Raw genomic sequence first — 183,548 nt, 5'->3', positions numbered from 1 at the left:
CCGGTATATAGACAGGGCCCTTCCCGCTGTCAACGACCTTTCACATTCCAATTCAAATTCCCGCATTTCCGCGCCCTGGCGCCTGTGGATAACCGGGCGACGCAGCTTTCAGCCTCCGTTCCCAGTGAAGGCGGCGAGACGTCCTCCCAATGGCTCTGCAGAAAGGGGGCGTCTTCGCGTCTCACCGGTCCATCGCCGGGCGCCTGGGCTTGTCGCGAGGTACGCCCCCCCCCTGGAGGCGCTTCCTCACCGCTTTGGTTCGGCCTTGATGACGCCGCGACGGCCCATGTTGCCGCTCTATAGAGAGACGCGGCAGAGGCGATGCAGTGAGGCTGGCCTTATTGATGACATGAAACGGGGCGACGTCACGAGGGTAGGCTCGGATGGATTCGAAGCCTTTCCTATGGGGCGACGCGCCGATGGGTGCCGGGCGGGCGGCGGTAGACCCGACGCGCTTCGTTGACTTGAACGGCGAGCGGCGGCAAGTTTTCGTCCCCGGCAGAGGCAGGGACGACAAAGCGGCGATGAGAGGCGGCCACAAGGCCGACGACGAACGGGGATGAAGACACCGTGAGAGGATGGGGACGCGGTCAGGCGGCAGGCTCGGGAGGCGGAGGCATCGACCTTGGCCGCGAGCCAGCCCTTACCGTCGACTCGCCCGACGGCGTGCCGCAGCGGCGCAGCGTCAGCGTGCGTTGGCTGACCGGAACCGTTCTTACCGGATTGACGTCGACGGTGCTGATGGGCGGCGCCTTGATGGCGGCACTGGATGGCCGGCACCAGTTGGCGGTGCCGCCGGAGATCGGCCGCGTCATCCAGAGCGCCATCGATAGCCTCGGCACGGGACAGAAGAGCGATCGCATCCGTCCGGCGCGCGAGCCCGTCTCCGATCGGCAGGTATTGCAGGTCAGCACGGTGAGCCGCCAGGGCGACCGCGACCTCATCAAGATGAAGCCGTTTGCCAAGATCACGACGACGCTGGCAACCTCTATCGCCGGGCTCGGCGATATTCCTCCCTTCGACCCGGCGAAGCTTGCGGGCGGCGATGCCGATCCGGCGCCAGCCCCGGTGGCCGCCGACAGCCTCGCCGAGATCAAGGATGAGGGAACCTCCGGCGACAGCGAGGACGCCGATGCGGCCACCGCGGACACGGCCGCCGCCGATGGCAGTTCCGGCGATGAAGGCCTTGTCGCAGCGGCGCCTGACGGTCCCGCCTCCGGCGCCATCGGCCAGGAGCAGATCTACGGCGCCAATGTCGAGGGCGAGGTTTCGATCAAGACCTCCGACCTGGCGCTCGATGAAAAGCCGGCCGATGACGAGCCCGGCTTTGCCGACGACGAAGCCGAGGCGGCAGCGCGCGCCGCCTTCCCGACGCCCGGCACCGGCCAGGGCGATGGCACGCTGATGGCAGCGATGCCCTATGTCGATCCTGGCCGCTTCACGGTCGACGATCCCGCCGACCCGTTCTCAGCCCTCGGCGTGAGGATCGTTCCGGAAAATGTATCGTTCATCGCCAAATCGGCGCCCAGCTCCAAGACGGAGGAGCGGGTCGCGACGGTCGAAAAGAATCAGACCTTGCAGTCGATCCTCACCGAGAATGGTGTCGGGGAAGCCGATAGCGCCACGATTGTGACCGCCATGTCGGATCTCGTCGACCTCTCCGGCCTGCATGCGGGACAGAAGATCCGGATCGAGGTCTCCGTTGAGGCGGACACCGTCCGGCCGATGCGCGTCTCGATCTATGATGAGGGCGTGCATCAGGCGACGGTGGCGCGGCGCGACGACGACAGCTTCGTGCGCGCCGACGAGCCCGAGACGTCGACTGACGAGTTCGAGACCGCCGACGAGGCGCCGTCCGACGACGGCCCGATGCCGACGCTCTACAAATCGATCTATGAGACGGCGCGCGAGCAGCAGATTCCCGAGCCGCTGATCTCCGAGCTCATCCGCATCTTTTCGTACGATGTCGACTTCCAGTCACGCGTGGCGCCCGGCGACGGCATCGAAGTATTCCATTCGCTGCCCGAGGATGGCGGCAGTGACGTCGACGACGAGATTCTCTACGCCTCGATCACGATCGACGGCACGACCAAGCGCTATTACCGCTATCGCTCGCCGGATGACGGCGTCGTCGATTATTTCGACGAAGAGGGGCGCAGTGCCAAGAAGTTCCTCGTGCGCAAGCCGATCTCGATCGGCATCCTCCGCTCGCCCTTCGGGTACCGCAAGCACCCGATCCTCGGCTATGTCCGCCTGCATCCGGGCGTCGACTGGGCCGCGCCGCGCGGCACCCCGATCACGGCCGCCGGCAACGGCGTCGTCGAGAAGGCGGGCTGGACCTCCGGCTACGGCCGTTTCACGCTGATCCGGCATACCAACGGCTATGAGACGGCTTACGGTCACCAGTCGGCGCTCGCCAAGGGCGTCGTTCCCGGTGCCAAGGTCCGCCAAGGCCAGGTGATCGGTTATGTCGGTTCTACCGGCCTCTCGACGGGACCGCACCTCCACTACGAGGTGCGCATCAACTCCAAGCCCGTCGATCCGCTCCGCGTGCGCCTGCCGCGCGGACGCGTCCTGCAGGGCGATATGCTGGTCTCCTTCCAGAAGGAGCGCACCCATATCGACAGCCTCGTCGGGGCTCCAGCCGGCGCCAAGGTCGCCGCGATTCCGGACGATCAGGTCCCTAACTAGAACTTTCCGCGACATGAAATGAGGCTGGGCCAGACCAAAGCCGATAGTCGGGGCTTGTCGGGACGCCCCCTACGCACGGAGAGTGCGCCGACCTCATCGCCCAGCCCCGGCTTGCCAAACAGCCGAGTGAAAGCGGCCCGTCCCTTGATTTTTTCAGGAGCCGGCGATCATATCGCGATCGCATCAATATTTCCGTTGGCAGATGAGGGACAAACACATGTTCAAGGCAGGATTTCTCCTTCTGCTCTTGGTGATGTCTTCCACGGTAGCCTACGCCGACGCCACCCTTCCTGACGCCGACATTGACGGCGCCAAGGACAATCCTCTGACGCAACGCTATGACGGCTCGTGGATCGTCAGCTACGAACAATCCGCCTATACCGATTTCACCATACCGCTGGCGCCGTTGAGGCCGGATGCGGATCCGGACAAGCGCGATGTCGAGAATAACGTCGTCTATGCCCCGGAAAAGAGCCAGGCGGTCGAGGGCAAGCTCACCCGCATCGCCTATCTGCTTCCCGAGGGCCGATCGCCACTTGAGGTGTTGCGCAACTTCCAGACGGTGATCACCAATCAGGGGGGCGCGCTGCTTTTCGAATGCAAGACCGAAGCCTGCGGCGGCGCGGCAGATCGCGCGTCACAGGGCGGCGGCGGCGATATGAGCCTGATGATGACCTTCTTCCACGCGCGCGACCTGAAGCTGGAGGATTTCTCCAACGGCGCTTGCGCCCTGACATCGACGATCACGGACCAACGTTTCTTCGCGGCCAAACTGCCGCAGGACGGCGGCGAAGCCTACGTCACCGTCCAGACGTTTTCGCTGATCGACGATCTCTATTGCAAGGCTTTCAACGGCCGCACGATCGCCTTGGTGCAGGTCGTCGAACCCAAGCCGCGCGACCAGAAAATGGTGGTCGTGACGTCCGCCCAGATGGAATCGGGCCTCAGCCAACTTGGCTCGATATCCCTCTATGGCATCCTGTTCGACACCGACAAAGCCGTCCTCAAGGCAGCGTCCGCGCCGACCTTGCAGGAGATCGCGGCGTTGCTCGAACAAGACCCGAAGATGGCGGTCCTGGTGGTTGGGCACACCGACAATCACGGCGACTATGGCCACAATGTCGACCTCTCCGAGCGGCGCGCGCAGGCGGTCAAGACGGCTCTGGTCAAAACATACGGAATCGACGCCAAGCGGCTGACCGCAGCGGGAGCCGGCATGATGGCCCCGGTTGCGAGCAACGATTCCGAGGAGGGCCGCGCCAAGAACCGGCGGGTCGTCTTGGTAAAGGCAAACTGAACACGGGACTGGTGTCGCAACGAAGCCCAGGCACAATCGGCTGGCCGAACCGCGACGCGCTCCATTTCGCCCTCGAGGCTTCGGCTTGGCTGCTGCGAATCGCCGGCGCCGTGCGAGCCAGACGGCAACGATCCATGGACGTGCTTGAAGTCAGCGAAAAGCCCGGCGTCGCCGCCGGGCTTTCAGCATAAGGGAATCCCCCCAGGACGAGGCAACCGATATTACGCGGCCTTGGCGGTCTCGCCTTTCGGCAGGAACAGCAGCTTGTCGGTTCCCGAGGTGATCTTGACGCGTGTGCCATCGGCGATCTCGCCGGCGAGGATCTTGTCGGCGAGCGGATCCTGCACATAGCGCTGGATCACCCGCTTCAGCGGCCGCGCGCCATAGGTCGGGTCGTAGCCCTTCTCGGCAAGCCAGGCCTTGGCCGTATCGTCGAGCTCGAGCACGACCTTGCGCTCCTCCAGCAGCTTCTGCAGGCGCTTCAGCTGGATCTCAACGATCCGCCCCATCTCGGCCCGCTTCAGGCGGTGGAACAGGATGATATCGTCGAGCCGGTTCAGGAACTCGGGCCGGAAATGCCCCCGCACCACCGCCATGACCTGCTCGCGGACCGCATCAACATCCTCATCGTCGCGCAGATTGGCGAGATATTCGGAACCGAGGTTCGAGGTCATGATGATGACGGTGTTCTTGAAATCGACCGTCCGCCCCTGCCCGTCCGTCAGGCGCCCATCGTCGAGCACCTGCAGCAGGATGTTGAAGACATCGGGATGCGCCTTCTCGATCTCGTCGAAGAGAACGATCTGGTACGGCCGGCGGCGAACCGCCTCCGTCAAGGACCCGCCTTCTTCATAGCCCACATAGCCGGGAGGCGCGCCGATCAGCCGGGCGACCGAGTGCTTCTCCATAAATTCGGACATGTCGATCCGAACCATGGCGCTCTCATCGTCGAACAGAAACGACGCCAGGGCTTTGGTCAGCTCGGTCTTGCCGACGCCGGTCGGGCCTAAGAACATGAACGAGCCGATCGGCCGGTTTGGATCCTGCAGCCCGGCACGCGCCCGGCGGACCGCGGTCGAGACCGCATGCACCGCCTCAGCCTGGCCGACGACCCGCTTGCCGAGCTCATCCTCCATGCGGAGCAGCTTCTCGCGCTCGCCCTCGAGCATCTTGTCAACGGGCACGCCGGTCCAGCGCGCGACGATCTGCGCGATGTGCTCCGGCGTCACGGCCTCTTCCATCATCGTGCTCGTCTGTGCCTTTTCGGCTTCAACGAGCTGGCGCTCCAGAGCGGGGATCGTGCCATAGGCCAGCTCGCCGGCCTTGGCTAGATCGCCCGTGCGCTGCGCCTTTTCGAGATCACTGCGAGCCTGGTCAAGTTGCTCCTTCAGCCGCTGTGCGGAGGAGAGCTTGTCCTTCTCGGCATGCCAGCGCTGCGTGAAGGCCGCCGATTCCTCTTCGAGGTCGGTCAGTTCCTTCTCCAGCCGCTCCAGCCGGTCCTTCGAGGCCTGGTCGGTCTCCTTCTTCAGCGCCTCGCGCTCGATCTTGAGCTGGATGACGCGCCGATCGAGTTCGTCGAGCGCCTCCGGCTTCGAATCGACCTGCATGCGCAGCCGCGCTGAGGCCTCGTCCATCAGGTCGATTGCCTTGTCCGGCAGGAAGCGGTCGGTGATGTAGCGGTTCGACAATGTCGCGGCGGCCACCAAAGCGGAGTCCATGATCCGCACGCCATGGTGCAGCTCATATTTCTCCTTGATGCCGCGCAGGATCGAGATCGTGTCTTCGACCGTCGGCTCGCCGACAAAGATCGGCTGGAACCGGCGGGCCAGCGCCGCGTCCTTCTCGACATGCTTGCGATATTCGTCGAGCGTGGTCGCGCCGACGCAATGGAGTTCGCCGCGGGCCAGAGCGGGCTTCAAGAGGTTGGAGGCGTCCATCGCTCCATCCGCCTTGCCGGCGCCCACCAGCGTATGCATCTCGTCGATGAACAGGATGATGCCGCCATTGGCCGACGTGACTTCCGAGAGCACGGCCTTCAGCCGCTCCTCGAACTCGCCGCGATATTTCGCACCGGCAATCAACGCGCCCATGTCAAGCGCGAGCAGGCGCTTGTCCTTGAGGCTTTCCGGCACGTCGCCATTGACGATGCGCAGCGCCAGCCCTTCTGCGATCGCCGTCTTGCCGACACCCGGTTCGCCGATCAGCACCGGATTGTTCTTGGTACGCCGCGACAGCACCTGGATCGTGCGACGGATCTCATCGTCACGGCCGATGACCGGATCGAGCTTTCCGTCGCGCGCTACCTGGGTAAGGTCACGCGCATATTTCTTCAGCGCGTCATACTGGCCCTCGGCGCCGGCACTGTCGGCCGTGCGTCCCTGGCGCAGCGCCTCGATCGAACGATTGAGCCCGACCGCGGTGACACCGCCGTCCTTGAGGATCTGCGCGGTCTTGGCGTCTTTTTCGAGCGCCAGCGCCAGCAGTAGCCGCTCGACCGTGACGAAGCTGTCGCCCGCCTTCTTGGCGAGCGCTTCAGCCTGCGCGAACACCTTGGCAAGCGCCGGCGCCAGATAGAGCTGTCCGGCGCCGCCGCCAGAGACCGACGGCATGGCAGCGAGCGCCCGTTCGGTCGCGGCCAGAACCTCGCGCGACCGCCCGCCGCTGCTGTCGATCAGACCGCCGGCAAGACCTTCCTCGTCGTCCAGCAGCACCTTCAAGAGATGCTCGGGAGCGAATTGCTGGTGCCCCCTTGTGAGCGCCTGCGTCTGGGCGGACTGGATGAAGCCCTTCGCGCGCTCGGAATAGTTATCAAAATTCAAGATCGTCCCTCCTGACCCGTACCCGCCACCCCGAAGGCATGGCGAACCGTTCAAACTGCAAACATCACTGCCGCCAGCAGCCATTTCGGCCTGCCGCAAGGAGGATATGGTGTTGCCGGAGCGCAACAGGAAGAGGGTGGACAGGGAGAAAATTACGGCCAGAACGGAGAAATGATTTCGCCGGAGCCGCAGGGCACGTCAGCAAGAATCGCGTCTCGGCGCAGTGCGCCGCATCCATGGGCGGGATGCCGGGGCGCTTTCGGCGCCGACATCCAGTACCGTCTGGCGGGAGGTCGAACGAACCGGCTCCGGTCCCAAAGGGGGCGGGGACGCCGCGTCCAACCGCTCAAGCCTTCTTCAGGAATTCCGTCTTCAGCACCAGGCCCTTGACCTGCTTGGTGTTGCACTCGACCTCGCCAGGATTTCCTGTCAGGCGGATGCCCTTCACCAGCGTACCGCGCTTTATCGTCTCGGACGTCCCCTTGACCTTCAGGTCTTTGATGACCGTCACCGAGTCCCCGTCGCTAAGCTGGGCACCATTGCTGTCTCGGACGATTTCGTCGCTCATGAACTCACTTCCCTCAGCCTGCACCTCGAAACGGACGCTCCGCGCCTTTCAGGCGAAGATAATCCGAAGGCCGCCATCGGCGGTCTGGGGCAGGCATAGACCTATTGGATTTCGAAAGAAAAGCGCCGCCTATCTGGCGGCGCTTTCAACCTATTCCTCGTCGACCGTATCGATCGCGAGTTGCGGCTCGGCTTCACCGCCCTCCGTGTCGCGGCGCGTTCTCGCCCGCGAGGCACGGCGGCGGCGAGGACGGAACATCTCCTCCTCCGCCGTCGGAACGGCTGCTTCGACCGAAATCGCCGGGGTCGGATCCACAACCGGTTCGGGCGCGGGGGCCGGCGCGGGCACCGGCGCAACCTCGACCGCTACCGGCTCGACTGCGGTGACAGGCGCCGTCTCGATCACCGGCTGGGGCGTTTCGCCCGTGACGAAGCGCGGCAGGTCCGAACGCGGGGGACGATCGCCCCGCTCCCGGCGCTCGCCCCGCTCCGGCCTCGGCCCGCGATCATCGCGGCCGGATCGGAAGGGACGGTCCTGACGCTCGGGACGCGACTCCTGCCGCTCGCCGCCTTCGGCCCGAACTTCCTGCCGTTCAGGGCGATCCTGACGTTCAGAACGATCTTGGCGCTCGGGACGGTCCTGGCGCTCAGGACGGTCCTGGCGATCTCGAACGGGGCGATCGCCGCCATTCCCATATTGGCCATTGCCGTTCACATAGGGCTGCGACTCGGAGCCAACGCTCTGGGATGCCTCGCCCTCGCCGGAAAGCGCCATGCGGTCATGCTGGCCGAAGCGATCGCTGAAGCGATCATCTTCTTCGTCGAGGCCTTCTTCCTCCATGTCGGGGCGATAGGAAGGCTGCTGCGGGTTCTGCACCTGCGCCGCTGCGATCACGCGGAAGTAGTGTTCGGCATGCTGCAGATAGCTCTCCGCCATGACTCGGTCGCCGGACGACTGCGCATCGCGCGCCAGCGTCACATACTTCTCGGCAATGTGCAGGGCGGTGCCACGAATCTTGACGTCCGGGCCGTTGCTCTCGAAAGAACGGGTAAGCGGATTGGGTCCCTTCCGGTTTCTCCCGCGCATCCGCTTATTGTTGTTGTTATTATTGTTGTTGTTTTGCTGTCCTGGTCGCATGAGCTTTCTCTTTTGTGACCCTATGGTCAAACAAGGCCTTCGGCCCGCGCCCTGCGCCAGCCGGTCAAACCGCCCGCCGGACGCTGCCGAGGATCGGGAGCGCCGGAATCGGCGAAAGTACCGAACGCCAATCCGCTGGATCAGGCCGGCCGCGATCGCCGAAGCGGATCGCGAAGACCGGGTTCAGCCAAACGGGCCGAAGGATCCAAAACGTTTGCGCCATGACCGAGTAGAGATGATTTCCGCGACTATCGGACAGCAGGCGTTTCCCGTACCCACCCGCTCGGACATCCGATCGCCTCGCCGCGGTTATACCGGACGCGGCTTTCGAGCCGGCTTCCGTAAAACGCATCAAATCTATCTGCGGCAACACGAAAACTAGCCGTTTCGCATCCTCTTTCCAAGTGCATTCGTAAAATTCATGCCGAGCACCAGCCTCAGGCTCTCCCGAGGAGGCTTGCGGCGCTCCCCCGGGATATCCGTTCCGCCTCGACCACGCGGTTCCAGCCGGCAAGGTCGCGATGGAGCGTCGTCGCGAAACCTTCCGCCTCGACCAGCCCACTCACCGCCTTGTCCTGATCGAAGCCGATCTCCAGGAAAAGCGCGCCGCCGGGCACCAGAATACGGCGGAGATCGGCCAATATCGCCCGATAGGCGTCGAGTCCATCCGCGCCGCCGTCAAGGGCGAGCGAGGGATCGTAGTCGCGCACCTCGCGCGGCAGACCGGGCATGACGCCGCTCTGGATATAGGGCGGGTTCGAGACGACGATGTCGGCACCGGCGGCGGCCTGCGACCAGTCGCCGCGGACGAAGAGACACCGATCGGCGAGCCCGAGCCGCTCGGCATTGTCGCGGGCCGTACGGACGGCCTCCTCGGAAAGATCGATGCCAAGCGCCGTGATTTCGGGAAGCGCGCTCGCCAGAGCCAGGAGAATCGCGCCGCTGCCCGTCCCCAGATCCACGACCCGGCGCACGCGCTCGCGCCCGCCGTGCCGGTCGAACCAGGCCAGCACAGCCTCGACCAAAATCTCCGTATCCGGCCTCGGCACCAGCGTCGCCGCGGAAAGCCCGATCGGCAGGCCCCAGAACTCGCGCGTCCCGATGATGCGCGCCACCGGTTCGCCAGCGATGCGCCGGTCGAGATAATCCTCGATCCGGGTCCGCTCGGCCCCCGAAACGGCGCGGTAGTCAAAGAGCGACAGCCGGTTCGGCTCGATATCGAGCACAGCGGCAATGAGAAGTCGCGAATCGAGGGCCGGCGTGCCCTCGCTGCCGAAGACAGCGGAAAGTCGCTTGGCCGCCATGCGGCGCAGGGCCCCGAGGGTCAGCGCCTCGCCGCTCATTGGTCGAGCGCGGCGAGCAGACCCGCCTGATGCTCGGTGATGAGCGGTTCGATGATCTCGTCCAGCGCCTCGCCGGCAATGACCGGCTCGAGCTTGTAGAGCGTCAGATTGATGCGGTGATCGGTAACGCGCCCTTGCGGGAAATTATAGGTGCGGATCCGCTCCGAGCGGTCGCCGGAGCCTACCTGGCCGCGGCGATCGGCAGCTCTTGCACTGTCGAGCCGCGCTCGCTCGTCCTCGAACAGTCGCGAACGCAGGATCGTCATCGCCTGCGCCCGGTTCTGATGCTGGGAACGGCCGGCGACGACGATCACCGTGCCGGAGGGCACATGGGTGATGCGCACCGCCGTGTCGGTGGTGTTGGCATGCTGGCCACCAGCGGACGAAGCGCGCGTCGTATCGATGCGGACATCTTCCGCCTTCAAATCGATGTCGACGTCCTCCGCCTCGGGCAGGACCGCAACGGTCGCCGCGGAGGTGTGGATGCGCCCGCTCGCCTCCGTGTCCGGCACGCGCTGGACGCGGTGCACACCCGATTCGAATTTCAATCGCGCGAACACGCCCCGTCCCGAGACTTCGGCGATGACTTCCTTGAAGCCGCCGGCATCGCCCTCGCTTTCGGAGAGAACCTGCATCTTCCAGCCATGGACGGCCGCATAGCGCTGGTACATGCGCAGCAGGTCGCCCGCGAACAAGGCCGCCTCGTCGCCGCCGGTGCCAGCCCGGATTTCCAGGATCGCGCTCTTCTCGTCGGCGGCGTCCTTCGGCAGCAGCAGCAGGCGCACCTCGCGCACCGCGGCCTCAATCTCGCCGTCGAGCCGTGACTTTTCTTCGGCTGCGAGATCCGCCATGTCCGGATCACCGGCCAGTTCCGCAAGCGCCTCGCGCTCGGCGGCAAGAGCCTTCAGCCCATTCGCCGCCTCGACGACATCCTGTAATTCGGCCCGCTCCTTCGAGAGCTTCACCAGCGCCTCGCCATCGCTGGTCGCAGCGAGTTTCTGGTCGATCACCTCGGCGCGCGCGGTGAGCTGTTCGATCTTGTCCCAGGGAAGGCCGGCAGGCAGCATGGCCATCAGACGGGCAAACCTTCCGCTTCCGCGAATTCGACAAGCGCGTCGCGGATGCGGTCTTCGCTGCAGGAAGCGGCGAGCAGGGGATCGAAGACGTCCTTGAGCTTGCCAAGGTCCAAATCGAGCAGCATCGCCTTCACCGGTCCGATCGAGGCCGCCGACATGGACAGCGAACGGAAGCCGATGGCGACTAGCGCAAGCGCGGCCAGCGGCCGGCCGGCGATCTCGCCGCAGAGCGTTACCGGCTTGCCGGCCGCGTTGGCCGCGTCGACGATCAGCTTCAGCGCCCGCAGGAAATGCCGCGACAGCGCGTCGAAGCGACTGGAGACCAGCGTGTTTCCGCGGTCGCTTGCCGTCAGATATTGCAGCAGATCGTTGGAGCCAACCGAGACGAAATCCACCATCGACATGAGTTCGTCCAGCTGGAACAGCAGCGAGGGCACCTCCACCATCGATCCGAGGCGGATTTTCGAGGGCGTCGGGCGGCCGTGCCGCTTCAATTGCGCCAGTTCGCGGTCTAGCAGCTCCCGCGCCCGCTCGATTTCGGAGATTTCCGTCACCATCGGCAGCATGACGCGCAATTCGCGCCCTGCCGCCGCGCGCAGCAAGGCGCGGAACTGCATGCGCAACAGGCCCGGGCGATCGAGGCCGAGACGGATCGCCCGCCAGCCGAGCGCCGGGTTCTCTTCGGCATGGCTGCGCATATAGGGCAGCACCTTGTCACCGCCGATGTCGAGCGTACGGAAAGTGACCGGAAGATCACCTGTCGCCTCGATCACCGAGGCGTAGAGCGCCGCCTGCGCATTCATCCGAGGCATGGTCGAGGCGACCATGAACTGCAGCTCGGTGCGGAACAGCCCGATGCCCTCGGCGCCTGCCTCTTCCAGATGCGGCAGGTCGACCAGCAGGCCGGCATTCATGTGGAGGCCGATGCGCACGCCGTCGCGGGTCACCGCCGGCTTGTTGCGCAGAAGGCGATATTGCGCCTGGCGCTTGGCGCGGAACTTGACCTTCTCGCCATAGGCAATCTCGACATCGGCGGGCGGGCGGATATGCGCCTCGCCCGTATCGCCATCGAGGATGATCGCATCGCCATTCTCGACCAGCGAGACGATATTGCCCGCCCGCCCGATCGTGGCGATGCCGAGCGCGCGCGCGACGATCGCCACGTGGCTCGTCGACCCGCCCTCTTCCAGGATCAGCCCGCGAACGCGGCTGCGATCATAGTCGAGCAGTTCGGCCGCGCCCATGTTGCGCGCAACGATGACGCCGTCCTTCGGCAGGTTGGAACGCTCGCCGACCTCCTTGCCGATCAGCTGGCGCAGAAGGCGGTTGGCGAGGTCGTCGAAATCATGCAGCCGCTCGCGCAGGAACGGATCGGTCTGGCGCATCAGGCGCGCGCGCATGTCGCTCTGCACCTTCTCGACCGCGGCCTCCGCCGAGAGACCGTTCTGGATCGCCTCGTCCATGCGCCGCGCCCAGCCGCGGTCGTGCGCGAACATGCGATAGGCTTCGAGAATGTCGCGATGCTCGCCGGCCAGCGCGATGTCGTCGCGCGACAGCATGTCGTCTACGGAGAGCCGCAGATGCGCAATCGCCGTCTCCAGCCGCAGCCGCTCGGTTTCGCTGTCCTCGGCGATCAGCGCGGTGACGACGACGCGCGGCTCATGCAGCACGACATGGCCGAGCGCGATGCCTTCCGAAAGCGGCGAGCCCTTCAAGGAGATCGGCCGCTTGACGTCGAGCGAGGTGCCAGGCCGGGCCAGACCCTCGAGTTCGCCGACGGCGATCATCTCGGCCAGCACCATCGCCGTCGTCTGCAGCGCCTCGACTTCCTCGTCGAAATAGGTCCGGTGCGCCCGGTTCTGCACCGTCAGCACGCCGAGCGTGCGCCCGGCGCGCAGGATCGGCACGCCGAGAAAGGCGTTGTAGATCTCCTCGCCCGTCTCCGGCAGATAGGCGAAGGCGGGATGACTCTGGGCGTTGGGAAGATTGAGCGGCCGCGCTTCGGCGGCGATCAAGCCGACGAGGCCCTGGCCGACACGCAGGCCCGCCTGGTGCACGGCAGCGCGGTTCAGGCCCTCGGTGGCATAGAGCTCGAGTACGTCATCGGCGCGGAGCACATAGACCGAGCACACTTCCGCGACCATGTTGGACGCGATCTGCGCCACGATCTTGTCGAGCCGGTCTTGCGCGCTGATCGGCTCCGCCATGATCTCGCGCAGGCGGCGGAGCAGGACGCGCGGCCCGGCGAGAGACCCCCGCATGGTCCGCATTCCTCGAGAACTGGTCTTGCCGACCTCCCCCGACCATCGGGAGGGGCCTCCGGTCACGGCCGATTCGCCGCGCCGCTAAGAGGTTTCAATCTATCCGTGGCACGAGTTGGGCGTAACGTCCAACGCTCCCCAGAAACCTGGAGGAGCGATGCCTTCAGGCCGCGTCCAACCCGTATAGGGAATGCAGCGTGCGAACTGCAAGCTCCGTATAAGCCGAGTCGATCAGGATGGATATCTTGATCTCCGACGTCGTGATCGCCCGAATGTTGATGCCCTTGCCGGCCAGCGCCTGGAAGGCGGAAGCAGCGACGCCGGCATGGCTGCGCATGCCGATGCCGATCACCGACACTTTCACAAGGTCGCCCGAGCCCTGGATGCTGACATAACCGATCGAAGCCCGCGCGCCTTCCAGAACCGCCATGGCGCGGTCGAAATCGGCGGTCGGCAGCGTGAAGGTCATGTCGGTGGTCGTGCCGTCTTCGGAGACGTTCTGCACGATCATGTCGACATTGATATTCGCCTCGGCGAGCGGCACGAACACGGCCGCGGCGACGCCGGGCTTGTCGGCGACCTCGCGCAGCGAGATCTGCGCTTCATCCTTGGAATAGGCGATGCCGGTGACGACCTGCTTTTCCACGATCTCGTCCTCGTCGCAAATGAGAGTTCCGGGGGGATTGTCGACGTCGAGAAGGCGCGGATCGGCCGGATCGTCGAAGCTCGACCGCACGAAGGTCCGCACGCCATGCACCATGGCGAGTTCGACCGAGCGCACCTGCAGCACCTTGGCGCCGAGCGAGGCCATCTCCAGCATCTCCTCATGCGAGACGCGGTCGAGGCGCTTCGCCTTCGGCACGATGCGCGGATCGGTCGTGTAGACGCCGTCGACATCGGTATAGATGTCGCAGCGCGCCGCGCCGATCGCCGACGCAATGGCGACCGCGCTCGTATCCGAGCCGCCACGCCCGAGCGTCGCGATCCGGTTGTCCGGGCCGATGCCCTGGAAGCCGGCGATCACCGCGACCTGGCCTTCGCCGAGCCGCTCGATCAGCTTCGAGCCGTCAATATCGAGGATGCGCGCCGCGCCATGAGCGCCGTCGGTCCTGATCGGGATCTGCCAGCCCTGCCAGGAGCGGGCATTGACGCCGATCTCCTGCAGGCAGATCGCCAGAAGGCCCGACGTCACCTGTTCGCCCGAGGCGACGACGGCATCGTATTCACGGGCGTCATGCATCGGCGCGGCGGCGCGCGTCCAGGCGACGAGCTCGTTGGTCTTGCCCGACATGGCGGAGACGACGACGGCAACTTCCCAGCCGGCGTCGACCTCACGTTTGACGTGACGGGCCACATTGCGGATGCGATCGATATCGGCGACGGACGTACCGCCGAACTTCATCACCAGCCGGGCCATCATCAACCTTCGCGAGGCAATTTCCGCCGTCACGCGGCAGATAACAAGACAAACCCGGCAAAGCACCGCCGGGCGGCGCCTTCATAGCGGGAAGAAGGCCGGGGGGCAACGGGTGGGGAGGAACGAGTGCCACAACCCTCGACCGGCAGTCACGGCAAGCATACATTCGAAAGCGAGCGAATGCGTCCTCGGTCCATCCAGCCTGAAGATCGGATCGTCCATGTCGGATATTGCAGTTGGCCTGCTGGCCGGCGTCGCGGTGATCGTCCTGGCAATCAGCATGGCGACGGCTTGGAGCCGTTTCGCCGAAGCGCGGCGCGCGCGCCGCATGCTGAACCTCGGCGACAACGACGAGGGGACCGAGGCGCACGCCTTTCTGGGTGGCGACGGCGGTCACGGTGGCTTCGATGGGGATGGTCATTGACCTAGTCGTGGCGCACTGCCCGGGGGTGTTTCAACAAAGCGATCGACGGCCAAAGCCGACCAGCCTATCCCTCCCCGGCAAACGGTTTGAGGCCCGATCTATGTGCCATCGACATTGACGCATTTCATGATTTTCGCGCCGCGGGAAGCGCTCGCCCGCGCGCTCCTGCCGCATGCGACCGAGGCCTAAGCGCACTCGTAGTCGAGTTCGATCGGCTCGCCATCATCGATCGGTTCAGCCGACAGACCAAATGCGTCATACAAATCGGCCGGCCGTAGTCCGTCTTCGCTCGCGATCTCGTTCAGTTCGTCCAACTCTACATTGTAGAAGTAGGAAACCGAAACCTTGAACTGGCCAGCCGAAACTTCGTCACCTCCGTCACCGACCTCCCCAAAATACTCGTTGCCAAGTGCTCCATCATAACCGTCCCGTCGCGGATCAAAGATCGGGACCGAAGAGCGGCACGACACACAGACAAGGCGGTGGGGCGGCAGCAAGAGGACGGAACCTGGCGCCAGGCCATAGTCGTTTTCTTCGGCCATCGACTTCGGATAGCCCCCGACATGGAAGGCTTCACCCTCGCAGTTTCGGCAGGCCAGGTCGAATTGGACCAGCACAGTATCCAACTCTTCGGCGGGTCGGAGCCTTGCCTTGAAGTTGTCGAGTACCGAAGGGGGGTTGCTCGCCGCAAATGCTGCGGCTTCACTCCAATCGCCCGGTTCGTCCAATTTATCCGTCATAGCCCCGCTCCATCTGACTGATGCACGCTCAAGTAGAGCCTACCATTTTGAGCTGGGCAAGGTATCTCCTCCAACTGCAGCGCCATCGCCTCGCCGCTCGACCAGAATGTCGACCAGCGCCCGCAGCGGTGGCACCACGAGACGATGGCCGGGATAGTAGTGAAAAATGCCAGCCCCGGCCTTCCTCGCACGCCGATAAGTGACGGCCTGCCCGAGGCGATGTTGGAGCAGGTCGCGGCCCATTCGGCGCTTGGGCGGCTCGAAACCCCCGAGGAGATAGCCGATGGGGCCGTGTGGCTCTTGAACGACGAGGCGCGCTTCATCATCGGCCAGAGCCTGCTGGTCGACGTGGGCTTCAATATCGCCGGCTGGCGATGAGAGGCGCGGCGGGGTTGACTCGTTTCGCTTCGCCATCGACCATTTCCACACCAAGCTGCTGAAACTGTCCTCCGGCTTCCGCAGCGCGACCGGCGCACGTATGGCGCTAGAACGCCATGCAAGGCCGGAGCGGGTCCTGGCAGAGTTTTCGGAAGAGATTTGAGAAGGCAGTCGCGGTCGCGACCCGCCTTCCCTCCCAACTGCGCATGTCCTTCGGGTCGAATGGTGTTCGGACCGTTGGCCCGTCATCCGCTTTGGAGCGCGGCGGGTGATGATCGCCGATGCGGTGGTTTGCTGTCGACCGACGAGGCCCGTTTGTCACCGGCCAGAGCCTCGTCGGCGGCGGGTTCAACCTCGCGGGTCTGCGCTAGTGGTTCGGACCTGACGGAATAATCCCTGTCTCTGGCGGAACCGGTATCCGAACCGGTATCCGCTGGACGATCTTGGTCCAAGTTGCGTTAAGAGCAGCGATGACGCTCGGATTGTCGGCATAGTTGCTCCGAAGTGCATGATCATTCCCCTTGATATCCGCGCACTTCAAAGACTGCATGATTTTGTCGATCTGCTCTGCTTGGTTGGGATCTGTTGCCTTTTGCGCCCATTCAAGACAACTGGCGCGACGGCCGACAAAATCGACTACATCAGCCGGGAGCCTGCCGTCATCGGCCTGCGCAGCGGAGCAAGCAGCAAGCCAAACCGCGGTTGCAACAGCAATGCATGAGGAAGATCCAACAAGCAGCGCCTTCAAAAGCATCGTCAATCTCCAAACCGCCATCAACCGATGCCTAGCCGAGCACAATAGGGTGTGGAGGCCTTTCTCCTGGCTCAGGACCCAAACGAAATCGTTAGCCCGATCGGACGTGGTGACCAAGCGTTAGGTTCTATCCGCTAGTCGGATTTGCGGTCGTGACCGAGCCGGCGGCGGTCTTGACTCTGCTTGCCTGCCCGTCGACCCTTCCCGGCGAAGGAGCCCGACAATGCCAGTAGCGATCCCCGCCCATTCCACCGTCGACGACCGCGAGATCGCGCACTTTTCGGCGATTGCCGATGAATGGTGGGCGCCGGGCGGCAAGTTCGCGCCGCTGCACCGGCTGAATCCGATCCGGATCCAGTTCATCAAGGACGAGGCGGGCAAGCGCTTCGCGCGCGGTTCCAACAGCGCCAGAGCACTCGACGGCCTGCGGGTGCTGGATATCGGCTGCGGCGGCGGCCTCCTGTCCGAGCCGATGGCGCGGCTGGGCGCGGAGGTCATCGGCGCCGATGCGTCGGCAACCAACATCGCCGTCGCCTCGCTCCATGCGAACGAAGGGGGCCTCGCGATCGACTATCGCGCCACGACGGCCGAGGCGCTGGCGGAAACCGGCGAGACCTTCGACATCGTGCTGGCCATGGAAATCGTCGAGCATGTCGCCGACCTGCCGCTCTTCATCCGCGAGACGGCGCGGATGGTGAAGCCCGGCGGGCTGATGGTGCTCTCGACCATCAACCGCACGCCCAAGGCCTGGCTGCTGGCGATCATGGGCGCGGAATATATCCTGCGCTGGCTGCCGCGCGGCACTCATTCCTACGAGAAGCTTGTGAAGCCGCAAGAGCTTGTCGCCGCGCTGGCAGAGGCAGGGCTCGAATTAAGCGCGGAAGCCGGCGTCATCTACGACCCGCTTCGCGACGGCTGGAAGGTCTCGTCCGACATGGACGTCAACTACATGATCGCGGCCGCGCGGAGCATCGGCGTCTAGTTTCCCTCTTCGGGCAGCGCCGGCAGCGGGTGGAACTCGATGCCCTCGTCAATCAGGGCGCGCGCGTCCTCCGGAGAGGCCTCGCCATAGATGCCGCGCGGCTCGACTTCCTCATAGTGGATCTTGCGCGCCTCCTCAGCGAAGCGATTGCCGACATAGTCGGCATTGGCCTCGACATGCTCGCGCACCTGCTTCAGCATCTCGCGCATCGCCAATTGGCGCGGATCCGGCGCGGCCACCTTGAGCGCCGCCGCTTCGCGCTTCCGCGAGGTCGACAGAGATGGCGCCATCAGCGCCTTGCGGATGTCGCCGCCGCCGCAGACGGGGCAGGTCACCGCTTTCGCCGCCGCCGCTTTGTCGAAGGCGGAAGCGTCGCGGAACCAGCTGTCGAAATCATGGCCGCAGGAACAGACGAGGTCGTAGCGTATCATGTTGCCAATATAAGGATTGTCGCCGTCGCGAAAAGATCAGGCGACAAACGAACCGACCTGCGGCATCGCCGGCAGGGCGAAATCGCGCTGATTGAGCAGCGCCGGGATCGCCTGCCGCGTCGAAGACGAGAAGGCCGGGTCGATTTCGGCAATGATGAAGCCGGGCTGGTCACCGGCCTCAGCGACGATCTTGCCCCAGGGATCGATGATGATCGAATGGCCGAAAGTGTCGCGGCCATCCTCGTGATGGCCGGCCTGCGCCGCGGCGACGATATAGGAACCGGTCTCGATCGCGCGGGCGCGCAGCAGCACATGCCAATGCGCCTCGCCCGTCTTCTTGGTGAAGGCGGCGGGAACGGCAATGACATTGGCGCCGGCGGCTGCCAGCGTCCGGTGCAGCGCCGGGAAGCGGACGTCGTAGCAGATGGTGAGGCCAAGCTTCGTCCAGGGCAGGTCGGCCACGATCGCCGTGTCGCCAGCCCGGTAGGTCGCCGATTCGCGGTAGCTTTCGCCGCCGGAAAGATCGACGTCAAACATGTGGATCTTGTCATAGCGCGCCGTCACCGCGCCGTTCGGCGCGATCAGGAAGGAGCGGTTGGCGATATGGTCGTCCGGTAGGCGGATCGCCATCGAGCCGACATGGACATAGATGCCGAGCTCGCGCGCGATCTCGCGGAAACGCTGCAACGAGGGGTCGATGTCTTCGGGCCCGATCTTGTCCAGCAGCGCCGCACGGTCGCGATCGAGGATCGTGGTCATCTCCGGCGTCAGCACATATTGCGCGCCGGCCGCGGCGGCGGCGCGAATCAGCGCTTCCGCGTCATCGACATTGGCATCGACAGATCGCCCGCTGCGCATCTGCACGCAGGCCGCCTTGAACGTGGTCATAGGCTGTCTCCCCGATTCTATTGGATGTTCGGCCGCTCACGAGGCGAGCAGCGGCTCCAGTCGGCCCTCTTGGTCGAGGGCGAAAAGGTCGTCGCAGCCGCCGACATGGGCGGTTCCGATGAAGATCTGCGGGAACGTCGTGCGCCCGTTCGCCCGCCCGATCATCTCCTGGCGAAGCTCCGGTTTGCCCGTCGCGTCATGCTCGACATAGGCCGCGCCCTTCTTCTCGAGCAGCCGTTTGGCCGCCGTGCAGTAGCCGCAACCCTGACGGGTGTAGATCGTGACTTCAGCCATATATGGTTCCTGACTGTCTGGCAGCCGCGACAATATAGGGTTCAGTCTGTCCCTTCGACAACCCGTGCGAAGACGACGACCTCGACCGAGGCGGCCCCGCCGCGCAGCAGCGCCCGGGTCGCAGCCTTCACCGTCGCCCCCGTCGTATAGACGTCGTCGACCATCAGGACCCGGCGCCCGGCGATGGCAGGACGGGCTCCCGGCGCGAGCGCGAAGGCGCCGCGCACATTGTCGGCGCGCGCCGCCGCCTTGAGGCCGACCTGCTGGCGCGTCGCACGGATGCGCAGCAGACATTGCGGCTCATGCTGCAGGCCGAGCGCAGCCGCGACGGCTTCGGCCAGCAGGGCCGACTGGTTGAACCGCCGCTGCCAAAGCCGCCGACGATGCAGCGGAACCGGCACGACCACATCGACCGCGCCGACGAATTCGGAGGCGACGCGCGCCATCATCGTGCCGACGCTGTTCGCGATGTCGGTGCGGTCGTGATATTTGAGACCCTGGACGATGCGCCCCGACAGCGCGTCATAGACGGCGACGGCGCGGAGGCGCTGGAAGGGCGGCGGGTCGGCGATCGCCTCGGCGGAGAGCGCGCCCTCGCCGATATCATAGGCGAAGGGAAGCGCGAGGCGGGCGCAGAAGGGCCGTTCAAGCAGGCGCAGCCGGCTCCAGCACGAGGCACAGAGCGCACCGGACTCAGCCACGGGTTCCGAACAGGCGATACAGGCCGGCGGTAGAACAATGTCGACGGCGCGGCGAAGCCAGTGCATACCCTGCGCCCTGACCTCGGGAAGCCAGGCGCGGCGCGGCGCGAATTCCGTCTCGTCCATGGCTTTCTCCAGGCCCACCGGAAATCTAGTGGAATTTTCAGCGCAGCGCGACGGAAGCTCACGGAAACGCGAATGGACAAGATCCCCCGCATCTTCGATCTCCGCCTCCTGGAGGCGCGGCGAGCCCGTGCCCGCCGCCTCGCGGTGCCTGGCGCCGATTTCCTGTTCGAGCGCGCGGTGGCCGATCTGGGCGACCGGCTCGCCGCCGTGCAGCGCGCGTTCCCGCGTGCCGCCATCATCGGGCCGGATACCGGGGCTCTACAGGCCTTACTCGGGAATGCCACGAACGGAGTGGTCGAGACGGCCACCATCGAGGCCGGGCCTTCGGGCGAGCGGTTGGCGCTGGAGCCAGGCTCGATCGACCTCGCCGTCAGCGTCCTTGCGTTGCAATGGGTCAACGACCTTCCCGGCGTGATGGCGCAGATCCGCCGCGCACTTCGCCCCGACGGCCTCTTCCTGGGTGTGCTGGTGGGCGGCGAAGCGCTGAAGGAACTGCGGGACGTGCTCACCGCAGCCGAAAGCGAGATTCGCGGCGGCGCCGCGCCCCGCATCGCCCCCTTCGCCGATCTGCGCGACATGGGCAGCCTGTTGCAGAGGGCCGGCTTCGCCCTGCCCGTCACCGATACCGACCGCGTCGTCGTGCGCTATGATACGATGTTTGCCCTGGTCCGCGATTTGCGGGCGATGGGTGCGACCAGCGTGCTGGTCGACCGCGATCCGCGCCCGCTCACCCGCGACATCGCCGCCCGTGCCGCCATTCTCTATGCCGAGCGCCACGCGGATCCGGACGGGCGCATCCGCGCGACCTTTGACCTCATCTCGCTCTCCGGCTGGGCGCCGGACGCCAGCCAGCCGAAGCCGCTGAAGCCGGGTTCGGCAAAGCTGCGCCTGCAGGATGCGATCGAGGCCGCCGCCAAGGAAGCGCTGAACGACGGGGAAACGTCCTGATCGTCAGAGCAGGTCGATCAGCGGCGCGATCAGCGGCTCATCGGCCGGCGGCATCGGATAATCGCGCAGCGCCTTGGCCCGCACCCATTTCAGCGCCTGTCCCTCCCGGCTCTCGGGAATGCCGGTCCAACGCCGGCAGACATAGAGCGGCATCAGGAGATGGAACTCGGGATAGGCGTGACTGGCAAAGGTCAGCGGCGCGAGACAGGCGGTCTTTGTCTCGATGCCAAGTTCCTCGCGCAATTCGCGGATCAGCGCGTCCTCGGGCCGCTCGCCCGGATCAACCTTGCCGCCGGGAAACTCCCAAAGGCCAGCCAGCGCCTTCCCCTCCGGGCGCTGCGCGATCAGGATTCGATTATCGGCATCGACCAGCGCGCAGGCAACGACGAGGAGCAGCTTCATGGCGTCACATTCCCGCGTCAGGAGCAATCAGGCCGACCGGCGATAATGATAGCGGTACTGCTCGGTGAAGCCGAGCTGCTCATAGAGGCGCGCCGCCGGCTGGTTGGCGGATACGACCTGGATCGCCGCGACCTTTGCGCCGGCCTCGCGTGTCCAGGCCAGCGCGCACCGCATCAAGGCACGGCCATGGCCGGCACGGCGGGCATCAGCGCGCGTGACCACACTGGTATAGACGCCGATGCCGCCGGCCTGGATCGCCAGCGCCGACGCAGCCGGCTCGCCGTCCGGGCCGTAGAGCAGGATTCCCTTGGCCTCGTGGGCGATCAGCCCGGCGAGAATCCCCAGATTGGTCCGGGTTTCCTGGGAATAACCGCTCATCCGGGCCTGCGCATCGATCCAGGCAGGATCGGTCGGCTCGAAGAGGCGGACATCCGCCTCGACATCCAGCGCCACGCCGGCCAATTCCATGGCCAGCACGCGGCTCTCCTCGAAGGGCTGCCAGCCATACTGGTCCAGCACAGCCAAAATCCCCGGTCCCGCGAGCGGCGTCACCCGGAAGATCGGGGGGACACCTTGCCGTTCGAAATCGGCGGCCGCACGAGCAATCCGCCGCTCGGCGTCGCCATCATCGGCGGGGTCGAGCGACTGAACCGAATTCGCCCGCTTGGTATAGCCATGGGCGAAGCGCCAGACCCAGGACCGATCATAGATGGTCTTGACGGACGGCCAGGCCGACAGGCAGGCCGTCTCGATCTGGAATGTCGACGGCAGGCCGGCCACGATCAGCTCCGATAGTCGCCGTTGATGGCGACATATTCCTTGGTCAGATCGCAGGTCCAGACCGTCGCCCGACCGTCACCAAGGCCGATCTCGGCCGTAATCACGATGTGCTGGTTCTTCATATAGGCCGAGGCGACGGCTTCCGAATAATCCGGATCGCGTTCGCCCTCGAAGGCGACGCGGGTCTCGCCGAAGGAGATCGACAGGCGGTCGCGGTCGGCCGGTTCGCCGGCCTTGCCGACGGCCATCACCACGCGGCCCCAATTGGCGTCTTCACCGGCGGCGGCGGTCTTCACCAGCGGCGAATTGGCGATGGAGAGCGCGATCCGCTTCGCCGATGCGTCGGAGACGGCGCCCGCGACGTGAACCTCGATCAGCTTGCGGGCGCCTTCCCCGTCGCGGGCAACCTGCACGGCGAGATCCAGAAGAACCTCGTCCAGAGCCTCGGCAAATCCCGCCAGACGCGGATCGGCGGCATCGGTGATCGTCTCCGAGCCGGCCGCCTGGCCGGTGGCGAAGAGGAGCAGCGTGTCCGAGGTCGAAGTGTCGCTGTCGATCGTCACCGAATTGAAGCTGCCGACGACGCCCTTCGACAGCAGCGCCTGCAGCACAGGCGCCGAGATCGCCGCGTCGGTCGCGACGAAGGACAGCATGGTTGCCATGTCCGGTGCGATCATGCCGGCGCCCTTGGCAATGCCGTTGATCGTCACCTCGGCGCCGCCGAGCCGAACGCGCCGCGTCGATCCTTTCGGGAATGTGTCGGTCGTCATGATCGCGCGCGCGGCATCGATCCATGGGCCTTCGGCGACGCGGGTCGCTGTCTCGGGCAGCACTGCCTCGAACTTCGCCGCATCAAGTGGCTCGCCGATCACGCCGGTGGACGCCAGAAACACCTCGCCGGGCTGACAGTCGGCAACCTGGGCCGCGAGCGCCGCTTGCCGCGTCGTCGTTTCGACGCCCTTCTTGCCCGTGAAGGCATTGGCATTGCCGGAATTCACGAGCAGCGCCCGCGCCGAGCCGCCTGCCAGCGCCTGCCGGCACCAGTCGACCGGAGCCGAGGGGCATTTCGACGTCGTGAAGACACCCGCAACGCTGGTCCCCTCGGCGAACAGCGCCAGGAAGACATCGCGCCGCTCACGATATTTGATGCCCGCCGCCGCCGTGGCGAAGCGGACGCCGGCCACGGACGGCATGTCGGGAAAGGGAACGGCGAGCGGAGAAATGGCGGTCGACATCTAAGCCTCGGCGAGTTCGGGCACGGAGCGGAAACCGTCCTGCCCGAAGCCTTGGTCACACGCAAGGCGTTTCGGGCGACGGGCGAGGAAGCCGCGGATGCACCACAGCGGCATCCGCTCAACGAAAAGGCCGGAACATTGTCCGGCCTTCTCAATTCCGCGGCGGCCAATGGCCGGAGGATCGGCTTACTGGGCCGGCTGCGTCGCCGGCTGCGCCTTCAGGGCAGGATCGATGATGTCGACCTTGTTGTCCTTGCGCAGGTTGGCGACCGTCTGCACGAACAGATCGCGCAGCACCATCTGGCGCACCTGGTCCTTGACCTGGTCATAGCTCGGCAGCGGCTGCTTGCGCTTGTCCGTCACCTTGATGATGTGGAAGCCATACTGGGTCTTGACCGGGGTCTCGGTATATTTGCCGACCTCAAGGGCGAAGGCCGCCTTCTCGAATTCCGGGACCATCTTGCCCTGGGTGAAATAACCGAGATCGCCGCCCATCTTGGCCGAGCCGGGATCCTGCGACTTCGCCTTGGCGATCGTCGCGAAATCGGCACCGGCGTCGAGCTCCTTGATGATCGCCTTCGCCTCGTCCTCGGTCTTGACCAGGATGTGGGCCGCCTGGACTTCTTCCTGCGGCGTGACCTTGGCGATTTCCTGCTCGTAACGCTGCTTGACCGCCTCGTCGGTGGTCTTGCCCTCGATCTCGGCGCGGAAATACTCGCTCCGCAGCGCCTGGGCCCGCAGCAGCGCGAGCTGGCTCTGGAACGTATCCGACTTGTCGAGGCCGGCCGCCGTGGCAGCGGTCGCCATCAGCTTCAGATCGATCAGAACGTCGAGAACGGCCCGGCGCTGATCCTCCGGCGGAACCTTGGCGATCTGCTCGCCGAAAGCCTGGGCGGCGAGGCCGAGATCACCTTCGGTGATCGGCTCGCCATTGATCGTCGCGACGACCGTCTTCGGGTCGATCGGGGCTGGAGCCGGAGCGGCGGCAGCAGCCGGCGCCGTGGTTGCGGCCGGCGCCGCATCATCGGCATGAGCCGGTGCGGCGAGCGCGATCAGACCGAAAAGCGCCAGAGCCGATCCGCGCAGTGCGAGCCGACGCGGTGAGTGACGTGACGTCATCGAATTGTCCTGTTCCATTACAGACGCTGGGTGGGTCAGGGCGCGTCCGACCGCTGCGGTCGGGTGCCCCAGATTCCTTGCTGTTGCTGCATTATCAGGCCAGCCGGCACCGCCGCGGCCACGTTGACATCCTGGGTGCCCCCTCTTATCTGTCTCGGGTCTCGGCGTCCAGAACGCTGTTGACGACCGAGGTGTCGGCGCTTCCCACGGTTTCCGGCCCGAGAGCCCCTAGCGAACCGGCGCAGCTTCGCCCAATTGAGGGCAAGCAGCGCCGTATGAATATTCAAGGATAAGCCATGGCCGGTCTCGGTTCTCTAGCGCGCAAGATCTTCGGATCCTCCAATGACCGGCGTGTGAAGAGCTATCGTCCCAAGGTCGCGTTGATCAACGCGCTGGAGGGAGAGCTCTCGAAGCTCACGGATGATCAACTTCGCGCGAGAACGGGGGAGTTCAAGAGCAAGATCGCCGCCGGCGCCAGCGTCGACGACATCCTGGTCGAGGCTTTCGCCACCGTTCGCGAGGGCGCCAAGCGCGCGCTCGGCATGCGCCATTTCGACGTGCAGCTGATCGGCGGCATGGTGCTGAACGACGGTGACATTTCCGAGATGAAAACCGGCGAAGGCAAGACGCTGGTCGCGACGCTGCCGGTTTATCTGAACGCGCTGACCGGCAAGGGCGTCCACGTCGTCACCGTGAACGACTACCTCGCCAAGCGCGACGCCGAGTGGATGGGGCGCCTCTATCGGTTCCTCGGCCTCTCGGTCGGCGTTATCGTGCACGGCCTAGACGATGACGAGCGCCGCGCGGCTTATGGCTGCGACATCACCTACGGCACGAACAACGAATACGGCTTCGACTATCTGCGCGACAACATGAAGTACGAGCTCGGACACATGGTCCAGCGCGGGCATCATTACGCAATCGTCGACGAGGTCGACTCGATCCTGATCGACGAGGCGCGCACGCCGCTGATCATCTCCGGTCCGCTCGACGACCGCTCCGAACTCTACAACCTCATCGACACGTTCATCCCGCGGCTGCTGCCCGAGGATTACGACATCGACGAGAAGCAGCGCTCGGCCAGTTTCACGGAAGCCGGCAACGAGAAGCTTGAGCAGTTGCTGGCCGAGGCGGGCCTCCTGAAGGGCGACTCGCTGTACGACGTCGAGAACGTAACCGTCGTCCACCACATCAATCAGGGCCTGCGCGCGCACCGCCTGTTCCAGCGCGACAAGGACTACATCGTCAAGAACGACGAAGTCATCATCATCGACGAATTCACCGGCCGCATGATGCCGGGCCGCCGCTATTCGGAAGGCCTGCACCAGGCGCTGGAGGCCAAGGAACACGTCCAGATCCAGCCCGAGAACCAGACGCTGGCCTCGATCACCTTCCAGAACTATTTCCGCATGTATGAGAAGCTGGCCGGCATGACCGGAACGGCGCAGACGGAAGCGGCCGAGTTCATGGACATTTACGGGCTCGAGGTCATCGAGATCCCGACCAACGTCGCCGTCTCTCGCATCGACGATGATGACGAGGTCTATCGGACCGCGGCGGAGAAATACAAGGCGATCATCCGCGTCATCCGCGACTGCAGCGAGCGTGGCCAGCCGGTTCTCGTCGGCACGACGTCGATCGAGAAGTCGGAACTCCTCTCCGAAATGCTGAAGAAGGAGAAGGTTCCGCACCAGGTGCTGAACGCCCGCTATCACGAGCAGGAAGCCTATATCGTCAGCCAGGCCGGCGTTCCCGCCGCCGTGACGATCGCCACCAACATGGCGGGCCGAGGCACCGACATCCAGCTCGGCGGCAATCTCGACATGCGACTTGAGCGCGATCTCGAAGGCATTGTCGACGAGGCCGAGCGCGAACGCCTGACGGCAGAGATCAAAGCCGACATCGCCGCGAAGAAGAAGGTCGCTCTCGCGGCCGGCGGCCTCTACGTCATCGGCACCGAGCGCCACGAGAGCCGCCGCATCGACAACCAGCTGCGTGGCCGTTCCGGCCGCCAGGGTGATCCGGGCCATTCGCATTTCTTCCTGTCGCTGCAGGACGATCTGATGCGCATCTTTGGTTCCGACCGCATGGACGGCATGCTGCAGAAGCTCGGCCTCAAGGAGGACGAGGCGATCGTCCATCCCTGGATCAACCGGGCTCTGGAAAAGGCGCAGCAGAAGGTCGAGGCCCGCAACTTCGACATCCGCAAGAACCTTCTGAAATATGATGACGTCATGAACGACCAGCGCAAGGTCATCTTCGACCAGCGCGTCGAGCTCATGGCCGAGGACGACGTCGCCTCGACGATCGACGACATGCGCCGCGAGGTGACCATCGACCTCGTTGCCAAGCACATCCCGGAAAAGGCCTATCCCGAGCAATGGGACGCGGCCGGCCTGCATGAGCAGTTGAACCAAGTCCTCAATCTCGATCTCCCGATCGTCGAGTGGGCGGCCGAGGAAGGCATCGCCGACGCCGAAGTGCGCGAGCGCGCGCTGAAGGCCGGCGACGAGGCCGCGGCCTCCCGCACGGAACGCTTCTCGCCGGAAGTGATGCGGCAGGTCGAGAAGGCCGTGCTGCTGCAGACGCTGGACCATCTCTGGCGCGAGCATCTCGTCACGCTCGACCATCTGCGTCAGGTGATCGGCTATCGCGGCTATGCGCAGCGCGACCCGCTCAACGAATACAAGACCGAGGCGTTCGAGCTGTTCGAAGCCATGCTGGAGAATCTTCGCCAGACGGTGACGTCGCAGATGATGCGCGTCGAGATCATGCAGTCGCCGCCGCTGATGCCGCAGGAGGCCGAAGACCTCCAGCCCGTGCATCTCGACCCGACCACGGGCGGCAACGAGATGGACGAGGCCTTCTTCCAGAGCTTCGCCGCCGCGCCCGACTTCGATGCGGTTGCCGTCGATCCGAACGATCCGACGACCTGGGGCAAGGTCCAGCGCAATGCGCCCTGCCCCTGCGGCTCCGGCAAGAAGTTCAAGCACTGCCACGGCCGCTTCGCCTGACGGCGAGGCGCTTCCAGGGAGGCGCGGCATGGTTGGACAGCCGCAATCGGCCGAGCCTCTCGATGCCGCCAAGCGCCGCTCGGTTCCGCCTGTCATCTGCTACGAAGTGGACCGGCTGCCGCCCTATGACGCTACTTTCTACGAACGGGCACGCAGCGGGCTGACGAAGATCGCGGAAATTGTGGTTCCGCCGCGCGAGGCGCGCACCTTCACGGTTCCGGCGGGTCATGTCTGGCGCATCGTCAGCATCGATGGCCCGCAAGTCGGCGACCTCAATCTATGGAATGCGCACGATCTTTCGGAACGGTTCTTCAGTGGCAAGACCCGCGCCCTGCATGCGACGCACGTCACCACAGGCCATCGGCTGTGGAGCACGTTGCCGAAACTGAGGCCGATGGCCACCATCACCCATGACACGCTGGACTGGTATGGTTTCGACGCCGATGGCGGCGGTGTCCACGACGTAATCGGTACGCGCTGCGACCCCTATACCAATCGGCTGCTGAAGGGCACCGATTACCACCATTGCTGCCATTCGAACCTGACGCGGGCGTTAGCGCTCGATCGGCAAGTGTCCTTGGCCGAGGCTGAGTCGCATATCCATGACGTGCTCAATGTCTTCATGTGCACCGGCTTCACGCACGACACACATCAGTACTTCATGAAGGCAAGTCCGGTGCGGCCGGGTGATTTTCTGGAATTCTTCGCCGAAATCGATCTTCTCGGCGCACTGTCGACCTGTCCGGGCGGAGATTGCGGCACCAAACACTCGGACGATATCGCGCTGTGCTACCCGCTCGGGATCGAAATCTATCGCCCGGCGAAAGACGCGCTGGCCGCCTGGCAACCGCCGTCTTCAAACGCCTATTCGGGCAGTCACGGCTTGTAAGCTTGGGCCTGACGACCTTTACCGCCAGATCGTCAGATAGCCGGCACGTGCGCCTGCCGGCGCCAGGTTGACGCTTAGCCCCAGGGCATCTTGATCTTGAGACGCTGCAGGAAATTGCCCTTGGCCGGCGGCGGCGTCTCGGCCGCTGGCGCGGACACGGGGCGCAGCGGCGAAGGGACAGGCAGTGGCATTTCCGGCGCGGGCACTCCGCCGACGGCGGCCATGACGACGTCAGGGGATTCGGCGCTGGCGGGCGCCGTGGCAACACCGGCCGCCTCGGCAAGCGCCGGAGCGGCTTCCGCAGCCGGTACGTCCGCGACGGCGGGAGCCGCGGCCTTCGCGGCGGCGGCTTCGGCCTCAGCGGCCTTCTTCTGCGCGTCTGCCGCGGCCTTGGCGCTGGCAGCCTGATCTTCGGCCTGGAACCTGGCCGAGGCGATCTGGAAGGCAGCGTTGTCCTGCGTCTGCTTCTGCTTCACGGCGGCGTCGAGCCAGGCCGGAACGCTGTAGGGCGGACAGGGCGCGCTGGCGTTGAGCGCCGCGCCGCCGGCATCCACGTCGAAGACGTAGCGCTTGTTACACACCTGGACGACCGGGACCTTCTTGGTCACCTCGAAATGGTCGTTCCCCTCTTTCAGCATCACCCAGAAATCGAAATTCGGGTCGTTGCGATGCTTCGCCATGTTCTCGGGCGTCATGCGGAACGGATAGAGATGCACCTCGAAGGCACGCTGCCCGCCGTAGAAGGCATCGCGCGCCAGAGCGTAGATCTCGCCCGCCGCCTCGTCGGTCATGGAATAGCAGCCCGCCGAAGAGCAAGCTCCGTGGACCATGATGTTAGTGCCGGTGCGACCGAGCGAGCGGTCGAAAGCGTTGGGGAAGCCGATATTGAACGATAGATAATAGCTCGAATTCGGGTTCATCTGGCCGCGCGTGATCGTGTAGAAGCCCTCCGGCGCTTGCCGGTCGCCTTCCTTGATCTTGGGGCCGAGCTTGCCGGACCATTTGCAGATCGAATAGGTCGTGAGCAGCGCATATTGGCCGTCGCGACGCTGCTTCCAGACTTCGAGTTCAGAGGATTCCTTGAAGGCGCGGATATAGATCGGCGACTTCGGGTCCATCTCCAGCTTTTCCATCTTGGCGGTAAGCTTCGCCGAGACGGGCTTCTGGTCTTTCGGAATGCCGGATTCCTGGCAGGCGGCCAGCAGCAGCACAGCCATCAGGAGCAAGGCCCCGCGGCAGATGCGCGTGATCAGGTCGGATGCCTGCATGAACTTCCCTCAAGCATCGCCGCTCCATCCGGGGTGGAAGGCGCCTGCGACACGACAGGGTCGGCGACGCCACGGCCCGCCATACCCCGAATCGACGCGCGGAGCATTACCCGCAAGACCGGCGGAATCGTGTCAAAGGCTGCGGCCGATCGCAAGAAACTTCTCGCGGCGCTGGCGCTTCAACTCCGCGCCGGAAAGACCTTCCAGCGCGGCAAGCGACGCGCCGATGGCATCGCCGACGGCAGCGATCGCCGCAGGCGCGTCGCGATGGGCGCCGCCTACGGGCTCCGGCACGATCTGGTCGATAACGCCGAAGCGATAGAGATCCTGCGCGGTGATCTTCATGTTGGTCGCCGCGTCCTGCGCCCGCGTCGCATCCCGCCACAGGATCGACGCTGCGCCTTCGGGCGAAATCACGCTGTAGATCGAGTGCTCCAGCATCACGACCTTGCTGGCGGTGGCGATCGCGATGGCCCCGCCCGATCCACCCTCCCCGATGATGACCGAGACGCTCGGCACCGCCAGCGACAGTGCCGCCTCAGTCGATCTCGCAATCGCCTCGGCCTGACCGCGCTCCTCGGCATCGATGCCGGGAAAGGCGCCGGCCGTATCGACCAGCGTGATCACAGGCAGATCGAAGCGCTCGGCGAGTTCCATGATGCGGACCGCCTTGCGGTAGCCCTCGGGACGAGCCATGCCAAAATTATGGCGCAGCCGCGTCTCGGTATCATGGCCCTTCTCCTGGCCGATGATCGCCACAGGACGGTCGCGAAAACGGCCGAAACCGGCGAGGATCGCCTTGTCCTCGGCAAATTTCCGATCGCCGGCCAGCGGCGTGAAATCCGTGAAGAGGTGCTCGGCATAGTCGACGAAATGCGGGCGGTCAGGATGGCGGGCGACGAGCGTCTTCTGCCACGGCGTCAGCTTGCCATAGATATCGACCAGCGCCTGGGCGGCCTTCGCCTCCAGCTTGGCGATCTCTTCGCCGATGGCAACCGCATTGCCGCTCTCGCCGAGGGCACGCAATTCCTGAACCTTACCCTGAAGGTCGGCGACCGGCTTTTCGAATTCGAGAAAGGTTATCATCCAGACCTGCGAACGAGGCAAGATCGACCCGGGGACGGCAGGACCGACACCCCGAAAGCGGGCGCACACTGGCTGCAAGGCCTTGCGGTGTCAAGCTGAAGCGGCGACCGCGGCGGCCTTGATCCAACAACAAAAAGCGCGCCACGAGGGCGCGCATTCTTGTCGAAGGGTCGGCGATCGGGGGTTTCGCCGGCCCAGGGGAGGTCGACAAGCGGGCGGCGATACTCTGCCGCCCGATGGCAAAAGGTGGTCCGGTTCGGCAAGAGAACCTCGGGGGGCTGGGGGGCTGAGAAATTCCGAAGTTCCCGCCAAACCGGACCGTCTGAAACCATGATGCTAAAATCGTCCCGCATTGCGGCTGGTGGCGGGCCGAAAAAGGGCAAAACGATGAAAAATGCGCCCCGACCTTCACGGCTTCGTGAGAGCGGGCGCCTGGCGGTGCGCCGAGGACAACAGGGCTTCAGCCTTGCCAGCCAGGGACTTCGGCGCGATCATGACAGGACCAAGACAGGGCATTTGCGAGCGGCCGAAGGGAGGCGCGATTGAGCGGAAGCGACGACGAGCCGATAGCCGGGGGCGGCGCGACGCTGGTCGCGCTCGCCGGACGAGCTCCGCCCTCCCCCCGCTATGTCGCCTTCGACCGCCATGAGCTCAACCAGATTCTCCGCGTCTATGGCCGCATGGTTGCGGCTGGAGAATGGCGCGACTACGCGATCGACCATCTGAAGGACAAAGCGGTGTTCTCGATCTTCCGCCGCACCTCGGAAATGCCGCTGTTCCGCGTCGAGAAGGACCCCTCGCTCGATCGCCGCCAAGGCGCCTATTCCGTCATCGCCGCGGGGGGCTACATCATGAAGCGCGGCCATGATCTGCGCCAGGTGCTGACCATCCTGGACAAACAGCTGAAGCTGGTCGAGGGCTGAGCCCATCCAGCCGCCCCATAGAAAAAGGGCGCAGCCGAGACCGCGCCCTTCTTGTCTCTGCGGTGACGATGGATCAGCGGCGATCGCCAAACAGACGCAGCATCATCAGGAACAGGTTGATGAAGTCGAGATAGAGCGTCAGCGCGCCCATGATCGCCTTGCGGCCGGCGAGCGTGCCGTCGTCATTGACCGAGTACATCTCCTTGATCTTCTGCGTGTCGTAGGCGGTAAGGCCGACGAAGATGAGCACGCCTAGGATCGAGATCGCGAAGCCGAGGGCCGACGATCCGACGAAGATATTGACGATCGAGGCAATGATGATGCCGATCAGGCCCATGAACAGGAACGAACCGAAACCGGTCAGATCCCGCTTGGTCGTGTAGCCATAAAGGCTCATCGCGCCGAAGGTCGCGGCGGTGATGAAGAACACCTGCGTGACCGACTGGGCGGTGTAGAGGACGAAGATCGTCGTCAGCGACACGCCCATTAGCGCCGAATAGACCCAGAACGTCAGCTGCGCCGTCGCCACCGACATCTTCTGGATGCCGAAGGACAGCACCATCACCAGCGCGAACGGCGCCAGCATGATGACCCACATCAGCGGGCCGCTGAACAGCGTCTGTCCGAGCGCGGTGCGCTCGATCACGCCGCCATTGTCGACGAAGGCCAGCTTGAACATGCCGATCGAGGCGGCGCCGGTGATCAGCAGGCCGATCGCCATGTAATTATAGACCTGCAGCATGTAGGAGCGCAGGCCCTGGTCGATAACACCGGTTCCGGCACGCGCCGCGCCAAACGGTGAAACGCGATTGTCGAAATCTGCCATCGAAGTCCTCTCCGAAAATCTTGCCCGCGCCATCGGCGCAGCATTCCCGCCCTTGCCTGCCCTTGAGCCGCATCGGAAGGGATATGCCCGCGATATGGCCCCTGCCCCCTCTAGGCGCAAGAGGACGGCATGTCGGTTCGGGGGCGATCGTAAACGAAGCGGGCGGCGGAGCCTATAGGTTTCTGAGCACCGGCGCGGCCTTGCGGCCGAGCAGGCGCCAGGTACCGAGAAGACCCAGCAGTACGGTGAGCACAACCGCCGCCACGGCGGCGGCAAGGGCTTCCGCCGGCGAATAGAAGAAGCTCTGCTTCATGACGCCGGCCACGACGGCAAAGGCGGCGAGCGAGCCGACGCCGACACCAAACACGGCGGCGCAGAGCCCGAGCAGGCCATATTCATAGCCGAAGGCGAAGAGAAGCTGCCGCCGGGTGGCGCCCAGCGTCTTCAGGATCACCGTATCGCGCAGCCGGCCCTGCAGCCCTGCCGCCAGCGCGCCGGCGAGGACCAGCACCGAAGCGGCGAGCGCGACCGAAGAAGCGGCACGGATCGCCACCATGAGCTGCTCCAGGATCGACGATACCCGGTTGAGCGCTTCGCGCACGCGGATCGCCGTAACCGTAGGATAGGCTTTGCCCACGTCCCGCATCAGCGAGGCTTCCCGCGCCGCATCCGGCGTGCCGGGCAGCGACAGCGTCGTCAGCGCCGTATAGGGCGCACCGGCAAAGGTCGACGGCGAGAACACCATGACGAAATTGATCGCGAGGCTCTCCCAGTCGACTTGGCGCAGATTGGCGATCTTCGCCGTGATCTCGCGCCCCAGCACATTGACGGTGATTGTGTCGCCGACCTTCAAGCCTAGGCCACGCGCGACGCCGGCCTCCATCGAGACCAGCGGCTCCCTCGCATCGTCCTTCCACCATTCACCCTCGACGATGCGCGAGTTCTTCGGCGGGGTCGCCGAGAAGGTGACGCCGCGATCGCCCTGCAGCACCCAGGCGCTGTCGGCCGCCGGTTTCACCTGGTCGGACGGCGTGCCGGCGACGCGGGTGATCCGCCCGCGCAGCATCGGCACGCTCTCGATCCTCCCGCCGGGCGCCGCCTGTTTCAGGAAGGTCGAGAACGGCTCAAGTTGGTCGCGCTGGATATCGAGGAAAAAGAAGCTCGGCCCGTTGGCCGGCATCGAGCCCTTGAGTTGCCGCTGCAGGCTGCCGTCGATGAGCGCCAGCGTGACGATGAGGGCAAGGCCGAGCCCGAGCGACAGCATCACCGAAGGGGTCAACGCGCCAGGCCGATGCAGATTGCCGATCGCATAGCGCCATTCGGTCGAGGCTGGCCGCGGCGACCGCTTGGCGAGCGCCATCACCAGCCAGCCGATTCCGCGCAGCACCAGGAACGAAGCGGCGATGGCGACGACGAAGACGATCGCGATCCGCCGGTCATAGGCAAGCCACACGGCCAGCGCGGCAAGCACGGCGCTGGCGGCCAGCGCCCCGGCGAGGAAGGAAAGCCGGATCCGGCTACGCTCCGATCCGTTCATGTCGCGGAACAGGGAAGCGGGCGCGACATCGGGAATACGCCCTAGCGGCAGCAGCGCGAAGGCGAGCGCCGTGACGAGGCCATAGAGTGCCGCCGTGGCGAGCGAAGCGAGATGCAGCCCGCTCTCGGCCCCGACCGGGAGCACATCGGCCAGGAATCGGATCGCCACCACCGGCACCAGCGCCCCGACGACGAGGCCAATGGCGATGCCGACCAGGGCGATCAGCAGGATCTGGCAGAGATAGAGCGCGACGACGAAACGCGACTCGGCGCCCAGCGAGCGCATCGTCGCGATCACGGGCCTTTTTCGATCGATGAAGGCCGCAACCGCATTGGCGACACCGACGCCGCCGACGACCAGCGCGGCGAGGCCGACCAGCGTCAGATATTGCGTGAACTGGTCGATGCTACGCCGAAGGCCCGGCGAGGCGTCGTCACGCGTGCGGATCTGCCAGCCGGCATCGGGAAACGCGACTTTCGCCGCCTCGACCAAAGCGGCCGGGTCGCTATCGGCGGGAAGACGCAGGCGGTAGCTCCATTGCACCAGACTGCCGGGCTGGACGAGTTTCGCCGCATCCAGAGCCGCACGCGTGACAAGCAGCCGCGGGCCGAAGCCGAGGCCGGTCGCCAGCTTGTCGGGTTCGCTGCCAATCGATCCGACGAGCGTCAGCCGCGCAGTGCCCAGATCGATCGTGTCGCCAACCTTGAGATCGAGACGAGTAAAGAGTTCGGGATCGGCCAGGGCGGCGAGCGGCGCGGCAGAATCAAGAGTGGCCGTCCCAGTCTCCGCCTCAATGGCCCCATAGAGCGGATAGGCGGCATCCACCGCCTTCACCTCGACCAGCGTCTGGTCCGAGCCGTCGGCGCGGCGGGCCATGCCGCGCAGGGACGCGATCTCGGAGATATCGCCCTTGGAACGCAGGAAGGCGAGTTCGGCCGGATTGGCCTGGCGCTGCACCAGCGTGAAGGCGACGTCGCCGCCAAGGATCGCCCGCCCCTCGCGCGCCAACCCTTCCGTCATCGAGCGCGACACCGATCCGACCGCGGCAATCGCTGCGACGCCCAGAGCGATGCAGGCGAGGAATACGACGAAGCCCGAAAGGCCGCCGCGCAGCTCGCGGAAGGCGAAGCGGAGCGGCAGCCACACGGCCGAGCCGGCGGCGCGGTTCATTCGGCCGCACTCCGGGCGGCGGCCGAACGAACCTGCGGCTCCTCCAGCCGGCCCGAATGGACGCGGACGGTCTGCTCGCATCGGCCGGCCAGCGCTGGATCATGCGTGACGAGGATCAGCGTCGCCCCGCGTGCCGCGGCTGAGGTGAACAGCAGCTCCGCGATCTGCCGGCCATTCGCCTCATCCAGATTGCCGGTCGGCTCATCGGCGAAGACGATCGCCGGCTGCGCCACCAGCGCGCGGGCTATGGCGACGCGCTGCTGCTCGCCGCCCGACAGCGCGCCGGGATAATGATGCAACCGCGCGCCGAGCCCGACGAGCTTCAACTCGGCCTCGGCCCGCTCGAAGGCATCGCGCACGCCTGAGAGTTCCAGCGGTACGGCGACGTTTTCGAGCGCCGTCATGTTGGGAATGAGATGGAAAGACTGGAACACGATCCCGACATTGCGACGCCGGAACCGCGCCAGCCTGTCCTCATCGGCCCCGGACAGGTCCTCTCCGGCCACGACAAGCCGCCCCGCATCGATCCGCTCCAGCCCCGCCATCACCATGAGCAGAGTCGATTTTCCAGATCCGGACGGCCCGACCAGGGCAAGCGACGTGCCGGAAGCAACCTGGAGCGAAACGCCCTTCAATATGTGGACGCGGGCCGCGCCCGATCCGAGCGAAAGCTCGACATTTTCGACTTCGACGGCAAAAGAGGCGTCTCGGTATGGTTGGCTCACGATCGGCTGCCCTATATTGCGTGCGCGCCGATCCCGGCACATCGGTTCCATATGGGTGCAATGCAACAATGATAAAGGCCCCAGCCCTTCTTTCGCTACTCCTCGTCGTCGCGGCCTTCGCGGTCACTACCGTGCCCGCCCGCGCGGCGGCGGTCCGGATCGTCGCCCTCGGCGACAGTCTGACGGCCGGCTACGGCCTCGGCCCCGGCGAGGGCTTCACCGACCAGTTGCAGGCAGCGGTGAAATCGTGGGGACAGGATGTAGAGATCGTCAATGCCGGCGTCTCGGGCGACACGGCGGCGGGCGGCCTCGCACGGCTCGACTGGTCGCTCGGCGAGGGCGCGGATGCAGTGATCGTCGAGCTGGGCGCCAACGACATGCTGCGCGGCTTCGATCCAGCCGAGACGCGGGCTGCGCTGGGCTCGATCCTGAAGCAGCTGAAGGCAAAGAAGCTGCCCGTGCTGCTCGTGGGCATGCGCGCCGCGCCCAATCTCGGGCCTGACTATGCTGCGCGTTTTGAGCCGATCTACGAGCAACTGGCCGAGCAATATGGCGCGATGCTATATCCCTTTTTCCTCGACGGCGTCGCCGGCCAGCCCGCCCTCCTCCAGGCGGATGGCCTCCACCCCAACCGGGCGGGCGTTGCGGTGATCGTCAAGCGAATCTTTCCCGCCGTGGAGCGCCTGATCGCGGAAATTCCGCACTGACGGCGCCCTCCTCCCACCGACCATGCCAGGCGCAGGCCTGACGGAGCCCTTCATGAAATATCGCCCGCTCGGACGAACCGATCTCGCCGTGTCTGAGATCTGCCTCGGCACCATGACCTGGGGCCAGCAGAACACCGAGGCCGAAGGCCATCAGCAGATGGACTACGCGCTGGATCGCGGCATCAATTTCTTCGATACGGCTGAGCTTTATTCGATCCCGCCCAAGGCCGAGACGCATGGCTCGACCGAGCGGATCATCGGGTCCTGGTTCAAGGCGCGCGGCAACCGCGACAAGGTCATCCTGGCGAGCAAGGTCGTCGGCCGCACCGCGATGGACTGGTTCCGCGGCGGCCGCTCCTCCCGCCTCGTGCGCGAGGACATCCTCCACGCCATCGAGGGTAGTCTGAAGCGGCTCGGCACGGACTATATCGACCTCTACCAGCTGCACTGGCCCGATCGCCACGTCTCGCTCTGGGGCTCGAACCCGACCCGCTACGACCCACCGCAGCCCGCGGTCGACGAAGTGCCGATCGAGGAGACGCTGGGCGTGCTGGACGATCTGGTTCGCGCCGGCAAGATCCGCCATGTTGGTCTTTCCAATGAGAGCGCCTGGGGCACGATGAAGTTCGTGTTCGCTGCCGAAAGCGGCAAGGGCCCGCGCGTCGTCTCGATCCAGAACGCCTATAACCTCCTGAACCGCACCTTCGAGGTCGGCCTCGCCGAGATCGCGGAGCGCGAGCAGGTCGGGCTCCTCGCCTATTCGCCGCTGGCGCAGGGCTATCTCTCCGGAAAATACCAAGGCGGCGCGCGTCCCGCTGGCGCCCGCACCACGCTCTTCAAGCGCGGTGATCGTTATGAGAAGCCCGGAACCGAGGCCGCGATCGACGCCTATCTGAAGGTCGCGCGTGACTTCGGCCTCGATCCGTCGCAAATGGCGCTCGCCTTCGTCACCACGCGACCCTTCGTCACGTCCAACATCATCGGCGCCACGACGATGGAGCAGCTCGCCGCCGACGTTGATTCGGTGGACGTCGCGATCACGCCCGAAATCGCGGCGGCGATCGACGCCGTTCACCAGCTCGTCGGCAACCCCAGCCCCTGAGGCGACAGGGCGCGGCGGCAATTGCGGCTTTACAGGCTGCGGCCAAACCGCAATGCTTTCGACATCCTTCGTCGATTCCTGCAAAGGGGGATGCCGATGCCGCGCCTTTTCACCGCGCTCGAAGTTCCGGCCGAAGTGGGAGACAGGCTGTCCCTGTTGCGGGGCGGCCTGCCGGGAGGCCGCTGGATCGACGCGGAAAATTACCACGTCACATTGCGCTTCATCGGCGATATCGACTTCCGTACCGCCGACGAGATCGTCGATGCCCTCTCGCGCGTGAAGCGGCGGGACATCGAGCTGCAATTCGACGGACTGACCGCCTTCGGCACGTCGAAGCCGCATTCGCTGGTCGCGAAAGTGGCGCCGTCGCGGGCGCTGGCCGAATTGCAGGCCGAGCATGAGCGGATCATCCAGAAGATCGGCCTTCCGCCGGAGGGACGCCGCTTCACGCCGCATGTCACCCTGGCGCGCCTCCGCGGGACGCCGCAGCGCGAACTCGCCGACTATCTGGCCCTGCGCGGCGGCTTCTTCGCCGGCCCCTTCGAGGTGAACCGCTTCGTCCTGCTCTCGTCGAAGGATTCGACCGGCGGCGGACCCTATCTGGTGGAACAGACCTATCCGCTGGCGGAAGCAGCATGAAACGCCTCGGCGCCGCCGAGCGCGACGCGGCACTCGCCCGGCTCAAGGGCTGGAAGCTGGACCATTCGGGCGACGCCATCACGCGTACCTTCGTGTTCGCAGATTTCAGCGAGGCCTTCGGCTTCATGACCCGCGTGGCGCTCGCGGCCGAAAGCCTCGGCCACCACCCGGACTGGTCGAATGCCTACAAGACCGTCACCGTGACGCTCACGACCCATGATGCCGGCGGCCTGACGGCGAAGGACTTCGAACTGGCCGGCCGGATGGACGTTTTTGCGGCCGGCTGAGTCGCCGCCTATCCAAAAACAGGCGTGAAGGTGGCCCCGCCAAAGGCGTCGCCCTGCAGCCTTTGTACGCCCCAGCCCGCCAGCATCCGGACCGACTCCTCATCCGTCACCCATTCGGCGACCGTCTCGATGCCGAGTTCGGAAGCGAGACCGGCGAGATGGCGCACGAAGAGCTGGTCTTCAGGTGAGGAAGCCAGGTTCTCGACGAAGCTGCCATCGATTTTGACGATGTCGACCTTGAGCGCCCGAAGGCTGCGAAACGAGGTATAGCCGGCGCCGAAATCGTCGATGGCAAGGCGCACGCCGAGATCGTGAAGCCGCGCAACGAACTTCGTCATGTCGTCGAGGTTGCGAATCGCGCTCACCTCGGTGAGCTCGACAATGAGGCGGCGCCCCGCTCCGGGAATGCGCGAGAGCCCATCAGCCAACTTCGCCAGCCAGTCCGGCCCGGCGGCCGTCTCGGGGGCCACATTGACGGAGAGGACCGCCTCCGCGTCTTGCGCCAGCGTGCCGAAGACGAGATCGAGCACGGCGAGATCGAAGAGGCGCGATAGGCCGAGCCGCTCGGCCAGCGGCACAATTTGCGCCGCGGGAGCGACGGCTCCATCCGGCTGGACGAGGCGGAGCAGCGCCTCGTGGTAGACCGGCTGGCGGGTGGCTATATCGATCACGGGTTGGAAGGCAAGTTTCAGCCGCCCTTCGGCGAGCGCGCCCACCAATTGGCGCGATAGCTCGGCATTGTCCTTGCGCTCCTCGGCCCGGGCAAGGGACGAGGCGAACGCCATGAACCGCCCCGAACCACTGGCGCCGACAAGCGCCAGCGTCTCCAGCGCCCGCTCGATGGCCTCTTCCCGCCGCCGCGCATGGCGCGGTATCGCAACCGCCCCGATCGATATGGTTACCGATATCGATACGTCGTCCGTCGTGACGACATCTTCGCCCACGGCGGCGATGAAGCGCTCCGCCGCGATCGACATTTCATTTTCTTCGCAATGATTGAGCAGGATGCCGATCCGGTCCGGCGCAAAGCGTCCGATGACATCGCTCTCCCGCAATCGGCCACGGATTCGCTGCGCGACGGCAGCGAGGACCAGATCGGCGGCATGCATGCCATAGGCTTCGTGGATCAGCAGCAGATTGTCGATTGCCACCACCAGGAAGGCGGACGGAACGCGAAGCTTCAGCGACTGCTCGATTGCCTCATCAAGGCGATCGAGCAGGTGCGAGCGGTTGAAAAGGCCGGTCTCCTCGTCATAGCGCGAGAGGAAGGCGAGCCGCTCCTCCCGCGCGTGGCGTTCATTGACGACGCGCACGACGCCCTCGGCCCGCGCGGCCTGCCTGCCGCCATCGGCGTACCAACGACCGCAATCCTCGATCCATAGCAAGGGACCGTCTGGGCCGAAGGGACGCACCGAATATTCGATCTGGTAGGAAACCCCGTCACCTGGATCTTGGATCGACGAGGTGAGAATATGATCGGAGCGGGAAACACCGCTGGCTTTCTCGACGAGGCCGGCAAAGTCACTTCCCGTCGCGAGGCTCTCCATCGAGACGAGCCCGAACACGGCCGCCGCGCCGTCGCTCCATTCGATCCGGTCTTCGGCGATCGACCAGCGATAGGCAGCCTCACCGATCCTCGCGAGGATCTGCTCGACGGGCAGGCTCTCCTTCGGCATTCGACGCCCCCACCCGTCGCAGCCAAGCGGCGGCAACACAACTTTCCGTTGGAGCGCCGACACTCTCACGTCAGGAAACGCGCCGCAATCACCCCCGCGGCAGCCGGACAGTCATCAAACAAAAAGGCCGGCGCAAGGCCGGCCTTCAGCAGCATCCGCTGATAAGATCAGCTCTCGCTCTTCGGCGTCAGGATCTGACGGCCGCGATACATGCCGGTCTTCAGGTCGATGTGATGCGGACGGCGCAGCTCGCCCGAGTTCTTGTCTTCGGTATAGGTCGGCTGGGACAGGGCGTCGTGCGAACGGCGCATATTGCGCTTCGACGGCGACGTCTTTCGCTTCGGAACTGCCATTTCTCGTCTTCCTTCGTCACAACGCCTACAAACCGGCGGCGCGCCGCCCGGCAGGGCATCGCAGTGGATTTTGAATGCGGCCTTATACAGAGGTCGGCCCGGCTTGACCAGCCGGACCGCGCAAAAACTTCGCGGGCGACTGCGTCCTCAAGCCGAGAGCGCATCCAACTCCGCGACGATCGCCGAACCCATCGCGTGGGTTCCGACCTTGGTCGTGCCCTCGGTGAAGATGTCGGCGGTGCGCAACCCCTTGCCGAGCACGCCGGCGATGGCGCGGTCGAGCAGGTCGGCGGCTTCCACCAGGCCGAAGGAATAGCGCAGCGCCATGGCGAAGGAAGCGATCATCGCGATCGGATTGGCGATGCCCTGGCCGGCGATGTCCGGCGCCGAACCATGCACCGGCTCATAGAGCGCCTTGCGCCGGCCGGTCGTGGCATCCGGCGCGCCGAGCGAAGCCGAAGGCAGCATGCCGAGCGAGCCGGTCAGCATCGCCGCGACGTCGGAGAGGATATCGCCGAAGAGATTGTCGCAGACAATGACGTCGAACTGCTTCGGCCGGCGCACGAGCTGCATGGCGCAATTGTCGGCGAGCACATGTTCGAGCGCGACATCGGCATATTCTTCCTTACCGATCCGCGTCACGATCTGCTTCCACAGCACGCCGCTCTTCATCACATTGTGCTTCTCGGCCGACGCGACCCGGCTGCCGCGGGTGCGGGCGAGATCGAAGGCGACACGGGCGATGCGCTCGATCTCGGGCGTCGTGTAGAGCTGCGTATCGACGGCGCGCTTCTGTCCGTTCTCCAGCGTCACGATCTCCTTCGGCTCGCCGAAATAAACGCCGCCGGTGAGTTCCCGCACGATGAGGATATCGAGGCCCTCGACCAAGTCGCGCTTCAGCGAAGAGGCGTCGGCCAGCGCCGGATAGCAGATCGCCGGGCGCAGATTGGCGAACAGCGCGAGGTCCTTCCGGAGCCGCAGCAGCGCTGCCTCGGGACGCACCTCATAGGGAACGTCGGCCCATTTCGGACCGCCGACCGCGCCGAACATCACGGCGTCGGCTGCAAGCGCCTTGGCCATGGTCGCCTCGGATACAGCCTTGCCATGGGCGTCATAGGCCGACCCGCCGACGAGGTCCTGCTCATATTCGAACGAGGCGACGCCACGCTTGGAAAACCAGTCAATGACCGTCTGCACCTCGGCCATGATTTCGGTACCGATGCCGTCACCCGGCAGGAGGAGGAGGTTATAGCTGGTCATGGAACGGTTCTTTCGTCGGTCTATGTCTGCGCAGCGTGGCGATAGGCGACGAGCGATAAAGCCGAGGGCGCCGCTATGCAAGTTGCTCCTGCATGGGAGACTCAGCTCTTGAGCGCGGTGACCTCGATCTCGATCAGGATCTCCGGGTCGACCAGATCGCAGATGAGCATGGTCGCCGCCGGCCGGATATCGGCGAAGAAGCCGCCGACGATCTCGAAGACCGAATCAACCAGGGCCGCATCCTTCAGATAATAGTGGACGCGAACGACGTCGGAGAGCGTGAAGCCGCCCTCGGCGAGCGCCTTTTCGATCGTCGCCATGGCGTTTCTCGTCTGTTCCTCGACTGCCTCAGGCATGATCATCGTGGCATAATCGTAGCCGGTCGTACCGGCGACGAAGCACCACGGTCCCTGCACCACGGCACGGGAATATCCGGCGATTTTTTCGAAGGTCGAGCCGGTAGAAATCAGGCGTCGCGTCATGTCACTACCTCCTTCGTCCCGATGGCCAGTACGATTCTGGGAAAGCTCCGCACCCCGCCCGGCGAAGCGAATGCTATAGCGTTGGATCGACGCGGATATCGAAAGGTTTTTGACCGCGCCTTACAATGCCGCTAGAACCGATCTAAATTCTCTTGAGGGAGGAAGCTTACGTAAACGTAAGCTATCGAGGGTCGAAAATATGTCGAATTCCGAGGCGAAGCCGGGCCGTCCGCTCTCCCCCCATCTGCAGGTCTATCGCTGGCCCATCACGATGACGATGTCGATCCTGCATCGCGTCACAGGCGCCGCGCTCTATTTCGGAACGCTTCTTCTGGCCTGGTGGCTGATCGCCGCCGCCGCCGGCCCGGCCTATTTCGATGTCGCCAATGCCGTGTTCGGATCCTGGATCGGCCGTCTCGTGCTGTTCGGCTATAGCTGGGCCCTGATCCATCACCTGCTCGGGGGCCTGCGCCACTTCGTCTGGGATTTTGGCGCCGGCTTCTCGAAGAGCGCGCGCGACAATCTCGCCTACGCCAACATCATCGCATCCGCGATTCTGACGGTCCTCGTCTGGATCGTCGGCCTGCTCATCCACTGAAAGAGGCGACCTTCATGTCGATGAGAACGCCACTCTCCCGCGTCCGTGGCCTCGGCTCGGCCAAGGCGGGAACGGAGCATTTCTGGCACCAACGCGTCACCGGCGCCGCGCTCGCCATCCTCGTCACCGGTTTCCTGATCCTGCTAATCGCGATCGCGGGACGGCCCTATCCGGATGTGGTGGCGGTGCTCGCCAACCCCTTCGTGGCGCTGCTGATGATCCTCATGGTGGGCGCCGGAGCCTGGCATATGAAGCTCGGCATGCAGGTGATCATCGAGGATTATTTCCATGGCGCCGCGCTCGTCGCCGCCGTCATCGCCAACTCGTTCTTCTCGGTCGCGGTCGGCCTTGCCACCGCGCTCGCCCTCCTCAAGATCAGCTTCGGAGGCTGACATGGCGGAAGCCAATGGCAGCGCGACGGCCACCAATGGCCGCGCCTATCCCTTCATCGACCATACGTTCGACGTCGTCGTCGTCGGCGCTGGCGGCGCTGGCCTTCGGGCCGCTCTCGGCGCCAGCGAGGGCGGGCTAAAGACCGCTTGCATCACCAAGGTGTTCCCGACCCGCAGCCACACCGTGGCAGCGCAGGGCGGCATCTCGGCCGCGCTCGGCAATATGGGCGAGGACGATTGGCGCTTCCACATGTACGACACCGTCAAGGGGTCGGACTGGCTCGGCGATCAGGACGCGATCGAATATCTCGTCCGCCACGCCCCTGCCGCCGTCTATGAGCTCGAGCATTTCGGCGTGCCCTTCTCGCGCACCGAGGCCGGCAAGATCTACCAGCGGCCCTTCGGCGGCATGACGACGAATTTCGGCAAGGGCATCGCCCAGCGCACCTGCGCCGCCGCCGACCGCACCGGCCATGCCATCCTGCACACGCTCTATGGCCAGTCGCTGCGCCATGCGTGCGAGTTCTACATCGAGTATTTCGCGATCGACCTGATCATGGAGGACGGCGTTTGCCGCGGCGTCGTGGCGCTTTGCCTCGACGACGGCACGCTGCATCGCTTCCGCGCGACCAAGACGATCCTCGCTACCGGCGGCTATGGCCGCGCCTATTTCTCGGCGACCTCGGCCCATACTTGCACCGGCGACGGCGGCGGCATGGTGCTGCGCGCCGGCCTGCCGCTTCAGGACATGGAATTCGTGCAGTTCCATCCGACCGGTATCTATGGCGCCGGCTGCCTGATCACCGAGGGAGCGCGCGGCGAAGGTGGCTATCTCACCAATTCGGCCGGCGAGCGCTTCATGGAGCGCTATGCTCCCTCCGCCAAGGACCTCGCCTCGCGCGACGTCGTCTCGCGCGCCATGACCATGGAAATCCGCGAGGGTCGCGGCGTCGGCAAGGCAAAGGATCATATCCACCTTCACCTCGACCATCTCGACCCGGCGCTGCTGGCCGAGCGTCTGCCCGGCATTTCGGAAAGCGCCAAGATCTTCGCCGGCGTCGACCTGACCAAGGAGCCGATCCCGGTCCTGCCGACCGTCCACTACAATATGGGCGGCATCCCGACCAATTATCACGGTGAGGTGCTGACCAAGGTCGGCGGCGATCCGGATACAGTCGTGCCGGGCTTGATGGCCGTTGGCGAGGCGGCCTGCGTCTCCGTTCATGGCGCCAATCGCCTCGGCTCCAATTCGCTCACCGATCTCGTCGTCTTTGGCCGTGCCGCGGCTCTGCGCTGCATTGAGACGATACGCCCCGGCGAGAAGCAGCCTGAATTCGGGCCGACCGTGGGCGAGGCTGCGATATCCCGCCTCGACCGCCTGCGCTACGCTTCCGGCGGCACGCCGACGGCCGAGCTCCGGCTCAACATGCAGAAGGTCATGCAGTCGAACTGCGCCGTGTTCCGCACCGGCGAGGTACTCGACGAAGGACACGGCCTGATTCACGATGTCTGGAAGGCGTCCGACGATGTGCGCGTCACGGACCGGTCGCTGATCTGGAATTCCGACCTCGTCGAAACGCTCGAATTCGACAATCTGATCGTCCAGGCCGTCGTCACGATGGATTCGGCGCAGAACCGGCAGGAATCACGCGGCGCCCACGCCCGCGAGGATTTCCCGAACCGCGACGACGTCAACTGGATGAAGCATTCGCTCGCCTCGATCGACGCCGACGCCAAGACGGTGACGCTCGACGATCGGCCGGTGCACACCTACACCATGTCAAACGACATCGCCTATATCGAGCCCAAGGCTCGCGTGTACTGAGGACAATGTTGGCGACCGCACCCATCCCTCAGGCTGGTTATTCGGGGCGCTCGCTCCCCGAGAAGCTCGGCTTCAAGCCAGGGATGGCGGTTGCCTTCATTGGTCTGCCGGATGAACTCGCAAGCCTTGCCGATTCCGTTCCGTTCAACAGCGTTGCCATGGCGTCGTCCTGGGCCGAACGATTTGGAGACGATCGATCCTTCGATGCGATCCATGCCTTCACCAAACAGGCTGAAGAACTGACGACGGGCCTGCCCCGCCTGCAGGACGCGATCCGCCGTGACGGAATGATCTGGGTGTCGTGGCCCAAGAAGGCATCGAAGGTTGCGACCGACGTCACCGAGGATACCGTTCGCGCTGCGGCGCTTTCCATCGACCTCGTCGATGTCAAGGTTGCCGCCGTCGACGCTATATGGTCGGGGCTGAAACTGGTGATCCGGAAGGAGCGTCGATGAGCGCAGGCATCGATATTCCCTACTCCGACTTTGCGGCCATGGAAGCCGAGATGATCCGCGGCCCGATGGGCGATGGTCGCGACCATCTCGGGCGCAGCTTCGCAGTCTATCGCTATACGTCGCGTCGCACCGCCAAGCGCTATGACGTCGTCGTCACGACAGGCGAAAAAGAGCCGCGCTGCGTCGAATATCCGAAATACGAATAGTCCGAACCGCAATCATCAGGCAGGCCGATGGTCCAGCTCACGCTCCCCAAGAACTCGACGATCAACGAAGGCAAGGCCTGGGAACGGCCGAAAGGCGCCAACAATGTCCGCGAGTTCCGCATCTATCGCTGGAGCCCGGACGACGGCGCCAATCCGCGCGTCGACAGCTATTTCGTCGATCTCGACGATTGCGGGCCGATGGTTCTGGATGCGCTGATCAAGATCAAGAACGAAGTCGACCCGACGCTGACCTTCCGCCGGTCCTGCCGCGAGGGCATCTGCGGCTCGTGCGCCATGAATATCGACGGCTCCAACACGCTCGCCTGCACCAAGGGCATCGACGACGTGAAGGGCGCGGTGAAGATTTATCCACTGCCGCATATGCCGGTGGTGAAGGACCTCGTGCCCGACCTCACCAATTTCTACGCCCAGCACCGCTCGATCGAGCCCTGGCTCAAGACCGCGACGCCGGAGCCCGAAAAGGAATGGCTGCAGAGCCATGCCGACCGCGAGAAGCTCGACGGGCTCTATGAGTGCATCCTCTGCGCCTGCTGCTCGGCATCCTGCCCGAGCTACTGGTGGAATGGCGACCGGTATCTCGGTCCGGCCGTGCTGCTGCAGGCCTATCGCTGGCTGATCGATTCACGCGATGAAGCCAAGGGCGAGCGCCTCGACAATCTCGAGGATCCGTTCCGCCTCTATCGCTGCCACACCATCATGAACTGCGCGCAGACCTGCCCGAAGGGTTTGAACCCAGCGAAGGCGATTGCCGAGATCAAGAAGATGATGGTCGAGAGAAGGGTCTGACGCCGCTTCGTCCGGCCAATCGGCCGGGAACCGTTGCGGCCCACCGAACGTTTGCTTTCGATGGGGGCCGGATCGGAGGACAGACCATGCAAATCGTAGACGCAGGACCGCGCTGGACCATCGAGGCGATCGACCGGCTCCGCGAACTGGCGGGCGTCAGGGTGCCGGCCGAGATCATCAGCCAGGCGATGCACCGCCCGATGGACGAGATCGTCGCCAAGGCGGCCGAATTCAATTTGACGCTTTACCCCGCCGAACGCGACCTCTGACGGATGCCGCCTCCAGCGGCGCCGCATCGGTAGAGCGGCGGCCCCTTTTTCAGAGAATTCGCGAGGGATCGTAGACACGGCCAGCCGCTCCACGCAACGAGCGCCGTTTCCGGTATATTGCAGCGGTTGGTCTGGAGCGGATTCTGCGAAGGGGGTGAAGATGGCGACATTCGACCATATCGGCGTGCAGGTGAGCGACTTTGACAAGCTGCTCGCATTCTACGAATCGGCGTTGGCGCCGCTCGGAATTTCCGTGGTGATGCACATTCCGGAGGAGGCGAAGCTGAAGGGCGCGGGCTTCGGTGCGTCCGGGAAGCCTGACTTCTGGATCTGGGAAGGCGGCCGGACGACGCCTCATCTCCATTTGGCATTCGCCGCCTCCAGCCGTGCGGCGGTGGACGCGTTCTACGCGGCGGCCCTCGCTGCCGGGGCAACAGACAATGGCCCTCCGGGCATCCGCGCCATGTACCATCCAAATTATTACGGCGCCTTTGTTCTCGATCCCGACGGACACAATATCGAGGCGTGCTGCCACCACCCGGAATGACCGGCAAGTCGCACCGGCGGCAAATTCTCCCGCTGTGGCAGCGAATGCCTTGTCGTTGCGGACGAGATGGATTATTGCGCGCTCCAACGTCGGAGCCGTCCCGAAATGGCGCGGTTTCACCTCAATTGGCATGCGCGGCGAACACGATGTCGTTCGCCTTCCGGACTAGCCTGCCGCAATGCGGCTCGATTCGGCCGATAAAGGGATCAGGGGATCGAGAATGGAGAAGGTCATGCGACTCGGCCGTTTCGCGCCGCTGCTGCTGATGACGGCGCTTGCCGGTTGCGGATCCTTCGGAGCCGTCGGCCTCGGTCCGATGGACCGGTCGCAGCCGGAGAGCGACACGCTGCCTCCGGTCGCGTCGGTTCCGATCGAGAAGACCGCCCTGCCCCCGCCTGTGACCGATCCGAATGCCGTCGCGACGCTTCCGCCGGCGGATCCGAATGCCGCGACGACCCCGGCTGCCCCGGCCGCTCCTATGACCCCCTCTGTCGCGTCCGGCGCCGAAATCGGCCGCACGGACCTTCTCGGCGGATGGACGCTTTCGTCGGGCTCCGACAATTGCCAGCTCTTCATGACGCTGACGAGTTGGACGGGTGGCTATCGCGCCTCGACGCGAGGTTGCCAGTCGCCGTCGTTGAAGGGGATTTCGGCCTGGAGCCTCTCCGGCAGCGAGGTCGTGCTCGCCGGACAGGGCGGCGCCCCGGTGGCCCGGCTGTCCTCGGGCGGAAACAACCATTTCAACGGCCAGACGGTTTCGTCCCAGGCTATCTCCTTCTACCGCTGATCGAGCCATCCGCTGCGGGAGGGCTCGCGTGAGCCAGGACGCGCACCTTTCGCCGCTCGTCGCCACGGCCTATGACCGGCTGATCGCGGCCGGCGACGTCGAGGAAGACGGGGCGCAGCGCGCCCTCGTCGATAAGTTCGACGCGCTGAACCTGCGCCTCGCCACGCGGCGCCTGGCACGGAAATCGAGCTCGCTCGGCTGGCTGTTCGGCAAGCGCGACAAGGCGGCGACCGACATTCGGGGCCTCTATGTCCATGGCGAGGTCGGCCGCGGCAAGACCATGCTGATGGACCTGTTCTTCGCGAATGCCGTCATCGAGAAGAAGCGCCGCGCCCACTTCAACGATTTCATGGCCGATGTGCATGGCCGCGTCTTCCGGGTGCGCGAGGCGATCAAGGCCGGCTCGGTGAAGGGCGACGACCCGATCCCGATCGTCGCGCGCGAGATCGCCGACGAGACCGAGCTGCTCTGCTTCGATGAATTTTCCGTGACCGACATCGCCGACGCGATGATCCTCGGCCGCCTGTTCACCCAGCTTTTCGCCCGCGGCATCATCATGGTCGCAACGTCCAACGTCGCCCCCGACGATCTCTATCGCGGCGGGCTCAACCGCGACCATTTCCTGCCCTTCATCGGCCTCTTGAAGGAGCGCGTCGAGATCGTGCGCCTCGGCGCGCGGACGGATTACCGGCAGGAAAAGACACGCCGGCTGAAGGTCTATCTCACGCCGCTCGGACCGGATGCCGATGCGGCCATGGACGAGGCCTGGGCGCGGCTGACGAATGACGACCCGGGATCGCCGACGACCCTCGCCGTGCTCGGCCGCGACGTTGCCGTTCCGCGCGCGGCCAAGGGCATTGCGCGTTTCGACTTCGCCGATCTCTGCGCCCGGCCGCTGGGCCCGAGCGACTATCTCGCCATCGCCCACGCCTTCGATACCGTGCTCATCGACCATGTCCCGATCATGGATGCCGCCCGGCGCAACGAGGCCAAGCGCTTCATCACGCTGATCGACGCGCTCTATGACGGCCAGGTGAAGCTGGTGGTTTCGGCCGCGGCGGAGCCGGACGGGATCTATGTCGCCGACAGCGGAACCGAGGCCTTCGAGTTTGCCCGCACCGCCTCGCGCCTGACCGAAATGCGCTCGCAGGACTATTCGAATTTGGGCCATCGCGGGTTCATCGTCGAGACGTGACGTAAACGTCACCTTGCCCGAACGACGGCAGAATTCCTTGGCTCATCTCTTTAGTTCGACTTGCGCCGTTGCCGCAATCGGGGTATGCCGCCCTCGTTCCGGCAGCCATCCGACTGTGGACCTTACGTTTAGGTAAACCTCCATCGGGAGATCTTGCATATGGCTCGAGCTAAGATTGCCTTGATCGGTTCTGGTCAGATTGGCGGCACGCTCGCCCTTCTCGCCGGCCTCAAGGAACTCGGCGACATCGTGCTCTTCGACATCGCCGACGGCGTTCCGCAGGGCAAGGCGCTGGATATCGCCGAGGCCTCGCCGGTCGAGGGCTTCGACGCATCGATCTCCGGTGCCTCCTCCTATGCCGCGATCGAGGGCGCCGACGTCGTCATCGTCACCGCCGGCGTGCCGCGCAAGCCTGGCATGAGCCGCGACGATCTCCTCGGCATCAATCTCCAGGTGATGGAGCAGGTCGGCGCGGGCATCAAGAAATACGCGCCCGACGCTTTCGTGATCTGCATCACCAATCCGCTCGACGCGATGGTCTGGGCGCTGCAGAAATTCTCGGGCCTGCCGACGGGCAAGGTGGTCGGCATGGCCGGCGTGCTCGACAGCGCCCGCTTCCGCTATTTCCTCGCCGAGGAGTTCAAAGTCTCGGTCGAGGACGTCACCGCCTTCGTGCTCGGCGGCCACGGCGATACCATGGTACCGCTCATCCGCTATTCGACGGTCGCTGGCGTTCCGCTCACCGATCTGGTCAAGCTCGGCTGGATCGAGAAGAAGCGCCTCGACGAAATCGTCCAGCGCACGCGCGACGGCGGCGCCGAGATCGTCAACCTCCTGAAGACCGGCTCGGCTTTCTACGCCCCGGCAGCCTCGGCGATCGTCATGGCCGAGAGCTATCTGAAGGATAAGAAGCGCGTCCTCCCGGCCGCCGCCTATCTCGACGGCCAGTATGGCATCAAGGGGCGCTATATCGGCGTGCCGATCGTCATCGGCGCGTCGGGTGTCGAGCGCATCCTCGAGATCGAGCTCAACAAGGCCGAGAAGACGATGTTCGACAAGTCCGTCGCCTCGGTGGAGAGCCTGGTCGATGCCTGCGTGAAGATTGCCCCGGCGCTCGGCGCCTGATCGCCCAAGACCGGCCTGAACGACTAGCCTGAACGGCGGAAGGTGACCGATGAACATTCATGAATATCAGGCGAAGGCGTTGCTGAAGGGCTTTGGTGCGCCCGTCTCGAACGGCGTCGCCATCTTCACGCCGGCCGAGGCCGAGGCAGCGGCGCGCGATCTGGGCGGCCCGCTCTGGGTCGTCAAGTCGCAGATCCATGCCGGCGGCCGCGGCAAGGGCAAGTTCAAGGAAGAAGCGGCTGGCGAGAAGGGCGGCGTCCGTCTCGCCAAGTCGATCGAGGAGGTCAAGGCCTTCGCGAGCCAGATGCTCGGCAACACGCTGGTCACGATCCAGACCGGCCCGGCCGGCAAGCAGGTCAACCGCCTCTATGTCGAGGATGGCTCGGACATCGAGAAGGAGTTTTATCTCTCCCTCCTCGTCGACCGCGCCACCTCGCGCATCGCCTTCGTCGTTTCGACCGAGGGCGGCATGGACATCGAGGAAGTCGCCCATTCGGCGCCCGAGAAGATCAAGACCTTCTCCGTCGATCCGGCGACCGGCATCATGCCGCATCACGGCCTCACCGTCGCCAAGGCGCTCGGCCTCTCCGGCCCGCTCGCCAAGGAAGCCTACGACGTCGTCTCCAAGCTCTATGCCGCCTTCGTCGCCAAGGACATGGCGATGCTGGAGGTCAACCCGCTGATCGTCACCAAGGACGGGCATCTGAAGGTGCTCGACGCCAAGGTGTCGTTCGATTCGAACTCGCTCTACCGCCATCCGGACGTCGTCGCGCTACGCGACGAGACGGAGGAGGACCAGAAGGAGATCGAGGCCTCGAAGTATGACCTCGCCTATATCGCGCTCGACGGCACGATCGGCTGCATGGTCAATGGCGCGGGCCTTGCCATGGCGACGCTCGACATCATCCAGCTCTATGGGGAATCGCCCGCCAACTTCCTCGACGTCGGCGGCGGCGCTTCCGAGGAAAAGGTGACGGCAGCCTTCAAGATCATCACCTCCGATCCGAAGGTGAAGGGCATCCTCGTCAACATCTTCGGCGGCATCATGAAGTGCGACGTCATCGCGCGCGGCGTCATCGCCGCGGTGAAGACGGTTGGGCTCAAGGTTCCGCTGGTCGTTCGGCTCGAGGGCACGAATGTCGAACTCGGCAAGCAGATCATCCGCGAGAGCGGGCTCAACGTGATCCCCGCCGACGATCTCGACGACGCCGCCCAGAAGATCGTCAAGGCTGTGAGGGGATAACCCAAAATGGGGGCGCATCCGTATTGGTATATCGTGCCCTACGAGAGCGACGTCTCCGCCGCTCTCGGGAAGCTGCGCGAACGGGAATTCAACGCGGGACGCTATAACCCTGTTATTGAATTTCCGGAATTTCCCGTAACGGACGAGTCTCCAGCGCCTGGGCGGCAGCATGAATCAATCGAGGCTGTGTTCGACGCTTTGAATGAAATCGGATCCGCAGATGGCAGCCGATCGATTCTCGATATCTTTAACGTCGCTGATTCGCCTCTCGGCGACGACGACATACCAATCTGTACGGCCCGCCCTCTTTTTCCGAGCGATGTGCAAGAATACTTCGGCACCCAGAAGCCGACCTGGAATCAGGTAAAGGACAGCACGGCCTTTGCCAACACAATCGAACGCGGCAGTGCTGTCTACCTAAACGTCTACAAAGATGACGAGATCGAAGGCATCTTGTTCGTCGGCTACTCTTTCGATTGAGGCAGTCTACACAATGGCGCTGAGAGTCCCGATCACAACCATTCCAGCCCGCTGTCGGCTCGGTTAGTCTGAGGAAGTCATGTCCATCCTGATCGACAAGAACACCAAGCTCATCACGCAGGGCTTCACCGGCAAGAACGGCACGTTCCATTCCGAGCAGGCGCTGGCCTATGGCACCAAGGTTGTCGGCGGCACCTCACCCGGCAAGGGCGGCTCGGTTCATCTTGGCCTGCCGGTGTTCGACACCGTCGCCGAGGCCCGCGAGGCCACCGGCGCCGATGCCTCGGTGATCTATGTTCCCCCGCCCGGCGCGGCCGACGCGATCTGCGAGGCGATCGACGCCGAGATCCCGCTCATCGTCTGCATCACCGAGGGCATCCCGGTGCTCGACATGGTCAAGGTGAAGCGCTCGCTCTCCGGTTCGAAGTCGCGGCTGATCGGGCCGAACTGCCCCGGCGTCGTCACGGCCGGCCAGTCGAAGATCGGCATCATGCCGGCCAACATCTTCAAGACGGGCAGCGTCGGCATCGTCTCCCGCTCGGGCACGCTGACCTATGAAGCCGTGTTCCAGACGACCAATGAAGGCCTCGGCCAGACCACGGCCGTCGGCATCGGCGGCGACCCGGTCAAGGGCACCGAGTTCATCGACATCCTCGAAATGTTCCTCGCCGACGAGCATACGACCTCGATCGTCATGATCGGCGAGATCGGCGGCTCGGCCGAGGAAGAAGCGGCGCAGTTCATCAAGGACGAGGCCAAGCGCGGCCGGAAGAAGCCGATGGTCGGCTTCATCGCCGGACGCACCGCGCCTCCCGGACGGCGCATGGGCCATGCCGGCGCGATCATCTCGGGCGGCAAGGGCGGCGCGGAAGACAAGATCGCGGCGATGGAATCGGCGGGAATTCGTGTCTCGCCGTCGCCGGCGCGCCTTGGAAAGACCTTGGTTGAGGTCTTGAAGGGATAGGCGAAACTACCGACATTCCGGGGGCGGAATTTCGGTATAAACATCAAGGCGCGGCGAGGCCGCCGCGCAATCAGGGAGAGAGGGGCCGGGCTCCTCACAAGATCATGTCACGTGAGCCGTCGAATTCGGCCTTTGCCACCTCTTCCTTCCTCTATGGCGGCAATGCCGCCTATATCGAAGACCTTCACGCCCGTTACCAGAACGATCCTTCGTCGGTCGATACGGAGTGGCGTGATTTCTTTTCGGCTTTGCAGGACGACCCGACGTCGATCGCGGCCGAGGCGCGCGGCGCCACCTGGGAAAAGCCGAACTGGCCGATCCCTGCCAATGGCGAACTGGTCTCCGCTCTCGATGGCAATTGGGCCCAGGTCGAGAAGATCGTCACCGATAAGCTGAAGGCGAAGGCGCCGCCGACGCCGGCCATCGGCAATGGCACGGCCGCCGCCGTCCCCTCCGAGGCGGCGATCCAGCAGGCGGCGCGTGATTCCGTTCGCGCCATCATGATGATCCGCGCGTATCGCATGCGCGGCCATCTTCACGCCGATCTCGATCCTCTGCATCTGGCGACTATCGGCGATCACGAGGAGCTGCATCCCTCCTCCTACGGCTTCACCGAGGCCGACTACGGCCGCAAGATTTTCATCGACAATGTGCTGGGGCTCGAATTCGCCACCATCCCCGAGATGCTGGCAATCCTGAAGCGGACCTATTGCTCGACGCTCGGCGTCGAGTTCATGCACATCTCCGATCCGGCGGAAAAGGCCTGGATCCAGGGCCGCATCGAGGGGCCAGACAAGGCGATCACCTTCACGCCCGAGGGCAAGAAGGCGATCCTGAACAAACTCATCGAGGCCGAAGGCTTCGAGAAGTTTCTGGACGTCAAGTTCACCGGCACCAAGCGTTTCGGCCTCGACGGCGGCGAGTCGCTGATTCCGGCGTTGGAGCAGATCATCAAGCGCGGCGGCAATCTCGGCGTCCATGAGATCGTGCTCGGCATGTCGCATCGCGGCCGGCTGAACGTGCTGACGCAGGTGCTGGCCAAGCCGCACCGCGCGCTTTTCCACGAATTCAAGGGCGGCTCCTTCACCCCCGACGACGTCGAAGGCTCGGGAGACGTCAAGTACCATCTGGGCGCCTCGTCGGACCGTGAGTTCGACGGCAATAAGGTGCACCTGTCGCTGACCGCGAACCCGTCGCATTTAGAGATCGTCGACCCGGTCGTGCTCGGAAAGGCGCGCGCCAAGCAGGACGGCCACAAGGACTATGTCCGCACCGGCACGCTGCCGCTGCTGATTCACGGCGACGCCGCCTTTGCCGGCCAGGGCGTGGTCGCGGAGTGCTTCGGCCTCTCCGGCCTCAAGGGTCACCGTACGGGCGGCTCGATCCACTTCATCGTCAACAACCAGATTGGCTTCACGACCAATCCGCGCTTCTCGCGCTCCTCGCCCTACCCCTCCGACGTCGCCAAGATGATCGAGGCGCCGATCTTCCATGTGAACGGCGACGACCCGGAAGCCGTGGTTTACGCCGCCAAGATCGCGATCGAGTTCCGGCAGAAGTTCCACAAGCCGGTCGTCATCGACATGTTCTGCTATCGCCGGTTCGGCCATAACGAAGGCGATGAGCCGGCGTTCACCCAGCCGCTGATGTACAAGAACATCCGCAGCCATCCGGCGATCGTCGAGATCTACGCCAAGAAGCTGGTCGATGAAGGCCTCGTCACGACGGAAGAGGTCGAGGAAGCCAAGGCCAACTGGCGCAACCGCCTCGAAGCCGAATTCGAATCCGGCCAGTCCTACAAGCCCAATAAGGCCGACTGGCTCGATGGCGCCTGGGCTGGATTCAAGGTCGCGCAGGCCGATGATGATCCCCGCCGCGGCAAGACCGGCCTGGAACTCGACGAACTGAAGCGGATCGGCGCGCGGCTGACTGACGTGCCGAAGGATTTTCACGTCCACAAGACGGTGCAGCGCTTCCTCGATAACCGCCGCAAGGCGATCGAGACCGGCATCGGCATCGACTGGGCAACCGCCGAGGCGCTCGCCTTCGCAACGGTCGCCGTAGAAGGCCACCCCGTTCGCCTTTCCGGCCAGGACGTCGAGCGCGGCACCTTCTCGCAGCGCCATACCGTGCTGTACGACCAGGAGACGGAAGAGCGCTTCATCCCGCTGAATAACATCCAGGAAGGCCAGGCGCAGTACGAGGTCATCAATTCGATGCTCTCGGAAGAGGCGGTGCTGGGCTTCGAATATGGCTATTCGCTCAGCCAGCCGAACACGCTGACGCTATGGGAGGCGCAGTTCGGCGACTTCGCCAACGGCGCGCAGGTCGTCTTCGACCAGTTCATCTCGTCCGGCGAGCGCAAGTGGCTGCGCATGTCCGGGCTCGTCTGCCTGCTGCCGCACGGCTATGAAGGCCAGGGCCCCGAACACTCCTCGGCGCGCCTTGAGCGGTTCCTGCAGATGTGCGCCGAAGACAATATGCAGGTTGCGAATGTCACGACGCCGTCGAACTATTTCCACATCCTGCGGCGCCAGCTCAACCGCGACATCCGCAAGCCCTTGATCCTGATGACGCCGAAGTCGCTGCTGCGCCACAAGCGCGCCGTGTCGCATCTCGCGCAATTCGGGCCGCTCTCCTCGTTCCATCGCCTGCTTTGGGACGATGCCGAGTTCCTGCCGGACCAGCCGATCAAGCTGACGACCGATGACAAGATCCGCCGCGTCGTCGTCTGCTCCGGCAAGGTCTATTACGACCTCTACGAGGAACGCGAAAAGCGCGGCATCAACGACGTCTATCTGATGCGCGTCGAGCAGCTCTATCCGTTCCCGCTCAAGGCGCTGGTCGGCGAGTTCGTCCGCTTCAAGAATGCGGAGGTCGTGTGGTGCCAGGAAGAGCCGCGCAACATGGGCGCCTGGTCCTTTGTCGAGCCCAATCTCGAATGGGTGCTCGGCCAGGCCGGCGGCTCAGCGAAGCGCGCCCGTTATGTCGGTCGCCCGGCATCGGCGGCAACCGCTACCGGCCTCATGTCCAAGCATCTGGCCCAGTTGAACGCCTTCCTCGATGACGCCTTCGCTTAAGGGATAGCGGCCGCAAGGCCGCTATCCGCCGCCCTCCTCTCATCCGAACCGAACCGCAGAGACCCCCGTCATGGCCACCGAAATCCGCGTACCTACCCTCGGCGAATCCGTGACAGAGGCAACCATCGGGCGCTGGTTCAAGAAGGTCGGCGAGACCGTCGCCGCCGACGAGCCGATCGTCGAGCTCGAAACCGACAAGGTGACGATCGAGGTCCCCGCCCCGGCGTCCGGCGTCCTGGAGGCTCTCGCGGCCAAGGATGGCGAAACGGTAGGCGTCGGCGCCCTGCTCGGCACCATTGCCGGCAACGGCGCGGGTGCCGTGAAGGCGGAGGCCGTAAAGGCCGAACCGGCCAAGGCCGAGGCGCCGAAGCCTGCAAAAGCGGCTCCTGCCAAGACGGCGGCTTCGGACGCGAACGGCCCGGCCGTTGCCAAGCTCGCTGCCGAAAGCGGCGTCGACACGGCGTCGGTTGCCGGCTCCGGCAAGGATGGCCGTGTCACCAAGGGCGATCTCATCGGCGCGATCGCGGCAGGTGCGACAGCGCCGGTCGCCGCGGCACCGGCACCGGCCGCTCCCGTCGCCATGCGGGCGCCCTCGCCGGCTGACGATGCCTCGCGCGAAGAGCGCGTGCGCATGACCAAGCTGCGCCAGACGATCGCGCGCCGGCTGAAGGACGCGCAGAACACCGCCGCCATGCTGACGACCTTCAACGAGGTCGACATGAGCGCCGTGATGGCGCTGCGTACCCAGTACAAGGACATCTTCGAGAAGAAGCACGGCGCCAAGCTTGGCTTCATGGGCTTCTTCGTGAAGGCCGTGATCCAGGCGCTCAAGGACATCCCGGCGGTCAACGCCGAGATCGACGGCACCGACCTCGTCTACAAGAATTATTACCACATCGGCATCGCCGTCGGCACCGACAAGGGCCTTGTCGTTCCTGTGGTTCGCGACGCCGACCAGCTGTCGCTCGCCGATATCGAGAAGACCATCGCCGGCTATGGCAAGCGCGCCCGTGACGGCCAGCTCAAGATCGAGGAGATGCAGGGTGGCACCTTCACGATTACCAATGGCGGCATCTATGGGTCGCTGATGTCGACGCCGATCCTGAACGCGCCGCAGTCGGGCATTCTCGGCATGCACAAGATCCAGGAGCGGCCGATGGTCGTCGGCGGCAAGATCGAGATCCGCCCGATGATGTATCTGGCGCTCTCCTATGATCACCGTGTCGTCGACGGCAAGGAAGCCGTGACCTTCCTCGTCCGCGTCAAGGAGAGCCTGGAAGATCCGCAGCGGATCATCCTGGACCTCTGAGCCGGCGCGCTCAGCGAAGCGGGGGCTGACATGGCGGGCGTGGTGATAGTGACCGGAGGCGGGCGCGGCATTGGCCGAGCCGTGTCGCTCGGCGCCGCCCGTCGTGGCTATTCTGTCCTCGTCAACTATGCCGGCAATGCAGAGGCCGCGGCCTCCGTGGTCGGCGCGATCCGCGCCGCCGGCGGTACCGCCGAGGCGGTGCAGGGCGATGTCGCGGTCGAGGCGGATGTGCTGCGCATCTTCGAGGCGGCCGACCGTCTCGGGCAGCTGGCGGCGCTCGTCAACAATGCCGGCATCCTGACGCAGAAGGGTCGGGTCGACGAAACGAACGTCGATCAGCTCCGTCGCACCTTTGACGTCAATGTCATCGGCAGCTTCCTCTGCGCCCGCGAAGCGATCCGGAGGCTGTCGACCCGGCATGGCGGCAAGGGCGGCTCCATCATCAACCTGACATCCGTCGCCGCCCTGCTGGGCGCGCCCGGCAAGAATGTCGACTACGCCGCCTCCAAGGGCGCGATCGACAGTTTCACCACGGGTCTGGCGCGCGAGGTCGCGGACGAGATGATCCGCGTCAATGCGATACGCCCCGGCATCATCGATACCGAAATTCATCTGAGCGGCGGCGATCCCGGTCGCGTGGCGGAAATGCGCGCCCAGATTCCCATGAAGCGCGAGGGTTCGGCGGAGGAAGTCGCCAACGCCGTGCTCTGGCTGTTGTCGGACGAAGCCTCCTACGTGACCGGCGCGACCATCGCCGTGACCGGCGGACGCTGAGGCCGCAAGGAACAAAGAGGAAAGAGACATGCCGGATCGCTACGACGTCATCGTGATCGGCTCGGGTCCGGGCGGTTATGTCGGCGCCATCAAGGCGGCGCAGCTTGGCCTCAAGGTCGCCGTGGTCGAGAAGATGAGGACCTATGGCGGCACCTGCCTCAACATTGGCTGCATCCCGTCCAAGGCGCTGCTGCACGCCTCCGAACGTTTCGAGGAAGTCGGCCATCTCGGCAAGCTCGGCATAAAGCTCGACGCCGCCTCGCTCGACCTGCCGACCATGCTCGGCCACAAGGACGCGACGGTGAAGTCGAATGTCGACGGCGTCGCCTATCTGTTCAAGAAGAACAAGATCGACGGCTATACCGGAACCGCGACGATCCTCGCTCCCGGCAAGGTCGCCGTCGCCAAGGCAGACGGCTCGACTGAGACGCTCGAGGCGAAATCGATCGTCATTGCCACCGGCTCCGATTCGACGCCGCTGCCGGGCGTGACCATCGATGAAGAACGTATCGTCAGCTCGACCGGCGCGCTGTCGCTGCCCAAGGTTCCCGGCAAGCTGGTCGTCGTCGGCGCCGGCGTCATCGGCCTTGAGCTCGGCTCGGTCTGGCGCCGCCTCGGCGCCGAGGTGACCGTGGTCGAATTCCTCGACCGCATCCTCCCCGGCATGGACAATGAGGTCTCTCGTCAATTCCAGCGCATGCTGGAGAAGCAGGGCGTCGCCTTCAAGCTCGGCACCAAGGTCACAGCTGTCGACACCTCCGGCAAGACGCTGAAAGTCACCATCGAGCCGGCCAAGGAAGGCGAGGCGGCGGCGCAGACGCTGGAAGCCGACATCGTCCTCATCGCCATCGGCCGCCGTCCCTATACCGAAGGTCTAGGGCTCGAAGCGGTCGGCGTAGAGCTCGATGAGCGCAGGCGCGTCAAGGTCGACGGCCACTACCAGACCAATGTTCCCGGCATCTACGCGATCGGCGACGTGATCGCCGGGCCGATGCTCGCGCACAAGGCCGAGGATGAAGGCGTCGCCATCGCCGAGATCCTCGCCGGCCAGGCTGGCCATGTGAACTACGGCGCCATACCGAGCGTCGTCTACACCAGCCCCGAGATCGCTACCGTCGGCAAGACGGAAGAGGAGCTGAAGGCGGCCGGCATCGACTACAAGGTTGGCAAGTTCCCGTTCTCCGCCAATGGCCGCGCGCGGGCGATGCTGGCCACGGACGGTTTCGTCAAGATCCTCTCCGACGCCAAGACCGACCGCGTCCTTGGCGGCCATATCGTCGGTGCCGGCGCCGGCGAAATGATCCACGAGATCGTCGTGCTGATGGAATTCGCCGGCTCGGCCGAGGATCTCGGCCGCACCACCCACGCCCACCCGACCATGTCGGAAAGCGTCAAGGAAGCCGCGCTCGCCGCCTGGACCAAGCCGATCCACCTGTGAGACGAGGCCGTTCGCTCAGGCGAGCGGCCGGTCCTTCGTTTCGACGTCGATCATCGTGGTCGCGATGGCCGCCAGCAGCAGCAGCGCCGAAAAGACACCGAGCGCAACGTTGAAGCTGTAGCCGACCACGATCCCGACCAACGTCGGCGCGAACAGCCCGCCGAGCCGGGCCATCGCACCCGCGATGCCCATGCCGCTTGCCCGCAGCGTCGTCGGGTAGAGTTCGGGCGTGAAGGCGTAGAGCGCGCCCCAGGTGCCGAGCAGGGCGAAGCTCATCAGGAGCATGGAGCCGGCGATCGCGCCCGGATCCGAAAGGACCGCGTAGAGGAAGCAGCCGGCGGCCGAGAGCAGCAGGAAGGCGATCAGCGTCGGCTTGCGGCCATAGCGTTCGACGCCGTAAGCCGCGAGCGCATAGCCGGGGATTTGCGCGATCGCCAGGAGCACCAGGAAGCCATAGCCGCGCACGAAACCATGGCCCTCGGTGACGAGCTTGCCCGGCAGCCAGGTGAAGACGCCGTAATAGGCGATGGATACCAGCAGCCAGGCTGCGAATATTGCGATGCTTCGGCGGCGGTGGATCGGCGAGAACAGCGCCGACATCGGCTCGCGAATGTCTTTTGGCTCGGCTAGCGCCCCGGCGAGAACCTTGCCGCCATTGGCGCGGGCGACCCGGTCGAGAATTTCCTTGGCGGGGCCCGGAGCGCCCGATTGCAGGAGGTAATAGGGAGATTCCGGCACGAGGAAGCGGAGACCGAGACCGATCAGCGCCGGCAATCCGGTTATCACGAAGATGAACCGCCAGGTCTCGTTGAAGCCGGCGCTCGCCGCGTACCAGGCAGCCAGCGCCACGACGAGGGTGCCGACTGCCCAGAAGCCTTCCAGCGCCACCAGCCAGCGACCACGCCGCCGCGACGGCAGGAACTCGGCCATCATCGCATAGTCGACGGGCAGCGTGCCGCCAACGGCAAGGCCGGTCAGGAAGCGGAAGCTCAGCAGGACGGGGAAGCTCGGGGCGAAGGCGGAGGCGAGACCGAAGACCGCATCGATCAGCACGGTGACGATCAGCAAATTGCGCCGACCGATCCGGTCAGCCAGGCGGCCGAAGAACGCGGCTCCGATCAACATGCCGACGAAAAACAGCGTGCCGGTCTGAAGCGCCTGCGGCACAGTGAGGCCGAAGCTCGCCGCGATCGAGGGCGCCGTGAAGCCGATGGCCAGCACCTGCATGGCATCGGCGGCCCAAACCAAGCCGAAGATCAGGAACAATTTGCGCTGGAAACGTCCGGTTCCTGCCGCCTCCAGTGCCTCGTCGACCGTGATCTGCCGTATTGCCATCGCCCTGCCTCGCGCCACCGACTCGTCGCCCTGCCGAACATTAGGGCTTGATCGCCGCCGAGCGAACCCCTAACCAGACCAACCCTTTTCCCCTCCCCTTCCGGAGCGTTTCCATGAGCGCCTGCGGCCTCGACTTCGGCACGTCCAATACGACGCTCGGCATGGCGAAGCCACAGTTGCATCTGGTTCCGCTGGAAGGCGGAGAGGTGACGATTCCGAGCGCCATCTTCTATGCCCGCGACGCCGCGCCGCTGGTCGGCCGCGAGGCGATCCGCGCCTATGTCGAGGGCCGCGACGGCCGGCTGATGCGAAGCCTCAAGTCCGTTCTCGGCAATCCGCTGATCGACGAGACGACGCAGGTCGGCCGAGCGCGCGTCGGCTTCCGCTCGGTGATCGGCCATTTCATTCAGGTGATGAAGCGCCGTGCCGAAATGGCGAGTGGCCGCACGCTGACCTCCGTCGTTCATGGCCGGCCGGTGCATTTCGTCGATGGCGATGCGAGCGGGGATCGAAAGGCCGAGGAGTCGCTCCGCACCATCGCGCTTGAAGCCGGCTTCCGCGACGTCTCGTTCCAATATGAACCGATCGCCGCCGCGCTAGACTACGAGCAGCAGGTGAGCCGAGAAGAGGTGGCGCTGATCGCCGATATCGGCGGCGGCACCTCCGACTTTTCGATCGTGCGGATCGGGCCCGAGCGGCGGCGCCGTCCCGACCGCGTTTCCGACATCCTCGCCAATGACGGCATTCGCGTCGGCGGCACGGATTTCGACCGCCTGCTCAGCCTTGGCACAGTCATGCCGTTGCTCGGCTTCAGGAGTTCGATGCGCCGCGCCGGCCTGCCGGTGCCATCCGGCTATTATTTCGACCTCGCAACCTGGTCGACGATCAACCGGCTCTATGAGCGTGGCGTCCAGCATCAGCTCAACGAGGTTCGCCGCGACGCGCAGCATCCCGAGCGGATCGAACGCCTGATTCACGTCGTCGAGGAACGCGGCGGACACCGCCTCGCCATCGACGTCGAAGGCGCCAAGATCGCGCTGTCGGCCGAACCGGCGGTCCAGGTGCTGCTCGACTGGATCGAAAGGGGCCTCGCGGTCGCGATCGGACGTGACGATCTGATCGGCCATACGCGCGAACTCGCCGATCGCATCGCGGCCCGTATCAGCGACTGCCTGAACGATGCCGGCCTGAGGGCCGATCAGATTGATGCGCTGTTCCTGACCGGCGGCTCCACACGCCTTGCCCATGTCCGCGCGGCGATCCTCGCCATGGCGCCGGAGGCGAAGGTCGTCGATGGCGACACCTTCGGCTCCGTCGGCATGGGTCTCACCATCGAGGCGGCAAACCGCTATGGCGATTTGGCCGCCTGACGCCGGTCCGAGATGGTAAACCAGGCGATGCCGGCGATGACGAGCACGGTACCGAGCCATTCGATCGGGCTCAGCCATTCGCCGAGGACGATCATAGCGAGGAAGATGGTGCCGACCGGCGACAGCATGCCGATCGTCGCATTGGACGAGGCGGGGATGCGCTGCAGGGCGGCATTCATGAAGAAGGACGGCAGCACCGTCGCCCCGATCGCCAGGAAGCAGCCAATGGCGAAAATGCGCGGAGAAACCATCATCGCCGAGAGCGGATGGGTCAGCGCGAACTGGATGACGACGGCTACCCCGGCCGAGATCATCGCGATGCAGGTAAAGAGCCCCGACCCGATGCGCTCGATCAGTCCCTTGGCCAGCAATTGGTACATGGCGAAGGTAACGGCGGCACAGAGCACGACGCTGACGCCGAAGACGATGCCGACGGGCGAGGCAGCCGCGAATTCATTGAACATCAGTGCCAGGCCGCCATAGGCGACGCCAAACGCGATCAACGCCCGTGGCCGTACCTTCTGGCCGAAGAAGGCGGCGCCGAACAGAACGACCCAGAGCGGATAGGTGAACAGGATCAGCCGCTCGAACTGGGCCGAGATGGTTTCGAGGCCGAGAAAGTCGAGATAGGACGACACCCAGTAGCCGAGCAGTCCGACCAGAACGATGCGCAGGATGAGTCCGCCGGCGATCGGCGGGCGGCGCAACCTTCGGCGATCGGCCAGCGCGATGGCGCCGATGATCACATAGACCGGCATGGCGAGGATCATGCGCAGCGCCAGCAGCGTCTCGGCATCGACGCCCTCGGCATAGGCGAGCTTGATCGCAATGCCCTTCGACGAGAACAGCAGCGCGCCGGCGGCGGCGAAGCCATAACCGAACAGCCGGCTGCGGCGCGCCGCCCGGTCGGTGGGAGTTATCCTTGTGGTGGTGGCAGTCATTGCGTTCGTTCTCGTCTTGCAAGGTGCGGGGAGACGAACGCGTCGCGGCGGCGAGTGGTCCGTCGACCATGCGCCGGACCGGGGATGACGTCAGATACCGTCCCGGTCGCGCATGGCGCCAGGAATAAGAAGCCAGGAAGGGATGGCCGAACGGATCATGACGAGACTTTCCTAGCATCGTAAGGCAGGCTTGTCATGCCCGCGGATGCGCCTTTTCGTAGACGGCGAGCAACCGCTCCGTATCGACGGCGGTATAGACCTGAGTCGTCGACAGGCTGGCATGGCCGAGCAACTCCTGGATGGCGCGCAGATCGCCGCCATTGCCGAGCAGATGCGTCGCGAAGGAATGGCGCAGCGCATGCGGCGTCGCGCTGTCGGGGAGGCCTAGCGCGCCGCGCATCCGAGCCATCGCCAGCTGGATCAGCCGCGGCTTCAGCGGCCCGCCGCGAACCCCGAGAAAGAGCGGCCCGTCGGGCTTCGGTACAAATGGCGCTAGGCGGAGATAGTCCGCGACCGCAGCGCCGACGACAGGCAGCACGGGAACAAGCCGCGTCTTGCCACCCTTGCCGGTAACGCGCAGCACGCCACCCTCCGCCGGCGGAGCCTCCGCTCCGCGCAGCGACAGTGCCTCGGAAATGCGCAGGCCCGACCCGTAGAGCAACGCCAGCACGGCGGCGTTGCGGGCCGCGACCCAAGGCTCCTCGTCGAGCTGCTCATCCCTATCGACGACGCGCAGCGCGTCCGACGCGGACAGCGGCCGCGGCAGCGTCTTCGGCTGGCGCGGCGAGCGCATGGCGCGGAAGGCCGCGCCATTGACGAGCCCGTCGCGCTCCAGAAAGGCGATGAACGAACGGATACCGGCAAGGCCCCGCGCGAGCGTGCGCGGACCGGCGCCATCCTTGCGACGAAAAGCCATGAAGGCACGGATATCGGCCATGCGCAGGCCAGCGAGGTCGGGGACCGTAGGCGGATTGCCGATATGCATCGTCAGGAAGGAGAGGAACTGCTCGACGTCGCGCGAATACGCTTCCAGCGTCTTAGCCGAAAGCCGCCGTTCGCCGCGCAGGTGCTCACCCCACACGTCAAGCTGGTCGAGCGTATCACGGGCGGCAAAGACGAGTGGGGCAACGGTCATGCCGACCAGTAAGAACCGGCAGGGTTAGGGGAGGCTTAACGAGATCGGCTCGGCAAAGTGCTCCACCGTGGGAAACGGCTCATAGAAGGGATGGAGCAGCGCCTTCCAGCGCGAATAGCGGTCGGAGCCACGAAAGCCGGGATCATGATCCTCGACGGAGCGCCATTGGACGAGCAGCAGATAGAGCCCGGCGCTCTCGATCGAGGGCCGTACCTCGATGCCGAGAAAGCCCGGACTGGCGGCGATCAGCGGTGCGGCCTCGCACAGGGCCGCCTCGAATGCAGCGACCTCGCGCGCTTTCACGTTCAGCAGCGCATGTTCCAAGACCATCTGAGTTTCCCCACTGCGGCGACTAAAACAGCGACCCCAGCGAATTGCCCCATTGCAGCGCGGCGGCCGGCCAGAGGCTCCGGGTGAAGTGGCGCAACAGGCCGGCGATGCAGCCGAAGATCAGGACGCCGAACAGCACCATGGGATCGATTGGAACTTGAACGGCGCTGGTGAAGAAAGCCGGCAGGCGAAAGAGAACGCCGAGCAAAGCCGCTGCGGGAATGGCGATCGCCGGGCCATAGGCCTCGTCCAGCCGCTCCTGCACGATGCCGCGAAACAGCACCTCGTTGAGGAAGACGCCAAGGATGAGCCACAGATAGATCTCGGGCGGCAATTGCCCGAGGATCGTGCCTGGCGTGCGCACGAGGCTGACGCGGATAAGGTTCCACGCCACGACGACGACGAAAGCCGCCACCGCCGTAACCATGGCGCGGCGAGAGATCGGAACGAGACCCAGCCATCGCGCCGGCTTGGCGATGCGCTGCCATTGCAGCCAGCCGAGGATCGCAGCGCTCCAGAGCACGATCGGCAGCAATTGCGGCAGGAATTCCAGCGGCCAGTCGATATTCCGCATCACATAGACGCAGAACGTCCAGGCGACGAGCAACGCCGCCAGAAAGAGCATCAGCGGCGACACGACAAGCCGCCTTTGCTCGGGAGAGATGAGCCGGTTCGAATCGGACATGCACCACGCTAGCGCCGAACGCACCAGCCGCCAATTCCACACGCGGCATCGCTCGGCCCGGCTGTAGCCAAAGCGCGGCGGTGAAGGCATAGTCCCGCCATGTCCGACACTCCCGCCTCGCGCCCCGTCCAGAAGGGCGACCACGTCTTCCTGATCGACGGGTCGTCCTATATTTTCCGCGCCTATCACGCGCTGCCCCCGCTGTCGCGCAAGTCCGACGGCTTGCCCGTGGGCGCCGTCGCCGGCTTCTGCAACATGCTGTGGAAGCTGCTGAAGGAGGCGAACGAGGTCGGCGTCAAGCCGACGCATCTCGCCGTCATCCTCGACCATTCGGCCTCGACGTTCCGCAATGTGATCTACGACCAGTACAAGGCGCAGCGGCCGGAGCCGCCCGAGGATCTGCGCCCGCAGTTCAAGCTGATCCGTAGCGCCGTCCACGCCTTCAATGTCGCCTGCGTCGAGCAGGAGGGCTTCGAGGCGGATGATCTCATCGCCACCTATTCTCGCCAGGCGGTCGAGATCGGGGCCGATGTCACCATCGTCGCCTCCGACAAGGATCTGATGCAATTGATCCAGCCTGGCGTCGTCATGCTCGACACGATGAAGGGCAAGGTCATAGGCCGTGACGAGGTCATCGAGAAATTCGGCGTCCCGCCGGAGAAGGTGGTCGACGTGCAGTCGCTCGCCGGCGACAGCGTCGACAATGTTCCCGGCGTTCCCGGCATCGGCATAAAGACGGCGGCGCAGTTGATCGCTGAATATGGCGATCTGGAATCGCTTTTGGCCCGCGCCGGCGAGATCAAGCAGCCGAAGCGCCGCGAGGCGCTGATCAGCTTCGCCGAGCAGGCGCGCATCTCGATGCGCCTCGTGACGCTCGACCAGAACGTGCCGCTGAACGTCCCGATCGATCATCTCTCCGTCAGGCTTCCGGACGGCGCGCGGCTCGTCCGCTTCCTGAAGGCGATGGAATTCACGACGCTGACCGGCCGCGTGGCCAGCGCAACCGGCGTCGAATCCTCGGCAATCGACCCTGATCCCGAACTCGCCTCCGCGCGGGCCCTTGGGACATCCGCTCCAGCCGTGTCGGAGAACGAGCCGCCCGTGGCCGCCAGCCCGGATGGATCCGTGGCGCCCGCCAAGCCCACCGAAGGCGACCTCCATCCAGCGGCGCTGGTAGAGGCGCGCCTGAAGGCGGCCAGGGCGCCGGTCGATCGTTCCACCTATGAGACGGTGACAACGACCGAGCGGCTGATGGAGTGGGCCTACCGGGCGACGCAGTCAGGAATCGTGGCGGTCGATACCGAGACGACCTCGCTCGATCCGATGCAGGCCGATCTCGTCGGCGTTTCCCTGGCGATCTCGCCCGGCGAGGCTTGCTATATCCCCCTCGCTCATCGCGGCGACGGCGACGGGCTCTTCACCGAGGGCCTGCTGCCGGGCCAGATCCCGATCCGCGACGCGCTTTCCGTGCTGAAGCCGATGCTGGAGGATCGCAGCGTCCTCAAGGTGGCGCAGAACCTTAAATATGACTGGCTGATGCTGGCCCGCTACGGCATCGAAATCGCGCCCTTCGACGATACGATGCTGATCTCCTACGTGCTGGATGCCGGCCGCGGCACGCATGGCATGGACCCGCTTTCCGAGAAATGGCTCGGCCATACGCCGATCAGCTTCGACGACGTCACGGGTAAGGGCAAGGCGCGCATCACCTTCGACCGCGTGCCGCTCGACCGCGCCACCGCCTATGCCGCCGAGGACGCCGACGTCACGCTTCGCCTCTGGCTGACGTTGAAGCCCCGCCTCGCCGCCGAGGGCATGCTGACCGTCTATGAAACGCTGGAGCGGCCGATGGTGCCGGTCCTCGCCACCATGGAGCGCGCCGGGATCGCCATCGACCGCTCGATCCTGTCGCGCCTCTCGGGCGAGTTCGCGCAATCGGCCGGGGCGCTGGAAGCGGAGATCCAGGAACTGGCCGGCCAGCCTTTCAATGTCGGCTCGCCCAAGCAGCTCGGCGATATTCTCTTCGGCGTCATGGGCCTTCCCGGCGCCACCAAGACGGCGACGGGCGCCTGGGCGACGGGCGCCTCGATCCTCGAAGATCTTGCCGAGCAGGGCTACGAGATGCCGCAGAAGATCCTCGACTGGCGCCAGCTCTCCAAGCTGCGCTCGACCTACACCGAATCCCTGCCGACCTATCAGCACCCCGAGACGCGCCGGGTCCATACCTCCTATGCGCTGGCCGCGACCACCACCGGCCGGCTCTCCTCTTCCGAGCCGAACCTGCAGAACATTCCGGTTCGCACCGAAGCCGGACGCAAGATTCGCCGTGCCTTCGTGGCCGAACCCGGCAAGAAACTGGTTTCAGCCGATTATTCACAGATCGAGCTGCGGCTTCTCGCCGAGATCGCCGACATACCGGCGCTGCGGAAGGCCTTCCGAGACGGGCTCGACATCCATGCACTGACCGCCTCGGAAATGTTCGGCGTGCCGGTCGAGGGCATGCCGCCGGAAATCCGTCGTCGCGCCAAGGCGATCAATTTCGGCATCATCTACGGCATTTCCGCCTTCGGTCTCGCCAATCAGCTTGGCATTGGCCGCGAAGAAGCCGGCGCCTATATCAAGCGCTATTTCGAGCGCTTCCCCGGCATCCGCGACTATATGGAAGAGACCAAGCGCATCTGCCGCGAGCATGGCTATGTCACCACGCTGTTCGGCCGGCGTTGCCATTATCCCGACATTGCCGCGAAGAATCCCTCCATCCGCGCCTTCAACGAGCGCGCGGCGATCAATGCGCGCCTTCAGGGCAGCGCCGCCGACATCATCCGCCGCGCGATGATCCGCGTCGCGCCGGCCCTGGACGCATCGGGGTTGCACGCCCGCATGCTGCTGCAGGTGCATGACGAACTGATCTTTGAGGTTCCGGAGGATGAGGTGGCGGCCACCGTGCCGCTCGTCGCGGGTATCATGGAGCGCGCGCCCGAACCCGCCGTGAAATTGAATGTTCCGCTGCAGGTCGACGCGCGCGCCGCCGACAATTGGGATGAGGCCCACTAAGCGGCGGGCGGCGAGGGCTTTCTCAGGACAGTCGTGTCGCGCAACGTCCGCTCCTTCAGCGAATCGTAGATCGGCGGGTTGCCGAGCCAGGTCGGCACCAGCATCGCCATGAAGCAGCCGGCGAGCACCGGCAGCAGCATGCCGGTATCGCCGGTCATTTCGATGACGAGTGCGATCCCTGTGAGCGGCGCCCGGACGACGCCGGCGAAGAAAGCGGCCATGCCGACCAGCGCGAAGCCGCGCGGATCCATCGGAAGGCCCGGTATCAACGCCATCGCGGCAAGTCCAAAGGCAAGACCGAGCTGCGAGCCGAGCGTCAGCATCGGCGCGAACAGCCCGCCCGGTGTCCCCGCCGCATAGGACGCCGCGCCCAGCAGGAAGCGGACGAGGAAGAGCAGCGGCAGCACGGCGAGGCTCGCCTGGCCCAGCAGCGCGGTCTGAGTCAGCGAATCGCCGCCGCCGACGATGGCCGGCGCGAAGAAGGCGAGCAGGCCGACCACGGCACCAACGCCGGCGGCCCGCCATTCGGCCGCGACAAAGGAGAAACGATCCGCTATCGCGAGGGCGCCGAGGATGGAGCGATTGTAAGCGATCGCGACGAACCCGGAAACGCCACCCAGCGCGGCGTAGAGCAGAAGAGACCAGTCCGCTGATGACGTCAGAGGCGGAATAGGAAAATCGAGCCCCCCGCCCAGCAGGGCGCGCGAGACGGCAATGGCGGTCGCCGACGCCCCCAGCGCCGCGATCGCGATCCGCGTTTCGAACCGGCGCACCAGTTCTTCGAGGACGAAGATCGCACCGGCGATCGGTGCATTGAAGGCGGTAGCCAGGCCCGCTCCCGCACCGGCCGCCAGCAGCATGCGGCAATCCACAGCGCTGAGCCGGAACAGGCGACCAAGCTGATGCGCCGCCGTCGCCCCCATCTGGACGCTGGGTCCTTCCCGGCCGAGCGCCAGTCCCGAGCCGATGGCGAGCACGCCGCCGATGAACTTGACCGGGATGAGGCGCAACGGTGCCGGCGCCACCTCGCCGTCCAGGACCGCCTCGACATGGGGAATGCCGCTGCCGGAAGCCTCGCGCGAGAATCGGCGCACCAGCCAGGCGGCGAGAGCCGCGGCGCAGGCGCAGACGATCACAACCAGTATCAGGCCGGGCACGCCAAGCGGCTGCACCGCCGATACCGCGGCCAGGCGCCAGCGATCCGCGGCGTCCAACGTCCAGCGAAAGCACGCCCCGATGGCTCCGACTACCGCTCCGGCGAGCGGCGCCGCGATCAAAAGCGGCACGACGCCACTGCGACCGTCATCGCGCCCCGAACCTTGCCCGCCCGGTGATGTCATGAATTCTTCCCAAATGTCGCCGATCATTCGAGGGGATCGGGATTGCGCAGAACCTAGTTGTTGAAAGTAGCGGAAATCGACTTATCTCCGCCATGAGCGGTGCTTCCGCAATCCGGAGTTGTCGGCACACAAAGTCTTGGACCGCGACAGCCGTTGTGCGCTAGGTTGTGATGACAAGTTGAATCGGCAGAATCGAGAGTATGCGTATTTCGACGTACCACAGCGGTTACGAGATCCATTACGACGAGACAACCGATCTTTGGCGCGCCAGCCAGCTATCGCTGGAAGCTGCGACCCTTTCGGCGTTGCGCAGCATAATTGACCAGGCAGAGCTTGAAGCCCGGCAGATGAACGTCACGGCGTTTCTGCTCGATCATTCCGGCTTCTCGATCGTTCCCGTCACGGTGGTCCTCGCCGATCGGGACGGCAAGAGCGCATGGGTGATCAACCGGGTCGAAGACCCCAAGAACGTCAAACGCGAGAAGGTCAGCCTGCACCGGCTGGTGGCCGACACCCCAGAGAATCGCCAGCTATTGCTGGCATGGCGAGATGCGTCGCGCGCCGTCTATGAAGAAGGCCAGCGCGTCTCGCGAATGCGCGACGATATCCCTCGAATGGATGATACTGCGCCCACGCCACCCTTGGAGTGACCGGGCAGAGCGGCGACGCACGTCCACTCAGCCTGCCTCAGCGAATTGTTGCCGCAGCTGCGCCAGATAGGCCGCGCGCTTCGACCTTACGGCATCGCTGACGGGGAGCATCCGGTCATAGATCTGATAGAGCCGCTCGATCTCGCGAAGCTGGGTCTCGCCTCGAGTCCTCGCCGTGACACCCTGGGCCCGGCGATGGATGTTGAGCGGCCGGCTATCATAGCCGACCTGGCCACCCATGCTGCAGACGCGCAGATAGAGCAGCCAGTCGCCGGCCACAGTAAAGTCGGTCACGTCTGGCTCCTCAACGGCCAGCGCCCTTTCCAGGCTAGACATGCGCCAGACCGCGCTGGAAGCATTGAGGATGAGGTTTCGCTCCGACATGAAGCGCTCGGCGAATTCGGTTCCGTCGACGGCGAAGGAGTGTGCCAGCGACTCGCGCTCGACCGTGGAGTAGTAATATTGGTAGCTCGAACTGAGCCGCTTGCCATCGGCGTCGATCGAGCTTGAATCGGTAAAAGCCAGATCGACCTGCGAACCTTCGAATTTCCGCGCCAAAGTGGCAACGAACTGAGGCTCTGAAGCATCGTCCGCCTCGGCGATCCAGACCAAGTCCCCGCTCGCCAGCTCAACGCCCTTGCGCCATTGGCGGAAGACATTTCCCGAGTTTTTCTCATTGGCGACGACGCGAACACCACGTCCGGCCGCAGCAGTAACCTGCTCGACTTCTTCGATGCTGCCATCGGTGGACGCATCGTCGAGAACGATAACCTCATAGAGGGGATAGGTCTGGGCGAAGATCGAACTCAGACGCTGGTCCAGGTAACGCCGATAATTATAGTTCGGCACCACGACAGAGACGCGGAGCAACTCCGGGTCCAGCCTCTGAAGTAGCCAGAAAACATAATCGCGGAAAGAGAAATTTCGGGCGATCTTGCTCTTGCGGCGTTCCGCTGCGAACTGACGTTCCTCGGCCGGCCGAGCCAACTCCGTTCGAATGGCGTCGGCCATGGCCTCGCCATTTGCCAGAGGCACGAGGGCGCCTGCATCGGGGCTATCGAACAGATCGACGAAACCGCCGGCCCCCGCAAAGGCGACGACCGGTAGGCCGCTCGCCATCGCTTCCAGGACGACGGAGGGAAACGGATCCTCGCGCGATGTCAGGACAAAGACGTCGGCGGCAGCCAGAAGACGGCCGACATCGCTGCGGTGCCCTAGCCAGTGCAGATTGGGTAGGTCTACGAGCGGGCCAAGCGCCTCAACGGTCGGCTGTTCGGTCAGCCCGGCCCAGACGAAGTGCACTTCCGGGGCGTCGGCGGCGAAGCGGCGGGCGACATCCGCAAAGATGTCGATTCCTTTACGCTTGTCGCCGTAACCGACATTGATAACAATCTTTGTGTCCAGCCCAATCCCAAGCTCCCGGCGAACGTCGCCGCGATCCAGGGGCGAGGATTCGAGCCTCTTGTAGAGACCCTGGGGCCGAACGGCGGATTCGAACTCAGCCTCGCCGACGATGGACCGGAAGCCGTCCAGGACTAACGAAGATGGAAAAACGATCTCGTTGGCGCTCTTTGCGACGGCGCGGGCGACGCTATCGAGCTTGTATGCGCGAATGAGCTCGGGCAATTCATGGACAAGGGTGATGACCTTGAAGAAGTGGTTGCGAAGCGGCTCGACCACCCAACCCGAAGCGAGGCTGTTAACGATCGCCTCGTTGTAGCCCCGCTCGGAAAGCTCGGCGAACACCTTCGAAATCGAGGTCCGCTTGACGATGCGCGTCGGCGCCAGGGCCTCGTATCGTTCCAGCATCGGACCGTCGCCGCAAAGCAGAAACTCGATCTCGCATCCGAACTCAAGCTTGAGCATTTCGCCAATGTTGAGCAACAGCTCCTGTGCGCCGTGCGGGTTGGCATCGTGCCCCACGAGCAGCACTTTCCGCTTGAGATGAGGCGGGCGCAGTCCGACCACCGCGCGGGCCGTCTCATTGAGATAGGCACCACCGAAATGCAGGTCAGGCTCCAAATAGGTGCCTTCCGCCCATTCGTTCCAGGCGTTGATGAAGACCATGCTCTCGCCGAATACGCGGTAGCGGCTGGCGTAGTGAATCATCTTGTCCAGCCAGAAGCGATAGAGCGACGGCGTCGATCCCGTGGTGCTCATGCCATGCCCCTGCCGGCGCGCATCATTGTCCCAAGATGGGAAAATGGTGCGAATCAAGGGATAGGGCGAACGCTTGAAACTGAGCGATGCGGCGACGAAATCGCGATAGCGGAAAATCTGTCCCGTCATCGACGTGTCGTAGATCGTCATCTCGGAATTAACAGCAACAGTGCGGTGCTGCAGCTTGTGTGGCGGGAACTCGATAGCCCCGTCGAACCCGTACTCGTTAGGATCATCGCTGCCGAAGGCCTGCACCATAAAGATCAGCGGCGAAAGGCCGTAGCGTGCCTCGAAGATCTCCCTCCACGAGGCGACCATTTCCCGGGCCTTCGGAATGACATTCGGGCGATAGATGATGACCAGCGGCCTGCCATTGATGCGGATATAGCGCGGATCGAGCATATGGCGGGCGAGATCGTCGACGAGGGCATCAATGTTCTCCTCGTCGTAGGACTGTTTCATCAGCACTTCCGCCTCGGCGCCATCCCATCGCCGCGTCCAGTTCTCGTTCGCCCACATCAGGCAGAAGGGCATGTCCAGGCTCGGATCGGCAAGAAAGCGCTCCAATGGCCGCTCCAGCAGGCGGGCGCCATCGAAATTGTAGTAATAGAAGCAGAAGCCGTGCAGCCCTCCCCGCTTCGCCATCTCGATCTGACGACGCATAGTGTAGTCGTCACGCAAATCATAGAAGCCAAGGTCGCGAGGAATCCTTGGCTGATAATGCCCGTGGAAGCGGGGCACCGCGCGGGCGACGTTGGTCCACTCCGTGAAGCCAGGTCCCCACCAGCGATCATTCTCCGGAAAGGAGTGAAATTGCGGCAGGTAGAAGGCGATTATCTTCGCTAGCCGGCGCCGGTTGCCAACAATATCACCCTGCAACTCTTCGAAATCAGCCGACGGCGAAGCGTACCGGCGGACCTCGTCAGCTATGCTGCGCGCCGTCGCTTCCACGGGCGTGTCGTCCGGAGGGGACCAGCCCAAGAGCCCCGGTTTGATTGACCCCATATCATCGCTGAGCGACGGGTCCTGCCTCAACTGATAGAGGTCTTTTCGCCAGCCGAGAGAGCGGCGAAAGCGCGCGCTCATTCGCCGCGACACCCATCGCTGGCGAACGGCGAAGCGAAGAACCTCGATGTCAAGTTTCAGTTCGATAAGCGCTAATCCGGGCCAGCGCTCGAAGTTCCACAGCTGACGCAACGAATATCCCCAACCTCAGGCCGACAGGCGGCAGTCTTTTGAACGGACGACGCGATCTATATTCGAATGTGCGAACATGACTACGTCAACCCTGCATTGCATGACGGGCTATCGGAATAGCGATTCCGCCAAGCCGTACGAGCCGCCGCCCGGATCGCCGCAACCCGAGCCTCGATACTCGCATCAGCCTCGCTTGACGAGTGAGTTTGGCCAATGTAGCCCAGAATCACCAACGCTGCGCACGAAGTGGCAGCGTTGGGTGCCTGTCGCGAAGGGGGCCGTTCCGCTTTAGGGAGCGGGCGCCGCTACGAGAGTAACGGTGGTCACGCCAGCCGCGACATTGAATCCGGCTTCGCCCTCCACCGACAGCGGCTGCAACGCGATCGACTTGCTGGAACCGCCAACCAGGACATTGGCGCCAAGGCCGCCGACGAACGCTACATCCGCCCCGGCACCGGCATAGTCGCCCGCGAGTGAACCAGGTCCCGGCACCGTGTCGGTAGCCGAGACCACGCCCCAGAGCAGTACACCCTTCTGGATCTCACCGAGGGCAACGCCATATTCGTTGATCTTGCCAGTATAATAGTCCACGGCGTTGCTGTTCACAGGGGTGAACTTGCACTTCATCGTCTGCTTTTCGACGACGAACAGGCCAATGCCCGACGATACGTCGCATTCAAGCTTGCCGACGGCAGCCTTCTCGGCGAAAGCCGGCGAGGCAAGCGGTAGCGCCATCGCCAGAGCGAACAGTCCGTAGCCCAAGATCTTCATGAAAACCTCCAGTTTCCCGCGAATCGAGATCAGTGCGCGGCTGTCTTCTATCACAGCGTCGTTACCAAACGATCCCGACATGCGACGCGGATCAACGATGCCCGAGGAACCATACACGTTGCATGATGGCAAATAGAAACGCCGTGGTCATCCCGAACAACATGATGCCGTTCAAGGCCTCGATGGCGCCGAGCAACTGCCAGTGGCCAAGCAGGTATAGATTGTCATGTCCAAAGCTCGTCAACGCGTTCAACGAATATAGCATCGCTGAAGGAACGGAAGGGAGCGCGCCGAGCACAAGATAAGCGAGGCCCCAGAATGTTGCCTCGGCGGCATGCAAGAAGGTGGCAAGGAACGCTACCGAGCCCATCACGAGCACGAACCGAAGGAGGGAGGGCCGCCCCAACGCCGTCGAATCCAGGACCATCGTCACGCCCCGGTCGATGAGACCGAGGCAGAGTACATGGAAAACAACCGTGGCCACCACCAACGGCACGCCCCAGAGCCAGCTATTTTCCCAGGACGCTTCCAGCGTCGCAACCGCCGACTCAAGCAAGATGGGATTCGAGGAACCAGAGCGACTTGTCGAGGAAGCGAGAATAGGCGGTGAAGATATCGGCCGTATCGGTGTCGCCCGCCTCGTCGGCAGCGTCGATGGCCGAGCGAACCAGGTTCGCCGTATCGGCGTAGCGGTCGGTCAAGGCCTTGAGATGATCGACGATCGAGCTGATGTCGGTCGGATAGGGCTTCAGCGTCGTGGCTCCCGCAACGATTTGCGTCGTTCCGAGGGCGATGCCGCCAAGCTGGGCAGCGCGCTCGGCGATCGTGTCGGCATGATTGTCGATCTCGCTGCGGAAGCCGTCGAGCATCTCGTGCACAGCGATGAACTGAATACCCTTCAGGTTCCAATGCGCCTGCTTGGTGATGAGCGCCAGATCGATCGCGTCGGCCAGGCGGGCGTTGAGCAGCTCGATCATGGCGGACTTGACGTTGGAGGCGAGCGCGATGCGCGAGGACAACTTGGCCACGGTATCTTCTCCTGTTCAGATGCGGATGAATCAGCCCGCGCGGCCCCGTGAGAGCGAAGCGGCGAAGCAACTCGGCCTCTCCATATCACCCGCAGGCATAGCGGAAAACAACGCCGTCGATCTGACTGGGTTCCGCACGCGCAAAATGCCGCGCCCGGCTGGGTATTTCCAAAGAAAGTGGACGGGGCGCGCGTGACGCGGCAGAGTCTGGTGCCCGGCAGATCGCCGCTTTAGATGGAGTTCGCGTTGACCAAGGTCTCTACCCCGCCCGATCCATGGCAGCGCACGGTGACGGAGAACGGCTTCGCCGCCGACGAGGTCATCTCCGCGCTACAAAAATCGCTCCGGCGCGGATTGGTCGACAACGCGCTGCTGCTGGCCTGGGAAATGTTCATCACCAGCCCCGAACTGGAAGAGAAACTCTGGGCGCGGCTTTGCGTCATTTCGGTCGAGGACGTCGGCTTCGGCAATCCGCAGGCGCCGGTCCTCGTCGAGACGCTCTACCAGATGCACCAGCGCTACCCCCGCCCACAGGGCGACCGCTTTCTCTTCGCGGCCCATGCCGTCCGACTGATTGCCACCAGCCCGAAGGAGAGGACCAGCGATGACATGGTCAACTGGGCGATGCGCGGCACGCAACTGGGCGAACTGATGCCCGAGATCATCGACGTCGCGCTCGACATGCACACCCGTCGCGGCCAGGAGATGGGCCGCGACTATGCCTTCTTCATGAACGAGGCCTCGAAGGTCGTGCCGGCCAGCAACGCCGCCGATCCGAAATATCGCGAGTGGATCCTGACGGCACTGAACGATGGCCGCCTGACCTGAAGGCTGCAGAACCCGCACGAGGAAGTGATGCGCCCGACATCGACAGTGCGGAGGCCCGCGGCTAGAAGCGGGCACCTTTCCCCCGGAGCCTCCACCGTGGCATCCACTCGTCGCCTCCTGCCTGCCTCCGCCGCCTTCCTCCTCGGCCTCGCCGCCATCCTTGGCGCCTGGGGGTTTCAGCTCATCGGCGGCTATGTGCCGTGCAAGCTCTGCCTCGAGCAGCGGTTGCCCTACTATGCCGGCCTTCCCGTGCTACTGGCCGGCATCGCCCTGATCGCCACTGGCCGTTCCGTTCCCCTGTCGCGCGTCGCGCTCATCCTCGCCGCGGCGATCTTCCTCGTCGGCGCGGGGCTCGGCGTCTATCATTCCGGCGTGGAGTGGGGCTTCTGGCTCGGGCCGTCCGATTGCGGCGGCGGTGTCACGACCACCGGCAATGCCGGCGATTTGCTGAGCCAGATCGGGCATACCAAGGTCGTTAGCTGCACCGAGGCAGCCTGGCGCCTCCTAGGCCTTTCCTTTGCCGGCTGGAACGTCGTGGTTTCGCTGATCGTCGCTGGCCTGTCGCTGGCAGGGGCCCTCCGCCGCTGACGCCTCAGCGCGGTCGCTGCGACAAGGCGAACAGGACGATGCCGCTTGTCGTGGCGACATTGAGGGAATCGACGCCCGCAGCCATCGGAATACTGACGCTCCGCGCGCGCGCCAGCAATTCCGCCGGAAGCCCTGGCCCCTCGGCACCCAGCAAAACAGCCGTTCGCGGCGCGCCGACGCCGGCGGCGAGGGCCTCCCGTCCCGCCGGGCTAAGCGCCAGCAGCTCATAAGAGAAGCCGCGCAGCAAATCGACGATGTCGTCGCCCGGCACGAGCCTCGCGAAGGGAAGCGTCAGCGTCGTCCCGACCGAAACGCGGATCGCCTTGCGGTAGAACGGATCGCAACAATCGGCGTCGAGCAGGATGCCGGCCGCGCCGAAGGCGGCCGCATTGCGGAAGATGCCGCCGAGATTGTCGTGATTGGCGATCCCCGAGAGGACCAGCACAACGCGCGGCCCCGCCGGAACGAGCAGTTCGGCCGGGGCGAGCGGCGGTCCGCGTTCGCCGGCCGCCAGGATGCCGCGATGCAGAGGAAAGCCGGCAATACCGTCTAGAACCTCGCGCGACGCGACATAGAGCGGCACCGCATCGCTGAGCCGGTCAAGCAAAGGCGAGAGCGCAGCCAGCCGCCGTTCATCGATCAACACCATCTTCGGCCGGTGCCGACCGGACGCAAGCAGCGTACGCAGCACCACTTCGCCCTCGGCGATGAAGAGGCCCTGCCTGCCAACAATGTCGCGCTCGCGGATATCGCGAAAGAGGGCGATGCGCGGATCCGCTGGATCGGTGATCGAGATGGGCGTTGGCAAGAGCATATCTTCAGGCGATGCGAAGGACGGCTCGCGGCAGCAAACCGTGACATCGCCTGGAGATAGAGCATCCCGTCACATCGGGAAAGCGACCGGCCCTAAGGATCGAGCTCGGTATCCCAGTAGAGATAATCGAGCCAGCTCTCATGCAGATAGTTCGGCGGGAAGGCCCTGCCATTATTGTGCAGGTCGACCACCGAGGGCTGGAACGGCATCTGGTGTGGCCACATGCCGATATCGTGCGGATGAGCGCTGCCCTTGCGCAGATTGCAGGGCGAGCAGGCAGCGACCACGTTTTCCCATGTCGTCTGGCCGCCACGGGCGCGGGGAATGACATGATCGAAGGTGAGTTCGTCGCGCGAACCGCAATATTGGCATTGGAAGCGATCGCGCAGGAAGACGTTGAACCGGGTAAAGGCCGGATTGCGCGACGGCTTCACATAGTTCTTGAGCGACACGACGCTGGGCAGGCGCATCTGGAACGATGGGCTGCGGATCGCGACGTCATATTCGGAAACGATGTTCACGCGATCGAGGAAGACCGCCTTGATCGTGTCCTGCCAGGACCAGAGCGAAAGAGGGTAATAGCTCAATGGCCGGTAGTCGGCATTGAGCACGAGGGCCGGATGGGCGCCGGCAGAAACGGCTATCGTCAAGACTGGCTACCTCTCCTCTTGAGTCGAGCAGATCCAGACGCGTTCAATTAATCTATAGGCTGTGTGTCATCCTTGTGAAGCGGGGCGTGCGTTGCTGTCGCAGGCGCGATGCTCAGCTGGCTTCGGTTGCGAACGCCCGTTGCAGAAAACGCGCACCCAGGGTTAGCCCGGCAGGGTCAATCCCATGCGAAAGTCCCGGCCGCTCCACGGTCTCGACGCTGAAGCCGGCGCCGCGCAGCGCTGCGGCGGCCACCGCCATGTCCGCGACAGGAATGACATCGTCTTGCGTGCCATGGACGAGAAGTACCGGCGGACGGCTGATGGTCTCGGCGGCGAGCCGCTCCGGACCTTCCATCCGGCCGGAATAGCCGAGGATCGCGGCCATCGGCTTCTGGCGGCGCGGGCCGACCTGCAGCGCCATCATGGTTCCCTGGCTGAAGCCGACCAGCGCCAGATCGGCGTCGACAAGCCCGTGGCGTGTGAGCTCTGCGTCGAGGAAAGCGTCGAGCAGCGGCGCCGCCGCCGCCACGCCGAGGCGATATTCATGCGGATCGCGCACCGTCAGGCGGAACCATTGATAGCGCGTAGGGTCCCAGTCGCACGGATCGGGCGCGTTGGGGGCGACGAAGGCGGCATCGGGAAAGACCGGCTGGAAAGCGCGGCCGATGTCGATCAGGTCATTGCCGTCGGCCCCGACGCCATGAAGAAGAACGACGAGCTTGCGGGGCTTCTCTCCCGATAGTGGCGCGAGCCGCGGACCGTCGAGCATGCGTGCCCTCCTCTTGGAAACATCGAATCGGCACTATGCTAGAAGGCAGGAGATCGCCCCGCCAACCCCATCCGCCGCTTACTCCCATGCGCATCTTCCGCTTCGCCCCGAGCCCGAACGGGCCGCTGCATCTCGGCCATGCTTTATCGGCCTGCCTCAATGCCGATCTCGCCGACGCGGCCGGCGGACGTTTCCTGCTGCGCATGGAAGACATCGACTTGGCGCGCTGCCGGCCGGAATTTGAGCGCGCGATCTCGGCGGACCTCCATTGGCTAGGCCTTTCCTGGGAGGAGCCGGTGCGGCGGCAATCGGAGCATCTCGATGATTATCGCGCCGCTCTCGATCGGCTGGACACGATGGGGCTCGTCTATCCCTCGTTTCTGACCCGCGCCGAAATCCGCGAGCGGACCACCGATCCAGCCTGGCCGCGCGGTCCCGATGGCGCCCCGCTCTACCCGGGCGACGACCGCGACCTCTCGCCGGCTGAAGCGCTGGGCCGGATCGAGGCCGGCGAACCCTATGCGCTGCGGCTGCGCATGGCCGAAGCGCTTCGGCGAGGCGGTCCCCTCACCTTCTTCGAAACCGGTGCCGGCCCTTCCGGCGAGACCGGTCGGATTGAGGCAAGGCCGGAACGCTGGGGCGATGTTATCCTCGCCCGCAAGGAGATCCCCACCAGCTATCATCTCTCCGTGGTGGTCGATGATGCACTGCAGGGCGTCACCGACGTGGTTCGCGGCGAGGATCTATTTCACGCAACCGCGGTGCACCGGTTGCTGCAGGTCCTGCTCGGCCTGCCGGAACCGACCTATCGCCATCACGCGCTGATCTACGACGCGCCGGGACGCAAGCTCTCCAAATCCGACGGCGATACGGGCCTTGCCGAACTGCGCGAGGCGGGCATCAGTCCCGGCGATATCCGACGCCGCATCGGTCTCTTGCGGCCCTAGCCGACGCCGAGCACGTAGAGCCACACGGTGATGGTGAAGAGGCTCAGGATCGTCGAGAGCGAAACGGCGCTCGCCGCTGCGGCGACGCCGGCCTTGTAGTGGCCGGCCAGCAGGTAGGCGTTGACGCCGCAGGGCATGGCCGCGAACACCACGGCGACCCCGGCCCAGACCGGCGGCATCGGCAGGATTTGCGTCAGGCCCAGCACGATCATCGGATGCACGATCAGCTTCAGCGCGCTGATGACCAGAGAAGGGCCGACATCGCCGGCAAAACCGTAGCGACGCAGCGCCAGCCCCATCGAAATAAGGGCGCATGGCACGGACGAAGCGGCGACCATGTCGATGACCTGCGCGGCGACGCCGCTCGCATGGATCCCAAAAATCTGGCCGATCGCGCCGGCATAGATGCCGATGAGGATGGGGTTGCGGGCGAGCGCCTTGGCGAGGCGAAGGAGCGAAGCGCGCGAGACGCCCTGCTCAGCCCCTTCGGCCATGACGGTCGCCGCCGTCGTCATGATCGGCAGATGGATCGCGATCAAGAGGAACAGCGGCACGGCGCCCGCCTCCCCGAACGCCTTCAGGATGATCGGCACGCCGACAAAGACGGTATTCGCCTGCCCGCTAGCAAAGCCCTGCATCACCGCTTCGAGATGATTGCGTCCGAAGATCCGTCGCGCCGCCAGGAAGCCGAGCCCGAAGACGAGGAAGGCGCCGGCAAAATAAGCGATCCAATAGCCCCAGGGCTGACCACCCGCGGGCATCTTCGCTTCCGAAAGCGTCTTGTAGATGAGAACGGGGACGGCAATGCCGAAGACATATTCCGACAGCCCATCGGCAGCCCGCTCGCTGAGCCGCTTCGTCCATCCCGCGACATAGCCGACGCCCATCAGGCCGAAGATCGGCAGCACGATGAAGGCAATATCGGCAAGCCGCCCCATCATGACGGAACGCCAAGCGGCAGGTTGCGGCGGAACAAGGAGGGAAGCATGGTCCGCCTCGGATTAGGGAAGCCGAACACTAGGGTCGGCGGAAGACCCGGTCAATCAACGGCACGGCGCCTACGCATCGACGATGAGTTCGGTGACAGAAGCGGCGATCGGGTACCCGATAGCATCGGGCTTCTCCACGGTCATCGATCACCAAGAGGGAATGTCAGCCCCACGCGCAGGCGCTTCACATCCAGCCGGGTCGGGTTTCTGAGCATCAGGTCCAGCGCCACATGGGCTCGCCCAGCAGAAGGCTGTCAGATCCGGCAACAGGGCCGCTCCAATGCAGAATAGTCATCATGCCGGTGGCCGACGGGATGCTCCGGAAACATTCGCTTGGGAGCCCGTGTCGCTCGCGCATGGCAGACGGCGTATCGACGGATACGCAAGGTGGAGAGAGAAGCATAGGCCATTGAAAACGCGGCTGAGATTGGCCCTCTTGCTATCTAGAAACGCGTTCCTTGGTGCTGTATAGGAGCTGCGAACCAACCTCGGGCGTTCTGCACGCAGGGGCTCGGCACCGTGCGGGTGTGGTGGAACTGGTAGACGCGCCGGACTCAAAATCCGGTTCCGAAAGGAGTGTCGGTTCGATTCCGACCACCCGCACCATCATCTCTGAGTGGACGCCGCTGGGACGCACGAGACAGGGTCGCGGATCAGGATTGATCCGACATCGAGCGCCTCATTCCCCGGTTGCGCTCATCTCGGGAACAACGGTGAGGGTAGGCTTCGGCTTGAGGCCTTTGGTGTGTTCGACGGTTGCGTCCTAGATCGCTCGGGTTCACCCAGCATCCTGCAGAATGCCGCCTGACCATCTGTCGTCAGCCAGGCTGCCGTTCGTGCCGGATGACATTGCGGATGGCGAAGCTCGACTGGATTCGGGCAACGCCCGGCAGGCGCGACAGCACGTCGGTGTGGATGCGCTCATAGTCGGCCATGTTCTTGGCCTCAACCCGCAGGAAATAGTCCGTCGTTCCGGTCATCAGATAGCATTCCCGCACTTCGACGGCCCGCCGCACAGCTGCCTCGAAATGTCTCATGACCGGCTCGGTCTGCCGGTCGAGCGAGATCTGCACGATGACGATGGACGCATCGTCCGGGCCGGGATCGTCGATGATCGCCGTGTAGCCGCGAATCGTGCCGCTCGTCTCCAGTGTGTGGAGGCGGCGGAGGCATGCCGAGGGGGATAGTCCGACGGCCTCGGCAAGCTTGGAATTGCTGATGCGCCCGTCCTGACGCAGCAGCTGAAGCATCCGTCGGTCGATCGAATCGAGGGCCATGCCATTTTCTTTTGTTGAGCGCCATATTATTGCGCCAAGAGCCAAAGATCGCAATCTTCTGCGCCAAACATGCGAGAATTTCGAATGGTGTTGCGCTTATCGTTTCCTGTCCCCACAGGAGCTCCCGATGAGCGCGTTGACCGCCCTTTCCGCGATCCATCATTCCCCGGTAGAACGCATCAGCGGCCCGGTACTGCATATCGATCTCGACGCGATCGCGCAGAACCATAGAGCGCTCCGCCGGCTGGCTCCGGCCGCGACCATTGCCGCCGTCGTCAAGGCTGATGCCTATGGCATCGGCGCCGAACCGGTGGCGCGGCGCCTGTTGGAGGAGGATTGCGGTCTCTTTTTCGTCGCGACATTCGGTGAAGCCGTCGCGCTTCGCCGCGTCCTTGGCAGCACGCCGGAAATCCTGATCCTGAACGGTGTTGCGCCGGCAGATATCGCCGCCTGTCATGCACTTCGCCTGACGCCCGTGCTTAACAGTCTGGTCCAAGCCAAAGCCTGGGCAGCGGCAGGCGCGCAAGGCCGACGGAAGGCGGTGCTGCAGGTCGATACCGGCATGTCGCGCCTCGGCCTCTCGGTGGCCGAACAGGCCCAGCTTATCGCGACGCCCGGATTGCGGGAGCAACTGGACCTTGGCCTGATCATGAGCCATCTGGCCATCGCGGACGAACCCGACCATCCAGGCAATGTCGCGCAATGGCAGGCCTTCCAGTCAGCGCGCCAGCGCTTCCCTAGCGTGCCGGCCTCGCTGGCCAATTCCGCCGGGCTATTTCTCGGCCCGGACTATCACTTCGATCTCTGCCGGCCGGGCGCGGCGCTCTATGGCATCGAGTCCGGCCCACGCATGACGGGGATCCGGCCCGTGATGCGCCTGACGGCGCCAGTGATCCAGATCCGCACGATCGAGCGCGATACGGCGGTCGGCTATGGCTATTCCTTTCGGGCATCCCGCATGATGCGGCTCGCGACGGTCGGCGTCGGCTATGCCGATGGCTGGCCGAGACGCTTTGCCGAGAGCGGCGCAGCCTATTTCGGCGACAGGCGCCTGCCGATCGTCGGGCGCGTCTCCATGGACAGTTTCTCGGTCGATGTCTCGGCGCTGCCGGGCGAGGCGCTCAAGGAAGGTGACCGGTTGGAGCTCATCGGACCGCATCAAAGCGCCGACGATGTCGCCCGCGCCGCAGGGACGATCGGCTACGAAATCCTGACCAGCTTCGGCAAGCGTCATCACAAGATCTATAGTGGGTGGTCCCTTTCATGAAAGTCATCGTGCTCGGCGCTGGCGTCATCGGCGTCACGACGGCCTACTACCTCGCCAAGGCGGGCCATGAGGTCGAGGTGATCGACCGCCAAGCCGGTCCGGCGCTGGAGACCAGCTTTGCCAATGCCGGCCAGGTCTCGCCAGGCTATGCATCGCCCTGGGCCGCGTCCGGCATTCCGCAGAAGGCCGTCAAATGGCTGATGATGAAGCATCCGCCGCTTATCCTGCGCCCGCAGGCGGATCCGGCTATGCTCGACTGGCTGGTGCGCATGCTCGCCAATTGCACGGCGCCCCGCTATGAGATCAACAAGGCCCGCATGGTCCGGGTGGCCGAATATAGCCGCGACGTGCTGAAAGCGCTCCGCGCCGATACGGGCATCGCCTATGATGAACGCACCGGCGGCACGCTGCAGCTCTTCCGCGAACAGAAGCAGGTCGAGGCCGCCGCCAAGGACATTGCCGTCCTCAAGCAATACGGCGTCGGCTATGAGGTGCTGGATCGCCAAGGCTGCCTTCGCGTAGAGCCCGGCCTTGCGGGATCGGCAGCGACGATCGCGGGCGGGCTTCGCCTTCCCGGCGATGAGACCGGCGATTGCCAGATGTTCACGACGCAGCTCGCCGCGATGGCCGAGGCGCTCGGCGTGACCTTCCGGATGGGCACGACGATCCATGGTCTCCGCGTCGAGGGCGGACAGGTTGCCAGCGTCCAGACGAGCGCCGGGACGATCCGCGGCGATCGCTATGTCCTGGCCATGGGCAGCTTCTCGCCGATCCTCGGGCGGACCGTCGGGCTTCGCCTGCCCATCTATCCGGTCAAGGGCTATTCGATCACGGCGCCGGTCGTTGCCGACGCCAAGGCGCCGGTCTCGACCGTCCTCGACGAAAGCTACAAGATCGCGATCACCCGGCTGGGAGATCGCATCCGCGTCGGCGGCATGGCCGAAATCTCGGGCTACAACAACAATCTCTCGCCGAAGCGGCGCGATACGCTGGCCTTCTGCGTCAACGATTTGTTCCCAGACGCAGGCGACACGGACAAGGCCAGTTTCTGGACCGGCCTGCGGCCCATGACACCGGACGGGACGCCGATCCTCGGCCAAACCAAGCTCGGCAATCTCACCATCAATTCCGGCCATGGAACCCTTGGCTGGACCATGGCCTGCGGCTCGGCCCGTGTGGTCGCCGACCTGATCTCCGGCACAAAGCCCGACATCGACATCCGCGATCTCGGTCCCGAGCGGTATGCCTGAACGATGGGGACCTGTTGATTGGAGCGAGCGGGACAGTTGCGGGCCGCCCCGCGAAGCTCGTCTCGCCTTATGGAGCGAAATACCTTCCGTCGACGACCAGCGATGTGCCGGTCATGTAGCTGGACTCGTCGTCGGCCAGGAGCAGCGACACATAGGCAATCGCCTTGGGTTGGTCGGCCCGCTTGTACAGACTGCCCTCGATCAGGGCCCTAGGACCAGATCACGCGGCCGGAAAATCCAATAGCCGACGATCCAAGTTAGCCAGCAGCTCAGGTCCTCCTTCGGCAGCACATGGGCTGGTAACATCAGGGCAAGGGTCGGTTGGGGGTGCCGACCGGCGCCCCCATTTAGGCATCATCGACCCGTTCAGGAATGCTCCTCGCGAGGGATCCGGAACCAGGCCACATAGAGGGCGGGGAGGAAGAGGAGCGTCAGCACCGTACCGACCACGATCCCGCCCATCATGGCATAAGCCATCGGCCCCCAGAACACCTCCCGCGAAATCGGGACCAGGGCGAGGGTCGCCGCGGCCGCAGTGAGCAAAATGGGCCGCATGCGATTCTCGGTCGCCTCCACGACGGCGCGCCATGGCGGCATCCCGTCGCTTCGCAGTTTCTCGATCTGCACGACCAGAATGACCGAGTTTCGTATCAGGATGCCGATGAGGGCGAGCACGCCGAGGATCGCCACGAAGCCCATCGGGGCATTGCTGAGGAGCAGAGCTGCGACCACGCCGATCAAGGCGAGCGGTGCTACGGCAAACACCAGGAAGAGCCGGCTGAAGCTCTGCAACTGGATCATCAGGATCGTTGCCATGGCGAGCAGCATGAGCGGCGCGACCGCGACGATGGGACCCTGGGATTCGGCGCTGGACTCGACGGAGCCGCCGATTTCGACCTTGTAGCCAATGGGCAGAGCGCTTTCGAACTTCGCCACCTCCGGCTTCAATTGTTCCACGATCGTGGCCGGCTGCGTCGAACCGACGACCGCGGCTTTGATCGTGATAGTCGGGATCCTGTGCCTGCGGCCGATCAGCGGCTGCTCGAGTTCGTAGCGGAACTGGGCAATCGCAGAGAGCGGCACGGATTTTCCGCCCGAGCTGGGGAGCTGAAGGTTGCGGAGGGTCTCGATCGAGCCCCGCTCGGAATCCTGCGCCCTGCCCAGCACATCGATCAGATAGATCGAATCGCGGACCTTGGTCACCGACGATCCCTCGACGATCCCATTGAGACCCGAGGCGATATCCTGAGACGAGATCCCGAGCTGGCGCGCCTTGTCCTGCAGTACGTCCACCTTCACGACCCGCATCGGTTCGCTCCAGTCGAAAGTCAGGTTGCTCAGCAGCGGATCGCGGTTGACGATGCCGCCGAGCTGCAGTGCCAGTTCGCGCACCTTCTGGATGTCGGGCCCGCTGACACGATACTGCACAGGCTTGCCGACAGGCGGTCCGATATCCAGCAGCTTCACGAAGGCATCTGTACCTGGGAAGGTCTTGAGCAGATAGGCTTGGAGGTCGGCGCGAAGACGGTTCCTGGCGTCCAGGTCCTTCGAGACGATGACGATCTGCCCAAACCACGGCGCTGGCGACTGAACGTCGTAGGATAGGATGAAGCGCGGCGCGCCCTCCCCCACATAGGTCGACCAATGATCAATGTCGGGATTGCCGGCAAGCTTCTCATGCTCGAACTGCGCCATCTGCCGGTTCGTCTCGGCGATGGTGCTGTTGTTCGGCATGTTCCAGTCGATGATGAGCTCAGTGCGGTCCGAGGACGGGAAGAACTGCTGCTGCACATGGCCAAGACCAACGACAGACACCATGAAGGCAGCGATGGTCGCCGCGATGGTGATCCAGCGCCAGCGCATCGCGAGGTGGAGCAGCCAGGAGAAGGCCTTCGCGACCCGTCCCTTCTTCTCATGCGTCGACTTCATCGTCGCCGGCAGGATCGTCACGCCGAGCAAGGGCGTGAACAGAACCGCCACGACCCAGGAGACGATTAGAGAAACGCCGATCACGACGAAGAGGGTGAACGTAAATTCGCCCGCCGCGCTGTTGTTGAGGCCGATCGGGATGAAGCCGGCGACCGTCACGAGCGTTCCGGTCAGCATCGGGAATGCGGTCGACGTGTACACATAGGTTGCGGCGGAGCGGAGATTGTCGCCGGCCTCCAGCCGCGACACCATCATCTCGACCGCGATCATCGCGTCGTCGACGAGCAGACCGAGGGCGATGATGAGCGCGCCGAGCGAGATGCGCTGGAGCGAAATTCCCGAATATTCCATGTAGAAGAAGGTGATCGCCAGAACGAGCGGAATGGAGATCGCGACGACCATTCCGGCGCGCATGCCGAGGCTGATGAAGCTGATCGCGAGGACGATGATAATCGCCTCGAACAGCGCCTTGGTGAAGCCGGACACCGCCTCGTCGACCACGGCCGGCTGATCGGAGACGCGCTCGACATCGACACCGACGGGCAGATCAGCAACGACCCGTTTCAACTGGGCATCGAGTTGCTCACCGAAGGTCAAGAGGTTGGCGCCAGTCTTCATGCCGATGGCGAGGCCGATCGCCGGCTCGCCCTTGAAGCGGAACAGAGAGGACGGCGGATCGACATAGCCGCGTTTGATGGTCGCGATATCAGTCAACGGGAAGAAGCGGTCATTGATCCGCAGGTTGATCGTCTTGAGACTATCCTCCGACGTGAACTGGCCGCTGACGCGAAGCGCGATCCGCTCGGGTCCCGCTTCGACGATGCCGGACTGCGTCACGGCATTCTGCGCCTGAAGCGTGTTGATGATGGTCTGCTGGTCGATGCCGAGCGCCGCGATCTTGCGCGTCGAGATTTCGAGATAGATCACCTCGTCCTGGGCGCCGATGATGTCGATCTTGCCGACATTCGGAACGGTTAGCAGCTTGGCCCGCGCATCCTCGACGAGGTCGCGGAGCTGGCGCCGAGACAGCCCGTCGGAGGTGAAGGCATAGATGTTGCCGAAGACGTCGCCGAACGTGTCGTTGAAGAACGGGCCCACGACGCCGCTCGGGAAGTCCCCCTTGATGTCGTTGACCATGTTGCGGACGCGGACCCAATTCTCCGTGACGTCCTTCGCCTTTGTCGACGACAAGAGCTCGACGAAGATCGTCGTCTTGCCGGCGATGGTCTCGCTGCGGGTGTAGTCGAGGGATCCGAGTTCCTCGAGCTTCTTCTCAATCCGGTTGGTGACCTGCTTGGTTATTTCCTCAGCGGAAGCGCCCGGCCATTGGGCGCTTATCACCATCGTCTTGATGGTGAAAGCAGGATCCTCCTCCCGCCCGAGATTGATATAGGAGAACGCTCCGGCCACAATGAAGATGATCATGAAGTACCAGACGAGCGAACGGTGGCTGAGCGCCCATTCGGAGAGGTTGAAGGACTTCAATTGGTCATCTCCTGGTCCAAGCGGATAGCCTGGCCTTCTTCGAGTTTATTCACGCCCGCAACGACGACGCGGTCGCCAGGCTTGACGCCGTCCACCACGGTGACGGTACCGCCGGGCACCGGGTAGAGATCGAGAACGACAGGTCGGGAAGAGACGGTCTTCGTCGCTGGGTCGATGATCCAGACCGAAGTCTTGGAGCCTTCTGTCTTGATGGCGGAAGCCGGGATCTGGATGGTGGTGCCGTCCTTTCCTGCCGCAGTCGCGGAGATGACCGAGCCGAGCCTCAACGCTTCGGGGGGATCGACGAGCGTCAATTTCGTGCGACGGGTTCGCGTGGCCTCGTCGGCTTCGGGCGCAATCTCACGCACGATCGCCTTGGCGTGGATACCCGGGGCGAGCTGCAGCGAAGCATCGAAGACCGTGCCCTGCCGCACCTGATCGGCAAGGGCCTCGGGAACGTCGATCACCGCGTCTCGCGCCTGCGGATCAGCCACGGTGACGACGCTCTGCCCCGCCGCCACGACCTGCCCGACTTCAGCCGAGGTTGCGGTGACCACGCCGTCAAACTCTGCCAGGAGGCGCGAATAGCCGAGTTGTTCGTTCGCCTTGTCGAGATTAGCCTGCGATTTGGCCACTGCCGCCTCGGACGTCTTGCGGTCCGCTTCGGCCGATTCGAATGTAGCCTGCGTGGCGGACTGCCTTTGATAGAGCGCCTTCTGCCGGTCTTCGTTGCCGACGGCATTGGAAAGCTGCGCTTGGCTGTTGGCGAGGTCCGATTGGGCGCTGCGCACCGCAAGCTCAAGCGCCAGCGGATCGATCGCAGCGAGGACGTCGCCCTTCTTGACCAAATCGCCGATCTGGACATTGCGGGCGACGATCCGCCCGAGAATGCGGAAGCCGAACTCGGTCTCGACGCGCGCCTCCACCGTCCCAGGAAACGTCAACCGCGGCGCCGGCTCCGCCTTGGCGACGATGGAGAGGACGGGACGGGGCTCGGACGCCGCCGGCTCCTGCTTCTGGCAGGCCGCGAGCAGCGTGACAGCCAGGAGAAGCATGGCGAGAGTGAGTGCGTTCTTCACTTGGCGGCTCCATCAAACGCCACGATTTCCCCGGCGCTCAGGAACTTAGAACCCGAGGCGACGACGATCTCTCCGGGCTTCACACCGGAGCGCACGGCAAATTTTCCGCGTCCATAATTCATGACCTCGACCGGACGGATCGACACCGCATTCGTCTTCGGATCCACCACCCAGACGGCCGGCTGCCCCGCATCCGACGTCATGGACGACCAGGGCAGCTCGATCATGTTCATCGGCTTGTAGTGTCCGATCGCGATGACCGGACTGCCGAGCCTGACATCGGGGTCACCTTCCAATCCGAGCTTGATCCGGACCGTGCCGGTGCTCTTGTCTATCGTCGGCGAGACCTCGCGCACTTTCGCCTTCATGGCGGCGCCGCCCGCGATCGGACGTACCTCGACCTCGTTGTCGAGTTCGCGGCCAAGCAGGACTGTCTCGTCCGCGCTGAGGACGGCGTCGCGGGGGCCGTCATGCGCGAGCGTGAACACGAGTTGAGCCGCCTGCGCCACCTGCCCAACCTCGACGCTGCGGGCCGTAATCACGCCATCGGCATCCGCCTGGAGGTCGGCCTGGTCGAGGGCATCGCGGGCTGTGTCAACCGCGGCCTGGGCGGATTCGACGGTCGCCGTCGCCCTGAGCAAGGTTTCCTTGGCCGAATCCAGCGCTGCGCGGGTCGAGAAGCTGGCCTTGAACAGGCTGTCCTGGCGATCAAAGGCCCGCTGCGCCTGCGTCTGCTGCGCCTCTGCAGAAAGCAGGCTGGCCATCGCGACCTGCAGATCGGCCGTCTGTTCCTGGTTGTCGATCCGCGCGAGGACCTGCCCGGCCTTCACGTGGTCACCGACATCCACCAAACGGTCGGTGATGCGTCCACTGACCCGAAAGGACAGATCGGACTGAACCCGCGCCTTGATCTCGCCGGTTGTCGAAATGGCCTCCGACACCGGCTCGGCCGCTACGACCACCGTTTCTACAAAACGCACCGCGTTAGCAGGCGGATCCTCGCGAGGCGAGCAAGCGGCCAGAGCCGGCAGGAAGAACGCGAACAGTGCGGCTGCAGATGCGCGTCGCATGGTGGGCCTCTTGAACAATGACCCGAATAGATTATTTTTGAATGACTGGTTAGTCAATGAAATTCTGAGGGCGGCGACCATGCCGAGGCGCGACAAACTATCCCGGGCCGAGCAGAAGGCGCGGCGGCCAACTCAGATCTTGGACGCAGCCTTTGAAGAATTCGTCGCCAAGGGCTTTTCCGCAACCCGCCTCGAGGATATCGCAGATCGCGTCGGCGTGACAAAAGGAACAATATACGTTTATTTTGAAACCAAAGAAGAATTATTCTCGGAGATGATTCGCCATATTTCGAATCCGATCGAGGAATTGCTTCGAGATTCGATGGATCTCACAGGTTCTTGCGTTGGTCGCCTTCAAAATCTATTGACATTGCTCTACGAGCGAGTATCCGATGATCGCCACACGCGAGAATTGGTCCGTCTGGTCATCTCGGAAGGAATGCGCTTTCCGCCTGTGGTTGCCCACCATCACGACGAGCTCATCGAGCCGCTGTTCAACTTGACCCAGGCTCTGCTCGACGAAGGCGTTGCGACCGGCGAATTCCGCGATGCTCCGGCCGCGCTGGCCCCCGTGGTCGTCGGGCCCCTTATGGCCTTGATGGTCGAGACGCTGATCTTCGGGCATCACCGCGACGGCGACGTGCCCCGCTATATTCGCGCCCATATCGACCTTGTGATGAATGGCCTGGTCGCCACCCGCTCCTGAACGACCCACGGGGCGTGGCGGGGACCACCTCGTCGGCCATCTCCTTTCGTGTGTCGGGATGACGACGCTGCAAAGTTTCGCTGCCGGCACGCCCAAGGCGTAGCGGGAGATGATCTACTGTCTGGACCATGCCGCGATGCATGGCCTCGGCTTCATGGTGGCACGATGACGGACATCGAACCGCTGCAGCGGCGGATCGCCCAAGCGCCGATCCTGACCAAGGGAGGATCCGTGGCGCTGGCCGAGCGATCGGCCGCCTATACTCTCAGCCCCCTTATCAGCGGCAGCCGCGAGATCGACGTCGGAACCGCCGACGTCGCCGAGGCAGCCGGATATCGTGCGTTACAATACGCCGCAGCCCCGCACTCCCAAGGATGCGCCGCCAGACTTGGGAAGGGGGTTGCTTTGACGTCGGCAGGATGGGGTCGAAGACGGAGGGGCAGGGGAAGCGCGATTCCTCAAGTCCTCGGACTGCTCGTGTCGGCTCGGTGCCGACCACCCGCCCCATCCTTTCTTGGCTTCAACAGCACCCCTTTTCTGGGGCAACCCTGAGACTACTGGCGGTCGAACCATGTCTTCCAGAGGGAAACGGCTGTGGCGAAGGTGCCGCGATGGTCGGTTTGGCCAGTCGATATGGCTTTGACGCGATCGTTACCACCGCCTATGCCCTGCTGGTAGTTCATCGCCAGCCTAGCGAGCCCGACGGAGACAACCTCGTCGGCCTCGCCATAATAGTTGCGGACCGGCGTCTTGATGATCCAGCGATAGGCCTGCGTCGCCAGGGCGATCTTGCCATAGGCGGAGTTGCCGAAGAAATCGGGATCGAAATATTCCGGGCGGATCAGCTTGGTGAGATCCGTCGGAATGTCGTTGAACTCATAGGGTCGGCGCTCATAGGCGCGCCGCGCTATGTCGTAATATTCGTCGGTGAAGAAGGATCGGGCGAGGCCGGGAAGGCCGTAATAGGTCTCGAAGGAGAACGCCGAGAGAATGTAGAGGAGATTGGTCGAAGCAGCGTCGTTCTGGCGCGGAAAGTCCAGAAAGCCGCTCAGCAGCGAATAGACGTCGGCCGGACCGCTCGCCATGGCGGCGCAGTCGACCTTGACGCCATCCTTCTCCAGACGTTCGAGGAAGGCCATCGTCGCAAAGCCCCCCAGCGACCAGCCGGCGAGGAAGAGCTTGCCGGTCGAGATCTGCATCTGCCCCAGCACAGCCTTGGAGGCGCGGAGCATGTCGAGGCTCGCCTGCTGCTGGCTGGCCATGACGCCGAAGCCTTCCGGCTCGGTCGATGCGCCCATGCCGAAATAATCGGCGCCGATGACGACATAGCCTTGGCCGGCGAACTGCGCGACCACCAGCTGCGTCTCCCCCGATTGGTCCGGGAACGACGGCACTTGCGTCTTCAGAAAGGCCGAGCCGTGCTGGTAGGACAGGATGGGCAAGTTGGTCGCACCGGTGTCCGGCACGGCAAGCAGGCCGGTCGCGACGATCGGCCGATTCTTCTGCTCGGGTACGACCGAGGAATAGGTGACCCGATAGAGGCGGACCGCATTCCTGGCCGTCGTATAGGGCACGGCGATATTGAAGAGCTTCGGCGCATCGACGGTCAAAATCTGGTTGAGCTTGTCGACATCCCAGCGGCCGATCAGCTCATAGCTCACCCCCGAGGGAACGGCAATCGGCGCCACGTCCGCCGCGCAAGCGGCGCCCGGGCTTGCCGATATGGCGACCAGGGCGACGGCGAGGGAGCCGACGAAGCCGAGCAGGCGGGACAAGATGGACCGCTCGAGGCGGGAAACGCCGACAGCCTCGGCGGCTTGGCGAGCACAGGCTTTCACGGACGCGCCTCCACCATAGCGCCTGGAGCGCCGGCCGCCGGAGTTTGAATCTGCAGGGTCGCGAGATCGCCGGAGCCGACTACCCCTTCGGGCGCGTTCGCGGGAAGCGCGATGCGGACGAGATAGACGATGCTGCCGGGGATGAAATAGGCGACGGCATCGTCGTCGAAAAACAGGTTCCTGGCTTCAGCCCGCGAAAGCGGCGTCTTCGAGATCGACCGGATCGTTCCGGCGAGGGGTTGATCGACATCCTTGCGGGCATGCGCGGGCAGAAGCGAGACTGTCATGCCCTGCTTGAGCAGCGGCACATCCGCGATGTCGACGAAGGCATAGGCCTGCAGCGTCGAATTGGCGTTCGACAGCGTCATCAGCACATCCTTCGCGTCGATGGATGCGCCACGCGTGATGAAGATCGAATTCACGATGCCGTCGCTGGGTGCGTGGATGGTGCGCAGGAATTCGTACTGGCTCTCGAGTTCGCCGAGCGCGATCCGCTGATCCTCTATCTGGCGCGACAGCGGCGCGAACTGCTCATAGCGCTGCTTCTGCATCTGGGCGATGCGCGAATCGACTTCCAGCAGAGCCAGCTTCTGCTTCATCAGTTCGTTGACGCTCTGATCGTACTGCACCTGGGCTTGGAACGCCGAACCGCTGGTCTCCAAGCCCTTGCTGCGGAGTTCGGTCTTGCCCTCCAGGATCTTCTTGTAGCCGTCGCGCTCCCTCTCGATCGTCGCGATAGCCTCGCCGATCTCCCGCCGATGCTCGGCTTCGAGTGCCAGCATGGCGTTCTGATACTGGTCGGCGAGCCCCGTCAGCTCCTGCAGATAGTCGCTGCGCCGCTGCAGCGACGCTTTCGTGGTGGCGATCTTCTCGTCAAGCAGCGGCGAGCGCAGCGCCAGCAGCACCTGCCCCTTGGTAACGACCTCGTCGGGGCCGATCTTGATGTCCTCGACGATTGCGGAACCGGCGGCATAGATCGGGTGCACGACGTCGAAATCGGGCGCCTCGGGCAGGAAGATGGCCCGCGCCTTGATCTCGGGCGGGCTCGCGGCGACACCCGCGCCGAGAGACGGCGCAGCCATCAGGGCGGATGCAAACGCGGCGATGATGCAGGCTGATATCCTGCGCGGCAGCGCGCCACGATCCGGCCTCGCCGTTTTCATCAACCACGCCATGATGGCTCTCCCGCTGGTAAGGTGTGATGCGTCTGGTCGTGCCGATGGACAGAAGCGGTCACTCGACTTGGATCAGAACGGGGACGGAGCCCTCAGACCCCGCGCTCCATGAACAGCCAGAACGGAAGCAGCCGGGGCGGCGGCTCCGCGCCAGCATAGGGCTCGCATGGCGAGAACCCGGCCGCTTGGTAGATCTTTTGGGCAGATTTCATGAAGATGCCGGTGTCGAGCCGCAGAACGCCGTAACCCAGCCGCCCCGCCTCTCCGACGAGATGGTTGACCGTCTGGAAGCCGAGGCCTTCGCCGCGGAAATCCGGACGCGTGAAGATGCGGACGATCTCCGCCGCTCCATCGGGAAGACGCCGCAGCCCCCCCATCGCCATGATCTCGCCGAACGGGCTTCTGCGAACATGGATTCCGCCGTCCTCAGGGCCGATCTCGGCAGCGATGTCGGTCGTGTAGCCGACATACTCGTCAATGGTCATACCGACGAGATCTGGAATGGAGAACTGACAGACCCTGACGAACTCGCCATTCATCCACTCGAAATATTCCTTCGTGATCGCGATGAATTCACTGCGATCACGATCCGACTGCATGTCGAGACGATCAAACGCCGCGCTGGTTGAAAGCATCATGCTCAGCTAGGTCCCGCTGCTGACAAAACGAGAATACGGAAAGCTGGAAGGAACCGCGCGTCCCGATCCGAGCGATTTCTATTCGCCATCGAACCCTGTCTTCCAGAGCGGGACGGCCGTAGCGAAGGTGCCGCGATGGTCGGTCTGGCCTGTCGATATCGCCTCAACCTTGTTGTTGCCGCCGCCAATGCCCTGCTGGTAGTTCATGACCAGCTTGCCAAGCCCGACAGACACGATCTCATCGGCTTCGCCATAATAGTTGCGCACTGGCGTCTTGATGATCCAGCGATAGGCCTGCGTCGCCAGTGCGATCTTGCCATAGGCCGAATTGGCCAGGAACTGCGCATCGAAATACTCAGGACGGACCAGTTTGTGGAGGTCCGCGGGGATCTCCTCGAACTTATACGGCTGGCGCTCGTAGACCTTCTTGGCGAGGTCGTAATATTCGTCGGTGATGACCGTGCGGGCGAGACCCGGCAGGCCGTAGTAGTTTTCGAAGGAGAAGGCCGACAGGATATAGAGCACATTGGCCCAGGTGGCGTCGTTCTGGCGCGGAAAGTCCAGGAAGCCGCTGAGGAGGGAAAAGATGTCGGCCGGACCGCTCGCCGTGGCCGCGCCGTCGACCTTGACGCCCACCTTCTCCAGACGTTCGAGGAAGGCCATCGTGACGAAGCCACCCTCGGACCAACCGCCGATGAAGAGCTTGCCGGTAGCGATCTTCATCTGGTCGAGCACGGCCCGCGAGGCGAGCAGCATGTCGAGGCTCGCCTGCTGCTGACTGCCGATGACGCCATAGCCTTCCGGCTCGGTCGACGTGCCCATGCCGAAATAATCGGCGCCGATGACGACATAGCCCTGGCCGGCGAACTGGGCCAGGATGAGCTGCGTCTCGGGCGACTGGTCCGGGAACGACGGCACCTGCGTCTTCAGATAGACCGTGCCATGCTGGTAGGACATGACGGGGAAGCTGGCCGCACTCGTATCCGGCACGGCGAGAAGGCCGGTCGCGACGATCGGCCGGTTGTTCTGCTCCGGCACGACCGAGGAATAGGTGACCCGATAGAGGCTGACGGCATTCTTTGCCGGCGTATAGGGTACCGCGATGTTGAAGAATTTCGGCGCATCGGCGTTAAGGATCTGGTTGAGCTTGTCGACGTCCCAGTGGCCGATCAGTTCATAGCTCACCCCGGATGGAACGGCGATCGGCGCCGCCTGGGCGGCGGGGGTCGCCTCCGCGGCGAGGACCACCGCGGGGCTGGCCAGCGCGATGGCCACGCTGCCGGCGAGGCCCGCGAGGAGCCCAAAAATACGTGACATGCCTGTCTCCTTTCGGCGGCGCCGGCTTTGTGCCGCCTTACAGGCGGCCTTGTGGTCGTAGTCCGTTCAACCCGATTTGGCCTCTGCGCACACTCCGCCCGGCGCGATAGACGGGGCGGCGCCGTCGCGGTCCCGGCTTGGTGCTATCGGGCGTATTTCTGTAGCAAATATCCCGTCGTCCACGAGATGGAGCCGGAGACTTTGCCGTCGACGACCACCTGATCGGCAACTGTCGTCTTGAACTGGTCCGGATTCGCGTGGAACAGGCCGCTGGGCCCGTAAAGCAGCGCATTCACATAGGCGGCGGCGGAACAGGCGCGCTGTTCATACTTCTTGCTGATCTTGAAATTGGCGACAGACCCGTCGGGAACGCACTTCTCCGCGATGGCCTTCGACAAGGCGGTCGCGCTTGGAAGCTGGGGCGCCGCGCCGATGGACTCGAACGCATAGCGAACCGCAGCGATGCCGTAGAAGGGCGCGGTGCTGTTGGCAACGGCCGGATCACCAAGATCCGCGAAGCGCTTCGCCAGCAGCGCGGAATAGGAGGCCTCGCATTGGGCCGGATCGAACGTCGCCGGTCCCGCGATTTTGACGAGCTTGCCCCCGATGATGTCGCCGGAATCCTCCGCCGGCTGCAAGCCGGTCGGGAAGCAGCGCACGCCGCCATCGGCGGGCGGGTTCTCCATGCGCATCGTCTTGCGGGCATCGTCCTGCCCGAGCCCGATATAGGTGCGATCGAAGACCGAGAACGTCTTGCCATTGATCGTCACCGCATAAATATTCTTGGACGGATCGGGCGCAGCCGTGGTCGGATAGCTGACCTGCATGGACGAGCCTCCGACCTCGACGACGCCGACCGGCGCTTTCTCCGTCCGGAAGGCGTCGCGATAGCGGTTATTTACGTCGATCCAGGTCCACAGCCCCTCTTCGGCGCTTCCGTCGGTGGTACGGACCTCTCCGGCCGCAAAACCCTTCTTCGTGATGAAGCGGCGTATACCGTCATAATAGGCATCGACTTCCGACGGATCATGGCTGCCGATCGGCTTCAGCGTGCTGCGCATGCCCGCTGTGGCGAGGAGATCGACGACGACATCGCCGTCATGCACGCCTCGCGCCTTCAGGGTCGGAGCGATGGCATCGAGAAGCGGCCCGATCACGGCGTCACCGACGGCATCGGGGCCCAGATCCTTCGTCGTTCCTCCGAGATGGTTGAGAAAATCGTCGATGCCCTCGTCGCCTGCCACACCCTTGTGCTTGGCGATCTCCTTGATGAGCGGATAGGGGCCGGGGACGATCTCGTACAGAAAAATGCGCGATCCGCTGCTGCCCGCATCAATGACGGCGGTATAGACGACCGCAGGCGCCGCAGCGACCCGCACGATCCCGACAGGCCCGGCGACAAGCATTGCCGCGAAACCAAGGCCAGCAACAAGGCGCAACTTCGATGTATTCATCATCTGTTTGTCGATCTCGATCGCATTTGCGGTATTCATCTCACGTTCCTGCGGGATCTCCGGTATTCGGATTTTCATATGGCTCGCCGTTGAGCAACCCGTCTCGGAGGATGGATATGGTTAGCGCACATATTCGCGTGCGAACCGCCTCACGCTCTCGCGTTGCAGTCCGCTAGTCGGTCCTTGCAAAGACATTTTCGATCGCGCGGCCGTGGATTGGACATCGACGACTTCCGACCACCGCCAATCGCAATGTCGACGCCGCGGAACTCGTCCAGCATCGGCATGCATACCGATCGCCAGGCAAGCCTCAAAAATGTTGCTCGGCGGTCTGTCGACTACTTACACGACTAGACTTCTGTCTTTTGCCCGCGACATGAGCACGCTCCCCCACCTTCGAACGACAAGTTATTCCAGATCGCGCCAACAGCGCTATGACAAAATTATCCGCCATGGTACCGAAAATATACGCTCATATACGCGCCGGGAAATTCCGTGATCCATGCGTAATTCTGATATTGGCAAGAAGCTGCGGAGCTGGCGCCGATCAAACGGCATCAAGCAGGACGCGATTGCGGCCGCGCTCGGCGTTTCGCAAGCCACGGTGTCGCGATGGGAAGGCGGGCTCGATATGCCGTCGATCGAGACATCGCGCCGGATAACCGATCTGGTCGCGACTCGAATTCGCGATGAACTCATGATCGAGAGCCGGTTTGTCGAGCGATTGTCGTCGGTTCAGGCGATTTTCGATATCGATGGCATTCGCCTCCAGGCGGCTTCGTCGGGATGCATACGCGCGTGGCCACTGTTTTCGCGGCTGGCGGGTCGCGCCTTCGAGTCGAGGATGATCGGAGAGAGCCGGATCATCCTCGACGATATCGAAACAAGAAGCAGCGTCATCAAAGGCGATATCGCCATGATCGTCGGCGTCAGTACCCAGCATCTCGATCTGGCAGGCGACGTGCCCTTCAAGCACCGCTGGATTTCCCGCTTCTGGTTTCACGGGCATCGCGTATTCACGACATTGGCCTATGAGCCGTGCGATGCCGACACGCCTGTCGGGATCGAACAAGTTTTCCGTCTGGACGACATTGCCAAGCGCTAGCGGAATCATCTTAAGGCGGCGTGGCACGAGTCTCGTCATCATGCCGCGTGCTCGATGATGCGCCTGTACCTGCAACGCGGTCACGAGAGCGACTGAAATCGGCCGCCTGAGGAAATTTCGCCCGCCTGGCGAGCCCCGGAGCGGCTGGTGGGCTGCCATCAGCCATCCGAGGATGGCCGCCGCGGTGCCGATCGCGTAACCGGAAAGAGGCGGAAGCCGATCCGGGGCGCGATCAGGCTCCAGAGCCCGCCCCGCGCGAACAACATGGTCGCCACCGACAGGGCGCCGAGGCCGACCATGTACCAGCTGCCCCAATCCGAGAACTGCTCGCGCAGGACGAAGAACAGCAGGCAGCCGATCAGCGGTCCCTCGATGCTGCCGATGCCGCCGATGACGACCATGAAGATCACCAGCACCGTCCAGTCGTTGACGCTGAAGGCGACCTCCGGCGAGATTCGCAGCTTCTGCAGGAAGATCAGCGCGCCGAGGAAACCGGTGACGCCGGCGCAGATGACATAGACCTGCAGCTTGAGCCGGCGTGTGACCACGCCCGCGCTCTCGGCCGCGACCTCGTCGTCGCGGATCGCGGCGAGCCCGAGACCGAGGCGCGAGCGCATCAGCGCCCAGATGCAACCGATCACGGCGACGCAGGCGGCCAGCGTGATCCAGTAGATGATGCTGTCGCGCGTGCCGCGATCCGCCGAGATCGTTTTGACCAAGCCAACCGGGAGCGAGATTCCGGAGCCGCCGCCGAGCGCCCCGACCTGCGCGAAGCCAAGGCGGTACACTTCCGCGATCACCCAGGTGCCGATGGCGAAATAGGGTCCCGACAGGCGGAAGGCGACCAGGGCCGTCGGCCAGGCGGCGAGCGCCGCGACCAGTCCGGCGACAGGCAGGGCCAGAAGCGGCGGAACCCCGGCCAGGATGGCCAGCGAGAACAGCGTGTAGCCGCCGAGCCCGACGAAAGCCTGCTGGCCGATCGAGATGAGACCGGCATAGCCGGCCATCAGGTTCCAGAGCTGCGCGAGCGCGACATAGGTCATGAACTCGACCAGAAGCCGCTGCGAGCCGCCCGACGCCCAGAGCGGCACGCTGGCCATCGCAAGAACGATGGCTGCGAGGATGGCGAGGCGTAGCGGCATGACGCTGCGCCGTGGGTGGCCGGGCATGGCGACGGTCATGGTCATGGGCGCTGCCTCGGGAAAAGCCCCTGCGGACGCAGGACCAGGATGAGGAGGAAGACGACGTGGCCGGCGAGGATCTGGTAGCCCGGATCGATCGCCGCGCCGAGGCCTTGCGCGACGCCGAGGATGATGCCGCCGGCGAGCGTTCCCCAGAGCGATCCGAGCCCGCCGATGATCACCGCCTCGAAGGCGAAAAGCAGGCGGATCGGGCCGGACGAGGGATCGAAATTGGTCTTGATCGCCATCAGCATACCGGCCAGCGCGACGACGCCCGAGGCGATTGCCGTCGCGATCGCGAAGAGATGCCGCCGATCGGCTCCCATCAGCCCGACGATCTCGGCGTCATCCGACGTGGCGCGCATCAGGCGACCGGTATTGGTCTGCGACATGAACAGGCCGAGCCCGCCCAGCACGACAAGCGCCGCTACAAACATAAGCAGGGGCACGAAGCCGATCTGGAATGGACCGAGCGGGAGCGAAGCGGTGTCGAGCCAGCCGGCATTGAGGCGGCGCGAATTGGCGCTGAAGCCTTCGAGCATCAGGTTCTGCAGCATGACCGAGAAGCCGAAGGTGAGCAGGATGCCCGGCATGATGTCGCGACCCATGACGCGGTTCAGCACCAGCCGCTGGCCGAGATAGCCAAAGGCGGCAAAGGCCGGCACCAGGATTACGACCGCGAGGAGCGGCGGCAGACCGAGCCTATCGACGAGCAGCAGCGCGCCGAAGGCCGCGGCGACGATGAAATCGCCATGCGCCAGGTTGACGAAGCGCATGACGCCGAACATCAGCGAGAGGCCCGCAGCGAAGAGCGCGTAGAGCCCGCCGAGGAGAACGCCCTGCAGGATGGCGTTGAGCAGGTCGGTCATGCGGCTGACCTCGTTCGTCCGAAATAGGCGGCGCCGATCTGGTCGCGCGTCAGGTTCTTCGAGCGGCCGGCGAGGTTCACCCGCCCCTCCTGCAGACAATAGAGCCGGTCAGAAATCTCCGTCGCGCGGCCGATATCCTGCTCGACGACGATCACCGCCGTTCCTGCCGCACGGATTGCCGGGAGGCTCTCATAGATGTCGCGGACGACCACGGGCGCAAGGCCGAGGCTGACCTCGTCCAGCAGCAGCAGTTCGGGATTGGCCATGAGGGCGCGGCCGATGGCGACGGCCTGCTGCTGTCCGCCGGAGAGCTCGCTCGCGCCTTGGCGGCGCTTCTCCTTAAGGATCGGGAACAAAGCCTGCACCGTCTCCAGCGACCACGGCCCTCTGCGCCCGCCCGTGGCGCCGAGGCGCAGATTCTCCTCGACCGAAAGCGAGGCGAAGAGCCGGCGTCCCTCGGGCGACATCGCCACGCCGGATCTGGCGATCCGGAAGGCCGGCTCGCCCGCGATATTGCTGCCGCGCAGCAGGATGGAACCCGGCCGGGTCGGCAGAAGGCCGGTGACGCTCGCGAGAAAGGTCGATTTTCCGGCGCCGTTGGCACCGACGAGCGCCACCACCTCGCCCGCCTCGACTTCGAGATCGACGCCGAACAGCGCCTGGAAATCGCCATAGAACGCATCGAGGTTTCGGACCGACAGAAGGTTCGTCATGCAGGAACTCCGAGATAGATCTCCTGCACCTGCCGGCTCGCGAAAACTTCCCTGGGATCGCCTTCGGCGATCTTCGCGCCGAACGAGATCACCGCCAAGCGATCGACGACGGCGAAGAGCGCGTGGACGACGTGCTCGATCCAGATGATGGCGACGCCCTCCTTGCGAATGTCGCGGATCGCCTCGATCAGGCTCTCGCATTCGAGATCGGTGAGCCCGCCGGCGATCTCGTCCAGCAGCAGGACACGCGGCCGCGTCGCGAGGCCGCGGGCCAGTTCGAGACGCTTGCGCTCCAGGAGGCGCAGCCGGCCGGCGGGCACGTCGGCGAGATGGCCGAGGCCGAGCCGGTCGAGAATGGAGAGGCAATCGCTGCCCGCCATGGCCGCCGCCTCGCCGGCACCGAATTCCGCGGCGACCAGCAGGTTCTCATAGACGGTCAACCCGACCCAGGGCCGCGGGATCTGGAAGCTGCGGCCGATCCCGGCACGGCAGCGCGCGGCAGCCGGCAGCGCGGTGATATCCCGCCCGGCGAGGCGGATCGTGCCACGGTTCGGGCGAACCGAGCCGGCGATCAGGTTGAACAGCGTCGACTTGCCGGCGCCATTCGGACCGATGATGCCGAGCGCGTCGCCCGCATCGACGGCGATCGACACGTCGTCGACGACCTTCAATGCGCCATAGCTCTTTCCAAGTCCGGTCGCTTCGAGAAGCATGGTTCCCTCCCCGGCATGCGCGGGCGGGGCCGCCTGACGGCAGCCCCGTTCGCCGTCAGCCGCCGATCAGGCGCATCGCGGCGCTGGTCGGGATTTCGGGATGGGCGCCGTTCTCGACGATCGCGAGCTGAGGCTTGCCGTCCGCGACCGACCACTGGCCGCCGACGAGCGGCGTCTTGGAGATGCCCGGCACCGGACCGGTGGTGAAGTTCACCTTGCCGACGATGGAATCGTAGTTCGTTGCGCGGATCGCATCGCGGATCGCCTCCGGCTTGGTCGGATCGCCGGACCGCTTCAGCGAGTCGACCACGACCTCGAGCAGCGAGTGCTTGAAGGCGAGCGGCATCGTCCAGGGCTTGCCGGTCGCGGTCTCATAAGCGTCGGCCAGTTCCTTCGAAGACTGGCCGGTAAAGCCGGACTTGAAGGGGTGGCTCGGGCTCCACCACACTTCCACGGAGAGGCCGTCGCCCCGTTCGCCGAGGCTGGAGATCACCTGCGGGAATTCCAGCGCCTTGCCGAAGGTGACGACCTTGGGATGAAAGCCCTGCTGGGCCGCCTGGGTCCAGAAGGTCGCGAAATCCGGCGGCGGCACGACGCCCGTCACGATCTCGACGCCGGCATTCTTGAAGGCGGTGATCTGGGCGGTGAAATCATCCGACATCACCTGATGGCGGCCGGGATCGACCAGCTTGTAGCCCTTCTCGGCGAGAACCGGGGGAAAGCCCATCTTGGGATCGCCCCAGCCATTGCCGTCCGGGTCGTTCGGCCACAGCGCGCCGACGACCTTGTTGGTCTCCACCTTCTCCCAGATGCCGGTGAAGGTGGCGATCACATCCTCAAGGCCCCAGAAGAAGTGGTTGGTCCACTCGAATCCCTTGGCCGGATCGCCGCCGCGACCGAAGAAATGCGGCTGCCAGGGCGTATCGTTGGTGATGCAGGGGACGCCGTTCAGTTCGGCCTGGTCGGCGACAGGATTGGTGGTGTCGGGCGTCGAGGTTGCGGTGAGGATATGCACCGCGTCATTCAAGATCAGCTCCTGTGCCACGGTCGCGGCGCGGTTCGAGCTCGACTGGCTGTCCTTGACGATGATCTCGACGGCCCATTTCTCGCCATTGATGTCGATGCCGTCGGCGAGACCTTTGCGGAACTGTTCGAGCACGAAAGCATCGGGCTCGGCGAAGACGGCGAGCGGTCCCGTCTGGGGCGTGACGAAGCCGACACGGATCACCCGGTCCGCGGCAAACGACAGGCGCGGAAGCGCAGCCGCGGCGCCGAGCGCCAGCGCCGCCCGGCCAAAGCTGCGCCGGCTTATCATCATCGGCCGCGGCTTCCTGCCATCGGCGGCGAAATCGGTCATCTGGGTCTCCTCCCCCGTGTGGATGCGGCCGACGGTCCGGGACCGGTCGATGGGCCGGCAGGTGCTTCGGTATGATCCCCGGGTTATGGATCCGACCTCCTCTGCCGAGGCGCGGCCCACGCGCATGCGGGGCCGGCAACGGCGGTCGATCCTCCCGAGGCCCGCGGGCCTGCCCATGGATAAGAGGCGGCGGCCCGGATGCTCGCAATGGCGCGGGAGGTATCCTGCGATACCCACCAGCCGCCGGAGATCCTCGCAGCGCAGCGCCCTTCAAACGCTCGGCGCGCCGAGGAAACCTCTGAGCAGGCGCAGATACGCATCCGGCTGCTCGATGCAGGGCAGATGGCCGGCGCCCTCGATACAAACAAACGCCGCTTGCGGGATCAGCGCCGCCGTCGACTGGACCAACGCGGGCGGCGTGGCACCATCTTCGCTGCCCGCAATGACGAGGACGGGTTGCCGTATCGCTGTGCAGGCGGCGGTCAGGTCCGCGCCGGCCAGTGCCTCGCAGCAGCCGAGATACCCCGCGAGATCGCAGCGGGTCAGCATCGCCCGCCATCCGGCCAGTTCCTCCGGATGATCGCGTCGCCAGCGGGCGGAGAACCAGCGCTCAAGGATCGGATCCGCGATCGACGCGATGCCGCCACGCTCCAGTGCACCGATGCGGTCCGACCACATCTGCGGCGAGCCGATGCGCGCAGCGGTGTTCGACAGGACCAGCCTGTCGATGCGGCGGGGATACGCATCGGCGAGCGCCATGGCGATCTGCCCGCCGATCGACAGGCCGACGACATGGGCACGCTCGACGCCGAACGCATCCAGCACCGACAGCGCATACGCAGCGAGCTGGCGGATGGAATAAGGTCGCTCGGCCGCCTCGGACAGACCGTGGCCGGGCTTGTCGAAGCGGATCACCCGGAACGGGCCAGCCAGTGCATCGGCGACCCCGTCCCACATGCGCAGCTCGGTTCCGAGCGAATTCAGCAGCAAGACCGTCGGCGCCCCGACGGGTCCATCCACCTTCACATGCAGGCAGGTGCCATGCGCGCGAACCATCAGCATCGAGTGCGTTCTCCTGTGGGGCCGCAAGGAAGCCCTCGCGAAACCAAGGGTGACAATGCGCCCTGACGTGTTGTCTGATACCTGAAAGGTATCACACACCGCGCTATGATGCGGCTTCGATCGCATTCCGCTCGGGGAGGACGGGATGGAGTTCAAGCGTCTCAAATATTTTCTGGCCGTGGCGGAGGAACTGCATTTCGGCCGCGCGGCGACACGCCTCGACATGGCGCAGCCGCCTTTGTCGCGCCAGATCGCGACACTCGAGGCCGAACTCGGCGTCCAGCTTTTCGACCGCAGCCGCAGCCAGATCCGCCTGACGCAGGCCGGAGCGGTGCTGCAGGACCATGCCCGTCAGATCCTCGACCGGCTCGACGCGGCCTATCGCGAGACCAAGCTGATCGGCTCGGGCGGCGCCGGGCGCATCCGCATTGCCTTTGTCGGCTCGGCCTCGCACGGCCTCCTGCCGACGCTGATCAAGTCCTTCCGATCCTTCTATCCCGATGTCGAGCTGGCGCTGTCGGCCATGAACAACGCCGAATTGCAGCACGCCCTGGTGAGCCGCGAGATCGATATCGCCGTGGCGAGGCCCGAGCTGAAGGACGAGGAGTTCCGGCGCGAATTGCTGTGCCGCGAGCGTCTCATCCTGGCTTTGCCCGACAATTCGCGTTTCTCGGGCCAGACCGAGGTGCAGCTGACGGATCTCGCCGACCAGACCTTCGTGCTCTATCCACGCCGTCCGCGGCCAAGCTATGCCGATGTCGTGCTCGGCATCTGCGAGCGTGAAGGCTTCAAGCCGGCGGGTCTGGAACTGACACAGGATTTCCAGAGCGCCATCAGCCTCGTCTCGGTCGGCGTCGGCCTGTCGGTCGTCCCGGAATCCGTCGGCCGCACCCAGCGCCCTGGCGTCATCTATCGTCCCTATGTCGGCTATAATCCGGGCACGGCGCTGACGGTGCACGCGAGGCTCGACAACCGCGCGCCACAGGTGATGAACTTCATGGACATCACGCGGAAATTCGCCCGCAAGCAATGACGCGGCGGATCAGCCCGCCGGGCGCGGATCGTCGCGGAACGCCGTCGGCGGAACCGAGGCCCGCGCGCTGAATGCGGCGTGCCAGGTAGCGAGCGCGGGGCGCCCGTCGCGCCAGGTCTCGCTGGCGAACCGGAAATCCAGATAGGCGAGCGCGACACCGATCGTCAGATGCCCGATGTCGAACGGGCGCTGTTCCAGATCGGGCACATGCGCCTCGAGCCAGTCGGCAATGCGGACGAGCTTGAGGCGGTAGACGCTCACCAGTTCGTCCGAGCGCTGGGCTTCGGCGCGCATGCGCGTCTCCACCAGCCAAGCGAGCGCGATGTCGAGCAGGCCATTTCCCAAAGCCTCGTCGCGCTCGGCCTCGACCTGGCCGGGCCCTGGCGGAAACAGGCGCGGTCCCGCCTGCGACTGTTCGTCGGCCCAGCGGCAGATGACATGGCTGTCGAACAGCACCTGGCCGTCGTCCAGTTCGAGCGTCGGGATCTTGGACAGCGGATTGAGCCGCATCAGCCCTGCATGCGGGATCATCGGGTCGGCATGGGTCCGGACGGTGCGAACTTCGTCCGCCAGACCCTTCTCGTGCAGCGTGACCATCACCTTGCGGACATAGGGCGAGCGCGGCGACCAGTGCAGCAGCGGCATGGCTCAGCCCTTCCGGCGCGCCGCGCGCAGGACGTCCTCATCGATGGTCACGCCCAGCCCCGGGCCGGTGGGGCAGTGGATATGGAAGTCCCGAAAGACGATCTCGCCCTGCGTGAGGTCGGTCTTGAGGATCTTCGGGCCGAAATGCTCGCAACCCCATTCGAGCTGCGGCAGCGTCGAGAACACGGCGAGATGCGCCGCGGCGCCGATGCCGGTCTCCAGCAGGCAGCCACCATAGAGTTCGAGCCCGCAGGCCTGCGCGATTGCCGCGGCGCGCTTCATATTGAGCAACCCGCCGCTCTTCACGAGCTTCAGCGAATAGACGCTGCCGGCGGCGCCGATGGCATTGGCGACGATTTCCGGGCCGGTGAACGCCGCTTCATCGATCATGATCGGGATCGCGCTACGGGCCGCGATGCGCGCCGTCGCCGCGATCAGCCCCGGCCGCAAGGGCTGCTCGATGAGCACGACACCAAGCTCGGCGAGGCGCGGCAGGAAGCGAATGGCGGTCGCCTCGGTCCAGCCCTGGTTGACGTCGCAGACGATCTCGCAGCCCGGCAGCGCCTCGGCGATCTTCGCCAGGCGGATCATGTCGTCGGCGGGCGAATGGAAGCCGAGCTTGATCTTGAAGCGGCGATGCTCGCGCGCCGAAAGCTTGGCCTTCGCCTCCTCGATCTCCTGTTCCGCATCGCCCGAGGCCAGCGCCCACAACACCTCGATCCGGTCGCGGACCGCGCCGCCGAGCAACTGGCTCGCCGGCAGGCCGAGCGCCTTGCCGGCCGCATCGAACAGCGCGCCATCGACGCCGGCGCGAGCGGCATTGTTGCGGTTCGCGGCCTTGGCCATGAGCATTGCGTTGCGCTCGAAATCGAGCGCGCTCCGCCCACGGATCGCCGGGGCGATATAGGTGTCGATGTTCGCCTTGATCGCCTCGACACTCTCCTCGGCCCAGCGCGGACCGCCGAGCGTCGACGCCTCGCCATATCCGACCGTGCCGCCCGCGAGGACCACCTTCACGATCACATAGGACTGGACGCTGATCTCGGTGTTCGACAGGCGGTGCCGCCGCGTGGTCGGACAATCGACGATGACCGTCTCGACGGCGGCAATCGCATGGCCCCGCGGCGCCTCGGCAACGGAGACCGGAAAGGCGAGCTCCGCTGTGTCCGGCTTGTGCATCATGATCGTCCCTGGTGTGTGCGCATGCATGGCGGCTTGGAGGAAGAGAATGCGACACCGCACCTCGGCAGGGGCGCGACGTCGCGGGTTGCCGGCTATTCGGCGGCCATGCGCTGCTCGGCGGCGATCGGCAGGGTGAAGTCGAACCGCAGCACGAGATCCGTGTCCGCGCCCGCCGGCGCCTTGCGGAATTCGCCGATCAGCTCCTCCTTGACGGCGAAGACCGAGTCTTCGTCGAGATAGGGGCTTTCGCCGTCGAAGATCTGCGAGATCAGGGGCCGATAGCCTTCGCGGGTCACCATCATGTGCAGATGTCCCGGACGCATCTGATGATGCCCCATATAGCGGATCAGCTCGCCCGCGGTCTCGTCGCCGGGGATCGGATAGGGCACGGGGCGGATGGCACGGAAGGCATAGTGACCGTGCTCGTCGCTCTCGAAGCGGCCGCGGAGATTATAGTCCGGCTGGTCGGGATCGTGGTTCTCGTAGAGCCCGTTCGGCGCGTCCTCCCACACATCGACGATGGCGCCCGGGATCGGCTTGCCGTCGACGTCGCGGATGTAGCCCTCGACATAGACGGTTTCCTGCGTGTCGAACGCCTTCTGGACCGTCGAGGCTCCCTTCGGCAGGATCGGGGCGTTGTCGCGGAAGAACGGGCCGAGCACCGTCGACGTCGTCTCGCTGCCCGCGATCGGATTGGAGAGCATGTCGACCAGCACTTCGACGCCGACGATATCCGCGAGGAGGATGAACTCCTGGCGCTTGTCGGAACAGGTCTGGCCGGCGCGGGCCAGGAAGTCGCAAGCCGCGAGGAATTCCGGGTGGGTCAGGTTCACCTCCCGGCAGAAATCATGAAGGTGATGGAGCAGGCTCGTCATGATCTCGCGCTGGCGCGCCGGGATCGCCTGATGCTTGCCCAGGGACTGGGTGACGACGTCCGTGACGTTCTCGATGGTGACGTTGCGCATGGTGTTCCTCCTCAATCAGGGTCCCGGCACATGGCCGGGGGCGGGCGCCTCCTGTGCCCTCCGCTGATTCAAGGTTGCACTCCCGGCCGGGATCGTGCCAGCCGGGCAGCCGGTATCGGGCCATACCGCGGACGTTCCTCGCTGCCGTTGTCAGGCGCCTTTCGGGCGCCAAGCCAGCAGGCGCATGGCGTTGGCGGTAACGAGGACCGTCGCCCCGGTATCGGCGAGGATAGCCGGCCAGAGCCCCGTCAGGCCGATGACCGTCGTCACGAGAAACACAGCCTTCAGGCCGAGAGCGATGGTGATGTTCTGACCGATATTCGACATCGTGCGCTTGGACAGATCGATCATCGCGGCGATGTCCATGACGCGGCCATGCAGCACGGCCGCGTCGGCGGTCTCCAGCGCCACGTCGGTACCGCCGCCCATGGCAATGCCGACATCGGCAGCGGCCAGCGCCGGCGCGTCGTTGATGCCGTCGCCGACCTTCGCCACCTTATGCCCCTCTGCTTGAAGCTCGCCGACGATCCGGCTTTTGTCCTCGGGCAGCAGTTCGGACCGAACCTCGATGCCGAGATCGCGCCCTATCGCCTCGGCAGTGCGCTGGTTGTCGCCGGTCAGCATCACGATGCGGACGCCCCGGTCGCCAAGTGCCTTCAGCCCCGCTGCCGCGTCGTCGCGCGGCTCATCGCGCATGGCGATGGCGCCGGCAATCTGCGTTCCAACGACCAGTACCGACACTGTCTTGCCCTCGTCGTTGAGGGTCGCGATCTGGGCGAGCTGCGCCTCCGTCAACGGCGCGCGTTCGGATGCGGCCTTGGGCGAGCCGAGCAGCAGATCCTCGCCGTCCACCAGACCCGTAACGCCCTTGCCGCCCACCGCCTGCGCCGCCTCGGCTTTTGGAATCTCGACCTTGTCGGCCGCTGCCCGCCCGAGGATCGCCAGTGCGAGGGGGTGACTCGACCCCTGATCGAGGGCGGCCGCCAGCCGGATCACGTCGGCCTCGCTCCGGCCGAAGGCCAGGACATCGGTCACCTTCGGCTTGCCCTCCGTCAGCGTGCCGGTCTTGTCGAGGGCAACCGCCGTCACCTTGCCGACGGTCTCCAGAACGGCGCCACCCTTCATGAGCAGGCCACGGCGCGCACCGGCGGAAAGCGAAGCCGCGATCGCCGCTGGCGTCGAAATCACGAGGGCGCAGGGGCAGCCGATGAGCAGGATGGCGAGGCCCTTGTAGATCCATTCATCCCACCCTCCGCCGAAGAACAGCGGCGGCACGAGGGCGATCAAGGCGGCGACGACGATCACGCCGGGTGTATAATAGGTCGAGAACCGGTCGATGAAGCGCTCGGTAGGCGCCTTCGATTCCTGCGCCTCTTCGACCAGTTTGACGATCCGGGCGATCGTGTTGTCGGCGCTGGCCGCCGTAGCCTCTATGCGCAGAACGGCCCCGCCGTTGACCGTCCCGGCAAAGACGTCATCGCCGGCCTCCTTGCGCTTCGGCGTGCTCTCCCCCGTGACCGGCGCTTCGTTGATCTCGCTCGAACCCTCGATGATCCTGCCATCGGCGGCGATCCGATCGCCAGGACGCACCAGAATGACGGCGCCGACCGCCAGGCTTTCCGCCGGGACTTCCACGAGTTTGCCGCCGCGCTCCAGCTGCGCCGTCTTCGGAACGAGCGCCGCGAGGCCTTGGATGCTCGCCCGCGCGCGCCCGGCGGCGACCCCTTCGAGCAATTCGCCGATGAGGAAGAGAAACACGACCGCCGCCGCTTCTTCGGCCGCGCCGATGATGACGGCGCCGACGGCGGCGATCGTCATCAGCGTTTCGATGGAGAACGGCGTGCCGGCAAGCGTCGCCATCACGGCCCGCCGCGCGATCGGCACGAGCCCGACCAGCATCGCCAGGCTGAACAGCCAGGCGTCGTATTGCGGGAATATCTGCGCGAGGCCATAGGCGGCGACAAGGGCCACACCGCTGCCGATCGTCAGCAGCGCTCGCTTCTGGCGCCACCAGGGGCCGTCGCTCGATCCGTGCTCGTGCAAGTGGCTGTGCAGGCCGACTGGCTCAGCCTTGCCGGCTCGCTCCACCGCTGCGGCCTCGGGCGCCGGGCCACGGTCATGGCCGCCATGATCACGGTGATCGTGGCCCTCGTGCGAATGCGCAGCCCCATCTTCCGCGTGTCCATGACCATCGTGATCATGATGGTGGTCGCTGGCGGGCAAAGCGGCGTCCGTGGCGGTAGCCGTAGCCTCTTCCGGCGCAGGAATGAAGGCGACGCCATAGCCAAGACGGCTCACCTGGACTTCAATCCTGGCGCGGATGGCCTCGTCGCCGTCGTGGCGGACCGTCATGGTGCCCGCCGTGACGGAGACATTGACCTCGTCGACGCCGCCGATCCGCCGGACAGCCGTATCGATCTTCCGCGCACAGGATGCGCAGTCCATCTCATCGATACGAAAGCGGCTGCTGGAGACAATAGCGGGCATGACGGCCATCCTTGAAGAAGCACTATGCCGACGCTACTTCCTCCAGTGACTGTAGGAGCAAGCGGAAAATGCAGCGCGCGGAATATTCGATCGGCGAGGCCTCGCGAACCAGCGGCGTCAAGATCACGACGATCCGCTTTTACGAGCAGATCGGACTGCTCGCGGCAGCGGCGCGGACGGAAGGGAACCGCCGCGTTTATGACGCGGCCGATCTCAAGCGCCTGTCCTTCATCCGGCACGCCCGAGAGCTGGGCTTTTCCGTCGACGATATTCGTGAATTGCTGGGCATGACCGAGCAAACGAACAGTTCCTGCCACGAGGCGGACAGCCTCGCCAAACGACGCCTCAAGGATGTCGACCGGCGGATCGAACAGCTGACGGCCCTGAAATCGGAGCTGCAGCGCATGGTCGACGAATGCGGTCACGGCCGGATCTGCGATTGCCGAGTCATCCAGATTCTCGGCGATCACGCGCAGTGCCAGCACGAGGCTCATTGAAAATTCGCTGGCTCCCCCATGGGCTGGAGGCGCCAGCCGTGTTCCAACGTTGTTGTCGGGAATAGACTGAAAGACGCCATGGCATCCATCTTCCACTCGCTGTCGGTTGGCGCTCTCACGATCCTTTATGGATTGGTCGGCTTCGTGATCGGCCTTGCCATCGGCTTCATTCCGCTCCGGGTGATCCAGGCTCTCGCCCAACCGGCGGCGCTGACCGACGGCGTCATATCCACGATCAGCCTCGCTTTGGCAGTGCTTTTCGCGCTTCTCGCCGGTGCCGGCTATCTCAAGACGCGGAGATAGGCGAAGCACGGATCCGCCATGATCCTGGCGCTTAGTCTGGAGGCTAGGCGAATTGTGACTTCGGGTTAACCAGACGTCAGGCAAGCTGAGTCAGCATGGCCCGGCTTTCCTGCTCGGCGTTTCCGGAGAGGTTCGTCTTGGCCTGCGCTGTCTAGGTGCGGATCTTTTGTAATGCGTTGGTCGCGGCGGATGCCCGCGATCCTGATCTGGATGGCAATGAATGGCGGGACTTCGCTCGCTCCTGATCCTCGCACTCGTGGCGTTCGGCCTCGCCGCCTGCACGACTTCGGGCCAGGATAGCCGCGGCGTGCAGCCGCTCCCGGCAAAGCTCGTCGCCCAGATGCGCGAGAAAGGCATGAAGCCTTCGGATCCGATTCTGATCCGGATCTACAAGCAGGAGAGCGAGCTCGAGGTCTGGAAACGCAATCGCAGCGGCAACTACGCCCTGCTGAAGACCTATCCCATCTGCCGCTGGTCCGGAAAGCTCGGGCCCAAGACGCGCGAGGGCGACCGGCAAGCCCCGGAAGGCTTCTATTCGGTGACACCCGCGCTGATGAACCCGCGGTCGCAATTCTACCTCTCCTTCAATCTCGGCTTCCCGAACAAATTGGAACAAGCGCTGGGATATGAAGGCGCGGCGCTAATGGTGCACGGAGCCTGTTCGTCCTCCGGTTGCTACGCCCTGACCAATGAAGGGGTGGCGGAAATCTATGCCATGGCGAGGGAGGCCTTTGTTGGCGGGCAAGCGGCAATTCAGGTTCAATCGCTGCCGTTCCGCATGACGCCGCGCAATCTGGCGCGTCACAGAAGCGATCCGAATATGGCCTTCTGGCTAAACCTGAAGGAAGGCACCGACCAGTTCGACGTCACAAGGCAGCCGCCGCGCGTCGATGCCTGCGGACGGCGTTACGTGTTCGGCGCACAGGCCGCCGATCCAGGCGCCGTGTTCGATCCGCTGGCGCCCTGCCCTGCCTATGGCGTCGACCCGTCCGTCGCATCGAAGGTCGCGGCGAAAGAGGCGAAGGATCGGGCCCAGATGGATGCGATGGCAGCCATGGATATCGGCCAGCCGCTCGCCTATTCGGACGGGGGAATGAACCGGGCCTTCCAGGAGGTTCTCCGCTCGTCCGGGCCGGAGCGGCTTTCGCAGCTGACGTCGGACGGCTTTCCCATCAGTCGTCCCGAGGCAGCCCTTGCCGATCCCTATCAGGCCGAGACCGTCGACCCTCTAACCCAGACGGGCTCGATCGCCGTTTCGCAGTGACGCCGTCGCTTCGAGGCAGCGGAGCCGATTCGGCCGCGACTACAGCTCCAGCCAGAATGCCTCGGGAATCTCGTGCCTGGACCAGGCGATGTTCTGGCTGATTCGCTCCGGCCGGCTCATGCCCAGCACCGCGGCGGATACCAGCGGATTGCGAAAGGGAAACTGGATCGCCGCCGCCTGGATGGGAACCTCATGCGCCCTGCAGATCGCCGCGATGCGTTGCGCGCGGGCCATCACCGCCGGCGGCGGAGCGCCGTAGTCATAGGTTGCGCCGGCGCGGTCGGGCCCCGTGGCGAGAATGCCGGAATTGAACACCCCGGCCACCACGATCTCGGTTCCCTGTCTCGCTGCCTCGGGGAGGAGATCCTCTTCCGCCTGCCGGTCGAGAAGGGTATAGCGGCCTGCCATCATCACGGCGTCGAACGTCGCCGCCTTCAGAAAGCGTGTCGCGACATCGCTCTCGTTGACGCCAACGCCGATCGCCTTCACATGACCCGCCTTGCGCAAATCGTCGAGCGCGCGGAAGCAACCTTCAATCGCCTCGTTGAACCGCCGCTCATAGGCATCGCCATGGGTGAAGCGATCGACATCATGGATATAGATCAGATCGAAATCCGCTATCCCGAGCCGGTTCGCCGATTGCTCCAGCGAGCGCATCGTGCCCGCATAGCTGTAGTCGAACACCGACTTCAACGGCAGCGGCGACGCCCAGAGGCCATAGTCGACGGCCTCGCCATAGGGCGGGACCATGTAGCGACCGACCTTGGTCGACACGGTTACGGTTTCGCGCGCGATGGTTCGAAGGAACCGGCCGACCCGCAATTCGCTGAGGCCATGGCCATAGAGCGGCGCCGTATCGAAGTAGCGCAGGCCTTGCTCATAGGCAGCCGACAGGACCGCCGCGGCCTGGTCCTCCGAAACATCGCGGTAGAGCGTGCCAAGGCCGCTGGCGCCAAAACCGAGGCGCGAGCGGAAATTGATGCGGCCCGCATGGCCGAAGGGGTGGGTCATATCGGCAGTTCCTGCGAAGTCGCGGAGCTGTAGCGAGGCAGCCGATAGGCCTCGATCGCCGAGCGGCCGAAGATCTGGTCACGTTCTTCGCTGGTCAGATCCTTCAGGCACTCCTGCAAGGCGTCCACGACCCGCTTATAGCGGGCGACGACGAGGCAGACCGGCCAGTCGCTGCCGAACAGGCAACGATCGACGCCGAAGATATCCAGCGCTTCCAGCACGTAGGGCCTTAGATCCTCGGGCGTCCAATGCTGCCAGTTCGCCTCGGTCACCATGCCCGAAAGCTTGCACCAGACATGGCCGCGCTCGGGACGAAAGCCCCGCATCAGCACCGCCCATTCGTCGAACCCGCGATTGCGGATTTCCGGCTTGGCGATGTGGTCCAGCACGAAGCGTTGTTCAGGAAAGGCGGCAACGGTCTGAACGCAGGATGGAAGCTGCGGCAGGTTGGGCACGAGATCATAGGCGAGACCAGCCGCGCCGATGGTTTGCAGTCCGCGCTTCACGTCGGCCCGCAACAGCCAGTTCGGATCCGCCTCCGTCTGGATGAGGTGCCGTATCCCAACCAGCCACTTTCCCTCTGGCGCGGCCTGCAAGGCGGCAAGCGTCGCGCCAATTTCGGGATCGGTCAGGTCGACCCAGCCGACGACGCCATCGACGAAATCCGTCGCCGCCGCGGTTCGGATGAACGCCCACGTCTCGCCGAGATCATTCCACGTCTGGACAAGCACCGTTCCATCGATGTGGCTTTCGACAAGCGCCGGGCGCAGATCGTCCGGGCCGAAGCGGCGGTTGATCGGGTCGAAGGGCCCGCTCAGCCAGCCATAGTCGCCGCCGCTGGCCGGGTCCCAGAAATGGTGATGCGCATCGATCCTTGGGGATGACATGGATGTTCTCGGTTACCAGCGCTGATGCACATATGGCTTGATGGCGTCGTCATAGATCGCCCGGATCTCGCCCATCACGCCTTCCGCCAGCGGCGGCAGTTCGGCCGCTTCGGCATTGGAGCGAGCCTGCGCCGGATTGCGGGCACCCGGAATGGCTACCGTCACGGCATCGAACATCAGGATCCAGCGGAGCGCGAACTTGGCCATCGTCGTGTCGCCGGAAACGAGCGGCCGGATTCGCTCCACCGCCTCCAGACCCACCTCGTAAGGCACGCCCGAAAACGTCTCGCCGACGTCGAAGGCTTCTCCCTTGCGATTGAACAGGCGGTGGTCGTTCGCCGCGAAATGGCTGTCCTTCGTGAACTTGCCGGACAGCAGCCCGCTGGCGAGCGGCACGCGCGCGATGATCGCCACGTTCCGTTCCTGCGCACGCTTGAAGAAGGACTCGATCGGGCGCTGGCGGAAGGCATTGAAGATGATCTGGACGCTCACGACGCCCGGATATTCGACGGCCTTCAAGGCCTCCTCGACGCGCTCGGCGCTGACGCCATAGTCGCGGATCTTGCCTTGTTCCTTCAGCCGGTCGAGGTTTTCGAAGACCTCGGGATGGTAGTAGAGATCGGTCGGCGGGCAATGGAGCTGGACGAGGTCTAGCGTGTCCATCTCGAGATTGGCACGACTGCGGTCGACATAGGCCGTGAGGTTCTCGAGCGAGTAGCCAGCGACGGTCTGCTCCGGCAGCCGTCGGCCGGCCTTGGTGGCGATGAAGGGCCGTTCGCCGCCGCGCTCGCGCAGGACCTTGGCGATCAGCTTCTCCGAGTGCCCGTCGCCATAGACGTCCGCCGTGTCGATGAAGCTGACGCCGGTATCGAGCGCCGCGTGCAGGGCAGCCAACGCCTCGTCGTCATTGACCTCGCCCCATGACGCGCCGATCGCCCAGGCGCCAAAGCCGATCTCGCTCACCTTGCGGCCAGTCCTGCCGAATTCCCTCGATCGCATTCCATTCTCCTCATTGATCCGCCGATCCGTCAGCAAGACGGGGCGTCCCCGCCCTCGCTTGACATCCCGAATTCATGCCATTATCAGGAAATAGAGTTGTACGACAACCCGGTTAGACTGCAAAATTTGCTCTGGGAGGATCAAACCTTGCGCTCACTGTTATTGAGAGGCGCGTCCGTTGCGCTCTGCCTCGCCGCATCCGCTTATGCGGCAGCGGCGCAGGACGCCGACACCATCAAGATCGGCGTCGTCGCTGCCGAGTCTGGAGCGTTCGTTTCGGCCGGTCACACCCTGCCCGCCGGCGTAGGCCTGGCCGTCAAGGAGATCAACGAGGCCGGCGGCGTGAAGGTCGGCGACAAGACCTACAAGATCGAGCTGCTGAAGCGCGACGATCGCACCGACATCTCCACCGCGATCGCCGCGACGCAGGAACTGGTGCGCGACGACAAGGTCGTGGCGATCTTTGGCTCAGAATCGCATGATTTCACGCTGGCGATGGCCAAGATCACCCAGCCGGCCAAGGTGATCCACTTCGCCGGCAACAGCACGCTGGCCAAGGTTCTCAATCCCGAGTCGGTCGCCAAGGGCGGCGAGGACCACTACCTCTTCCAGTCGGAACCGCAGGAATTCCAGCGCTCAGGCTCGACCGCCCGCGGTGTCCTCAGCCTGCTGACGCCGCTTGTCGGCCACCCGCTGAAGAAGTCGGTCGTCATCGTCGGCAATGATGCGACCGGCCAGTTCCTCACGTCCTACTACGTCAAGGCGCTGAAGGCCGAAGGGCAGGAAGTTCCGGAAGTCATCTCCTATCCGCCGGATACCACCGATTTCTCGCCGTTCCTGACCCGCGCGAAGAGCCTCAATCCCGACGTCGTGCACTTCTGGTACAATGGCGACTCAACGCTGACCGCCCTGCCCCAGGCGCTCGAACTGGGCGTGGCGCCGAGCTATTTCCTGTTCGGCGTCGATCCGGGCATATGGAAGGAGCGCGGCTTGACGACCGACGTCCCGGTCGCGATGAGCTGCGTGCCGATCTGCTGGGGCGAATCGTCGAACGCCAACGCGAAGACCTATTTCACGAACTACTTCGCCGCCGGCGCTCCGAAAGGCGTGACCTCGTCGGTCTCGCTTCTTTACTACGACTACGTCCACTTCCTCGCCGACGCCTGGGAGAAAGCCGGTACACTCGATCCGGACGCGACGGTGGCGGCGCTCGAAAGCCTGCACCACAAGGGCGTCGTCTCCGACGATCTCTCCTTCAACGCCTCGCATCAGGTGACACACGCCACGGAAGTCTGCGCCGCCGCGCCAGGCGGGGCCATCTCCTGCGCCATGCAGCAGCCCCCGGCCGAAGAGCCGAAATAGGCTGAATGGACCGGCGGACGGCGTGCTCCCTCGCGCCGTCCGCCGGTCCCGGCAGGATCAATTTCCGGCGGAGACCGATGTGGATATCCTCATACAGCAGGTGCTGAACGGCCTGTCGATCGCGAGCGTCATCACGCTGATTGCCGTCGGCGTCACGCTCATCTTCGGACTGACGGGCATCATCAATTTCGCCCATGGCGAGTTCCTGATGATCGGCTCCATCGTTACCTGGATCGCCGTGCAGGCCGGACTCGGCTTCCTGCCAGCGATGGTAATCGCGATCCTTGCCGTCGCCATCATGGGCTTCGCCCTCGAGCGCGGACTGTTTCAGTTCACCCTGTCACGCCCGACGAACGGCTTCATCGTCTCGCTCGGGCTGATCATCGTGCTTCAGCACGTCGTCATCTTCCTCTTCGGGCCCAACCAGAAGAGCATTCCGCGTCCGCTTTCAGGCGTCTGGGATGTGGGCGGCGTTCGCATCGCATCCGTGCGCGTGATGGTCATCCTCGTGACCATCGCCGTCGTTGCCATGACCTTCGTCATGATCACCCGCAGCCGCTATGGACGGGCACTCCGCGCCGCGGTCGAGGATCGCGATACGGCGGCGCTGATGGGCATTCCCGTGCGGCGCTACATCACCGGCGTCTTCGTCCTCGGCAGCGCGCTTGCTGGCCTTGGCGGCGCGCTGCTCATCGCGCTGTTCCCGATCACGCCCTTCACCGGCGGTACCATGGTCATGAAGGGCTTCGCCGTCGCGCTGATGGGCGGCCTCGGCAATCTGACCGGAGCTGTCGTCGCGGGCCTCATTCTCGGCATCGTCGAAGGCTTCAGCGCTGGCTACGGCTTCTCCGAATGGACCGACGCCTACTCCTTCGGCCTCATGATCCTCGTCATTCTCGTCAAGCCGAACGGCCTCTTCGGCGGCACCAGCGGCCCGAAGATGGCCTGAGCCGTGATGAAAGCCCTCAACGTCATGAAATATAGCTCGTCGCCTGTCGCTTCGCTCCTGCCAGCCCTGCTCGTGATCGGTGTGCTCATGCTGGTCCCGGCCCTCGGCCCCAGCAATCGCACCTTGTCGCTCGCGATTTCCGCCGGCATTAACATCGTCGCGCTCTATGGACTTGCGGTCCTGTTCGGGCAGACCGGCATTCTCTCCATGGGCCATGCGGCGCTGGTCGGGGTCGGCGCCTATGTGGCGGCGATCATCGCTCGCGATGCCGGCATCGGCTTCTGGATCGCCCTTCCGCTCGGCAGCCTCCTGGCCGGGGCGGCGGCGGCGGTCGTGGGCGTTCCCTCCCTGCGCGTGAGCGGCCACCATTTCGTCATCATGACCTTTGCCTTCGGCCAACTGCTCAGCATCGTGCTGACCAATGGCGGCGACTTCACGGGCGCTGCCACCGGCCTCGATCTTCAACTGCCGGTCACCTTCTTCGGTCATGCCGCGGGAGACCTGGTGCCCTATTATTTCATCGTCGTCGCCTTTGTTGCCATCAGCGCCATCGCGAGCTGGGCCATCATCCATTCGCGCTATGGCCGCACGCTCCGCGCGATCCGAGAGAACGAGAAGCTCGCGGCATCGCTCGGAATCAATGTCGGTCGCCACAAGATCGGGGCCTTCGTCGTCAGCGGCCTGTTTGCGGGCGTTTCGGGCGTCCTGCTTGCCTATTTCTATCGCCACATCTCGCCGAACCAGTTCTCGGCCTTCCCCAGCATCTATCTCGCCCTGATGGTGATGATCGGCGGCGCAAGGCTGCTGCTCGGCCCGATCGCCGGCGGCATTCTCGTTTCCTTCCTGCCCGAGATGCTCAACCTCGATCCGGTGGAATCGCGCATCCTCTACGGCGTCTGCCTTATCGCGGTGATCCTGCTGCTGCCGAACGGCCTGATCGCCGGCCTGGTGCAGGGGATTCAGTCCGTCTTCCAGCGCCTGTCCGGTTCGGCGACCCGAAAGTCGACGGCCGACGCCAGCCATGCATCCGGGGCGGGACGATGAGCGTCATTCTCGATATCCAGGGTCTGCGAAAGCAGTTCGGCGGCGTCACCGCGCTGTCAGGCGTCGACCTCTCCATCGAGGAGGGCGAGATCCTCGGCGTCGTCGGCCCCAATGGCTCCGGCAAAACGACGCTGTTCAACGTCGTTACCGGAGTCCACAAGCCGACCGCCGGCAAGGTCACCTGGCGCGGAAGCGACATCACGGGACTGGCGGCGTACCAGATTTCCGGCGCCGGCATCGGCCACACGTTCCAGCAGGCCATGGCCTTTCCCGGCCTGCCCGTCATCGAGAACGTGCGCATCGCCTGCGAGCACGCGCGCAAATCGGCCCGGCCCTATCTCTGGACGACACCGGAAGCGCTGCTCGACTTCGTCGGCCTCTCGGAGCTGGCAGCCGAGCGCGCCGGTGTCCTTCCCTTCGGAAATCTCCGTCTTCTCGGCATAGCGCTGGCACTGGCGACGCGGCCGTCACTCATCCTGCTCGACGAACCGGCGGCGGGCCTCAATGACCGGGAGACCCAGACCCTTGTCGGTCTCGTAAAGCAGTTCCCCCGGCACGGCATCAGCGTCTGCGTCATCGATCACGACATGAAGCTGATGCAGATGCTCTGCCGGAGGCTGGTGGTGCTCGATTTCGGATCGAAGATCGCGGATGGCCCCATCCATGACGTGCTGAACGACCCGAAGGTTCTGGAAGTCTATCTCGGAGGCGTGCTGTGACGCTGCTCTCGATCACGGACGTCACGACCGGATACGGACCGACGGTCGTCAACCGCAACGTTTCCCTGTCTCTCGCCGCCGGCGAGATCGTCACGATCCTGGGCCCCAACGGAGCGGGAAAGTCGACGCTGCTGCGCACGATCGTCGGGCTCGTCAAGCCGCGCGGCGGCAGTGTCGTGTTCGACGGTGAGAACCTCACCGGGAAGACCCCGGATGTGCTGGCCAAGCGGGGGGTCGTCCTCGTTCCCGAGGGTCGGCGCATCTTCGCGGATATGACGGTCGGAGAAAATCTGCGTCTCGGCGCCTATGCGCGAAGCGACCGTGAAGCCATCGAGACCGATGTCGGCACCATGGAGGCGTTCTTCCCGATCCTCGCCACCAAGCGCCAGCAGAAGGGCGGCTCACTCAGCGGCGGCCAGCAGCAGATGCTGGCGATCGCGCGCGGCCTGATGGCACGTCCGCGCGTCCTGCTGCTCGACGAGCCTTCGCTCGGCCTCTCACCTCTGCTGGTCAAGGAGATCCAGGCGATCATCCTTGGCATCGGCGAGAGGTTCGGCGCATCGGTCCTGCTTGTGGAACAAAACGCCGGACTGGCCTTGTCTGTCGCGACCCGCGGCTATCTCATGCAGAATGGACGGATCGTCACCTCGGGCCCGATCGCGGAGCTCAAGGACATGTCCCTGATGCGCGAGCTCTACCTCGGCGGAATAACGGAACAGGCTTGATGAGCCAGGACTCGGTTGCAATCTCCTATGGGCGCGGCCACTTGCCGGTTCGCCTTCCGCCGGAAGCAAAGGCGACGCTGGTACGCAAGCGGCAGCTACCCAAGCTGGCCGACCCGGCGGAGGCGCTTCGCCTGGCGCTCACCGAACCGATCGCGGCAAAGCCGCTCGCCGAGCTCGCCCAAGGACGGCGCAGCGCCTGCATCCTCATCTGCGACATAACACGGCCCGTGCCCAACCGGCTCTTCCTGCGGCCGATGATCGAGACCATGATCGCCGCCGGTATCCCGCTCGATCGGATCTCCGTGCTGATCGCGACCGGGTTGCATCGACCCAATCTCGGCGACGAACTCGCCGAGCTGGTGGGCGACCCCTGGGTGCTGGAGAATGTCCGGGTCGTCAATCACGACGCGCGCGACGAGGCGGCGCATGTCGATCTCGGCTATACGACGACGCGCCGCACGCCGGTCAAGCTCGACCGCCTGTTCGTGGAGGCCGACCTGCGCATCGCGACCGGTCTCGTCGAGCCTCATTTCATGGCCGGCTGGTCGGGTGGTCGCAAGGTCATCGCGCCCGGCGTTGCCCATCACGAGACGATCCGGACCTTTCATTCGGCACGCTTCATGGAGGACCCGCTGGCGGTCCAGTGCAATCTCGTCGGCAACCCTCTGCATGAGGAGCAGCTGGAGATCGTCCGCACGCTGGGCGAGGTCTATGCGCTGAACACGGTTCTGGATGAGGACCGCGATCTGGTCTGCATCACCTTCGGCGAAATCATCGCCAGCCACCAGGCTGCGGTGGATTTCGTCGCCGCCGCGACGATCGTTCCGTTCGACAAGAAGTTCTCGACCGTCGTTACCTCGTCGGCCGGCTATCCGCTCGACAAGACCTACTACCAGACCATCAAGGGCATGGTGACGCCGCTCGACATCCTGAAGCCGGGCGGCACGCTGATCATCGCATCGGAATGCTCGGAAGGCTTCGGATCGCCCGAATTCCGCGACGCGCAGGCGCGGCTGGTTGCGCTGGGTCCCGAGAGGTTCCTGGCGACGCTAACCGCCAAGACGCTGGCCGAGATCGACGAATGGCAGACCGAGATGCAGCTGAAGCCCATGCGTCTGGGCAAGGTGGCGCTCTATTCGACAGGCCTTGCCGGCGACGACCGCCGACTGACCGGCGTCACTCTGATCGATGACATCGAGACCGCGATTGCCGAGAGTATCGCGGCAAGCGGAGATCGCGATGTCGCCGTCATTCCGGAAGGCCCCTATGTCGTGCCTCGGTACACCCCATAGCATCGGGGAGGTTGGGACCGCCGCTTCAGGGAGAAATCTTCGCGTCGCGCATTTCCTCGAAGCGCGCCGCGCTTTTCGACAGATGGCTTCGGATCGATCGCCGCGCCGCCGTTTCGTTGCCATCGCGAATGGCCGCGAAGATGGCGTGATGCTCCCTTCGCATGCGCGCCGCGTGAAGCTTGCGCTCCGAGGCCGTCATCCGGTCCAGCCTCGCCCATTGGCGCGGAACCATGCTGCTGCCAAACGTGTCGAAGAGGCGGCCATAATAGGAATTGTGCGTCGCCACCAGAATGGATCGATGGAAGGCGAAGTCTTCCTGCGCGCCATAGCCGCCCTCGCCGACGGCCTGGTCGAGGGCATCGAGACAGGACTGCATCCGCTCGATGTCTTCCGGCGTGCGGCGGAGCGCGGCCAGACTCGCCGCCTCGCACTCGATCCCCATCCGCAATTCGAGCACGCGCTGGACGTCGTCGATCGATTCGAGGTCGTCCGGCGGAATGTTGAAGGACCGCAGCGGTGGGTTGATGGAAACGAAGGCACCAAGCCCTTGCCGCGTCGCGATGAGGCCCTTTGCGCGCAACGTCGCCAGCGCTTCTCGGACGATCGTCCGGCTGACGCCCGTTGCCTGCACGATGGCCTGCTCGGTGGGCAAGCGCTGCCCCGGTTTCAGCGCACCGGATTCGATCTGGGCGATCAGCGTGTCAGCGAGTCCGCTCCGCAGGTTGGGCACCTGCTGGATCGCGCCGAATACGACGTCGTCCTTGTCCGCCATCTGGTCTCGAAATCCCGCCATAAAGGCGCTGCCGCCAGCGCATATAGGTTGTTGCTAGCCTAACCGGACGGCAAACGCAAAAATGATCGTCCGAGCAGGATAAGCTCGTAGAAACAAAGGAATTGCATGTCGTAGAGAGACCTTCCGGCTCGGCCGATGATTCAGGGCGGGCCCTGCGGCCAGAGACCGCCAGTCCGTCGCTTTCGGACGGCTCATCCCGCTGCTCTCGACGTGATCGGCGCCGCCAACGGGACTACACTCTTCGAACCCACACCCGTGGCGAAGTGAATGGACATCAGAATGCTTCACCTTCATCTGGATCCGGTCGGCGGCATGGCCGGCGACATGTTCGTGGCCGCGCTACTCGATCTCAGGCCAGATCTGGAAGAGGGACTGAAGGCAGCGTTGGCCCTTTGCCCGCTGATTGAGACCGTGGAATGCAGCCTCCTACCCCATGATGACGGCATACTGACCGGACGCCGGTTTCTGGTGCGCAAGCTTGGCGGCGATGCCCCGCCCCCGCGGCCCCATCGTCACGGGCACGACCATGATCATGATCATGATCATGGAGATCCGCACGATCCCGGTGATCACGGTCATCACGATCACGATCATGACCACGTCGATTGGCGGCGGATTCGCCTGGCTCTTTCGCAATCGCGGCTCGACGACGCGACCAAGACCCATGCGATCGGCATCTTCACCCGCCTGGCCGAGGCGGAGGCGCGCGTCCATGGGCGGGCGATCGACGATGTCGTCTTTCACGAAGTCGGCGCCTGGGATTCGATTGCCGACGTCGTCTCGGCAGCCTGGCTGGTGGCGCAGCTGGCCGCGGAGCATTGGACGGTGGGCGCGATCCCCTTGGGTGGCGGACGCGTCAGAACGGCCCACGGGCTTCTGCCGGTTCCCGCCCCGGCCGCCGCGCTGCTGCTGGAGGGCTTCGCGATGATCGATGACGGGATCGAGGGCGAGCGGGTCACGCCGACGGGGGCGGCGATCCTGTCCTATCTCTGCCGCGAGCCGAAACCGCGAGCCGGCGCTCGGGTTCTGCGCTCCTCCGCCCATGGCTTCGGAACGAGGCGCCTTCCGGGCATCAGCAATTGCCTGCGTGTGCTGGCCTTTGAAGCGCCTGCAGCAAGCGATCTTCTGGCCGATCACGTGGCGGTGCTCGAATGCGAAATCGACGACCAGACCGGTGAGGACCTCGCCGAGGCTGTGACACATATCAGGTCCCTGCCGGGCGTTCTCGACGTCGTGCAGGCGCAAGTGTTCGGCAAGAAGGGCCGCGTGATGACACAGCTGCGCATCCTGGCTCTCCCGGCGCGCCGCGATGCCGTCCTCGCGGCGACATTCGATGAGACCACGACCCTCGGCATCCGGCACTGCATCATGGACCGGGCGATCCTGCGGCGTGAGGCGACAGCGATCGAGCATGAGGGCCGGGTATTCCATGCCAAGACCGCGGAACGGCCATCGGGTCAGACCACCAAGATCGAGGCCGATGACCTCGCCTCAACCCGAGGAGCCGGCGCCCGCGCCCGCCTGCGCGCCCGGCTGGATGTTGCGCTGAGGACGGAGGGAGAGAAGCCTTGATACCGACCCCACTCGAAGAGGTGCTCTCGTCCCTCGGCCCGATCACGATCGCCGTCAGTGGCGGCGTCGATTCCATGACGCTCGCGATCGTCGCGGGCCGCCTGCTCGGCACCCATGCCGTCGACATGGCCCACGCGGTTTCCCCCGCCGTGCAGCCGGAAGCGACCGAACGTGTCCGGCTTTGGGCACAGCGCGAAGGCTGGACCCTCGTGACCCTCGATGCCGGGGAGTTCGGCGATCGCAATTATCTCGACAACCCCGTGAACCGCTGCTTCTTTTGCAAGGGTCATCTCTATGGCGCGATCGCAGGCCTCTCGCGGCGACAGATCGTATCGGGCGCCAACATGGACGATCTTGGCGAATATCGCCCCGGGCTCGACGCCGCGCGGGCTGTCGGGGTACGCCACCCCTATGTGGAAGCAGGGGTCGACAAGGCAGGCGTCCGCAACCTCGCCCGTCAACTGGGGCTGGGCGACCTCGCCGAGCTACCCGCCTCGCCCTGCCTGTCCAGCCGGGTCGAGACCGCCATTCGCATCGACCCAGCCACCCTGACCGCCATCCACGCCATCGAGACGCTGGTGGGCAGGTCGCTGGCGCCAGAGACGGTCCGATGCCGTGTCCGCCACGCCGGCGTCGTCATCGAGCTGGATCCGTCATCCTTGGCGGCCGCAGAGGGAAGCCAGGAGCTTGTCCAAGCCATCGCCGCGCTATTGCCCGCGTCGATCGCTGGCCAGCGGATCTCGTTCGAGGCCTATCGCAAAGGCAGCGCGTTTGTCGGAGCCAAATCGTGAGCGCGGAGGATATTGTCTTCGATCACGGCCGGGCCGGGCGGATCGGCCTCGACGAGGCCGTGTTTTGCCAGGGCAAGAGCGCAGGGCAGATTTCGTCGATCCTGAACGAAGTCGCGGCGCGGGGCGATGGGCTGCTGCTGACCCGTCTCGAAAACGACAAGCTTCAACAACTGCCACCTGAACAACAGCAGGCGCTCGATTATTGCAGCCTTTCGCGGACGGCATTCTTCGGCGCGCTACGGCCGGTCATTTCGAGGGGCAAGGTGGCCATCGTCGCTGCCGGCACGTCAGATGCGCCCGTGGCACGCGAGGCGGCCCGAACCCTCCGCCATGCCGGGATCGAGGCGACATTGATTACGGATGTGGGCGTCGCCGGCCTATGGCGCCTCATGGACAGGATCGACGAAATCCGGCGTTTTCCCATCGTGATCGCCGTTGCCGGGATGGACGCCGCCCTCGCCAGCGTCCTCGGCGGATTGGTGCGGAGTACGATCATCTGTGTCCCAACATCGGTTGGCTATGGCGCAGCGGAGAACGGCCGGACGGCACTCAACGCCATGCTGTCGAGCTGCGCGCCGGGCCTCGTGACGTGCAACATCGACAGCGGCTATGGCGCTGCCTGCGCGGCGATCCGGATGCTGGGCAGCTTTTCATAAGCGCCCGCGTGGGCTCTCACTGCCGTCCGGAGCGCTATCCGATCGGCTCATCGGAGAGCCCAACGCGGCGTGCCGCACCCGAGAGATGAGCCAGCATGGCCTGGCGAGCGGCATCGGGTTGCTGCGCTTCGATCGCATCGAGAATGAGCTGGTGCTCGCCGATCGTCACGCGGGCGAGTTCCTCGGATTTCTTCTGGTTGCCCGAGGCTAGGATACTGTCCCGAACGCGTTCGGAGACGAAGGTCAGGAATTGCAGCATGTAGGCATTGCCGGTCGCAGAGGCGACCGTCTTGTGGAAATTGAGGTCTGTCGTCAGCCACGTGACGCTGCCATAGGGGACGTTGGTCATCGTCTCGAGCGCCTCGCGCATCGCGGCGATATCCGCGTCCGTCCGCCGCTGGGCCGCCAGCGCCGCCGCCTGGACCTCGAGAATTCCGCGCAATTCGAACAGGCTGCGAAACGCCGACGCCTGCTGCAAGGCGTCGTAGTCGATCGTCAGCACGGTAGCGTTCGGCTCATCGGCAACGAAGGCGCCGCGACCTTGCTGGGACCAGATACGACCCTCGGAGCGAAGCCTGGCAATGGCCTCGCGGATGACATTGCGGCTGACACCGAAGGTCAATGCCAGCTTCTGCTCGGTGGGCAATTGGTCGCCCGGCTTCAACCGGCCCTGGGCGATCTCGCGTGAAATCGAACTCGCAACCAAGGTCGAGAGATTGGGACCGCGGCTCACCTTGTCGAGCTTCAAAGTCACGCCGTTATCTCCATCAAACGTCTCGCAGGGGCAGGATCCGACCCGCGCTGAGCAGATGCAGCGGATCGAACGCATCCTTGATCCGGCCCGCCAGTTCGAGCGTCAAGGGGTCGGCACGATCGAGATAGGCCCGTTGCTTGACCCGGCCGATACCATGCTCGGCGCTGATGGAGCCGCCATGTCGGTCGATGGCATCAAAGATGATGGTCTCGGCCGCATGGAAAAGCCTGTCCATCTCCGACGCCGCCATGCCTTCGGGCGGGACTACGTTCATATGGAGATTGCCGTCGCCCACATGCCCATAGGTTACCACGAGGGCCGCTGGATGGGCAGCGGCGAGCGCCGTGAGGCTGTCTGAAACGAAGGCGGCGATGCTCGATATCGGAACGGAAACGTCGGTTCTCAGATAGCGGCCGCCACGCCCCTGGGCCTCGACCATCATTTCGCGCAGCAGCCAGAGCCGCTCTCCCTGGGTCCGGTTCGAAGCGATGACGCCATCGCGCACCCATTGGCCCGCGCCCGCCAGGAAATCCTCGATCAGGGCCCGGAGATCGACCCGCCCGCCAGCCGAAGCCTCCAGCAGGACATAGACCGGATAGACCTCGGACAACGGATCCTCAAGATCGGCACGGGCATTGATCGCGATCTCGATACCGCCACGCAGAATAAGCTCGAACGCCGATAGCAGGTCGCTGCATTCCCGCCGCGCGAGAGCATAGAGCGCCATCGCGTCCTCGACCGAGTCCAGACCGACAAGCGCAGTCTCGATCTGGGTCGGCCTGGGGAACAGCTTCAGCGAAACGGCCGTGATGATACCAAGTGTGCCTTCGCTGCCGATGAAGAGCTGCTTCAAATCGTAGCCGCGGTTGTCCTTGCGCAGGGTGCGCAGCCCGTTCCAGATGCGCCCGTCCGTCAGCACGACTTCAAGCCCCAGGACCAGATCGCGGGTCATGCCGTAGCGAAGCACGTTGAACCCGCCGGCATTGGTCGCGACATTGCCGCCCAGGCGGCAGCTTCCCTGCGCGCCAAAGGTGATGGGCAGTATACAGTCGACTGCCTCGGCCTGGCGCTTCGCCTCCTCCAGAATGCAGCCCGCTTCGACGACCATGGCGAAATCGATAGCATGGACCGACCGGACCTTGTTCATCCGCTCCAGCGACACCACGACCTCGCCGCCGGGATAGCTCGGTACCGCGGCACCGACGAGACCGGTCAGCCCGCCCTGTGGCACGACATGGATCCGATGTTCATGGCAGCAGCGCATCAAAAGGCTGACTTCCTCGACCGACCGTGGCCGCGCGACGGCCACAGGCCGGCCATGATGATCCCCCGTCCAGTCGCGGCTGTAGCGCTCGACATCGGCTTCCTCCGTCAGCAGCATGCCTGCCGGCATCGCGGCGTGAAGGGCGGCGAGCGCAGTTTCCTGAAGCGGCAGAACGGCATGCATCGGCATCAACCTGACGGGGATCCAAAACGACTAGACAATTGCATCACTTGCATGGTTATCATACAACGCTGATCTTGAACATCAAGGCGCGGCCTGCGCCATGCGATCGTTCCACTCAAAAATCGGCCGAATTCGACGAATTGGAGGAGTATTCTCGATCATGAGCGACACGCCCACGAAATTTAGAATGATGCACACGATGATCCGTGTGCTCGATCTGGACAAATCGATCCGCTTTTATACTGAGATGCTCGGCATGGACTTGCTTCGTCGGGACGATTACCCCGAAGGGAAGTTCACCAACGCCTTTGTCGGTTATGGTCCCGAGGACACGGATACCGTCGTCGAGCTGACCTATAATTGGGGACGCGAAGAAGCCTACGATCTCGGTACCGCCTTCGGCCATTTGGCACTCGGCGTCAACGACATCTATGGCGTCTGCGCCGCGCTCGAAAAGCAGGGCGTCAAGATTCCCCGTCCGCCGGGCCCGATGAAGCACGGCACGACGCATATTGCCTTCATCGAGGACCCTGACGGCTACAAGATCGAGCTCATCGACCTCGCCACCATGTCCTGACAGGGCCGTTTGAGAGAGGCCGCGCCGCCAGGCGCGGCGCTTTCCATTGGCGGCCGGTTCGCTGTGCCCGTGACGATCGTTCCTCATTTGATGATCGCGATCTTGCTGCGGTCGATCGTGATCGCGACCGCCAAGATCAGCACGCTGCCGAAGACGACATTTTCCGCAAAGATGTTGATGCCGACGAAGGTCATGCCGATCCGGACGATCGAGATGATAAGGGCGCCGACCGCCGTGCGGGCAACCCCGCCGAGGCCGCCGGTGATGGCCGTGCCGCCGACAATGACGGCAGCGATCGCGGGCAACAGAAGCTGATTGGCGAGATTGGGCGAGCCGCTTGAGAGTCGCGCCGCGAGGATCGCCCCGGCGATGGCGGCCAGCGTCCCGGAGACCGCAAAGGCGATGATCTTCGTACGGGGAACATTGATGCCGGCGGCGAGCGCGGCCGGCTCCCCGGCACCCACCGCCAGGCTGTAGCGCCCGAACCGGGTGTAACGCAGCGCAAAGAAGGCGATGAGCCCGATCAGCGTCGCAATCAGTACGACGGACGGGATGCCGCCGACGGTTCCGTTGATCCAGGCGGTATTGGCGCGGCCACCTTCCTCGATGGTGATCGCCCGTCCATCCGCGATCCAGAGCGCGATACCCGCCACGACACCGCCGGTTGCCAGCGTCGCCACGAAAGATGGGACCTTGAGCCGGACATGCACATAGCCGGAAAGAACACCGAAGACCGTGCCCGCGAGGATGGCGATCGGGAACGCCCACAAGCCCAGCCTCGGCAGGAGCTGCGCCAGGATGACGCTGGCCAGCGACGCCACCGCCTGGATCGAGAGATCGATGCCGCCGATCAGGATGACGAAAGTGACGCCGGCCGCCAGAATGAAGAGGACCGCCGTGTTGGATAGCAGCAGCATCAGCGTCTCGCCGGAGAGAAATCCGGGGGCGGCGATCTCAATGAGGAGGACGAGGACGACCAGAAGGAAAGGCGGAATGGCGCCTTGGAGCCAGCCGGCGGCCAGAAGCGATCGGATATCGGAAGCGGTTCTCATCGGATCCTCACACCATCGCCCTGACGACATCGACCTGGTCGGGCTTGTGGCCCGGCTCGGCGTCGAACCGCGCGGTGACCGCACCGTCGCGCATGACGATCACCCGGTGGGAAAGCCCGATGGTTTCCTCCAGCGTGTCGGAGATCAGCAGGATGGCGACGCCCTGGCTCGAAAGCTCGCGGACCAGCTCATAGACCTCCTCCTTGGCGCCGACATCGAGGCCGCGCGTCGGATGATCGAGGATGAGGACGCGGGAGCCGGCCGTCATCCATCGCGCCAGCACGACCTTCTGCTGATTGCCGCCCGAGAGCTTGCGGCAGGCGATATCCGGGCCGGGCGCCTTGATATGGAGGCGGCGGATCCATTCCGTCGCGAGGGTCCGCTCGCGCCGATAATTGATCACGCCATTCTGGATGACGGCCGAGAGATCGCCGAGGGTGATGTTCTCGGCAATAGACAGAAACATCACGAGTCCTTCGACGCGACGCTCGCGCGGGACATAGCCGACACTACGGCGCACGGCCTGTTCGGGGGACCGGAAATGGACGGCTTCGCCCAGGATAGTCAGCGTGCCCTCGCTATGGGGCATGAAGCCGCCGATGGTGCGCGTCACCTCCTCGCGACCCGAGCCGACCACGCCGGCGATCCCGACGATTTCTCCGGCCCGGATCGCAAGGTCGACCTTGCTGTACGCGCCGATGGCGCCGAGGCCCGCGGCTTCGACAAGGATTTCGCTTCGGGGCGGAAGCTGCCGGTCTTCCTTGTAGTAAGCGGTCTGCAAGCCGCGGCCGACCATGATCTTGTGGAGTTCCGGACCGGTGATATCGGCGGCACGATGCTCCGCCACCACTTCCCCATCCTTCATCGTGTAGACCCGGTCGGAAATGCGGAGCACTTCGTCGAGACGGTGGGACACGAAGACGAAGCTTGCGCGCGATTTCAACGACCGGACCCGGTTGAACAGTATTTCGATGTCGCCGCCGCTCAGGACCGAAGTCGGTTCGTCCAGAAGGATCACGAGGGGTCGCTCGACGGTCTCCTCGAGCGTCAGCGCCTTGGCTAGTTCCACCATCTGGCGGGCGGCGAAGGTCAGCTCCGAGGTTCGCGCGGTCACGTCGATATCGACGCCGATCTTGCCCAGCTGTCGCTTCGCGGCGGAACGCATCCCCTTCCAATCGACGAGCCCAAATCGGACGAACTGGCTCTCCTGGCCGAGATAGATGTTCTCGGCGACAGACAGATTGAGCAGCAGCGACTGCTCCTGGAACACCATGCCGATGCCATGGGCGGCGCCATCGCGGGCATGGCGCAGGCGTACCGGTTCGCCATCCCGCATCAACGTCCCGCCATCGGGCTGATGCGTACCCGCGAAAATCCGCATCAGGGTGGACTTGCCGGCACCGTTCTCGCCGATCAGGCCAACGACCTCGTTGGGGCGGATCTCCAGCGAGACGCCCTTGAGCGCAGGAACGCCTGAAAATGACTTGCTGATCGAATGCGCTGAGAGCATCGCGTCACTTCACGATTTGGAGGCGAAGGCGGTCCAGCGACAGCGCGACGGCAGCGATGATCATCAATCCCTGCACGGTCTGCTGCACATAGGGCGAGACCCCGAGCAGGATCATACCGTTGCCGAGGATCGTCACGATCAGGACGCCGATCAGCGTGTTGATGACGCCGCCCTCGCCGCCAGTCAGCGCGGTGCCACCGACCACAACGGCGGTAACGGCCGCGAACAGCCGTCCATCCGCGATGACGGCATCCGAGCGACCAAGCTGGGCAGCCGACAGCACGCCCGCTATCCCGAAGAAGAAGCCGGCAAGGCCGAAAGCCAGGATGCGCACCCGGCGGACATTGACGCCGGAAAGCTCCGCCAGATCTTCGCCGCCGCCAACCGCCACGATATGGCGACCAAGGCGCGTGTAGAACTGGACGGTGCAGGCCAGAGCAAAAGCGGCCAGCGCCACCCACACGCCGAGCGGCAGACCAGCGAAGCGCGCCAGCGCCAGGTCGCGGATTGACGGATCCATGAGGCGAACCGCCGAGCCGCCCAGCATATAGACGGAAATGCCAAGCCCGATAAACCAGACCCCGAGCGTCGCCATGAAGGAGGGTATGCGCAGCAGCGTCTGGATCAGCCCGCTGGCAAAGCCCATCACCGTGCTGGCAGCGATCGCCGCGATGACAGCCAACCAGCCATAGTGGTTGGTGTTGGCGTCATTGGTTGCCAGGAGCACCACCACCATGGCGGCGATCGACAGCGATCCCTCGACCGAGAGATCGATGCTTCCAAGCAGGATGATGAAGGTGAGCCCCATGGCCAGCGTCAGCGGCACCGCGGCGGAATTGGCGATACGGACGAGATTTCGCGGCTCGATGAAGCTGGGGTTCGCCAGCGTGATGAGAACGCAAAGGGCCAGCAGCACGAAGAGCGGCGCGGCCCGCCGGTTCGCCAGCCCGCGCACGGCTCTAAGGATCGTCGACGTTCGTTCGGGCGATCTGGCGATTTTGAGATTGTCGATATCTGCGGTCAACAAACGAAGTCCCGCTCATGGCCGGAGCGTGCCGGCAGCTGCCGAAATGCGCCGGCGATTTCGCCGGCGCGGACGGAACAGTGCGCTTCGCGCGATCTTTTACAAGAGAAACTAAGTTCTGATCGGACCCGTCACCCGTCCCCAGAGATCGTTCCAGTCGACCTTGGGCTGGGATTCGATGTTGTTCTTGTAATATTCTTCGACATTGTCCTTCGCGATGAGGACCGCCTTGCCGTAGAATTCCCGGTGATCTGCCGGCTGCGTCGTGGGATCGAACTTCTTCTGAAGCGCCTGCATCGCGATCGACAGGCCCATTCCGCCCTGCCAGAACGGGTCGGACGTGACCGTGGCGGCAAATTCGCCGTTGCGAACCGCATCGACGGCCGCCTTGATTCCGTCGACCCCGACGACGGGCACCTTGCCGGCAAGGCCTTCGGCGCGCAGCGCCTCAAGCGCGCCGGTGCCCATATCGTCATTCGCCGCCCAGACGCCCTTCACCTGATCGCCGAACCGCGTGAGAAGGTTGCCGGTCAGGTCATAGGCCTCGGAAGACTTCCAGTTGGCGACCTGGAAATCGAGCAGCTTGATATTGGGATTGGCGGCAAGCGCCTCCTCGAGACCCTTCTTGCGCTCGATCGCGGCGGTATTGGAGATCTGGCCGCCAAGCGCGATGATTCCGCCCGAGCCGCCGATCGACTTGAACAGGATCTCCGCGATCTGCTTGCCGCTGGCGACGCCGTCGAACTCGATATGGGAGACGTAGAAAGGATTGAAGTCCTGCGGATGCAGGTCCTTCGGCTTGTTCCACTGGGTGACGACATAGGCACCGGCCTTGGCGCAGGCCTCGACGATCGGGCGCGCATCCGGCGTATCGTTCGGGTCCGAATTCAGGACCATGTTGCCGCCGGTCTTGGCGAGCAGGGCCTTGATATCGGCGATGCCCTTTTCGCTGTTGCCTTCGGAAACCAGCGTCACGTGATCGAGGCCGATGGACGAAGCGAAGGCCTCGGCGCCGGCCTTCCACACCGCGTGATAGGGGTTGGATAGAGAGCGGATGGACGTAACAAGCGTCGGCTTGTCAGCCGCGAACAGCTTCGTCGGCAGCGCGGCCACCGTGGCGCCGGCAGCGACCGTCGTCAGGAAAGACCTGCGATTCATGACGCCGAAGCGCAGCGAAAATCGGTTGTTCATTCGTATTCCTCCCATTGAATGAAGCCGGAACAGATGCCGCCCTTTTTCCCCGGCATCTGAACGCAGAAGAGGTCATGTGATCTTATTTGTACGACAACCCTTCAAGAAGCTCACCATATGCATAGTCTTGACCGTCGGCAAGGGGCTTGCGAATGTGACCGCGAAAAGACGGCGTAGACGGCAGAAATGCCTAGCCGCGATGTCGGAGGGAGACGCATGCCGGACTATATCGTCGTCGGGGGAGGATCAGCCGGCTGCGTGCTAGCCGCACGTCTCAGCGAGGACCCCTCGGTCACGGTCACGCTCCTCGAAGCCGGGCCGCGCGACACGAATTTCTACATCCATCTGCCGGTCGGCTTCTTCAAGATGACGGCCGGGCCGCTGATCTGGGGATACGAGACCGAGCCGGGCAGCGAGCTCGCCGGAAGACGAATGGTCTATCCGCAGGCGCGCGTTCTCGGCGGCGGATCCTCGATCAATGCCCAGGTGTTCACGCGCGGATGCCCGGAGGACTATGACGCCTGGCGCGACGCCGAAGGGTGCCCCGGCTGGGGCTATGACGACGTCTCGGCCTATTTCAGGAAATCCGAAGGCAACGATACTTTTGGCGGCGAGCATCATGGCAATGACGGGCCGCTCGGCGTGAGCTCGACGAGCCCGCACCCGCTGACGCGCGTCTTCGTGCGCGCGGCGCAACAGGCGGGACTGCCCTACAATGCCGACTTCAACGGCGGCCATCAGGCCGGTGCCGGCTTCTACCAGACGACGACGCGCGCAGGGAGACGCAGCAGTACAGCCGTCGGCTATCTGCGCCCAGCGGCCGGTCGCCCCAACCTGACCGTGCGAACCGGCGTTCTCGTGAACCGCATCGTCGTCGTTTCGGGACGGGCCATTGGCGTCGAGATTGTCGAGGACGGCCGTCCCGTCACGTTGCGCGCCGACCGTGAGGTCGTGCTGACATCCGGAGCCATCGGTTCGCCGAAGCTGCTGATGCTTTCTGGCATCGGACCTGCCGAACCCCTGCGACGCCTCGGGATCGACATGGTTCACGACGTGCCGGAGGTCGGGCAGAATCTCCAGGACCACATGGACGTCGATGTCCTGGCCGAACTGTCGGGATCCTTCGGCATTGATCGCTACAAGAAGCGCCGCTGGCAGGCCATGGCCGGTCTCGAATATCTCCTGTTCGGCAAGGGACCCGTCGCATCGAACATCGTCGAGGCCGGCGGATTCTGGTGGGGAGATCGCAGCGAGGCGACACCGGACCTGCAGTTCCATTTCCTGCCGGGCGCCGGGCTCGAAGAGGGCATCGGCGGAGTCCCAGGGGGCCATGGCTGCACGCTGAACTCCTATCATGTGCGACCCCGCTCGCGCGGAGCCGTCACGCTGCGCTCGGTCGATCCGCGCATGGCTCCCGCCATCGATCCAAACGCTTTCGCGGAGCCCTACGATCTCGAGCGGACGGTCGAAGGCATCCAGCTGAGCCAGGAGGTCCTATCCCAGCCAGCCTTCAGGCCGTTCATCCGGCGCCTCCATCTGCCAGGCGACAGCGTGCGCACCAAGAGCGACTATGTCGCCTTCGCCCGCGAGCACGCACGCTCCGCCTATCACCCGGTGGGAACCTGCCGAATGGGCGGCGACGCCGACAGCGTCGTCGATCCGGAGCTGAGGCTGCGGGGCATTGAAGGGCTTCGTGTCTGCGACAGCTCGGTCATGCCGCGCCTGATCTCATCCAACACAAACGCCGCCACAATCATGATCGCCGAAAAGGCAGCCGACCTCATCAAAGGGACCGTGCCGGCAGCGGCTTAGCCGTCCGGCGTATCAGTCGTCGTCAAACATGGCGCTGGGTGGGAAGTCCGCCCGGCTATAGTCGTCGACGACGAACTTCCCGCCCTGGTATCGCTCCACGACGGGGTCGTCGGTTACCTTGCCCCGCACCCGCTCGGCCTGATCATCCGAGCAGTCCAGCGGCGTCCAGCCAATCTTTCGTCTGGCATCGTGCCGCCAGAAGCTTCGGCTATTGTTGGACGCACCCCAGATCACCGAGCAGTCGACCTGCCCGGCTTCGGCGCAGCGCTGAATCAGGCGAACGAAATCATCATGCGAGATCCAGGTCGAGAGATGCCGCTCGTCTCCCACTTCCGGAAGCACCGACCCGATACGGATCAGGACGCTCTCCACGGCGTGCTTGTCCCAATAGAGCCGCGCCAGCATTTCACCATAGGCCTTTGACAGGCCGTAATAGCCGTCCGGCCGCAGCAGGCAGTCCTGATCGAGAACCGCCGATCGATCATAGAGGCCGACCGCATGCACCGAGGACGGGAAGACGACACGCGCCTTCTGGCGGCGCGCTGCCTCGTAGATATGGAAAACGCCGCGCAGGTTGGGGCCCAGCACCGCCTCAAACGGATGTTCCGTCGAGACACCGCCGAAATGCAGGATCAGGCCACAGCCCTCGGCGAGGCGGTGGACGGCATCGAAGTCCTCAAGATCGAGACGGTCGAATGTCGAGCCGGTAGGAACCGGGATGGGAAGATCGACGAGATCCGTCAGCCGCAGCGTCCAGCCGAGAGCGGACAGCCTCTCGGCCAGCAAGCTTCCGATTGTGCCGGCTGCGCCAGTCAGCAACACCGGCCTGTCGAGAATTGGCAATTCCTGTCCTTTCATGCGCCCGACCTCGCGCGGTCGGCGTTACGCCGCGTGCGCCGCCCTTGCGACCGGCAGGCCGCATGACCGCATCAGTGCCGCGAGCCGCTCTTCCTCATCGCCCGCGAGGTCCAGCAACGGCAGCCTGACCGGCCCGCAATCGATCCCTGCGATGCGTGCACCCGCCTTGACGATCGAGACGGCATAGCCCGCCCGCCGGTTTCGTATCGCGAGATAGGGCAGGAAGAACGTGCGCAGAAGGGCTTCGATCTCCGCTGTGTGGCCGGCACGCAGCGCATAGAAGAAGCCGAGCGCCATCTCAGGAGCGAAATTGTAGATCGCGGAGGAATAAGTGGTCATGCCGATCGCCATGGCCGCGCTGGCATGGACTTCGGCCGTCGGCATCCCGCCGATGAAGATCAGGCGCTCCCCCATCCTGGACCGTAGAGCGGTCAAGAGTTCGATGTCCCCCACACCATCCTTGAGACCGATAAGATTCGGACACTCATCAGCCAGTTGCTCCAGCGTATCCGGGGCAAGGATCGCATTGTCGCGATTATAGGCGATCACGCCGATATCGACCGAACGGCAGATCGCGGCCAGATGCTGGCGCAGCCCATCCTGCTCGGAGCGGACGAGATAGGGCGGCAGAACCAGCAGCCCGTCGGCGCCATTCGCCTCGGCCGCCTTGGCGAACTCGATCGCCATTTGCGTGCCATAGCCGACGCCGGCCAGAAGCGGGAGATCACTGGGCATCTCCTGCGACGCCGCCCGGACCACCCGCTTGTATTCATCGAGCGTCAGCGAAAAGAACTCCCCCGTCCCGCCGGCCGCGAAGAGACCCGACGCTCCCGCCGCACCCTGGCGTGAAACATGGGCACGATAGCCCTCTTCGTTGAAGGCGCCGGAGCCATCGAAGAATGTGAGAGGGAACGACAGGAGCCCCCGAGCCAGCGAGGTCGTCAATTCGGCAGGCGAGAACGTCACGTCGAATACTCCATATCGAAACCTGTGCGACCAGATCAGCCGGTCGCACGGGCGGTGATGATCAGGACGATGGCGCGGATCGACGGAATCGCCGCCCGATATCGCGCCATCCAAGCCATGCGGCACGCGTCAGATCCACCTGCAACGGGAACTTCAAGCCGCCTACAGCGCCATCAAAATCTATTGTGCGGTTACATTGTTATATGACAAGTTATGTGTCAATCCTCATTCGAAATGCCCGCTCAGGCGGGGATTGCCGTGAGAATGGGCGGCACATTGACAAAGCCGCGGCATGGCCGGAATCGCGGCGACAGGAAGGCGGGGATAGCAAATGGCAGAGATCGAATTCAGGGCCGTCGCCAGCAACGGCCTGAACGTGACCACCATCGGGCTTGGTGGAACAGGCCTCGGCAATATGTACCGTGCCGTCGATACGGAAGCTGCGGTCCAGACGGTACATGCGGCCTACGAAAGCGGCATCCGCTATTTCGACACGGCGCCGGTCTATGGCTTCGGCGTGAGCGAAACGCGGCTCGGGCTGGCTATCCAGTCACTTCCACGCGCCGATATCGTGATCTCCTCCAAGGTCGGATACGATCTCGTCCCGATCCCCCCGGATGAATTGAAGCCCACGCTTTGGGAGCAGCCTGGCTCATTCCGTGCCGATTTCGATTACTCGCGGGACGCCGTGATGCGCTCGATCGAGGGGACGCTGCAGCGCCTCGGCACCGACTATGTCGACATGGTTTCGATCCACGATCCCGACGAAGCCCTTCATTTCGGCCCCGGAGAGGATCCCTTCGCCAGAAGTCGCTTCAGGGAGGCGATGGAAGGCGCCTATCCCGCCCTCGATGCGCTGCGCTCGCAAGGCGTCATCAAGGCCGTCGGCGTCGGCATCAACCAATGGCAGATGCTGTCCGATTTCGTCGTGGCGGGTACGTTCGACTATTTCCTGCTGGCGGGCCGATACACGCTGCTTGAGCAGGAGCCCTTGGCGACGCTGTTCCCGCTCTGCGAACAGCGGGGAACCCGGATCATCATCGGCGGGCCCTACAATTCAGGAATCCTCGCTACCGGCGCTATTGAGGGTGCCACCTTCAACACCCGTCCGGCGCCAGAGGCCGTTCTGGAACGCGTTCGCCGTATCGAGGCGATCTGCGCGGCCCACAAGGTTTCGCTCCCCGCGGCGGCCCTGCAATTCCCGCTTGGGCATCCATCCGTTGCAAGCGTCATTCCCGGCGCCCGATCCGTGGGCGAATTGGAACAGAATCTGGCCTTTCTGAAGGAGCCTGTGCCGCCAGCCTTGTGGACGGACCTCAAGGCGGCCGGGCTTATTGAGCCGACCGCCCCTGTCCCTACGGCCTGATCGCCTGCCCTAGCATTGGCGACGGCGACATGCCGTGTATTGGAATAGCCGGGAGGACGGCGGTTGGATGCACCCTCCCCGGCAATAGTCACGCTGGCGCTTCGACCTCCTCGACATCGCCGATCGCACCGCCGGAGAGCCAGGCATAGAGTTCCCAGACTTCGCCATCCGGGCCCTCGAAATAACAGCAGCGCGCGTTCCAGACATAGTCCTCGGGCGGACCGATGAAGGCGACGCCACGGCCGGTGAGTTCGTCATAGGCGGCATCGACCTCCGCGGGCGTCGCCAGTTCGACGGCGATGGCGACATTGTGCCCACCGGTCGCTCGCTTGGCCGAGACGCCCGTGTGCTGGCTGATATGGCCGATTTCCCATAGCGCCAGCGTCAGGCCGGCCCCCTTGAAATCGGCAAAGCCCTCCGCGCGGCGGCGCAGCTTGAAGCCGAGCTTGTCGACATAGAAGGCGACTGACGCCTCGACGTCCTTGCAAAGGACGCAGACATCGGTGATGGCGTGACGCTGGGCGAAGACGGTTGCGGGCGACATCGGAGAATCCCTGACTAGAGAGCGGTTGCAAGACGATCGTGGAGCACGGCACGGGCAGGAACGGCCGCGTCGGCGAGCGTGACGGCGGCGCGCAGCCCGGCTGCGGCCCGATCCCATGCCGCCTCGTCACGGGCATGAAGCATCGCAATCGGCCGTTCCGGGCCGGCGACATCCCCGACATGGATCATGCCCGTCAGCCCGACAGCATGGTCAATGGACTGGTCGGGACGCGTGCGGCCGGAACCGATCGACAGCAGAGCCATGCCCACGGCACGGGCATCGACGCGCGCCACGGAGCCCTCGCCCAATGCAAAGACAGGGCGAATGTACGGTGCGCGCTCCAGATGCGCGTCGGGAGCCCCGACGAGGTCCACCGGCCCGCCAAGAGCGGCGACCATGCGCCCGAACCTCTGAGCCGCGCTGCCATCGGCAAGGCGCGCCGCGAGCATTGATTTCGCGGTTCCCAGATCGGGCGCAAGGTCGCCCATGACCAGCACCTCAGCTGCGAGTTCCATGACGATGATCTCGAGCCGAGCCTCGCGCGGCCCGCCGGTCAGGAAGGCGATCACCTCGCGGATCTGCGGCAAACTGCCGACCGCGTCGCCCATCACTTCGTCCATGTCGCCAAGATGCGTGACCATCGGCACGCCGGCGCCCTCGGCAACCCCGAGCATGCTTTGTGCCAGCGCGCGTGCATCCTCGATCGTGGTCATGAAGGCGCCTGAGCCGAAATTGACGCTCATCACCAGCCCGTTGATGCCGGCGGCGAGCTTCTTGGACATGATGGAGCCGGTGATCAGCGGGATCGATTCCACCGTCGCCGTGACATCGCGCACGTAGTAGATCCGGGCATCGGCGGGGGCGAGGCGGCCGGTCGGGCCGATGATGGCACAGCCGACATCCGCAACCGTCTTCATGAAGACTTCCGACGGTGGGCCGATGTGGCAGCCCATGCTTTCCATCAGATCGACCTCGCCGCCCGTATGGCCGAGCCCGCGCGCCGAGATCATCGGCATATGGATGCCGCAGGCGGCAACAAGCGGTGCGAGGATGAGGCTGACCTTCTCGTCGCCGACCCCGCCGCTCGAATGCTTGTCGATGATCGTCGGGCCGGAAAGGCCGATCGAGTTCCAATCGATGACGTCGCCGGAATCGCGCATGGCGAGGGCAAAAGCCGTCGTCTCGTCCCGCTCCATGCCGTTCAGATAGACGGCCATGTTGAAGGCACCGATTTGGCCTTCGCTGATTGATCCATCGGTGATGCCTTTGACAAAAAAGGCGATTTCCTCCGGAGACAGCGTGCCGCGATCACGCTTCTTGCGGATGACTTCCTGCGGAAAGAAACGGGTCATGACGTCAGACGGTCGGACGGTTCTGGCCCTGCCAGAGCGGGAGGTCGCCCTGGTAGCGGTTTATGCCGATGTCGCGCAACGTCGCGCGACGGTGCATCTCGGCAAAATAGGGCCGGAACACCTGGTTGCGCTTCTCGACCTCGGCATGCTGCGCCAGCCAGGCGGGAACGAGCTCATGCACCTCCTCCAGGATAGCGTCCTCGTCAATCGTGGTCAGCTTGCCGTCCTGCACGACTATGTTGCCGGCCACCATTACCGTTTCGATCGAGGAACCGTTCTCGCAATAGACGAGGTGATGGCAGATGTCGTTGAGCGGCGTCCAGTTGAACCCGGACATTTTGAGTACGAGGAGATCGGCCTTCTTGCCGACGGTGAGCGAGCCGGTCACCTGATCGAGCAGGGCGGTGCGCGCGCCGACGATGGTCGCCGCCTTCAGGATCTCGCGCGACGAGACGAGGCGGGTATATTCCGGCGTGGCCACGGCATGGATCAGCCCGGCGGCACGCATGACGTCGAAGATGCGGGCCGTATCGTTCGAGCACATGCCGTCGGTGCCGAGCCCGACATTCACCCCCGCATCGATCAGCCGCCGGATCGGCGCAATGCCGGCGGAAAGCTTCTGGTTCGAGATGCAATTATGCGCGATCGAGACGCCGGCATCGCCCATCAGCGCCATATCGTCATCCGTGACCCAGACAGAATGCGCGATGGTGACGTTGCTTTTGAGCACGCCGATATCGTGCATGTAGCGGATCAGTGTCTTGCCGTAAAATTCATCACCGGTGACCGCCTGGGTCTTGGTCTCCAGGATGTGGGTGTGCAGCGGCGAATTATAGCGCAGCGCTAGTTCGCTGCTGGCCTGCATCAGCTCCGGCGTCACGCGCTGCGGGGCCGAGGCCGAAACCATGAAATAGAGCCGGCCGGCGCGGCCATGCAGGTCTGCAAAGGCGGCTTTGCAATATTCCTCATGGCTGGCGATCGTCACCTCGGGGCCGCCGATTTCGGCTTGCAACTCGGCCGGCACCAGTTCGCGCAGGAACGGCATCGTGTCGAGGACATGCTTGTCCATGACGTTGTTCGAGATCCGGGCCCGGATGCCGGCATCCTCATAGGCATCGAATACAAGCTTGTGGCGCTCGAAATCCTGGAACGGCGGGTCGAAGAAGTCGTCGACCATGGTGGTGACGCCGCCTTTCAGCGATTCCATGGCCCCGATCAGGGTCCGCAGATAGAGTAGGCGCTCGGGAATCCGGCCATTCGACAGGATTGGATAGGCGTAGAGCATCCAGATTTCGAGCGGCATATGCTCGTAGCGGCCTTTGAAGAAGGTCTCCGACGAGTGGAAATGTGAATTGACAAGGCCCGGCATGACCAGCCGGCCGCGCCCTTCGATGATCTCGGCGCCCTCCGGCGCGACAAGATCGGGTCCTATGGCCGCAATCTGGTCGCCCTCGATGAGCACGGAGCCGGTGAACGGCTCCGTGCCATCGGGGCCATCGAGGGTCAGAAGGGTAGCGTTACGGATGAAGATGGACATGGGGCTCTTCCGGATAAAAAGGGGTAGGCTCAGGCGTTGAAGCCCGGTGACTTCACCCATTCGTCGAAGACGAGATGCGCCTCCTCGGCGAGGATCCGTTCCGTCGGCAGCTTCCGCTCGGCAATCGGCAGGCTGACCTCGCTCTCGAGCGGCGCGCAGTCGAGGCCGAGCGTGGCACAGTCGGCCAGCGTGTTGGCGTAGTACATCTTGTCAAGCTTCGCCCACCAGATCGCGGCCACGCAGAGCGAGCACGGCTCGCAGGTCGTATAGATCTCGTAGCCGGAGAGGTCGGACGTCTTGAGCTTTCGTGTCGCGTTGCGGATCGCCACCACCTCGCCATGGCCGGTCGGATCGAAGCTCTCGACCGTATCGTTGCAGCCCTCGGCAATGATCTCACCATCCTTGACGATGACGGCGGCAAACGGCCGGTAGCCACGAGCGTGCAGTTCGCGGCGGCTGATGTCGATCGCATGCGCCATGATCTCTTTCGGGGTCATTTGGTCCTCCTTCATGGTTTAGGGTCAGGCATCGGCGCGGTCGCGGCCGAAGATGAGCGGCAGCAGCACGAGTTCGATGGCCAGCAGGATCAGGCCGGAAATGACGAAGACGATCGTCCCTATCGCATTCAGCGAGGGGTCCATCGCCGCGACGAGCACGGAATAGATCGCCACGGGCAGTGTCTGATCGAAGCCGGAGACGAACCAGGCGATGATGAATTCGTCGAAGGAAAAGGTGAAGGCGAGCAGCCAGCCGCCGAGCAGGCCGGGCAGTGCGAAGGGCAGCACGACGCGCCGGAGCGTCTGCCATTCGGTCGCTCCCAGATCCCAGGCGGCCTCCTCGATCGAGGCCGGCATCTGGGCGAGGCGTAGCTGGATGATCGCCATGGCTGGCGCTGTCAGCAACACGACATGGGTCAGGAAAACCGAGAACAGCGACCCGTTCAGATTGACGCGGGCCAGCAGGCCGAGAAAGCCGACGCCGAGGATCAGCGGCGGGATCAGGATCGGCAGGACGATGATGCCCGACAGCAATGCCTTCCCCGGAAACTCGAAGCGGTTGAGCGCGTAGGCGGCGAGAAAGCCGATCCCCGTCGCGACCGTCGCGGCCGTCGGCGAGACGATCAGGCTGTTGCCAAGCGCGGCGATCAACGTGCCCTCGTGGAACAGCTTTTCGTACCATTGCAGGCTCCAGCCCTGCAGCGGGAACCCTGGAAAACGGTTCTTCTGGACCGAGAAGAGAATGAGGACGACGATCGGCAGGAACAGGAACAGATAGGTCGTGGCCAGATAGAGGCGCCCGATGAAGGGCCACGGGTTGCGGCTCATCCCGAAATCCTCCGCTGCGCCCTTCCGGCAAAGATCGCGCCGGTCACCAGAACGAGGATCATCATCAGGATGAGGATCGTGGCGAGCGCGGAAGTGCGCGGCAGGTTCGTCGAGCTCGAATAATCGGTCATCAGCATGCTGGCGAAGAGCGGATATTTGCCGATCAGCGACCGCCCGGTGCCCCCGCCAAGCAGATTGCCCGACAGAGCATCGCCGAGCGCGATGATGACCGCGAAGGAGCCGGCGGTGATCAGTCCAACCTTCGAAAGCGGCAGGATCACCCGGCGAAAGGCCTGCCAGCGCGTGGCGCCCAGTTCGCGCGCCGCCTCGATCAGGGTGCGGTCGATATTGGCGACGGTCACATACAGGATCACCACCAGGATCGGCGTCAGGTAATGCACCAGGCCGATGCGGGTCGCGATCTGCGTGTAGATGACGTCGAGACGAACGACATCGATACCGGCCGCCTTCAACACCGAATTGACCACGCCATTCTTGGAAAGGATCGTCTGCCAGGAGTAGAGACGGAGCACATAGCTGCTCCAGAACGGCGCGACGGCGAAGAGGAGCGCCAAGCGCTGGCGTTTCGCCGGGACCGCGAAGGCGATAGCAAGGGCTATGCCATAGGCGAAGGCGACAGCGACCAGCGCTGTGGTCGCCGCCACCCAGAAGGATTGCAGCATGGCAAGGCCATAGCGCGACTTCACGAAGAGGTTGCCGGCGATCTCGCGGTAATTGTCGAGCGAGAAATCCGGGACCTGCTGGAAATCCTCGATCCGCCAGAAGCCGATCCAGACGAGAAAGGCCAGCGGCAGGCCAAAGAGCAGGACGAACCAGACGGCAACGGGCGCGAGGCACAGCCATTTCAGCGGGCTGTCATTCGGCGTCCGAAGCCGCCGCGCCCTCCCCTCCACCACTCCGTTCAGGGCCGTCCCATCGCTCAATGTCTCGCCTCCCCGCCACCGGCGATCAGCGACGCGTCCCGGGGCGAGAAATAGACGGTCAGTGGATCATTGATCCCGAGCGCCGTGCTCTCGCTCATGCCGCCCTGTGCGACCAATTTGATCTCGGTACCGTCGACGAGGTCCATCAGATAGACATTCTGCGAGCCGGCATATTCGCGCCCGCGGAGCACGGCGGCGACGGCATTCTCATTCGGGAGACCGGTGGGCGCCCTGGTCATCTTGTCGGCCTGGACGACGACCGTGACGAGTTCCCCAACTGGCGGCGGCGCGTCGCCGGTAGCGACCATGACCGGTCCATGCTCGCAATGGACCGTCGTGAAGCCATCGACGCTCGACAGGATTCGGCCGGCGAACAGATTGTTGGTGCCGACGAAGCTGGCGACGAAATGCGTCTTCGGGCGGTTATAGATGCCTTCCGGCGTGTCGATTTGCTCGATCCGGCCCTTGTTCATGACGACGACGCGATCCGCCATCGAGAAGGCCTCGATCTGGTTGTGCGTCACATAGATGAACGACATGCCGAGCGATTGCTGGATGCGGCGGAGTTCCCCCTGCATGCGGATGCGCAGATGCGCATCCAGCGCGGAGAGCGGCTCGTCGAGCAGCAATATATCCGGCTCGGTAACGAGCGCACGGGCGAGCGCGACGCGCTGCTTCTGCCCGCCGGAGAGCTGACCAATGCGGCGCTTCAGGAAATCCGTCATACCTACGAGTTCAGCCATGGCCTTGACCTTGCCGCTGACGACGGCGCGGTCATAGGGCTTCAGCGTCAGGCCGAAGGCGATGTTGTCGAAGACGTCGAGATGGGGAAAGAGCGCGTAGTTCTGCCAGACCAGCCGGGTGGAGCGCAAATTGACCGGAACATCGGAAACGTCGCGCCCGCGAATATGGAGCTGGCCGGCATTCATCGTCTCGAGGCCGGCGAGGATGCGCAGCAGCGTGGTCTTGCCGCAGCCGCTCGGCCCCATGATCGCGACGAACTCGCCCCGCTTGACAGCGAGGTTAACCTGCTCGACGGCGACGAAATCCTTGAAGCTCTTGGACACGGCCAGGAGTTCGAGGTCGTAGTCGGCCCTTCCGGTCATTCCTTCGTTCCCTGCCTTGGACGGGCTTCCCGTCCCGCGGCGGGACCGCGGGACGGGCACGATGCAAGATTGGTCAGGTGGTCTTGAACTCGTTGAAGATCTCGATCCACTGCGTATCCGGCTGCTGGGCCGGCAGGCCACGCGGCATGGACCGGTCGATCAGCGTCTCGACGATCATCTGGCCTGGATGCTCGGGGTCGGGGACATAGGAAAGCAGCTTCTTCTGGTCCGCATCCCAGTAGTCGACGATCTTCATGTTCGGCCCGCGGGCCTTGAACGCCTTGGTGTAGACCAGCTTCGACTGCACCTTGGGGCCGGTCATGTATTTGACCCACTCCTTGGCGAGATCCTTCTTCGTCGAATCCGTGCAGATCGTCGCCACTTCCTGCCAGCGGATGCCGCCCTGCTTGGGAATGGTCGATGAGAAGTTCTCATAGCCGGCCAGCTTCAGATCGACGTCGAGGTCGCCCGTGGGCGAGGCATAGACGTCCCCGGCAATCATGGCCTGCACGATCGGCTGGCTGGACGAGCCGAACATCGAGACCTGCGGGCGGAGCTTCAGCAGCCATTCCTTGACGCTGGCAAGCTGCGCGTCGGAAATATCATAGGGCGTCTGGTTGCCGGGCGTGACGGCGAGGCTCGCATTGCCCATCGTCGGCAGATACCAGTCGAACACGCCGACCTTGCCCGTCAGCTTCGGCAGGAACAGCGAGTTCCAATCGGCAGCTTCGTCAGCGGACAGATAGTCGGTGTTGTAGGAGATGCCGTAGAACGAGAAGCGGGTCGGGATGCCATAGACCTTGCCCTCGCCGGCCCGCATCGGCGCGAAATCGCGGAATTTCGGATGGTAGTTGGCCAGTTCCGGCATGTCCGCCGTCGAGAACGCCTCGACCGCCTTCCGCGCCAGCAACTTCTGCACATATTCGGCGTCGGAGATGATGGCGTCGAAGGTCCCGGGCTGCGTCTGCCCGAAGAACTGCAGCATCTGCTCGCCACCAATATAGATCTTGAATTCGACCTTGACCTTGTGGGTGTCCTCGAATTCCTCGATGACATCCTTCTCCTCGTAGCCAGGCCAGCACAGGATGCGCAACGCATCCGCCGCCTCGGCCCGCTTGGAGATGATCGTGAACGTGCCGAAGGCGGCCGCTGCGGCCATTCCGCCGAGCACGTCGCGCCGCGAAAGGCCCGCCCTCGACGACAGGCCAGGTAAACTGGATTTCCCGTTCCGTTTCTTGGTCATGCGCCACCTCTGGTTTCGGCATCAGCGCCGATTTGCGAAAGTCGACGAGGAGACCAAAGCAAGCAGAGGACCAGACGGGCCAGATTTCGGATTCACGCCGCAGGATTCGACCAAACTTCACTTCGGGATTTATCAAAGTGAACCAGAGTAACGGCCGAAAGCTGACGATCGGGGCGACAAGGGCCGGACGCGGTCAGTCGACAGAACTATCCTGCACGCCATCCCAGGCGGCCAGGAACGCGGCACGAACGCCGGTCGGACGGTCATTGCGCGTGATCACGAAGTAGTGTGCCTCATAAACGGTCACAGCCGGCTTGATCAGCCGCAACTCGCCGCGCTCGACCCAGCGCCGCGCATAATGGACCGGCAGCCAGCCGATATAATTGCCGGTGCGGATCAGCGCGGCGACCGCCTCGGTATTATAGGCGACGGCGACGTCATTATCGGTCGTAAGCGCGCCGTCATACAGCATGGCGGCGCTGCCATTGCGGACGAGCCGCGTGGTGCGCAGCAGATCCATCGGCAGGCGATCGTCGTCCGTCTCGAACAACTCATTGCCACGCCCGGCATACATGCCGGTCGGCTGGCGGAAGGCTTCGCGATAGACGAGCGTATCGATGTGCCGCCGCGACGGGCAGACGGCGACATCGACCGTGCCCTCGATCAGCCGCCGCTCCAGCACCTCGGGCGTATCGATGACGAAGGTGAGGCGCACCTCCGGGCAGGCGGCGACGAAGCGGGTGAGCGCGTGTTGAAACGCCGCCTCTTCCTCGAAGATCAGGTTTTCGCTGGCGCCGAGCACCAGCGTTCCCACCGTCTCGCCCTTCAGGCTCGCCGTCTCGGTCTCGAAGATGTCGATCGCCTCGAGCAACTTCTTCGTCGCCGCGAACACCGCCTCGCCCTGCGGCGTCAACTGGAAACCGGCTCTACCCCGCCGCGCCAAGGTGAGGCCGAGCCGCGTCTCCAGATGCTTCATGTGGACGCTGAGCGTTGAAATCTCGAGATTGAGACGCACGCGCGCTGGCGTGAATCCGCCGCTTTCGACGATCTCGACGAAGATCTGCAGGAGGCGGAGATCGACGTCGTGGAGCTTCATCGTGCCGCCACCTCCGAGCCCTCAGGGCAGTCGCGATATCGTCTCTACCATCAGATCGTAATAGCCGACCGGATCGCCGTTGCGCACATAGGTGACATTGCGCCGACGGTTGGTGATCTGCCACCAATCGGCCACCGTCATGCCGAGCGTCAGCTCGCTGCCGGTCTCGACCGTCACATTGATCAGCCGGCTTTCGAACAGCTCCGGCTTCATCATATAGGCCGGGACGCAGGGACCATGCAGCGGCGCGCCGTCCCAGCCATATTTCTGCAGGTCGAAGGCTTCCGAAAAGCTCATCATGCCATCGACGGCCGCTCCGCAGCGATTGCCGATCGCGCTGAAGGCATCGAGCCGCGCCCGCGTCGAGCGCATCTGATGTGTCACGTCGAGCGGCAGCATCACCATCGGAATGCCGCTGCGCAACACCACATCCGCCGCTTCGGGATCGACATAGACATTGAACTCGGCCGTCGGCGTGATGTTGCCGACCTCGAAATAGGCACCGGCCATCATGACGATCTCGCGGATCCTGCCGGCGATCTCCGGCGCCTGGATCAGCGCCACGCCGAGATTGGTCAGTGGCGACAGCGAGAAGATCGAGATATCGCCGGGTTCGGCAGCCCGCAGCGTCTCGATGATGAAGTCGACGCCATGCTTCGACTGCGCCCGGATCGCCGGCTCGGGGAAATCATAGCCGTCAAGGCCCGTTGGGCCATGCACATGGGCGGCGGTAACGAGATCGCGCTTGATCGGCCGGAGGCAGCCGGCGAAGACCGGGATCTCCGGCCGGCCGGCGAGTTCCAGCAGCTTCAGGCAATTTCCGACCGTGTAGGAAAGGTCGATATTGCCCGCCGTCGCGACGAGGCCGAGCACGTCGAAGAGATCGGGCCGGGCGAAGGCCATCAGCAGGGCGACGGCCTGATCCTGACCCGGATCGGTGAGAATGATGACCTTGCGCGGTGCCATGGCGTGTCTCCGATGATCAGGGCAGGCGCGCGAGGCGCTCGGTGAGCAATTCATAGAAGGCCGGCACGTCGACGGTGCGCATGAACTGCGCGTTTCGTGGCCGGTCGGTCACATGCCACCAGTCGACGACGGACATGCCGACGGTCAGCGGGCTCGCCGTCTCGACCTCGACATTGACCAGCCGCCCGGCGAAGAGTTCGGGCTTCAGCAGATAGGCAATGGCGCAGGGATCGTGCAGCGGCGCGCCCTCCCAGCCATATTTCTCGATGTCGAAATGTTCCGAGAAGGTCAGCATATCGGCGGTGGCGACGGCGCAACGGTTTCCAAGCGCGCGAATGCGCTCCAGCCGCTCGCGGGTCGAGAGGCACTGATGCGTGACGTCCATCGGCAGCATGACGAGCGGAATGCCGCTCTTCAGCACCACTTCGGAAGCTTCGGGATCAACATAATTGTTGAAATCGGCTGCCGGCGTAATGTTGCCGGCTTCGGAGAAGGAACCGAAGATCATCACGATCTCCTGGATCCTCTCCGCGATGTCCGGCGCCTTGATCAACGCCAAGGCGACATTGGTGAGCGGGCCCAGCGTCACCAGCGTGATCTCGCCCGGCTCCGCCGCGCGGAGGCTGTCGATCAGAAAATCGACGGCGTGCTGCTGCTGGATCGCCACCGTTGGCTCCGGCAGCGACGGCCCATCAAGCCCCGTTGGGCCATGCACATGTTCGGCTGTGATGAGCGGACGGCGGATCGGGCGCGAGCAGCCGGCATAGATCGGGACATCCGTCCGCCCCGCCAGTTCCAGGATCTTGCGGGCATTCAACACGGTGCGCGAGAGCGGCACGTTGCCGGCCACCACAGTAATGCCGAGCACATCGAGTTCGGGCGAGGCGAGAGCCAGGAGGATGGCGACGGCGTCGTCCTGGCCGGGGTCGGTGTCGATGATGATCTTGCGCGTCATGGTCTCTCTCTTGAGCAATCAGGCGTCGCGAAGTTCGCCGAGGCCGCTTGGCGCCCTCGCGCCGCCGCGCAGCCGGCCCGAAAGCCAGATGCCGGCGATCGTCGCGATATAGGGGAGCATCTGTAGGAGCTGGTGCGGAACGGCATTGCCGAAACTGAGCTGGGCGCGAATGCCGAGCGCCTCGACGACCGAGAAGAAGACCGCCGCCGCCGCCGAGCCGATCGGATGACCGGCACCGAAGATCACGGCCGAGAACGCCATGAAGCCGCGGCCGGCGGTCATGTTGATCGAGAAGATCTGCAAGCTGCCCAGCGCGAGTTCAGCCCCGGCCAGCGCGCACAGGACCCCGCCCAGCAGCAGCGCGATGAGCCGCATGCGCCCCGGATCGGCGCCGACGCTGCGCGCGGCAAACGGATGCTCGCCGCAGGCGGCCAGCCGAAGACCGAAGCGCGTGCGCCGCGTCAGCAGGAAGAGCGCGAACACGACGACCGGCATGGCGAAGACGAGGATCGAGAGCGAGGAGAACGCTCCGAAACCCTCGGGATGCGGCAGTCCGATCGGCGCGCGGACAGAACCCTGCGTGCCATAGACCGCCTGTACAGCCAGATCCGTACCGCCCAGGCCAAGGCCTGTCAGCCCAAGACCGGCGATGATCGGGCTGGCGCGCAGCTTTTCGATCACCACCCAGAACAGCAGCGAAAAGACGAGGCAAACGCCGATCGCGACCAGAAGAGCCAAGGGAATCGAGCCGGTCGCCGCCGCGGCGAGCACGGAAGCGCAGGCGCCCATGATCATCAGGCCCTCCAGTCCCAGATGCCAGACGCCCGCGCGCTGCGCCAGCATGCCGGCCATGGCAGCGTAGATAAGCGGAGTGCCCGACCGCAGCACGGCGACGAGGAAGTCGATCACGATTGGGCCTCCTTGCGCCGGAAACGCGACAGGAAGCGGAGGCGTGGTCCTGTTCTTGCGGTGATGAAGAGCGCGATGGCCGCGTTGATGACATCGATCGCCGCGGAGGGAAGCCCGGCGATGATCGGCAGATAAAGGCTCGCCGAGGCAAGTCCGCCGAAGAACAGGCTGGACCCGACGACGCCGACGACCGAGAGCCCGCCGACCAGCGCGATCAGGATGGCGGTGAAGCCATGCGCCGGCATGAAGCCGGAGACGAGCCGTCCGCTCGGCCCCATGAATTCGACCGCTCCGGCGAGACCGGCGAAGAGCCCAGAAAGCAGGAACGCCGCAAGGCCGAGCCGCGAGAGCCGCGCGCCCTGCCAGGTGACCATGACCGGGTTGCGGCCGGCGAGGCCCGACAGAACGCCGAAGGCCGTCCGGTTCATCAGCACCCAGACCAGCACCGCCGACGCAACGGCAATGGCGATGATGAGCGGCGAGAGCCCGCTCGATGTGCTGATACGATAGGCGGCGGCGACCGGCTTCGACGCGGAGAGTTCGCCGGTTCCTGTCGGGTCCTTGAGCGGACCGGAGGTGACATAGATGAGAAACAGGCCGGCGATGAAGTTTGCCATCAGCGTCGTCAGCACCTCGTCGGTGCCGGAACGGACGCGCAGCAAACCGGGCCAGAATGCCCAGAGCGCGCCACCGGCAGCCCCGGCGATGAGCGCCGCGGGCACCACGATGAAGGCCGGGGCGCCGTCCAGCCAATGGACGGCCGTCGCCGCGCCGATGGCGCCAAGATAGAACTGCCCTTGCGTGCCGACATTGAAGAAACCGGCGCGGAAAGCGATGAGCACGCCGAGCGCCGACAGGAACAGCGGAACGGCCCAGCGCAGGCTGCCGAGCAGCGCCGATTTCGACAGGAACGCGCCTTCGGCAATGCTGCGGAACATCAGGAGGCTGGAAAAGCCCATCAATTCGAACACGATGCCGACAAGCACGAGCGCGACGACAACATAGGCAAGCGCGCGCAGAACGACGACAAGGCGACTGTTCATCAAGCTGCCTCCGCCCGGGCGCGCGTCATGGCCGATCCGACGGCTTCCAGATCATAGGGCGGCTGGAATTCCGCGACGACGCGGCCCGACATCATCACCACCAACCTGTCCGAAATATCGAAGAGTTCGTCGAGATCGGACGAGATCACCAGCACCCCGGCGCCGCGCGCGCGGGCGGCGCGGAGCGACTGCCAGACGAAGGCGGTGGCGCCGATATCGAGGCCGCGAGTCGGCTGGGCCGCGATGATCAGCGCCGCCGCATCGTCGATTTCGCGGGCGAGGATGACTTTCTGAGCATTGCCACCCGAGAGCGAGCCGGCTGGTTGCTCGACCGCGTTGAAGCGCACGCTCCAGCGCTCCAGCGCGCTCCGGCAGGCTTTCTTCAACGCCTTCGGATCGATGAAGCCCAGCGCCGATCGGAGAACGAGATCGCGCGCCGACCAGTTTTCCCAAAGTGACGTGGTGAGGCTGAGGCCCTCGACATTGCGCTCGAACGGGATGATGCGCAGCCCCTTCGAGCGTCGCTCGGCCAGCGAAGCACGGGTGACGTCGTCGCCGGCCAGTTCGATATTTCCAACGCTGACATCGGCAAGGCCTGAAATGGCCCGGACGAGCGCCCGCTGGCCATTGCCCTCGACACCGGCGACGCCGACGATGCGGCCGGCCTCGACATGAAGATCGACGCCGTCCAACGCCGGGCCGTCCGGATCGGGAAGCGTCGAAACGCTGCGCATCCAGAGGACGAGCCGACCATGCGGACCCGAAATCGGCAGATGGAGGACAGGCTCCTCGCCGGTGGCGGCGGCGAGGTCCGCGGGCGCCAATGCCGCCGCCTCGGCCGAACCGATGATCGCGGTCGCGAGTTGCTCCGGCGTGATCGATCCGATCGGGGTCGGACCCTCGACAAGCCTGCCACCCCGAAGCGCCGTCACGGTCTCGGCGACCGCCATGACCTCATGAATCTTGTGCAGGATCAAAAGGATGGTCACGCCCTGGTCGCGCAGGCGCCGGACGCGCTCGGACAGGAAACTGATGCCGACCGGCGAGAGTACCGCCGTCGGCTCGTCGAGAATGAGCACCTTGGCGTTGGAGACGAGCGCCCGGGCAATCTCAACGGCCTGCTGCGTCTCGACGGGAAGGTCGCGGATCCGCGCGCTGAGCGGCACGTCGACGCCGAGACCCTGGAGGTGATCGCGCCAGCGCGCCTGCAGACCGCGCCTTGTATAGAGCGGGAAGTCCGGCCGCGTCGAGCCGAACTCCATAGCCTCCGCCACCGTGAAGGATGGCGGAAGCGCGAAGCTCTGGTGGACGAGTTCGATGCCGGCAGCGCGGGCGGCCCCGACGCTGCCGAGCGCCACAGGCCTGCCGCCGATCCGCAGCGTGCCGGAAGTCGGCCGCACGAGGCCGGACGCAACGCGCGCGAACGTCGTCTTGCCGGCGCCGTTCTGGCCGACCACCGCATGGATCATGCCGCGCCGGAAGGCCACGCTGACGCCTGAAAGCGCCAGCACGGTGCCATACCGAACGTCCACGCCAGCACAGGCCAGCGCGATCTCGCTCTCGTCCGCCATGATGAAGGTTACGGGTTCGGGTTGAACGGAACCTCGATCTTGCCGGCTGCGATCTCGCCCTTGACCTTGTCGACCTCGGCGAAGATCTCTTTGGCCTTGGTGGCGACAGCTGGGTCGGCGACCTTCAGGAACTCCTCCGAGAGGATGAAGTCGATCACGCCTTCATTGAGGCCCGTCGCATAGTGGCTGCCCTTCCAGTCGGCGGCCAGCGCGGCCTTGACCTGGCTGTAGAGCGACTGGCCAAAGTCCGCGAGCACCAGCGAGACGACCTGCTTCGGGCCGAGCTTGATCTGGTCGCGCGAGCCGCCGGAGACGAAGCGGCCCTCGCCCTCGGTCGCCGCCTGGATGACGCCGATATCGGTCGCCGCACCGTCGGTCTGGATGTAGTCGACGCCATCTTGATACATCTGCGCCGCAATCTCGTGACCCTTGGCCGGATCCTGGAACGAGCCGGCAAAGGCGCCCGTCACCTTGATATCGGGGCTGACGCTGGCTGCCGCCAGCTTGAAGGCGTTCAGATCCGCGTTCAGACCGGGAATGCTGACGCCGCCAATATAACCAATGGACTTCGACGTGCTGAACTTCGCGCCAAACAGGCCGGAAAGGTAGCAGCCAAGGTGATAGTTGTAGGAGATCGTGCGGACATTCGGCAGCGGCGGATCGAGCGGATCGGCATAGAGTTCGACGAAGCGTGTATCCGGGAAATCCGGGGCAACCGCCTTAACCGGCGCGCCCATCTGCAGGAAGGTCGTGATCACGATCTTGGCGCCGGCCGTGCCGAGGCCGCGCAAAATCGTCTCGAAGGTCGCCGGGTCCTGCGCATAGATCGTGCGCGTCTCGAAGCCTTCTTCGGAGGCCAGCTTCTTCAGCGCCGCGATCATGCCATCGATCGGGCCATTATCGCCTGCCGCCTGCGTATGCACGAGCGCGACCAGTCCGCCGGCCGCCTGAGCGTTGCCAAGGCCCGCCAGCGACAGAACGACCGCCGCCCCGGCGCTGGCCATCAGGAAGTCGCGCCGCGACGGATTGCCGAATGCCCCGCCCGTTCCCTGCTTCTTCATTACCCGTCCCCTTCTTGTGGTGAACCGACCGTTGGGTTCGCCTTGATCAAACGGTCAAACTTCGGTTCTGTCAAAAGCAATCCACATGCCAGAGGCCGGATCGACGTGCGACGTACGGACCGAGCCCGCAGGGCAGCACAGTCGCGAAGGATCACCAGCGCAGCTCCTTGACCGTGACAAGGGGAAGGCTCCATCGTCCGGCCCGCAGCGGCAGGCGTTGCGCCCGTGCCCTTTCATTTTGCCGGCCATGACCAAAGGCCAGCCAGGAGATCTTCATGCCCCGTCTCCACATGCGCCTCCTGGTGCTCGCTTTGCTCCTTGTTGGGGCGATCGGCACCACCCGGCTGCACGCCGAGGAAAGCGAACCGGTCGAGGTCGCATCCGGGATCAGCTATACGTTGATCGGGCGCTGGGACACCGACAAGCTCAATGCGATCCTGTCCGTCGATACGCCGAAATTCTTCGGTATTACAGTCGCTTACACGCCGGCAAAGAATGCCGTCCGGCTCTACCGCGTCTCCTATACCTCCGTCATCCCGGAGCGAGGCAACCAGCCGACCGTGGCGTCCGGCCTCCTCGCCGTTCCCGACACGGACGGCAGCAGTTTCCCGCTCGTCTCCTACCAGCACGGCACCGTCTATGGTCACGACCAGGTCCCGTCCTTTCCGGACCAGTCCGCCGAGACACAGCTGATGGTCGCCCAGTTCGCCGGGCAGGGTTACCTTCTGATCGGCAGCGACTATTTCGGCCTGGGGACGTCGAAGGACCCTGAGGGGTATATGGTCAAGGCTAGCCACCAGCAGGCTACCTACGACATGCTGATGGCCAGCCGCGCTGTACTCGCCAAGATGAACATCGCGGCACCGAAGCTTTTCATCGGCGGCTGGTCGCAGGGTGGCTTCGTCACCATGGCGTTGCTGGAAAAGCTTGAGGATACCGGCGTCAAGGTTGATGCGGCCGCTACGGCCAGCGCTCCGGTCGATATCTTTGTCGCGCTTAGCGGCTTTTTAGACTTTCCGCGCAAGATCGACGCGGACTGGGTGACGACTCTCTTCATCCTGTCGTCGTTCTCTTTCGAGAATTATTACGGTGTGCCTGGCCTCGCGCGTTCGCTGATCAATGATGAATATTACGACATCTCGAAAAGAGCCTATGACCGCGCCGACTACGATCCGAAGGATATACCGACGAATATCAGGAAGCTCATCCGCCCCGAATATTTCAATCCGCAGTTCTTCGCGGCGTCGGCTTATGGACGCCTCGTTGCGGCGACGCAATCCTATCGCTGGATTATCAAGACGCCGGTCCGTAATTACTATGGCGAGGCCGACGAAGTAATTTCCCAGGGCCTTGGTCGCCTCGTGATGACCTATCAAAATGCCATCGGCAACGGCAATAATGTCGTCGACGCGATCTCAACCGGCCCGACGACCCATCGCGGCACCTTCGCCAAATCGGTGCCGCAATGGAAGATCTGGTTCGACAGTCTGAAGTGACGGCGCAAGCCGTCACATGATGCCGGTTTCCTCGAAGATCCCGCTCGTATCGCGGCCGGCGAGGATCATGTCGCGGACGACGTCCTCGCCCGCGACCTTGCGGAGCGCCGCCTGGATGATGTCGCCGACATGGGCCTTGGGCACCGTCAGGACGCCGTCGATATCGCCGACGATCAGGTCGCCGGGCTCGACGCGGCAGCCATTCTTGAACTCGATCGGGCAGCGATAGTCGATGACGCGGCCGCGGACGCGCTGGTCCTGCGCATAAGAACCCATTGAGAAGACTGGGAAACCCAGCTTCAGGATCTCGCGCGTGTCGCGATGATACCCGTCGAGCACCGCACCGACGGCGCCGAGCTTTTCGGCCCTCGTGCTCATGAGCCCGCCCCAGAGCGCATAGCGCGGCGAGGAACCGGTACAGATATAGATCTCTCCGGGGGAGAGCTGATCGAGGGCCTTGAACATCAGGCCGAAGGCATCGTTGCCGCCGCTATGGCCGAGCGTCTCGGTAGCGCAGTCGGCTTCCTGGACCGGCATGGCGCGGCCGACCAGCACCGTCTCGGGCACGAGGGCGCGGATGTCCGGCGGGAGGAATTGCCGCGTCAGGCCGGCCGCATCCATGACGTCGCCGATGACCGCGGTGAAGAGTTTCTCGCGAACGAGCGCAAAGAGATCCTGATCCTGCATGATGATCCTCAAAAGCCGGCGACGCCGGACAGGTCGATCTCGGTGATGTGCCAGCGTCCGAGATTGGCGGTGTAGAGCTTGTCGCCCTTGAAGGCGATGTTGGTCGGATGGGCGAGCATTGTTGCCTTCGGGTCCTCGATCAGAAGCTCCAATGCGCCGCCTTCTTTCTGGCGATAGATCCGGCTCGGCTCGTAGCACGAAATATAGAGAGCACCGTCCGGACCGAAGGCGAGACCATCCGGAACATTCATCGGCTCGGAAATCCGGCGGACGGTGCCGGCTGAACCATCGGCGCGGATCTCGACGAGCGAGACGCAAGGCACGTCGCTCTCGACCACGTAGAGTCCGCCGCCATTTTTCGCCAGCAGGCAGCCATTGGCGAAATCCATCGGTGTTTCGCACCAGACGCCGCCCTTCCCGGTGACGAGGTCGAAACGGAAGACGCCCGGACCGACATTGTTGTTGCCGCGGCTGTCGGTGACATAGAGGACGCCCCGCGCCGCATCGACCACCGGATAGTTCGGAACCCCGATGCCCGACGCGGCAAAGCGCGCCATCTCTCCGGAAGCCGCGTCATACCGAAAGATCGCCGCGTGCTTCAGATCGCAGGCGAAGACATTGCCCGCCGGATCGAACGCTATGCCGAGCAGGAAGCCGCCGGTCGAGCCCATCCGGCGTGCCGAGGAACCATCCGCCTCGATACGGATCAGATCCCCGGTCTCCGTGCCGCACCAGACCGAGCCGTCGGGATGGATTGCGACACCTTCGGGATGCGCAATTCGCGGTTCGGAGAAGATGCCGTCGAAGAAGACGCGCGCGGCGGAGATTTCGAGAAGCGGTTTCAGGATGTGGTTCCTCCCAGCTGATCGATGAGCGAGCGATCGGCGGCGAGAATCTCGGCGATCAATCCGCCGCGATCGCGGGCACTGACGAATTCGAGCCGGCGGAGGCCGAGCGGATCGATGCGGTGGCGCAGTATGTCCAGTCCATCGCGGTCCGGCAGCGGCACCTCGCGGCAATCGGCGGCGAAGCGCGGCTCGAAGCCGGTGGCCGCAACGATCGCCTCTCGACTGGCGCCGGGCATGATCTCGGCGACAACCAGTTCCCCCGTTGCTTCGTCGAGTCGGAAGACGCAGAGATCGGTGAAGATCTGTGCCCGGCCCGTTCTATAGCCGGCTAACGATCGTTCGGCCGCGCCGAGAAGGCCGCGGCCCGAACTGGCAAAGTCGACGCGCTCCACCAGCGACAACCGCGAATGGCGCGTGACATAGAGCGCGTAGTCGCGATGCATGTTGGCGACGTCCGCCATGCCGCCCTGCCCCGGCAGGCGCAGCATGCCGCCACTCTTCTTGGTGATCGCCAGATTATTGACTCGGCCGAAGCGATCGATCTGCGCCGCGCCGATGATCTCATGCGTCACCGAGCCGGCCTGATAATAGGTCGAATAGGTATCGTCGCCGCCGGCATGGCCGGCGGCCGTCTCGGCGTCGAGGCTTTCGAGCGCCGAAAGCAGCATCGGCGAGGGCTCGATGTCGATATGGCCGCAGGAGAGCGTGGCCAGCATCATCCCCGGCGCATGCGTCGCCTTGGCGAGACGATAGGCGACATTGGCGAGCGGCGAGACGGCGCCGGCCGAGGCGAAGCTCTCGTCGTCCAGTTCGGCGGCGAGGCGGACGACCAGGATCTCGTCGATCGTCGGCACTTCAGGAGTCGCATGGATCGCGGGGAAGCGTTCCGGCAGCTTCGCCGCACGGATACGGACCGCGCGCTTCAAATGAGGTGGCAGGCCTGTCTCAGGCAGGGCGAGGCAGTCGGCAAGAGGCGCCTCGTCGGCAAAGGCGGCGGCGAGCGCGGCATAGTCGGTCGCATAAAAGGGCAAGCAGGAGGTCGGCCAGGCTCCGCCGGGAACGAGCGCGATTGCGCTGATCTGGTTGCGCGTCAGAACGGTCTGCCGCCCGGCCGCGGCAAGGCCGCCAACCGGCACGATCTCGTCGACGGTGACGAGCACCCTGCGTGCCGCGCCGACCATCGCAAGGTCGAGCGCCCGCGCGCCGATGATCTGGACATTGCCGCTGGCATCGGCGCGCGGCGCGTGCAGCACGACCGTGTCGAGGACGAGCGGCGGGATCGCGCCGATGGGTTCGCCGGCGATCGGATCGTCGACGGCGCGGGCGCCCGGCACCTTCTCCATCATCGCCGAGCCGAGCGGCAGCTGGAAAAGCCCGGCTGGCAGGTTCTGCTGCGCAGCACGAAGCGCCTCGATCATGGCGAGCGCCGTCCAGTCGCGCACCGGGATCTCGCCGGCCTCGGCGACGGCACGAAAACGCGGCGGCAGGCCGAAAATGTCGAGGCTTGAGAAGCAAAGGTCGATCGATCCGACGCAGCCGGCCTCCAGCAGCATTTCGAGCGCCAGCCCGCCAGCCCAGGAGGTGTAGGTGAGATTCGTCTTGTGCAGCGCAGCAATGCTGCGCAGCAAAGCGATCGGCAACCGGGCGAAATGATGCCCGCCGACGCCAAAGCGATCGCCATCCTCGACCATCCCGGCAAGAGTCGGGAGGTCAACGAAGGCGGGGCTGTTGGACTTGGTGAGGTTGTGTCGCGTCATTGGGCAGAAGGACCCTCACCCCTACCCTCTCCCGCCATGCGGGAGAGGGGGCGACAACGATAGATCGTGGAGACTGGGGCGAACGCCATCGGAACTCCCTCGCCAGCTTGCGGGAGAGGGTTGGGGTGAGGGTCTTGCTTTCCGGCGGCGATCATCATCGACGACGCCATCCTCAAATCGCTTCCGCTTCGATGCGGTAGCGCGTCGTGAAGATCTCTCCGGCGGCGAATTCGCGGACCGTGGGCGTGCCCGATCGCGCGATCGGGTTGTCGGCGCGCGCAGTTGCCGGGCCGAGGCCGAAGGGCGAGCAGAGCGGTTCGATGCCGATCGACACCTGCTCGCCGTTCCAGGGGCTGAATTTCCGTCCGCGATTCGAATACCAGAGCAGCAGGCTTGGGAAATGTTCCTTCTGCCAGACGAGGCGGACGCGATAGCCCTCGGCGCGGTTGACGAGCGCACAGCTGCCCTCGATGCCGTTCAGCTGAACCAGTTCCTCGGAATCATCGACGAAGGGAAGACGGGTCGCGTCAAAGGTTCTGCCGCTGCGCAGCGGCACGGCGGCAAGATCGGAGAAACACTGGTCGATGGCGAAGAGCGGCGCGGCCGGCTCGACCGTGCCCGGATAGGTGCGCCCCTCGGCGAAGGCCGCCGGCTCCAGCCGCGCGGCCTGCGCGAGTTTCGGCAGGCGGAAGGTCGGGTGGATGCCGATCGGCAAGCGGCAGGATTCGCGGATATGGATGCTGAAGACGATGTCGACGGCCGGCGCAGCGGGGTCCGGTTCGATCCGCCGCTCGACGCGCTCGATCGGGCTTTCCGGCGGATAGACGAGGCGCAGCGCCAGCGTGCCGTCCTCGCCCTCGTCCCACTCCCATTCGGCATTCGAGGAATGGCCGTGCAGTTCCTCGCCGGGCTCCGGCGTACCGAGCAGAGCCGCCCAGTCTGGCGCGGCATCCGGCACCGGAACAGCGTAGCCGAAGGGCGCGCAGGACCAGTCGCCTCGAAGGCGCCGCAAGATGCCCGGCAATTCCTCCGTCCCGGGCGCCCCGGCCCAGGGCGCTATATGCATCGGGCTTACCTGCCGTCCGTCGGCAAGCACGAAGGTCAGTGGCGCCATCATGGCGCCGAGCCGCTGCACGGTCAGCGCACCATGCGCCCAGCCGAGCCCGCGATAGGAGTCTCCCCGGTCTTCGCTCATTATTGTTTCGCCTTCTCCACGGCCCGCGCGATGCTCTTCGCAGCGAAGTCCCGGACGCGGGCCTGGCCGATGTCGCTGCGATAGAGCGAGCATACCAGTTCACGCTCCAGTTCGAGGCCGAGCGTGCGTTCGCCCGACAGCGCGAAGGCGGTCAGCCGTTTCAACCCTTCGACCGCGTCGGCCGGCTCCGCCGCGATCGTCCGCGCCAGTTCCAGGGCACGCGGCACGAGAGCGGGCGCCTCGACGATCTCGTTGACGAGGCCCAACGCGACAAAATCGGCGGCGGGCAGGATCGCGCCGGTCATCAGCAGGAAATTAGCGCGGTTGCGGCCGAGCTTGTCGACGCTGCGCTGCGTGCCGCCGCCGCCGGGGACGAGGCCGAGCTTGATTTCCGGCAAACCGAATTTGGCAAAGTTCGAGGCGAGCACCAGATCGCAGCAGAGCACCAGTTCGAAGCCGCCGCCGAGAGCGAAACCGTTCACCGCCGCGATGATGGGCTTGGCATTGTCCTCGATCGCCGCATACATCCGCCCGCCAGCCTTCTGGAAGGCATCGAATTCAGGGCCGGTCTGCGCCGCATATTCCTTGATATCGGCGCCGGCCATGAACCCACGTCCCTCGCCGGTGACGACGATCGCGCCGACGTTGCGATCCTCCGAGAGCCGCTCGAACGCCTCGGTGATCTCGGCCTGCATGCGCCGGTTCATGGCGTTGAGCTGGTCGGCGCGGCGGAAGGTGACCAGCGCCACGCGGTCGGCGCGCTCGATCGTCAGCGTCTCGTAATCGTCGGCCATGGCGCTAGACCCGCTCGATCGTCATGTCGCCAGAGGCCTCCAGCGCGTCGATCTCCTCGGCGGCGAACCCGAACTCCGCGAGGATCTCGCGGCCATGCTCGCCGACCATCGGCGCGGGGCGATCGATCGAGGGCGGCGTCTCACTCATGCGGATCGCGGGGGCAACGACCTTGACCGTGCCAGCCTTCGGATGCTCGTAGGACGAGATCATCTTCATGTGCACGACCTGCGCGTCCTCACTCGCCGCGCGGATGTCCTGCACAGGCGCGCACCAGATGTCGACGCCGAGCATGCGCTCCAGCAGATCGTCCATGTCGAACTTCGTCGTCTCGGCGTTGACCTTCTCCCAGACCTCGTCGCGCTTCTTGAAGAGTGTTTCGAGATCGTCATAGCTAGCCAGATGCGGGGCTTCGAGTACGGTATAGAGCGTCTTGAACGGGCTCATGGCGATCGAGACATAGCGCCCGTCGCGCGTCTCATAGACGCCGAAGGGCGCTTGCATGCCTGGATGGCCGATGCCGGAATTCGGCCGCACGAAATCTTCGTCGAGGTTCAGCACGGCGCAATATTCCTGGCCGAGATGGGCGAGCATGCCGGCCATGAGATTGACCTCGATCTTCTGGCCCTTGCCGCTTTTCTCGCGCCAGAGCAACGCGGCGAGGATGCCATAGACCATGTTCATCGCGCCGATCTGATCGGCAAGGCCCGAGCCGGCGGGGATGGGCGGGCCATCGCCACGGCCGGTATTGGTCTGGAGGCCGACGAGGCCCTGGATCAGCATGTCCTGGCCGGGGCGATCCAGATAGGGGCCTTCCTCGCCATAGCCGGAGCCGGCGCAATAGACGATGCGCGGATTGACGGCCTTGAAATCCTCATAGCCATAGCCGAGCCGGTCGAGCACGCCGGGGCGGAAATTCTGCACGACGACATCGGCCTTCTTCGCCATTTCCATGATGATCGAATGGACCTTGCGGCTCTTCAGATTGAGCGCGATCGACCGTTTGTTGCGGTTCCAGGCGAGGAAATTCGGGCTTTCCGAGCCGCCGACCCATTTGGCGAAGAAGGTCATGGAGCGAAACAGATCGCCGGGGCCGGCGCGCTCGATCTTGATCACATCGGCGCCCAAATCGGCGAGCAATTGCGTCGCGAACGGCCCCTGGAGCAGATGGCTGAAATCGAGGATTGTGACGCCGGAGAGGGCCTTTTCCATGGTTCCTGCTTTCGTTGAGTCTGGCGTCAGACGAGGTCCGGCACGAAGCGCGGGGCGGCGGTCAGGCCGCCATCCACCTTGAGATCGATGCCAGTTGTGAATCCGGCTGCGTCGCTCGCCAGATAGATCGCCGCTTCCGCGACTTCTTCCGGTTTTCCGATGCGGCCGATCGGGTGCATCTTGACCCAGGCGCGGGCCACATGCTCGCCGAGATCGGCGATGACCTTCTCGTTCATCGGCGTCGCGATCGTGCCCGGCGAGATCGAATTGAAGCGCACGCCTGCGGGCCCGAACTCGACAGCCATCTGCCGCGTCATCGACAGCACCGCGCCCTTGGCGCCGGCATAGGCGGTCCAGCCATCGAGGCCAACATGGCCCTGCGCCGATGCCATGTTGATCACCGAACCGGATTTCTGGCGGATCATGTGCGGCAGGACGAACTTGCAACCGCGAAAGACCGAGGTGAGGTTGACCGCGATCAGGCGATGCCATTGCGTGTCGGTCATCTCATGGACCGGCATGCCGCCGATCGCGATCGCCGCATTGTTGACGAGCACGTCGATCCGGCCCGTCTCCTCGACGGCCTTCTCGATCAACGCGGCGATATCGCCCTCGACCGCGACGTCGCAATGGACATAGGTGGCGTGGCCGCCGGTGGCGCGGATCGCCTGTGCTGCCGCCTCGCCTTTCGCATCGTCGATATCGGAGAGGAAGACGCGGGCGCCCTCACGCGCCATGCCCGACGCGATGGCATTGCCGATCCCGTCGGCGGCGCCGGTGACGACGGCGGTCTTGCCTTCAAGACGTCCCATGACCCGCCCTCCTATGGCTGGCGCCGCTTCCACTCGTCGAAACCGACGGCGGCGATGATGATGAAGCCGGTGATGACGAGCTGCCATTCGGTGGCGAGATCGAGCATGCCCAGCCCGTTCGACAGAAAGGAGAGGATCAGCACGCCGAGCGCGGCGCCGAACAGCGAGCCGACGCCGCCGGAAAGGCTGACGCCGCCGAGCACCACGGCCGCCACCACCTGGAATTCGAAGCCGATGCCGGCGACATGCACGGCCGAGCCGAGGCGCGAGGCGAGCAATATGCCGGAGACGGTGGCAAGCAGCGAGGAGATGATGAAGCCGGTGAACTTGACCCGCTTCACATCATAGCCGGCGAGGCGCGCCACCTCGGGATTGCCGCCGACGGCATAGACTTTCCGCCCGAAGCTGCGGTGGCGCATCACATAGGCGAAGACGAGCAGCAGGACGAGCGCGATCACCGCCGGCCAGGGCACGACGCCCAGCAGGCGGCCATTGCCGAGCTGGAAGAAACTCTCCAGCGCCACATCGTCCGGGATCGCCTTCTGACCCGTATAGAGATAGACGCCGCCGCGCAGGATGAAGAGCGTGCCGAGCGTCACGATCAGCGAATTGATGCCGAGATAGGCGGCGAGAAAGCCGTTGACGATGCCGATGGCAAGGCCGAGCGCCAGCGCCGCCGCGATGCCGAGCGCCAGCGATTCCGTCGCATTCATCACCGTGATCAGCGGGATCGCCACCGCGGCGACCAGCGAACCGACCGAGACGTCGACCTCGCCCGAGATGAAGACGATCGCGACGCCGATGCCGGCGATCATGGCGAGCGAGGCTTGGCCGAGCACATTGGTCATATTGCGCACGGTCAGGAACGTGTCGGAGGCGAGCGCGAAAAACAGGATCACGGCAAGCAGAGCGACAAGAAGGCCGACCTCGCTGCGGCGGAAGAAGAGGCGGGCGATGCCCGGCGACGAGCCGGCAGCGGAAAGGCTAGGCGATCGCGGCATTCAAGATCCTTTCCTGCGTCGCTTCCTCACGCGAGAAGGTCGCGGTCAGCCGCCCCTCCGCCATGACCGCGATGCGGTCGGAGAGGCCGAGCAGCTCGGGCATTTCCGAGGTCATCATGATGACGGCGAGGCCCTCGCCGGCGAGGCGGTCGATCAGCGCGAAGATCTCCGACTTGGCACCGACATCGATGCCCCGCGTCGGCTCGTCGACGACAATGACCTTGAGGCCCCGCATCAGCCAGCGCGCCAGCAGCACCTTCTGCTGGTTGCCGCCGGAGAGGTTCTTGATCGGCTGGGCGAGGCTCGGCGTCTTGACTCGGAACCGGTCGACGAAGGATTGCACCGCGCTCCGCTCGCGACCCTCGTCGACGAAGCCGGCCTTGGCGAAAGATGAAAGCGCGGCGAGGCTCATATTCTGCTGAACGGGGAGTTCCAGCATCAGCCCTTCGAGCTTGCGGTCCTCGGTCAGGAGGCCGATGCCCAGCGAGACAGCGGTGCGCGTATCGTGCGGCTTCAGGTGAGCGCCGTCGATCGTGATCGTCCCGGTGCGGATCGGGTCATAGCCGACGATCGCTTTGGCAAGCTCGGTGCGCCCGGCACCCATCAGCCCGAAGAAGCCAAGCACCTCGCCGGCCCGCGCCTCGAAGGAGACGTCCTTCAATTTGGCGTCGGTCGAAAGTCCTTCGACCTTCACCGCAACCTTGCCGGTCGCATGCTGGCGCGAGCGCGGAAAGAGGTTTTCGATCCGCCGGCCGATCATGTCCTGGATCAGGCTGTCATTCGTATGTTCGGAGGTCGGCTTGGTCGAGATATGGCGGCCATCGCGCAGCACCGTCACCGTGTCCGAAATCTCGAACACCTCGTCGAGCTTGTGGCTCACATAGAGGACGGCGATGCCGAGCGAGGTCAGGCGCCGGATGACGACGAAGAGCAGTTCGACTTCCTTCGGCGTCAGCGACGAGGTCGGCTCGTCCATGACGACGATCTTTGCCTCATGCGCCAGCGCGCGGGCGATCTCGACCATCTGTTGCTGGCTGACGGGAAGATCGCCGGTCCGCGCCGCCGGATCGACGGCGAAGCCGATGCGGTCGAACAACGCCTTGGCCTCGGTGCGGATGGTCTTCCAGTCGATCGAGCCGCCGGGACGTTTCGGGTATTCCTCGAGGACGATGTTCTCGGCGACGGTGAATTCGGAGATCAGCGCGATTTCCTGGAAGACGACCTTGATGCCCTTCTTCAGCGCATCGCGCGGCGTCTTCAGTTCGGTCTCCTCTCCGGCAATGGCGATCGTGCCGTTGTCCTTTCCATAGACCCCGGCCAGGATCTTGATCAGGGTCGATTTGCCGGCGCCGTTCTCGCCCATCAGCGCATGCACCTTGCCGGGCATCAGCGTCAGGTCGACGCCGTCCAGCGCCACGACGCCGGGGAAGCGCTTGCCGATGCCGCGCATGTCGAGCGCGGGAACATCCAGCGAGATCGCCGGCTTCTGCGACGGTTCAGCGAGCATCGCCGCGCCTCCGCACGAGATCGAGCCAAGTGGCGAGGATGATGACGAGGCCGGGCACGACCATCTGCAGATCCTGGTTCCAGCGCAGGATGATGATCCCGTTGTCGATGACCTTGAGCAGCAGCACGCCGAGCAGAGTTCCCATCAGCGTGCCGCGCCCGCCAGCAAGCGAGGTGCCGCCAAGGATCACCGCGGCGATCACGGTCAGCTCGAAGCCCCGCCCCGCCGTCGGTTGGCCGGCATTCATCAGCGAGGAAAGGATCAGCCCGGCGACGCCGACGAGCAGGCCGGTGATGACGAAGGCGATCAGCTTCAGCCGCTCGGCCCGGAGGCCCGAGAGCCGCGCCGCCTTCAGATTGGCGCCGACGGCATAGAGATAGCGGCCGAACAGCGTGAAGCGCAGCGCGATGAAGCCGATGACGAAGATGACGATCGCCAGGATCACCGGGATCGGGATCGGCCCGACATAGCCGGCGCCGATCGCCGTGAAGGCATCGAGCTGGTGGCCGTTCTGCACGGCTTCGCGCGTATAGAGGAACACACCGCCTTGCAGGATCATCATGGTCGCGATTGTGGCGATCAGCGAGTTGATCCGGAGGCGGGTCACGACGAGGCCGTTGAAGAGCCCGACCGCTCCGGCGAAGGCCAGCGCGGCGATCGTGCCGAGCGCCACCGAATGGGTTCGGTTGGTCACGTCCATCGCGACGCAGCCGGTAAAGGCAAGCGACGCGCCGACCGAGAGATCGACCTCGCCGGCGACGAGCAGCATGGTCATGCCGACAGCGACGATCAGCACCAGCGAACATTGCCTCAGGATCGCGATGGCGTTGTCGGCGGAATAGAATTGCGGCGCCGCCAGCGAGATGGCGAGGCACAGCCCGATCAGCAGGCCGATGAGCACGATCTGACTGTTGTCGGTCAGCGCGCGGAAGGAGACGTCGCGCTTGCGCGCCGGCAGGGTTTCGCTGGTCATAGGGCGGCTCGGAACATTGGGTCTCGTTCAGTGTGGCAAGACGGGCCGCTGCCCCTTTGCCTCTCTCTGAGGGAGAGCTGAAGAAAGGGTCGCTTCGCAATTCGGAAGATTCGCCGGGGACGGCGGGCCGCCCCCGGCAGGAATTGACGGCTTATTTCTTGAGATCGGCCGCCGTCTGCATGCACTTGTCCGGGGCGACGACCTTGTTGACGTTGTCCCAGTTGATGGTGCGGGTGGTGCCTTCGACCGAATAGAACTTCTTCCAGTCCTCGCCATTCATCGGCGTGGTCGGGGAGACGATCCAGGTCGGGACTTCTTCCTTGTTGTAGAGCTTGACGGCGGCGTCCATCGCAGTGAAGCCGACCTTCTCGGGGAACATCGCCGCTTCGATCTTGTAGGACGGCTCCTTCTCGATCGCGTTGATGAAGGCAAGGCCTTCACCGCCGGTGCCGACGACGAGCAGATTGTCCTGCGACTTGCCAGCCGCCTTCCAGGCCTGCAGACCGCCGAGCGACGAACTATCGTTGATGCCGTAGATCACGTTGATGTCGCCGTTCTGGGCGAGCGCCGCGGCCGAGACCTCGAAGGAACGGTCGGGGTTACCGCCACCATCGAGGTCATGGACCATCACCGCGCCGGGGATCTCCGTCTTGATGCCGTCCATGAAGCCCTTGGAACGAAGCACCGTCGCCGAGAGCAGCGGCAGGCCGACATTCATGACATTGGCCTTGCCGCCGAGATGCGCCTTGGCATATTTACCGGCCTCGACACCCGCATGATAGCCGGTGTCATAGTCGCAGATCGCGACCAGTGTCGTCATGCCCTTGACGGGGTTGCCTTCGAGGACGATCGGAACGCCCTCTTCCTTGGCACGGCGCAGCAGCGGCGCGACGGCGTCCTCGTTCACCGGCGTGATGATCAGCACGTCGACGCCCTGCGAGATGAAGTCCTCGGCGGCGGCAACCTGCTTGGCGGCGTCAAGATTGGCGTCCTTGACCTCGACCTCGATGCCAAGCTGCTTGCCGCGGTCCTTCATGCCCTTGATGACGTTCTGGTACCACTCATGCGTCGCATAGTTGACGACGTAGCCAACCTTCTTCGGCATGGTCTCGGCCGCCATGGCCGAGCTGGCCGCCATCACCGCGAAAGCGGATGTGGCGAGAAGACCGATCAGCAGTTTCTTCATGGTGCATTCCTCCCTCTTCTAAAAGCGATCCGCCCCTCCCGGGCGGTCAGGTCTCGACTAGGAACTCTCCGCGCGAACGGCGCGGTTCCTCCCCGCCGCTTCCGGCGCACCGAGCGCGCGCGAAATCTCGTTGGCTGCCGCGCGGGCCGAGGCAAGCACGCTCGCCTTGTCGAAGCGGGCCTGCTTTTGCGGCAGATAGGGAACGGTGAGCGCGGCGACGGTCGCGCCGATATGATCGCGGATCGGCACCGAGATATTGGTGCAGCCTTCGACGGCGAGCGACGCGCGCATCTCATGGCCGAGACGCTCGATCTCGCCGAGGCGAGCGGCGATTTCCTCGCGGCCGGCGCCGGCTTCGCCCGAAGCCAGCACCTCGCTGACGAGTGCCTCGCGCTCGGCCGGCGGCAGCGCCGAAAGCAACACGGCGCCGGAACTCGTCTCCAGCACCGGGAAATGTGAGCCGAGCGCCACCGAATAGCGCATGGGCAGGGGCGAATCGACCTGCAGTACGACGAGCACGGTCGAGCCGCGCAGCACGACGAGATGGCAGCTCTGGTCCGTGCCGCCGACGAGCCCGCGCAACACAGGCAGCGCGGCATCGACGAGGCGATTGACCGGCGGATGCATGTGCGCGAGCTCGAACAGCTTCAGCGACAGGCGGTAGCGGTCAGCCCGGGTGCGGATCAGATAGCCGCGTCCCTCGAGCAGCTGGATGACGCGGTAGATCTCATGGATCGAGCGACCAAGTCCGGCGGAGATTTCGGTCTGCGTCAGATCCTCGTTGCGCGCCGCCATATATTCGAGGATGTCCAGCGCCTTCTCGGCCGCCGGCACCTTGTAGTCGCGCCGCGCCTCGCCCGCGGCGTCAGTGTCCTCGCCTTCGATGGCGAAATCGCCTTCCGCGACGCTCATACCGCCCTCCGTCCGAGTTCGGGCGCTGGCAGGGTCTCGGCATAGCGGCGGTCGAGGAGCTTCGCGAGTTCCTTCGCTGGAAGCCGCCCGGCGATCGCCTCGTGGGCGGGATGGGTCAGGTCGCGGAAGAACGAGATGAAGCCCGGATGGGTTGGCCGGAGATAGGAATTCGTCAGCGTCGCCAGCGTATTGGCAAAGAAATGGCGCGTCGCCTCGTTCGCGGCCGGATCGCGCCATGCGGCGAGCGAGCCGGGCTGCCCCCCGAAGGCCACGTAGTCACCGCGCTGATAATCGGCCGAGCATAGATGCAGCGCATAGGCGATCGCCGCCTCGCGGTGCTTGGAGAACGCGCTGACGCCGATCCCAGCCCCGCCAAGCAGCGCGCCGCGGGAACCTTCGACCGGGATATCCGTAAAGGCGAGACGCGGCGTCTCGGCGCGGGAAGCGTAGTTCACATAGCCGAAGGCGTAGGGGACATAGACGACGTCGTCCTGTGCGACCATGTGGTCATAGCAGCGGATCGGGTTCCACTGGGCAGACATCGGATGGGCGAGCGCCGCAAGTTCGGCCAGCTCGCCGACAATGCGCTCGACCGCCTCTTGCGGCAGGAAGCGGCCGCCCTCACCAATCGCATCACCGGCGCCGGCGGCGAGCGTCAACACCAGGCACATCGCGTCGGTCGGGACGAAGGGAAGGCCAATGCAGCGCCCATCGCGGCGAAGCGCATTGCCAAGCTTGACGATTTCTGCATGGTTTTGCGGCGGGGCATCGGCAAAGGCGGGGAGCAGGTCGGGCCGGTAGGAGGCGACCTGCGCCGCCGCGTCGATCGGCAGGGCCCATTGCCTCGCGTCGGCCTGATAGGAGCGCCAGGAACCGCCGACACTGTCGGCGGCGAAACGCGCGCGCTCCTCGGCGGAAAGATAGGGATCGAACGGCACCATCAGCCCCCCCTCGGCGATGTCGCCGATGAAGGGATGGTCGAAGACGACCAGATCATAATCCTGCAACACGTCTTCGAGCCGGCCCTCGCCGAACTCGTAGAGGCTGCGGCGATCCCACGCGATGTCGAAGCCCGGATGGGCGGCGCGATAGGGCTCGACGCTCGCATCGAGCGGTCCCCAGCAACGTCGGTGATCCCAGGCGAGCCCCCGCAGCGTGGCCGTCATTCCGTCGTCTCCCATCAGCGCCGGATTGCACCAGCTTGAGGAGAACGATAGCCTCATTTTTTACAGATGCAAATTCTTTTCTTATATGCTCGCACCGCAACCCTGAGGCCGGCTGGCATCAAGCGCTACCTGACGTCTTGCGTGACCGCACGGGTCCAGAATCGGCCGGAGCGGCCCGATTCAACGCCACGGCAGCGCGGATCAGCGCCTTGAACGCCGCTTCATCAACTTCCGCGCCCTCCCGAATATCAATGGCCCGCCGTACCTTGCCGTCCACGCTGGAATTGAACAGGCCGGACGGGTCGGCCAGTGATGCGCCCTTCGCGAAGGTGAGCTTCACGACCTTCTTGTAGGTCTCGCCGGTACAGAGGATCCCGCCATGCTCCCAGACTGGGATTCCCCATTTCCATGCCTCGACACCGTCCGGATCGGCCTCACGGATGAGAGCCCGGACACGGGCCAGCATAGCGCCGCGCCAATCGCCGAGTTCGGCGATATGGGCGTCAATGCGGGCGGAGGGGGAGATGCCTGGATCTTCGGGAGTGACAATCGGCATGATGGGCGGCCCTCTTCAGCGGCGACTGGCGGAACCCGATTTGGCACGCGGCCATTCTGCGTTCATGCTGTGCCATCAAGGCAAACCGCGAGCGGCACCTTCGGCGTACGAAGCAGGAACGCAACGGGCTACAGAAACGAAAGGACGAGCTATGGCAACCGCCAAGAACACGATCTGCATATGGTACGACAAAGACGCCGAGGCCGCAGCGCGCTTCTATGCCGAGACATTTCCGGACAGCACGGTGACTGCTGTGCACAAAGCTCCCGGCGACTACCCTTTCGGCAAGGCGGGCGACGTGTTGACGGTTGAATTCACTGTCGCCGGCATACCTTGCCTCGGCCTCAATGGCGGTCCGGCCTTTCGCCATACCGAAGCCTTCTCGTTCCAGATCGCCACAGATGACCAGGCCGAGACCGACCGCTACTGGAACGCCATCGTGGGCAATGGCGGTCAGGAAAGCGAATGCGGCTGGTGCAAGGACAAATGGGGCCTCTCCTGGCAGATCACGCCGCGCGTGCTGACCGAGGCGCTGGCGGCCGGGGGCGACGAGGCCAAGCGCGCCTTTGCCGCCATGATGGAGATGAGGAAGATCGACGTCGCCGCGATCGAAGCCGCCCGGCGCGGCTGACGGATTGGACCACTGTCTCGCTGCGCTCTCAGTGAAACGGTCGGACTTCGACGGGTGCCCGGCAAGCGATGGCAGCCTTTTGTCCCCAGGCCAGCGCCCCGTCCATATCCTCGACATCCAGCACCCAGAAGCCGCCGACATGTTCGGTCGTCTTGAGATAGGGTCCGCTGGCGACGACCAAATCTCCATCGGGCCGCGCCCGCAGCGACATGGCGCGGCCTGCCGGCTGTAGTCCGCCGACGAAGACCCGGACGCCGGCAGCGACCATCTCGTCGTTCAGCGCATCGATAGCACGCGCCATCGCCTCGTCTTCGGAGACGAACGGATCGTAGTCGTCGGGGTGGTGAATAGCGACCCAGTATTGTGCCATGGTTCCTCCTGAGATCGAAAGGCCGGTCGAACGCGGAAGCCTTCACGCCTGGATGGAAAGCCCCAAGCCATGCTTGACCGTCTTGAGCGCGATCAGGCTTTTGTATTTCCGCACCAGCGCCTGCTGCTCGCCCATGAGCCGCTCAATGAAGGCATTATATTCTTCGAGGTCGCGGACGACTACCAGAAGCACGAAGTCCATATCGCCGGTGACATACCAGCACGATTGAACTTCAGGCGCACGGTCGACCCATCGCTGAAATTGCTCCAGCGTGTGTCGATGTTCGTTCTGGATTTCGAGTTCGACGAGAATGGACAAGGTGCGATTGACGGCCTTCGGGCTGACCACCGCCACGATTTTCTCGATGAACCCATCCTGCTTCAGTCTGGCGATCCGGCGCTCGACGGCCGAGGTGGAGAGGCGGACCGCGTCGGCAATGATCTTGCCGGGAACGTCCGCATTTTCCTGCAGCATCGAAAGTATGGTTCGATCAATGTCATCCACGGCGCCAATCCGCTCCCTTTCGCGGAATTTCCGCTATTTTTAGAGATCTATCACGGTTTTTCCGCGCGCTAAATTCATACCATCACGCCATGACGAGCCAAGCCCCCCTCTCCGCCATCAATATCGACCATGCCCGCCAGCAGATCGATCCCGTGTTCCTGAACTCAGGCCTGCTGCGCTCCGATGCGCTCGCGCTGTCGCTGTTCGCCAAGGACGAGACCGACAACCCGATCCGAAGTTTCAAGGGAAGAGGGACGGGCTTTTTCCTCGCCAATCTGGCTGACAACGGGCCCCCTCTGGTCACGGCATCCGCCGGGAACTTCGGTCAGGGACTCGCCTATAATGCCGCGCGGCACAAACGATCGCTGACCGTCTTCGCCAGCCTGAACGCCAACCCGCTGAAGATCGAGGCCATGCGCCGGTTCGGTGCCGAGGTCGTGCTCGCCTGCGAGGATTTTGACGGAGCCAAGGAGGCCGGACGGGCCTACGCGACAGAGCGGGGCCTGACCTTCGTCGAGGATGGCGCGAGCGCGGCCATTGCCGAAGGGGCAGGAACGATAGCGGCGGAACTGACGGAAGCGGTCGACGACATCGACGCCATTTTCATTCCACTCGGCAACGGCGCTTTGGCAGCCGGAATAGGCTGCTGGTTCAAGGCGAGATCGCCGCGGACAAAGGTCGTCGCCGTCGCTGCGAGCGGCGCGCCTTGCATGGCCCTGTCCTGGAAGGCCGGCGAAGCGGTTCCCACTCCGGAGGCCCGCACGATCGCCGACGGAATCGCCGTGCGGATTCCCGTGCCCTCGGCAGTCGACTGGCTCAAGGACACGATCGACGACATCGTTCTGGTAGACGACGACCAGATTCTGGCTGCGATGCGGTTCGCCCATGCAACCTGGAACCGTCTGGTCGAGCCCGCCGGCGCCGCAGGACTGGCCGCCATCCTCGCAAACGCCTCCGCGCTGAAAGGCAGCCGCATCGCGACGATGCTATGCGGCGCCAACCTCACGGATCAACAGATCAAGGCATGGCTGCCCTCCGCCTAAAAAGACGAGGAGCGGGCACTCCCGCTTAAGCCAGCGGCAGCCAGTTGAACCCGTCGCGCTCGATCAGCCGGTCCGCCGCTGCCGGGCCGGCGCTGCCGGCCTTGTAGTGGTGGAGTTCGCCCTGGCCGGCTTCCCACTGGTCGAGGATCGGTTGGACCACGGCCCAGCCGGCTTCGATGTTGTCGGCGCGCTGGAAGAGCGTCGCGTCGCCCGTCAGGCAGTCATAGATCAGTGTCTCGTAGCCCGTTGAGGGCTCGGCCTTGAAGTAGTCCGAATAGCGGAAATCCATGTCGACTTCGGCGAGGCGGACCTGGCGGCCGGGGATCTTGGCGGCGAGGCGCAGCGAGATACCCTCATTGGGCTGGACACGGATGACGAGGGCATTGGGCTCGACCGCGTCCGTCGGCGTCTCGTCGAAGAGGCGATGCGGCGGCCGCTTGAACTGGATCATGATCTCGGTGCGGCGCACCGCGAGCGCCTTGCCGGTACGTATATAGAAGGGCACGCCCGACCAGCGCCAATTGTCGACATTGAGCTTCAACGCAACATAGGTCTCGCGGCGGCTGTCATGGGCGACATTGTCCTCCCAGGGATAGTTCTTGACGTGGCGCCCGCCGATATTGCCGGCCAGATATTGCGCCCGCACCGTATCGCGCTCGACCTCTTCCGGGGTCATCTGGCCGATCGCCTGGATGACCTTGGCCTTCTCGGTGCGGATCGCATCGGCGTCGAAGGAGTTCGGCGGCTCCATCGCGACCATGGCGAGAAGCTGGAACATGTGGTTCGGCACCATGTCGCGCAACGCGCCCGTCGCGTCATAGAACTTGCCGCGCTGTTCGACCGTCACCGTCTCGGCGGCGGTGATCTGGACATGGTCGATGAAATTGCGGTTCCACAGCGGCTCGAAGATGCCGTTGCCGAAGCGCATCGCCATGACGTTCTGCACCGTCTCCTTGCCTAGGAAATGGTCGATGCGGAAGATCTGATGCTCGCTTGCCGACTGGAGCAGGTGCGCATTGAGCGCCTTGGCCGAAGCCAGATCCGTGCCGAAGGGCTTTTCGACGACGATGCGGCGGAAGGCGTTCTCGCTCTCTTCGAACAGGCCGTTCTCGCCCAGCTTTTGCGCGATCGACGCGAAGAAGCGCGGCGTGACGGCCATGTAGAACACGGCATTGGCCTGTCCGGTCTCGGTCTTGCGCTGGTCCAGCCAGGCGCGGACCTTGTGGTAAGTTTCGGCGCTGTCGAAATCACCGACAATGTAATGGACACGCTCCATCAGCCAGGACCAGGCGGTCGGGTTCGGCGTCGCACCGGTGCCGACCGCGACTTCCTTGGCCGCTTCGGTCAGGAAGGTCCGGTAGTCCTCGTCAGTATGCGGGACGATGTCGACGCCTACGATCTGAAAGGCAGGATCCAGCGCGCCCTCGCGCGCCAGATTGTAGAGCGCCGGCATGACGAGGCGCTTGGTCAAATCGCCGGAGGCACCGAAGATGAACAGCGTCGACGCGGGCGCCGGCCCGGAATCGTCCTTGGCAGGCTTAGAGCTGCTGGCGTCGGTCATGTTCGTCCTCTTCTTCATCGGCGCATTGCCGTCCGCTCTTGCCGGAACCATGCTGAAATTCGATTAAGATCGGAAGACCGGATGATGACGGCGGCCGAATTTACGTCAGGTTATGACTTCATCGCCTCTTCTGGGCGAGAGTAAAGATCGAGCTTCGGGCGTGATAGCGCGACGGAATGCTCCCAGGGGGAAACGACCATGAGTTCGACTAGCGAGTTGCCGCCCGGCGCTCCGGGCCTCGATCCGCGCTGGACCTCGAGCGCCAAGAGCGGCGTCGGCACGGCGATGACGGCGGCGAGCCGCATCTGGTTCACGCTATCCCACGGCATTTTGAACGAAATCTATTACCCGCGCGTCGATGCCGCCTGCACCCGCGATTTCGGCCTCGTCGTCGCCGGGCCGGACGGCTATTTCTCCGAGGAGAAACGCGACGCCGATCATGAAGTCTCAATGATGGAGGAAGGCGTTCCGGCCTTCCGCCTCTCCAATACCGCCCGCGACCGTCGCTACCGGATCGAAAAGGAAATCCTGACCGACCCGCGCCGCGAGGCGCTGCTGCAGCGGATCACCTTCGAGGCGCTCGAAGGCGAACTTGCCGACTATCGTCTCTACGCCCTGCTCTCGCCGCATCTCGTCAATGCCGGCGCCAACAACACGGCCTGGGTCGGCGACTACAAGGGTACGCCGATGCTGTTCGCCTCCGGGCCGCGCGGCGTCTCGGTGGCGCTGGCCTGCAGCGTGCCCTGGCTCGCCCGATCGGTCGGCTTCGTCGGTGCATCGGACGGTTGGCAGAACCTGTCACGCGGTGAGCCACTGAACCAGGCCTATCAGCTTGCCGAGCATGGCAATGTCGCGCTATCCGGCGAGATCGATCTCACGCCTGGCAAGGGCCACGCGCTGCTCGCTCTCGGCTTTGGCGTCCGGCCCGACGAGGCAGGTTATCGCGCGCTATCGAGCCTGCAGGACGGTTTCGAATCAGCCCGCAAGCTTTATGCTCATGGCTGGCGCGCCTGGCAGGACAGCCTGCTCCCGCTCGACCGCCCCGCCGGCTCGTCGAACCTGAATCGCTATCGCATCTCGACGGCAGTGCTGGCGACGCACCAGCCGACCTCCTTCCCGGGCGCGGCGATCGCCAGCCTCTCGATTCCGTGGGGATTCTCCAAGGGTGACGAGGATCTCGGCGGCTATCACCTCGTTTGGCCACGCGACTTGGTCGAGACGGCGGGAGGCTTTCTCGCCGCTGGCGCCACGGCCTATGCGCGCGACATCCTCGCTTATCTCATGTCGATCCAGGAGGAAGACGGACACTGGTCGCAGAATGTCTGGCTCGACGGCACGCCCTATTGGAGCGGCGTGCAGATGGATGAATGCGCCTTCCCGCTGCTCCTCGCCGACATGCTCCATCGCTCAGGGCATCTGGAGCGCGACGAACTTGCGCGGTTCCTGCCGATGATCGAGAAGGCGGCGCGCTATGTCGCCGTCAACGGCCCGGTCACGGCGCAGGATCGCTGGGAGGAGGATGCCGGCTATTCGCCGTTCACGCTCGCCGTCGAGATTGCCGGCCTGCTGGCCGCCGCCGACCTTATGGATACCTTTGGCCGCAAGAGGGCGGCTCGCTATCTGCGCGAGACAGCCGACAGCTGGAACGACGACATCGAGTACTGGACCTTCGCGAAGGACACGGAGCTGGCCCAGAGACTTGGCATCTCCGGCTACTATGTCCGCATCGCCGCGCCGGAGACAGCCGATGCCGCCTCGCCGCTGGAGGGCTTCGTACCGGTCAAGAATCGCCCGCCGAGTGAGATGAGCCAGCTGGCGGCGATGCTGATCAGCCCCGATGCCCTGGCGCTCGTCCGCTTCGGGCTGCGCGCGCCGGACGATCCGCGTATCCTCGACACAATTGCCGCGATCGACGCGACGCTGCGGGCTGAGCTACCCCAAGGGCCGATCTGGTATCGCTACAATGGCGACGGCTATGGTGAGCACGAGGACGGCGCCCCCTTCAACGGCGTCGGCATCGGCCGACCCTGGCCGCTGCTCTCAGGCGAGCGGGCGCATTATGAACTCGCCGCCGGACGGATCGAGGTCGCGGAGCAATTGCTGACGACGCTGGAGGAATCGGCGAGCATCGGCGGTCTGCTGCCCGAGCAGGTATGGGACGCGACCGACATTCCCGAGCGGGAGCTCTTCCACGGCCGCCCCTCCGGCAGCGCCATGCCGTTGGTCTGGGCCCATTCCGAGCACATCAAGCTGCTGCGTTCGCTCCGCGACGGCGCCGTATTCGACATGCCGCCGCAGACCGTCGAGCGTTACCAGAAACGCGGCGTCACCTCGCCAGTGCGATCCTGGCGCTTCTGCCAGAAGATCCGCACCATCTCAGGCGGAAAATCGCTCCGGATCGAATTGCAGGCGCCGGCGATCGTGCACTGGACGACCGATGACTGGGCGACGATCCACGATACGCCGACGGCGCCGAACGATTTCGGCATCGATCTCGTCACCCTGCCAACGAGCGAGGCGGCGGTCGGAACCATCATCCGCTTCACGCTTTACTGGCCTCAGGCGGATCGCTGGGAGAATGCCGATTTCGCGGTGACGGTCGATCCGGCGCGGTCGCCGCCGCCCGTGCGGCGTCCGCTGGGACCGAGCGGCGCCCTGAAGGCGCCGCTGTGAGCGACGAGCCGAAGAAGGAGACGAGCATGGCGGGCATATTGGCGATCGATGTCGGCGGTACGGGCCTCAAGGCGGCGGTAATCGACGAGAGCGGACGGATGCTGACGGAACGGGCACGCGTGCCGACGCCGCACCCCTGCCCGCCCAAGGCGTTCCTGGATGCGGTTTCGGGGCTGACAAATGGCTTCCCCGCCTTCGACCGGATCTCGGTCGGCTTCCCCGGTGTCGTCCGGAACGGAACGGTGCTGACCGCTCCCAATCTCGGCACCGAGGACTGGTCGGGCTTCGCGCTCGCCGACGCGATCTCGAAGGTGTTCGGCGGCCATCCTGCGCGGATGATCAACGACGCCGAGATGCAGGGCTTCGCCATCGTTGCCGGCAAGGGCCTCGAAATGGTGCTGACGCTCGGCACCGGCGCCGGAACAGCTCTGTTTCGCGACGGCGATCTGATGCCGCATATGGAACTCGCCCATCATCCGCTGCATGACGACAAGACCTATGACGAATATCTCGGCAACGCTGCCTTCGAAGCCGAGGGCAAGAAGCACTGGAACCACCGCGTCGAGAAGACAGTCGGCATTCTCTACACCCTGCTCCACTACGACCATCTCTATCTGGGCGGCGGCAACTCCAAGCATGTCGAGTTCGACCTGCCATCCTCCGTCTCCGTCGCCTCCAACGATGCCGGCATCGAAGGCGGGGCCGGCCTGTGGCGGAAGACGGCAAAGCTCTGAAACGCGTCTCTCCGCCCTCGCAAGGCCGTCGCGGCGCCCCCCCGCCGCGATTGGGACAGCCCGGCGGGCTTCGATACTTCCGCAACTCCTTTGTCCACTGTTTCACGCAAGAGCTTGATGGCGAAGGGTTATGGTTAACCCGCCATTAAGCTCGATTCGACACAGTGACCTCCAGGATCCGTCGCATCTGGTGTTGCGTTCGGCGGACCGCTTTTCGGGGCATGATGGGGGCGCGAGTGTCGGCTGCGGCGCGACGATGGAGAGGGATTCGGGCTGTCTCGCCTGGATCACCAATCGTCCGACGGGCTGGCCTCGCGATCCTCGCCTCGCTCCTCGCCTCCACGGCCGCCTCCGCCCAAAGCATCTGGAACAACACCGGCGCCGACAACTGGACCACGGGCAGCAACTGGACGCCGGCCGGTGAGCCGACCGCCGCCACCATCGTCGTCATCGACAATGGCGGCGAGGCGCAGATCACCACGCCCGGAGCGGCGGCGGCGACCATCATCCTCGGCAGCACGGATGAGACGACATCCGGCACGCTTTCGATCACCAGCGGCGGCACGCTAACGACGTCGACCGACACCGCCATCATCGGTCAGTTCGGCACCGGCGCCGTTACCGTCACGCGGCTCGGCTCCGACTGGACCTCCGGCGGCGACGTCATCATCGGCAGCGAGACAGGCAGCACCGGCACGCTCACCGTCGACATGTCGGCAACCGCGACGCTTGGCGGCGATGTCGTCCTCGGCGACAGCGCCGGATCGACGGGAACGCTGTCGGTCGATGGCGCGGGTACGCTTGTCACCGCCAACAAGGATCTGACGGTCGGCAACGAAGGAACCGGCTTCCTGACCGTCTCGTCCGGCGCCACGGTCGATACGCAGAATCTCACGGCGGCCTCGCTCGCCGGTAGCCAGGGCACGGTCCTCGTGACTGGCGCGGATTCGCTGCTGGAAGTGCAGGGCGCGCTGGTCCTCGGCGGCGCAGGCACGGCGAGCCTGCGCATTGAGGGCTCGGGCACGCTTTCAAGCCTGGCGTCGACCCTCGGCAGCGAAGCCGGCGGCAGCGGGACGGTTACGCTCAACGGCGACGGTTCGAGCTGGACCAATGCCGGCAGCCTGACCATCGGCGCGGCAGGAACGGGCAATCTCTTCCTCGAGGCCGGCAGTACCGTCAACACCGCAAGCGCGACGGCTGGATCGCTGGAGGGCGGCACCGGAACGATCCGCATCACCGGAGCGGGTTCGACCCTGACCATAACGGGGGCGCTCGTCCTGGGCGAGGCGGGATCGGGCTCGATGACGGTCGAATCCGGCGGCAGCGTGATCTCCGCCAGCGCGGCTCTGGGCGACCAGCCGACGGGCGTCGGCATCGCACTCGTTACCGGCGACGGATCGAGCTGGACCAATGACGGCCTGCTGGTAATCGGCGAGGAAGGCAGCGCGACGCTGACCGTCGAGGCCGCCGGCAGTGTGCTGACGGGTAGCGCCAGCCTTGGCGCCAGCGCGGGCGGCACGGGTTCGGTGGCGGTCACCGGCGCCCTGTCCTCGCTCACTGTGACCGATGCGCTGGTCGTCGGGGACGCCGGCACCGGATCGCTCGACATCAACTCTGCTGGCTCCGCCTCCGCCGGCTCGGCGACGATCGGCCTCTCGGAAGACGGGTCCGGCCTCGTCACGCTCTCGGGCACCGGTTCCAGCCTCGACGTCGCCAATGCGCTGACCATCGGTGCTTCCGGCGATGGCGCCGCCACGATCTCGCTCGGCGCCACGGCCACCGCCGGATCGGCAACACTAGGCGCGGAAGCGACCGGGGCCGGGGCGCTGCTCGTCACCGATGCGGGTTCCAGTCTCGATGTCGCCGGCACGCTGACGGTGGGCAATGCCGGTACGGGCGGGCTCGAGATCGCCAATGGCGGTACCGTCTCCGCTGCGGACGCCATCGTCGGCGCGGCGCAAACGGCAGCCGGCGCGGTTCTCGTCGGCAATGACGGCTCGGCCCTTACCCTCTCCGGCTCGCTGACGGTCGGCGCGGCCGGTGCTGGCGCTCTGGTCCTCGATGCGGGTGGCACGGCTTCGGCGACCGAGGTGATCCTCGGCGCCGACGAAACCGGGAGCGGTCTTGTCGTGGTCAATGCCGAGGGGTCGGACCTTGCCGTCTCCGGCGACATCACCATCGGCGCGGCCGGCGATGGCGAATTGCAGGTGACGGCTGGCGCGACCGCGGAAAGCGGCGCCGCCATCATCGGCGAAGCGGCAACCGGCGTCGGCCTCGTCACGGTGGACGGGCTGGGATCGCTCTGGACCGTATCGGACAGCCTCGCGATCGGCGCGGAAGGCAGTGGCACGCTTTTCCTCTCCGGCCTCGGCGTGGTCGATGTCGGCGATGGGGCCGGCATCGTGACGCTCGCCAGCGCCGCTGGATCGACCGGAGTGCTGCAGATCGGCAATGGCGCAGGCGCCGGAACGCTGCTGGCCAGCGAGGTGACCGGCGGTGCGGGCATGGCGAGCCTCGTCTTCGATCACTCCGACGCGGCCTATGTGTTCGCCCCGGACATCACCGGGTCGATCTCGCTCAGCCAGGCCGGCAGCGGCACGACGATCCTGACCGGCACCAATCTCTATGCCGGGACGACCCGCGTCGAGGCGGGAACGCTCGCCGCTGGCGCCGTTGACGCTTTCTCTCCGGCATCGGACTTCAGCGTATCGGCCGGAGCGATCCTCGACCTCGCCGGTTACGACGAGACGGTAGCGAGCCTCGCCAATGCCGGGACGATCTCCCTTCTCGGCCGCGGCGCCGGCACGACGCTCACGGTAGCAGGCGATTACGAGGGCACGGGAACCGTCGCACTCGGTACCGTGCTCGGCGGCGATGCATCGCTGACGGATCGGCTGGCCATCGGCGGTAACGTGTCCGGTTCGACGCGGCTGGCTGTCGTCAATCTCGGGGGCCTCGGTGCACAGACGACCGGCGACGGCATCGAGATCGTCAGCGTGGCGGGCAGTTCGTCCGCGGACGGCTTCACGCTCGGCCGCACCATCGCCGGTGCCTATGACTATCGTCTCTATCAGGGCGGCACCGGCGCGGATTCCGGCAATGGCAGCTGGTACCTTCGCAGCGACCTTTCCGCCGCCGCGCAGACCTATCGCGCCTACCCGTCGGCCCTGCTCGCCTATAGCACTGCCAGTATCGGCACGCTGGAGCAGCGCACCGGCGGCTGGAGCGTGGGGTCGGCGACGACCACCGTCCCCGGTGGCGCTTTCGTGCGCGGCGCGGGCCTGACGGCGAGCGCGAGCCCGGAAACAGGATCGCCCTACCAGCAGGACCTTGCCTTCGGGCAGACCGGAATTGCAGGCGAATTGCCGCTCGCGGTGCCGGGACTGGTCACGGCCGGTGTGACGGCAACCTTCGGCCGCTCGCAGGTGACCGTCGATACGCGCTCGCATGGAACGGCCGGCACCGGCCGGATCGACAGCGACGCCTATGGCTTCGGCGGGACGCTGACCTATTGGGGCCGCGATGGCCTCTACGCCGACGCAGTCGGGCAGGTCACCTATTTCGACACCGGCATCTCCGTCAGCGACGCGGCGACGCTTGCCAGCGCCAATTCCGCCCTCGGAACCGCGCTGAGCCTCGAAATCGGCAAACGCTTCGAGCCGGCGCCGACGTGGTCGATCGTGCCGCAGGCGCAGCTTCTCTACGCCTCGGTCGGCGCAGACGATTGGACCGATGCGGACGGAACCACCGTCACCAGCATCAATGGGCAGAGCCTGATCGGCCGCGCCGGCCTGCGCTTGGAGCATGCCGGGTTCATCGACGCCATCGCGCTGGATGCGATGCGCTACAACGCCTACGTAATCGCCAATCTCTATTACGCCTTTGTCGGCAACACCGACGTCGCAGTCGGCGGCACCACGATGGCCCAGGAGCCGGGGCGGCTCACCGGCCAGATCGGGCTCGGCGGCACGCTGCGTCTGGCGGCGGGCACCAGTCTTTACGGCGAAGCGAGCTACGCCTCGGCCCTCGACAGCGGCGACGCCTGGTCGGGCAACTTCGGCTTGCGAGTCCAGTGGTAGTCGCGCGATAGATCGTCGACACGATCATGGAGACGACCATGCCGACCATCAAGGCAACGCTGGGCAGCGCGGACTTCGCTGTTGCCATGACCGCCGGACCGCACAATATCGCCGCCGACGAGCCGGTGGCACGGGGCGGCGGTGGCACGGCGCCCGGCCCGTTCGATCTCGTCATGAGCGGCCTTGCCGCCTGCACCATCATCACGCTGCGCATGTATGCCGCGCGCAAGGGCTGGGAACTCGGCACGATCCACGCCGAGATCGAGCACAGCCGCACGGCAAAGGACAACCACATCCTGCGCCATCTGCGCTTCGGCGCCGAGCTGACGCCGGATCAGATCGCCCGCCTTGCCGAGATCGCCGAGAAGACGCCGGTGACTCTGGCGTTGAAGCAGGGATCGGTGATCGAGACGCACATCCTGCCGTCGCTGCCGGACGAGACGCCGGAGCATCTCGACGAACGGCTCGACGAGGCGCTGGAAGAGAGCTTCCCGGCCAGCGACCCGATCAGCGTATCGCCGCGCGAGACCGAGTAGCCCGGTCCTCAACGCTCAGAAGTGAATGCCGAGGCCGGCGAACACGCCCTGCTGCGTCGTGTTGTAGACGAAGCCGCCATTCTCGTAGTCCTCATAGATGGCGCGGTAGCCGATCGAGGTCGAGATCGTCTTGGTCCAGTTGTAGCCGAGCGCGCCAAAGGCCTGCCAGGTCAGGTTCGACCCGACGCCGAAGCCGCCGACATCGCCAAGAGCGTTGATGAACCATTTGTCGTTGAAATCATAATGGGCATAGACGCCTACGGTCGGATCGATCCATTGCTCCGAACCGGAAGCGCTTTTCCATACCGACGAATAAACCGGGCCGGCCGACAGATCGGCGCTGAGATTCTGATAGCGGAAACCAACCGTGGCGCTCACCTTGAGCCGCTCGATATTGATCGGCAGCGTATAGCCCAGGGCCCCCTGCACCGTTATCTGGTCCTGAGAATAGTTGATGCCCGTCGTGCCGATCGTCTTGTCGGTGCTGATCTGCGTCCACATAAAATCAGTCAGGATCAGCCACTGGTCGTTCTGCGCCGCGAACGAGGCCATGACCGCGCCATCGAGGTTCTGGATAGCGTCGATCGGCGTCACGTCGATCCCGAATGGTCCAAGCC

170 protein-coding genes, 1 tRNA gene and 1 pseudogene (1 of these 172 only partly in view) are annotated in these 183,548 nt (G+C 64.6%); 65 read left to right on the top strand and 107 right to left on the bottom strand.

Translation table 11 applies throughout. The features are described 5' to 3' along the window. Positions 1-570: 570 nt before the first annotated feature. Positions 571-2,691 (top strand): M23 family metallopeptidase, encoded by a 2,121-nt coding sequence (locus OSH05_RS13275; protein WP_104219810.1) that lies wholly within the window; start codon positions 571-573, stop codon positions 2,689-2,691. Between the two features lie 217 nt (positions 2,692-2,908). Beyond that, positions 2,909-3,988 carry an OmpA family protein gene (locus OSH05_RS13270; RefSeq protein WP_104219809.1) on the top strand — a complete coding sequence of 360 codons (1,080 nt, stop codon included), beginning with the start codon at positions 2,909-2,911 and terminating at the stop codon, positions 3,986-3,988. A gap of 221 nt (positions 3,989-4,209) precedes the next feature. Here the strand turns inward: OSH05_RS13270 and clpB are convergent, their stop codons facing one another. From clpB to OSH05_RS13235, 7 genes are all read right to left on the bottom strand, one after another. Further along, positions 4,210-6,807: an ATP-dependent chaperone ClpB gene (gene clpB, locus OSH05_RS13265; RefSeq protein ID WP_104219807.1), complete on the bottom strand. Its 2,598-nt coding sequence runs from the start codon at positions 6,805-6,807 to the stop codon at positions 4,210-4,212. 346 nt (positions 6,808-7,153) lie between these two features. Beyond that, complete coding sequence (locus OSH05_RS13260) at positions 7,154-7,375, bottom strand: alkylphosphonate utilization protein (protein ID WP_104219806.1); 222 nt, start codon at positions 7,373-7,375, stop codon at positions 7,154-7,156. Positions 7,376-7,525: 150 nt separating this feature from the next. Then, a complete protein-coding gene (locus OSH05_RS13255; RefSeq protein WP_104219805.1) occupies positions 7,526-8,512 on the bottom strand; it encodes a DUF4167 domain-containing protein in 987 nt (328 codons plus the stop codon). 437 nt (positions 8,513-8,949) lie between these two features. Continuing rightward, positions 8,950-9,855: a peptide chain release factor N(5)-glutamine methyltransferase gene (gene prmC / locus OSH05_RS13250; RefSeq protein ID WP_104219804.1), complete on the bottom strand. Its 906-nt coding sequence runs from the start codon at positions 9,853-9,855 to the stop codon at positions 8,950-8,952. After that, the gene (gene prfA, locus OSH05_RS13245) at positions 9,852-10,922 is read right to left on the bottom strand and encodes a peptide chain release factor 1 (RefSeq protein WP_104219846.1); all 1,071 of its coding nucleotides are present in this window, start codon (positions 10,920-10,922) and stop codon (positions 9,852-9,854) included. Before prfA ends, prmC begins: the two co-directional genes overlap by 4 nt. Positions 10,923-10,927: 5 nt before the next feature. Continuing rightward, positions 10,928-13,192, bottom strand: coding sequence for a phosphoenolpyruvate--protein phosphotransferase (ptsP, locus tag OSH05_RS13240; protein ID WP_104219803.1), 2,265 nt, complete (start codon positions 13,190-13,192; stop codon positions 10,928-10,930). 163 nt (positions 13,193-13,355) lie between these two features. After that, positions 13,356-14,609, bottom strand: coding sequence for an aspartate kinase (locus tag OSH05_RS13235; protein WP_104219845.1), 1,254 nt, complete (start codon positions 14,607-14,609; stop codon positions 13,356-13,358). 220 nt (positions 14,610-14,829) lie between these two features. Between OSH05_RS13235 and OSH05_RS13230 the strand changes: the two genes are divergently transcribed. Further along, positions 14,830-15,033 (top strand): hypothetical protein, encoded by a 204-nt coding sequence (locus OSH05_RS13230; protein ID WP_104219802.1) that lies wholly within the window; start codon positions 14,830-14,832, stop codon positions 15,031-15,033. A gap of 185 nt (positions 15,034-15,218) precedes the next feature. Here the strand turns inward: OSH05_RS13230 and OSH05_RS13225 are convergent, their stop codons facing one another. After that, on the bottom strand, positions 15,219-15,773 hold the full coding sequence (locus tag OSH05_RS13225) for a hypothetical protein (RefSeq protein ID WP_104219801.1): 555 nt from the start codon (positions 15,771-15,773) through the stop codon (positions 15,219-15,221). A gap of 144 nt (positions 15,774-15,917) precedes the next feature. Here OSH05_RS13225 and OSH05_RS13220 point away from each other — a divergent pair, with 144 nt between their 5' ends. Further along, positions 15,918-16,151, top strand: coding sequence for an SDR family oxidoreductase (locus OSH05_RS13220; protein ID WP_104219800.1), 234 nt, complete (start codon positions 15,918-15,920; stop codon positions 16,149-16,151). Positions 16,152-16,518: 367 nt separating this feature from the next. Here OSH05_RS13220 and OSH05_RS13215 read toward each other — a convergent pair whose 3' ends face one another. Further along, positions 16,519-16,905, bottom strand: a complete 387-nt coding sequence (locus tag OSH05_RS13215; protein WP_133163123.1) for a hypothetical protein — start codon at positions 16,903-16,905, stop codon at positions 16,519-16,521. Between the two features lie 223 nt (positions 16,906-17,128). Between OSH05_RS13215 and ubiG the strand changes: the two genes are divergently transcribed. Next, positions 17,129-17,887, top strand: a complete 759-nt coding sequence (gene ubiG / locus OSH05_RS13210) for a bifunctional 2-polyprenyl-6-hydroxyphenol methylase/3-demethylubiquinol 3-O-methyltransferase UbiG (protein WP_104219798.1) — start codon at positions 17,129-17,131, stop codon at positions 17,885-17,887. Here the strand turns inward: ubiG and OSH05_RS13205 are convergent. Genes OSH05_RS13205 through OSH05_RS13190 form a run of 4 tightly spaced genes read right to left on the bottom strand, consistent with a single transcriptional unit; the run spans position 17,884 to position 20,267 of the window. Then, positions 17,884-18,318, bottom strand: coding sequence for a DUF1178 family protein (locus OSH05_RS13205; protein ID WP_104219797.1), 435 nt, complete (start codon positions 18,316-18,318; stop codon positions 17,884-17,886). The two genes, ubiG and OSH05_RS13205, sit on opposite strands and share 4 nt — an antisense overlap. Positions 18,319-18,354: 36 nt before the next feature. Then, positions 18,355-19,206, bottom strand: coding sequence for a carbon-nitrogen hydrolase family protein (locus OSH05_RS13200; RefSeq protein WP_104219796.1), 852 nt, complete (start codon positions 19,204-19,206; stop codon positions 18,355-18,357). A gap of 36 nt (positions 19,207-19,242) precedes the next feature. Continuing rightward, positions 19,243-19,500 (bottom strand): glutaredoxin 3, encoded by a 258-nt coding sequence (gene grxC / locus OSH05_RS13195; RefSeq protein WP_104219795.1) that lies wholly within the window; start codon positions 19,498-19,500, stop codon positions 19,243-19,245. Between the two features lie 41 nt (positions 19,501-19,541). Beyond that, entirely contained in the window at positions 19,542-20,267 is a 726-nt protein-coding gene (locus OSH05_RS13190; RefSeq protein WP_407660392.1) for a ComF family protein, read from the bottom strand. Between the two features lie 132 nt (positions 20,268-20,399). On the opposite strand from OSH05_RS13190, the gene OSH05_RS13185 reads away from it, so the two are divergent. Beyond that, positions 20,400-21,275 carry a methyltransferase domain-containing protein gene (locus tag OSH05_RS13185; protein ID WP_104219793.1) on the top strand — a complete coding sequence of 292 codons (876 nt, stop codon included), beginning with the start codon at positions 20,400-20,402 and terminating at the stop codon, positions 21,273-21,275. Between the two features lie 3 nt (positions 21,276-21,278). Here the strand turns inward: OSH05_RS13185 and mutT are convergent, their stop codons facing one another. The 4 genes from mutT to OSH05_RS13165 form a co-directional block, all read right to left on the bottom strand. Continuing rightward, on the bottom strand, positions 21,279-21,677 hold the full coding sequence (gene mutT, locus OSH05_RS13180; RefSeq protein ID WP_104219792.1) for an 8-oxo-dGTP diphosphatase MutT: 399 nt from the start codon (positions 21,675-21,677) through the stop codon (positions 21,279-21,281). A 27-nt stretch (positions 21,678-21,704) separates the two neighbouring features. Further along, on the bottom strand, positions 21,705-22,457 hold the full coding sequence (locus OSH05_RS13175) for a GNAT family N-acetyltransferase (RefSeq protein ID WP_104219791.1): 753 nt from the start codon (positions 22,455-22,457) through the stop codon (positions 21,705-21,707). A gap of 2 nt (positions 22,458-22,459) precedes the next feature. After that, entirely contained in the window at positions 22,460-23,692 is a 1,233-nt protein-coding gene (gene argJ / locus OSH05_RS13170) for a bifunctional glutamate N-acetyltransferase/amino-acid acetyltransferase ArgJ (protein WP_104219790.1), read from the bottom strand. Positions 23,693-23,878: 186 nt separating this feature from the next. Further along, complete coding sequence (locus OSH05_RS13165; protein ID WP_104219844.1) at positions 23,879-24,811, bottom strand: peptidylprolyl isomerase; 933 nt, start codon at positions 24,809-24,811, stop codon at positions 23,879-23,881. 296 nt (positions 24,812-25,107) lie between these two features. Between OSH05_RS13165 and secA the strand changes: the two genes are divergently transcribed. Both secA and OSH05_RS13155 read left to right on the top strand, forming a co-directional pair. Further along, positions 25,108-27,825: a preprotein translocase subunit SecA gene (secA, locus tag OSH05_RS13160; RefSeq protein ID WP_104219789.1), complete on the top strand. Its 2,718-nt coding sequence runs from the start codon at positions 25,108-25,110 to the stop codon at positions 27,823-27,825. A 28-nt stretch (positions 27,826-27,853) separates the two neighbouring features. Continuing rightward, the gene (locus OSH05_RS13155; RefSeq protein ID WP_104219788.1) at positions 27,854-28,714 is read left to right on the top strand and encodes an urea carboxylase-associated family protein; all 861 of its coding nucleotides are present in this window, start codon (positions 27,854-27,856) and stop codon (positions 28,712-28,714) included. Positions 28,715-28,788: 74 nt separating this feature from the next. Here OSH05_RS13155 and OSH05_RS13150 read toward each other — a convergent pair whose 3' ends face one another. After that, entirely contained in the window at positions 28,789-29,982 is a 1,194-nt protein-coding gene (locus tag OSH05_RS13150) for a L,D-transpeptidase family protein (protein ID WP_207778769.1), read from the bottom strand. Between the two features lie 132 nt (positions 29,983-30,114). Beyond that, positions 30,115-31,068, bottom strand: a complete 954-nt coding sequence (locus OSH05_RS13145; protein ID WP_104219787.1) for an acetyl-CoA carboxylase carboxyltransferase subunit alpha — start codon at positions 31,066-31,068, stop codon at positions 30,115-30,117. A gap of 587 nt (positions 31,069-31,655) precedes the next feature. On the opposite strand from OSH05_RS13145, the gene OSH05_RS13140 reads away from it, so the two are divergent. After that, a complete protein-coding gene (locus tag OSH05_RS13140; protein WP_266352400.1) occupies positions 31,656-31,991 on the top strand; it encodes a DUF2794 domain-containing protein in 336 nt (111 codons plus the stop codon). A gap of 73 nt (positions 31,992-32,064) precedes the next feature. On the opposite strand, the gene OSH05_RS13135 is transcribed toward OSH05_RS13140, so the two are convergent. The 3 genes from OSH05_RS13135 to OSH05_RS13125 all read right to left on the bottom strand — a co-directional run bounded on the left by OSH05_RS13135 (position 32,065) and on the right by OSH05_RS13125 (position 36,249). Further along, a complete protein-coding gene (locus tag OSH05_RS13135) occupies positions 32,065-32,817 on the bottom strand; it encodes a Bax inhibitor-1/YccA family protein (protein WP_104219785.1) in 753 nt (250 codons plus the stop codon). A gap of 172 nt (positions 32,818-32,989) precedes the next feature. Then, positions 32,990-35,524: an ABC transporter permease gene (locus OSH05_RS13130; RefSeq protein ID WP_104219784.1), complete on the bottom strand. Its 2,535-nt coding sequence runs from the start codon at positions 35,522-35,524 to the stop codon at positions 32,990-32,992. Then, complete coding sequence (locus tag OSH05_RS13125; protein WP_266352310.1) at positions 35,521-36,249, bottom strand: ABC transporter ATP-binding protein; 729 nt, start codon at positions 36,247-36,249, stop codon at positions 35,521-35,523. The genes OSH05_RS13130 and OSH05_RS13125 overlap by 4 nt, the downstream gene beginning before the upstream one ends. Before the next feature lie 68 nt (positions 36,250-36,317). Here OSH05_RS13125 and OSH05_RS13120 point away from each other — a divergent pair, with 68 nt between their 5' ends. The 4 genes from OSH05_RS13120 to OSH05_RS13105 all read left to right on the top strand — a co-directional run bounded on the left by OSH05_RS13120 (position 36,318) and on the right by OSH05_RS13105 (position 38,984). After that, positions 36,318-36,956, top strand: coding sequence for an arylesterase (locus tag OSH05_RS13120; RefSeq protein ID WP_104219782.1), 639 nt, complete (start codon positions 36,318-36,320; stop codon positions 36,954-36,956). A gap of 52 nt (positions 36,957-37,008) precedes the next feature. Beyond that, entirely contained in the window at positions 37,009-38,058 is a 1,050-nt protein-coding gene (locus OSH05_RS13115) for an aldo/keto reductase (RefSeq protein ID WP_104219843.1), read from the top strand. A gap of 96 nt (positions 38,059-38,154) precedes the next feature. After that, complete coding sequence (gene thpR, locus OSH05_RS13110; RefSeq protein ID WP_104219842.1) at positions 38,155-38,697, top strand: RNA 2',3'-cyclic phosphodiesterase; 543 nt, start codon at positions 38,155-38,157, stop codon at positions 38,695-38,697. Next, entirely contained in the window at positions 38,694-38,984 is a 291-nt protein-coding gene (locus OSH05_RS13105; RefSeq protein WP_104219781.1) for a 4a-hydroxytetrahydrobiopterin dehydratase, read from the top strand. The genes thpR and OSH05_RS13105 overlap by 4 nt, the downstream gene beginning before the upstream one ends. A gap of 8 nt (positions 38,985-38,992) precedes the next feature. Here the strand turns inward: OSH05_RS13105 and OSH05_RS13100 are convergent, their stop codons facing one another. The 4 genes from OSH05_RS13100 to OSH05_RS13085 form a co-directional block, all read right to left on the bottom strand. Beyond that, positions 38,993-40,660, bottom strand: a complete 1,668-nt coding sequence (locus tag OSH05_RS13100; RefSeq protein ID WP_104219780.1) for a bifunctional diguanylate cyclase/phosphodiesterase — start codon at positions 40,658-40,660, stop codon at positions 38,993-38,995. Between the two features lie 167 nt (positions 40,661-40,827). Further along, entirely contained in the window at positions 40,828-41,013 is a 186-nt protein-coding gene (rpmF, locus tag OSH05_RS13095; RefSeq protein ID WP_104219779.1) for a 50S ribosomal protein L32, read from the bottom strand. Positions 41,014-41,160: 147 nt separating this feature from the next. Then, entirely contained in the window at positions 41,161-42,273 is a 1,113-nt protein-coding gene (gene leuB, locus OSH05_RS13090; RefSeq protein ID WP_104219778.1) for a 3-isopropylmalate dehydrogenase, read from the bottom strand. Between the two features lie 101 nt (positions 42,274-42,374). Continuing rightward, the gene (locus OSH05_RS13085; RefSeq protein ID WP_104219777.1) at positions 42,375-42,755 is read right to left on the bottom strand and encodes a RidA family protein; all 381 of its coding nucleotides are present in this window, start codon (positions 42,753-42,755) and stop codon (positions 42,375-42,377) included. A gap of 199 nt (positions 42,756-42,954) precedes the next feature. Here OSH05_RS13085 and sdhC point away from each other — a divergent pair, with 199 nt between their 5' ends. The 18 genes from sdhC (at position 42,955) to lpdA (ending at position 60,249) form a co-directional block, all read left to right on the top strand. After that, entirely contained in the window at positions 42,955-43,353 is a 399-nt protein-coding gene (gene sdhC, locus OSH05_RS13080; protein WP_104219776.1) for a succinate dehydrogenase, cytochrome b556 subunit, read from the top strand. Positions 43,354-43,367: 14 nt separating this feature from the next. Then, positions 43,368-43,745 carry a succinate dehydrogenase, hydrophobic membrane anchor protein gene (gene sdhD / locus OSH05_RS13075; protein WP_165801619.1) on the top strand — a complete coding sequence of 126 codons (378 nt, stop codon included), beginning with the start codon at positions 43,368-43,370 and terminating at the stop codon, positions 43,743-43,745. A gap of 1 nt (position 43,746) precedes the next feature. Then, positions 43,747-45,570: a succinate dehydrogenase flavoprotein subunit gene (sdhA, locus tag OSH05_RS13070; protein ID WP_104219775.1), complete on the top strand. Its 1,824-nt coding sequence runs from the start codon at positions 43,747-43,749 to the stop codon at positions 45,568-45,570. A gap of 83 nt (positions 45,571-45,653) precedes the next feature. Continuing rightward, positions 45,654-46,025, top strand: coding sequence for a DUF3052 domain-containing protein (locus tag OSH05_RS13065; protein ID WP_266352309.1), 372 nt, complete (start codon positions 45,654-45,656; stop codon positions 46,023-46,025). Next, positions 46,022-46,231, top strand: a complete 210-nt coding sequence (locus tag OSH05_RS13060; RefSeq protein WP_104219773.1) for a hypothetical protein — start codon at positions 46,022-46,024, stop codon at positions 46,229-46,231. The genes OSH05_RS13065 and OSH05_RS13060 overlap by 4 nt, the downstream gene beginning before the upstream one ends. Positions 46,232-46,258: 27 nt before the next feature. Next, complete coding sequence (locus OSH05_RS13055) at positions 46,259-47,038, top strand: succinate dehydrogenase iron-sulfur subunit (RefSeq protein ID WP_104219772.1); 780 nt, start codon at positions 46,259-46,261, stop codon at positions 47,036-47,038. A gap of 86 nt (positions 47,039-47,124) precedes the next feature. Beyond that, positions 47,125-47,307, top strand: a complete 183-nt coding sequence (locus tag OSH05_RS13050; protein WP_104219771.1) for a hypothetical protein — start codon at positions 47,125-47,127, stop codon at positions 47,305-47,307. 160 nt (positions 47,308-47,467) lie between these two features. Then, positions 47,468-47,854 (top strand): VOC family protein, encoded by a 387-nt coding sequence (locus OSH05_RS13045; protein WP_104219770.1) that lies wholly within the window; start codon positions 47,468-47,470, stop codon positions 47,852-47,854. Positions 47,855-48,086: 232 nt separating this feature from the next. Further along, complete coding sequence (locus OSH05_RS13040) at positions 48,087-48,641, top strand: AprI/Inh family metalloprotease inhibitor (protein WP_207778768.1); 555 nt, start codon at positions 48,087-48,089, stop codon at positions 48,639-48,641. Between the two features lie 28 nt (positions 48,642-48,669). Continuing rightward, positions 48,670-49,836 carry a cell division protein ZapE gene (gene zapE / locus OSH05_RS13035; protein ID WP_104219769.1) on the top strand — a complete coding sequence of 389 codons (1,167 nt, stop codon included), beginning with the start codon at positions 48,670-48,672 and terminating at the stop codon, positions 49,834-49,836. A gap of 159 nt (positions 49,837-49,995) precedes the next feature. Beyond that, positions 49,996-50,961, top strand: coding sequence for a malate dehydrogenase (mdh, locus tag OSH05_RS13030; RefSeq protein ID WP_104219768.1), 966 nt, complete (start codon positions 49,996-49,998; stop codon positions 50,959-50,961). Positions 50,962-51,010: 49 nt separating this feature from the next. Then, complete coding sequence (gene sucC, locus OSH05_RS13025) at positions 51,011-52,204, top strand: ADP-forming succinate--CoA ligase subunit beta (RefSeq protein WP_104219767.1); 1,194 nt, start codon at positions 51,011-51,013, stop codon at positions 52,202-52,204. A gap of 6 nt (positions 52,205-52,210) precedes the next feature. Next, a complete protein-coding gene (locus OSH05_RS13020; RefSeq protein WP_104219766.1) occupies positions 52,211-52,684 on the top strand; it encodes a hypothetical protein in 474 nt (157 codons plus the stop codon). Positions 52,685-52,763: 79 nt separating this feature from the next. After that, complete coding sequence (sucD, locus tag OSH05_RS13015; protein WP_104219765.1) at positions 52,764-53,648, top strand: succinate--CoA ligase subunit alpha; 885 nt, start codon at positions 52,764-52,766, stop codon at positions 53,646-53,648. A 104-nt stretch (positions 53,649-53,752) separates the two neighbouring features. Then, complete coding sequence (locus tag OSH05_RS13010; protein WP_104219764.1) at positions 53,753-56,728, top strand: 2-oxoglutarate dehydrogenase E1 component; 2,976 nt, start codon at positions 53,753-53,755, stop codon at positions 56,726-56,728. Positions 56,729-56,798: 70 nt separating this feature from the next. Then, positions 56,799-58,037, top strand: a complete 1,239-nt coding sequence (odhB, locus tag OSH05_RS13005; protein WP_104219763.1) for a 2-oxoglutarate dehydrogenase complex dihydrolipoyllysine-residue succinyltransferase — start codon at positions 56,799-56,801, stop codon at positions 58,035-58,037. A 30-nt stretch (positions 58,038-58,067) separates the two neighbouring features. After that, the gene (locus OSH05_RS13000; RefSeq protein WP_104219762.1) at positions 58,068-58,811 is read left to right on the top strand and encodes an SDR family oxidoreductase; all 744 of its coding nucleotides are present in this window, start codon (positions 58,068-58,070) and stop codon (positions 58,809-58,811) included. Positions 58,812-58,839: 28 nt separating this feature from the next. Continuing rightward, on the top strand, positions 58,840-60,249 hold the full coding sequence (gene lpdA, locus OSH05_RS12995) for a dihydrolipoyl dehydrogenase (RefSeq protein WP_104219761.1): 1,410 nt from the start codon (positions 58,840-58,842) through the stop codon (positions 60,247-60,249). 15 nt (positions 60,250-60,264) lie between these two features. Here the strand turns inward: lpdA and OSH05_RS12990 are convergent, their stop codons facing one another. Then, on the bottom strand, positions 60,265-61,578 hold the full coding sequence (locus OSH05_RS12990; protein ID WP_104219839.1) for an MFS transporter: 1,314 nt from the start codon (positions 61,576-61,578) through the stop codon (positions 60,265-60,267). 119 nt (positions 61,579-61,697) lie between these two features. Here OSH05_RS12990 and OSH05_RS12985 point away from each other — a divergent pair, with 119 nt between their 5' ends. Continuing rightward, complete coding sequence (locus tag OSH05_RS12985; RefSeq protein WP_104219760.1) at positions 61,698-62,954, top strand: Hsp70 family protein; 1,257 nt, start codon at positions 61,698-61,700, stop codon at positions 62,952-62,954. Here the strand turns inward: OSH05_RS12985 and OSH05_RS12980 are convergent. The 4 genes from OSH05_RS12980 to OSH05_RS12965 form a co-directional block, all read right to left on the bottom strand. Then, positions 62,933-63,895, bottom strand: a complete 963-nt coding sequence (locus OSH05_RS12980; protein WP_104219759.1) for a DMT family transporter — start codon at positions 63,893-63,895, stop codon at positions 62,933-62,935. The two genes, OSH05_RS12985 and OSH05_RS12980, sit on opposite strands and share 22 nt — an antisense overlap. Before the next feature lie 193 nt (positions 63,896-64,088). After that, a complete protein-coding gene (locus OSH05_RS12975; RefSeq protein WP_104219758.1) occupies positions 64,089-65,030 on the bottom strand; it encodes a tyrosine recombinase XerC in 942 nt (313 codons plus the stop codon). A 24-nt stretch (positions 65,031-65,054) separates the two neighbouring features. Then, positions 65,055-65,360: an antibiotic biosynthesis monooxygenase family protein gene (locus OSH05_RS12970; RefSeq protein WP_104219757.1), complete on the bottom strand. Its 306-nt coding sequence runs from the start codon at positions 65,358-65,360 to the stop codon at positions 65,055-65,057. A 22-nt stretch (positions 65,361-65,382) separates the two neighbouring features. Continuing rightward, positions 65,383-66,045: a CPBP family glutamic-type intramembrane protease gene (locus tag OSH05_RS12965; protein WP_165801618.1), complete on the bottom strand. Its 663-nt coding sequence runs from the start codon at positions 66,043-66,045 to the stop codon at positions 65,383-65,385. A 99-nt stretch (positions 66,046-66,144) separates the two neighbouring features. On the opposite strand from OSH05_RS12965, the gene polA reads away from it, so the two are divergent. Next, complete coding sequence (gene polA / locus OSH05_RS12960) at positions 66,145-69,099, top strand: DNA polymerase I (protein WP_104219756.1); 2,955 nt, start codon at positions 66,145-66,147, stop codon at positions 69,097-69,099. Here polA and clcA read toward each other — a convergent pair. Continuing rightward, positions 69,096-70,439, bottom strand: a complete 1,344-nt coding sequence (clcA, locus tag OSH05_RS12955; protein WP_104219838.1) for a H(+)/Cl(-) exchange transporter ClcA — start codon at positions 70,437-70,439, stop codon at positions 69,096-69,098. The two genes, polA and clcA, sit on opposite strands and share 4 nt — an antisense overlap. Before the next feature lie 200 nt (positions 70,440-70,639). Between clcA and OSH05_RS12950 the strand changes: the two genes are divergently transcribed. Next, the gene (locus tag OSH05_RS12950; protein WP_104219755.1) at positions 70,640-71,089 is read left to right on the top strand and encodes a hypothetical protein; all 450 of its coding nucleotides are present in this window, start codon (positions 70,640-70,642) and stop codon (positions 71,087-71,089) included. Between the two features lie 27 nt (positions 71,090-71,116). Here the strand turns inward: OSH05_RS12950 and OSH05_RS12945 are convergent, their stop codons facing one another. From OSH05_RS12945 to dps, 4 genes are all read right to left on the bottom strand, one after another. Then, entirely contained in the window at positions 71,117-74,446 is a 3,330-nt protein-coding gene (locus OSH05_RS12945; protein ID WP_104219754.1) for a glycoside hydrolase family 99-like domain-containing protein, read from the bottom strand. Between the two features lie 288 nt (positions 74,447-74,734). After that, positions 74,735-75,217 (bottom strand): DUF992 domain-containing protein, encoded by a 483-nt coding sequence (locus OSH05_RS12940; protein WP_104219753.1) that lies wholly within the window; start codon positions 75,215-75,217, stop codon positions 74,735-74,737. A 91-nt stretch (positions 75,218-75,308) separates the two neighbouring features. Further along, positions 75,309-75,773 carry a hypothetical protein gene (locus tag OSH05_RS12935; RefSeq protein WP_207778767.1) on the bottom strand — a complete coding sequence of 155 codons (465 nt, stop codon included), beginning with the start codon at positions 75,771-75,773 and terminating at the stop codon, positions 75,309-75,311. Then, complete coding sequence (dps, locus tag OSH05_RS12930; protein ID WP_266352397.1) at positions 75,766-76,194, bottom strand: DNA starvation/stationary phase protection protein Dps; 429 nt, start codon at positions 76,192-76,194, stop codon at positions 75,766-75,768. Before dps ends, OSH05_RS12935 begins: the two co-directional genes overlap by 8 nt. Positions 76,195-76,491: 297 nt before the next feature. Between dps and OSH05_RS12925 the strand changes: the two genes are divergently transcribed. Both OSH05_RS12925 and OSH05_RS12920 read left to right on the top strand, forming a co-directional pair. Further along, entirely contained in the window at positions 76,492-77,073 is a 582-nt protein-coding gene (locus tag OSH05_RS12925) for an AAA family ATPase (RefSeq protein WP_266352306.1), read from the top strand. 96 nt (positions 77,074-77,169) lie between these two features. After that, entirely contained in the window at positions 77,170-77,661 is a 492-nt protein-coding gene (locus tag OSH05_RS12920) for a disulfide bond formation protein B (protein ID WP_266352305.1), read from the top strand. 4 nt (positions 77,662-77,665) lie between these two features. Here OSH05_RS12920 and OSH05_RS12915 read toward each other — a convergent pair whose 3' ends face one another. The 3 genes from OSH05_RS12915 to OSH05_RS12905 form a co-directional block, all read right to left on the bottom strand. Beyond that, positions 77,666-78,475, bottom strand: a complete 810-nt coding sequence (locus tag OSH05_RS12915; protein ID WP_323181441.1) for a TrmH family RNA methyltransferase — start codon at positions 78,473-78,475, stop codon at positions 77,666-77,668. Between the two features lie 92 nt (positions 78,476-78,567). Further along, entirely contained in the window at positions 78,568-79,125 is a 558-nt protein-coding gene (locus tag OSH05_RS12910; RefSeq protein WP_104219748.1) for an HNH endonuclease, read from the bottom strand. 112 nt (positions 79,126-79,237) lie between these two features. Continuing rightward, positions 79,238-79,894, bottom strand: a complete 657-nt coding sequence (locus tag OSH05_RS12905; protein WP_104219747.1) for an alpha/beta hydrolase — start codon at positions 79,892-79,894, stop codon at positions 79,238-79,240. 86 nt (positions 79,895-79,980) lie between these two features. On the opposite strand from OSH05_RS12905, the gene gluQRS reads away from it, so the two are divergent. Next, a complete protein-coding gene (gene gluQRS / locus OSH05_RS12900; protein ID WP_104219746.1) occupies positions 79,981-80,841 on the top strand; it encodes a tRNA glutamyl-Q(34) synthetase GluQRS in 861 nt (286 codons plus the stop codon). Here gluQRS and OSH05_RS12895 read toward each other — a convergent pair. Further along, positions 80,838-81,782 carry an AEC family transporter gene (locus OSH05_RS12895; RefSeq protein WP_104219745.1) on the bottom strand — a complete coding sequence of 315 codons (945 nt, stop codon included), beginning with the start codon at positions 81,780-81,782 and terminating at the stop codon, positions 80,838-80,840. The genes gluQRS and OSH05_RS12895 overlap by 4 nt on opposite strands. Before the next feature lie 569 nt (positions 81,783-82,351). Between OSH05_RS12895 and OSH05_RS12890 the strand changes: the two genes are divergently transcribed. After that, positions 82,352-82,436: transfer RNA gene (locus tag OSH05_RS12890), tRNA-Leu, on the top strand. Between the two features lie 212 nt (positions 82,437-82,648). Here OSH05_RS12890 and OSH05_RS12885 read toward each other — a convergent pair. Further along, the gene (locus tag OSH05_RS12885) at positions 82,649-83,107 is read right to left on the bottom strand and encodes an Lrp/AsnC family transcriptional regulator (protein WP_104219744.1); all 459 of its coding nucleotides are present in this window, start codon (positions 83,105-83,107) and stop codon (positions 82,649-82,651) included. A 127-nt stretch (positions 83,108-83,234) separates the two neighbouring features. On the opposite strand from OSH05_RS12885, the gene alr reads away from it, so the two are divergent. Further along, on the top strand, positions 83,235-84,374 hold the full coding sequence (gene alr / locus OSH05_RS12880) for an alanine racemase (protein WP_104219743.1): 1,140 nt from the start codon (positions 83,235-83,237) through the stop codon (positions 84,372-84,374). Continuing rightward, positions 84,371-85,624 (top strand): D-amino acid dehydrogenase, encoded by a 1,254-nt coding sequence (locus tag OSH05_RS12875; protein WP_104219742.1) that lies wholly within the window; start codon positions 84,371-84,373, stop codon positions 85,622-85,624. Before alr ends, OSH05_RS12875 begins: the two co-directional genes overlap by 4 nt. A gap of 67 nt (positions 85,625-85,691) precedes the next feature. Here OSH05_RS12875 and OSH05_RS25205 read toward each other — a convergent pair whose 3' ends face one another. The 4 genes from OSH05_RS25205 to OSH05_RS12860 all read right to left on the bottom strand — a co-directional run bounded on the left by OSH05_RS25205 (position 85,692) and on the right by OSH05_RS12860 (position 91,187). Beyond that, positions 85,692-85,814 carry a hypothetical protein gene (locus OSH05_RS25205; protein WP_407660391.1) on the bottom strand — a complete coding sequence of 41 codons (123 nt, stop codon included), beginning with the start codon at positions 85,812-85,814 and terminating at the stop codon, positions 85,692-85,694. Positions 85,815-85,990: 176 nt separating this feature from the next. Beyond that, complete coding sequence (locus tag OSH05_RS12870; RefSeq protein ID WP_104219741.1) at positions 85,991-89,038, bottom strand: efflux RND transporter permease subunit; 3,048 nt, start codon at positions 89,036-89,038, stop codon at positions 85,991-85,993. After that, positions 89,035-90,117, bottom strand: coding sequence for an efflux RND transporter periplasmic adaptor subunit (locus tag OSH05_RS12865; RefSeq protein WP_407660369.1), 1,083 nt, complete (start codon positions 90,115-90,117; stop codon positions 89,035-89,037). The genes OSH05_RS12870 and OSH05_RS12865 overlap by 4 nt, the downstream gene beginning before the upstream one ends. Beyond that, positions 90,114-91,187, bottom strand: coding sequence for an efflux RND transporter periplasmic adaptor subunit (locus OSH05_RS12860; protein ID WP_104219740.1), 1,074 nt, complete (start codon positions 91,185-91,187; stop codon positions 90,114-90,116). Before OSH05_RS12860 ends, OSH05_RS12865 begins: the two co-directional genes overlap by 4 nt. A 79-nt stretch (positions 91,188-91,266) precedes the next feature. On the opposite strand from OSH05_RS12860, the gene OSH05_RS12855 reads away from it, so the two are divergent. Beyond that, a complete protein-coding gene (locus OSH05_RS12855; RefSeq protein ID WP_104219835.1) occupies positions 91,267-91,893 on the top strand; it encodes a TetR/AcrR family transcriptional regulator in 627 nt (208 codons plus the stop codon). A gap of 554 nt (positions 91,894-92,447) precedes the next feature. Here OSH05_RS12855 and OSH05_RS12850 read toward each other — a convergent pair. The 5 genes from OSH05_RS12850 to OSH05_RS12830 form a co-directional block, all read right to left on the bottom strand. After that, positions 92,448-93,668, bottom strand: a complete 1,221-nt coding sequence (locus OSH05_RS12850) for an alpha/beta hydrolase family protein (RefSeq protein ID WP_207778775.1) — start codon at positions 93,666-93,668, stop codon at positions 92,448-92,450. Positions 93,669-93,727: 59 nt separating this feature from the next. Continuing rightward, positions 93,728-94,906 carry an HlyD family secretion protein gene (locus tag OSH05_RS12845; RefSeq protein WP_104219738.1) on the bottom strand — a complete coding sequence of 393 codons (1,179 nt, stop codon included), beginning with the start codon at positions 94,904-94,906 and terminating at the stop codon, positions 93,728-93,730. A gap of 92 nt (positions 94,907-94,998) precedes the next feature. Next, positions 94,999-95,544, bottom strand: a complete 546-nt coding sequence (locus OSH05_RS12840) for a GNAT family N-acetyltransferase (protein ID WP_104219737.1) — start codon at positions 95,542-95,544, stop codon at positions 94,999-95,001. Between the two features lie 78 nt (positions 95,545-95,622). Continuing rightward, positions 95,623-96,861, bottom strand: a complete 1,239-nt coding sequence (locus OSH05_RS12835; protein ID WP_104219736.1) for an alpha/beta hydrolase family protein — start codon at positions 96,859-96,861, stop codon at positions 95,623-95,625. A 143-nt stretch (positions 96,862-97,004) separates the two neighbouring features. Further along, on the bottom strand, positions 97,005-98,354 hold the full coding sequence (locus OSH05_RS12830; RefSeq protein WP_165801617.1) for an acetate and sugar kinases/Hsc70/actin family protein: 1,350 nt from the start codon (positions 98,352-98,354) through the stop codon (positions 97,005-97,007). Between the two features lie 463 nt (positions 98,355-98,817). Here OSH05_RS12830 and OSH05_RS12825 point away from each other — a divergent pair, with 463 nt between their 5' ends. After that, complete coding sequence (locus OSH05_RS12825) at positions 98,818-99,420, top strand: helix-turn-helix domain-containing protein (RefSeq protein WP_104219734.1); 603 nt, start codon at positions 98,818-98,820, stop codon at positions 99,418-99,420. Positions 99,421-99,578: 158 nt separating this feature from the next. Here the strand turns inward: OSH05_RS12825 and OSH05_RS12820 are convergent, their stop codons facing one another. The 6 genes from OSH05_RS12820 to pcaD form a co-directional block, all read right to left on the bottom strand. Continuing rightward, complete coding sequence (locus OSH05_RS12820) at positions 99,579-100,607, bottom strand: branched-chain amino acid ABC transporter permease (RefSeq protein ID WP_266352301.1); 1,029 nt, start codon at positions 100,605-100,607, stop codon at positions 99,579-99,581. Next, positions 100,604-101,470 (bottom strand): branched-chain amino acid ABC transporter permease, encoded by an 867-nt coding sequence (locus OSH05_RS12815; protein WP_104219733.1) that lies wholly within the window; start codon positions 101,468-101,470, stop codon positions 100,604-100,606. The genes OSH05_RS12820 and OSH05_RS12815 overlap by 4 nt, the downstream gene beginning before the upstream one ends. Continuing rightward, positions 101,467-102,183: an ABC transporter ATP-binding protein gene (locus OSH05_RS12810; RefSeq protein ID WP_104219732.1), complete on the bottom strand. Its 717-nt coding sequence runs from the start codon at positions 102,181-102,183 to the stop codon at positions 101,467-101,469. The genes OSH05_RS12815 and OSH05_RS12810 overlap by 4 nt, the downstream gene beginning before the upstream one ends. Next, a complete protein-coding gene (locus OSH05_RS12805) occupies positions 102,180-102,896 on the bottom strand; it encodes an ABC transporter ATP-binding protein (RefSeq protein ID WP_104219731.1) in 717 nt (238 codons plus the stop codon). Before OSH05_RS12805 ends, OSH05_RS12810 begins: the two co-directional genes overlap by 4 nt. A gap of 55 nt (positions 102,897-102,951) precedes the next feature. Next, positions 102,952-104,211, bottom strand: a complete 1,260-nt coding sequence (locus OSH05_RS12800; protein ID WP_207778773.1) for an ABC transporter substrate-binding protein — start codon at positions 104,209-104,211, stop codon at positions 102,952-102,954. A gap of 312 nt (positions 104,212-104,523) precedes the next feature. Beyond that, positions 104,524-105,315, bottom strand: a complete 792-nt coding sequence (gene pcaD / locus OSH05_RS12795) for a 3-oxoadipate enol-lactonase (RefSeq protein ID WP_104219730.1) — start codon at positions 105,313-105,315, stop codon at positions 104,524-104,526. A gap of 145 nt (positions 105,316-105,460) precedes the next feature. On the opposite strand from pcaD, the gene OSH05_RS12790 reads away from it, so the two are divergent. Then, a complete protein-coding gene (locus OSH05_RS12790; protein WP_104219729.1) occupies positions 105,461-106,348 on the top strand; it encodes a LysR family transcriptional regulator in 888 nt (295 codons plus the stop codon). 9 nt (positions 106,349-106,357) lie between these two features. Here OSH05_RS12790 and OSH05_RS12785 read toward each other — a convergent pair whose 3' ends face one another. From OSH05_RS12785 to OSH05_RS12770, 4 genes are all read right to left on the bottom strand, one after another. Next, positions 106,358-106,993 (bottom strand): glutathione S-transferase family protein, encoded by a 636-nt coding sequence (locus OSH05_RS12785; protein WP_104219728.1) that lies wholly within the window; start codon positions 106,991-106,993, stop codon positions 106,358-106,360. Between the two features lie 3 nt (positions 106,994-106,996). Beyond that, on the bottom strand, positions 106,997-108,175 hold the full coding sequence (locus OSH05_RS12780; RefSeq protein WP_266352299.1) for a muconate/chloromuconate family cycloisomerase: 1,179 nt from the start codon (positions 108,173-108,175) through the stop codon (positions 106,997-106,999). Positions 108,176-108,267: 92 nt separating this feature from the next. Next, positions 108,268-109,140 (bottom strand): dioxygenase family protein, encoded by an 873-nt coding sequence (locus OSH05_RS12775; RefSeq protein ID WP_104219726.1) that lies wholly within the window; start codon positions 109,138-109,140, stop codon positions 108,268-108,270. A gap of 150 nt (positions 109,141-109,290) precedes the next feature. Further along, positions 109,291-111,627 (bottom strand): heavy metal translocating P-type ATPase, encoded by a 2,337-nt coding sequence (locus tag OSH05_RS12770; RefSeq protein ID WP_104219831.1) that lies wholly within the window; start codon positions 111,625-111,627, stop codon positions 109,291-109,293. A gap of 68 nt (positions 111,628-111,695) precedes the next feature. Between OSH05_RS12770 and OSH05_RS12765 the strand changes: the two genes are divergently transcribed. From OSH05_RS12765 to OSH05_RS12755, 3 genes are all read left to right on the top strand, one after another. Beyond that, positions 111,696-112,124, top strand: coding sequence for a MerR family transcriptional regulator (locus tag OSH05_RS12765; protein WP_104219725.1), 429 nt, complete (start codon positions 111,696-111,698; stop codon positions 112,122-112,124). 78 nt (positions 112,125-112,202) lie between these two features. Then, positions 112,203-112,427, top strand: coding sequence for a hypothetical protein (locus OSH05_RS12760; RefSeq protein WP_104219724.1), 225 nt, complete (start codon positions 112,203-112,205; stop codon positions 112,425-112,427). Between the two features lie 220 nt (positions 112,428-112,647). Then, positions 112,648-113,691 carry a L,D-transpeptidase family protein gene (locus tag OSH05_RS12755; protein ID WP_104219723.1) on the top strand — a complete coding sequence of 348 codons (1,044 nt, stop codon included), beginning with the start codon at positions 112,648-112,650 and terminating at the stop codon, positions 113,689-113,691. 39 nt (positions 113,692-113,730) lie between these two features. Here the strand turns inward: OSH05_RS12755 and OSH05_RS12750 are convergent, their stop codons facing one another. Genes OSH05_RS12750 through OSH05_RS12740 form a run of 3 tightly spaced genes read right to left on the bottom strand, consistent with a single transcriptional unit; the run spans position 113,731 to position 116,588 of the window. Beyond that, a complete protein-coding gene (locus tag OSH05_RS12750; RefSeq protein WP_104219722.1) occupies positions 113,731-114,702 on the bottom strand; it encodes an aldo/keto reductase in 972 nt (323 codons plus the stop codon). Further along, positions 114,699-115,589, bottom strand: a complete 891-nt coding sequence (locus OSH05_RS12745; RefSeq protein WP_104219721.1) for an amidohydrolase family protein — start codon at positions 115,587-115,589, stop codon at positions 114,699-114,701. The genes OSH05_RS12750 and OSH05_RS12745 overlap by 4 nt, the downstream gene beginning before the upstream one ends. 12 nt (positions 115,590-115,601) lie before the next feature. Beyond that, on the bottom strand, positions 115,602-116,588 hold the full coding sequence (locus OSH05_RS12740; protein ID WP_104219720.1) for an aldo/keto reductase: 987 nt from the start codon (positions 116,586-116,588) through the stop codon (positions 115,602-115,604). A gap of 147 nt (positions 116,589-116,735) precedes the next feature. On the opposite strand from OSH05_RS12740, the gene OSH05_RS12735 reads away from it, so the two are divergent. The 6 genes from OSH05_RS12735 to OSH05_RS12710 all read left to right on the top strand — a co-directional run bounded on the left by OSH05_RS12735 (position 116,736) and on the right by OSH05_RS12710 (position 122,679). Then, a complete protein-coding gene (locus OSH05_RS12735; RefSeq protein ID WP_104219719.1) occupies positions 116,736-117,950 on the top strand; it encodes an ABC transporter substrate-binding protein in 1,215 nt (404 codons plus the stop codon). A gap of 79 nt (positions 117,951-118,029) precedes the next feature. After that, a complete protein-coding gene (locus OSH05_RS12730; RefSeq protein ID WP_104219718.1) occupies positions 118,030-118,899 on the top strand; it encodes a branched-chain amino acid ABC transporter permease in 870 nt (289 codons plus the stop codon). Between the two features lie 6 nt (positions 118,900-118,905). Then, complete coding sequence (locus OSH05_RS12725) at positions 118,906-119,943, top strand: branched-chain amino acid ABC transporter permease (protein ID WP_266352393.1); 1,038 nt, start codon at positions 118,906-118,908, stop codon at positions 119,941-119,943. Continuing rightward, the gene (locus OSH05_RS12720) at positions 119,940-120,662 is read left to right on the top strand and encodes an ABC transporter ATP-binding protein (RefSeq protein WP_104219717.1); all 723 of its coding nucleotides are present in this window, start codon (positions 119,940-119,942) and stop codon (positions 120,660-120,662) included. Before OSH05_RS12725 ends, OSH05_RS12720 begins: the two co-directional genes overlap by 4 nt. Next, the gene (locus tag OSH05_RS12715; protein ID WP_104219716.1) at positions 120,659-121,387 is read left to right on the top strand and encodes an ABC transporter ATP-binding protein; all 729 of its coding nucleotides are present in this window, start codon (positions 120,659-120,661) and stop codon (positions 121,385-121,387) included. Before OSH05_RS12720 ends, OSH05_RS12715 begins: the two co-directional genes overlap by 4 nt. Further along, positions 121,387-122,679 carry a nickel-dependent lactate racemase family protein gene (locus tag OSH05_RS12710; RefSeq protein ID WP_104219715.1) on the top strand — a complete coding sequence of 431 codons (1,293 nt, stop codon included), beginning with the start codon at positions 121,387-121,389 and terminating at the stop codon, positions 122,677-122,679. Before OSH05_RS12715 ends, OSH05_RS12710 begins: the two co-directional genes overlap by 1 nt. A gap of 25 nt (positions 122,680-122,704) precedes the next feature. Here the strand turns inward: OSH05_RS12710 and OSH05_RS12705 are convergent, their stop codons facing one another. Continuing rightward, entirely contained in the window at positions 122,705-123,451 is a 747-nt protein-coding gene (locus tag OSH05_RS12705) for a FadR/GntR family transcriptional regulator (protein ID WP_104219714.1), read from the bottom strand. 300 nt (positions 123,452-123,751) lie between these two features. Here OSH05_RS12705 and larC point away from each other — a divergent pair, with 300 nt between their 5' ends. Genes larC through larB form a run of 3 tightly spaced genes read left to right on the top strand, consistent with a single transcriptional unit; the run spans position 123,752 to position 126,491 of the window. Beyond that, complete coding sequence (larC, locus tag OSH05_RS12700) at positions 123,752-125,044, top strand: nickel pincer cofactor biosynthesis protein LarC (protein WP_104219829.1); 1,293 nt, start codon at positions 123,752-123,754, stop codon at positions 125,042-125,044. Further along, positions 125,044-125,835, top strand: coding sequence for an adenine nucleotide alpha-hydrolase family protein (locus OSH05_RS12695; protein ID WP_104219828.1), 792 nt, complete (start codon positions 125,044-125,046; stop codon positions 125,833-125,835). Before larC ends, OSH05_RS12695 begins: the two co-directional genes overlap by 1 nt. Continuing rightward, entirely contained in the window at positions 125,832-126,491 is a 660-nt protein-coding gene (gene larB / locus OSH05_RS12690; RefSeq protein ID WP_104219713.1) for a nickel pincer cofactor biosynthesis protein LarB, read from the top strand. Before OSH05_RS12695 ends, larB begins: the two co-directional genes overlap by 4 nt. 34 nt (positions 126,492-126,525) lie before the next feature. Here larB and OSH05_RS12685 read toward each other — a convergent pair whose 3' ends face one another. Together OSH05_RS12685 and OSH05_RS12680 are read right to left on the bottom strand one after the other, a co-directional pair. Continuing rightward, the gene (locus tag OSH05_RS12685) at positions 126,526-127,245 is read right to left on the bottom strand and encodes a FadR/GntR family transcriptional regulator (protein ID WP_104219712.1); all 720 of its coding nucleotides are present in this window, start codon (positions 127,243-127,245) and stop codon (positions 126,526-126,528) included. Positions 127,246-127,258: 13 nt separating this feature from the next. Then, positions 127,259-128,692: an FAD-binding oxidoreductase gene (locus OSH05_RS12680; protein ID WP_104219827.1), complete on the bottom strand. Its 1,434-nt coding sequence runs from the start codon at positions 128,690-128,692 to the stop codon at positions 127,259-127,261. Between the two features lie 160 nt (positions 128,693-128,852). Here OSH05_RS12680 and gloA point away from each other — a divergent pair, with 160 nt between their 5' ends. Next, positions 128,853-129,269: a lactoylglutathione lyase gene (gene gloA / locus OSH05_RS12675; protein WP_104219711.1), complete on the top strand. Its 417-nt coding sequence runs from the start codon at positions 128,853-128,855 to the stop codon at positions 129,267-129,269. Between the two features lie 83 nt (positions 129,270-129,352). Here the strand turns inward: gloA and OSH05_RS12670 are convergent, their stop codons facing one another. The 4 genes from OSH05_RS12670 to OSH05_RS12655 all read right to left on the bottom strand — a co-directional run bounded on the left by OSH05_RS12670 (position 129,353) and on the right by OSH05_RS12655 (position 134,046). After that, positions 129,353-130,321 (bottom strand): ABC transporter permease, encoded by a 969-nt coding sequence (locus OSH05_RS12670; RefSeq protein WP_104219710.1) that lies wholly within the window; start codon positions 130,319-130,321, stop codon positions 129,353-129,355. A gap of 7 nt (positions 130,322-130,328) precedes the next feature. Next, a complete protein-coding gene (locus OSH05_RS12665; protein WP_104219709.1) occupies positions 130,329-131,831 on the bottom strand; it encodes a sugar ABC transporter ATP-binding protein in 1,503 nt (500 codons plus the stop codon). A gap of 4 nt (positions 131,832-131,835) precedes the next feature. Further along, positions 131,836-132,855, bottom strand: a complete 1,020-nt coding sequence (locus tag OSH05_RS12660) for an ABC transporter permease (RefSeq protein ID WP_266352298.1) — start codon at positions 132,853-132,855, stop codon at positions 131,836-131,838. Positions 132,856-132,966: 111 nt separating this feature from the next. Beyond that, positions 132,967-134,046 carry a sugar ABC transporter substrate-binding protein gene (locus OSH05_RS12655; protein WP_104219708.1) on the bottom strand — a complete coding sequence of 360 codons (1,080 nt, stop codon included), beginning with the start codon at positions 134,044-134,046 and terminating at the stop codon, positions 132,967-132,969. Between the two features lie 216 nt (positions 134,047-134,262). Between OSH05_RS12655 and OSH05_RS12650 the strand changes: the two genes are divergently transcribed. Continuing rightward, positions 134,263-135,858 (top strand): GMC family oxidoreductase, encoded by a 1,596-nt coding sequence (locus OSH05_RS12650; RefSeq protein ID WP_104219707.1) that lies wholly within the window; start codon positions 134,263-134,265, stop codon positions 135,856-135,858. Positions 135,859-135,870: 12 nt separating this feature from the next. On the opposite strand, the gene OSH05_RS12645 is transcribed toward OSH05_RS12650, so the two are convergent. Together OSH05_RS12645 and kdgD are read right to left on the bottom strand one after the other, a co-directional pair. Then, positions 135,871-136,716 (bottom strand): NAD-dependent epimerase/dehydratase family protein, encoded by an 846-nt coding sequence (locus OSH05_RS12645; RefSeq protein WP_104219706.1) that lies wholly within the window; start codon positions 136,714-136,716, stop codon positions 135,871-135,873. Between the two features lie 24 nt (positions 136,717-136,740). After that, positions 136,741-137,682, bottom strand: a complete 942-nt coding sequence (kdgD, locus tag OSH05_RS12640) for a 5-dehydro-4-deoxyglucarate dehydratase (protein WP_104219705.1) — start codon at positions 137,680-137,682, stop codon at positions 136,741-136,743. A 331-nt stretch (positions 137,683-138,013) separates the two neighbouring features. Here kdgD and OSH05_RS12635 point away from each other — a divergent pair, with 331 nt between their 5' ends. Beyond that, on the top strand, positions 138,014-139,048 hold the full coding sequence (locus OSH05_RS12635; protein ID WP_104219704.1) for an aldo/keto reductase: 1,035 nt from the start codon (positions 138,014-138,016) through the stop codon (positions 139,046-139,048). Between the two features lie 88 nt (positions 139,049-139,136). Here the strand turns inward: OSH05_RS12635 and OSH05_RS12630 are convergent, their stop codons facing one another. The 16 genes from OSH05_RS12630 to OSH05_RS12555 all read right to left on the bottom strand — a co-directional run bounded on the left by OSH05_RS12630 (position 139,137) and on the right by OSH05_RS12555 (position 154,977). Then, the gene (locus tag OSH05_RS12630; protein WP_104219703.1) at positions 139,137-139,592 is read right to left on the bottom strand and encodes a VOC family protein; all 456 of its coding nucleotides are present in this window, start codon (positions 139,590-139,592) and stop codon (positions 139,137-139,139) included. Positions 139,593-139,606: 14 nt separating this feature from the next. Continuing rightward, the gene (locus OSH05_RS12625) at positions 139,607-140,944 is read right to left on the bottom strand and encodes a thymidine phosphorylase (protein ID WP_104219702.1); all 1,338 of its coding nucleotides are present in this window, start codon (positions 140,942-140,944) and stop codon (positions 139,607-139,609) included. Positions 140,945-140,948: 4 nt separating this feature from the next. Continuing rightward, positions 140,949-142,481: an amidohydrolase family protein gene (locus OSH05_RS12620; RefSeq protein WP_104219701.1), complete on the bottom strand. Its 1,533-nt coding sequence runs from the start codon at positions 142,479-142,481 to the stop codon at positions 140,949-140,951. 29 nt (positions 142,482-142,510) lie between these two features. Then, positions 142,511-142,978 (bottom strand): nucleoside deaminase, encoded by a 468-nt coding sequence (locus OSH05_RS12615; RefSeq protein ID WP_104219700.1) that lies wholly within the window; start codon positions 142,976-142,978, stop codon positions 142,511-142,513. Positions 142,979-143,002: 24 nt separating this feature from the next. After that, positions 143,003-143,806, bottom strand: coding sequence for an ABC transporter permease (locus OSH05_RS12610; RefSeq protein WP_104219699.1), 804 nt, complete (start codon positions 143,804-143,806; stop codon positions 143,003-143,005). Next, positions 143,803-144,750 (bottom strand): ABC transporter permease, encoded by a 948-nt coding sequence (locus OSH05_RS12605; RefSeq protein ID WP_104219698.1) that lies wholly within the window; start codon positions 144,748-144,750, stop codon positions 143,803-143,805. Before OSH05_RS12605 ends, OSH05_RS12610 begins: the two co-directional genes overlap by 4 nt. Continuing rightward, positions 144,747-145,856, bottom strand: coding sequence for an ABC transporter ATP-binding protein (locus tag OSH05_RS12600; protein WP_104219697.1), 1,110 nt, complete (start codon positions 145,854-145,856; stop codon positions 144,747-144,749). Before OSH05_RS12600 ends, OSH05_RS12605 begins: the two co-directional genes overlap by 4 nt. Before the next feature lie 73 nt (positions 145,857-145,929). Beyond that, positions 145,930-147,099, bottom strand: coding sequence for an ABC transporter substrate-binding protein (locus OSH05_RS12595; protein ID WP_104219696.1), 1,170 nt, complete (start codon positions 147,097-147,099; stop codon positions 145,930-145,932). A gap of 193 nt (positions 147,100-147,292) precedes the next feature. After that, a complete protein-coding gene (locus tag OSH05_RS12590) occupies positions 147,293-148,195 on the bottom strand; it encodes a LysR family transcriptional regulator (protein WP_104219695.1) in 903 nt (300 codons plus the stop codon). Positions 148,196-148,216: 21 nt separating this feature from the next. Further along, positions 148,217-149,161, bottom strand: a complete 945-nt coding sequence (locus OSH05_RS12585) for a nucleoside hydrolase (protein WP_104219694.1) — start codon at positions 149,159-149,161, stop codon at positions 148,217-148,219. 16 nt (positions 149,162-149,177) lie between these two features. After that, positions 149,178-150,116, bottom strand: coding sequence for a nucleoside hydrolase (locus tag OSH05_RS12580; RefSeq protein ID WP_104219693.1), 939 nt, complete (start codon positions 150,114-150,116; stop codon positions 149,178-149,180). Between the two features lie 18 nt (positions 150,117-150,134). Then, positions 150,135-151,025, bottom strand: a complete 891-nt coding sequence (locus tag OSH05_RS12575; protein WP_104219692.1) for an ABC transporter permease — start codon at positions 151,023-151,025, stop codon at positions 150,135-150,137. Further along, positions 151,022-152,068, bottom strand: a complete 1,047-nt coding sequence (locus OSH05_RS12570) for an ABC transporter permease (protein WP_104219691.1) — start codon at positions 152,066-152,068, stop codon at positions 151,022-151,024. Before OSH05_RS12570 ends, OSH05_RS12575 begins: the two co-directional genes overlap by 4 nt. Further along, positions 152,068-153,639 (bottom strand): ABC transporter ATP-binding protein, encoded by a 1,572-nt coding sequence (locus OSH05_RS12565; protein ID WP_104219690.1) that lies wholly within the window; start codon positions 153,637-153,639, stop codon positions 152,068-152,070. The genes OSH05_RS12570 and OSH05_RS12565 overlap by 1 nt, the downstream gene beginning before the upstream one ends. An 8-nt stretch (positions 153,640-153,647) precedes the next feature. After that, positions 153,648-154,700, bottom strand: a complete 1,053-nt coding sequence (locus OSH05_RS12560; protein WP_104219689.1) for a BMP family ABC transporter substrate-binding protein — start codon at positions 154,698-154,700, stop codon at positions 153,648-153,650. Between the two features lie 151 nt (positions 154,701-154,851). Beyond that, positions 154,852-154,977, bottom strand: a complete 126-nt coding sequence (locus tag OSH05_RS12555; protein ID WP_266352297.1) for a hypothetical protein — start codon at positions 154,975-154,977, stop codon at positions 154,852-154,854. Here OSH05_RS12555 and OSH05_RS12550 point away from each other — a divergent pair. Continuing rightward, positions 154,976-156,196 (top strand): alpha/beta hydrolase family protein, encoded by a 1,221-nt coding sequence (locus OSH05_RS12550; RefSeq protein WP_104219688.1) that lies wholly within the window; start codon positions 154,976-154,978, stop codon positions 156,194-156,196. The genes OSH05_RS12555 and OSH05_RS12550 overlap by 2 nt on opposite strands. Positions 156,197-156,208: 12 nt before the next feature. Here OSH05_RS12550 and OSH05_RS12545 read toward each other — a convergent pair whose 3' ends face one another. From OSH05_RS12545 to OSH05_RS12480, 15 genes and pseudogenes are all read right to left on the bottom strand, one after another. Next, positions 156,209-156,883, bottom strand: coding sequence for an RraA family protein (locus OSH05_RS12545; RefSeq protein ID WP_104219687.1), 675 nt, complete (start codon positions 156,881-156,883; stop codon positions 156,209-156,211). A gap of 8 nt (positions 156,884-156,891) precedes the next feature. Continuing rightward, positions 156,892-157,554 carry an SMP-30/gluconolactonase/LRE family protein gene (locus OSH05_RS12540; RefSeq protein WP_266352296.1) on the bottom strand — a complete coding sequence of 221 codons (663 nt, stop codon included), beginning with the start codon at positions 157,552-157,554 and terminating at the stop codon, positions 156,892-156,894. Between the two features lie 39 nt (positions 157,555-157,593). Beyond that, positions 157,594-157,662: pseudogene (locus OSH05_RS25140) on the bottom strand (hypothetical protein); the annotation flags it as partial. 62 nt (positions 157,663-157,724) lie between these two features. After that, positions 157,725-159,488 carry a CoA-transferase gene (locus OSH05_RS12535; RefSeq protein WP_104219686.1) on the bottom strand — a complete coding sequence of 588 codons (1,764 nt, stop codon included), beginning with the start codon at positions 159,486-159,488 and terminating at the stop codon, positions 157,725-157,727. A gap of 172 nt (positions 159,489-159,660) precedes the next feature. Then, a complete protein-coding gene (locus OSH05_RS12530; RefSeq protein WP_104219685.1) occupies positions 159,661-160,683 on the bottom strand; it encodes an aldose epimerase family protein in 1,023 nt (340 codons plus the stop codon). Next, positions 160,683-161,477, bottom strand: a complete 795-nt coding sequence (locus OSH05_RS12525) for an enoyl-CoA hydratase/isomerase family protein (protein WP_104219684.1) — start codon at positions 161,475-161,477, stop codon at positions 160,683-160,685. Before OSH05_RS12525 ends, OSH05_RS12530 begins: the two co-directional genes overlap by 1 nt. A gap of 4 nt (positions 161,478-161,481) precedes the next feature. Beyond that, complete coding sequence (locus OSH05_RS12520) at positions 161,482-162,687, bottom strand: CaiB/BaiF CoA transferase family protein (RefSeq protein WP_104219683.1); 1,206 nt, start codon at positions 162,685-162,687, stop codon at positions 161,482-161,484. 26 nt (positions 162,688-162,713) lie between these two features. Next, positions 162,714-163,499 (bottom strand): SDR family NAD(P)-dependent oxidoreductase, encoded by a 786-nt coding sequence (locus tag OSH05_RS12515; protein WP_104219682.1) that lies wholly within the window; start codon positions 163,497-163,499, stop codon positions 162,714-162,716. An 11-nt stretch (positions 163,500-163,510) separates the two neighbouring features. After that, a complete protein-coding gene (locus OSH05_RS12510; RefSeq protein ID WP_104219681.1) occupies positions 163,511-164,500 on the bottom strand; it encodes an ABC transporter permease in 990 nt (329 codons plus the stop codon). Continuing rightward, positions 164,484-166,007, bottom strand: coding sequence for a sugar ABC transporter ATP-binding protein (locus tag OSH05_RS12505; RefSeq protein WP_104219680.1), 1,524 nt, complete (start codon positions 166,005-166,007; stop codon positions 164,484-164,486). The genes OSH05_RS12510 and OSH05_RS12505 overlap by 17 nt, the downstream gene beginning before the upstream one ends. Continuing rightward, positions 165,997-166,980, bottom strand: a complete 984-nt coding sequence (locus OSH05_RS12500) for an ABC transporter permease (RefSeq protein WP_104219679.1) — start codon at positions 166,978-166,980, stop codon at positions 165,997-165,999. Before OSH05_RS12500 ends, OSH05_RS12505 begins: the two co-directional genes overlap by 11 nt. A gap of 151 nt (positions 166,981-167,131) precedes the next feature. Beyond that, on the bottom strand, positions 167,132-168,166 hold the full coding sequence (locus OSH05_RS12495; protein WP_104219678.1) for a sugar ABC transporter substrate-binding protein: 1,035 nt from the start codon (positions 168,164-168,166) through the stop codon (positions 167,132-167,134). A gap of 57 nt (positions 168,167-168,223) precedes the next feature. Next, a complete protein-coding gene (locus OSH05_RS12490) occupies positions 168,224-169,078 on the bottom strand; it encodes an IclR family transcriptional regulator (RefSeq protein ID WP_104219677.1) in 855 nt (284 codons plus the stop codon). After that, positions 169,075-170,244 (bottom strand): extracellular solute-binding protein, encoded by a 1,170-nt coding sequence (locus OSH05_RS12485; protein ID WP_104219676.1) that lies wholly within the window; start codon positions 170,242-170,244, stop codon positions 169,075-169,077. The genes OSH05_RS12490 and OSH05_RS12485 overlap by 4 nt, the downstream gene beginning before the upstream one ends. A gap of 118 nt (positions 170,245-170,362) precedes the next feature. Further along, positions 170,363-170,800, bottom strand: a complete 438-nt coding sequence (locus OSH05_RS12480) for a DUF1801 domain-containing protein (protein WP_104219675.1) — start codon at positions 170,798-170,800, stop codon at positions 170,363-170,365. A gap of 151 nt (positions 170,801-170,951) precedes the next feature. On the opposite strand from OSH05_RS12480, the gene OSH05_RS12475 reads away from it, so the two are divergent. Beyond that, on the top strand, positions 170,952-171,431 hold the full coding sequence (locus tag OSH05_RS12475) for a VOC family protein (RefSeq protein ID WP_104219674.1): 480 nt from the start codon (positions 170,952-170,954) through the stop codon (positions 171,429-171,431). A gap of 28 nt (positions 171,432-171,459) precedes the next feature. On the opposite strand, the gene OSH05_RS12470 is transcribed toward OSH05_RS12475, so the two are convergent. Beyond that, positions 171,460-171,801, bottom strand: a complete 342-nt coding sequence (locus OSH05_RS12470) for a YciI family protein (protein WP_104219673.1) — start codon at positions 171,799-171,801, stop codon at positions 171,460-171,462. A gap of 42 nt (positions 171,802-171,843) precedes the next feature. After that, complete coding sequence (locus OSH05_RS12465; protein ID WP_104219672.1) at positions 171,844-172,305, bottom strand: Lrp/AsnC family transcriptional regulator; 462 nt, start codon at positions 172,303-172,305, stop codon at positions 171,844-171,846. A gap of 89 nt (positions 172,306-172,394) precedes the next feature. On the opposite strand from OSH05_RS12465, the gene OSH05_RS12460 reads away from it, so the two are divergent. After that, positions 172,395-173,348 (top strand): threonine ammonia-lyase, encoded by a 954-nt coding sequence (locus OSH05_RS12460; RefSeq protein WP_104219671.1) that lies wholly within the window; start codon positions 172,395-172,397, stop codon positions 173,346-173,348. 25 nt (positions 173,349-173,373) lie between these two features. Here OSH05_RS12460 and zwf read toward each other — a convergent pair whose 3' ends face one another. Next, positions 173,374-174,909 carry a glucose-6-phosphate dehydrogenase gene (gene zwf, locus OSH05_RS12455; protein WP_104219824.1) on the bottom strand — a complete coding sequence of 512 codons (1,536 nt, stop codon included), beginning with the start codon at positions 174,907-174,909 and terminating at the stop codon, positions 173,374-173,376. Between the two features lie 198 nt (positions 174,910-175,107). On the opposite strand from zwf, the gene OSH05_RS12450 reads away from it, so the two are divergent. The 4 genes from OSH05_RS12450 (at position 175,108) to OSH05_RS12435 (ending at position 182,931) form a co-directional block, all read left to right on the top strand. Continuing rightward, entirely contained in the window at positions 175,108-177,582 is a 2,475-nt protein-coding gene (locus OSH05_RS12450) for a glucan 1,4-alpha-glucosidase (RefSeq protein ID WP_104219670.1), read from the top strand. A gap of 26 nt (positions 177,583-177,608) precedes the next feature. Continuing rightward, complete coding sequence (locus OSH05_RS12445; protein ID WP_104219823.1) at positions 177,609-178,316, top strand: ROK family protein; 708 nt, start codon at positions 177,609-177,611, stop codon at positions 178,314-178,316. A 236-nt stretch (positions 178,317-178,552) separates the two neighbouring features. Beyond that, positions 178,553-182,395, top strand: coding sequence for an autotransporter outer membrane beta-barrel domain-containing protein (locus OSH05_RS12440; RefSeq protein ID WP_165801616.1), 3,843 nt, complete (start codon positions 178,553-178,555; stop codon positions 182,393-182,395). A gap of 38 nt (positions 182,396-182,433) precedes the next feature. Continuing rightward, entirely contained in the window at positions 182,434-182,931 is a 498-nt protein-coding gene (locus OSH05_RS12435; protein ID WP_104219822.1) for an OsmC family protein, read from the top strand. A 15-nt stretch (positions 182,932-182,946) separates the two neighbouring features. Here OSH05_RS12435 and OSH05_RS12430 read toward each other — a convergent pair whose 3' ends face one another. Continuing rightward, positions 182,947-183,548 carry the 3' portion of a hypothetical protein gene (locus tag OSH05_RS12430; protein WP_104219668.1) on the bottom strand. Its footprint extends 181 nt past the window's final position, so the window shows 602 of its 783 coding nt (coding positions 182-783); the start codon falls outside the window, past its right edge; the stop codon is at positions 182,947-182,949.

It is taken from the genome of Kaistia algarum, from assembly GCF_026343945.1.
Lineage (GTDB): Bacteria > Pseudomonadota > Alphaproteobacteria > Rhizobiales > Kaistiaceae > Kaistia > Kaistia algarum.
Note: the sequence above shows the minus strand (reverse complement) of the source record. Positions and strands in the feature narration are given on the sequence as shown.

Coding starts and splice junctions, on each gene's coding strand:
- OSH05_RS13270 (WP_104219809.1), top strand. CDS start 2,909: ATGTTCAAGGCAGGATTTCTCCTTCTGCTCTTGGTGATGTCTTCCACG.
- OSH05_RS13260 (WP_104219806.1), bottom strand. CDS start 7,375: ATGAGCGACGAAATCGTCCGAGACAGCAATGGTGCCCAGCTTAGCGAC.
- OSH05_RS13255 (WP_104219805.1), bottom strand. CDS start 8,512: ATGCGACCAGGACAGCAAAACAACAACAATAATAACAACAACAATAAG.
- prmC (WP_104219804.1), bottom strand. CDS start 9,855: ATGAGCGGCGAGGCGCTGACCCTCGGGGCCCTGCGCCGCATGGCGGCC.
- prfA (WP_104219846.1), bottom strand. CDS start 10,922: ATGCTGCCTGCCGGCCTTCCCTGGGACAAGATCGAACAGCTCACCGCG.
- ptsP (WP_104219803.1), bottom strand. CDS start 13,192: ATGCGGGGGTCTCTCGCCGGGCCGCGCGTCCTGCTCCGCCGCCTGCGC.
- OSH05_RS13235 (WP_104219845.1), bottom strand. CDS start 14,609: ATGGCCCGGCTGGTGATGAAGTTCGGCGGTACGTCCGTCGCCGATATC.
- OSH05_RS13230 (WP_104219802.1), top strand. CDS start 14,830: ATGTCGGATATTGCAGTTGGCCTGCTGGCCGGCGTCGCGGTGATCGTC.
- OSH05_RS13225 (WP_104219801.1), bottom strand. CDS start 15,773: ATGACGGATAAATTGGACGAACCGGGCGATTGGAGTGAAGCCGCAGCA.
- OSH05_RS13220 (WP_104219800.1), top strand. CDS start 15,918: ATGGCCGGGATAGTAGTGAAAAATGCCAGCCCCGGCCTTCCTCGCACG.
- OSH05_RS13215 (WP_133163123.1), bottom strand. CDS start 16,905: ATGCTTTTGAAGGCGCTGCTTGTTGGATCTTCCTCATGCATTGCTGTT.
- ubiG (WP_104219798.1), top strand. CDS start 17,129: ATGCCAGTAGCGATCCCCGCCCATTCCACCGTCGACGACCGCGAGATC.
- OSH05_RS13205 (WP_104219797.1), bottom strand. CDS start 18,318: ATGATACGCTACGACCTCGTCTGTTCCTGCGGCCATGATTTCGACAGC.
- OSH05_RS13200 (WP_104219796.1), bottom strand. CDS start 19,206: ATGACCACGTTCAAGGCGGCCTGCGTGCAGATGCGCAGCGGGCGATCT.
- grxC (WP_104219795.1), bottom strand. CDS start 19,500: ATGGCTGAAGTCACGATCTACACCCGTCAGGGTTGCGGCTACTGCACG.
- OSH05_RS13190 (WP_407660392.1), bottom strand. CDS start 20,267: ATGCACTGGCTTCGCCGCGCCGTCGACATTGTTCTACCGCCGGCCTGT.
- OSH05_RS13185 (WP_104219793.1), top strand. CDS start 20,400: ATGGACAAGATCCCCCGCATCTTCGATCTCCGCCTCCTGGAGGCGCGG.
- mutT (WP_104219792.1), bottom strand. CDS start 21,677: ATGAAGCTGCTCCTCGTCGTTGCCTGCGCGCTGGTCGATGCCGATAAT.
- argJ (WP_104219790.1), bottom strand. CDS start 23,692: ATGTCGACCGCCATTTCTCCGCTCGCCGTTCCCTTTCCCGACATGCCG.
- OSH05_RS13165 (WP_104219844.1), bottom strand. CDS start 24,811: ATGACGTCACGTCACTCACCGCGTCGGCTCGCACTGCGCGGATCGGCT.
- secA (WP_104219789.1), top strand. CDS start 25,108: ATGGCCGGTCTCGGTTCTCTAGCGCGCAAGATCTTCGGATCCTCCAAT.
- OSH05_RS13155 (WP_104219788.1), top strand. CDS start 27,854: ATGGTTGGACAGCCGCAATCGGCCGAGCCTCTCGATGCCGCCAAGCGC.
- OSH05_RS13150 (WP_207778769.1), bottom strand. CDS start 29,982: ATGCAGGCATCCGACCTGATCACGCGCATCTGCCGCGGGGCCTTGCTC.
- OSH05_RS13145 (WP_104219787.1), bottom strand. CDS start 31,068: ATGATAACCTTTCTCGAATTCGAAAAGCCGGTCGCCGACCTTCAGGGT.
- OSH05_RS13135 (WP_104219785.1), bottom strand. CDS start 32,817: ATGGCAGATTTCGACAATCGCGTTTCACCGTTTGGCGCGGCGCGTGCC.
- OSH05_RS13130 (WP_104219784.1), bottom strand. CDS start 35,524: ATGAACCGCGCCGCCGGCTCGGCCGTGTGGCTGCCGCTCCGCTTCGCC.
- OSH05_RS13120 (WP_104219782.1), top strand. CDS start 36,318: ATGATAAAGGCCCCAGCCCTTCTTTCGCTACTCCTCGTCGTCGCGGCC.
- OSH05_RS13115 (WP_104219843.1), top strand. CDS start 37,009: ATGAAATATCGCCCGCTCGGACGAACCGATCTCGCCGTGTCTGAGATC.
- thpR (WP_104219842.1), top strand. CDS start 38,155: ATGCCGCGCCTTTTCACCGCGCTCGAAGTTCCGGCCGAAGTGGGAGAC.
- OSH05_RS13105 (WP_104219781.1), top strand. CDS start 38,694: ATGAAACGCCTCGGCGCCGCCGAGCGCGACGCGGCACTCGCCCGGCTC.
- OSH05_RS13100 (WP_104219780.1), bottom strand. CDS start 40,660: ATGCCGAAGGAGAGCCTGCCCGTCGAGCAGATCCTCGCGAGGATCGGT.
- rpmF (WP_104219779.1), bottom strand. CDS start 41,013: ATGGCAGTTCCGAAGCGAAAGACGTCGCCGTCGAAGCGCAATATGCGC.
- leuB (WP_104219778.1), bottom strand. CDS start 42,273: ATGACCAGCTATAACCTCCTCCTCCTGCCGGGTGACGGCATCGGTACC.
- OSH05_RS13085 (WP_104219777.1), bottom strand. CDS start 42,755: ATGACGCGACGCCTGATTTCTACCGGCTCGACCTTCGAAAAAATCGCC.
- sdhC (WP_104219776.1), top strand. CDS start 42,955: ATGTCGAATTCCGAGGCGAAGCCGGGCCGTCCGCTCTCCCCCCATCTG.
- sdhD (WP_165801619.1), top strand. CDS start 43,368: ATGTCGATGAGAACGCCACTCTCCCGCGTCCGTGGCCTCGGCTCGGCC.
- sdhA (WP_104219775.1), top strand. CDS start 43,747: ATGGCGGAAGCCAATGGCAGCGCGACGGCCACCAATGGCCGCGCCTAT.
- OSH05_RS13065 (WP_266352309.1), top strand. CDS start 45,654: ATGGCGGTTGCCTTCATTGGTCTGCCGGATGAACTCGCAAGCCTTGCC.
- OSH05_RS13060 (WP_104219773.1), top strand. CDS start 46,022: ATGAGCGCAGGCATCGATATTCCCTACTCCGACTTTGCGGCCATGGAA.
- OSH05_RS13055 (WP_104219772.1), top strand. CDS start 46,259: ATGGTCCAGCTCACGCTCCCCAAGAACTCGACGATCAACGAAGGCAAG.
- OSH05_RS13050 (WP_104219771.1), top strand. CDS start 47,125: ATGCAAATCGTAGACGCAGGACCGCGCTGGACCATCGAGGCGATCGAC.
- OSH05_RS13045 (WP_104219770.1), top strand. CDS start 47,468: ATGGCGACATTCGACCATATCGGCGTGCAGGTGAGCGACTTTGACAAG.
- OSH05_RS13040 (WP_207778768.1), top strand. CDS start 48,087: ATGCGACTCGGCCGTTTCGCGCCGCTGCTGCTGATGACGGCGCTTGCC.
- mdh (WP_104219768.1), top strand. CDS start 49,996: ATGGCTCGAGCTAAGATTGCCTTGATCGGTTCTGGTCAGATTGGCGGC.
- sucC (WP_104219767.1), top strand. CDS start 51,011: ATGAACATTCATGAATATCAGGCGAAGGCGTTGCTGAAGGGCTTTGGT.
- OSH05_RS13020 (WP_104219766.1), top strand. CDS start 52,211: ATGGGGGCGCATCCGTATTGGTATATCGTGCCCTACGAGAGCGACGTC.
- sucD (WP_104219765.1), top strand. CDS start 52,764: ATGTCCATCCTGATCGACAAGAACACCAAGCTCATCACGCAGGGCTTC.
- OSH05_RS13010 (WP_104219764.1), top strand. CDS start 53,753: ATGTCACGTGAGCCGTCGAATTCGGCCTTTGCCACCTCTTCCTTCCTC.
- odhB (WP_104219763.1), top strand. CDS start 56,799: ATGGCCACCGAAATCCGCGTACCTACCCTCGGCGAATCCGTGACAGAG.
- OSH05_RS13000 (WP_104219762.1), top strand. CDS start 58,068: ATGGCGGGCGTGGTGATAGTGACCGGAGGCGGGCGCGGCATTGGCCGA.
- lpdA (WP_104219761.1), top strand. CDS start 58,840: ATGCCGGATCGCTACGACGTCATCGTGATCGGCTCGGGTCCGGGCGGT.
- OSH05_RS12985 (WP_104219760.1), top strand. CDS start 61,698: ATGAGCGCCTGCGGCCTCGACTTCGGCACGTCCAATACGACGCTCGGC.
- OSH05_RS12980 (WP_104219759.1), bottom strand. CDS start 63,895: ATGACTGCCACCACCACAAGGATAACTCCCACCGACCGGGCGGCGCGC.
- OSH05_RS12975 (WP_104219758.1), bottom strand. CDS start 65,030: ATGACCGTTGCCCCACTCGTCTTTGCCGCCCGTGATACGCTCGACCAG.
- OSH05_RS12970 (WP_104219757.1), bottom strand. CDS start 65,360: ATGGTCTTGGAACATGCGCTGCTGAACGTGAAAGCGCGCGAGGTCGCT.
- OSH05_RS12965 (WP_165801618.1), bottom strand. CDS start 66,045: ATGTCCGATTCGAACCGGCTCATCTCTCCCGAGCAAAGGCGGCTTGTC.
- polA (WP_104219756.1), top strand. CDS start 66,145: ATGTCCGACACTCCCGCCTCGCGCCCCGTCCAGAAGGGCGACCACGTC.
- clcA (WP_104219838.1), bottom strand. CDS start 70,439: ATGACATCACCGGGCGGGCAAGGTTCGGGGCGCGATGACGGTCGCAGT.
- OSH05_RS12950 (WP_104219755.1), top strand. CDS start 70,640: ATGCGTATTTCGACGTACCACAGCGGTTACGAGATCCATTACGACGAG.
- OSH05_RS12940 (WP_104219753.1), bottom strand. CDS start 75,217: ATGAAGATCTTGGGCTACGGACTGTTCGCTCTGGCGATGGCGCTACCG.
- dps (WP_266352397.1), bottom strand. CDS start 76,194: ATGATCGAGCTGCTCAACGCCCGCCTGGCCGACGCGATCGATCTGGCG.
- OSH05_RS12915 (WP_323181441.1), bottom strand. CDS start 78,475: ATGCTCTTGCCAACGCCCATCTCGATCACCGATCCAGCGGATCCGCGC.
- OSH05_RS12905 (WP_104219747.1), bottom strand. CDS start 79,894: ATGCTCGACGGTCCGCGGCTCGCGCCACTATCGGGAGAGAAGCCCCGC.
- gluQRS (WP_104219746.1), top strand. CDS start 79,981: ATGCGCATCTTCCGCTTCGCCCCGAGCCCGAACGGGCCGCTGCATCTC.
- OSH05_RS12895 (WP_104219745.1), bottom strand. CDS start 81,782: ATGATGGGGCGGCTTGCCGATATTGCCTTCATCGTGCTGCCGATCTTC.
- OSH05_RS12885 (WP_104219744.1), bottom strand. CDS start 83,107: ATGGCCCTCGATTCGATCGACCGACGGATGCTTCAGCTGCTGCGTCAG.
- alr (WP_104219743.1), top strand. CDS start 83,235: ATGAGCGCGTTGACCGCCCTTTCCGCGATCCATCATTCCCCGGTAGAA.
- OSH05_RS12875 (WP_104219742.1), top strand. CDS start 84,371: ATGAAAGTCATCGTGCTCGGCGCTGGCGTCATCGGCGTCACGACGGCC.
- OSH05_RS12860 (WP_104219740.1), bottom strand. CDS start 91,187: ATGCGACGCGCATCTGCAGCCGCACTGTTCGCGTTCTTCCTGCCGGCT.
- OSH05_RS12855 (WP_104219835.1), top strand. CDS start 91,267: ATGCCGAGGCGCGACAAACTATCCCGGGCCGAGCAGAAGGCGCGGCGG.
- OSH05_RS12845 (WP_104219738.1), bottom strand. CDS start 94,906: ATGGCGTGGTTGATGAAAACGGCGAGGCCGGATCGTGGCGCGCTGCCG.
- OSH05_RS12840 (WP_104219737.1), bottom strand. CDS start 95,544: ATGATGCTTTCAACCAGCGCGGCGTTTGATCGTCTCGACATGCAGTCG.
- OSH05_RS12835 (WP_104219736.1), bottom strand. CDS start 96,861: ATGTCACGTATTTTTGGGCTCCTCGCGGGCCTCGCCGGCAGCGTGGCC.
- OSH05_RS12830 (WP_165801617.1), bottom strand. CDS start 98,354: ATGAATACCGCAAATGCGATCGAGATCGACAAACAGATGATGAATACA.
- OSH05_RS12825 (WP_104219734.1), top strand. CDS start 98,818: ATGCGTAATTCTGATATTGGCAAGAAGCTGCGGAGCTGGCGCCGATCA.
- OSH05_RS12820 (WP_266352301.1), bottom strand. CDS start 100,607: ATGACCATGACCGTCGCCATGCCCGGCCACCCACGGCGCAGCGTCATG.
- OSH05_RS12815 (WP_104219733.1), bottom strand. CDS start 101,470: ATGACCGACCTGCTCAACGCCATCCTGCAGGGCGTTCTCCTCGGCGGG.
- OSH05_RS12810 (WP_104219732.1), bottom strand. CDS start 102,183: ATGACGAACCTTCTGTCGGTCCGAAACCTCGATGCGTTCTATGGCGAT.
- OSH05_RS12805 (WP_104219731.1), bottom strand. CDS start 102,896: ATGCTTCTCGAAGCGACCGGACTTGGAAAGAGCTATGGCGCATTGAAG.
- OSH05_RS12800 (WP_207778773.1), bottom strand. CDS start 104,211: ATGATAAGCCGGCGCAGCTTTGGCCGGGCGGCGCTGGCGCTCGGCGCC.
- pcaD (WP_104219730.1), bottom strand. CDS start 105,315: ATGCTGATGGTTCGCGCGCATGGCACCTGCCTGCATGTGAAGGTGGAT.
- OSH05_RS12790 (WP_104219729.1), top strand. CDS start 105,461: ATGGAGTTCAAGCGTCTCAAATATTTTCTGGCCGTGGCGGAGGAACTG.
- OSH05_RS12785 (WP_104219728.1), bottom strand. CDS start 106,993: ATGCCGCTGCTGCACTGGTCGCCGCGCTCGCCCTATGTCCGCAAGGTG.
- OSH05_RS12780 (WP_266352299.1), bottom strand. CDS start 108,175: ATGATGCACAAGCCGGACACAGCGGAGCTCGCCTTTCCGGTCTCCGTT.
- OSH05_RS12775 (WP_104219726.1), bottom strand. CDS start 109,140: ATGCGCAACGTCACCATCGAGAACGTCACGGACGTCGTCACCCAGTCC.
- OSH05_RS12770 (WP_104219831.1), bottom strand. CDS start 111,627: ATGCCCGCTATTGTCTCCAGCAGCCGCTTTCGTATCGATGAGATGGAC.
- OSH05_RS12765 (WP_104219725.1), top strand. CDS start 111,696: ATGCAGCGCGCGGAATATTCGATCGGCGAGGCCTCGCGAACCAGCGGC.
- OSH05_RS12760 (WP_104219724.1), top strand. CDS start 112,203: ATGGCATCCATCTTCCACTCGCTGTCGGTTGGCGCTCTCACGATCCTT.
- OSH05_RS12755 (WP_104219723.1), top strand. CDS start 112,648: ATGGCGGGACTTCGCTCGCTCCTGATCCTCGCACTCGTGGCGTTCGGC.
- OSH05_RS12750 (WP_104219722.1), bottom strand. CDS start 114,702: ATGACCCACCCCTTCGGCCATGCGGGCCGCATCAATTTCCGCTCGCGC.
- OSH05_RS12745 (WP_104219721.1), bottom strand. CDS start 115,589: ATGTCATCCCCAAGGATCGATGCGCATCACCATTTCTGGGACCCGGCC.
- OSH05_RS12740 (WP_104219720.1), bottom strand. CDS start 116,588: ATGCGATCGAGGGAATTCGGCAGGACTGGCCGCAAGGTGAGCGAGATC.
- OSH05_RS12725 (WP_266352393.1), top strand. CDS start 118,906: ATGAAAGCCCTCAACGTCATGAAATATAGCTCGTCGCCTGTCGCTTCG.
- OSH05_RS12720 (WP_104219717.1), top strand. CDS start 119,940: ATGAGCGTCATTCTCGATATCCAGGGTCTGCGAAAGCAGTTCGGCGGC.
- OSH05_RS12710 (WP_104219715.1), top strand. CDS start 121,387: ATGAGCCAGGACTCGGTTGCAATCTCCTATGGGCGCGGCCACTTGCCG.
- OSH05_RS12705 (WP_104219714.1), bottom strand. CDS start 123,451: ATGGCGGACAAGGACGACGTCGTATTCGGCGCGATCCAGCAGGTGCCC.
- larC (WP_104219829.1), top strand. CDS start 123,752: ATGCTTCACCTTCATCTGGATCCGGTCGGCGGCATGGCCGGCGACATG.
- OSH05_RS12680 (WP_104219827.1), bottom strand. CDS start 128,692: ATGCATGCCGTTCTGCCGCTTCAGGAAACTGCGCTCGCCGCCCTTCAC.
- gloA (WP_104219711.1), top strand. CDS start 128,853: ATGAGCGACACGCCCACGAAATTTAGAATGATGCACACGATGATCCGT.
- OSH05_RS12670 (WP_104219710.1), bottom strand. CDS start 130,321: ATGAGAACCGCTTCCGATATCCGATCGCTTCTGGCCGCCGGCTGGCTC.
- OSH05_RS12665 (WP_104219709.1), bottom strand. CDS start 131,831: ATGCTCTCAGCGCATTCGATCAGCAAGTCATTTTCAGGCGTTCCTGCG.
- OSH05_RS12655 (WP_104219708.1), bottom strand. CDS start 134,046: ATGAACAACCGATTTTCGCTGCGCTTCGGCGTCATGAATCGCAGGTCT.
- OSH05_RS12650 (WP_104219707.1), top strand. CDS start 134,263: ATGCCGGACTATATCGTCGTCGGGGGAGGATCAGCCGGCTGCGTGCTA.
- OSH05_RS12645 (WP_104219706.1), bottom strand. CDS start 136,716: ATGAAAGGACAGGAATTGCCAATTCTCGACAGGCCGGTGTTGCTGACT.
- OSH05_RS12635 (WP_104219704.1), top strand. CDS start 138,014: ATGGCAGAGATCGAATTCAGGGCCGTCGCCAGCAACGGCCTGAACGTG.
- OSH05_RS12630 (WP_104219703.1), bottom strand. CDS start 139,592: ATGTCGCCCGCAACCGTCTTCGCCCAGCGTCACGCCATCACCGATGTC.
- OSH05_RS12625 (WP_104219702.1), bottom strand. CDS start 140,944: ATGACCCGTTTCTTTCCGCAGGAAGTCATCCGCAAGAAGCGTGATCGC.
- OSH05_RS12620 (WP_104219701.1), bottom strand. CDS start 142,481: ATGTCCATCTTCATCCGTAACGCTACCCTTCTGACCCTCGATGGCCCC.
- OSH05_RS12615 (WP_104219700.1), bottom strand. CDS start 142,978: ATGACCCCGAAAGAGATCATGGCGCATGCGATCGACATCAGCCGCCGC.
- OSH05_RS12610 (WP_104219699.1), bottom strand. CDS start 143,806: ATGAGCCGCAACCCGTGGCCCTTCATCGGGCGCCTCTATCTGGCCACG.
- OSH05_RS12600 (WP_104219697.1), bottom strand. CDS start 145,856: ATGACCGGAAGGGCCGACTACGACCTCGAACTCCTGGCCGTGTCCAAG.
- OSH05_RS12595 (WP_104219696.1), bottom strand. CDS start 147,099: ATGACCAAGAAACGGAACGGGAAATCCAGTTTACCTGGCCTGTCGTCG.
- OSH05_RS12590 (WP_104219695.1), bottom strand. CDS start 148,195: ATGAAGCTCCACGACGTCGATCTCCGCCTCCTGCAGATCTTCGTCGAG.
- OSH05_RS12585 (WP_104219694.1), bottom strand. CDS start 149,161: ATGGCACCGCGCAAGGTCATCATTCTCACCGATCCGGGTCAGGATCAG.
- OSH05_RS12580 (WP_104219693.1), bottom strand. CDS start 150,116: ATGACGCGCAAGATCATCATCGACACCGACCCCGGCCAGGACGACGCC.
- OSH05_RS12570 (WP_104219691.1), bottom strand. CDS start 152,068: ATGAACAGTCGCCTTGTCGTCGTTCTGCGCGCGCTTGCCTATGTTGTC.
- OSH05_RS12565 (WP_104219690.1), bottom strand. CDS start 153,639: ATGGCGGACGAGAGCGAGATCGCGCTGGCCTGTGCTGGCGTGGACGTT.
- OSH05_RS12560 (WP_104219689.1), bottom strand. CDS start 154,700: ATGAAGAAGCAGGGAACGGGCGGGGCATTCGGCAATCCGTCGCGGCGC.
- OSH05_RS12550 (WP_104219688.1), top strand. CDS start 154,976: ATGCCCCGTCTCCACATGCGCCTCCTGGTGCTCGCTTTGCTCCTTGTT.
- OSH05_RS12555 (WP_266352297.1), bottom strand. CDS start 154,977: ATGAAGATCTCCTGGCTGGCCTTTGGTCATGGCCGGCAAAATGAAAGG.
- OSH05_RS12545 (WP_104219687.1), bottom strand. CDS start 156,883: ATGCAGGATCAGGATCTCTTTGCGCTCGTTCGCGAGAAACTCTTCACC.
- OSH05_RS12540 (WP_266352296.1), bottom strand. CDS start 157,554: ATGGGCTCGACCGGCGGCTTCCTGCTCGGCATAGCGTTCGATCCGGCG.
- OSH05_RS12535 (WP_104219686.1), bottom strand. CDS start 159,488: ATGACGCGACACAACCTCACCAAGTCCAACAGCCCCGCCTTCGTTGAC.
- OSH05_RS12530 (WP_104219685.1), bottom strand. CDS start 160,683: ATGAGCGAAGACCGGGGAGACTCCTATCGCGGGCTCGGCTGGGCGCAT.
- OSH05_RS12525 (WP_104219684.1), bottom strand. CDS start 161,477: ATGGCCGACGATTACGAGACGCTGACGATCGAGCGCGCCGACCGCGTG.
- OSH05_RS12520 (WP_104219683.1), bottom strand. CDS start 162,687: ATGGAAAAGGCCCTCTCCGGCGTCACAATCCTCGATTTCAGCCATCTG.
- OSH05_RS12515 (WP_104219682.1), bottom strand. CDS start 163,499: ATGGGACGTCTTGAAGGCAAGACCGCCGTCGTCACCGGCGCCGCCGAC.
- OSH05_RS12510 (WP_104219681.1), bottom strand. CDS start 164,500: ATGCCGCGATCGCCTAGCCTTTCCGCTGCCGGCTCGTCGCCGGGCATC.
- OSH05_RS12505 (WP_104219680.1), bottom strand. CDS start 166,007: ATGCTCGCTGAACCGTCGCAGAAGCCGGCGATCTCGCTGGATGTTCCC.
- OSH05_RS12500 (WP_104219679.1), bottom strand. CDS start 166,980: ATGACCAGCGAAACCCTGCCGGCGCGCAAGCGCGACGTCTCCTTCCGC.
- OSH05_RS12495 (WP_104219678.1), bottom strand. CDS start 168,166: ATGAAGAAACTGCTGATCGGTCTTCTCGCCACATCCGCTTTCGCGGTG.
- OSH05_RS12490 (WP_104219677.1), bottom strand. CDS start 169,078: ATGAGCGTCGCGGAAGGCGATTTCGCCATCGAAGGCGAGGACACTGAC.
- OSH05_RS12485 (WP_104219676.1), bottom strand. CDS start 170,244: ATGACGGCCACGCTGCGGGGGCTCGCCTGGGATCACCGACGTTGCTGG.
- OSH05_RS12480 (WP_104219675.1), bottom strand. CDS start 170,800: ATGCCGATTGTCACTCCCGAAGATCCAGGCATCTCCCCCTCCGCCCGC.
- OSH05_RS12475 (WP_104219674.1), top strand. CDS start 170,952: ATGGCAACCGCCAAGAACACGATCTGCATATGGTACGACAAAGACGCC.
- OSH05_RS12470 (WP_104219673.1), bottom strand. CDS start 171,801: ATGGCACAATACTGGGTCGCTATTCACCACCCCGACGACTACGATCCG.
- OSH05_RS12460 (WP_104219671.1), top strand. CDS start 172,395: ATGACGAGCCAAGCCCCCCTCTCCGCCATCAATATCGACCATGCCCGC.
- zwf (WP_104219824.1), bottom strand. CDS start 174,909: ATGACCGACGCCAGCAGCTCTAAGCCTGCCAAGGACGATTCCGGGCCG.
- OSH05_RS12450 (WP_104219670.1), top strand. CDS start 175,108: ATGAGTTCGACTAGCGAGTTGCCGCCCGGCGCTCCGGGCCTCGATCCG.
- OSH05_RS12445 (WP_104219823.1), top strand. CDS start 177,609: ATGGCGGGCATATTGGCGATCGATGTCGGCGGTACGGGCCTCAAGGCG.
- OSH05_RS12435 (WP_104219822.1), top strand. CDS start 182,434: ATGCCGACCATCAAGGCAACGCTGGGCAGCGCGGACTTCGCTGTTGCC.